The 230,686-nt window shown below is 65.5% G+C and carries 194 protein-coding genes, 7 tRNA genes, 1 other RNA gene and 1 riboswitch (2 of these 203 only partly in view); of the genes, 99 read left to right on the top strand and 103 right to left on the bottom strand.

The features are described from left to right. Nucleotides 1-687 carry the 5' portion of a putative oxygenase MesX gene (locus tag SPDO_RS02410; RefSeq protein WP_088365829.1) on the bottom strand. Its footprint begins 297 nt before the window's first position, so only the first 687 of its 984 coding nucleotides appear in the window; the start codon lies at nucleotides 685-687; its stop codon lies beyond the left edge, outside the window. A gap of 129 nt (nucleotides 688-816) precedes the next feature. Next, a riboswitch (cobalamin riboswitch) is annotated at nucleotides 817-1,036 on the bottom strand. A gap of 267 nt (nucleotides 1,037-1,303) precedes the next feature. On the opposite strand from SPDO_RS02410, the gene SPDO_RS02415 reads away from it, so the two are divergent. Beyond that, nucleotides 1,304-3,907: a PAS domain-containing protein gene (locus SPDO_RS02415; RefSeq protein WP_245829005.1), complete on the top strand. Its 2,604-nt coding sequence runs from the start codon at nucleotides 1,304-1,306 to the stop codon at nucleotides 3,905-3,907. A gap of 41 nt (nucleotides 3,908-3,948) precedes the next feature. Here the strand turns inward: SPDO_RS02415 and SPDO_RS02420 are convergent, their stop codons facing one another. Continuing rightward, nucleotides 3,949-5,109, bottom strand: a complete 1,161-nt coding sequence (locus tag SPDO_RS02420) for a CaiB/BaiF CoA transferase family protein (RefSeq protein ID WP_211279976.1) — start codon at nucleotides 5,107-5,109, stop codon at nucleotides 3,949-3,951. Between the two features lie 86 nt (nucleotides 5,110-5,195). Beyond that, a complete protein-coding gene (locus tag SPDO_RS02425) occupies nucleotides 5,196-6,095 on the bottom strand; it encodes an SDR family oxidoreductase (protein ID WP_088365830.1) in 900 nt (299 codons plus the stop codon). A 140-nt stretch (nucleotides 6,096-6,235) separates the two neighbouring features. Here SPDO_RS02425 and SPDO_RS02430 point away from each other — a divergent pair, with 140 nt between their 5' ends. Continuing rightward, complete coding sequence (locus SPDO_RS02430) at nucleotides 6,236-7,732, top strand: class I adenylate-forming enzyme family protein (protein WP_088365831.1); 1,497 nt, start codon at nucleotides 6,236-6,238, stop codon at nucleotides 7,730-7,732. Nucleotides 7,733-7,813: 81 nt separating this feature from the next. Here SPDO_RS02430 and SPDO_RS02435 read toward each other — a convergent pair whose 3' ends face one another. After that, nucleotides 7,814-10,690, bottom strand: a complete 2,877-nt coding sequence (locus SPDO_RS02435; RefSeq protein ID WP_088365832.1) for a TonB-dependent receptor plug domain-containing protein — start codon at nucleotides 10,688-10,690, stop codon at nucleotides 7,814-7,816. 310 nt (nucleotides 10,691-11,000) lie between these two features. On the opposite strand from SPDO_RS02435, the gene SPDO_RS02445 reads away from it, so the two are divergent. The 5 genes from SPDO_RS02445 to SPDO_RS02465 all read left to right on the top strand — a co-directional run bounded on the left by SPDO_RS02445 (nucleotide 11,001) and on the right by SPDO_RS02465 (nucleotide 16,758). After that, nucleotides 11,001-11,690 (top strand): TetR family transcriptional regulator, encoded by a 690-nt coding sequence (locus tag SPDO_RS02445; protein ID WP_143559560.1) that lies wholly within the window; start codon nucleotides 11,001-11,003, stop codon nucleotides 11,688-11,690. Between the two features lie 62 nt (nucleotides 11,691-11,752). Continuing rightward, nucleotides 11,753-13,270, top strand: a complete 1,518-nt coding sequence (locus SPDO_RS02450) for an AMP-binding protein (protein WP_088365835.1) — start codon at nucleotides 11,753-11,755, stop codon at nucleotides 13,268-13,270. After that, entirely contained in the window at nucleotides 13,267-14,631 is a 1,365-nt protein-coding gene (locus tag SPDO_RS02455) for a spinster family MFS transporter (RefSeq protein WP_088365836.1), read from the top strand. The genes SPDO_RS02450 and SPDO_RS02455 overlap by 4 nt, the downstream gene beginning before the upstream one ends. Before the next feature lie 30 nt (nucleotides 14,632-14,661). Beyond that, nucleotides 14,662-15,444: an SDR family oxidoreductase gene (locus tag SPDO_RS02460; protein ID WP_088365837.1), complete on the top strand. Its 783-nt coding sequence runs from the start codon at nucleotides 14,662-14,664 to the stop codon at nucleotides 15,442-15,444. Nucleotides 15,445-15,498: 54 nt separating this feature from the next. After that, nucleotides 15,499-16,758 (top strand): acetyl-CoA C-acetyltransferase, encoded by a 1,260-nt coding sequence (locus tag SPDO_RS02465; RefSeq protein WP_088366336.1) that lies wholly within the window; start codon nucleotides 15,499-15,501, stop codon nucleotides 16,756-16,758. 71 nt (nucleotides 16,759-16,829) lie between these two features. Here the strand turns inward: SPDO_RS02465 and SPDO_RS02470 are convergent, their stop codons facing one another. Next, nucleotides 16,830-18,974 carry a catalase gene (locus SPDO_RS02470; RefSeq protein WP_088366337.1) on the bottom strand — a complete coding sequence of 715 codons (2,145 nt, stop codon included), beginning with the start codon at nucleotides 18,972-18,974 and terminating at the stop codon, nucleotides 16,830-16,832. Between the two features lie 169 nt (nucleotides 18,975-19,143). On the opposite strand from SPDO_RS02470, the gene SPDO_RS02475 reads away from it, so the two are divergent. From SPDO_RS02475 to SPDO_RS02490, 4 genes are read left to right on the top strand one after another with little or no spacing between them, the layout of a single operon-like run. Further along, a complete protein-coding gene (locus SPDO_RS02475; RefSeq protein ID WP_281252545.1) occupies nucleotides 19,144-20,187 on the top strand; it encodes a glycosyltransferase family 2 protein in 1,044 nt (347 codons plus the stop codon). Continuing rightward, nucleotides 20,184-21,173, top strand: a complete 990-nt coding sequence (locus SPDO_RS02480) for an acyl-CoA dehydrogenase family protein (protein WP_211279977.1) — start codon at nucleotides 20,184-20,186, stop codon at nucleotides 21,171-21,173. Before SPDO_RS02475 ends, SPDO_RS02480 begins: the two co-directional genes overlap by 4 nt. Continuing rightward, nucleotides 21,170-21,820 (top strand): PIG-L deacetylase family protein, encoded by a 651-nt coding sequence (locus SPDO_RS02485; RefSeq protein ID WP_088365839.1) that lies wholly within the window; start codon nucleotides 21,170-21,172, stop codon nucleotides 21,818-21,820. The genes SPDO_RS02480 and SPDO_RS02485 overlap by 4 nt, the downstream gene beginning before the upstream one ends. Continuing rightward, nucleotides 21,817-22,398 (top strand): methyltransferase, encoded by a 582-nt coding sequence (locus SPDO_RS02490; RefSeq protein ID WP_088365840.1) that lies wholly within the window; start codon nucleotides 21,817-21,819, stop codon nucleotides 22,396-22,398. The genes SPDO_RS02485 and SPDO_RS02490 overlap by 4 nt, the downstream gene beginning before the upstream one ends. Nucleotides 22,399-22,462: 64 nt before the next feature. Here SPDO_RS02490 and SPDO_RS02495 read toward each other — a convergent pair whose 3' ends face one another. The 5 genes from SPDO_RS02495 to SPDO_RS02515 form a co-directional block, all read right to left on the bottom strand. Continuing rightward, nucleotides 22,463-22,666, bottom strand: a complete 204-nt coding sequence (locus SPDO_RS02495; RefSeq protein WP_245829007.1) for a VOC family protein — start codon at nucleotides 22,664-22,666, stop codon at nucleotides 22,463-22,465. A 94-nt stretch (nucleotides 22,667-22,760) separates the two neighbouring features. Beyond that, nucleotides 22,761-24,110, bottom strand: coding sequence for an FAD/NAD(P)-dependent oxidoreductase (locus SPDO_RS02500; RefSeq protein WP_158212132.1), 1,350 nt, complete (start codon nucleotides 24,108-24,110; stop codon nucleotides 22,761-22,763). Next, complete coding sequence (locus tag SPDO_RS02505; protein WP_088365842.1) at nucleotides 24,103-24,378, bottom strand: (2Fe-2S)-binding protein; 276 nt, start codon at nucleotides 24,376-24,378, stop codon at nucleotides 24,103-24,105. Before SPDO_RS02505 ends, SPDO_RS02500 begins: the two co-directional genes overlap by 8 nt. Further along, nucleotides 24,375-25,550, bottom strand: coding sequence for an NAD(P)/FAD-dependent oxidoreductase (locus SPDO_RS02510; RefSeq protein WP_088365843.1), 1,176 nt, complete (start codon nucleotides 25,548-25,550; stop codon nucleotides 24,375-24,377). Before SPDO_RS02510 ends, SPDO_RS02505 begins: the two co-directional genes overlap by 4 nt. 6 nt (nucleotides 25,551-25,556) lie before the next feature. After that, entirely contained in the window at nucleotides 25,557-26,477 is a 921-nt protein-coding gene (locus SPDO_RS02515) for a dihydrodipicolinate synthase family protein (RefSeq protein ID WP_088365844.1), read from the bottom strand. Between the two features lie 107 nt (nucleotides 26,478-26,584). Between SPDO_RS02515 and SPDO_RS02520 the strand changes: the two genes are divergently transcribed. Beyond that, complete coding sequence (locus tag SPDO_RS02520) at nucleotides 26,585-27,526, top strand: LysR family transcriptional regulator (protein ID WP_245829009.1); 942 nt, start codon at nucleotides 26,585-26,587, stop codon at nucleotides 27,524-27,526. Between the two features lie 64 nt (nucleotides 27,527-27,590). Here SPDO_RS02520 and SPDO_RS02525 read toward each other — a convergent pair whose 3' ends face one another. Genes SPDO_RS02525 through SPDO_RS02535 form a run of 3 tightly spaced genes read right to left on the bottom strand, consistent with a single transcriptional unit; the run spans nucleotide 27,591 to nucleotide 30,984 of the window. Then, entirely contained in the window at nucleotides 27,591-29,045 is a 1,455-nt protein-coding gene (locus SPDO_RS02525) for a sodium:solute symporter family protein (RefSeq protein ID WP_088365846.1), read from the bottom strand. Beyond that, a complete protein-coding gene (locus SPDO_RS02530) occupies nucleotides 29,042-29,254 on the bottom strand; it encodes a DUF3311 domain-containing protein (RefSeq protein ID WP_088365847.1) in 213 nt (70 codons plus the stop codon). Before SPDO_RS02530 ends, SPDO_RS02525 begins: the two co-directional genes overlap by 4 nt. Next, nucleotides 29,251-30,984, bottom strand: a complete 1,734-nt coding sequence (locus SPDO_RS02535; RefSeq protein WP_245829012.1) for a DUF885 domain-containing protein — start codon at nucleotides 30,982-30,984, stop codon at nucleotides 29,251-29,253. The genes SPDO_RS02530 and SPDO_RS02535 overlap by 4 nt, the downstream gene beginning before the upstream one ends. 319 nt (nucleotides 30,985-31,303) lie before the next feature. On the opposite strand from SPDO_RS02535, the gene SPDO_RS02540 reads away from it, so the two are divergent. The 7 genes from SPDO_RS02540 to SPDO_RS02570 all read left to right on the top strand — a co-directional run bounded on the left by SPDO_RS02540 (nucleotide 31,304) and on the right by SPDO_RS02570 (nucleotide 45,137). After that, the gene (locus SPDO_RS02540; RefSeq protein WP_088365849.1) at nucleotides 31,304-32,593 is read left to right on the top strand and encodes an amidohydrolase family protein; all 1,290 of its coding nucleotides are present in this window, start codon (nucleotides 31,304-31,306) and stop codon (nucleotides 32,591-32,593) included. 79 nt (nucleotides 32,594-32,672) lie between these two features. Then, nucleotides 32,673-33,986 carry a M24 family metallopeptidase gene (locus SPDO_RS02545; protein ID WP_211279978.1) on the top strand — a complete coding sequence of 438 codons (1,314 nt, stop codon included), beginning with the start codon at nucleotides 32,673-32,675 and terminating at the stop codon, nucleotides 33,984-33,986. A gap of 216 nt (nucleotides 33,987-34,202) precedes the next feature. Next, nucleotides 34,203-36,026: a DUF885 domain-containing protein gene (locus SPDO_RS02550; protein WP_245829015.1), complete on the top strand. Its 1,824-nt coding sequence runs from the start codon at nucleotides 34,203-34,205 to the stop codon at nucleotides 36,024-36,026. A gap of 66 nt (nucleotides 36,027-36,092) precedes the next feature. Continuing rightward, nucleotides 36,093-37,481 (top strand): putative 2OG-Fe(II) oxygenase, encoded by a 1,389-nt coding sequence (locus SPDO_RS02555; protein WP_088365851.1) that lies wholly within the window; start codon nucleotides 36,093-36,095, stop codon nucleotides 37,479-37,481. A 75-nt stretch (nucleotides 37,482-37,556) separates the two neighbouring features. Further along, the gene (locus SPDO_RS02560; RefSeq protein WP_245829017.1) at nucleotides 37,557-40,337 is read left to right on the top strand and encodes a M14 family metallopeptidase; all 2,781 of its coding nucleotides are present in this window, start codon (nucleotides 37,557-37,559) and stop codon (nucleotides 40,335-40,337) included. Between the two features lie 269 nt (nucleotides 40,338-40,606). Continuing rightward, nucleotides 40,607-43,657, top strand: a complete 3,051-nt coding sequence (locus tag SPDO_RS02565) for a TonB-dependent receptor domain-containing protein (RefSeq protein WP_088365853.1) — start codon at nucleotides 40,607-40,609, stop codon at nucleotides 43,655-43,657. A gap of 37 nt (nucleotides 43,658-43,694) precedes the next feature. Continuing rightward, the gene (locus SPDO_RS02570; RefSeq protein ID WP_088365854.1) at nucleotides 43,695-45,137 is read left to right on the top strand and encodes an amidohydrolase; all 1,443 of its coding nucleotides are present in this window, start codon (nucleotides 43,695-43,697) and stop codon (nucleotides 45,135-45,137) included. A 107-nt stretch (nucleotides 45,138-45,244) separates the two neighbouring features. Here SPDO_RS02570 and SPDO_RS02575 read toward each other — a convergent pair whose 3' ends face one another. Together SPDO_RS02575 and SPDO_RS02580 are read right to left on the bottom strand one after the other, a co-directional pair. Next, complete coding sequence (locus SPDO_RS02575; protein ID WP_088365855.1) at nucleotides 45,245-46,213, bottom strand: FecR family protein; 969 nt, start codon at nucleotides 46,211-46,213, stop codon at nucleotides 45,245-45,247. Then, nucleotides 46,213-46,812 (bottom strand): RNA polymerase sigma factor, encoded by a 600-nt coding sequence (locus SPDO_RS02580; RefSeq protein ID WP_245829020.1) that lies wholly within the window; start codon nucleotides 46,810-46,812, stop codon nucleotides 46,213-46,215. Before SPDO_RS02580 ends, SPDO_RS02575 begins: the two co-directional genes overlap by 1 nt. A 126-nt stretch (nucleotides 46,813-46,938) precedes the next feature. Between SPDO_RS02580 and SPDO_RS02585 the strand changes: the two genes are divergently transcribed. Next, nucleotides 46,939-49,422 carry a TonB-dependent receptor gene (locus SPDO_RS02585; RefSeq protein WP_158212133.1) on the top strand — a complete coding sequence of 828 codons (2,484 nt, stop codon included), beginning with the start codon at nucleotides 46,939-46,941 and terminating at the stop codon, nucleotides 49,420-49,422. Between the two features lie 11 nt (nucleotides 49,423-49,433). Here the strand turns inward: SPDO_RS02585 and SPDO_RS02590 are convergent, their stop codons facing one another. Further along, on the bottom strand, nucleotides 49,434-51,923 hold the full coding sequence (locus SPDO_RS02590) for an ABC transporter permease (protein ID WP_088365858.1): 2,490 nt from the start codon (nucleotides 51,921-51,923) through the stop codon (nucleotides 49,434-49,436). Next, nucleotides 51,920-52,651 (bottom strand): ABC transporter ATP-binding protein, encoded by a 732-nt coding sequence (locus SPDO_RS02595; protein WP_088366340.1) that lies wholly within the window; start codon nucleotides 52,649-52,651, stop codon nucleotides 51,920-51,922. The genes SPDO_RS02590 and SPDO_RS02595 overlap by 4 nt, the downstream gene beginning before the upstream one ends. Here SPDO_RS02595 and SPDO_RS02600 point away from each other — a divergent pair. Then, the gene (locus SPDO_RS02600) at nucleotides 52,642-53,316 is read left to right on the top strand and encodes an arylesterase (RefSeq protein WP_088365859.1); all 675 of its coding nucleotides are present in this window, start codon (nucleotides 52,642-52,644) and stop codon (nucleotides 53,314-53,316) included. The genes SPDO_RS02595 and SPDO_RS02600 overlap by 10 nt on opposite strands. Nucleotides 53,317-53,362: 46 nt before the next feature. Here the strand turns inward: SPDO_RS02600 and paoC are convergent, their stop codons facing one another. The 3 genes from paoC to paoA are packed head-to-tail and all read right to left on the bottom strand — an operon-like array spanning nucleotide 53,363 to nucleotide 57,170. Then, nucleotides 53,363-55,579, bottom strand: a complete 2,217-nt coding sequence (paoC, locus tag SPDO_RS02605) for an aldehyde oxidoreductase molybdenum-binding subunit PaoC (protein ID WP_088365860.1) — start codon at nucleotides 55,577-55,579, stop codon at nucleotides 53,363-53,365. A gap of 5 nt (nucleotides 55,580-55,584) precedes the next feature. Then, on the bottom strand, nucleotides 55,585-56,535 hold the full coding sequence (locus tag SPDO_RS02610; protein ID WP_088365861.1) for an FAD binding domain-containing protein: 951 nt from the start codon (nucleotides 56,533-56,535) through the stop codon (nucleotides 55,585-55,587). Continuing rightward, the gene (paoA, locus tag SPDO_RS02615) at nucleotides 56,532-57,170 is read right to left on the bottom strand and encodes an aldehyde dehydrogenase iron-sulfur subunit PaoA (protein WP_088365862.1); all 639 of its coding nucleotides are present in this window, start codon (nucleotides 57,168-57,170) and stop codon (nucleotides 56,532-56,534) included. Before paoA ends, SPDO_RS02610 begins: the two co-directional genes overlap by 4 nt. Nucleotides 57,171-57,531: 361 nt before the next feature. Between paoA and SPDO_RS17005 the strand changes: the two genes are divergently transcribed. From SPDO_RS17005 to SPDO_RS02630, 3 genes are all read left to right on the top strand, one after another. After that, nucleotides 57,532-58,587, top strand: a complete 1,056-nt coding sequence (locus tag SPDO_RS17005; RefSeq protein ID WP_211279979.1) for a hypothetical protein — start codon at nucleotides 57,532-57,534, stop codon at nucleotides 58,585-58,587. Between the two features lie 12 nt (nucleotides 58,588-58,599). Next, nucleotides 58,600-59,391 (top strand): hypothetical protein, encoded by a 792-nt coding sequence (locus SPDO_RS02625; RefSeq protein ID WP_088365863.1) that lies wholly within the window; start codon nucleotides 58,600-58,602, stop codon nucleotides 59,389-59,391. An 884-nt stretch (nucleotides 59,392-60,275) separates the two neighbouring features. Continuing rightward, on the top strand, nucleotides 60,276-60,446 hold the full coding sequence (locus tag SPDO_RS02630; RefSeq protein ID WP_088365864.1) for an RNA-binding protein: 171 nt from the start codon (nucleotides 60,276-60,278) through the stop codon (nucleotides 60,444-60,446). On the opposite strand, the gene SPDO_RS02635 is transcribed toward SPDO_RS02630, so the two are convergent. From SPDO_RS02635 to SPDO_RS02650, 3 genes are all read right to left on the bottom strand, one after another. Further along, a complete protein-coding gene (locus SPDO_RS02635; RefSeq protein ID WP_088366342.1) occupies nucleotides 60,443-61,453 on the bottom strand; it encodes a P63C domain-containing protein in 1,011 nt (336 codons plus the stop codon). The two genes, SPDO_RS02630 and SPDO_RS02635, sit on opposite strands and share 4 nt — an antisense overlap. 805 nt (nucleotides 61,454-62,258) lie before the next feature. Continuing rightward, nucleotides 62,259-63,128: a hypothetical protein gene (locus SPDO_RS02645; RefSeq protein WP_143559561.1), complete on the bottom strand. Its 870-nt coding sequence runs from the start codon at nucleotides 63,126-63,128 to the stop codon at nucleotides 62,259-62,261. A gap of 63 nt (nucleotides 63,129-63,191) precedes the next feature. Continuing rightward, nucleotides 63,192-63,776: a recombinase family protein gene (locus tag SPDO_RS02650; RefSeq protein ID WP_088365867.1), complete on the bottom strand. Its 585-nt coding sequence runs from the start codon at nucleotides 63,774-63,776 to the stop codon at nucleotides 63,192-63,194. A 747-nt stretch (nucleotides 63,777-64,523) separates the two neighbouring features. On the opposite strand from SPDO_RS02650, the gene SPDO_RS17350 reads away from it, so the two are divergent. Then, a complete protein-coding gene (locus tag SPDO_RS17350) occupies nucleotides 64,524-64,853 on the top strand; it encodes a helix-turn-helix domain-containing protein (RefSeq protein WP_088365869.1) in 330 nt (109 codons plus the stop codon). 285 nt (nucleotides 64,854-65,138) lie between these two features. Continuing rightward, a complete protein-coding gene (locus tag SPDO_RS02665; RefSeq protein WP_211279980.1) occupies nucleotides 65,139-65,858 on the top strand; it encodes a hypothetical protein in 720 nt (239 codons plus the stop codon). Here the strand turns inward: SPDO_RS02665 and SPDO_RS02670 are convergent. The 5 genes from SPDO_RS02670 to folK form a co-directional block, all read right to left on the bottom strand. Next, nucleotides 65,811-66,236, bottom strand: a complete 426-nt coding sequence (locus SPDO_RS02670) for a very short patch repair endonuclease (protein WP_088365871.1) — start codon at nucleotides 66,234-66,236, stop codon at nucleotides 65,811-65,813. The genes SPDO_RS02665 and SPDO_RS02670 overlap by 48 nt on opposite strands. Next, nucleotides 66,233-67,639 (bottom strand): DNA cytosine methyltransferase, encoded by a 1,407-nt coding sequence (locus SPDO_RS02675; RefSeq protein ID WP_281252547.1) that lies wholly within the window; start codon nucleotides 67,637-67,639, stop codon nucleotides 66,233-66,235. The genes SPDO_RS02670 and SPDO_RS02675 overlap by 4 nt, the downstream gene beginning before the upstream one ends. After that, on the bottom strand, nucleotides 67,554-69,275 hold the full coding sequence (locus tag SPDO_RS02680; RefSeq protein ID WP_088365873.1) for a site-specific integrase: 1,722 nt from the start codon (nucleotides 69,273-69,275) through the stop codon (nucleotides 67,554-67,556). The genes SPDO_RS02675 and SPDO_RS02680 overlap by 86 nt, the downstream gene beginning before the upstream one ends. Nucleotides 69,276-69,360: 85 nt before the next feature. Then, nucleotides 69,361-69,436, bottom strand: a tRNA-Lys gene (locus tag SPDO_RS02685). Then, nucleotides 69,427-69,930, bottom strand: coding sequence for a 2-amino-4-hydroxy-6-hydroxymethyldihydropteridine diphosphokinase (folK, locus tag SPDO_RS02690; RefSeq protein WP_088365874.1), 504 nt, complete (start codon nucleotides 69,928-69,930; stop codon nucleotides 69,427-69,429). Before folK ends, SPDO_RS02685 begins: the two co-directional genes overlap by 10 nt. Before the next feature lie 23 nt (nucleotides 69,931-69,953). On the opposite strand from folK, the gene SPDO_RS02695 reads away from it, so the two are divergent. Continuing rightward, entirely contained in the window at nucleotides 69,954-70,613 is a 660-nt protein-coding gene (locus tag SPDO_RS02695; RefSeq protein WP_088365875.1) for a uracil-DNA glycosylase, read from the top strand. Nucleotides 70,614-70,629: 16 nt separating this feature from the next. Here SPDO_RS02695 and coaBC read toward each other — a convergent pair whose 3' ends face one another. Genes coaBC through SPDO_RS02715 form a run of 4 tightly spaced genes read right to left on the bottom strand, consistent with a single transcriptional unit; the run spans nucleotide 70,630 to nucleotide 75,236 of the window. Further along, nucleotides 70,630-71,847 carry a bifunctional phosphopantothenoylcysteine decarboxylase/phosphopantothenate--cysteine ligase CoaBC gene (gene coaBC, locus SPDO_RS02700; RefSeq protein WP_088365876.1) on the bottom strand — a complete coding sequence of 406 codons (1,218 nt, stop codon included), beginning with the start codon at nucleotides 71,845-71,847 and terminating at the stop codon, nucleotides 70,630-70,632. After that, the gene (locus tag SPDO_RS02705; RefSeq protein ID WP_088365877.1) at nucleotides 71,844-72,932 is read right to left on the bottom strand and encodes a hypothetical protein; all 1,089 of its coding nucleotides are present in this window, start codon (nucleotides 72,930-72,932) and stop codon (nucleotides 71,844-71,846) included. Before SPDO_RS02705 ends, coaBC begins: the two co-directional genes overlap by 4 nt. Nucleotides 72,933-72,934: 2 nt before the next feature. Continuing rightward, the gene (gene ubiB, locus SPDO_RS02710; protein ID WP_088365878.1) at nucleotides 72,935-74,470 is read right to left on the bottom strand and encodes a 2-polyprenylphenol 6-hydroxylase; all 1,536 of its coding nucleotides are present in this window, start codon (nucleotides 74,468-74,470) and stop codon (nucleotides 72,935-72,937) included. 34 nt (nucleotides 74,471-74,504) lie between these two features. After that, on the bottom strand, nucleotides 74,505-75,236 hold the full coding sequence (locus SPDO_RS02715) for a class I SAM-dependent methyltransferase (RefSeq protein WP_088365879.1): 732 nt from the start codon (nucleotides 75,234-75,236) through the stop codon (nucleotides 74,505-74,507). Between the two features lie 108 nt (nucleotides 75,237-75,344). Between SPDO_RS02715 and mutM the strand changes: the two genes are divergently transcribed. Together mutM and rpsT are read left to right on the top strand one after the other, a co-directional pair. After that, nucleotides 75,345-76,160, top strand: a complete 816-nt coding sequence (gene mutM / locus SPDO_RS02720; protein ID WP_088365880.1) for a bifunctional DNA-formamidopyrimidine glycosylase/DNA-(apurinic or apyrimidinic site) lyase — start codon at nucleotides 75,345-75,347, stop codon at nucleotides 76,158-76,160. Between the two features lie 93 nt (nucleotides 76,161-76,253). Then, complete coding sequence (gene rpsT, locus SPDO_RS02725) at nucleotides 76,254-76,517, top strand: 30S ribosomal protein S20 (protein ID WP_088365881.1); 264 nt, start codon at nucleotides 76,254-76,256, stop codon at nucleotides 76,515-76,517. A gap of 116 nt (nucleotides 76,518-76,633) precedes the next feature. Here the strand turns inward: rpsT and SPDO_RS02730 are convergent, their stop codons facing one another. The 4 genes from SPDO_RS02730 to SPDO_RS02745 form a co-directional block, all read right to left on the bottom strand. Then, nucleotides 76,634-77,491 carry a glucose 1-dehydrogenase gene (locus SPDO_RS02730; RefSeq protein ID WP_088365882.1) on the bottom strand — a complete coding sequence of 286 codons (858 nt, stop codon included), beginning with the start codon at nucleotides 77,489-77,491 and terminating at the stop codon, nucleotides 76,634-76,636. 249 nt (nucleotides 77,492-77,740) lie between these two features. Next, nucleotides 77,741-77,816: transfer RNA gene (locus SPDO_RS02735), tRNA-Glu, on the bottom strand. A gap of 69 nt (nucleotides 77,817-77,885) precedes the next feature. Next, nucleotides 77,886-79,259: a class II 3-deoxy-7-phosphoheptulonate synthase gene (locus SPDO_RS02740; protein WP_088366343.1), complete on the bottom strand. Its 1,374-nt coding sequence runs from the start codon at nucleotides 79,257-79,259 to the stop codon at nucleotides 77,886-77,888. A 63-nt stretch (nucleotides 79,260-79,322) separates the two neighbouring features. Beyond that, nucleotides 79,323-80,102: an SDR family oxidoreductase gene (locus SPDO_RS02745; RefSeq protein WP_088365883.1), complete on the bottom strand. Its 780-nt coding sequence runs from the start codon at nucleotides 80,100-80,102 to the stop codon at nucleotides 79,323-79,325. Between the two features lie 130 nt (nucleotides 80,103-80,232). Between SPDO_RS02745 and SPDO_RS02750 the strand changes: the two genes are divergently transcribed. Further along, complete coding sequence (locus SPDO_RS02750; RefSeq protein ID WP_088365884.1) at nucleotides 80,233-80,700, top strand: Fur family transcriptional regulator; 468 nt, start codon at nucleotides 80,233-80,235, stop codon at nucleotides 80,698-80,700. 72 nt (nucleotides 80,701-80,772) lie between these two features. After that, nucleotides 80,773-82,692, top strand: a complete 1,920-nt coding sequence (gene dxs / locus SPDO_RS02755) for a 1-deoxy-D-xylulose-5-phosphate synthase (RefSeq protein ID WP_088365885.1) — start codon at nucleotides 80,773-80,775, stop codon at nucleotides 82,690-82,692. Nucleotides 82,693-82,912: 220 nt separating this feature from the next. Here dxs and SPDO_RS02760 read toward each other — a convergent pair whose 3' ends face one another. Then, complete coding sequence (locus SPDO_RS02760) at nucleotides 82,913-83,431, bottom strand: RBBP9/YdeN family alpha/beta hydrolase (RefSeq protein ID WP_245829029.1); 519 nt, start codon at nucleotides 83,429-83,431, stop codon at nucleotides 82,913-82,915. Between the two features lie 304 nt (nucleotides 83,432-83,735). On the opposite strand from SPDO_RS02760, the gene SPDO_RS02765 reads away from it, so the two are divergent. The 5 genes from SPDO_RS02765 to proC all read left to right on the top strand — a co-directional run bounded on the left by SPDO_RS02765 (nucleotide 83,736) and on the right by proC (nucleotide 86,754). Continuing rightward, nucleotides 83,736-84,470 carry a TlyA family RNA methyltransferase gene (locus tag SPDO_RS02765; RefSeq protein ID WP_211279981.1) on the top strand — a complete coding sequence of 245 codons (735 nt, stop codon included), beginning with the start codon at nucleotides 83,736-83,738 and terminating at the stop codon, nucleotides 84,468-84,470. 119 nt (nucleotides 84,471-84,589) lie between these two features. Next, on the top strand, nucleotides 84,590-85,111 hold the full coding sequence (locus tag SPDO_RS02770) for a TspO/MBR family protein (RefSeq protein WP_088365886.1): 522 nt from the start codon (nucleotides 84,590-84,592) through the stop codon (nucleotides 85,109-85,111). 25 nt (nucleotides 85,112-85,136) lie between these two features. Then, nucleotides 85,137-85,403, top strand: coding sequence for an accessory factor UbiK family protein (locus SPDO_RS02775; protein WP_088365887.1), 267 nt, complete (start codon nucleotides 85,137-85,139; stop codon nucleotides 85,401-85,403). Nucleotides 85,404-85,448: 45 nt separating this feature from the next. After that, the gene (locus SPDO_RS02780; RefSeq protein ID WP_088365888.1) at nucleotides 85,449-85,955 is read left to right on the top strand and encodes a type III secretion system chaperone family protein; all 507 of its coding nucleotides are present in this window, start codon (nucleotides 85,449-85,451) and stop codon (nucleotides 85,953-85,955) included. A 4-nt stretch (nucleotides 85,956-85,959) separates the two neighbouring features. Then, nucleotides 85,960-86,754, top strand: coding sequence for a pyrroline-5-carboxylate reductase (gene proC / locus SPDO_RS02785; protein ID WP_088365889.1), 795 nt, complete (start codon nucleotides 85,960-85,962; stop codon nucleotides 86,752-86,754). A gap of 267 nt (nucleotides 86,755-87,021) precedes the next feature. Here proC and SPDO_RS02790 read toward each other — a convergent pair whose 3' ends face one another. Beyond that, entirely contained in the window at nucleotides 87,022-87,531 is a 510-nt protein-coding gene (locus SPDO_RS02790; RefSeq protein WP_088365890.1) for a MarR family transcriptional regulator, read from the bottom strand. A 63-nt stretch (nucleotides 87,532-87,594) separates the two neighbouring features. Between SPDO_RS02790 and SPDO_RS02795 the strand changes: the two genes are divergently transcribed. The 9 genes from SPDO_RS02795 to SPDO_RS02835 all read left to right on the top strand — a co-directional run bounded on the left by SPDO_RS02795 (nucleotide 87,595) and on the right by SPDO_RS02835 (nucleotide 97,837). Beyond that, nucleotides 87,595-88,686 carry a branched-chain amino acid aminotransferase gene (locus tag SPDO_RS02795; RefSeq protein ID WP_088365891.1) on the top strand — a complete coding sequence of 364 codons (1,092 nt, stop codon included), beginning with the start codon at nucleotides 87,595-87,597 and terminating at the stop codon, nucleotides 88,684-88,686. Nucleotides 88,687-88,732: 46 nt separating this feature from the next. After that, nucleotides 88,733-88,807: transfer RNA gene (locus tag SPDO_RS02800), tRNA-Gln, on the top strand. A gap of 210 nt (nucleotides 88,808-89,017) precedes the next feature. After that, nucleotides 89,018-89,890, top strand: a complete 873-nt coding sequence (locus SPDO_RS02805) for a TorF family putative porin (RefSeq protein WP_088365892.1) — start codon at nucleotides 89,018-89,020, stop codon at nucleotides 89,888-89,890. A 107-nt stretch (nucleotides 89,891-89,997) separates the two neighbouring features. Then, on the top strand, nucleotides 89,998-90,087 hold the full coding sequence (gene kdpF, locus SPDO_RS02810) for a K(+)-transporting ATPase subunit F (RefSeq protein WP_039095929.1): 90 nt from the start codon (nucleotides 89,998-90,000) through the stop codon (nucleotides 90,085-90,087). Nucleotides 90,088-90,100: 13 nt separating this feature from the next. Beyond that, nucleotides 90,101-91,804 carry a potassium-transporting ATPase subunit KdpA gene (gene kdpA / locus SPDO_RS02815; protein ID WP_088365893.1) on the top strand — a complete coding sequence of 568 codons (1,704 nt, stop codon included), beginning with the start codon at nucleotides 90,101-90,103 and terminating at the stop codon, nucleotides 91,802-91,804. A gap of 14 nt (nucleotides 91,805-91,818) precedes the next feature. Then, nucleotides 91,819-93,852, top strand: a complete 2,034-nt coding sequence (kdpB, locus tag SPDO_RS02820; RefSeq protein ID WP_088365894.1) for a potassium-transporting ATPase subunit KdpB — start codon at nucleotides 91,819-91,821, stop codon at nucleotides 93,850-93,852. 6 nt (nucleotides 93,853-93,858) lie between these two features. Then, nucleotides 93,859-94,467, top strand: a complete 609-nt coding sequence (gene kdpC / locus SPDO_RS02825) for a potassium-transporting ATPase subunit KdpC (RefSeq protein ID WP_425441911.1) — start codon at nucleotides 93,859-93,861, stop codon at nucleotides 94,465-94,467. Next, nucleotides 94,467-97,154 (top strand): sensor histidine kinase, encoded by a 2,688-nt coding sequence (locus SPDO_RS02830; protein WP_088365895.1) that lies wholly within the window; start codon nucleotides 94,467-94,469, stop codon nucleotides 97,152-97,154. The genes kdpC and SPDO_RS02830 overlap by 1 nt, the downstream gene beginning before the upstream one ends. Beyond that, nucleotides 97,154-97,837, top strand: a complete 684-nt coding sequence (locus tag SPDO_RS02835) for a response regulator transcription factor (protein WP_088365896.1) — start codon at nucleotides 97,154-97,156, stop codon at nucleotides 97,835-97,837. Before SPDO_RS02830 ends, SPDO_RS02835 begins: the two co-directional genes overlap by 1 nt. Nucleotides 97,838-97,905: 68 nt before the next feature. On the opposite strand, the gene SPDO_RS02840 is transcribed toward SPDO_RS02835, so the two are convergent. From SPDO_RS02840 to SPDO_RS02860, 5 genes are all read right to left on the bottom strand, one after another. Next, nucleotides 97,906-98,373 (bottom strand): MarR family winged helix-turn-helix transcriptional regulator, encoded by a 468-nt coding sequence (locus SPDO_RS02840; protein WP_088365897.1) that lies wholly within the window; start codon nucleotides 98,371-98,373, stop codon nucleotides 97,906-97,908. A gap of 78 nt (nucleotides 98,374-98,451) precedes the next feature. Continuing rightward, complete coding sequence (locus SPDO_RS02845; protein WP_143559563.1) at nucleotides 98,452-99,246, bottom strand: esterase/lipase family protein; 795 nt, start codon at nucleotides 99,244-99,246, stop codon at nucleotides 98,452-98,454. 70 nt (nucleotides 99,247-99,316) lie between these two features. Next, nucleotides 99,317-100,771, bottom strand: a complete 1,455-nt coding sequence (locus SPDO_RS02850; protein ID WP_211279982.1) for an efflux transporter outer membrane subunit — start codon at nucleotides 100,769-100,771, stop codon at nucleotides 99,317-99,319. After that, nucleotides 100,771-104,007 carry an efflux RND transporter permease subunit gene (locus SPDO_RS02855; protein WP_169716232.1) on the bottom strand — a complete coding sequence of 1,079 codons (3,237 nt, stop codon included), beginning with the start codon at nucleotides 104,005-104,007 and terminating at the stop codon, nucleotides 100,771-100,773. Before SPDO_RS02855 ends, SPDO_RS02850 begins: the two co-directional genes overlap by 1 nt. Continuing rightward, nucleotides 104,007-105,176: an efflux RND transporter periplasmic adaptor subunit gene (locus SPDO_RS02860; RefSeq protein ID WP_088366347.1), complete on the bottom strand. Its 1,170-nt coding sequence runs from the start codon at nucleotides 105,174-105,176 to the stop codon at nucleotides 104,007-104,009. The genes SPDO_RS02855 and SPDO_RS02860 overlap by 1 nt, the downstream gene beginning before the upstream one ends. Nucleotides 105,177-105,578: 402 nt before the next feature. Between SPDO_RS02860 and SPDO_RS02865 the strand changes: the two genes are divergently transcribed. Both SPDO_RS02865 and SPDO_RS02870 read left to right on the top strand, forming a co-directional pair. Continuing rightward, nucleotides 105,579-107,723 (top strand): autotransporter assembly complex protein TamA, encoded by a 2,145-nt coding sequence (locus SPDO_RS02865; protein WP_088365900.1) that lies wholly within the window; start codon nucleotides 105,579-105,581, stop codon nucleotides 107,721-107,723. Beyond that, nucleotides 107,723-111,934: a translocation/assembly module TamB domain-containing protein gene (locus tag SPDO_RS02870; RefSeq protein ID WP_088365901.1), complete on the top strand. Its 4,212-nt coding sequence runs from the start codon at nucleotides 107,723-107,725 to the stop codon at nucleotides 111,932-111,934. Before SPDO_RS02865 ends, SPDO_RS02870 begins: the two co-directional genes overlap by 1 nt. 290 nt (nucleotides 111,935-112,224) lie before the next feature. On the opposite strand, the gene SPDO_RS02875 is transcribed toward SPDO_RS02870, so the two are convergent. Next, nucleotides 112,225-112,881 (bottom strand): alpha/beta hydrolase, encoded by a 657-nt coding sequence (locus tag SPDO_RS02875; RefSeq protein ID WP_088365902.1) that lies wholly within the window; start codon nucleotides 112,879-112,881, stop codon nucleotides 112,225-112,227. A gap of 72 nt (nucleotides 112,882-112,953) precedes the next feature. On the opposite strand from SPDO_RS02875, the gene SPDO_RS02880 reads away from it, so the two are divergent. The 6 genes from SPDO_RS02880 (at nucleotide 112,954) to SPDO_RS02905 (ending at nucleotide 117,732) form a co-directional block, all read left to right on the top strand. Next, the gene (locus SPDO_RS02880) at nucleotides 112,954-114,045 is read left to right on the top strand and encodes a cysteine desulfurase family protein (RefSeq protein ID WP_088365903.1); all 1,092 of its coding nucleotides are present in this window, start codon (nucleotides 112,954-112,956) and stop codon (nucleotides 114,043-114,045) included. Further along, nucleotides 114,042-115,127, top strand: a complete 1,086-nt coding sequence (locus SPDO_RS02885; protein WP_088366348.1) for a cysteine desulfurase family protein — start codon at nucleotides 114,042-114,044, stop codon at nucleotides 115,125-115,127. The genes SPDO_RS02880 and SPDO_RS02885 overlap by 4 nt, the downstream gene beginning before the upstream one ends. Next, entirely contained in the window at nucleotides 115,124-115,426 is a 303-nt protein-coding gene (locus SPDO_RS02890) for a 2Fe-2S iron-sulfur cluster-binding protein (protein WP_088365904.1), read from the top strand. The genes SPDO_RS02885 and SPDO_RS02890 overlap by 4 nt, the downstream gene beginning before the upstream one ends. 53 nt (nucleotides 115,427-115,479) lie before the next feature. Beyond that, nucleotides 115,480-115,577: signal recognition particle sRNA small type (gene ffs / locus SPDO_RS02895), an RNA gene on the top strand. Nucleotides 115,578-115,693: 116 nt separating this feature from the next. Further along, nucleotides 115,694-117,400, top strand: coding sequence for a DNA polymerase III subunit gamma/tau (locus SPDO_RS02900; RefSeq protein WP_088365905.1), 1,707 nt, complete (start codon nucleotides 115,694-115,696; stop codon nucleotides 117,398-117,400). Next, nucleotides 117,397-117,732: a YbaB/EbfC family nucleoid-associated protein gene (locus tag SPDO_RS02905; RefSeq protein ID WP_088365906.1), complete on the top strand. Its 336-nt coding sequence runs from the start codon at nucleotides 117,397-117,399 to the stop codon at nucleotides 117,730-117,732. The genes SPDO_RS02900 and SPDO_RS02905 overlap by 4 nt, the downstream gene beginning before the upstream one ends. A 143-nt stretch (nucleotides 117,733-117,875) precedes the next feature. Here SPDO_RS02905 and mtgA read toward each other — a convergent pair whose 3' ends face one another. Together mtgA and SPDO_RS02915 are read right to left on the bottom strand one after the other, a co-directional pair. Beyond that, nucleotides 117,876-118,553 (bottom strand): monofunctional biosynthetic peptidoglycan transglycosylase, encoded by a 678-nt coding sequence (gene mtgA, locus SPDO_RS02910; RefSeq protein WP_088365907.1) that lies wholly within the window; start codon nucleotides 118,551-118,553, stop codon nucleotides 117,876-117,878. Between the two features lie 32 nt (nucleotides 118,554-118,585). Further along, nucleotides 118,586-119,728, bottom strand: a complete 1,143-nt coding sequence (locus SPDO_RS02915; protein WP_245829151.1) for a glycosyltransferase — start codon at nucleotides 119,726-119,728, stop codon at nucleotides 118,586-118,588. Between SPDO_RS02915 and SPDO_RS17095 the strand changes: the two genes are divergently transcribed. Next, nucleotides 119,618-119,881, top strand: a complete 264-nt coding sequence (locus SPDO_RS17095; RefSeq protein ID WP_143559565.1) for a hypothetical protein — start codon at nucleotides 119,618-119,620, stop codon at nucleotides 119,879-119,881. The two genes, SPDO_RS02915 and SPDO_RS17095, sit on opposite strands and share 111 nt — an antisense overlap. Here SPDO_RS17095 and SPDO_RS16610 read toward each other — a convergent pair. Continuing rightward, a complete protein-coding gene (locus SPDO_RS16610; protein WP_143559566.1) occupies nucleotides 119,850-121,775 on the bottom strand; it encodes a hypothetical protein in 1,926 nt (641 codons plus the stop codon). The genes SPDO_RS17095 and SPDO_RS16610 overlap by 32 nt on opposite strands. 251 nt (nucleotides 121,776-122,026) lie before the next feature. Further along, a tRNA-Pro gene (locus tag SPDO_RS02920) sits at nucleotides 122,027-122,103 on the bottom strand. 192 nt (nucleotides 122,104-122,295) lie between these two features. Here SPDO_RS02920 and lepA point away from each other — a divergent pair. Next, nucleotides 122,296-124,092 (top strand): translation elongation factor 4, encoded by a 1,797-nt coding sequence (gene lepA / locus SPDO_RS02925; RefSeq protein WP_088366349.1) that lies wholly within the window; start codon nucleotides 122,296-122,298, stop codon nucleotides 124,090-124,092. A gap of 35 nt (nucleotides 124,093-124,127) precedes the next feature. On the opposite strand, the gene SPDO_RS02930 is transcribed toward lepA, so the two are convergent. From SPDO_RS02930 to aroQ, 9 genes are all read right to left on the bottom strand, one after another. Next, a complete protein-coding gene (locus SPDO_RS02930) occupies nucleotides 124,128-126,470 on the bottom strand; it encodes an AAA family ATPase (protein WP_088365909.1) in 2,343 nt (780 codons plus the stop codon). A gap of 159 nt (nucleotides 126,471-126,629) precedes the next feature. Then, the gene (locus SPDO_RS02935; protein WP_088365910.1) at nucleotides 126,630-127,658 is read right to left on the bottom strand and encodes a hypothetical protein; all 1,029 of its coding nucleotides are present in this window, start codon (nucleotides 127,656-127,658) and stop codon (nucleotides 126,630-126,632) included. Nucleotides 127,659-127,726: 68 nt separating this feature from the next. Next, nucleotides 127,727-129,949, bottom strand: coding sequence for a phosphoribosylformylglycinamidine synthase subunit PurL (gene purL / locus SPDO_RS02940; RefSeq protein WP_088365911.1), 2,223 nt, complete (start codon nucleotides 129,947-129,949; stop codon nucleotides 127,727-127,729). A 58-nt stretch (nucleotides 129,950-130,007) separates the two neighbouring features. Beyond that, nucleotides 130,008-131,651 carry a calcium-binding protein gene (locus SPDO_RS02945; protein ID WP_088365912.1) on the bottom strand — a complete coding sequence of 548 codons (1,644 nt, stop codon included), beginning with the start codon at nucleotides 131,649-131,651 and terminating at the stop codon, nucleotides 130,008-130,010. 64 nt (nucleotides 131,652-131,715) lie between these two features. Next, nucleotides 131,716-133,164 carry a phospholipase D-like domain-containing protein gene (locus SPDO_RS02950; protein ID WP_245829032.1) on the bottom strand — a complete coding sequence of 483 codons (1,449 nt, stop codon included), beginning with the start codon at nucleotides 133,162-133,164 and terminating at the stop codon, nucleotides 131,716-131,718. After that, entirely contained in the window at nucleotides 133,161-133,481 is a 321-nt protein-coding gene (locus SPDO_RS02955; RefSeq protein WP_088365913.1) for an arsenate reductase family protein, read from the bottom strand. Before SPDO_RS02955 ends, SPDO_RS02950 begins: the two co-directional genes overlap by 4 nt. 167 nt (nucleotides 133,482-133,648) lie before the next feature. Further along, complete coding sequence (gene accC / locus SPDO_RS02960) at nucleotides 133,649-134,998, bottom strand: acetyl-CoA carboxylase biotin carboxylase subunit (RefSeq protein WP_088365914.1); 1,350 nt, start codon at nucleotides 134,996-134,998, stop codon at nucleotides 133,649-133,651. A 1-nt stretch (nucleotide 134,999) separates the two neighbouring features. Then, nucleotides 135,000-135,488, bottom strand: a complete 489-nt coding sequence (accB, locus tag SPDO_RS02965; RefSeq protein ID WP_088365915.1) for an acetyl-CoA carboxylase biotin carboxyl carrier protein — start codon at nucleotides 135,486-135,488, stop codon at nucleotides 135,000-135,002. Between the two features lie 36 nt (nucleotides 135,489-135,524). Beyond that, the gene (gene aroQ / locus SPDO_RS02970) at nucleotides 135,525-135,956 is read right to left on the bottom strand and encodes a type II 3-dehydroquinate dehydratase (protein WP_088365916.1); all 432 of its coding nucleotides are present in this window, start codon (nucleotides 135,954-135,956) and stop codon (nucleotides 135,525-135,527) included. 77 nt (nucleotides 135,957-136,033) lie between these two features. On the opposite strand from aroQ, the gene thiS reads away from it, so the two are divergent. Further along, entirely contained in the window at nucleotides 136,034-137,041 is a 1,008-nt protein-coding gene (gene thiS, locus SPDO_RS02975) for a sulfur carrier protein ThiS (protein WP_088366351.1), read from the top strand. 127 nt (nucleotides 137,042-137,168) lie between these two features. Here the strand turns inward: thiS and SPDO_RS02980 are convergent, their stop codons facing one another. The 6 genes from SPDO_RS02980 to rsmI form a co-directional block, all read right to left on the bottom strand. Then, nucleotides 137,169-137,777 carry a DedA family protein gene (locus SPDO_RS02980; protein WP_088365917.1) on the bottom strand — a complete coding sequence of 203 codons (609 nt, stop codon included), beginning with the start codon at nucleotides 137,775-137,777 and terminating at the stop codon, nucleotides 137,169-137,171. A 131-nt stretch (nucleotides 137,778-137,908) separates the two neighbouring features. Beyond that, nucleotides 137,909-138,862 carry a glutathione synthase gene (gene gshB, locus SPDO_RS02985; protein WP_088365918.1) on the bottom strand — a complete coding sequence of 318 codons (954 nt, stop codon included), beginning with the start codon at nucleotides 138,860-138,862 and terminating at the stop codon, nucleotides 137,909-137,911. A 54-nt stretch (nucleotides 138,863-138,916) separates the two neighbouring features. Further along, a complete protein-coding gene (locus SPDO_RS02990; protein WP_088365919.1) occupies nucleotides 138,917-139,297 on the bottom strand; it encodes a YraN family protein in 381 nt (126 codons plus the stop codon). 55 nt (nucleotides 139,298-139,352) lie between these two features. Beyond that, entirely contained in the window at nucleotides 139,353-140,045 is a 693-nt protein-coding gene (locus SPDO_RS02995) for a DUF4197 domain-containing protein (protein ID WP_088365920.1), read from the bottom strand. 113 nt (nucleotides 140,046-140,158) lie between these two features. Continuing rightward, the gene (locus SPDO_RS03000; protein WP_088365921.1) at nucleotides 140,159-141,016 is read right to left on the bottom strand and encodes a DUF5694 domain-containing protein; all 858 of its coding nucleotides are present in this window, start codon (nucleotides 141,014-141,016) and stop codon (nucleotides 140,159-140,161) included. A gap of 35 nt (nucleotides 141,017-141,051) precedes the next feature. Next, nucleotides 141,052-141,897 carry a 16S rRNA (cytidine(1402)-2'-O)-methyltransferase gene (gene rsmI / locus SPDO_RS03005; protein WP_088365922.1) on the bottom strand — a complete coding sequence of 282 codons (846 nt, stop codon included), beginning with the start codon at nucleotides 141,895-141,897 and terminating at the stop codon, nucleotides 141,052-141,054. On the opposite strand from rsmI, the gene SPDO_RS03010 reads away from it, so the two are divergent. The 3 genes from SPDO_RS03010 to SPDO_RS03020 are packed head-to-tail and all read left to right on the top strand — an operon-like array spanning nucleotide 141,896 to nucleotide 144,802. After that, the gene (locus SPDO_RS03010) at nucleotides 141,896-143,095 is read left to right on the top strand and encodes a penicillin-binding protein activator (protein ID WP_088365923.1); all 1,200 of its coding nucleotides are present in this window, start codon (nucleotides 141,896-141,898) and stop codon (nucleotides 143,093-143,095) included. The two genes, rsmI and SPDO_RS03010, sit on opposite strands and share 2 nt — an antisense overlap. A gap of 33 nt (nucleotides 143,096-143,128) precedes the next feature. Beyond that, nucleotides 143,129-143,773, top strand: coding sequence for a DUF47 domain-containing protein (locus SPDO_RS03015; protein ID WP_088365924.1), 645 nt, complete (start codon nucleotides 143,129-143,131; stop codon nucleotides 143,771-143,773). Nucleotides 143,774-143,788: 15 nt separating this feature from the next. Then, entirely contained in the window at nucleotides 143,789-144,802 is a 1,014-nt protein-coding gene (locus SPDO_RS03020) for an inorganic phosphate transporter (protein WP_088365925.1), read from the top strand. 45 nt (nucleotides 144,803-144,847) lie between these two features. Here the strand turns inward: SPDO_RS03020 and SPDO_RS03025 are convergent, their stop codons facing one another. Further along, nucleotides 144,848-145,150 (bottom strand): polyhydroxyalkanoic acid system family protein, encoded by a 303-nt coding sequence (locus tag SPDO_RS03025; protein ID WP_088365926.1) that lies wholly within the window; start codon nucleotides 145,148-145,150, stop codon nucleotides 144,848-144,850. After that, entirely contained in the window at nucleotides 145,147-145,593 is a 447-nt protein-coding gene (locus tag SPDO_RS03030; protein WP_088365927.1) for a VOC family protein, read from the bottom strand. The genes SPDO_RS03025 and SPDO_RS03030 overlap by 4 nt, the downstream gene beginning before the upstream one ends. 139 nt (nucleotides 145,594-145,732) lie before the next feature. Between SPDO_RS03030 and lnt the strand changes: the two genes are divergently transcribed. Further along, nucleotides 145,733-147,280, top strand: coding sequence for an apolipoprotein N-acyltransferase (lnt, locus tag SPDO_RS03035; protein ID WP_088365928.1), 1,548 nt, complete (start codon nucleotides 145,733-145,735; stop codon nucleotides 147,278-147,280). A 54-nt stretch (nucleotides 147,281-147,334) separates the two neighbouring features. After that, on the top strand, nucleotides 147,335-148,543 hold the full coding sequence (gene metK / locus SPDO_RS03040) for a methionine adenosyltransferase (RefSeq protein WP_088365929.1): 1,209 nt from the start codon (nucleotides 147,335-147,337) through the stop codon (nucleotides 148,541-148,543). A 57-nt stretch (nucleotides 148,544-148,600) separates the two neighbouring features. Here metK and SPDO_RS03045 read toward each other — a convergent pair whose 3' ends face one another. Further along, nucleotides 148,601-149,431, bottom strand: a complete 831-nt coding sequence (locus SPDO_RS03045) for a TIGR00266 family protein (RefSeq protein ID WP_088365930.1) — start codon at nucleotides 149,429-149,431, stop codon at nucleotides 148,601-148,603. A gap of 81 nt (nucleotides 149,432-149,512) precedes the next feature. Here SPDO_RS03045 and SPDO_RS03050 point away from each other — a divergent pair, with 81 nt between their 5' ends. The 5 genes from SPDO_RS03050 (at nucleotide 149,513) to hslO (ending at nucleotide 154,117) form a co-directional block, all read left to right on the top strand. Then, complete coding sequence (locus tag SPDO_RS03050) at nucleotides 149,513-150,622, top strand: DUF5694 domain-containing protein (protein ID WP_143559567.1); 1,110 nt, start codon at nucleotides 149,513-149,515, stop codon at nucleotides 150,620-150,622. A 111-nt stretch (nucleotides 150,623-150,733) separates the two neighbouring features. Continuing rightward, nucleotides 150,734-151,924: an aspartate aminotransferase family protein gene (locus SPDO_RS03055; RefSeq protein ID WP_088365932.1), complete on the top strand. Its 1,191-nt coding sequence runs from the start codon at nucleotides 150,734-150,736 to the stop codon at nucleotides 151,922-151,924. A gap of 17 nt (nucleotides 151,925-151,941) precedes the next feature. Further along, nucleotides 151,942-152,163: a hypothetical protein gene (locus SPDO_RS03060; protein ID WP_088365933.1), complete on the top strand. Its 222-nt coding sequence runs from the start codon at nucleotides 151,942-151,944 to the stop codon at nucleotides 152,161-152,163. After that, nucleotides 152,160-153,080 carry an ornithine carbamoyltransferase gene (gene argF, locus SPDO_RS03065; protein WP_088365934.1) on the top strand — a complete coding sequence of 307 codons (921 nt, stop codon included), beginning with the start codon at nucleotides 152,160-152,162 and terminating at the stop codon, nucleotides 153,078-153,080. The genes SPDO_RS03060 and argF overlap by 4 nt, the downstream gene beginning before the upstream one ends. Before the next feature lie 128 nt (nucleotides 153,081-153,208). Then, nucleotides 153,209-154,117 carry an Hsp33 family molecular chaperone HslO gene (gene hslO, locus SPDO_RS03070; RefSeq protein WP_088366352.1) on the top strand — a complete coding sequence of 303 codons (909 nt, stop codon included), beginning with the start codon at nucleotides 153,209-153,211 and terminating at the stop codon, nucleotides 154,115-154,117. 9 nt (nucleotides 154,118-154,126) lie between these two features. Here the strand turns inward: hslO and dcd are convergent, their stop codons facing one another. The 6 genes from dcd to SPDO_RS03100 all read right to left on the bottom strand — a co-directional run bounded on the left by dcd (nucleotide 154,127) and on the right by SPDO_RS03100 (nucleotide 159,960). After that, a complete protein-coding gene (dcd, locus tag SPDO_RS03075; protein WP_088365935.1) occupies nucleotides 154,127-154,681 on the bottom strand; it encodes a dCTP deaminase in 555 nt (184 codons plus the stop codon). A gap of 79 nt (nucleotides 154,682-154,760) precedes the next feature. Next, nucleotides 154,761-156,101, bottom strand: a complete 1,341-nt coding sequence (locus SPDO_RS03080; RefSeq protein WP_088365936.1) for a HAMP domain-containing sensor histidine kinase — start codon at nucleotides 156,099-156,101, stop codon at nucleotides 154,761-154,763. Then, nucleotides 156,098-156,817, bottom strand: a complete 720-nt coding sequence (locus tag SPDO_RS03085; protein ID WP_088365937.1) for a response regulator — start codon at nucleotides 156,815-156,817, stop codon at nucleotides 156,098-156,100. Before SPDO_RS03085 ends, SPDO_RS03080 begins: the two co-directional genes overlap by 4 nt. 79 nt (nucleotides 156,818-156,896) lie before the next feature. Continuing rightward, nucleotides 156,897-157,493 (bottom strand): EF-hand domain-containing protein, encoded by a 597-nt coding sequence (locus tag SPDO_RS03090; RefSeq protein ID WP_088365938.1) that lies wholly within the window; start codon nucleotides 157,491-157,493, stop codon nucleotides 156,897-156,899. 140 nt (nucleotides 157,494-157,633) lie between these two features. Then, nucleotides 157,634-158,419, bottom strand: a complete 786-nt coding sequence (locus SPDO_RS03095; protein WP_088365939.1) for a thioesterase family protein — start codon at nucleotides 158,417-158,419, stop codon at nucleotides 157,634-157,636. After that, nucleotides 158,416-159,960, bottom strand: coding sequence for a class I adenylate-forming enzyme family protein (locus SPDO_RS03100; protein ID WP_088365940.1), 1,545 nt, complete (start codon nucleotides 159,958-159,960; stop codon nucleotides 158,416-158,418). The genes SPDO_RS03095 and SPDO_RS03100 overlap by 4 nt, the downstream gene beginning before the upstream one ends. 78 nt (nucleotides 159,961-160,038) lie before the next feature. On the opposite strand from SPDO_RS03100, the gene SPDO_RS03105 reads away from it, so the two are divergent. From SPDO_RS03105 to SPDO_RS03125, 5 genes are all read left to right on the top strand, one after another. Next, nucleotides 160,039-160,812 (top strand): SDR family NAD(P)-dependent oxidoreductase, encoded by a 774-nt coding sequence (locus SPDO_RS03105; RefSeq protein ID WP_245829035.1) that lies wholly within the window; start codon nucleotides 160,039-160,041, stop codon nucleotides 160,810-160,812. A gap of 264 nt (nucleotides 160,813-161,076) precedes the next feature. Further along, nucleotides 161,077-162,297: an acyl-CoA dehydrogenase family protein gene (locus SPDO_RS03110; protein ID WP_088365942.1), complete on the top strand. Its 1,221-nt coding sequence runs from the start codon at nucleotides 161,077-161,079 to the stop codon at nucleotides 162,295-162,297. A 106-nt stretch (nucleotides 162,298-162,403) separates the two neighbouring features. Continuing rightward, nucleotides 162,404-163,468, top strand: coding sequence for an acyl-CoA dehydrogenase family protein (locus tag SPDO_RS03115; protein ID WP_088365943.1), 1,065 nt, complete (start codon nucleotides 162,404-162,406; stop codon nucleotides 163,466-163,468). Nucleotides 163,469-163,639: 171 nt separating this feature from the next. Further along, nucleotides 163,640-166,693, top strand: a complete 3,054-nt coding sequence (locus SPDO_RS03120) for a TonB-dependent receptor plug domain-containing protein (RefSeq protein WP_158212135.1) — start codon at nucleotides 163,640-163,642, stop codon at nucleotides 166,691-166,693. Between the two features lie 109 nt (nucleotides 166,694-166,802). Further along, complete coding sequence (locus SPDO_RS03125) at nucleotides 166,803-168,110, top strand: spinster family MFS transporter (RefSeq protein WP_088365945.1); 1,308 nt, start codon at nucleotides 166,803-166,805, stop codon at nucleotides 168,108-168,110. A 180-nt stretch (nucleotides 168,111-168,290) separates the two neighbouring features. Here the strand turns inward: SPDO_RS03125 and SPDO_RS03130 are convergent, their stop codons facing one another. Then, the gene (locus tag SPDO_RS03130; RefSeq protein WP_088365946.1) at nucleotides 168,291-169,535 is read right to left on the bottom strand and encodes a TetR/AcrR family transcriptional regulator; all 1,245 of its coding nucleotides are present in this window, start codon (nucleotides 169,533-169,535) and stop codon (nucleotides 168,291-168,293) included. A 156-nt stretch (nucleotides 169,536-169,691) separates the two neighbouring features. On the opposite strand from SPDO_RS03130, the gene SPDO_RS03135 reads away from it, so the two are divergent. From SPDO_RS03135 to SPDO_RS03155, 5 genes are all read left to right on the top strand, one after another. Further along, on the top strand, nucleotides 169,692-171,011 hold the full coding sequence (locus tag SPDO_RS03135) for an acyl-CoA dehydrogenase family protein (RefSeq protein WP_088365947.1): 1,320 nt from the start codon (nucleotides 169,692-169,694) through the stop codon (nucleotides 171,009-171,011). A gap of 94 nt (nucleotides 171,012-171,105) precedes the next feature. Continuing rightward, entirely contained in the window at nucleotides 171,106-172,197 is a 1,092-nt protein-coding gene (locus SPDO_RS03140) for a Zn-dependent alcohol dehydrogenase (RefSeq protein ID WP_088365948.1), read from the top strand. Next, the gene (locus SPDO_RS03145) at nucleotides 172,194-173,270 is read left to right on the top strand and encodes a phosphotransferase family protein (protein ID WP_088365949.1); all 1,077 of its coding nucleotides are present in this window, start codon (nucleotides 172,194-172,196) and stop codon (nucleotides 173,268-173,270) included. Before SPDO_RS03140 ends, SPDO_RS03145 begins: the two co-directional genes overlap by 4 nt. A gap of 117 nt (nucleotides 173,271-173,387) precedes the next feature. Beyond that, complete coding sequence (locus tag SPDO_RS03150; RefSeq protein ID WP_088365950.1) at nucleotides 173,388-174,152, top strand: SDR family NAD(P)-dependent oxidoreductase; 765 nt, start codon at nucleotides 173,388-173,390, stop codon at nucleotides 174,150-174,152. Between the two features lie 27 nt (nucleotides 174,153-174,179). Beyond that, nucleotides 174,180-174,977, top strand: coding sequence for an SDR family NAD(P)-dependent oxidoreductase (locus tag SPDO_RS03155; RefSeq protein WP_088365951.1), 798 nt, complete (start codon nucleotides 174,180-174,182; stop codon nucleotides 174,975-174,977). A gap of 123 nt (nucleotides 174,978-175,100) precedes the next feature. Here the strand turns inward: SPDO_RS03155 and SPDO_RS03160 are convergent, their stop codons facing one another. The 8 genes from SPDO_RS03160 to SPDO_RS03195 form a co-directional block, all read right to left on the bottom strand. After that, on the bottom strand, nucleotides 175,101-176,936 hold the full coding sequence (locus SPDO_RS03160) for a DUF885 domain-containing protein (RefSeq protein ID WP_088365952.1): 1,836 nt from the start codon (nucleotides 176,934-176,936) through the stop codon (nucleotides 175,101-175,103). A gap of 101 nt (nucleotides 176,937-177,037) precedes the next feature. Further along, nucleotides 177,038-177,925, bottom strand: a complete 888-nt coding sequence (locus tag SPDO_RS03165) for an acyl-CoA thioesterase (protein ID WP_088365953.1) — start codon at nucleotides 177,923-177,925, stop codon at nucleotides 177,038-177,040. 88 nt (nucleotides 177,926-178,013) lie between these two features. Next, nucleotides 178,014-179,141 carry an acyl-CoA dehydrogenase family protein gene (locus SPDO_RS03170; protein WP_088365954.1) on the bottom strand — a complete coding sequence of 376 codons (1,128 nt, stop codon included), beginning with the start codon at nucleotides 179,139-179,141 and terminating at the stop codon, nucleotides 178,014-178,016. A 134-nt stretch (nucleotides 179,142-179,275) separates the two neighbouring features. After that, the gene (locus SPDO_RS03175; protein ID WP_088365955.1) at nucleotides 179,276-180,460 is read right to left on the bottom strand and encodes an acyl-CoA dehydrogenase family protein; all 1,185 of its coding nucleotides are present in this window, start codon (nucleotides 180,458-180,460) and stop codon (nucleotides 179,276-179,278) included. Beyond that, nucleotides 180,457-180,861, bottom strand: coding sequence for a VOC family protein (locus SPDO_RS03180; RefSeq protein WP_088365956.1), 405 nt, complete (start codon nucleotides 180,859-180,861; stop codon nucleotides 180,457-180,459). Before SPDO_RS03180 ends, SPDO_RS03175 begins: the two co-directional genes overlap by 4 nt. After that, nucleotides 180,858-182,180 (bottom strand): amidase family protein, encoded by a 1,323-nt coding sequence (locus SPDO_RS03185; protein ID WP_088365957.1) that lies wholly within the window; start codon nucleotides 182,178-182,180, stop codon nucleotides 180,858-180,860. The genes SPDO_RS03180 and SPDO_RS03185 overlap by 4 nt, the downstream gene beginning before the upstream one ends. A 105-nt stretch (nucleotides 182,181-182,285) precedes the next feature. Beyond that, nucleotides 182,286-184,319, bottom strand: a complete 2,034-nt coding sequence (locus tag SPDO_RS03190; RefSeq protein WP_088365958.1) for a 3-hydroxyacyl-CoA dehydrogenase NAD-binding domain-containing protein — start codon at nucleotides 184,317-184,319, stop codon at nucleotides 182,286-182,288. 60 nt (nucleotides 184,320-184,379) lie between these two features. Next, the gene (locus SPDO_RS03195) at nucleotides 184,380-185,603 is read right to left on the bottom strand and encodes a serine hydrolase domain-containing protein (protein WP_088365959.1); all 1,224 of its coding nucleotides are present in this window, start codon (nucleotides 185,601-185,603) and stop codon (nucleotides 184,380-184,382) included. Nucleotides 185,604-185,754: 151 nt separating this feature from the next. Between SPDO_RS03195 and SPDO_RS03200 the strand changes: the two genes are divergently transcribed. From SPDO_RS03200 to SPDO_RS03225, 6 genes are all read left to right on the top strand, one after another. Beyond that, entirely contained in the window at nucleotides 185,755-187,449 is a 1,695-nt protein-coding gene (locus SPDO_RS03200) for a class I adenylate-forming enzyme family protein (protein ID WP_088365960.1), read from the top strand. Between the two features lie 105 nt (nucleotides 187,450-187,554). Further along, nucleotides 187,555-188,214 (top strand): Crp/Fnr family transcriptional regulator, encoded by a 660-nt coding sequence (locus tag SPDO_RS03205; protein WP_245829038.1) that lies wholly within the window; start codon nucleotides 187,555-187,557, stop codon nucleotides 188,212-188,214. Nucleotides 188,215-188,268: 54 nt separating this feature from the next. After that, a complete protein-coding gene (locus SPDO_RS03210) occupies nucleotides 188,269-189,510 on the top strand; it encodes an AI-2E family transporter (RefSeq protein ID WP_425441913.1) in 1,242 nt (413 codons plus the stop codon). Nucleotides 189,511-189,534: 24 nt separating this feature from the next. Further along, nucleotides 189,535-189,611, top strand: a tRNA-Asp gene (locus SPDO_RS03215). 54 nt (nucleotides 189,612-189,665) lie between these two features. Next, nucleotides 189,666-189,742, top strand: a tRNA-Asp gene (locus SPDO_RS03220). A gap of 184 nt (nucleotides 189,743-189,926) precedes the next feature. Continuing rightward, entirely contained in the window at nucleotides 189,927-191,588 is a 1,662-nt protein-coding gene (locus tag SPDO_RS03225) for an AmpG family muropeptide MFS transporter (protein WP_342746650.1), read from the top strand. Here SPDO_RS03225 and SPDO_RS03230 read toward each other — a convergent pair. From SPDO_RS03230 to SPDO_RS03275, 10 genes are all read right to left on the bottom strand, one after another. Beyond that, nucleotides 191,578-192,009 carry a DUF6628 family protein gene (locus tag SPDO_RS03230; protein ID WP_211279984.1) on the bottom strand — a complete coding sequence of 144 codons (432 nt, stop codon included), beginning with the start codon at nucleotides 192,007-192,009 and terminating at the stop codon, nucleotides 191,578-191,580. The genes SPDO_RS03225 and SPDO_RS03230 overlap by 11 nt on opposite strands. Before the next feature lie 63 nt (nucleotides 192,010-192,072). After that, nucleotides 192,073-193,413: a bifunctional folylpolyglutamate synthase/dihydrofolate synthase gene (locus SPDO_RS03235; protein ID WP_088365963.1), complete on the bottom strand. Its 1,341-nt coding sequence runs from the start codon at nucleotides 193,411-193,413 to the stop codon at nucleotides 192,073-192,075. 99 nt (nucleotides 193,414-193,512) lie between these two features. Then, complete coding sequence (gene accD / locus SPDO_RS03240) at nucleotides 193,513-194,373, bottom strand: acetyl-CoA carboxylase, carboxyltransferase subunit beta (RefSeq protein ID WP_088365964.1); 861 nt, start codon at nucleotides 194,371-194,373, stop codon at nucleotides 193,513-193,515. Further along, nucleotides 194,370-195,161 (bottom strand): tryptophan synthase subunit alpha, encoded by a 792-nt coding sequence (gene trpA / locus SPDO_RS03245; RefSeq protein ID WP_088365965.1) that lies wholly within the window; start codon nucleotides 195,159-195,161, stop codon nucleotides 194,370-194,372. The genes accD and trpA overlap by 4 nt, the downstream gene beginning before the upstream one ends. Beyond that, the gene (gene trpB, locus SPDO_RS03250; protein WP_088365966.1) at nucleotides 195,158-196,387 is read right to left on the bottom strand and encodes a tryptophan synthase subunit beta; all 1,230 of its coding nucleotides are present in this window, start codon (nucleotides 196,385-196,387) and stop codon (nucleotides 195,158-195,160) included. Before trpB ends, trpA begins: the two co-directional genes overlap by 4 nt. Further along, nucleotides 196,384-197,019, bottom strand: coding sequence for a phosphoribosylanthranilate isomerase (locus SPDO_RS03255; RefSeq protein WP_088365967.1), 636 nt, complete (start codon nucleotides 197,017-197,019; stop codon nucleotides 196,384-196,386). The genes trpB and SPDO_RS03255 overlap by 4 nt, the downstream gene beginning before the upstream one ends. Before the next feature lie 84 nt (nucleotides 197,020-197,103). Further along, nucleotides 197,104-197,778, bottom strand: coding sequence for an orotidine-5'-phosphate decarboxylase (gene pyrF / locus SPDO_RS03260; protein WP_088365968.1), 675 nt, complete (start codon nucleotides 197,776-197,778; stop codon nucleotides 197,104-197,106). An 11-nt stretch (nucleotides 197,779-197,789) separates the two neighbouring features. After that, complete coding sequence (locus tag SPDO_RS03265; protein WP_088365969.1) at nucleotides 197,790-198,122, bottom strand: hypothetical protein; 333 nt, start codon at nucleotides 198,120-198,122, stop codon at nucleotides 197,790-197,792. 57 nt (nucleotides 198,123-198,179) lie between these two features. After that, nucleotides 198,180-200,465 (bottom strand): patatin-like protein, encoded by a 2,286-nt coding sequence (locus SPDO_RS03270; RefSeq protein ID WP_088365970.1) that lies wholly within the window; start codon nucleotides 200,463-200,465, stop codon nucleotides 198,180-198,182. Next, nucleotides 200,462-201,157, bottom strand: coding sequence for an endonuclease/exonuclease/phosphatase family protein (locus SPDO_RS03275; protein WP_088365971.1), 696 nt, complete (start codon nucleotides 201,155-201,157; stop codon nucleotides 200,462-200,464). The genes SPDO_RS03270 and SPDO_RS03275 overlap by 4 nt, the downstream gene beginning before the upstream one ends. A 7-nt stretch (nucleotides 201,158-201,164) precedes the next feature. Here SPDO_RS03275 and SPDO_RS03280 point away from each other — a divergent pair, with 7 nt between their 5' ends. Further along, entirely contained in the window at nucleotides 201,165-201,527 is a 363-nt protein-coding gene (locus SPDO_RS03280) for a hypothetical protein (protein ID WP_143559569.1), read from the top strand. Between the two features lie 48 nt (nucleotides 201,528-201,575). Here the strand turns inward: SPDO_RS03280 and tyrS are convergent, their stop codons facing one another. The 3 genes from tyrS to serS all read right to left on the bottom strand — a co-directional run bounded on the left by tyrS (nucleotide 201,576) and on the right by serS (nucleotide 205,297). Beyond that, on the bottom strand, nucleotides 201,576-202,802 hold the full coding sequence (gene tyrS / locus SPDO_RS03285) for a tyrosine--tRNA ligase (RefSeq protein WP_088365973.1): 1,227 nt from the start codon (nucleotides 202,800-202,802) through the stop codon (nucleotides 201,576-201,578). Nucleotides 202,803-202,936: 134 nt separating this feature from the next. Beyond that, nucleotides 202,937-203,998, bottom strand: a complete 1,062-nt coding sequence (locus SPDO_RS03290) for a M23 family metallopeptidase (RefSeq protein ID WP_088365974.1) — start codon at nucleotides 203,996-203,998, stop codon at nucleotides 202,937-202,939. A 21-nt stretch (nucleotides 203,999-204,019) separates the two neighbouring features. Next, complete coding sequence (serS, locus tag SPDO_RS03295) at nucleotides 204,020-205,297, bottom strand: serine--tRNA ligase (RefSeq protein ID WP_088365975.1); 1,278 nt, start codon at nucleotides 205,295-205,297, stop codon at nucleotides 204,020-204,022. 95 nt (nucleotides 205,298-205,392) lie between these two features. Between serS and SPDO_RS03300 the strand changes: the two genes are divergently transcribed. Beyond that, nucleotides 205,393-205,902 (top strand): host attachment family protein, encoded by a 510-nt coding sequence (locus SPDO_RS03300; RefSeq protein ID WP_088365976.1) that lies wholly within the window; start codon nucleotides 205,393-205,395, stop codon nucleotides 205,900-205,902. 60 nt (nucleotides 205,903-205,962) lie between these two features. Here the strand turns inward: SPDO_RS03300 and SPDO_RS03305 are convergent, their stop codons facing one another. Then, nucleotides 205,963-206,772 carry a hypothetical protein gene (locus SPDO_RS03305; protein WP_245829041.1) on the bottom strand — a complete coding sequence of 270 codons (810 nt, stop codon included), beginning with the start codon at nucleotides 206,770-206,772 and terminating at the stop codon, nucleotides 205,963-205,965. A gap of 346 nt (nucleotides 206,773-207,118) precedes the next feature. Between SPDO_RS03305 and dksA the strand changes: the two genes are divergently transcribed. From dksA to SPDO_RS03325, 4 genes are all read left to right on the top strand, one after another. Beyond that, nucleotides 207,119-207,580 (top strand): RNA polymerase-binding protein DksA, encoded by a 462-nt coding sequence (gene dksA, locus SPDO_RS03310; RefSeq protein WP_088365978.1) that lies wholly within the window; start codon nucleotides 207,119-207,121, stop codon nucleotides 207,578-207,580. A gap of 62 nt (nucleotides 207,581-207,642) precedes the next feature. Then, nucleotides 207,643-208,017: a PilZ domain-containing protein gene (locus tag SPDO_RS03315; protein WP_088365979.1), complete on the top strand. Its 375-nt coding sequence runs from the start codon at nucleotides 207,643-207,645 to the stop codon at nucleotides 208,015-208,017. 72 nt (nucleotides 208,018-208,089) lie between these two features. Next, nucleotides 208,090-208,176, top strand: a tRNA-Leu gene (locus SPDO_RS03320). 46 nt (nucleotides 208,177-208,222) lie between these two features. After that, nucleotides 208,223-208,741 carry a biliverdin-producing heme oxygenase gene (locus tag SPDO_RS03325; protein ID WP_143559570.1) on the top strand — a complete coding sequence of 173 codons (519 nt, stop codon included), beginning with the start codon at nucleotides 208,223-208,225 and terminating at the stop codon, nucleotides 208,739-208,741. 44 nt (nucleotides 208,742-208,785) lie between these two features. Here SPDO_RS03325 and SPDO_RS03330 read toward each other — a convergent pair whose 3' ends face one another. From SPDO_RS03330 to SPDO_RS03340, 3 genes are all read right to left on the bottom strand, one after another. Continuing rightward, nucleotides 208,786-210,921, bottom strand: coding sequence for a histidine kinase dimerization/phosphoacceptor domain -containing protein (locus tag SPDO_RS03330; RefSeq protein ID WP_088365981.1), 2,136 nt, complete (start codon nucleotides 210,919-210,921; stop codon nucleotides 208,786-208,788). Between the two features lie 78 nt (nucleotides 210,922-210,999). Beyond that, on the bottom strand, nucleotides 211,000-212,040 hold the full coding sequence (locus SPDO_RS03335; RefSeq protein ID WP_483881768.1) for an NAD(P)H-dependent flavin oxidoreductase: 1,041 nt from the start codon (nucleotides 212,038-212,040) through the stop codon (nucleotides 211,000-211,002). Between the two features lie 112 nt (nucleotides 212,041-212,152). Beyond that, nucleotides 212,153-213,520 carry an acyl-CoA dehydrogenase family protein gene (locus SPDO_RS03340; RefSeq protein ID WP_088365983.1) on the bottom strand — a complete coding sequence of 456 codons (1,368 nt, stop codon included), beginning with the start codon at nucleotides 213,518-213,520 and terminating at the stop codon, nucleotides 212,153-212,155. 90 nt (nucleotides 213,521-213,610) lie between these two features. Here SPDO_RS03340 and SPDO_RS03345 point away from each other — a divergent pair, with 90 nt between their 5' ends. From SPDO_RS03345 to SPDO_RS03370, 6 genes are all read left to right on the top strand, one after another. After that, a complete protein-coding gene (locus tag SPDO_RS03345) occupies nucleotides 213,611-214,627 on the top strand; it encodes a phosphotransferase family protein (protein ID WP_088365984.1) in 1,017 nt (338 codons plus the stop codon). Continuing rightward, nucleotides 214,624-214,968 carry a DUF6285 domain-containing protein gene (locus SPDO_RS03350; protein ID WP_088365985.1) on the top strand — a complete coding sequence of 115 codons (345 nt, stop codon included), beginning with the start codon at nucleotides 214,624-214,626 and terminating at the stop codon, nucleotides 214,966-214,968. Before SPDO_RS03345 ends, SPDO_RS03350 begins: the two co-directional genes overlap by 4 nt. 158 nt (nucleotides 214,969-215,126) lie before the next feature. Beyond that, on the top strand, nucleotides 215,127-216,311 hold the full coding sequence (locus SPDO_RS03355; protein WP_088365986.1) for an acyl-CoA dehydrogenase: 1,185 nt from the start codon (nucleotides 215,127-215,129) through the stop codon (nucleotides 216,309-216,311). A 10-nt stretch (nucleotides 216,312-216,321) separates the two neighbouring features. Then, nucleotides 216,322-217,431 carry a CaiB/BaiF CoA transferase family protein gene (locus tag SPDO_RS03360; RefSeq protein ID WP_088365987.1) on the top strand — a complete coding sequence of 370 codons (1,110 nt, stop codon included), beginning with the start codon at nucleotides 216,322-216,324 and terminating at the stop codon, nucleotides 217,429-217,431. An 88-nt stretch (nucleotides 217,432-217,519) separates the two neighbouring features. Then, entirely contained in the window at nucleotides 217,520-218,641 is a 1,122-nt protein-coding gene (locus tag SPDO_RS03365) for a CaiB/BaiF CoA transferase family protein (RefSeq protein ID WP_088365988.1), read from the top strand. 6 nt (nucleotides 218,642-218,647) lie between these two features. Next, nucleotides 218,648-219,184 carry a (2Fe-2S)-binding protein gene (locus tag SPDO_RS03370; protein WP_088365989.1) on the top strand — a complete coding sequence of 179 codons (537 nt, stop codon included), beginning with the start codon at nucleotides 218,648-218,650 and terminating at the stop codon, nucleotides 219,182-219,184. Here SPDO_RS03370 and SPDO_RS03375 read toward each other — a convergent pair. Next, the gene (locus SPDO_RS03375; protein WP_088366355.1) at nucleotides 219,171-220,445 is read right to left on the bottom strand and encodes an MFS transporter; all 1,275 of its coding nucleotides are present in this window, start codon (nucleotides 220,443-220,445) and stop codon (nucleotides 219,171-219,173) included. The two genes, SPDO_RS03370 and SPDO_RS03375, sit on opposite strands and share 14 nt — an antisense overlap. Before the next feature lie 99 nt (nucleotides 220,446-220,544). On the opposite strand from SPDO_RS03375, the gene SPDO_RS03380 reads away from it, so the two are divergent. Continuing rightward, nucleotides 220,545-223,739, top strand: coding sequence for an acetyl-CoA carboxylase family protein (locus tag SPDO_RS03380; RefSeq protein ID WP_088365990.1), 3,195 nt, complete (start codon nucleotides 220,545-220,547; stop codon nucleotides 223,737-223,739). Nucleotides 223,740-223,743: 4 nt separating this feature from the next. Further along, nucleotides 223,744-224,376 carry a glutathione S-transferase family protein gene (locus SPDO_RS03385; RefSeq protein ID WP_088365991.1) on the top strand — a complete coding sequence of 211 codons (633 nt, stop codon included), beginning with the start codon at nucleotides 223,744-223,746 and terminating at the stop codon, nucleotides 224,374-224,376. Here the strand turns inward: SPDO_RS03385 and SPDO_RS03390 are convergent. The 4 genes from SPDO_RS03390 to hppD all read right to left on the bottom strand — a co-directional run bounded on the left by SPDO_RS03390 (nucleotide 224,373) and on the right by hppD (nucleotide 227,955). Continuing rightward, nucleotides 224,373-225,011: a DsbA family oxidoreductase gene (locus SPDO_RS03390; protein WP_088365992.1), complete on the bottom strand. Its 639-nt coding sequence runs from the start codon at nucleotides 225,009-225,011 to the stop codon at nucleotides 224,373-224,375. The genes SPDO_RS03385 and SPDO_RS03390 overlap by 4 nt on opposite strands. Before the next feature lie 9 nt (nucleotides 225,012-225,020). Beyond that, nucleotides 225,021-225,371: a Rieske (2Fe-2S) protein gene (locus tag SPDO_RS03395; protein WP_088365993.1), complete on the bottom strand. Its 351-nt coding sequence runs from the start codon at nucleotides 225,369-225,371 to the stop codon at nucleotides 225,021-225,023. Next, nucleotides 225,368-226,651 carry a homogentisate 1,2-dioxygenase gene (hmgA, locus tag SPDO_RS03400; protein WP_088365994.1) on the bottom strand — a complete coding sequence of 428 codons (1,284 nt, stop codon included), beginning with the start codon at nucleotides 226,649-226,651 and terminating at the stop codon, nucleotides 225,368-225,370. The genes SPDO_RS03395 and hmgA overlap by 4 nt, the downstream gene beginning before the upstream one ends. A 266-nt stretch (nucleotides 226,652-226,917) precedes the next feature. After that, nucleotides 226,918-227,955, bottom strand: coding sequence for a 4-hydroxyphenylpyruvate dioxygenase (hppD, locus tag SPDO_RS03405; RefSeq protein WP_088366356.1), 1,038 nt, complete (start codon nucleotides 227,953-227,955; stop codon nucleotides 226,918-226,920). Nucleotides 227,956-228,033: 78 nt separating this feature from the next. On the opposite strand from hppD, the gene SPDO_RS03410 reads away from it, so the two are divergent. The 3 genes from SPDO_RS03410 to SPDO_RS03420 form a co-directional block, all read left to right on the top strand. Continuing rightward, a complete protein-coding gene (locus SPDO_RS03410; protein ID WP_088365995.1) occupies nucleotides 228,034-228,474 on the top strand; it encodes a MarR family winged helix-turn-helix transcriptional regulator in 441 nt (146 codons plus the stop codon). Continuing rightward, complete coding sequence (locus SPDO_RS03415) at nucleotides 228,475-229,368, top strand: ROK family protein (protein ID WP_245829047.1); 894 nt, start codon at nucleotides 228,475-228,477, stop codon at nucleotides 229,366-229,368. A gap of 108 nt (nucleotides 229,369-229,476) precedes the next feature. Further along, nucleotides 229,477-230,686, top strand: the 5' portion of a protein-coding gene (locus SPDO_RS03420; protein WP_088365996.1) for a putative bifunctional diguanylate cyclase/phosphodiesterase. Its footprint extends 665 nt past the window's final position; only the first 1,210 of its 1,875 coding nucleotides appear in the window; its start codon is at nucleotides 229,477-229,479; its stop codon lies beyond the right edge, outside the window.

A 230,686-nucleotide genomic window follows, 5' to 3' on the forward strand; every position in this document is an offset into this window, starting at 1 on the left:
AGCGAGCGGTGCGACGGCGTGTTTCGGCATGAAATAGCGCACCTTCATGCCCATCTTCGCGAAATAATCGTCGGTGATGGAGGGAGCCTCCGCGCGATATTCCACCCCAAGCATCGGATGCTCATTGGCGATGCGATGATAGCATTTGCTGCTTGATACGCTGAGGCAGATGATCGGCGGCTTCGGGCAGGTGTCGCGATAAACCTTGGATTGCAGCAGGTGCTTGAAGAGGGTGCCATGTAGGTCGCCAAACCCGGCGGGAGTGCCGCCGCCTGCATTCTCCTTCAGGTGATTGAGCAGCAGGACGCTGAAGTCGTAATCGCGCAGATAGGATGAGAAGTTGTTGCCGATTACGCCGGCGATCCGCTCGTTGGTGCGGCGATCAACAACCGTGGTTTGCAGCATCTCGATGATCGGAAAGGATTGAACAACCGCATCGTCGGCAAGGTTGACCGAGACGGACTGTATGGTGAGTTCCACCGCGTAACGGTCCCCGGCGGCGTTGTCCCAGTCGACGAGGGAATTAAAGCGATTGGCAATCATCCGCAGCGTGTTGCGCAGATTTTCCTTCCGATCGGCGCCGCGCGCCAGATTGGCGAAGTTGGTGGTTATGCGCGTGTTGTCGGCAGGTTGGTAATGTTCGTCAAAGGCGATGCTGCTGATCGAGAAAGTGAGGTTGCTGTCCATCTGGCCTTACCTGCTTTGAACGGGCAGAGGCCACAGGAGGAGCGCGCACGATCTCGCCTGGCGCAAACGACGGTGGCATCGCGCACGCCTGCTTCAAGCGCGATCCACCGGAGGAACCCCCGTCCGAGGAACGTTATCGCGTCAAAGGCAGGTCTCCTGGCTTGCGGGTCATCACGGTGGCTCCGGCCTTCCCAAGTGCCGTGCGGGCACTCAGTGACACGAGATGGAGCCGCCGCTCGCCACTTACAGTTGCGGGGGCAGCGCCGGACTTTGCTCAAGAGCAGCACCGGCTTCCCGTCTTAGCCCCGCCGCCATGCCTGGGACGGGGAACCTTGACATGGGGATTGGACAGCATCTCGCGTCGTGTGTCAAGCGCGATATAAAGATATCTTTATATCGTTATGGTGTGCTTTCCGGTGGGTTCGAAGGTGCCATCGCGGCCGACACGGCTGCTTCGCGACAATTCCGGGGGCGCGAGGTACGATGCCTGTGGAAGACGGTCGCGACACTGTCGCCGTTCGTGCTTTGATCCGGTTTTCTTGGTACATTTTTTCGCTATTTGCCTTATGCAGTGAGCAGCAAGGCTGGCCCAGGCGCCGCTTGAAAAGGAGCGTTTTTGTCGGACCCGACCCATAGCAATCGCCCTTCCGACCAAAGCATCGCGGATGACGAGCGGATTGCGGGGGAGTTGGGGGGGCTTCGCGCCACCGATCCATTCGTTGCCGCCGTGCGTGCGACACGCATGCCGATGATCATCACCAATCCCCGGCTGCCTGATAATCCGGTGGTTTTTGCCAACGCATCCTTTTGTCGCCTGACCGGCTACACCCGCGAAGAGATCGTCGGCCGCAACTGTCGTTTTCTTCAGGGGCCGGATACCGACCCGGCAACGACGCAGGCGTTGCGCGATGCGGTCGCGAAGGTCGAGCCGATAGAAACAGACATTCGCAATTACCGCAAGGACGGCGAGCCGTTCTGGAACCGCCTGTTGCTGGCACCCGTCTTCGATGTCGACGGCAAGCTGGTATATTTCTTCGCCAGTCAGGTCGACGTGACGCTGGAACGCGAGCGCCTGTCCGGGCTGGAGCGCCACAATGCGGCGCTCATGGCGGAGGTGACGAACCGACTGCGGGTGCAGCAGGAGCGCGACCGCGAACTGGCGCTGGCGCTGAAGGCCGGTGGGTTCGGCACCTGGAGCTTCGAGCTTGCGACCAAGGCGCTGACCGCATCGGACGAGTGCAAGGCGCTGTTCGGGCGTGATCCCGAACAGCCGTTCACCTATGAAGACAGGATCGAGGCGATCCATCCCGACGATCGCCTGCGCGCCCGAGCGGTATTCGAGAACGGCGATCAGCGGCAGGAGCATTACGAGGAATATCGCGTCATCTGGCCAGATGGCTCGATGCACTGGATCTCGTCACGCGGGCAGCCGTTCCTTGATGCGGACGATCAGCCGATCCGCGTTGCCGGCGTGTCGATGGACGTCACGACGGTCAAGCGGGCCGACCTTAAGCGACGCGCGCTGGCGCGGTTGAACGAGCTGTTTCGCGATCTCGATCAAAGCGCCGACATCTCTTATGTCGCGGCGGAAATCCTGGGGCAGACACTGGGTGTCAGCCGCGCGGGTTACGGCCTGGTCGATCCGGTGAACGAAACGATCACGATCGAGCGGGACTGGAATGCGCCCGGCGTCAGTTCGATCGCCGGGACGCTCGCATTTCGCGAACACGGCTCGTACATCGAAGACCTGAAGCGCGGCGACACGGCCGTGGTGAACGATTCACGCCTCGATCCACGTACCCGCGATAACAGCGCGGCGCTGGAAGCGATCAACGCGCGATCGTTCATCAACATGCCGCTGACCGAGCAAGGCGGGTTCGTGGCGATGATCTTCGTCAACGATCATGCGCCGCGCGGCTGGTCGGAGGATGATGTCGCCTTTGTGCGCGAGGTGGCCGAGCGGACGCGGGATGCGGTAGAGCGGCGGCGCGCGGAGCGGGAGCTGGCCGAGCTTGCGGAATCGCTCGAGCGGCAAGTGGCGGAGCGAACCGCGGAGCTGGTCGCGGCGGAAGAGGCGCTGCGGCAGAGCCATAAGATGGAAGCGGTGGGGCAGCTGACCGGCGGCATCGCGCATGACTTCAATAACCTGCTGACCGGCATCAGCGGCAGCCTGGAGATGATCCAGCTGCGATTGTCGCAAGGCCGGGGCGCGGATGTCGATCGCTATGTCGACGCAGCGCAAGGCGCGGCGCGGCGGGCGGCGGCGCTGACGCACCGGCTGCTGGCGTTCAGCCGGCGCCAGACGCTCGATCCGCGGCCGACCGATGCGAATGCGCTGATTGCCGGGATGGAGGAGCTGGTGCGGCGGACCGTTGGGCCGGCGATCCAGGTCGAGACGTCGCTAGCGCCGGATCTCGGGTCGACATTGGTGGATCCGAGCCAGTTGGAAAATGCGCTGCTGAACCTGTGCATCAATGCGCGCGACGCCATGCCCGATGGCGGGCGGATCATGATCGAGACGCACAATCGCTTTGTCGATGCGCGGTCCGGGCGCGGGCGCGATCTCGATCCGGGCGCCTATGTCTGCCTGTCGGTGAGCGATACGGGTACGGGCATGCCGCCCGAGGTGATCGCCAAGGCGTTCGAGCCGTTCTTCACCACAAAGCCGATCGGCAGCGGGACCGGGCTGGGCCTGTCGATGATCTATGGATTTGCGCGGCAATCGGGCGGGCAGGTGCGGCTGCATTCGGAAGCTGGCGCCGGCACGACCGTCACGATCTATCTGCCCCGCAACGCGCAGGCGGCGGAGCATGACGCGGCACCGGCCAAGCTGTCCGAAGCGCCGCGCGCGCAGGGCGGCGAGACGGTGCTGGTGGTGGATGACGAGGAGTCGATCCGCATGCTGGTGACCGAAACGCTGGAGGATCTGGGCTATGTCGCGATCGAGGCGGGCGATGGGCCGGCGGCGCTGAAGCTGCTCAATGCCGATCGCCGGATCGACCTGCTGATCACCGACGTCGGCCTGCCTGGCATGAACGGACGCCAGCTTGCCGATGCGATCCGCACTCAACGGCCCGAGCTGAAGGTGCTGTTCATCACCGGATATGCGGAAAACGCAGTGCTGAACCACGGCCATCTGGAACCCGGCATGCACGTGATTACCAAGCCGTTCGCCATGGAAGCACTGGCGTCGCGCATCCGCGAGGTGATCGCGGGTTAGGGCGGAGGACGCGGGCGTTTGCCGCCGCGTCCTCCGGTTCGTCAGTTGGACGCCGCGAGGCCAAGCTCCGCACGGATCGCGTCGCCATCGGCGTTGAGCGCCGGCGCGAGGCGCGCTGAGGGCGTGTGGCGTTCGAAGTCGATCGGTGTGGCGGGCAGGCGGATGGCCGAACCGTCGGCGGCGGGCGCATCGACGTAGCAGCCGGCGGCCAGCGCCTGCGGATCGCGCGTCGCCTGTGCCACCGACTGGACGGGGCCGAAGATCAACTTTTCGGCCTCGAGCGCCGTCTGCACCTCGGCCCAGGTCATTGCGCCGAACGCCTGGTCGAGCAGCGCGACGAGCGCGGGGCCATTCGCCCGGCGATCGCGCACGCCGGTGAAGCGCGCATCCTCCAGCAGCGCCGGCTGGCCGATCGCGCGCGCAATGCGCGGCCAGTCGCCCGAGCCCTGCCGGGGCACCATGACAAACCACTGATCGTCGGCGGTCTTGAAGAAGTTGTTGAGCGGATTGACCGCCTCAGGCCGCGCCTTGGTGGAGGCCAGCTTGTTCATCTGAAGCTGGATCGCGTGCTCGCACGAGGCGGCGTAGATGCCCATGCGCAGCAGGGATGTTTCGAGCTTCTGCCCCTCGCCGGTGCGCTGGCGGTGGAACAGCGCGCCCATGATCCCGGCCACTAGGCCCATCGCCGCCATGTGATCGCCGATGCCGGTGCGCAGTTGCGCCGGATCACCGCCCTTTACCGTGCCGAGCGAGCACAGGCCCGAGCGCGCCCAGAAAGCAGTGATGTCGAAACCGGGCTTGTCGGCCTCGGGCCCTGCGCTGCCATAGCCGGTGAAATTGGCGAAGATGAGATCGGGCTTGATCGCCTTCAACTGCTCCCAGCCCAGGCCCAGACGATCAAGGCTGGCGGGGCGGGTGTTGGTGACGAACACGTCGGCGGTGGCGACCAGGCGGCGGAGCACCTCGGCATCGTCGACATTGGTGAGATCGAGCGCGACCGAGCGCTTGCCGCGATTGTCGTTGTCGAAAACGCGGTTCTCGGCATCCTCCAGCCCAATCGAGCCGAAGAACTGGCGGAATGGGTCGCCGGCGGGTGGTTCGACCTTGATGACCTCCGCGCCCCAATCGGCAAGAATGCCGCACGCCCCGGGACCGGCTACATAGCTGGCGAGCTCAACGATCCGAATGCCCTGCAACATCATCCATCTCCTTTGGTGCGGCGATCGGCTGTCGCCGCCATCAACCATGTCGTCACCTGGCGCACCGGCCAGCGGGGGTTCACGCCGACCTAGACCGAGCGCTGCGCCTTGTCCTTTGCGGTGGTGGCATAGATGGACTCGCGCGCCTGCGTCCATTGCTCGTCGGTCCAGGCGCGCATGGAGGAAAAGTTGCCGCCGGTTGCCAGATAGCGCGCGCCGTCGATCGCGATCGTCTGCCCGGTGAGATATTCGGCCTGACGCGACATGAGGAACGCGGCGAGGTTGGCGAGTTCGGGCATGTGGCCGACGCGGCCCATGGGATAGTCGGCGGTGTCGCGGAAGGCGCTGCCGCCCTCCGTCGGGCGGAGGCGGGCGGACATGCCCTCGGTCGGGAAGGTGCCGGGCGCAATGCAGTTCAGCCGGATGCCGCGATCGGCCCATTCGACCGCCAGGCTCTGCGACATGACGTTGATGCCGGCCTTTGACATGGCGCTGGGCACGGTGAAAGCGGAGCCGTTCCAGACCCAGGTGGCGAGGATCGACAGGACCGAGGCGGGCACCTCCTCCGCGATCCAGCGCTTGCCGCAGGCGAGCGTTACCGCGAACGATCCGCGGAAGACGATGTTCGAAATGGCGTCGAAGCCGCGCATCGAGAGGTCTTCGGTGCGGCTGACGAAATTGCCGGCGGCGTTGTTGACGAGGCCAGTGAGTGCGCCGCCGTTGGCCCAGATGCGGTCGAGCATCTCTTCGATCGCTTCGGGGCTGCGGATGTCGCAGGCGAGGCCGGTCATCTTGCCGCCGTGCTGCGCGGTGAGTTCGTCGGCGGTAGCGTCGAGCACGCTGCCGCGGCGACCGCAGATGAACACTTCGGCACCGAGGATCAGAAAGGCTTCGGCCATGACTTTGCCGAGGCCTGTGCCGCCGCCGGTGACGAGAATACGCTGATCCTTCAGCAGGCCATCGCGAAACATCAGATCGTCGCGGTTCATCAGCTTTTCCCTCCTGTGGCGGCCTGCAGCCTGCCTTGCTTGTCATCGCTACTTTATGTGCGTTAAAACGCTGCAGCGCCGTTCGCAAGGGACAATGCGACCGGTTTTACCATCTGTAAAACAAAGAGGGAGAGTCGGCGGTGAATGCATCAGCGGTGGAGACATTGGCGCGGGCGATCGAGCGACGGGCGGCGGAGGCGCCAACGCATGCGGCGATCATCACCGATGCCGGCGTGCTGAGCTATGCGGCGCTCCATCAGTTCGGCGTGCGGGCGGCAGCTGCCATGCGGCGCGATGGGGTCGGCATGGGCGACACGGTTGCGGTGCTCGCGCCGAACAGCGCGGTCTATCTGGCTTTGATGGTGGGTGCGGCGCGGGTAGGCGCCGTCCTCGCCGCAATTCCGGTGTCGGCGGATGCGCAAGCGCAGGCGGCGATGATTGCGGACTCCGGTGCAGAGCTGCTGTTCACCGATAAGGCTGGCGTGGTCGCGGGAGAGGTGCGCACGGTCGAACTTGGCAAGATCGATCAATGGCTGGAGCGCGACGCGGTCGTCGTGCCGCATGCGCCGGTTCCGCCCGACGCGCCGATGACGATCATCTATTCGTCGGGCACCACCGGCATGCCGAAGGGCATCGTGCAGCCGTTCGTCTACCGCGCGCGGATGCTCGAAAGCGGTGCGGCTCGCGGCTATGGCCCGGATGCCGTGACGCTGCTGGCGACGCCGCTTTATTCGAACACCACCCTGTCGTCGCTGGTGCAGACGATCGGGGCGGGCGGCACGATCGTGCTGATGGCCAAGTTCGATGCGGCGGAATGGCTGAGGCTGGCCGAACGGCATCGCGTGACGCATGCGATGCTGGTGCCGGTGATGTGCAGCCGGTTGCTGGCGCATCCCGATTTTGACCGCACCGACCTTAGCGCTTTTCGGGTGAAATATTGCACCTCCGCGCCCTTCGCCCCGGCGTTGAAGGCGGAGATACTGGATCGCTGGCCCGGCGGGCTGGTCGAGTTCTACGGGATGACGGAGGGCGGAGCGAGTTTCGTCCTGTTTGCGCATGAACACCGCGACAAGTTGCACACGGTAGGCACAATCGCGGCCGGTGGTGAGCTGCGCCTGCTCGACGACGCGGATCGCGATGTGCCGTCGGGTGAGCAGGGCGAGGTCGTGACGCGGTCGCCATCAATGATGCTTGGCTACCACAATCGCCCGGACGAGACCGCGGCTTGCCGCTGGATCGCACCGGACGGCAGCGTGTGGCAGCGGACGGGCGACATCGGGCGGCTGGACGAGGATGGCTTCCTGTCGATTGTCGATCGCAAGAAAGACATGATCATCTCGGGCGGCTTCAACATCTATCCGTCGGACATCGAGGCGGTGCTGGCCGGGCATGGCGAGGTAATCGAGGCCAGCGTCGTGGGCGTGCCGAGCGCCACCTGGGGCGAGACGCCGGTTGCTTTTGTCGTCGCGCCGGGGGCGGATGCGGCGGGGCTGAAGGTCTGGCTGAACGAGCGGCTGGGCAAGATGCAGCGGGTCGCCGACCTGCGCCTAATCGATGCGCTGCCGCGCGGACCGATCGGCAAGGTGCTGAAGCGGCACTTGCGCGACACCTATGTCGCGCAGGCGATCGCCGCCTGACACAAAAAGGGGCAAGGCCGATCGGCCTTGCCCCGAGGTGAGGAGAGGAGCGGCGACCAAGGGCCGCCGCTGCCCGTGGGATCAGAAGCGGATGCGTCCGCCGATCGTGATGTAGCGCCCGACGGTATCGTACAGCAGCGGATCGACCTGCCGCGACGTGCCGAGCGTCACGTTGTTGGTGTCCGATGGGGGCGGATCCCGGTCGAACAGGTTGTTCACGGTCACGAACAGCTCGGGCTTGGCATCGCCGGCCTCGAACTGCTGCCGGATCGTCAGGTTGGTGTAGAACACCTCGGGCACGCGATCCTGATCCACCGTGATCGGTGCGATCACGCGGCGGTGCGCGCCGATGAAACGCTCCTGCACAGAGACGGTGGTGCCGCCCGAGGTGTAGGTCGCCTGCAGGTTTGCGCGCCAGCTAGGGAAGGAGCCGGTGCCGTCGTAACGGACCGATGCGACGCCGCGCGCCTCCTGCGTGTAATTGTCGAGGTAGGTCGCGATGCCGCGCAGGTTGAACTTGCCGCCGAACAGATCGGTCGAATAACTGGCATCGACGTCCACGCCCGAGATCTTCACCGTGGCGATGTTGAGCGCGACGCCGTTCACGTCGGTGAGCCGCCCGTCAGCCCCGCGGAAGGTGAGGGCGCACAGGCTCTGGTCGCCGGCGAAACACTGATTGACCAGCTGCTGCGCGGACAGCGTGGTGATCGCGTCATCAATCTTGATGCTGTAATAATCGACCGAGAAGCCGAAGCCGGGCAGGAAGTCAGGCCGGTAGGAAAAGCCGGCGGCGATCGTCTTTGCGCGCTCGGGCACTAGACCCGCGTTGCTGCCGGTGAAGGTGAAGACGTTCTGCGTCACCTCGTTGTTGCGGAACGGATCGATGATCGCTGCGACGTTGCGGGTGCGCGGACCGAAGAGATCGCCGATGTTGGGCGCCCGGATGTCACGCGAATAGGTACCGCGCAGTCGCAGGCCGTCGATCAACTCGCTGGTGAGGCCGAGCTTCCACGTCGTGACGCCGCCACTGGTGCTGTAATCGGTGCGGCGAACGGCGCCGTTGAAATCGATCGACTTCAGGAAGTCATTGCCGCGGAACAGCGGTACGAGGATTTCGCCGAACGCTTCCTTCACATTGTAGCCGCCGCCTGAGCCCTGCGGATTGGTGGCGCCGAAGCCGATCACCGAGGAAATCGGGTCGACCTCGATATTGCCCGAAAGGTTGCGGTATTCCGCGCCGACCGCGGCAGCGACGTCGCCGGCCCAGGTGGAGAACAGATTGCCGCGCACGGTGAGCGCGACCACGTCCTGCTTCGCAATCGAGCGGGCAAAGCCGCTGCCGCCCTGATGCGCGCGCTGTTCCGGCGTGAAGGCTGCGGTGCCGAACGGGTTCCATGGCACGCAACCGTTGGTCGGGTTCGTCAGTGTCGAGCGGCACACGATCTGCCCGGTTGCCGGATTGACGACCGAGTCAGCGGCTTGGCGCGTGTTGGTGAGGATGCGCTGATTATCGGTTTCAAGCAGGAACCGGGATTCGCCATGCTCGTAATAGCCATCGACCGAAATGCCGCCGAACGACGCCTTGAAGCCGGTCGTCAGGTTCAACGTCTTGGTGGTGTTGGTGACGAGATTTTGTCCCCAGGTGCCGTCGAGCTTGCCGAGTTCGATCGAGGTGAAGCCGTTCGCCAACATTGTCTGCCGGATGTTGGCGGGCAGGAAGGCATTGTCCTGCTGGATGACGATTCCGCCGCTGCCGATGAAATATGGCATCAGGAGCGGATAGAAGGTCTTCGAATAGCCGTAGGCGCCCTCGGCAAAGACCGAAAAATTGTTGCTGAAATCGAACTCGGCATGACCGAACGCGGTCTTGGCGTTCACGTCTGAAACAACCGCGGCAGGGTAGCGCGGGCCTTCGCCGCCGACCTCAACGGTTCCAGTGAAGAACTGGCCGTGCTGATAGAGCGATTGAGCGCCGGTGGGGCCGAACTGGATGTCGCGCAAGGAGCCGGCGCCGACGCGGGTCGAACCGCGGCGGGCGCCGGTGATGATGCCGCCATAGGTAGCGGAGGCAAGGTTCACATCCTCGCGAAACAGCAGCTGCGGCTGGCCATTGGTGGTCGTGTAATTGGGGTTCGGGATCGTCGCCCAGCCGCGCTGCGCCCAATCGCGCGCGCTGCCGTCAATCGGATCCTGTTCGTTGATGCTGCCCGACAGGATCACGCTGCCACGATCGTCGGCGAAGCCAAAGCCGGCGGATGCCTCTGCGGCCCAGCTATGTCCGTCGCCGCGGGTCGAGATGCCGTTGCGCACCTCACCCATGACGCCGCGGAACTTGGTGTCGAGGACGAAGTTCACGACGCCGGCGACCGCATCCGAGCCGTAAGCCGCGGAGGCGCCGCCGGTGACGATGTCGACGCGCTTGATGAGCTGCTGCGGGAACATGGCGATGTCGGCGGTGCCGGTGACGCCCGAGGCGGGCGGGCGGCGGCCGTCGAGCAGGACGAGCGTGCGGGTGATGCCGAGGTTGCGCAAGTTGGCGGTGCTCGACGTGCTCGACACCGAACCGCCGGGCGTGAAGCTCGGCGTGGAGGGGCCGGTGGAGCCGGTCAGCTGCGGCAGCTGGCGCAGCGCCTCGGTGATGTTCGGCGCGGAGTTCTTCAGGTCCTCGCTGCCGACCACGGTGATCGGGGTCGGGGCCTGATAGCCGTTGCTGACGACGCGCGAGCCGGTGACGACGATGTCGCCATCGGTCGACGATGCGGCGGGCGAGGGTGCCTGACTTGCGGGATCGAGCGCATCCGTCTGCGACTGCCCGGGCGTGCCCTTTTCCGCATCACCCGCAATTGCCGCATCCGGCACCGTGCCGAGACCGGAAGGAGGCGTCTGCGTCTGGGCGGCAGCGGCTGTCGCCGTGAGCGCGATGGTCGAACAGCAGGCCATGATGTTGATCAGCTTCACAGGCTTCCCTCTCCTTTGGCACGGCAATGATACGTTGCGCTGCGCCGCCCCAACTTTGGGGTTCGACACCGGCCACCTGGGTGACCATGTCAACTCGCCGTGTTTAATGACCAGATAACGGCGGGCTTAATGCTCTTTCATAACTTGCTTTACAAGCATCAAAAATACGGCAGCATGCCCACCTTGTTTTTCGCGGAGATGAGCTCGCAGCATGTACTGCCGCTGACTTGTGCCTACGGGCGCTTTACAATCATAAAGAACATCGGCAGGTTATGGAGAATCGCTAGTAGGCAAGGGAGAGTGACGGACCGTGGCTAGTCGTAGCGCACCACCAACCGACGTGCCGGCGCCGCCCACGGCCGCGCAGCCAAGCGGCGGCACGCGGTTGGGCGCGTCAGGGCGCGACGTGCTGCTAGATGCGGCGCGTGAGCTGATGATCGCGAGCGGCAGCAGCGACGTGTCGCTTCACGCCATTGCGCGACAGGCCGGCGTGACGGCGCCGCTCGTCAAATATTATTTCGGTAGCAAGGAAGGTCTGCTGACCGCGCTGGTGGAGGCGGATACCGGCAAGTCGCTGGGGCAGCTGCAGCAATTGATCGAGCTCGACCTTTCTGCGACCGAAAAGCTGAAGCTGCACGTTACCGGTATCATCCGCACCTATGCGCGCCATCCGTATCTCAACGGCTTGCTGAATCGGCTGGTCCGCGAGTCAGGATCGGAGCGGTCGGACCGGATCAAGGCGAACTTCGTCGAGCCGCTGATCAAGGCGCAGCGCGCGATCATCGAAGCGGGCGTGGCGAACGGCGAATTCCGGCCGATCGATCCTAATCACGCTTATTTCCTGATCGTTGGCGCCTGCCAATATCTCTTCGCCACGCGCGTGCCGTTCGGCAACCTGATGGGCGGCGCACCATCGGACGACGCCTTTGTCCGCAGCTACACCGCGGCGGCGCTCGATTTCATCCAGCGGGGCTTGGCCGTGGAGCCGGAGCGCAGCTGATTTGGGTGCGCGATTGAAGTCGGCCGCCACCCAGCTCTCGACCCAAGACACGAGGACAATCGATGCACCCGCGTCAATTCGCCAGCGAGACTCCGAACAAGCCAGCGTACATCATGGCCGCGACCGGTGAGACGGTGACCTATGCCGAGCTGGAGGCGCGCGCCAATCAGGTGGCGCACTGGCTGCGGGCGAAGGGCGTGCAGCGCGGCGACGTGGTGGCGCTGATGGCGGAAAACCACCCGCGCTTCTACGAGCTGGTGTGGGGCATGCAGCGCATCGGCGTGCATTATCTGGTAATCGCGACCGCGCTGACCGAGGGCGAGGTGGCTTACATCCTGCGCGATGCCGAGGCGCGGCTGGCGATACTTTCGCCCAAGGTGCTGGGCCGGCTTGGCGAACCTCACCTGCCATGTCCGGTGGAGGCGCTGGACGAAGGTGCGCTTGCGGCGATCCGTGCGTGTCCGGAGCATCCGGTGGCTGACGAGGCGCCGGGTACCGACATGCTGTATTCGTCGGGCACGACCGGCTTTCCCAAGGGGATCAAGTCGCCGCTGCCGACCAAGTTCGAGCAGGCGCCGCGCGCGGTGGAGATCGGCTCGCGTTTCTTCGGCTATGCGCAGGACAGCGTCTATCTGTGCCCCGCGCCGCTCTACCATGCCGCGCCGCTGCGCTGGAGCCTGGCGATCCACCGCCTGGGCGGCACGGTCATCCTGATGGAGCGGTTCGACGCCGCCGCCGCGCTGGCAGCGATTGACCGCTACAAGGTGACGGTGGCGCAGGTGGTGCCGACGCACCTTGCGCGCATGCTGGCGCTGCCGGACGCGGAGCGCGATCGGCATGACCTGTCGTCGCTTACCTCGGTGTTTCATGCCGGCGCGCCATGTGCGGTGCCGCTGAAACAGGCGGCGATTGCGTGGCTGGGGCCGATCATCGGCGAATTCTATAGCGGCACCGAAGGGGTTGGGCTGACCGTTGCGACCTGTGCCGACTGGCTGGCGCGGCCGGGCACGGTGGGGCGCGCCGTGCAGGGCGAGATCCGCATCTGCGGCGAGGATGGCGAGGAACTGCCAGTGGGCAGCGAGGGGCTGGTCCGCTTCGCGCGGCCGAACCCGTTCAGCTACCACAACGATCCGGATCGCACCGCGGCGGCGTACAACCAGCATGGCTGGCCGACGCTGGGCGACATCGGGCGGGTCGATGCGGACGGATACCTGTTCCTGACCGACCGCGCCAATTTCATGATCATTTCTGGCGGCGTGAACATCTATCCGCAGGAGGTCGAGAACCGCCTCCTCGAGCATCCCGACGTGGCGGATGCGGCGGTGGTCGGAATGCCAGATGCGGAAATGGGCGAGCAGGTCACCGCGCTGATCGAGCCGTGCGCATGGCCGGTCGCCAACGAGCCGGCGCTTGCCGCGCGGCTGGATGCGTTTGCGCGCGAGGGGCTGAGCGCGGTGAAGGTGCCGCGCCGTTATGTGTTCCGGCCGACGCTGGAGCGGACCGACGCGGGCAAGCTGGTGAAGCGACGGCTGCGCGACGCGCTGATCGCCGAGGACCAGGCCGGAGTAGTTGCAGCATGAGTATCGCCACGCATCCGCTGACCGAGGTGACCGAGGCTGAGGCCGAGCGCGTCGCGCCGCCGGCCGATCGCCCGTTCGACCTGCCTAGTGCGGCGGCTGCCCGCTATTCGGTGTGGCTGCTGACGCTGATCTACATGCTGAACTTCGTTGATCGGCAGATCGTCAACATCTTGGCCGAGCCGATCAAGCGCGATCTGGGGCTGGCCGACTGGCAGCTTGGTGCGATGACGGGGCTTGGCTTTGCCATGTTCTACACCGTGCTGGGCATTCCGATGGCGCGGCTCGCCGAGCGGCTGCACCGCGGCAAGATCATCGCCGGCTGCCTGATCGTGTGGAGCGGCTTCACCGTCGCATGCGGTCTGTCGACATCGTTCGTGCAGATCCTGATGGCGCGGATCGGCGTCGGCGTCGGGGAGGCCGGGTGTACGCCGTCGGCGCAGTCGCTGATCGCCGACAGTGTCCCAGCGAACAAGCGGGCGACGGCGCTCGGCACGTTTTCGATGGGCGTGCCGATCGGATCGCTGGCCGGGCTGGTGCTCGGCGGGATCGTCGCGCAAAGCTATGGCTGGCGCGCGGCGTTCATGGTGGCGGGCGCGCCGGGCGTGCTGCTGGCGCTGATCGCCTTTGCCACACTGCGCGACCCGCGGCCGAGCGGCGCGGCGGCCGATCGATCGAATTTGATGCCGCTGAGCGCAGTGCTAGCGCAGTTACGGCGGCAGCCGGCGTTCTGGTGGCTGGGTGCCGGATCCGCGCTGACCGCCTTTGTCGGTTATGGCCAGCAGGCGTTCTATGTCTCGTTCTTCCTGCGCAATTATACGCCCGAGCTGACCGCGGCGGCGGAGCAGGTCGGCTTTGCCGGGCCGCTCGCCTTTGTCGGCGTGGCGCTTGGCATCGTGTTGGGCGTATCGGGCGGGATCGGCACGCTGATCGGCGGGCGATTGGGCGATTACTATGCGGGCAAGGAGCCGGGCGGCTATGCGATGGTCGCGTGCCTTTCCATGCTGATCGCCGGGCCGCTGCTTGCCGCCGTGTTCTTCATGGGCAGCGGGCTCGCGATCCTCGGGTTGCTGGCGGTGCCGTTGCTCTTCAAGAACATGTGGTTCGGCCCGGTGTTCGCCGCGATCCAGGGAATGATCCAGCAGCGCTCGCGCTCCACCGCGACGGCGATCTTCCTGTTCGTGCTGAACGCCGGCGGGCTGGGGCTGGGGGCGTTGCTGACGGGCGCGATCAGCGACCTGTTCGCGACGCGCTATGGCCCGGCGGAGGGCGTTCGCTATGCGCTGTTCGCCACCTCGCTCATTTCCTTCCTGTCCGCCGCCTGCTTCTGGCGCGCTGCCGTTGCGATGCGCCGCGCGGCCTGACCAATCATCCGTTCGAAAGGAACATGTTCGATGCAGATTACCGCTGATACCGCCGCCGTCGTCACCGGCGGCGCATCGGGCCTCGGCCGCGCGAGTGCCGAGGCGCTGGCCGCCGCCGGGGTGAAGGTCGCGATCTTCGACCTGAACGAGGAGGCGGGGCAGGAGGTCGCGCAGGCGATCGGCGGCGTGTTCTGCCACGTCAACATCATGAGCGAGGAATCGGTCGAGGCGGGGTTCGAGAAGGCGCGTGCGGCGCACGGGCAGGAACGGATCCTGGTCCATTGCGCGATGGCGAACCGCAAGGGCAAGACGGTGGGCCGCAACAAGCAGACCGGCGAGTTCACCCGTTTCTCGACCGAGGACTTTGCCTTCGCCACCGACGGCATCCTGATCTCCAGCTATCGCATGGCGTCGCTCTCCGCCTTTGGCATGGCGAGCCTCGACCCGTTGGAGGATGGCGAGCGCGGCACGATCATCATGACCTCGTCCGTCGCGGCGCAGGACGCGCAGATCGGGCAGGTGGCCTATGGCGCAGGCAAGTCCGGCGTGAACGGCATGGTGCTGCCGATGGCGCGTGACCTGATGGACCTGGGCATCCGCGTGAATGCGATCATGCCGGGCATCTTCGGCACGCCGCTGCTCGGCAAGCTGCCGCAGCAGGTGTTCGACAATCTGAACGCATCCGTGCCGTTCCCCAAGCGGCTGGGCAAGCCGGACGAATATGCCTCGCTGGTGCTGGAACTGGTGCGCAATGCCTATTTCAACGGCCAGTCGATCCGGCTCGATGGCGCGATCCGCATGGCGCCGCGGTGATCTGACCGGGCGCCGCTTCGTCCCACACGCGTGAACGTCATCAAGGAAGCCATCATGACCACCGCCTATATCGTCGATGCCGTGCGTACCCCGCGTGGGGGCGGCAAGCCGGGCAAGGGGGCGCTCACCCACCTGCACCCGCAGCACCTTGGCGCCACCGTGCTGAAGGCGCTGAAGGAGCGCAACGGTCTCGACACGTCCAGGGTGGACGACATCATCTGGTCGACCAGCCAGCAGCGCGGCAAGCAGGGCGGCGATCTCGGGCGGCTGTCGGCGCTCTATGCCGGCTATGACACGCAGGCGTCGGGCGTGACGCTGGACCGCTATTGCGGCGGCGGGATCAGCAGCGTCGGATTTGCCGCGTCGCAGATCATCGCCGGGTTCGAGGATGTGGTGATCGCGGGTGGCACCGAGATGATGAGCCACCATGCCGAGGCGGATGGCTGGGAACAGGGCACGCCCTTTGCGCAGCTCGGCCGCGCGAAGGGCAATTACGCGCTATATGACGAGCATCCGATCTCGCACGTCGGCGTCGCGGCGGATGCGATCGCGGGCATGGAGGGGATCGGCCGGGCCGAGCTTGACGCCTTTGGTGCGGAGAGCCAGCGCCGCGCGGCGATCGCGATGGAAGAAGGGCGATTTGACCGGAGCGTCGTGCCGGTAATGAACGATGACGGGACGGTCGCGCTGGATCAGGACGAGTTCCCGCGGCCGGGCACGACGGCCGAAAGCCTAGCGGCGCTGAAGCCGAGCTTCGTGGCCATCAACGACGTTGCGGCCTCCCCCGACGGCACCACCATGAAGCAGATGATCCAGCGCAAATATCCCGACCTGGAATGGGAGCCGGTGCATCATGCCGGCACCTCGTCGGGCGTGGTCGACGGGTCGGCGGCGCTGCTGCTCGCGTCGGAGGAAGGGCTGAAGGCCAATGGCTGGAAGGCGCGCGCGCGGATCGTCACGGCGGTGAACCATGGCGACTGCCCGACGCTGATCCTCAACGCGCCGGTGCCGGCGGCGAAAAAGGCGCTGGAGCGCGCCGGCCTTACCGTGGACGACATCGACGTGTGGGAAATCAACGAGGCGTTTGCGGTGGTGACGGAAAAGGCGATTCGCGACCTTGGCCTTGATCGCGCCAAGGTGAACGTGAACGGCGGCGCGATCGCGCTGGGCCACCCGATCGGCGCGACGGGATCGATGCTGATCGGCACGGCGCTCGACGAGCTGGAGCGGTCGGGCGGCCGTTACGCGCTGATCACGCAATGCGCGTTCGGTGGGATGGCGCCCGCGATGATCATCGAGCGCATCGACGGCTGACCATTTGTGCAGGCTGAGGCAAGCGTCGCGAAGGCGAAGACGGCGGTGCCGCCGTCCTCGCCTTCGTTGCTTTAAATGACGGCTTTAGCCGACTTGGCGTCGAGGTCCACGTCCATCTCGCGCGGCCAGAAGCGCAAGGTGCGGCAGGTCGTGACGAAGTCCTTGGCATCCTTCGCCTTGTCTAGCGAGACGAAGCCGTCGTCGCGGTCCGTTACGCCTGCAGCGTCGAACAGCGCGCCGGCCGCTTCATTGTGGCCGATGAACTTGCAATGCGCGAAGGCGTCGGCGACGAAGTCCTTGGCCGTCGCGTCCTTGGCAAGCATGGCGGCGCCTTCTTCCGATGGCAGTACGGCGACGGCATCGTAGAGGACCGAGGGGCCGCCATCGACCTTCTGCTTGGCGGCGATCTTGGTCCCGTCGTCCAGCGTCACGCCGCCGATCTTTGGCGCAACAACCTCGAACATCGCGCCTTCCGCCTCCAGCGCCTTGGTCAGCGCGTTGAACTGGTCCGCGCTCGACCCGTCGGTGAGCAGCACGCCCACCTTGCGACCCTTGAAGTCCTTTGGCCCGTTGGCGTGGATGCTGAGCTTGGGCGAGGTTGGCAGGTCCTGCGTCGGCTTGGCAGCCTTGGCGGGTTCGGGCAGGTCGAGGCCGAGTCCGTCTGCAACGGTGGTGGCCAGATCCTCGTCGATCAGGCGCAGGTGCGACACGGCGCGGGCACGGATGTCGACGCGCTCCACCTTTGACAGTTCGAATACCAGAGCATCGCCGATATGCTTCTGCTCGATCGGTTGCTGGCTCAGGAAGAACTGGCGCGCCTGACTGTAGTGATCGGCAAAGGTTTCGGAGCGGATGCGCTGCTTGGTGCCCTGCACCTCGGCGGGGAAGCTCTTGTAGCCTATCTCCGGGTTCTCACGGGGCCCGCCGTCAGCGCCCCAGCTGTTGGGTTCGTAGTTCGCGCGCCCCTTGGGATTGCGCATCGCCATGTGGCCGTCCTGCTGGAAATGCATGACGGGGCAGCGCGGCGCGTTCACCGGCAGGTGCGTGAAGTTGGGACCGCCCAGCCGCTTCAGCTGCGTATCGAGATACGAGAAATTGCGGCCGTGGAGGAGCGGGTCGTCCGAAAAGTCGATGCCCGGGACCACGTTCTGGGTGCAGAACGCGACCTGTTCGGTGTTGGCAAAGAAATTGTCGACGTTGCGGTTCAGCGTCATCGTGCCGATGATGCGGACCGGCACGTCCTCCTCCGGGATCAGCTTGGTCGCGTCGAGATGGTCGAACGGCAGCTTGTCGGCGGTTTCCTGGTCGAACAGCTGGACGCCCAGGTCCCATTCTGGGAAGTCGCCCGCCTCGATCGCATTCCACAGATCGCGGCGGTGGAAATCGGGATCGGCGCCGTTGATCTTCACCGCCTCGTTCCACAGCACCGATTGCAGGCCCTGGCGCGGTTTCCAGTGGAACTTCACAAAGGTCGACTTGCCGTTCGCATCGACCAGTCGGAAGCTGTGCACGCCGAACCCCTCCATGGTGCGGAACGAGCGCGGGATCGTGCGGTCTGACATCTGCCACATGACCATGTGCCAAGCCTCCGGGCTGAGCGTGGCGAAGTCCCAGAAATTGTCATGCGCCGATTGCGCCTGGGGGAAGGCGCGATCCGGCTCCGCCTTCACGGCATGGATGAGGTCGGGGAACTTGATCGCATCCTGAATGAAGAACACCGGGATGTTGTTGCCGACTAGGTCCCAATTGCCCTGCTTGGTGTAGAATTTCACGGCGAAGCCGCGCACGTCGCGTGCGACGTCCATCGACCCCTTGTTGCCCGCCACGGTGGAGAAGCGGACAAACACTTCGGTTTCCTGGCCCACGGTGCCAAGCACGTCGGCCTGGGTGTATTCGGAAAGGCTGTCGGTCAGCTTGAACACGCCATGCGCGCCATAGCCGCGCGCGTGCACGACGCGTTCGGGGATACGCTCGTGATCGAAGTGGAAGATCTTTTCGCGCAGGATGAAGTCTTCCAGCAGTGTCGGGCCGCGCGGTCCGGCGCGCAGGCTGTTCTGATCGTCCGCGATCGGCACGCCCTGCGCCGTGGTCATCGTCAGGGCCGCGTCGCTAGTGGTCTGGTGGGTTTCGCCGCCGTGGCCTTGAGGCTCGGCGTAGCCGGCAGCGGCATCGCCATTTACCTTGCCACCTGCGTCCTTGTTCTTGCCGTGCGCCATGTCGATACCCTTGCCTGACTGGATGTCGTGCGCTGAACGCGCGGGAGCGCAGATCGACCACGGCACAAGATGCATGATCTGGATCAATTTCGACGAATAGGGGCTAGCCGAAGCCGGTCCGTCGGCAGAGACAGGGAAGCACTGCGGTCTGTGGCTTCCACGCGCCCGCGTGGGGAGATGTGATCTGGTTGACGCTTGGCCCGCCATTGTCTGCATCCCCGCTCGAGACGAGGAGGCCATGCTGCCGCAGCTGCTGATTGGTCTGGCCGAGCTGGCGATAGTGCCGGGGCAACTGCAGGTGTGCATCTATCTTGACGGCTGCACGGACGGCAGCGCGGATCTGTTGGCGAAGTCGGCGTCGACCCTACCATTTCGTCTCACGGTCAGGAGCGGCCCGGAACGGCAGCCTGCCAACGCCGGCGCAGCGCGTATCAACGCCATGAACATGGGGCTTCGTGCGCTTGGCGACGCCGATGGATTATTGTTCACGACGGATGCGGACACGGTGCCGCAACCTGACTGGGTGTGGGCAGGGCGCCAGGCGTTGTCATTGGCGGATGTGGTTGCCGGTATGATCGTGCGTGCCGATGCGGAGGCCGATCCCGAGCAATCGCGCGTGGAGCAATATTATGATCGACTGTACCGATTTCGGCGCTCGATCGATCCGGTTGCGTGGGAGGCAGCAAACACACACCATTTCAGCGGCGGTGCGAACCTAGCGATGCGTGCGTCGGCATATCGCGGCATTGGCGGCTTTCGACCGTTGCCGTGCGGAGAGGATGCGACGTTGCTTGATGATGCCGCGCGCGCCGGCTTTCGCGTGCGCCGCGACGCGAATTTGCGCGTGGAAACCTCGTCCCGGCGCAGCGGGCGCGTCGCGGGCGGGCTTGCCGGCTCGCTTCGCGCGATCGATGCCGGAAGGCAGAACCGTGTATCGGACCCGCGTGGTGGCGCCTGGCAATGGCACGCGCAGGCGGTGGCGCGGCGTTCGTTTGCGATGATCGACCAAATGTCCGTGCGGGTTGCAGTGGGCGAGCGGCTGGGCCTCACTGCGGATCATGTGCTTGGCGTCGCGCGTGATTGCCCGAATGCGGAGGCTTTCGCGATGCGGATCGTACCGGCGGCACCGGTGTTCTGTGACGCGGTGACGTTGAGTGAGGCGGAAGATCTATTGGCGATGTTGGATGGTGGAACGTGCGGGATTGCCGCGTGAGCGCGGTTGGCGTGCTGCTCGCGGCGGCAATTCGGAAACAGGGATGGGACGCTGATCCGCCTCGCGATCCGCAATCGAGCGAGGACTATCTGCGCCTCCTCCGCGTTCTTTATGCCACCGGTCGCCAGGACCTGCCGCTCGGGCGCCTGCTCGAAGGCCATGTGGATGCGGTGCAGACCGTAGAGCGCTATGGTTCTGCGGCGCAGGTGGCGCGTTTGCACGACGCACTGCGCGCCGGCGCCGTTCTTGGTGTCTGGAATGCCGCCCTTGCCGGCGAGCCGTTGCGTCTGGTGGGAAATCGGCTGACCGGTGGGAAAAGCTACGCTTCCGGAGCGGGCGTGCTGAGCCATGCGCTCGTGACGGCGGAGAGCAACGACGGCGTGCAGTTGACTCTTCTCGATCTATCGCGCGTCGAGCCGGCGATCGACCGGGAATGGTGGCGGGTCACGGGAATGCAGCGATCCGAGACGCATCAGGTGCGTTGGGATGGCGCCCCGATCGACGCCGGCGACCGGATCGGCGCGCCCGATCTTTACGCCACCGAACCGTTTTTCAGTGGCGGTGCCCTGCGGTTCGTTGCGGTCCATGCCGGGGGTGTGGCGGGCATTTGCGACCGGGTGCGCGATCATCTGGTTGCCACCGGTCGAGCCGACGATCCGTTCCAGGCGGCGCGGCTTGCCGAGTTGTTCTGCCTGGCCGATCTTGCTGCGGCGACGGTGCGTGGAACGGCGCAAAGCTGGTTCGAGTTGGATGGCGAAGAGCGTCTGGCGCGGGTGGCTGCGGCCCGCCTGACCGTCGCTGAGGCGGGACAGCGGGCGATCGCCTTGGCGCAAGAGGCGGTGGGGCTGGCCGGTCATTTCATCAGCCATCCCTTGTCTGCGATGCTTACCGACCTGGCGGTTTACCTGCGGCAGCCGGCGCCGGACGCGCAGCGGCTGCGCGTGGGACGCGCGGTGCAATCGGGCGCGCTGGCGCCGGCGCTGTGAGATTGTCGCTGGCGGGCGTGCGCCGCGCGGCAATCGTGGCACCGCATCCGGATGACGAGATAATCGGGGCGGCTGCCCTGATTGCAGCCCTGCGCGGCAACGGATGCGACGTGCGCGTGATCGTGGTCAGCGACGGCGCCGCATCGCACCCGGGCAGCCTGAAGTGGCCGCGCCGCAGGCTGGTCGCGGAACGGCGGCAGGAGAGCCTGCGCGCGCTTCTGCGGCTGGAGGTGGTGCCCGGGAAGGTGCGTTTCCTTGGCTTGCCCGATGGGGCAGTGGGCACGCGTGAGGCGCAATGTCGGCGCGCCCTGCATGCGGCACTCAGGCGCGCTTGTCCCGACCTGATCGTGGGGCCAGCAACAAGTGACGCGCATCCGGATCATCGAGCGGTTGCCGCAGCGCTTCAACAATGGCGCTCGGGCGCGCGGCGGCTGAGCTATCAGGTCTGGCCGCCCCGCCAGCGTTTGGGGGCGCGTGGGTGGCTTGTCGCGTCGCCACGTGGGGCAAGCGCCAAGCGATCGTTGATACGCGTCCATCGCACGCAGCTAGGCGCGATCAGGGACGATCCGAACGGCTTCGCCATTGCGCCACATGAGCTTGCCGCCTTTGCGCATCCGATCGAGTGCTTCATGGAGGAGCGGCGGTGACGCGGATCAGCCTTGAGGGGTTTGCCGGTAAATTCGCGGCGGATGATGATCCATGGCGCACCTTCTTCAGCCGCGACGAGGCGGTGAAGCGGGCAGCGATCCTGCATGGCTTGGGTCCGGGGCCGCTTGGCCGGGTGCTGGAGCTCGGTAGCGGCAACGGCTCGAACAGCCGTGCGATGGCGCCGCGAGTGCGCCGGCTCGACGCGACGGAGGGGACGCAGGAGGGCACGCGGCTGACGGCCAGGGCAGTCGCCGCATGGCCAAGCGCGCGTACGATCCGCCTGGCGCTGCCGGCGTCATTTCCGCAGCCGAACTATGACGCGATCGTCATTGCCGAGCTGCTTTATTATCTTCCTGCGGCTGCGATGGCCGATGTCGCGCACCACGTCGCTCAGGCATTGCGGCCGGGGGGCAGGCTGGTGCTGGCGCATCACCGGATCGACTTCTACGACTTTGCCCAGCATGCCGCTCGCATTCAGCGGCGCTTTCTTCACCTCACCGGCGCGCAGTGGCGAGTGCGTACTGTGCGACGGCGCAGGAAGTGGGAGGTAATCGTCGCTGTGCGTGTTGGGCGCTGAAGTAGACGACCTTTCAGGCGCGGCCGCGGATATCGCCGGTCAGCGTCTGTCCCGGACCTTTCGCTCAGGTTGCGGAAACGACGGCTATGGCTTCGATCTCGACCTCTGCCGCGGGCTCGACGAGCGCAGCGTCCATCGGTCCCATGCGGAACAGCTCCTCGGCGCCGATCACGTCGCGGTAGAAGGCGACGGCGGCATCAAGGTCGGGCACCGTCCAGGAGATATGGTCGACCGAGAGGAAGCGGGGCTTCGGCGGCGCGGCGCTCATGGTATACTCCTTGGGGTGAGGCGGTAGTTTGCTGGCGGTTCGTCGGCTGGGCAACGCGGGCGTGGCGCAAACATCGTTGCCGCTCCCGCAACGATCAGTCGATCAGGTCGCCGATGGCGACGGGGCGGGCGGGGAAGCGCGCGGTAAAGCCGGCGCGCTCCGCGCGACCAGCGTCGGCAAGGAGGCGCAGCAGCGTCGGTTCGCAATTGCGCCCCTGACACAGCCCCATGCCGCAGCGGGTGGCGAGCTTTACCGCATTGACCGAGGCGCCGGCGGCGATTGCCTGAGTGATCGGGGCGAGCGGCACATCCTCGCAGCGGCAGATCAGCGTGTCAGGATCGCACGCCGGCAGATAGGAGTGCGGATCGGCGATGGTGTCGAGCAGGGCGGCAAAGCTGCGGTGCTGCTCGAGCGACCGGCGTGCGGGGCGTGCGGTGGCCTTTGCCGCAGCGGGCGTGATGAGGCCGAGACCCTGCGCGATGCCGAGGCCGGCGATGGTGCCGCTGGCAGATGCGGCTGCCGCGCCGGCGACGCCGGTCACTTCGCCAGCGACGTAGAGCCCCGGCAGCGAGCTTCGCATCCATGCGTCATGCGTGCAGCGCCAGCCACCAGCCGGTCCCGCCGCGACCATGGCGGCGCCGGCCATGCGCGGCAGCGCGGATTGCGGCACAAAGCCGTAGCATAGGCCGACCGCATCGCACGCGATGGCGCCGGCGCCTGTATCCGCGCCGGTCACGTGGTCGACGCCGGTGATGCGCTGTAGCGCGGTGCCGAAGTGGACGGGCACCCCTGCACGCCGAAGGGTCTGCATGGCGCGACCCCCGGAGAGCAGGTCACGTGCGCGACGTGCGGCGACCGTTGGTGCGCCGAGCAAGGGGGCGAGCAACCTGCGCTGCGGCTGGCCGAACAGCACCGCGGCGACCGTGCCACCAGCGCGAACGATCTGTTCCGCGATCACCAGTTGCAGCGGATGCGTGCCGGCGAAGAGGATGCGCTCGCCCGCGAGAATGTGCTGGCTCTTGAGCAATGCCTGAATGCCGCCGGCAGCATATACGCCGGGTAGCGTCCAGCCGGGCAACGGCACGGCGAGATCCTGGCATCCGGTGGCGAGGAGGATGTGGCTGGCGGTGATCTGCTGCGTGCCGTCGATCCCGTGCGCGATGAGGCGGCCGGGCTGGCAGTCCAGGACGGATCGGCCGCCGAGCCAGGTAACGCGATCGAGCGTCTCGAACCGGGCGAGCTGATCCTTCAGCGGGGCATAGCTCGGACCGGGCAACCAGTCTGCGGCGCGCCGGGGTGGCTGACGGAGGATCTGGCCGCCGGCCTGGGCCTGTTCGTCGATAACGGCGATCGTGATTGCGTGATCTGCAAGCGCCAGCGCCGCGGCTTGCCCGGCCGGGCCGCCGCCGATGATGACGACATCGAAGGCGAGCGGCTCAGCCAAGGGTGGTGACCTCGAGGCCGTCGGCAGCTTCGGTGAGGCAGGCGCGCACGCGGCGGCCATTGGCGGTGAGGATCACCGTGCATTCTCCGCAGCTGCCCATGTTGCAATACAGGCCGCGTGGGCGGCCTTGCGTGTCGCGGCGAAAGGCGGTTTGCCCACTGGCGAGCATGGCCGCTGCGATCGTCTCACCCGGCGTGCAGGCGATCGGCTGGCCGTCAACGATCAGCGTCAGCGGCTGCGCATCATGGCCCGTGCGGCGCGCGGTCATCCCATGAATCCGTTAAGATGCTCGAAGCGTGCGGGCGAGACGATGTCGAGTTCGGGCGTGGGGCGGCCGGTCATCGCGGCGGCGAGCAGGCGCGCAAAGGTTAGGCCGAGGGTGAAGGCGGAGCCGCCGGCCGCGACATACAGCCCCGGCATGCGCGGCACCTCACCGACGATCGGCAACTGATCGGCAGAGATGGCGGTGACGCCGGTCCAGCTGCGCAACAGGTCCAGTGCCGCGACCTGTGGCACCACATCGGTAGCGGCGCGCAGATTGCCGGATAGCGAACCGGCGATCAGTGCCGGCTTGCGCGACAGATCGAAGCCGCCGTCAGCGGATTGCGCGAGGCGCGACGGCCAGCCGCCGCCGATCAGCAAATTGCCGGCATGGGTTTGCTTCAGCGACAGACGGCGGCCGACATGCTGCACGAGATGCGGGATGGTCGGCGGCACGCGCACCGTGGCGTTCATCAGCAGGGCGACGGGATATAGCGGCATGTGGAGGTTCGCACGTGCGCACAACGGCGCCGTCCACGCGCCTGCCGCGACAAGCACGCGATCGGCGGCAAGCGACCAGCCGTTGCCGCCGAGACTGAACCCCGATGTGACGCGGGTGATCGTGGCGACCGGAGTGTGCATGCGCAGGTCTGCACCGGCGCCGCGGGCCGCAGCGGCGAGTGCGGGTGTCATCGCCTTCGGATCGGCATGGCCCTCGTCTTTAGAGAAGTTGGCGCCCATTATCCGGTCCGACAGATAGGGCGCGATGGCGCGGGCGGCGGCGCCGTCGAACGTCTCGACCGACAGTCCTTCGCGCCGCTCGCGCTCCGCCTTTCGCTCAAGAAGGGCGACCTCTTCGGCTGTTTCCGCCACCATCAGCCCGCCATGTATGGCGACGTGAAGATCGGCACCGAGGTCCTGTTCGACCTTGCGCCAATCCTCAACCGCCAATCGGCTGAGAGCGACAATGGCGGCAGCCTGATCTGCGAGCGCGTCGCCATTCTCCAGGAAACGGCGTTCGATCTGGAAGTGCAGCGAGCCGGCGTTCTGGCCCGATGCGCCGGTGTTCACGTCGCCGGCTTCGAACAGCACGACGGACGCGCCGGCGAGCGCCAGCCGCCATGCCGTGGCGCAACCGATCAGGCCGCCACCGATGATCGCCACGTCAGCTCGGTCCATAGACGCTTAGATGCGCCCGAGCTGTACCAGAGTCTCGCGGATTTTCAGCGCGTCCTCCGCCGACACATCACGCAGCGGCGCGCGGACGTAGCCACCCGGCAGTCCTTGTGCGTTGAGCGCGGCCTTCAGAATCGCGGGTCCGGAGCCAAAGCGGCCGACGAGTTCGGGCGTGTACCATTGATCGAGGATCACGCGATCCTGAAGCCCGCAGGCACGCGCGCCATCGATGTCGCCCGCCCATAGTTTGTTGTAGAAATCGGGATGGGTGCGACCGAGCACCGCACCGGCGCCCATGGTGCCGTCGCCGCCATGCATCCGCAGGAAGGTAAGGCCGTGTTCGTCCATGGTGTGGCCGAACACGCGGACGTCCTCGTTGAGCGCGTAGAACGTGTCGACGAAGCGGCGCAGGTCGCTGGTCGACTGCTTGACGGCAACGACATTCTCCAGCGCGGCAATGCGCTTCAGCAGATCGAGCGACAGGTCGATGCCGGTGCCTGGCGGCCAGTTATAGACACAGATTGGCAGCGGCGTGGCGGCGGACAGATCGGCGTAGAAGGCGACGACCTCCTCGCCGGACGGCTTGTAATAAGGCGGCGGGGTGACGACGATCCCGTCGAAGCCGCTGGCGGCGGCGTGTTCCGCGTGGGCGAGCACCTGGCGCGGCGTGTAAGCGGTGCAGCCGGCCAGTAGCGGCAGCTTTCCGGCAAGCTGCGCACCCGCTGCGGCGAAGAGTTGCGCGCGTTCAGCGTCGGACAGGCTGGGCCATTCGCCGGTAGTGCCAGCGATCAACAGGCCATGCATCCCCTCGCCATGCAGCCATTCGAGCAAGCCGCCGAGTGCGGTGAGATCGAGATTGCGTTCGGCATCGAACGGCGTGGTGATCGCGGGAATATAGCCACGCCAGTCCGCGCGCGATCGCTTGCTCATGTGTTCATTTCCCCCGCAGGCATCGGCCCTGTTTCTAGCCGTAACGGCGAAGTGATTGGCGCAACAGGGGCAACGAAGTACGAATCATGTTGCGATCTGCGCAACTTATGTCAGTCTTCAATCTGTCACATCACATCACCGGGGGGTGCATCATGTGGGACAGCGCACTGCATTATTTCTACGAGGCCGCGAATCTCGGATCGATGCGGCTGGCCAGCGACAAGATCGGTGTCGCGGTGTCGTCGATCAGTCGGCAAATTGCGCAGCTAGAATATGAGCTTGGCATCCCGCTGATCGAACGCGGGCGCCGCTCCATCCGGCTCACCGAGGCGGGGCAGCTCGCCTACGAATATCATAAGAACCAGATCGCCGGGCGCGAAGGACTGCTGAACCAGATTCAGGAGCTGCGCGAGGTGAAGACGGGGCGGATCGACCTGGCGATCGGGGAGGGCTTCTTTGGCCCGCCCTTCACCGCAATGATCGAGGCGTTTCAGGCCAAGAACCCTGGCATCGCCGTCTCCGTCACGAGCTGCCCCAGTGCCGAGATCATCCGTATGGTGATCGAGGACGAGGCGCATATCGGCATGATCCTGTCGACCACCAGCGAGCCCAAGATCCGCACGCGGGCAGCAGTTGCGCAGCCATTGCTGGTGCTGTGCGCGCCCGATCACCCGGCCGCAGCGATGGAAGCACTGACGGTGGCGCAACTCGCAACATTCGAGTTGTGCCTGCCGCCGGGCGGCTTTCGCATCCGCGGGACGCTGAACGATGCGCAGAAGCGCGCGCAGGTGTGCCTGGAGCCGCGGCTGGTGACGACATCGATCGCGATGATGCGCGAGATGGCCAAGGGCGGCCGCGCCGTTACGGTGCTGCCGCGCATCTCCGCCATCGCCGAGCTGGAAGAAGGCTCGCTGGTGGCGCGGCCGCTGATCGACGATGCGATCGAGCATAGCACCGTGAGCCTGATTCATCGACTGGGGCGGCAGTTGGACGGCGCACCGGCGCGGTTGCTGGCGGTGATCGAAGCGAAGCTGAAAAGCTGGAGTTGAGGGGAAGGGCGGGGGAACTCGCCCGCCTGCCGTACGTGCGTCGAAAGCTCGGCAAGGCTGGAATCTAGGCCGTTGCCACGACCTTGGCTTGCCGTATGGGCAGCACGAGGCACACCACCACCAGCACGCTCGCGTTGACCGCCATGGCGATCAGGCCGACTTCCCATCCGGGCAGCAGCGTTTTCCATAGCGCCTGGGCTTGAGGAAGTAGCAGCGCGAAATATCCGGCAACGATTCCGAGGAACACGCCACGGGCATGCGCACGGGGCCACAGGAAGGCGGCGTAGACGCCCGGTGCCAGCATGCCGATCGCAGCATAAGCGGAGAGGCCGATCTCGACGAGGGACTTGGAGCCGCCCAGCGTCAGGTACACTGCCGCCACCGCAAAGCCGATCATCGAAAGCCGCGAGGCGAGCAGGGTCGTGCGATCCGACAGGCCCGGCCGAAGCGGCAGGAGCACGTTGCGGCTGAAGATCGACCCGGCGGTGAGCAGCAGTACCGATCCCGGCACCAGCGCCAGCAGGCAGGCTGTGCCGGCGAAGATACCGACGGCCCACGCCGGATAACGGTCGGCGACGAACTGCAGCAGCACCGCATTGGTGTCTCCCCCGGCTGGCTGCGTCCCGGCGAGCAGCGCGGCGAACCCAAGGAGGATGATGAAGAAGTAGGAGAGCGAATAGATCGGCTGCCAGATCGCGTTGCGGCGGATCGTCGCCTCGCTGCCGGCGGAGAAGCACAATTGGAACAGATGCGGCAGGATCCAGTTGCCGAGCGCGACATTCAGCGCGGAGGTCATGAGCCAGATCTGTCCGAGCCCGGCGCTAGGTTGCAGCCCAGGCAGCTTGCCGATCCCCGGATAACTGTCCTGCGCAAGGCGATAGACATCGAGCATCGACGCGGCGCCGACCTTGCCAGCAACGGTCGCGCACAGGCCGATCACGATCAGGACCATCAGCACGTCCTTCACCCCGGCGGCAAAGGCGGCCGATCGCAAGCCGGCGAAGAACACGAAGCCGAGCATGAAGATCGCGGCGATGATTGCCGATACGGCAGGCGAGACCTCCGGTCCGAGCGTCAGCCGAACGATGAGGCTGAGCGCGACGATCTGGATCTGCACATAGACGATCAGCGCGGCGATGCCGGCAAGACCGACCACCACCCCGAGCCAAGTCGCGCGGTAATGCGCGGCGAAAAAGTCGGCCTGCGTAACCAGGTTGTGGCGGCGACCGGCGTTCCAGATCAGCGGCATCAGCCAATAACCGATCGTTGCCGACAGCGAAACGGAGGTGAGCGCCAGATAAGCGGGTGCGCCGTATGCCCAGGCGAACCCAGAGATGCCGAGGACTGCGAAGGTGGTGTAGATCTCACCAGCGTTGAGGAACCAGAAAATCAGCACGCCGAACTTGCGCCCGCCAACCGCCCAGTCGGCAAGCGTGCGTGCTTTCGCCTGCCGGCGTGCCGAGAGCAGCGCCCCCGCCATGGTGCCAAGTACAATCGCCAGGGTGAGAACCAGGATCATGCCGGATCGTTCGCGAATTCGGGATTTCTGCGGTCGATCGAGAAAACGACGGCGATGACGATCGAGGTCACCACGATGCCGGCCATCTGCCAGACCATCGGGAAGGGCAGCGAGAACGGGCGCCACGCGATGTCGTTGACGAGCGGGATGCAGCCGACCTGCCAGAGGAAGGGAATCAGCAACAACCGGCGGTGCGGGCGCCGCTTCATGCCGGGCCTCCACCCGCGGCGATCCAGCCGCGAATCTTGGCGTCGAGCACGTCCATCGGAAGCGCGCCGGTGTTCAGCGCCTGCCGGTGATAGTCGCGCACGTCGAACTTGCGGCCGAGTTCCTTCCCGGCTGTTTCGCGCAGCTCGCGAAACTTCAGCTCGCCGATCTTGTAGGCACAGGCCTGTCCCGGATAGGCGATGTAGCGATCGATCTCGACCGCAACGTCGCGCGGCGCCATCGAGGTATTGTCGAGCATATAATCGACTGCCTGCTGGCGGCCCCAGCCCTTGGCGTGAATGCCGGTATCGACCACCAGCCGCACCGCGCGCAGCATCTCCATGTCGAGATGGCCGAACAACTGCATCGGATCGCCGAACATCCCGAGCTCCGGCCCGAGCGATTCGGCATACAGACCCCAGCCTTCGGTATAAGCGGTAACTTCACCGTGGCGCAGCAGCGGCGGCAACGCCGCGTCTTCCAGCGCGAGCGTCAGCTGGAAATGGTGGCCGGGAATGCCTTCGTGCAGCGTCAGCGTTTCCAGCGTGGGGATCGGGCGCGTGTTGAGCATCGACATGTTGAAGTACAGCACGCCGGGGCTGACGCCGTCCGGAGGGCCGGGACGGTAATAGCCGGTGCCGCGCTGGTCGCCGAGCGCGGGCAGCGGGCGGACCTCGAAGGGTGCTTTTGGGCGATCGTGGAACAGCCGCGGGATGGCGGGCCAAATTTTTGCTTCAATGGCCTTGAAGCGGGCGAGCAGTTCTTCCGGAGTCTTGTAGTAATATTTCGGGTCGGTGCGAACGTGCTCGAAGAAGGCTTTCAAATCGCCGAAAAAGCCAACCTGTTTGCGCACCTTTTCCATGTCACCACGGATGCGCGCAACCTCGGACCGGCCGAGCCGGTGAATGTCGTCGGCGCTGCGTTTCGTCGTCGTGTGGCGCTGCAACTCCCACGCGTAAAGTCGGGGGCCGTCCTTCATCGCGCCGCGACCCGGCGCCGTCAGGGCACGCGGCAGGTACGTCTCCCGAAGGTAGCTGCCCCAGGCGCGGTAAGCAGGATAGACCCGGCCTTCGACCGCCTCGCGGAACGCCGCAGTGATGCGGGTGCGCTCGGCGGCGGGGATCGTGGTGGGCATGCGGGTGATGCCGGTCCAGAAGGCGCTTTGTTCGATCGGCAAGGCGAGCATCGCATCGACCTGCGCCAGCACGTTGTTAACGATGACCTTTGGCTGGATGTATCCGGCCGCCAATCCCTGTTGGAGGCGCAAGACGGCACTCTTCATGTATCCGGTGAAGCCGTCAAAGCGCTTCAGCGTATCTTGGTAATCGGCGACGTTCTCGTATTTGGCGCCAGAGAGAAAGTCCGGAAACTCGACCTGCAGCCCGAACGACGGGTTGAGCGGTGCCATGCGCTGGACGGCAAACAGCCCGGCGTTGAGCAGGTCCAGCATCTGCTGCGTTTTGTACGCAAAAACGTCATAGGCGATGCGATCGACGGGGCCGAGGCTTGTCCGATCGATCGTGGCGAGATCGACCGCGTCGCGCTGCTTGTCGGCGCGCAGCCGCGCTTCATAGACGTCGCTGAGCGGGTCGAGGAACAGGGGTGCGCCCTTGTTTCCGCTCCGGTCGGCGCTGAGCGGGTCCAGCGCGGCGTCGGCAGCAGCGCTGCGCTCCAGCAAGGCGCGGAGGCGGGCGCCATCGTTACCCTGAGCCAGACCGCGCAGCGGTGCCAAGGCGGTGGCGCACGCCAGCAACCCAAGGGTCTTGCGACGCGTGAATAGGCGTGGTTCGTTCGGCAATGTGCGGCCCCCCTTTTTGCCTCACCAATCGTGTCGTCTCCGCGCGGGAAAGCAACCTTGCTGCGCCGAGTTGATCGCCTCGCACCTGCAGCGGCTAAGTTACTCTGATTGCACGCTTTGCGTAATGCAGCATTGCTTTAGATCGAAGGAAATTGGCCTTGCGTTGCGTTTGGCGCAACCATTCGGGGCAAGTTTGCGCATTGCCTTAGCCGGCGAATGCCGCAGTCTTCGCGTGTCTTCAGGGAGAGACCAAATGAAGCTCTGGCGCACCGTGCTCGCCGCATTGACGGTCGTTTGCGCAACGGCGGCTGTTGCGCAGGAGGGCGCACCCGTGACCGCGCTGGTTGGCGGCACAGTGGTGGACGTGGACACCGGCCGCTCAACGCCGAACGCCATCATCCTGGTGCAAGGCGAGCGGATCCTGAGTGTGGGGCCGGCGGCCTCGTTGCCGTTGCCCTATGGCGCGAAGGTGGTGCCGATGACGGGCAAGTGGCTGATCCCCGGCCTCATGAACATGCATGTGCATTTCGGGCTGAAGCTGCCGGGCGCCGAGGGCAACGCGCTGGTCGACGAGACCGATGGCGAGGAAGCGCTGCGCATGGCGGACAATGCGCGCCGCAGTTTGCTGGCGGGCGTCACCACGGTACGGCTGACCGCGGAGGATCACGGCCTCGACTTCATGTTGAAGCGCGCGATCGAGAAGGGGCAGGCGGTGGGGCCGCGGATCGAATCGGCAGGCGAGTTGATCGTGCCGACCGGCGGACACGGTTCGCTGGAGGCGGACGGACCGGCGGCGTTCAGCAAGGTGGCGCGCGAGCAGATCAAGCGGGGTGCCAGCTGGATCAAAATAGCCGTTTCTGGCGGCATCTCGGATACGCACGGGAGCATTTCGGCCGCGCCCATGACCGATGCGGAACTGTCCACGATCATCGAGGTGGCGCACCGCAACGGCGTGAAGGTGACGGCGCATAACGGATCGTCCGAGGCGGCGTTGCAGGCGCTGAAGTTCGGGATCGATTGTTTCGAGCATGGCTACCACTTCAACGACGACGTGCTGGCCAAAATGAAGGCGCAGGGCGTGTGGCTGGTGCCGACGATGGTGGTCAGCCAGCCGGGCGCCTACGAGTTCTACCGCAAGATCGGCTCACCGCCCTGGTACCTCGAGCGGGTCGCCTCGACCGGCAAGGATCATTGGGCGATGCTGCAAAAGGCGATCAAGATGGGAATCAACGTGGCGCTGGGCACCGACCAGTTCCCGTTCGAGCCCAATGACGGCACCACTGCAACGGTGGCGGAAGCGGAGCTGTATCAGAAGGCGGGCATGACGCCGCTCGCCGCCTTGCAAGCCGCGACGATCCGGCCGGCCAAGATGCTGGGGCTTGACGATCAGGTCGGCCGGATCGTGGCGGGGCAATATGCCGACATCGTTGCGGTCGATGCCGATCCCACAAAGGATATCTCGGCGCTGCGCACGCTCGATTTCGTGATGAAGGGCGGCGCGATCTACCGCGACGACGATCATCCCGAGCTGATCGCGCGCTGACCGAAGCTCACAATCGTGTGAACACGGGTGCGACGATGTGGCAATCGTGGAGTCTGGTGCGCAATTCAGGGAGATGATGGTGCCGCGACCCGTTCTTGCTGTTGTTCTTGCGCTGACCAGTGCGCTTGCCGTTCCCGCGACCGCGCAGGAGGCCAAACGGCGGTGGGATGAATTGTGCCAGTTGCGCAAAGACAAGCTGGATATTGTCCTGCCCCAAGCCATGCGCGAGAACGGGATCGATATGTGGATCGTTGCCGGGCGCGAAGGCCATAACGATCCAAACGCCATGCTGCTGGGTGACGGCTATATCGGCGATGTCGGTTATTACGTCTTCACCGATCGGGGTGGTGGCCGGATCGAGCGGGCGGCGTTCGGCATCGGCGGCGCCGCATTCGATCAATGCCCGCTCTACGATCTTCGTCCCGCGCCTTCCGAGATGGCCGCCTTCGTCCAGACGCGGCAGCCGAATAAGATCGGCATCAACGTGGCCTCGGAAATCGGCAGCGCGGATGGTCTCAGCCATTCGCTGTACGAGAAGTTGCGCGAGACGCTCGGGCCGGCGCTGTCGGCGCGCATGGTCTCGGCGGAGAAGCTCGTGTCCGATTTTCGCGGGCGACACACCGCGCTCGGCGTCGCGGCCTTTGCCAAGGCAGGCGAATATTCGCGCACCATCGTCGAGCGTGCGCTATCCAACGAGGTAATCCGGCCGGGCCATACGACCACCGGCGACGTTGCCTGGTGGATGATGGAACAGCTGCACAAGGAAGGGCTGGGCAACAGCTTCGGTCTGCCAAGCATCTATATTCTGGGGCCGGGGCCTCGCGGGCCGGTATCGGGCGATCACGTGATCCAGCCGGGCGATCTGATCACGGTCGACTGGGGCGTGAATTACCTGACGGCTTACACCGACATGAAGCGCATGGCCTATGTGCTGAAGCCGGGCGAGAACGCGCCGCCGGCGGGCGTACAACGCGCGTACGACAAGGGGCAGCTGATCCGGGGCATGATCCTCGATCAGATCCGCCCTGGCGTGACAGCGGGCGACGCGCTTGCCGCGGTGAACCGCAAGGTGGCGGCGACGCCGGGCTTCGTCCTTGGCAAATACGATGATCCCAGCGCCGATCCAAAGATGACCGATGTGGTGATCGGCAGCCATTCGGTGGGTGATCTGGGCCACGGATCGGGGCCGTCGATGGCCGACTTCAATCCGGTGCGGATGACCTACACGCTGCGTCCCGGCAATCTGCTGTCGGTCGAGCTGTTCGTCTATACCGTGGTGCCCGAATGGGGGACCCGCAAGATCAAGATCCCGCTGGAGGACAATGGCGTGGTGACGGACAGCGGGCTGCAATGGGCCTATCCGCCCAACAGCCGCATCCTGCTGGTGAAGTAGCGGTCTGGCGTTGTGCTGCCGAATACCGGCGAAGGTCGGTTGCGTCGTGCGCAACGAACATCGTTTTTCGATGTCGTTGTCACAACTGCGCCAGTGACCGACACTCGGCATCCTCGCCGAAAGGCGGAGCGATCTGGCAGGAGCAATATCGCGATTGCGTGCGCCTGCTGGCCGGCTCAAGGCTGAACCTGACGAAGCAAGAAGTGGATGTGTTGCGTGATCGATCGTCGTCGCTTTCTTGAAGGAACCGCTGCGGGGCTGGCGCTGGGCACGGGCGTGCCGGCCTGGGCGCAGGTGAGAAGCGCGGATGCGGCGCTTGCGGCGCTGCTGCAGCGGCATAGCGAGGCATATCTGAGGCGATCGCCGGAGGAGGCGACCGGCGCTGATTTCGACGTGGGCGCGAATGCTGGCTTGCGTGCGAAGCTGGACGATCGCTCCCTGGCAGCGCGGGCGGCCGATCAGAAGGCGATCAAGGCGGCGTTGGCGCAGCTTGGCGCGATCGACGTGCATCAGTTGTCATCGCGCAGCGCGCTGGATCATGCGGTGGCGCGGTTCGTTTATGACACGCTGGACGATCTGCTCGGCCGCTATGGCTATGTCGACGGCAATTTGCGGCCGAGCCCTTATGTCGTCAGCCAGATGAATGGCGCTTATTACTGGCTGCCGGACTTCATCGGCAGCCGTCATCCGATCGAGACGCGTGCGGATGTGGAGGCATGGCTGCTGCGGCTTGCGGCGTTTGCGACGGCGATCGATCAGGAAACGGATCGCGTGCGCCACGACGCTGGCCTAGGCGTGATCCCGCCCGATTTCGTGATCCAGCGTACGGTGGTCCAGATCAAGGGGTTGCGCGATGGCGATCCGCTGCAATCGGCGCTGATCGCGCCGGCGCTGAAGCGGGCGCGGGACAAGGGTTTAAGCGATGTGCAGGCGCAGGCGCTCGGCATCTTTCGCAATCGCGTCCAGCCGGCGCTGACGCGCCAGGCCGAGACGCTGGAGGCGCTGCTGCCCCGCACCGATGCGCGTGCCGGCGTGTGGAAGCTGCCCGACGGCGACGCGTATTATGCGGCGGCGGTGCGCGCGAACACGACCGTCGATACGTCGCCCGCAGAGCTGCATCGCATCGGGCTGGAGCAGTGCCGCGCGCTGACGGCGGAGATCGACGCGCTGCTAAGGGCGCAGGGACTGACTAAGGGCAGCGCGATCGCGCGGATGCAGGCGCTTGATGCCGATCCGCGTTTCATCGTGTCGAATGACGATGCGGGCCGCACCAAGCTGCTCGGGCTCGCCGATGCCTATCTCAAGAAGACGACGGGGCTGTTGCCGGCGGCGTTCAACAATCCGGCGATCGATCCGATCATCGTGCGGCGCATTCCGCCGGCGGTGGAGGCGGGGGCGCCGGGCGCCTTTTATTCCGAGGGAGCGCCGGGGCAGCCGGGCGTGTACTCGATCAATCTCCACCGGCCCGATGAGCATGTGCTGTGGCGCCTGCCGACGTTGACGCATCACGAGGGCATTCCGGGGCACCATTTTCAGGCGAGCATGCTGCGCCGCGCGCCGGCGCTGCCGCTGTTCCGGCGAATGGTGCGCTTTTCCTCCTACACCGAAGGCTGGGCGCTGTATGCGCAGCAGGTGGCGGATGAGATCGGCTTCTTCGAGGGCGATCCGTTCGGGCGGATCGGCTATCTTCAGTCCGAGCTGTTCCGCGCGGCGCGGATCGTGGTGGATACCGGCCTGCACCACCACCGCTGGACCAAGCAACAAGCCGTCACCTGGATGGTGGAGAATGCCGGGGAGCATCCGGAGGCGACCGATCGCGAGGTGACGCGCTACGCCGTGTATCCGGGGCAGGCGTGTAGCTTCAAGGTTGGTGCCAACGCGATCCATGCCGCGCGCGAGGATGCGCGAAAGGCGATGGGCGACCGCTTCGACGTGCGCGACTATCACGATCTGGTGCTGGCGAGCGGGCCGATGCCGATGTCGGTGCTGCAAGCCGCGACAAAGGCGTGGGCGGGGGGCGCCGGCTCGGTTGCGGATTGATCGTCAACCGCTGATTGCGCGCGCGGTGGGTTGCCACAACTGGACCATGTCGGGATAGTTCGCGCGATGAGCCAGCAGACCGGGCAGGATTGGGGGGCGCGCGCTGCCGCGCTGAAGGCATCGGGTGATCTGGCGGGCGCGGCGGATGCCTATGCCGCGGCCGCGCGGGCGCGGCCGACCAGCGCGGTTGCCGAACATAATCTGGCGGCGACGCTGGGCGACCTTGGCGACCATGCCGGCGCGCTCGCCGCGACGAAGCGGGCGTTCGGCAAGGGCGGCGACGCGCCGGAGACGTGGCTGGTGCACGCGCGATCGTTGCAGGCGCTGGGTGAGGTCACGGCGGCGGAGGCTGCGTTCGAGGAGGCGATCCGCAGGCGCGCCGATTATGCCGTCGCGCATCGCGATCTGGCGCAGCTGCGCTGGATGCGCAGCGGGGAGCCGAGTGACGCCCTGCGATCGCTGAACACTGCGCCGGATACAGCCGAACTGGCGCTGGTCCGCGCCACCGTTCTCACCAGCGTGGGCAATCCTGCGGAAGCGCGAGCGGTGATCGAAAAGGCGCTGCGGCGGGCGCCGGGCGATCTCGCGTTGCGGCTGACGGCGGCAGCACAGGCCGAGCGGGGCGGGGACGTGGTGGCGCAGCTGGCGCATGCGACCGCCGCGCTGCGCCTCGCGCCGGGTTCGATCGACGCCGGGCGCGCGGCGGTGGAGGCGCTGCTGCATGCAGGGCGCCTGGTCGAAGCGGCGCAACTGGCGGAGCGGGTAGTGGCGGCGGCGCCCGACGATCAGGCGGCAATTGCTCTGATGGCGACTGCGTGGCGCTTGGTCGGCGATCCGCGCCATGCTGCGCTTTGCGAGGATAAGGCACTGATATCGCGCCGCATGTTGCCGGTGCCGGCGGGCTGGGAAAGCCGTGAGGCGTTCCTTGAAGAGCTGGCGGAGGCGCTGACGGCGCTGCATGGGTGGCGATCCCATCCGCTTGGCCAGTCGGTGCGGCATGGCAGCCAGACGCAGGTTGACCTGACGCGAGTGGAAACGCCGGTGATTCGGGCGCTGTTTGCGACGCTGCCGGTGCTGATCGATGCCCATATCGTGGCGCTCGGCAGCGGCGACGATCCGGTGCGGCGGCGGATCGGCGGGGGGTGGCGCTTTGCCGGTGCTTGGTCGATCCGCTTGTATCCGGGTGGTTTTCACACCGACCATGTGCACCCGCAGGGCTGGCTATCGTCTGCCTTTTACGTCTCCTTGCCACAGGCGGTGGGGCGCGAGCCGGAGGGGTGGCTGGCGTTCGGGCGGCCGGGAATCGCGACCACGCCGCGGCTGGCGCCGTTCCGCCGGCTGCAGCCCGCGCCGGGCATGCTGGCGCTGTTCCCATCCTACCTTTGGCACGGCACCGAGCTGTTCACCGGTGACGAGCCCAGGCTGACGGTGGCCTTTGATATTGTGCCGACGTAATAAAATCGGAGAACATCGGGTGTGGTTCGGCCGCGACAATGCGTCATGTGGCCAAGGACAAATAAAACGGGGGGTATGATGAGCCGACTGGGATTATTCTGCAGCGTCGCGGCACTGGCGCTCGCGATGCCGGCGCTGGCCGATCCGATCACCCCGAAGGCAGGATCGCTGCCCTCGCCCGCAGAGGCTTTTCCGACCGAGCCGGGCAGCGATTATTACCTCGCCAATTACGATGCGTACGAAAAGTATCTGAAGACGCTTGCTGCGCAGTCCGATCGGATGAAGCTGATCGACATCGGCAAGAGCGCCGAAGGACGCACGATGTGGACGGCGGTGGTTTCCTCGCCGGCGAACCTCGCCAAGCTGGACCGTTATCAGGAAATCGCACGGCGGCTCGCCAAGGCGGAGGGCGTGAGCGAGGCGGAGGCCAAGACGCTTGCCGCCGAGGGGCGCGCGATCGTGTGGATCGATGCCGGCCTGCACGCAACCGAGACGGTGACGACGCAAAGCCAGATCCATGTGCTGTATCGGATGCTGACCGGGGAGGACGCCGAGACGAAGCGCATCCTGGACGAGACGATCGTGCTGTTCGGTCACGACAATCCCGACGGGCTGCAACTCGTCGCCGATTGGTACATGCGCAACAAGGACCCGAAGGATCGCGAGTTCCGCACGATTCCGCGGCTGTACCAGAAGTATGTCGGGCACGATAACAACCGCGACAGCTTCATGTCGCAGATGCCCGAGACGACCGCGGTCAACCGCGTCCTGTTTCGCGAATGGTATCCACAGATCATCTTCAACCAGCACCAGACCGGGCCGGCGGGCATGGTGGTCTTCGTTCCGCCGTTCCGCGACCCCTTCAACTATAACTACAATCCGATCGTGATGACCGAGCTGCAGGAGGTCGGCGCGTCGATGCACAGCCGGCTCGTCTCCGAGCAGAAGGGCGGATCGGGCATGCGCTCCGCCGCGCCCTATTCGACCTGGCACAACGGCATGGTGCGATCGGTCGCCTACTTCCACAATTCGATCGGGTTGCTGACCGAGATCATCGGCGGACCGACGCCCGAGAAGATCCCGCTGATCCCGGATTACCAACTCGCACGCAACGACGAGCCGCTGCCGATCGCGCCGCAGGAATGGCACCTGAAGGACAGTCTGGAATATCAGAACTCGCTCGATCGTGCAGTGATGGATTATGCGGCTCGCAACCGCGAACGGCTGCTGATGAACATCTGGCGGATGGGCGATCAGGCGATCGCGCGCGGCAAGCGCGACAGCTGGACGATCACGCCGAACGACGTCGAGGCGGCAAAGGATGCGGCCAAGGGCAAGACGGCCGAAGGCGGCGAGGTGTATTTCCGCGGGCCGCCGCCGATCGACAGCGGCCTCTACAAGAGCGTGCTGAACGACCCGGCAAAGCGTGACCCGCGCGGTTACGTCCTACCGCCGATGCAGCGCGACATGCCGACGACGATCGCGTTCCTCAACGCGCTGCTGAAGACGGGCGTCGATGTCGAGCAGGCGAGCGCGCCGTTCACCGCCGGGGGCAAGCGCTATCCGGCGGGGAGCTATGTGGTGAAGACCGCGCAAGCCTATCGCCCGCACGTGCTCGACATGTTCGAGCCGCAGGACCACCCGCACGATCTGGAATATCCCGGCGGCCCGCCCAAGGCGCCGTACGACATCACCGGCTATACGCTGGCGTATCAGATGGGCGTGCAGTTCGACCGGATCCTTGACGGGTTCGATGGCGCGTTCACCCGCGTGACGGCGGATCAGCTCGCACCGCCACCGGGCCGCGTGCTCGGCTCCGGCACTGCCGGCTATGTCGTTGGGCACGAGACGAACAACAGCTTCATCCTGACCAACCGGCTGCTGAAGGCCGGCGTGCCGGTTTCTTGGCTGAACGAGACGACCAAGGCAGGCGGCGTGACCTTTGCACCGGGCGCTCTGTGGATCCCGGCGACGCCGCAGGCGGCCGCGATCATCGCGCAATCGGCGCCGCTCGGCGTCGATGCCTATCGCGTGTCGCGCGCGCCGGCGGGCGCCAAGACGGCGCTGAAGCCGGTGCGGGTGGGTCTGGTGGACCGTTACGGCGGGGTGATGCCGGCCGGGTGGACCCGCTGGCTGCTGGAGCAATATGAATTCCCGTTCGAGGTGGTCTATCCGCAGACGCTCGACGCCGGAAACCTCAAGGCGAACTACGACGTATTGCTCTTTGCCGACGGCACCGTGCCGGTGGAGCGTGGCGGCGCCTATCCGGGCGGCTATCGCAATTCGATGCCCAAGCCGGCCGACATTCCGGCGGATTATCGCGCCTGGCTGGGCGAGGTGAGCAAGGACAAGTCGGTGCCGGCGATCGATGCCTTTGCCAAGGCGGGCGGCACGGTGATCACCGTGGGCAGCGCCAATGCGCTGGCCAGCATGTTGTCGCCGGCGGTTCAGCCGGCACTCGTCACCAAGAAGCCGGACGGGACGGTGACGGCGCTCGACCACAAGCAATTCTACATCCCCGGCTCGATCCTGGCGGCGAAGGTCGATCCGACCAAGCCGCTAGCCTACGGCATGGCCCCCAAGGTCGACCTGTTCTTCGACGAGAGCCAGTCGTTCGTTCCGACCGCCGGGCTGACGCCGGTGGTGACGTATGACAGCGCCACGCCGCTGCGGAGCGGCTGGGCCGTGGGGCAGGAGAAGCTGAACGGCACGGTGGCGGTCGCCTCGGTCGATCTGGGGCAGGGCAAGCTGTTCGCTATGGGTCCGGAGGTGACGCAGCGGGCGCAGCCCTATGCCTCGTTCAAGCTGCTGTTCAACGGCATCCTCTACGGGCCGGCGAGCACGTCGGCGCAATAAGAGCAAGCGGCGGGGCGGCGCTCTTCCAAGCGTCTGCCTCGCCGACTGCATCCGTTTGCGGGCAAACGTCTAGGCTTATGTCAAAGCAAGCCTGACCAACGAAATAGTATAATGTATCTTTAAGTGTATGTCTTTCGACCGAATTGATCTTGCACGTGGGGCCTTGCGCAACTTTTATTTCAACGGCGAGGTGAGGGAGACATAAGCCATCGCGTCTTCACCCTTGAGCCGCCCGACACGAGGCGGCCTTTCAAGGGAATAGACACGCCATGCACCAGCGTTTCGTGCTTCGCACGTTCTTGTCCGTCGGCACCGCCAGCATTGCGCTGATCGCCGCGCAGGCCGCCGCTCAGGTTTCCGTGCCGACCGAGGAAAACCCGCCAGCAGCCGCGGCCGAGGCGATTGCCGAGGCGCAGAACCCCGCCGCGCCGCCGCCGCCGTCCGAGGACATCGTCGTTACCGGCAGCCGCATCGCGCGGCCGGATTATGTCGCCAATTCGCCGATCGTTTCGGTTGGCAGCGCGGCAATCGAAAATACCGGGCGCGTGACGGTGGAAAGCACGCTGACGCAATTGCCGCAGTTCGCCGGATCGTTCGGGGCTGGCAATACCGGCAGCACCTCGACCGGGCTGAACGGCGGGCAGGCCTATGCCTCTCTGCGTGGCCTGGGATCGAAGCGGACGCTGCTGCTGCTCGACGGGCGGCGTATCCAGCCGTCCAACCCCGACGGCTCGGTCGACCTCAACATCATTCCCGAAGCGCTGATCGAGAATATCGAGGTGATCACCGGCGGTGCGTCGACCACTTATGGTTCGGATGCGACCGCCGGCGTGGTCAACTTCCGGCTGAAGCGGCGGTTCAGCGGGCTTGAGATTGCGGGGCAGACGGGCGTCAGCGATTATGGCGACGGCAACAGCTATCGCATCACCGCCACCATGGGATCGTCATTCGCCGACGATCGCGGCAGCGCGGTGCTCTCTGTGGACTACACCAAGCGTGATCGCGCGCTGCAGGGCAAGCGCGACTATTACGTCTTCCGCTCCTCCACGCCGGGGCTGGCGACCATTCCGCAAGGCACGGTGCTGTTCGGCGCCAATCTGCCGACGCTGGCATCGGTCAACAACGTATTCGTGGGGCAATATGGCACGCGTCCGCTGACCGGCAATGCGGCGGGGCGCTACACCGGGCAGATCGGGTTCAACACCGATCAGACGTTGTTCTCCACCGCCGGCGTGCCAGTGCTGAACTTCCGCGACCCGCAAAGTGACGAGGCCTATATCGTCAACTCAGGCGCAAATTCGCAGCAGATCAACTTCGGCTACAATGGCGGCTCGCTGCAATCCGATCTCGATCGCTGGTCGATCTTCGGCAAAGTCGATTACGACGTCAGCGATGAGGTGAAGGCGTTCATCCAGGCGACCTACACCAGCTACACTTCGCTCGGTATCACCAACCCGACGCTGGCCTCCAACGTCTATGGCCTTAGCGTGCCGGTGACGAACCCGTTCATCCCGGGCTCGTTCAGCTCGATCCTCGCCTCACGGCCGAACCCGGCGGGCGATTTCACCTTCTACAAGGCGTTCAACATCCTTGGGCCGCGCTACCAGAGCTACGATTACGAGGTGTGGCAGATCACGGCGGGCCTGTCGGGCAAGCTGGGGCTGGGGGACTGGACCTGGGATGTCTACGGCTCGACCAGCCAAGCGAAGTTCGCGAACGAGCAGACCGGCGGCGCCAGCGCGAGCGCGCTGCGCAACCTGCTGTATTCGCCGACTGGGGGCACGAATTTCTGTTCGGGCGGGTTCAACCCGTTTGGCAACCTGACGCCGTCGCAGGATTGCATCGACTATATCTCGCGCCGGACGCTGAACACCAACGAGCTGAAGCAGCGCACGGTGGAGGGCAACGTTCAGGGCGCGCTGTTCACGCTGCCGGCCGGCGAGGTGCGCCTCGCGCTGGGTGCGGACTATCGGTACAACAGCTATGGCTTCAATCCCGACAGCGCACTGAACCAGGCCGACGGAACCAGCGACGTTCTGGGCTACAGCGTGCTGCGACCCGCCGGCGGATCGGTCGACACCAAGGAAATCTATGGTGAGATGCTGGTGCCGCTGCTCAACGACCTTCCGCTTATCAAGCAGTTGGAGGTGAACCTGGGCTACCGTTATTCCGACTATAATTCGGTCGGCGGGGTTCATGCCTATAAGGTTGATGCGAACTGGCAGGTGTTCGATCCGCTGCGGCTGCGCGGTGGCTACAACCGCGCGATCCGCGCACCGAGCGTCGGCGAGCTCTTCGCGCCGGTCTCCACCGGGTCGGTCGGCATCGGCACGGCGACGCCGACGACCACCAACGGCGATCCATGCGACGTGCGCTCGTCCTATCGGCAGGGCGGCAACGGCACGCAGGTCCGCGCGCTGTGCCTGGCGCAAGGCGTGCCGACCTCGATCATCGACAGCTACCAGCTGGGCACCGCGCAGGTTTTCGCACTGACCGGCGGCAACCCGGATTTGCAGGAAGAGACCGCCGACACCTATTCGGCCGGTGCGGTGCTGCAGTCGCCGTTCGGCGGCATCATGCGCAACATGTCGCTGTCGGTGGATTTCTATAAGATCAAGATCACCGATGCGGTGGGGCCGCTGTCGATCGCGCAGGCGTTCCAGTTCTGCTTCAACTCGGGCGGGAACAATCCGACCTATGCGGCGAACAATTATTATTGCTCGCTGATCACCCGCAACGGTGCGTCGGGCGTGCCGCTCAATCCGGTGCAGCCGCTGCTGAACCTCGGCACATACAATGTGCAGGGCGTCGACATCCAGTTCGATTGGCGCTTCGGGCTGGATTCGCTGGGGATCGGCGGCGATGCGGGGACGATCGCGCTCAACACGGCGGTGAGCTATCTCGACAAGTTCGAGATCCAGGCACTGCCGGGCGCGGCGACCTATGATTATGCCGGCTCGATCGGCATCGGCGTAGAGAGCAGCGCGGGCACGGCGCATCCGGAATGGAAGGCGATCACCTCGCTCACCTATTCGCTCGGGCAGGCGAGCATCGGGCTTCGCTGGCGCTATATCGACAGCATGATCAATTCCGCCAAGGTGGTGACGCCAACCAGCACGACACGCGGGGTCGACACGTACAACGTCTTCGATCTGAATGCGCGTTTCGACGTGGACGACAACACGCAATTCCGCATGGGTGCGACCAACCTGTTCAATCGCAAGCCGCCGCAGGTGGGCGATATCGAGGGCAATTACGATCCGCAGAACTATGATGTGATCGGCCGCTATTTCTTTATCGGCGCCACCAAGAAGTTCTGAGCGGGTATTGGGGAGTAACGACGTGAAGACACGATCCATGACCATCGCGGCCTTGCTGGCCGCCGTCGCCAGCCCGGCGCTGGCGCAGCAGCTGCCGGCCGCGGACAGCCAGCAGATCCTGAGCAACGTGACCGCGAACGAAAAGCCGATCAGCGATACGGCCCTGACGATCTGGAAATATGCCGAGGTCGGCTACAAGGAGACGCAGAGCACCGCCTTGCTGCAATCCAGGCTCAAGACGGCAGGCTTCACCATCAAGGCCGGCGTGGCGGGCGAGCCGACCGCCTTCGTCGCGAGCTTCAAGAATGGTGCCGGGCCAGTGATCGGCGTGCTGGCGGAATATGATGCGCTGCCGGGCCTGTCGCAGCTTGCCCAGCCAACCAAGGCGAGCGCGGGCGGCCCCGCGGGGCATGGCTGCGGCCATAATCTTTTCGGCACCGCCAGCACCTATGCCGCGATCGCGGTGAAGGACTGGATGGTGAAGAACAAAGTCGGCGGCGAGATCCGCGTTTATGGCACGCCGGCGGAGGAAGGCGGCTCGGGCAAGGTCTATATGGTGCGCGCCGGGCTGTTCAACGATGTCGACACGGTGCTGCACTGGCACCCTGGCAACAGCAATTCGGCGGCGCAGGGGCCGTCGATGGCGAACATTTCGGGCAAGTTCCGCTTCCATGGCAAATCCGCGCACGCCGCCGGCGGACCGGACAAGGGTCGCTCGGCGCTCGACGGGGTCGAGGCGATGGATGCGATGGTGAACATGCTGCGCGAGCACATCCCCGACCGCACGCGCATTCATTATGTGATCACCAACGGTGGCAAGGCGCCCAACGTGGTGCCCGACGAGGCGGAGGTCTATTATTACGTTCGCCATGTCGATCCGAAGATCGTCAAGGACACCTGGGCCTGGGTGACGCAGGCGGCGCAGGGTGCGGCGATGGGCACGCAGACCAAGGTGGACTGGGAAGTAACCGGCGGCGTCTATTCGCTGCTGCCCAATGCCGCGCTGATGAAGGTGATGGACGCCAGCCTGCATACGGCCGGTGCGATCAGCTGGACGCCGGAAGAGATCGCCTTTGGCAAGAAGATCCAGGAGACGCTGGTGAATCCGCCGCCGGTCGAGACGGTGGGGCAGATCCAGCCGGCCGTGCTGGTGGATGATGCGCTCGGCGGATCGACCGACGTTGCCGATGTGAGCTGGAACACGCCGACGGTCGGCTTGTCGACGGCAACCTTCGTGCCAGGCTCGGCGGGGCATAGCTGGCAGAACGTCGCGGCGGCGGGCTCTACCATCGGCGTGAAGGGCGCGGTGCTGGCGACCAAGACGCTGGCGTTGGCGGCGGCTGACCTGTTCTGCAACCCGGCGACGATCGAGGCGGCGAAAAAGGAGTTTGCCGAGCGGCGCGGCGCCGACTTCCGCTACGAAGCGCTGCTGGGCGATCGTGAGCCGCCGCTGGATTACCGCAACGGCGTGGTGGAATAAGCGGGACGTAAAGAGCGTGCCGTGCGGCCTTCTGGCTGCGCGGCGCGCTTTTTTGAGGGTGAGAAGACGCGCGGCAGGGTTTGGGGCGGGTCGCCCCGCGTGTTGCGCTAGCGCGAGAGCGTGATCGTGCCGTTTTTCCGCGACTTCACGCGGGCGGCGCCGGTGGCGACCAGCGCGGCGACCAAGGCATTACCGCCGCCATCTGTGGTGAAGGATCCGCTGTACGCCTGCCGGGCGAGGACCGGGTCTGCGATCACGATCCGTGTCGTGCCGTAGCGGTTAAGCGCCGTCACGACATTGCCAAGCGGCACCGCGCTGAAATCGAGCCGGCCGTCGCGCCAGCCGGCGACCTTCGCGGCGTCGGCGGCAACGGACAGCGTCGCTGCGTCGGCTCGAAGGCTTTGGCCGGGCTGCAGTGTGCGCGTGCCCGTATGCGTCGCGACGTGCACCGAACCTTCGAGCAGGGCAACGATCGTCTTGTCGCCGGCCTGCTCGACCGAGAATTGCGTACCCAGCGCGGTCACGCTGTTGCCGTTGGCCGTTACGACAAAGGGATGCGCCTTGTCCTTGGCGACGGTGAACAGCGCCCGCCCGCGATCGAGGGCGACCGCACGAACGGGGCCGATCGAGACAGTCGCGGCCGAACGCGCGTCCAGCAGCATGGTGGAGCCATCCGCCAGCGGGATCGATTTCGCCTGGTTTGTCGCGGCATAGGATTGCCGCGGCGCTGGAGCGTCGCTTGGCGCTTCGGTGATCAGGGTGGATGCCAGCGGCAGCCCGACCGCCGCGACCAACGCAGCAGCAAGCGCGCCGCCGATCACCCAGCGTCGCGCGGCCGGTGGACGGGCCGGCTTTATCGCCGTCTCGCGCAGCGCGCTGATCGACGGGTCGTTTGCCACCTCGCCGAGCAGTGCATCCAGCTTGCCGACCTGGGCCCATGCCTGATCGGCGGCGGCATCATCCTTGATCCACGCGTCGAGCGCGGCGCGCTCCTCCGCCGACATCATGGGCGCGTGGCTGCGCGCATACCAGGCGGCCGCCGCGTCGGCGGCCTTTCCTTTCGGCTTGTCGGTCATCAGCCGATCGCCGCAGCCAGGATGCGAATGGCCCTCATGATATGCTTTTCGACTGCACTGACCGATATGCCCATGTGACGTGCGATCGCCGCGTAGCTCATCTCCTCGAATCGGTGAAGCACGAACGCCTGTCTGGTGCGGTCGGGCAGTTCACCGATGGCGGCGACGAGCCGTGCGAGATCCTCCTTCCCCTGCAAGACGCGCTCGGGCGAGCATACCTCAACCGGGTGGTGCTCATTTTCCAGCGTCTGGTGCGCGGAACGGTGGCGCACCTGATTGCGCCGGGCGTGATCGGTAAGCACGCTGTGCGCGACCTGGAAGAGATAGGCAGCGGGATTGTCGATGGCGGTGTCGCGGCTGCGGGTGTGAAGGCGCAACACGACGTCCTGGACGAGATCATCGACATCGGCAGCAGCGACGCGGCGCGCAATGTAGCGGCGAATGGTGGGCAGCAGCTGCGTGACCTGGACGTCAGGCAGATGATCCGACGTGCTGCGTGGTTTCACCTTGAGCAACTGCGACCGACCCCCCGGTGCGGATTGGAGTTTCTCCATCTCCCGCCGCCCTTCTTGCTGAGGGCACGGCCGGCAGTCGATCATCTTCAGGCGACCTCGTCAAGCAGGGTTTGCGTGATTTCTCGCGGATGTGCGTGTTGTGCGATGCCGCAATTGACGGCATCATCGCTGCGGGGAAGGCGGGTGGCCGAGCGAAGCAACAGGCAAGTTTTGCGGTGTGTCGCGCTGGTGATCGCGGCGACGGTGGTTCAGCCGGCGATCGCCGCGGCACAGGGCGCGCGCGTCCGGCCCCGTATCGCGGCGGGATCGCTGGATCGTGTGCTGCACGACATCGCGGCAGCCGCGGGTGTGCAATTGGTGTTCGATGCCGCACTGGTTTCGGGCAGGTTCAGCCCTGCGGTCGCGCGCGACCTGCCGGTGATGCAGGCGCTGGCGCTGGCGCTCCGCGGCACGGGGCTGCGCGCGCGCGCGGTGGAAGCGGGGGTGATCGTGTTGGAGCAGGAGCACACCGCCGCTGCGCCGGCGCCCGACAGTGACATCGTGGTGACCGCGATGCGACGGCCGACGCTGCTGCGGCGCACGGGCATGAGCCTGACGGTGCTGTCCGGTTCGATGCTGGCCGAGCGCCGCGCCTATGACCTGCGCGGGCTTACGCGGCTGGCGCCGGCGCTGAACCCGATCAACACCGGGCCGCTGCAGCAAAGACTGTCGGTGCGCGGCGTGACGGGCACCGGCGAGAGCACGGTGGCGACCTATTTCGGTGAAGCCCCGGTGAGTGCGCCATCCGGGACCGGCTTCGACCCTGGCGCGGTGTCGCCGGACGTCGACCTGATCGATGTCGATCGCATCGAGTTGCTGCGTGGCCCGCAAGGCACGCTGTACGGCGCGGGTTCGATGGGGGGCACGTTGCGGACGATCTTCCGACGGGCGGATGTCACCCAACTCGATGGCATGGTGGCGGCAGAGGCCGGCGTCACGGCGCATGGCGCGCCCAGTGCCGCGGTGAGCGCGGTGGCCAACCTGCCGCTGGTGCCCGAGACGCTGGCGATCCGCGCGGTGATAGGCCGGCGGCGGACCGGCGGCGTCATCGACAATATGGCCTTGGGGCTCGCGAACACCGACGACGTCACCCGCCGTAGCGAGCGTGTGCTGGCGACCTGGCGGCCGATCGAGAGCGTCGACGTGGAGGCGACCTGGCTGAGCCAGCGCAATCGCATCGGTGATACGGGCGTGGCGACCGCGGCAGCGGGGCGCCTCGCCACGCGCGCGCCGGTGCGCCTGCCCAATAAGGAACGCCTGCGCTTGCTCACCGCATCGGTGCACTGGTCACCAGGACCCGTTCGGATGGTCGCCACCGCCTCGCATTACGATTGGCAGATCATGAAGCAGCTGGATTTCACCCGCGTGCTGGCCGGGCAGGGCGGCAGCACCGCGGCTTGCGCCCGCTATAGCGCTTTCCTTGGCGAGGCTGGGTGCGATGACGAACAGCGTGCCCGCTACCAAGGCTGGCTCGGAACACGGTTGCCCGCCGCCTTGTACCAGCCGATGCATGTCACGGGAACGAGCGGGGAACTGCGCTTCCACAGCGCGGATACGACGTCTGATGGCTGGACGGCTGGCGCCTTTCTGGAACATCGCATCGACGATGTGGCGAGCAACGCCGTGCGGGCCGATGCGGTCACGGGATTGACGATCCAGCCGCTCGACCTGACCGGACGGCGGCTGATCGAGACGGTATTCGATCAGCAGGCGCTGTTTGCCGAATGGCGGCAGCGGATCATTCCTCATCTGACCATCACCGTCGGCGGCCGCCTGTACCGCTATCGTCGGGCAGCGAGCGGGACGACGCCGGTGCCCAACATCATCACCGGCACCGGCGCGATCACCAGCGGGGCATCGCGCACCACCGAGAAAGGGGCGAACGGGAAGCTGGAGCTTACCTGGTCTGCCGAAGGCAAGCCGACGCTGTATGCGATCGTGGCCGAGGGGTTTCGCCCCGGCGGGGTGAACATCACTCCGGCGTTGCGCAGCGACGAGCGCCCGTACCGCGCGGACCATCTGTGGAGTTACGAGATTGGCGCGAAATCACCGTCGCTCGATGGGTTGACGGTGGAAGCCTCCGCCTACCGGATCGACTGGCGCAACACGATCTTCGCCACCACCAGTCCGAACGGCGCCTTTGTCTACAACACCAACCTTACCAGTGTGGCGATTACCGGCGGCGAGGCACGAGTGGCGTGGAAGGGATCGCGCCTGCGGGCGTCGGCCACCGCAGCGTATGTCGATGCGCGACTGGCGGCGGATACGTTGCTGGGCACCAGCGAGGGCGTGGGGCGGCGCGGCGATCATCTGCCCAATGTGCCCCGCGTGACCTATGCAGTGCTGTGGGACTGGTCGGTCGATGCACCGCACGATACCGCGCGATGGGTGCTGGGCGGGGCGCTGAGCGGGAACGGCGCCACGCATTCGACCTTCAGCCTGCAGAACCGCTATCATGAGCGCACGCCGGCGCGCATGCTGGTGGACGGCTATCTCCTGTACCAGCGCGCGCGATGGAGCGCGCGGCTGGGGATCGACAACGTCTTCGACGCGCTGGCGCCGAGCCGCATCAGCTCCAGCGATTTCGGGGTCGGCCAGACCTATGTTGCGCGACCGCGCACGGTGACGATCGGGCTGACGCGGCAGTTCCGCTGAGGGCGAAAGGGTCAGTTGCTGCGTAGCCCCTGTGCCGGCGTTGCGCGCAGGGCCGGCAGGCTGCTCGCGACGCCGATCGCGATCGTGGTGACGATAAGGATCGCCAGCGTTCCGGCGATCGCCAGCGGACCGGGTGCCCATCGCAGCTCCAGGACGCCGGTGACGACATACCAGCCTGCGCCTAGGCCGAGCGCCAGCGCGATCGCGCCGAGCAGCAGGGCGAGGAGGCCGTATTCGATGGCCTGACCTGCCAGCAGCTGACGTCGGCTGCCGCCCAGCAGCTTCAGGATGATCGTGTCGTAGCGGCGTGCCTGGCCCGATGCGGTGATTGCCCCGATCAGCACCACGATGCCGGCGGCGACGGTGACCGCGGCGGCCGCGCGGATGGCCAGTGCGATGCGACCGAGCAGCTCGCTCACCTGCCCGATGAGGTCGCCGGTGCGCAGCATGGTGACCGAAGGCAGCGCCGCGGCAACGCCCGCGGCGATCGCGCCATCACGCGCGGGCGGCGCATAGACGCTGGCGAGCAGGCTGTGTGGCGCTTCCTGAATATAGCCGGGCGAGAAGATGAGCGCGAAGTTCAGCCCCATGCCCTGCCAGTCGACCTTGCGCAGCGCCGCGATGCGCGCAGGCACCTCGACGCCTAGTACCGCGACGGTGACGGTATCGCCCACCTTCAAGCCGAGGAGCTCGGCGGCGCGATCCTCAAGCGAGATCAGCGGCGGCCCGTTGTAATCGGCAGGCCACCATTTGCCGGCGACCACCGTGTTGCGGGGCGGCACCGTTGCTGACCAGGTGATGGTACGATCGCCGCGCAAGATCCAGGCGCCCTCCGGAAGCGCCTTCATGTCGGCGACGCGGCGACCGTTCAGCGCCACGATGGACCCACGCAGCGAGGGTACGGCCTCTATCGCGGCGGTGGGAGCGGCGCCGTGCACGGCGTTGCGAAAGGTAGCCGCATCGGCGGGCTGCACGTCGATGGCGAAGAAGCGCGGCGCTTTCGCGGGCACGGTGCTGGCCAGTTCGTTGGACAGGCTGGTATCGATCGCCGCCAAGGCGACGAAGAGGGAAAAGCCGAGCCCGAGCGCTACCACCAGCCGATCGGTCTGCGCGCCGGGGCGGTGAAGATTGGCGAGCGCGAGGCGCAGCAGCGGGCGGCGGGGGCGGGGCAGTCGCGCCAGCAGCCAGCGGAGACCACCGCCAAGCAGCCAAAGCAAAAGGATCAGCGCTGCCGTTGCGCCTACAAACCCCAGGGCAATCAAGCGATCGCTGGCTGTCAGCACCGTCAGTGCGACCAGCGCGGCGAGCAGGAGCGCCATGCCGAGGATCACCGAAGGTGCCGGGCGACGGGCGGCGGCAACCCTGTCGCGCAGCAGGCTGGCGGCGGGAATGGCGCGCGCGCGGGCGAGCGCGGGCAGCGAGAAAAGGAGTGCAACCAACAGGCTGAGGCCCGCCGCCGTCAGCAGCGGTGCGGGGTAAAGCGCAAGCTGCGGCGGCACGGGCAGCGCACTGCCGGCGAGGATGCCGACGATCCATGGCACGGCAGCGCCGACAGCGAGACCTGCCGTGATGCCGATGGCGGCGACCAACCCGATCTGGATCAGGAACACGGCCGCAATCGTGCCGGATTGCGCACCCAGCACCTTGAGCGTGGCGATCATGGCGCCTTTGCGATCAAGATAGGCGCTGACGCCGCTGCCGATTCCGATTCCGGCGATCGCCAGCGCGGCCAGGCCGACGAGCAGGAGGAACTGGCCGAGCTGATCGATGCTGCGCTTCACATTGCCGGCGGCGTCGCTTGGCGTCCGCGCACTCCAGCCGGCGCTGGGGTATCGACGGGTGAGCGCCTCGCCGACCTGTTCGGCGTTCAGCCCTGGCCGTAGCAGAATGCGGGTGCGGCTTTGGTACAGGCTGCCGGGCTGGATCACCTGGGTAGCGTCCAGGCCGTCGAGGTCGATGAGCGCGGTAGGGCCGAAGCTGAAGCCGAGTGCGTCCGGCTCGTTGGCGATGATGCCGATGATGCGCATGGTGGCGGCGCCGACGCGGATCTGGTTGCCGATCGCGACATTCAGCCGCTCGGCCAAAGCCGGGGCAATGGCGATGTTGCGTCCTGTTGGCCGTGGCGCAAGGGCTCCGGGCTGTAGCTCCAGTCGGCCGATCAGCGGCCAGCGAGCGTCAGCTGCGCGCAGGTTGATCAGCGTGGACGCGCCGCCGTCGCGCGTTTGCGCCATCGTGTTGACCGACACCGTCTCCGATGTCCGTCCGTAAGAGGCGAACGCGGCGTTTTCCTCCACGGTCGCGCGCCGTTGCGATACGCGGAGCTCAAGGTCGCCGCCGAGCAACTGCCGGCTTTGTGCGTCCAGCGCGGCGGTGATAGAGGCAGACAGGCTGCCGATCCCGGCGAGCGCGGCCGTGCCGAGAAACAGGCAGACGAGCAGCAGCCACAGACCGCGTCCGCCCGCGCGCAGGTCACGAAGCGCCAGCCGCCATGCTTTGTTCATGCGGCGCCGCTGTCCTGAACGATCGCACCATCAGCGAGGGAGATGACGCGGCGGCAGCGTGCGGCAAGTTTGGGATCGTGCGTAATGACGAACAGCGTCGCGCCGGTTTGGGCGTGGCGATCGAACAGCAGATCCATGATCGCAGTGCCGGTGGTGCCATCGAGATTGCCGGTCGGCTCATCGGCGAACAGGATCGGCGGTCGCGGTGCGAGCGCCCGGGCGATAGCGACGCGCTGTTGCTCGCCGCCGGAAAGTTGCGCGGGATAATGGGTGAGGCGATGGCCGAGCCCGACCGCCTCCAGTTCGGTTTGCGCGGTAGCGAAGGCATCGGGCCGACCGGCCAGTTCAAGCGGCACCGCGACATTTTCCAGCGCCGTCATGGTCGGCAGCAGGTGAAAGGCTTGCAGGATGATGCCAATGCGACCGCGCCGCGCGACCGCCAGCTGATCTTCATTTAGCCGATCGAAATCGAGCCCGGCGACGTGCACGCTGCCGCCGGTCGGGCGCTCCATGCCGGAAAGCAGCGCCATCAACGATGACTTGCCTGAGCCGGATGGCCCGAGCAACGCGACGCTGTCGCCTGCTTGCACCGCGAGATCGATCCCATGCAGGATCTGAGTGCGGGCAGGTGGTCGGCCCAGGGCGAGCGCCAGATTGCGTGCCTCGATGACGATGCTATCGCCGCGAGCAGGCGCAGGGACGGGCGAAGGAGAAGCAGATGCTGTCACACAGGCGCGGATACAGGGTGATCGGGGTCGCTGTCCAACTGCTGCTTGCCGCCGTGCTCCTGTGTTCCCTGCCGGCCCGGGCGCAGGCCCGAGCAGGCAACACGGCACCTTTGATCTGGGCGTTGGGCGACAGCCTGACCGCTGGCTATGGCCTGCCGCCATCACAGGGCTTTCCGGTGCGGTTGCAGGCGGCGCTACGGCGCGCTGGCGTTAAGGCGACCGTCCGCAACGGCGGGATAGCCGGCGACACGTCGGCACAGGGGCAGGCGCGGCTTGCCTGGGGGCTGCGCGGGCTGGGGCGCAAGCCCGATCTGGTGCTGGTCGAGCTGGGCGCAAACGACATGCTGCGTGGCCTGCCGCCGAGCGCGACGGAGAAGAACCTCGACCTGATCCTGCGCGAACTGGAGCGGCGCGAGATCCCGGTGCTATTCGTCGGGATGCGCGCCGCGCCGAACATGGGGGCGGCGTATCGTCGCAATTTCGAGGGCATCTATCCGCGGCTGGCGAAGCGCCATGGCGTCCCGTTGTATCCCTTCTTCCTTGAAGGCGTGGCAGGGAACCAGGCGCTTTTTCAGGACGATGGTCGCCATCCGAATGCGCGCGGCGTGAACATCATCGTTGAGCGGATGTTGTCCGTCGTTCGTCGGGCGTTGGAACGACGGTAGAAGATGTCCGGCGCTGCCCGGCCTTGACCCGGCAGCGCCGTCACGATCAGGCGACCTCGGGTAGACGATCGAGATATTTGTCCAGCGTGATCGGGTAATCCCGAATGCGTACGCCCGTGGCGTTGTAGATCGCATTGGCCACCGCCGCGCCGACGCCGCACAGGCCGAGCTCACCGACGCCCTTTGCCTTCATCGGATTGGCTTTATCGTCTGCCTCGTCGAGGAAGACGACTTCCTGATGCGGAATGTCTGCGTGGACGGGCACTTCGTAGCTGGCGAGATCATGATTGACGAAGAAGCCGAAGCGCCTGTCTACCGCGAGTTCCTCCATCAGTGCGGAGCCGACGCCCATCGTCATGGCGCCGATCACCTGGCTGCGTGCCGATTTCGGGTTCAAGATGCGGCCGGCGGCGCACACCGCCAGCATGCGCCGGATGCGTGACACGCCGGTATAGGCATGGACACCCACCTCGACGAAATGCGCGCCAAAGGTGGAAAGCTGCCATTCGTCGCCAAGCTTGCCGAACTCGATGTGATCCTCGGCGGTCAGCTCGCCGGCGGCAGCGGCTTCTTTCAGCGACGCGGTGCGATTGCCACTCTTTACCTGTCCGCTTTCGAACACGGCGTCCGCCGAGTTGAAGCCAAGCCGTTGTGCCACCTGGTCTCGCAGCTTCACACAGGCGGCATAGACACCGGCGGTGGAGTTGGCCGCGCCCCATTGGCCGCCCGAGCCAGCCGCGGCGGGAAAGGATGAATCGCCAAGCTTCACCGTTACCGCTTCGGCCGGCACACCCATCATCTCGCCGGCGGTCTGGGCGATGATCGTGTAGGTGCCGGTGCCGATGTCGGTCATGTCGGTTTCAACCGTCACCGTGCCGTCGCGGCCGAGCCGCACGCGCGCGGCGGATTTGGTGTTGATGTGATTCCGGAAGGCCGAGGCGACGCCCATGCCAACCATCCAGGGGCCGTCACGCACCTGCATCGGCTTGGCATTGCGCTGGTTCCAGCCAAAGCGATCGGCACCCTCCCGCAGGCAGCGGACGAGCTGGCGCTGCGAGAATTTCCGTTCCGGCTTCTCGGGGTCGACCTGCGTATCGTTCTTGATGCGGAACGCGACCGGATCCATGCCGAGTTTCTCGGCCATTTCGTCCATGGCGATTTCGAGCGCCATCATGCCCGGCGCTTCGCCCGGCGCGCGCATGGCATTCCCCTCTGGCAGGTCGAGCACCGCAAGGCGCATGGCCATCATGCGGTTTTCGCCGGCGTAGAGGAGCTTGGTCTGCGACACCGCCGTTTCGGGTCCGCCGTCGGGCAGATCGCCTGAGCCGCTTTCGTGCGCGATGGCGGTGATGGTGCCGTCCTTCTTTGCGCCAAGGCGGATGCGCTGGTGCGTGGCGGGGCGATGCGTGGTGTTGTTGGCGATGAACGGCCGTGGAAGCGCAATCTTCACTGGTCGTTTGGCCGCTTTCGCACCAAGCGCGGCCATGATCGCGTCGGCGCGGACGAACAGCTTACCACCGAAGCCGCCACCGATGTAGGGCGAGATCAGGCGCACCTTTTCCTCTGGCATGTTGAGTGTCAGCGCGACGTCGCGCTTGCTCCAGGCGATCATCTGGTTCGAGGTCCAGAGGGTCAGCTCATCGCCGGTCCATGAGGCGATGGAGGCGTGCGGCTCCATCATGGCGTGGGTGTGATCGGGGGTATGATATTCGGCGTCGAGCTTTACCGGCGCGGCGGCGAATGCCTCCTCGAACTTGCCGACGCGATCAACGGCCTGCTCGCCGCTGTTCGGCCCGCCCGAGCCGCCGACCAGCGGCGCGGTCTTCAACGCCTCGGTCAGGTCGAAGCGGCCCTTGCCGCGGGCATAATCGACACGGACCAGCGCAGCGGCGGCGCGCGCCTGCTCGAAGGTTTCGGCGACCACCACGGCGACGGCCTGATGGTAGTGATCGACATCGGGGCCCGCGAGCAGCTTTGCCGTGTTGTTCTTGCCCTTGCCGAGCTTTCCCGCATCCGCGGCGGTGACCACGGCGATCACGCCGGGCGCTGCCTTCGCCGCGGCGGTGTCGATGCTGGAAATGCGACCCTTGGCGACGCTGGAGCCGACGATGTGGCCGTAAGCGACATTGGGGATGTCGTGCTGCTCATAGGCGTAAGGGGCTAGCCCGCTCGTCTTCAGCGGACCGTCGATGCGATCATGGGCACGGCCGACGACCTTCATCTGGTCGATGGGATTGGTGCCCGCGGCGGTTTCGAACTTCATGAGCGTTAGGCCTTGGCTTGGGCGATGACGGACGCCAGCGCGCGGGTGGCGAGCGGCAGCTTGAAGGCGTTGTCCTTCGTCGGCGTTGCGCCCTGGAACGCGCGGGCGGTGACAGCGGCGGCGCCTTGCGGCAGCAAGGCTTCGGCTTCCGCGACGCGCCACGGCTTGGGCGCCATTCCACCAAAGGCAACGCGGCCGGTACCATCCGGCTGGATAACGGCTGCGACCGAGACGAGCGCAAAGGCGTAGGACGCGCGATCGCGCACCTTTTCGTAGAAATGCTGGCCGCCTAGCGGGCGCGGCAGCGTGACGTGGGTGATGAGCTCGCCGGGTTCCAGCACCGTGTCCTGCTCGGGCTTGTCGCCCCACAGGCGGTGGAAATCGGCGATTGGGATCGAGCGACGCTGCCCATCGGGCTTTACCGTTTCGACAACCGCATCGAGCACGCGAAGCGCGACTGGCATGTCACCCGGGAACGTCGCGATGCACTTGTCCGAGACGCCGATCACCGCGAGCTGGCGCGAATAGCCGCCGATCGCTGCGCAGCCGGTGCCGGGCTTGCGCTTGTTGCACGGCATGTTGGTGTCGTAGAAATAGGGGCAGCGGGTGCGCTGAAGCAGGTTGCCGCCGGTCGACGCCTTGTTACGCAGCTGGCCGCTGGCGCCGGCGACGATGGCGCGGGTGAGCACGGCGTAATCGCGGCGGATGCGCTGATCCGCGGCAAGCGCGGTGTTGCTGACCAGCGCGCCGATGCGCAGCCCGCCGTCGGACGTCTTCTCGATCTTGTCGAGGTCGAGATCCTGCACGTCGACGAGGTGGGTCGGCGTTTCCACCTCGATCTTCATCAGGTCCAGGAGGTTGGTGCCGCCGGCGATGAACTTCGCGCCCGGCTTGCTTGCGACGCTGCGCGCGGCGGCAGCGGGATCGCTGGCGCGCTCATAGGTGAACGCCTTCATGCCTTCACCCCCGCAACGTCGGCCATCGCATCGGCAATGTTCGAATAGGCGCCGCAACGGCATATGTTGCCGCTCATCCGTTCGCGCATTTCCGCAGCCGTAAAGGCTGGCTTTGCCGATACGTCGGCCTGCACATGGCTTGGCTGACCGGCCTTGATCTCGTCCAGCACCGCCACCGCAGAGCAGATCTGGCCAGGCGTGCAATAGCCGCACTGATACCCGTCGTGCTTGACGAAGGCGGCCTGCATCGGATGCAGCTTCTCCGGCGTGCCGAGCCCCTCGATTGTCGTGACTTCGTCACCCTCGTGCATCACGGCAAGGCTGAGGCAGGAGTTGATCCGCTGGCCGTTCACCAACACGGTGCAGGCACCGCATTGACCGTGATCGCAGCCCTTTTTCGTGCCGGTGAGGCGCAGATGCTCGCGCAGCGTGTCGAGCAAGGTCGTCCGAGTGTCCACGCGCAGCGCATGCTTCTTTCCGTTCACCGTGAGGTTGACGGGCATGGCGGGTGGCTCAGAGGCGCGTGGCGGCGTCTGAGCATTCGCACCTGAGGGGGCGTTGGCGATGGCGACCGAGGCCACGCTGCCGGCCAAGACGCCGCGTCGCGACACTCCGGGCTCGATGAAGTCCGACATGGACCGGAATTCCTTTTTAGACTGACGAAAAGACGCGCAACCGAATGGGCATGAACAACCCACTGGCCTCTGATAACGCACGAAATCGTTGTTGGAGCCGCGGCCGCTTGGATCGCGGACAAGAAGATCAGGATCGCTGGTGGGTCCGCCGGGGTTTTCTCCCAAGCCGACCGACTCGCTATGAAAACAAGCACTTAGCTCGTGTGTGACGGGCGCTTGTGTCACAAGATCGTGTCGCAGGCAAGCACGAGTGTGGGCCAGATCTTTCTCGAACGGGCAGTGCAGATTTCCCTGTTGCCCGCGCATTGACAGGTTCGATTAGGTGAAGTAGACGGGCAACACCGATTCCTGGAGTGCCCGCATGATTGATGTAAAGGTAGAGTTCGAGCGACGGCTGTCGCTTTTCATGGAGACGTTCACGGAGGAGGAGAGTGACACTTTCGTTCGCTCGCTCGCATCTGTCGCCGACATGATCGAGGCCGGGTTCGGACCCGATCGGGCAGCACTCGTCATGGCCGCGATCGAGGAGGCCACTTCCGCCTCCAGCGAGCCAGATGTCATCGAGGTCCGCCTCGACACTTCGACGGACTGGCGGGAGCGGTTCTGCGACAAGAACATCGTCGGCGACACCTCCTTTCCCGTCGCCGCGCGGCGCGCCCAAGACCTCCACGCCTTCGCCTACTTCGGCATCTTGGCATCGTGGGACCCCTCGCGCGAGGGAGAGCGGTTCCCGCAGATGGCAGACGCGACGCGAGACGTGCCGAGCTACGTTGAGGGCACCATCGACCTTCTGGAGCGCTTTATGGGGCTGTTCGGGCCGAAGGCGCGGACGTGGGGGTTCGAGACGATCGCGCGGACGATCCTCGCAGCACGAGCGCGCCTCAAGCTCGACCGGGGTGACAGGCTGACCGTCCATGAACTCGCGGCACTTAGCCGGGTCGCCACCAAGCGCCTTCAGAACGCGATCTACGCCAAGTCGGAGCGTTCACCCTCGCTGGAAGAAGACGGGCTGCTGTCGTCCGCCTCGACCCAGCGCTGGCTGGACGATCACGAGTTCAGCGTCTCTATCTGGCGGGAGTATCTCGCCGCAGAGGAGGGGGGCGCACACGTCGCGACGCAGACCTCGGACATGGAGCCGGAGAAAGACGAGTTTGACGAGTTTGCCTTCGTGCCGGAGGCGTCCGATGGGTCCGTGTTCGGGCCTTCGTCCTGCGGGCGCGGTCCCTCTGGCGAAAAGCGATATACCATCGGTGCGACGGGTCGGCAGGAGACCTTCGACGACTATGACGACGCCCTCGCCGCTCTGTCGAGGATGAAGGTCGCTCGCTGGAGAAGGCCGAACCGCGTCGGCAACTTCGGGACCGTTACCGCCACGCGCTGGCGGCGGGTGGCCCGTTCCGAACTCTCCTCTCTTTGACCCGGAAGCAACATGACACCTAACCTGTTCTCGTTCTACGCAGACGCTATGGCGTGCCTGTCGCCCTCCGGTTTGGCCGATCCTCACGTCCAGCCCTCTCTAAAGATCGACGGTGCGGTCGTAGGTGACCGCCAAATCGATCTGGTCTACGCTCCGTTCGAGCACATCAACCGTGATGCCCGCATCGCGATCGTCGGCTTGACGCCCGGCAAGCTACAGGCGTCGAACGCCCTCAAATCGGCCACGGAGGCGCTCCAGCGCGGCCTCACGGCAGAGGACGCCCTCCGCTGCGCCAAAGCCGTCGCGAGCTTCTCCGGACCTATGAGGGCCAATCTCGTCGCCATGCTCGATCACATCGGCGTGAACGGTCTTTTGGGCCTTCGCTCGACGTCCACGCTCTGGGAGGAACGATCCGACTTGGCGCATTTCACGTCGGCCTTACGCTACCCGGCGTTCGTGGACGGCGAGAACTGGTCCGGACAGCCGGACATGGTGCGGACGCCGCCGATGCGACAATGGCTCGAGGCTTACACCGGCACGGAGCTCGCGCTCCTCCGAAACGCCGTTCTCGTTCCCCTCGGCCCCCGCGTGACGTCCGCGCTCCAGCACCTCGCCAAGCTCGGTCGCATCGACGGCGCGCGGATACTGGAGGGACTGCCTCACCCCAGCGGAAGCAACGCCGAGCGGATCGCCTTTTTCCTCAACCGGAAGCCTGCCCATCTCTGTTCGTCCAAGACCAACCCCATCGCGCTCGATACCGCACGCGCAGCGCTCGTCGCTCGCGTGAGCCGACTCCGGGTTTGATCTTGGCGAGGTTCCCACGGGGACCGGGCGCAGCCGGCGGTCGCTCGTAACACCGGCAGGGCAGGCATGGGACAACCTTCCCCGTGTGACCGCCTCTCCAACGTCGAGCAGGACGTGACAGGTCGGAGAGACGGTCATCATCAACGAAGTTCACGATCTCCAGACGGCGCGCTCGGGTGGATGCTGCGTGGACAAGCAGGATCGCCGCTACAGCCGACGCTATTGCAACTGGTTGCAACGGCGGAGACGGAGGGAGACTGCCCCCTGCTAGCTTTTCTTTTTAAAAACAGTCACTTGCGACACTGCCACTGATCCGGTTTGCAGCAGTTTTTGCAGCACCACGTTCTGCCGGGAAACGGCCGGCGCTAAGGGCTGAACTGGTGCAGTTTCGCGCGCTTGGGCAGGTTCGCGACTTAGAGTGCGCCGACGCGGGGATCTGATACCATCCCCGATGGCTCCCCGACCTGAATCACCGCTGTCGTCGGCGAAGCGCATCGTGTTCTTGGCTCAATGTCGCTGGCGCGTCGTAACCGCGCACTCGCCCCCAAGCTAGTTCGACAATGGGTGGTGTTTCAGTTTGAATTTAGCTGCCGCTCCGATGGCATCCGGCACTCACCTTTTATATGCTTAGCGCAAAGCATGGAGTTAGTATGGCAGATTGGGTTAGGTGCACTTGCACCAACGATGACACGTTGTGGATCAACCTTGAACGGGTGGTGGCGCTGAAGCCGACCTCGGTCGGGACTGAGATTACATACCACGGCGATAACGGTACCTTCATCGTTCGCGAGCGGCCTTCAGCAATCCTCGGGAATAATAAGGTGCGGGATGCCTAAGTAAGCAAACGGAAAGAAGCACCCGCCGACGCGATCGGCCTTGCGGTGATGATCGGTAAGATCGCCACTGACGAAATTGTGGACGATCGCGAAGGCCTGTCCAGCGCCGCCGCCGAGATGGGGCGCAAGGGTGGGAAGAAGCGAGTCGCGAGCATGATGCCAGAACGCCGCCGCGAGATTGCTCAGGTCGCGGCGGCTACGCGGTGGGCAAAAACCTAGAGGCCCTTACTTTGGGGGGCAGGTAGAGCCAATGGGATTGTTTCCCCATATTTTGGGTGAAGGCGGTCCAGTTTTTCGTGAAAATCATCGTAATCGTCACTCAATTTCATGATTGTGACAACAGACGACATGTGTTCGCGCAACTTGGGATGACCCAAGTCAGGCGTTAAACGACGGTGCAAGTGCTGCGACAGTCGGCCTTTTGAAGTTTTTGGCGTTGCTTTCCTAAGTTCTTCCTTCACGCCCGGTGCGAGACGATCGTAGATTATGTCTGTGGTGAGATAACCGAAATACTGTGGCCGCTTCACAGTATCATGGGGATAATCCAGCCCACGCAGTCGGAACAGCTCTGCGTAAAATTCGTCTGGAAACGTCTTAACCCAAGGCTGCAATTCCGCTGCGATGAAAGCTTCTAGTATCTTGCTTAGAGCGTCGGATGCCCGATCCCGTTGGAAGCCGGTCGCTTCATCAACCAACGCGACGATGCCGACTTTTGCCAATCCACGCATGAGGATGTCTGCTTGCTTCGCGACGTGCTCTTGCGAGGGCTTCAAGGCGAGAGCGTCACGCGCTTTTAGATAAACCTCACAAATCTGCGGCAGCATTTCTGCGCGATACCCGAACGCACGTTGTCCAGACGGCAGAACAAATTCTACCTGACTGGACGTCACATATAACTCTTCGGGAATGAACGGTTTTAGGTTCTGTGCAGTGATGAAAGCTGGCAGATTGACGTCGCCCTTATAGAAGGCGCGTCCCTTGGCTTGGCGTGCCCTGCCTAAGGCGCGCATCATGTCACTCTGCGTCAAAACTCTCGTTCCGTCGCTCAGAACAGCGCACGAGATTTTCGTGCCTCCGATGTCGACGTCTCCTGTGTACTCGGCGGCTGGCAAATCCTTGGCCCAGCGCCCCGCTGCCGCCTTACGCGCAATGGCGCTTCGTTCTTCCTTTGTGAGCGCCTTTGCGCGGGCGGCCCCGCCCTTCGATTGTGGAGTAAAATCTTTCATCGACGCCATCCTGCTTGCTGACCCTATGGCGCAAGCATATGCTTGCTAGTCGAAAATTGCAAGCATGGCGCACGGCATGCAGATAGCGCTTAGCCCTAAGCAGAGAAGTTTATGTCGAAATGGCATGAACAAGCTTCCTCTCGCCAAACGCGCTCAAATTCTCGCTGTGCTTTGTGAAGGATCGTCCGTGCGCTCGATCATCAGACTGTTCGCCGATCGCGGTTAGGCGGCTCGATAGATTGCTGCGGGATGACGTACCGCAACGTTAAGCTGTTCCCACGTGGCACCCCGTCCAGATGAAGCCCTGATCCTCCTCCTCATTGTCAGACACGCCCCAAGGCGGAGGAAATCGCTTCATCGGCAACGTTGGCGCGGGCACGGGCCTTACCTCCTCACTAAACAGCAGGTAGCTCTCACGCTCGAAGATGCGCCCTCTCCAATCGAGACGGTAGCACGTGAGAACGCCGTCGCCGTCGCCGTGAGCAATCCCAAGTAGATCACCGGGCCACAGGCCCCAACTTTTCGCATCAAAGTATTTCCTGAATATAACCAAGTCACCCGGAGAGTATAAGAGCATCACAGTGCCTCCTTTCTTACCCCGAGAGTGCATAGCCGTTCACTGACAGTCAACTTTAATGGTTACATATCTGGACAGCAGCAGAGACAAGCTGGTCCCGTTACCGTCCTTGCCCTCGACTTGCGGCCCTTTACCGGTTATGTGGCTTACGCGGCGACGTCTTCAAATGAGAGAACCGGGTGCGATTTTGAGCTGTTGCACCGGGTTGCAACGCAGCCTTACTTTCAATCAGATGTCGATTGGTGCGGTGAACCACTCATAGAACTCTGCGCGCCGAACGAGATCCGCTTCATTGAAAGGGTAGAGGCGCGCGGCTAATCTTAGGTCTGCCGCAGCTAGGGCGCGACCAGCGTCTTGTGCCCAGCTCAAAGCCTCACGGACAATCCGAAGTTCCTTTGCTGCACGAGCATTGAAGTCGTTTTCTTCGTCCGGAACAATCTCGTGAATGCCCATTTGCTCCAGCCGTCGTCGCGCGGACACGAACATCTTGGCTGCCACGATGATGCTGAAGACCTCGCGTGATACCAGCTTCCGGCGATCGGGTCGCTTAACCGTCTTCAGCCACAACGCATATTCGCGCTGGACCGCCATTTGCCTTTCGGTCGTATCGGCCCACGGAGGCGTGTACAGGCCACTGCCTGCGTTCTTAGAAGCGAGACGGCGAGCCACCTCCTCCGCCGTCTGTCCCCGCTCCAGCGCCGAGTGTAGCGTGCTGTACGGAGTGCCCAGCCGTTCAGCTAACTCGCCGACCGTCACGCGCTCGCCGTTATAATTGGCCCACCGTGTGTTAGCCCGATTTCGCGTCTGTTCAGCCTTCGTTGCCCACCGGCACAGGGCGGGTCCATAGCGCCGATTGGAGTTGTCGATCCGTTCAATGCTGCCGTTAGGGATCAATCGCGGACCCATATCTGCGAGGAAGCCTCGAAACTGATCCCAAGCAGGATCGACCTCGCACAGCCCTTGCTTCGCACGCCGCTTCATGTTCGCGTGGCAGCTTGCCTCGCCCCTGTACTTCTTCCGCAGTTCGCCAGCCGAAAGGCACTTCAGATCCTCCGCGAACTCGCGCTCGGCAGAGGCCACGTTCGTTGTATGCGTCACGATTGTACGTCCTACGATCTTATATTCAGGACCTCTCGCAATAGGTACAACGACATCCACGTGCTAGGCCGAGGCACCTGCGCAATACCGTGACACAGTCGCCTTGGAGAGACCAAACGCGGCCATTGTTTCACTGATGCTGGCTCCGTTGGCCCGCCTCCATGCCGCCACTACGTCCGGATCAGCACTACGAGGCCGACCCAAGCTGGCTTTGCCACGATGCGTTCTGCCGGTGGTCGAGAGTGCAATCCGGGCAGCGTCCCTGCCGGCATCGCAGCGCTCCTTTATACGCTGCCGCTCCAAATCGGCGATCTGCGCGAGCACGGCGACAACGATCTCTCCGGCACCGCGACCGATCGCACCCAGCCCACGCACATCGACGTTGACGCCGGCGTCCAGTAGTCGGCGCACCGTCGCTTGAACGTCCAAGGCATCGCGCCCAAGCCTATCTAGGGCGTACACGAAAAGCGTGTCTCCCTCTCGAATATACGAAAGGAGCTTGGAAAACCCCGGACGCTCGGCGGCCAGCGTCGCGCCGCTGACACCCTCATCAACGAACTCACGATCGAAGGCCTGACCGAGGGCCTGTCTCTGCGCTTCGACGCTCTGGCTCCCGGTCGAAACCCTGAAGTACGCGATACGGCTCATGTGGTACCTGCCTCAAAAGATCTCTGATATTCTGCGGCATACGCAGAAGTCCGTCAACTATCTTATGAGACACACTGACGGGACTTTGCCGACCTGACTCAAAAGCTACAAGTTTAGAGTCGTTTGATCTGCACGTGGAACGTCCGACCCATCGCGCTCTCGAATTATGACCGAGCCGCCGAGAGAGGCCAAAACTTCGTTCGCGCTTTACCCGACCGGCGTCACTGCGGGCTGGAGGGCCGGGGTTAAATCGTCCGTCCCTTCGATTGCACCCGCCGGGCCGACGTCTCTATCCCCTGCGGCGGGGTTGTGTGCGTGGGCGATGCATACGCGCGTGAACTCGGCCAATCCGGTGTAGCCGTTCGGAGCTACGTCCACGAGGCGCTGATATGATCCCTCGATCACGACGCCGAGTTGCTGCCAACCGGTGAGTCCGCCCGCTCCATTCCGAGTGTTAGCCTCCCCGCACAGGGCAAGTTGGTCGGCGGCACGAACGGCTCGGAAGTTCCGGAAACGACTACCCTGATAATCTCGCAGCCCATCTTCGAGGAGCTTTCGAGCGGTCGCAATCTGCTCTGGAGTGACGAGCACGGGGCCTACGGGTGTGGTCGTGGTTTGTGCGAGGACGAAAAGGAGAAAGCTCATCTACGTTGTTTAGCGCAGAGGAAGCGGAGTTCAACATATCATACCGGCTGCCGGTACGATGCGTTCCTTTGGAGAAGGCCGTCCAACCGTCAGACCCGGCGGATGTCAGACCTTGGCGTCAAACTCGGTGCTCGGATAAGAACCTTGAGAGTCGATCAGGGCTTGTCACAGGCCTCGCTTGCGGACGCCTCCGGCACTTCCGAGGAATGGGTGCGCAAGTTGGAGCGGGGCGTTCGGGCACCCTCTCTTGCCACTCTCGACGGGATCAGCCGCGCCCTTGGCGTGACGATCGCTTCCCTATTCGCCGGCACAGGGGAAGGCGCGCCTCGATACGAGGTGCTTATCGCGGAGGCGGAGGGCTTGGGCGACGACCAACTCAGATGGCTTGAATCGGCAGCCCGGCTCGCGCGCAAGCTCCAGAAGGAGGCGTAGCCGTTGCAACCCGTTGCAATCCGCGTCGAAACTCAAGCCCCTACGCGGGTGCGTTCTGCCCTCTCATGCCGGCACGCGAGATTGACTCGCCGCCTCGCTACTCGGATGACACAACCGGCGTTGCGAGCCTGCTTCGCCCGCCGAGGGGGGTAGCGGCAAGGCATGTTCGGTCCGGAAATACTCGTTCGTACGCTCTCGAAACCAACGAGACGGGACACTCACGGCAACGTCTGGCAGTATCACTCCCGAAGCGACCACCACTCCAAGGTAGCTTGCTGGGGGATCGTGTTCGATCTGCTCCTGACGACGCCGCTCCTGCGCCGCCACGTCGAGGACGGCATCGTGCATTTCGGGATCAACCACGAGATGCGCGACTTCGTACATGACCGGAAGAAGAACCTAGACCTGGTTCTCTGCACCCCCGGAGGTGCGGCGACATCTGCGACGTTGGCCGACATGGCAGCCGGCCTCTCGATTGACCTTAGCGCCGATGAGGCGAAGCGCCTAAGCTCACTTCCTCCGCTCACACGCGCTCCGGTCGGCTCGGTCCTGATGGCGTTAGAGGCGAAGGCGGTTATGACCGCGCACCAAAAGGCGCTGCCTCGGTTCTACGACGAGTTGAACTCGTCCCATTCGACGGTTCACGGTGCAAGCGATCAAGCCATCGCAGTCGGTTTCGCAATGGTGAACATCGCGGAGGACTACCTAAGCCCTGACCTGAACAAGAAAAACCGCGCAACCGACCCGGAGTGGAGCCGGCACAAGCAACCTCGTGCCGCCGCGCTTGCGATCGAAAAGGCAAGACAGCTTCCCCGGCGGTCGAGAGTTGGCGACGTCGGCTATGATGCTCTCGCCATCACGGTAATCGAGATGACGAACGACGGCAGCCCTGTCCGCCTCGTAACCGAGCCGCCCGCTCCACCGCCGCGAGACATCTACCACTACGATACCATGATCTCACGTCTCGCGGGTATCTACGCGACCCGCTTCAAGGACCTGGGCTAACCGGTCGGCGATGATCGCCCTCTCACATTCCCAGACCACGACGACCTTATAGCCTTGTCGGCGCAGTGCTCTGATCGCGCGTGCATCGCGGGCTCGGTTGGCGCGAAATTTGTCGGTCCAAAACCCCGTGTTGCGCTTGGGGACCGTCGCCTTCTTGCAACCCGTGTGATGGTGCCAATAGCATCCGTTGACGAAGACGGCCCATCGTCGGGCCTTGTTCGCGAAGTCGGGTGAGCCGGGAAGCGACTTCACGTTCTTTCGATAGCGGTGTCGCGCCGCGTGGAGAGCCTCGCCGACGAGTTGCTCGATGCGCGTTCCGGCTTGTCGAATGCCGGCCATCCGCGCCGAGGTCTCGGGATCGGTGATGGGCCCCGTCATTCAGCGGCAACGGCGTATTCCGCTTCCGACGGGCCGACGCCCGCTTCCATGCGGTGCAAGTGCGCTCGCACACGATCTTGGAAACCATCGGCGAAACGCAGCTTTGCCCGCTCAGTCCGTGAGAGAAAGCCACGGCTCGCCCGTGCCGAGAGTAGCTTGCCAGGGTGCCGCAAGAAGTCGGCCAATGCCGGGCGAGGCTCCCAACATGGAAAGCCGTTGATCGTCACACCCACACGTTGTGAACCGTCAAAGCGGGCCGCTACCGGCCACCTACCGGCGGAGGACAGGGCGAACTCGCGCGCGCTGTCGTGGTCGCCCGGACGGTCCAGACGCTCTCCTAGCCAACGCGCCACCGGGACCGATACTGCGTTCCCGACGAGAGCCCATCGCGAAGATGCGCGGCTGACGGTTTCGGCGGGCTGCGTCCAGTTCTCAGAGAAACCTTGAAGGCGCTCCGCGTCCCGGATGTCGGGTGTGATGACATCGCCCCACGGGAGCAGGATTGCGGGTGGTGAGGCTATCCCCACCGTGGACCCGTTCTTGAGCGTCGGGACGGCATCGACCGCCCATCCCAACCCCCTGACCCCCTCGGTCCAATAGAAGCCGTGAGAACGAACGTCGATCTCGGTACCAGGCAACTCGGGGTAGATCTCGTCGGCGAACAAGACGGTGGCGGGGTCGATCTCCGTATTGGTTGCGACGAAGAGCACGCGCTCGCGCCGCTGGGGAAGAAAGCCGAGACTGTTCACGACCCGATAGGCCCATCGGTAGCCACGCTCCTCGAACGCCTCGACGAGAGTGCGCATCCCGCGCCCCTTGTCGAGTTGGAGCATGAAGGAGACGTTCTCCAGCACCACCCAAGGTACCGCGCGCTCGTCGAGCAGTCGGAACACCTCCCCGACGAGGCCCGACCTTGCGCCGGAGATGCCGGCGGTTAGACCGGCTTGGCTGAGGTCCTGACATGGGAAGCCTCCAACCACGAGATCGACGTTCGACGGTAGCGAAGCGAGATCGCGAACGTCGTTTTCGCACGGCACGTCGGGCATGTGGCTCTGGAGGACGGCCCTTGCCGGCTCCCATATCTCGCAGGTGAGCACGGTCTCGTGGCCCGCCAGCGCCAAGCCATTCTCAAGACCCCCTATACCGGCGAAAAGCCCCGCTACCTTCACAATCGACCCCTTGAACTCGCCGTCTCGCCAAACCTTACATCGCTGCGGGGAGGAGGCAAGTTCCCTCTCCGTTCTCGATCGAGGCTCCGAGACGGACGCATTTTCCTTCGTGCAACCGGTTGCAACCGCACATCTGAACCCGCGCCGCTCACTTCGCCTGCGGAAGCGTGAAACTGCCGAAGTCGAGCTTTCGGATGGCACGATCGAGCACGGGAACCATCCCACGGTCGCCATACCGAGCCGCTTGGCTTTCGGAAGCCCATCCGCCCAGCGCCTGCGCCGTCTCCTCGTTGATCTCGGCGCGCCGGCAAGCGTCGCGGAAGCCATGCCGGAAGCTGTGAAACACGAGAGCGGGCTCGTCGAAGCCGATCCGCTTCTTGTGTCGGCCAAACCACTTCGAGAAGCCATGCGAGTAGCGCTCGTCCGGACCGCGCTCCAGCGCGGGAAAGAGGCGCTCATCCTCCTTGCCGCCTCGCACAAACGTCTCGAAACCGGCGTCGAGCAGAGCCGGGTGGAGGGGCACGTAGCGCTCGCTCGCCTTCGTCTTCAGGCGCTTGTCCTCCACTCGCCGGCCCGTCTTGTCGAAGAGCGACAGGTTAAGACACTTGACGCCCTCCACCTCCTCGACGTCCTCGACCCGCAACTGACAAAGCTCTCCTGCACGAGCACCGGTGAAGAGCGCCAATGCCGGCACCCAGAACTTTGCCGGCTCGGCCTGACGAAAGGGGGTGAGCGAGGCGAATAGGCCCTCAAGCTCCTCGGGCCGGAAGCCTCTCCGCTTCACGGTGGCCTCGCGGGAGCCAGTCAGATCACGCATGTTGATCGCGACGCCCCACCCGGCATCCTCGGCCCACCTGAGAACCGCCGCCAGCGCCTGCATATACGATGCTATCGAGTTGGGAGCGAGGCGCGGCAAGCTCTGCTGGTCGGCCAATTCAGCGACCTCCGTCAGCGAGAGGTCGGGAAAGCGCTTGCTCGCGTTAGGTGGCAGGCGCTTCAAGAAGGTGAGCACCTTTACGCAGTCGGCTCGTGTAAGGGACGAGACCGACTTGTCGCTCCCAAGCACCTCGGCCATGATGCGGAAGACGAAACCGTAGCGCTTCTCGGTGCTCTGCTCCCCATGAAGGGCGGTGCGCTCGGCGGTGTAGGCTTCGAACAAGTCAGCAAGTCGTCGATCGTTTACGAATGATCCTTGCTTTCCCGTGCTCACGTCGGGGTTGAAGATGGGGTCGTAGGGCGCGTCGCTTCGGGACAAGAAATGATCCTTCGCGAGCGCCGTCTCTGCGCTCAAACCGCGCGCGACGAGTTCGCAAAGGTAGCGGTAGCTCGTCGACCCGCGATCGACGTCGGGCTGCGGAACCTTAGCGGTGATCGAGCCGACGCGAAGGGGGCGAACCGCGATGCCGGCGTCCACGAGCAGACGGTCCGCCGCCGATCGCACGACCATGCAGTCGGCTCCCGCACCGACATGGCGGGCGTCGTGCTCCACGTCGGCTACGATCGCGGCGATCTCCTCCGGCTCTTCGGAGACGGGCCGGCGCGCCTCTTCGCGACGTCGCCACCAATCCGAAACTACCGCTTCGATCTGCCCGTGACGCAATCGTTCCAGCTTGCCGAGAGCCAACGCGCCCGCGATCGGCCCCATTATCCGCACGCGCTCGCGCAGCTTGTCGAAGTGCGACTCGATCTCGGCGAGCTTGAAGGGGTAGCGTTTAATCGCGGTCCGCAGGTCGGCGGTGTCGAGGCTGAAGCGCAAACTCGCGCGCTTCTCCACCCCGACCAGATCGACCGGAACGCGCTTGCGGACATACCACACGCCGGATTCGCGCGCATACAGACCCGGATATCTTGCCAACGTCTCATCACCCATCGTGACTCAGTAATGTGTCACAGCACGGGATGAAAAGCCGTTTTCTTCCAAAGACATGCGCAAAAACACGCCCTTAGAAAGCCGCTGGTGGGTCCGCCGGGGCTCGAACCCGGGACCTCTCGATTAAAAGTCGCTTGCTCTACCGACTGAGCTACGGACCCGCACCAGCGACGACGCGACTAGGCACAGAGCGGCGGCGGGTCAACCGGGCATGCAATTGCGCGATCGTGCGACCGGTAACCGGGTCTCGCCATCGCGGAACGAGATGAAGCAACGGCGCCAGGACGAAATCCCGCGTGCGGAAGACGGGGTGGGGGATCGTGAGCCCGCGCCCCATGACGGCGCCTCCAGACCAAAGTATGATGTCGAGATCGATGACGCGCGCGCCCCAGCGCTGGCCGCGGCGCCGGCCAAAGCTGCGCTCGATCGATTTCAGCTCGCCCAGCAGATCGGCGGGTTCGAGCGGCGTGTGGATCAGGGCGGCGGTGTTGGCGAACTGCCTGATCGATGGGCCGACCGGGGCGCTGGTGATGATCGGTGCTGCGGCGACCAGCCCTGGCAGTGCCTGGACAGCAGCGGCTACTTCGTCGCGCGGTGCCCCGTGATGGCCGCGGCGATTTGAGCCGATTGCCACAAGATAGGTTGAGCCGCTCATGCGTCGCAGCCTATCGGGCCGGAATGACCTTCGCATCCTCCCCGTTGCCGGCCACCGAGCCGCCGCGCGACTGCCCGCTGTGCCCCCGCCTTGTCAGCTTTCGCCACGAATTGCAGGCCGAGTATCCCGACTGGTGGAATGCGCCAATACCGGCCTTTGGCGACCCGGACGCCTGGCTGGTGATCGTTGGGCTGGCCCCCGGCAAGCATGGGGCGAACCGGACCGGGCGCCCCTTCACCGGCGATTATGCGGGCGAGCTGCTGTATGCGACGCTGGCAAAGTTCGGGCTGAGCGAGGGGCAGTTCGATGCGCGCCCGGATGACGGACTGAGCCTGCGCGGTACGATGCTGATCAACGCCGTCCGCTGCCTGCCGCCCGCGAACAAGCCGACGCCCGAAGAGATCCGCACCTGTCGCCCGTTTCTGGAGGCGCCGCTGGCCGCGCTCCCCAAGGCAGCGGTGTTCGTTGCGCTGGGGCAGATCGCGCATCAATCGGCGGTGAAGGCGCTGGGCGGCAAATTGCCCAAAGCGAAGTTTGGACATCTTGCCGAGCATCGCATGCCGGACGGGCGGGTGCTGATCGATAGCTATCATTGTTCGCGCTACAACCAGAATACCGGGCGACTGACCGCGGAGATGTTCGAGGCGGTATTCGAGCGGGCGGTGGCGCTCCGGCCGCAATAGCCCGGACGGCGGCGGATCAGGCGGGCGTCGCCGAGGTGAGGGCGGCCACGATGCGATCGGCGAGGCGATCGGCGACGGCGGCTTTTGGCATATGCTCCCAGGTTTCGACGCCTGTGCTTGAGACGAGGTGGACGGTGTTGGTGTCGCCGCCCATCACGTCGCCTGATACGTCGTTCGCGACGATCCAGTCGGCGCCCTTGCGCGCGAGCTTCGCGCGGGCGTGATCGACCACATGCTCGGTTTCCGCAGCAAAGCCGACGACCAATGTGGGGCGGGCGGCGCTGTGGCCGAGTGTCGCGAGGATGTCAGGATTTTCGACCAGCTGAAGCGTGGGGATGCCGCCGGCCTCCTTCTTCATTTTCTGCTCGGCGGCGTCCGCGGCGCGCCAGTCGGCGACGGCGGCGACCATCACCGCCGCGTCTGCGGGTAGGGCCTGGTCCACGGCGGTAGCCATCTGTCGTGCGGTTTCCACGTCGATGCGGGTGACGCCGGGGGGTGTCGGCAAGGCGACGGGGCCGGCGACGAGCGAGACGCGTGCGCCGCGCGCCGCCAGCGCGCCGGCGATCGCGAATCCCTGTTTGCCCGATGAGCGATTGGCAATGTAGCGCACGGGATCGATTGGCTCGTGCGTCGGACCGGCGGTGACGAGGATGTGGCGGCCGGCGAGCGGCTGATCGGAAGGCGTGCCGGCTTGCGGTTGCTTGGCGAGCATCGCTTTGATCCGCGAGAGGATCGCGGCGGGCTCCGGCAGGCGGCCGGGGCCGAACTCGCCGCAGGCCATAGCGCCCTCGTCGGGCGCCATCACGGTGATGCCGTCGGCACGGAGCTGCGCGACATTGCGCTGCGTGGCGGGGTGAAGCCACATCCGCACGTTCATGGCGGGTGCGGCGAGCACCGGCTTGTCAGTGGCGAGCAGCAGGGTGGTCGCGAGATCGTTGGCGAGGCCGCCGGCCATGCGTGCCATCAGATCGGCCGTGGCGGGCGCGACGACGACCAGATCGGCCTGGCGGCTGAGCTGGATATGGCCCATCTCGGCCTCGTCCTTCAGATCCCAAAGGGTGGTGTGGACCTCCTCCTCCGACAAGGCGGCAAGCGTCATGGCGGTGACGAAATGGCTGCCGCCCTCCGTCAGCACGCAGCGGACGCCATGCCCCGCCTTGCGCAGCAGGCGGATGATCTCGCATGCCTTGTAGGCGGCGATCCCGCCCCCGACGATCAGAAGTACCCGGCTCATGCCGCCGTTCTTGTCACGGTGATGCGGCGTCTGTCGAGCGCGGCGCGCGCAAGGTCGCGCAGCGCGTCCGGGACGAAGATGAGGCCGATCGGCACAAGCGGCGCGATCAGGAACGCCCAGTGCGCGCGGCCCGGGCCGCTCCAGAACGTCAGCACGAGAACGAACGCGAGGGTGGTGGCCAGTACGCGGGTCGCCAGCGGGTTGCGCCAGGCGGACCAGCCCGCGATCGCAAGTGCGACGAGAAGCGCGGCGACGCCCGATGGCAGCAGCGACAGTGCGGTGGAGGCGGCGATCGCATGGAGCGCAAAGCCGAAGCCGGCGGCGCCGGCCCAGTCGGCGGATTGCGGGTCGCCGAGCGGGCCCATCACGGCGGCTATCGCCTGAAGGTGGACGGCGACGGCGGCGGCGAATACCGCCATGACGATCGCCCAGCCGGCCGCCTCCCGCTTATGCCCTTCGAGCAGTGCGACGACGAGCATGAGGCCGAGGTATAAAGCGGCCGTTTCGCGGATCATCGCGGCCATGAATCCAAGCGCTGCGGCCGTGATCCAGTGGCGGGGCGTGCGTGCGGCGAGCGATAGTGAGAGGAGCAACCCGGCCCACAGATCGTGCACCGCGACAAACTCGCCGAGCAGCGCGTTGATCATGCCGGCGGCGGCGAGCACGACCGCGATGGCGCGCACGGATGGGCGCGGGATAGCGCTGCGCAGTCGTTGCCACCATGCGAATAGCGTCAGCATGGCAAGCGCGTACAGCAGCAAAGCGGCGGCGACCTGGCCGATAGCTGCCTGTAGAACCGCCAGAGTGGGCAAAGGGAAGGTGAACAGGAGGCGCGAGGGTGCGTCGGCCGACCGGGCCGCCTGGAGGCTAGCAGCGTAATAGTCGCTGCCGTGGCGCATGGCCTCGACCACGCCGGCGTTGGTGATCTCGATCAGCGACCCGGTCGCGGCGCCGGACCCGCCCGACAGCAACGCGATCAACAGCACCAGCGCGAGTGCGGCGAGCAGCCTGCGTGCCTGCCGCGCCGAGCGGCCGGCGTAGCGCGAAGGCTCTGCGATCAGAAGCGGCCGGGCGGCTCTCGCCACGATCAGCCCATCATCGCCCAGGTTGCGACGATCCCGGCAGCTGCGCTGGCGAATGCCACGGCGGCATAGCGCCAGCCGCCGCCGATACGCACCACCTCGATCTGACGCAGCGGCGGGGCAGGGGGCGCGCCGCCAGGTGCCGGGAAGCGCGCCTCAATCCGGCGGACGAGCTCGGGCAGGCGATACAGTGTCTTCACATCGGCGACGATGCGATCTGCCACCGCGGCTTCCGGCCCCAGCTCGGTGCGGATCCAATCCTCCACGAACGGGCCGGCGGTTTCCCACAGGTTGATGTCGGGATCGAGCGCGGTCGCCACGCCTTCCACCATCACCATGGTCTTTTGCAGCAGCAGGAGGTGCGGCTGGGTGACCATGTCGAAATCACGGGTGATCGAGAACAGCCCGTCGAGCATCATGCCGATGGACATTTCCTTCACCGGCAGGCCGCGCATCGGCTCACCGACCGCGCGCAGGGCCGTGGCGAATTCGCGAACGTCGTGATGCGCGGGGACGTATTCGGCCTCGAAATGGATTTCGGCGACGCGGCGGTAATTGCCGGTGATCAGACCATAGAGGATTTCCGCCAGCCAAATGCGCGCGCGACGGTCGATGCGGCCCATGATGCCGAAATCGACCGCGGCGATGCGATTGCCGGGGAGCGCGAAGAGATTGCCCTGGTGAAGATCGGCGTGAAAGAATCCCTCGGCGATCGCCTGCCGCAGGAAGGCGTGAACCAAGGTTTGTGCAAGCAGCGGCAGGTCATAGCCAGCCTCGACCAGCGCGGCGCGGTTCGACAGCTTGATGCCGTCGATCCATTCAAGCGTCAGCACCTTGCCAGAGGTGCGCGGCCAATCGATTTCGGGAACATGGAAATTCGGCTCGGCCGCCATGCCTTCGGCCAGTTCGCTGGCAGAGGCTGCCTCGCGGCGCAGATCGAGCTCGCGCGCGGTCCAGCGTTTGAAGGTCGCGATGACGAGGCGGGGCTGAAGCCGGGCGATCTCCCCGCCCATCGGCTCGACCTGCGCAGCGGCCCATTCATAGGTGTCGATCGCGCGCTCGAAATCAGCCTCCACGCCGGGGCGCAGCACTTTTACCGCGACGGCGCGGCCGTCCGTCGTCACCGCGCGATGAACCTGCGCGATCGACGCGGCGCCGACCGGCTTTTCATCGAAGCTGGCGAACATCGTCTCGATCGGCCGGCCGAGGCTGTCCTCGATCTGCGGGCGAATGACCTCGAACGGCAGCGGCGGCAGCGCGTCCTGCAAGCGCAGCAGATCAAGCGCAGCCTCGTCGCCGACGATGTCGGGGCGGGTGGCGAGCGTCTGCCCGAGCTTGACCGCGGCCGGACCGATCGCCTCGAACGCGTCGGCATAGCGGGGCTGATCGGGCACGCGCGCGCCAAGCCGCGCCAGGCGCAGCAGGCGCCGCAGCCGGGGCGGGGTCTTGGTGTCGTGCTCCAAGCCTTGAAGCGCGCCGTGGCGTGCCAGCGTGCGGCCCCACTTCAGCAGCCGCCACGTGTGAACGACAGGGTGCGTCATTCGCCGCTGCCCCGCGAGGGGCGGCTGGGATCGATCATATCTTCCAGCCTGAATGGATCGCGACGAGGCCCCCGAGCAGCGGCTCCACCTTGGTCTGAACGAAGCCAGCGTCGCGAATCATGCCTTCGAACGTCGGCATGTCCGGGAAACGGCGGATCGACTCGATCAGGTAGCGGTAGCTGTCCGCATCGTCCGCCAGCAGTTGCCCAAGCTTCGGCACCAGATGATGCGAATAGGCATCATAGGCTTCCTTGAAGCCCGGCCAGGTGGTGGTGGAAAATTCCAGGCAAAAGAATCGCCCGCCGCGCCGCAGAACGCGGTTCGCTTCGCGCAGCGCCGCCGGAATGTCCGTGACGTTCCGAATGCCAAAGGCGATCGTATAGGCGTCGAAGAAGCGATCGGGGAAGGTGAGCACCTCCGCATTCGCTTCCGTCCAGACCAGCCCGTCAATCCCGCGCTCCTGCGCGCGTTTCACGCCGACTTCGAGCATGGCGGGATTGATGTCCGCAACCGTCACCGATGCGCCGTCGCGTTGCAGGCGGAAGGCAATGTCGCCCGTGCCGCCGGCCATGTCGAGGATCTGCTCGCCGGCGCGCGGCTTGACCCGGCGTACGAAGCGATCCTTCCACAAACGATGCATGCCCGCCGACATGGCATCGTTCATCAGATCGTAGCGGGACGCCACATTGGTGAAGACGCCGCCGACGCGAGCAGTCTTTTCCGTTGCGGGGATGTCTTCGTAGCCGAAGGATACGGTGTCGCTCATGCGTGCGGCTCTAGCGGCGGGGCGAGGGCGGGGCTAGGGCTTCTGACGCTAGCACGCACGGCTTTCGATCTGCGTCGACAGGCGAGCGACACGCGCTAAAGGCCGGACATGCCTGAGCTTCCCGAAGTCGAAACAACCGTGCGCGGCCTACGCCCCGTTCTGGAGGGTGCGCGCGTGCGGCATATCGAGCCGCGGCGCGGCGACCTGCGCCGGCCGTTTCCGGCCGAGCTGCGGCAGGTGATGACCGGGGCCGAGATCACCGCACTCGGCCGGCGTGCCAAATACGGGCTGATCCACACCGATCGCGATCAGACGATGATCTTTCACCTGGGCATGTCGGGCCGCTGGCGAGTCGATCCGGGCGAGTTGCTGGTGCACGACCATCTCGTCATCGACACGGAGGCGGGGCGGCGCGTCGCGCTCAACGATCCGCGACGCTTCGGCTCGGTCGATCTTTGGCCGACGGCGGAGCTGGATGCCTTTCCTGCCTTTGCCGCCCTCGGACCTGAGCCGCTGGGGCCGGACCTCAGCGCCAAATGGCTGAAGGAGGCGCTGGCCGGACGACGGGCCTCGATCAAGTTGATGCTGCTGGACCAGCGGATCGTGGCGGGGCTGGGCAACATCTATGTCTGCGAGGCGTTGTATCTGGCGCGAATCTCTCCCAAGCGGGCGGCAGGGAACATCAGCCTTGCGCGGCTCGAGCGGCTGGTGGAGGCAATCCGCGCCGTGCTGCTGTCCGCCATCGAGGCGGGCGGATCGTCGCTGCGCGACTACGCGCGGCCGGACGGCGAGCTTGGCTATTTTTCCAAGCAATTCGCGGTATATGGCCGGGAAGGACAGCCCTGTGGATGCGGCGGCACCGTGCAGCGATATGCCGAAGGCGGCCGCTCCACATTCTGGTGTCCGGCCTGCCAGCGGAGTTGACCAACAGCATGATCGCCGTTAAAGGGCGCGGCTTCCAGGGCGATGGGTGTTCCCGCCGCCCTTTTTTCATCGACTGATATTCGAGGACTGTAAATGGCGAACACGCCGCAAGCGAAGAAGCGCATCCGCCGCAACCAGCGCCGGGCCGAAATCAATGGTGCGCGCGTCAGCCGCATCCGCACCTTCGTGAAGAAGGTCGAGGCAGCGCTCGCAGCGGGTGACAAGCCGGCAGCCACCGAAGCTCTGGCGGCTGTGCAGCCGGAGCTGGCACGCGGTGTGGCGCGCGGCGTTCTTCACCGCAACACCGCCAGCCGCAAGTTCTCGCGTCTGACCAAGCGTCTGTCGGCACTCGCCTGAACGGACGTGCCGGCCTGATCGGCTGGTAGCAGATACACAAAAGGCCGGGTGGCATCGTGCCGCCCGGTCTTTTGTCGTGCGTGGAAGCGGGTGGTGATGCCCGCTCCCGCTCCTGATCAGATAAAGGCGCGGCCGCCCGTGACGGGGATCGTGGCGCCGATGATGTAGCTTGCCTCCTCAGTGGCGAGCATGACGTACGGCGCAGCGAGCTCGGCCGGCTGCGCCGCGCGGCCGAGCGGCGTGTTGCTGCCGAACGACTTCACCGCTTCGGGCGGCATGGTGGACGGGATCAGCGGCGTCCAGACCGGGCCTGGTGCCACGGCATTCACACGGATCTTGCGGTCGGCCAGCATCTTTCCAAGTCCGGCAGTGAAATTATAGATCGCGCCCTTGGTCGTCGCATAGGCGAGCAGTTGTTCGCTCGGGTCTTCTGCGTTGATGGAGGTCGTGTTGATGATCGAACCGCCCGCCTTCATGTGCGGCAGCGCAGCCTTCACCAGATAGAACATCGCATGAATGTTGGTGGCAAAGGTCACCTGCCACTCCTCGTCGCTGATATCCTCGATCTTCGCAAAGCTCGCCTGGTGCGCGGCGTTGTTCACGAGAATGTCGATGCGGCCGAATGCGTCGGCAGTGTCTGCGACGATCTTGCGCGCATGGGCCGGATCGCTGATGTCGCCCGGCAGCAGCAGCGCGCGGCGGCCCGCGTCTTCGACGAGGCGCTTGGTCTCCTCGGCGTCGTCATGCTCATCGAGATAGCTGATCGCGACGTCGGCGCCTTCGCGCGCATAGGCAAGCGCGACGGCGCGGCCGATGCCGCTGTCTGCACCGGTGATCAGCGCGCGCTTGTCGAGCAGGCGACCGTGGCCGGTATAGCTATGCTCGCCGTGATCGGGCCGCGGGTTCATTGCCTCCGTCTTGCCGGGCATCGGCTGCTGCTGTTCGGCCTGGGGCGGCGTGGGGCGATCGGTCATGAGATTCCCTTGCAGAAAGTGTCTCATGACAAGTCGTTGGAACGGCTAGCGTTCCGGCTCGCGCGAAAATTGGCGTGCGCCGTTGATTAGAGATCCGTGGCGATGGAAGCGCCGTGTGCTCGCGGGTCGAAGCGAACCGATGCCATGCAGAAAAGCAGAGTCGATGTTGTGGCACATTCTATACGGGAGTGTGTCAGCCGGTACGCTGCGGCTGCTGTGGCAAGGGCAAAGGTCTTGAACCTTCGCCGCTGGTGACCCCTACGGGACTCGAACCCGTGTTTTCGCCGTGAGAGGGCGACGTCCTAGACCGCTAGACGAAGGGGCCGTGCAAGCGGGAGCGGCGCCTCTACGGGGGACGCGGCGGCTCGTCAAGCCGCCACGTGCCGTTTTTCGTTCAGGCCGCGACCTTGCGGCGTTCGGCCATCTCGGCGTTGAGCATTTCGGCCAGCAGGAACGCCAGTTCGATGCTCTGGCCTGCGTTGAGGCGGGGGTCGCAATGCGTGTGGTAGCGGTCGGCGAGGCTCTGCTCGGTCACGTCCACCGCGCCGCCGGTGCATTCGGTGACGTTCTGCCCGGTCATCTCGGCATGGATGCCGCCGGCGTGCGTGCCCTCCGCACGATGAACGGCGAAGAAGCCGCGCACTTCAGCGAGGATACGCTCGAACGGCCGCGTCTTGTAGCCGTTCGCCGCCTTCACGACGTTGCCGTGCATCGGATCGCAGCTCCAGATCACCGGATGCCCTTCGCGCGTGACGGCGCGCAGCAGCTTGGGAAAGCCCGCCTCGATCTTGTCGTGGCCGTAGCGGGTGATCAGCGTCATGCGCCCGGGCACGCGGCCTGGGTTCAGCGTGTCGAGGAGGCGCAGCAGCACATCCGGCTCTAGCGTCGGCCCGCACTTCACGCCGATCGGATTGCCGATGCCCCGCAGGAACTCGACGTGGGCCGATCCTTCGAAGCGCGTGCGGTCGCCGATCCACAGAAAATGGGCGGAAGTGTCGTACCAGTCGCCCGTTAGCGAATCCTGCCGCGTCATCGCCTCCTCGTAGGGAAGCAGCAGCGCCTCGTGGCTGGTGTAGAAGCTGGTCTGCGCCAGCTGCGGCACCGTTTCGGGATCGATCCCGCACGCCGCCATGAAGTCGAGCGCCTCGCCGATCCGATCGGCAGTCTCGGCATATTTCGTCGCCCAGGGGCTGCGCCCCATATAGTCGAGCGTCCAGCGGTGGACCTGCGCCAGATTGGCATAGCCGCCCTGCGCAAAGGCGCGCAGCAGGTTCAGCGTCGCGGCGGATTGGGCATAGCCCTGCACCATGCGCTTGGGATCGGGGATGCGGGATTCGGCGGTGAAGCCGATGTCGTTGACGTTGTCGCCGCGGTAGGAGGGCAGCTCCACGCCGTCGATCGTCTCGGTACCGGCCGAGCGCGGCTTGGCGAACTGGCCCGCCATGCGGCCGAGCTTCACCACCGGCAGCTTGGAGGCATAGGTGAGGACCACCGCCATCTGCAGGATTACGCGGAACGTGTCGCGAATGTTGTTGGGGTGGAACTCGGCAAAACTTTCCGCGCAATCGCCGCCCTGCAGCAGGAATGCCTCACCCGCCGCAACCCGCGCCAGCTCCGCCGTCAGGTTGCGCGCCTCGCCGGCGAATACGAGCGGCGGATAGCTACGCAGCGTGTCGGTTGCCGCGGTCAGCGCGGCGGCGTCGGGATAGTCGGGCAGCTGGCGCGCCTCGTGCGAGGTCCAGCTGTCAGGGGCCCAATTGGCGGCCATAATCAGTTCCTTTCGGCGCGCGCCCATGCAAGAAAATGTCGCGGCGCGCAAACAAGTCGTACTTTATAGCACCCCCGGATAAGCGCCGCCATCGATCAGCAGGCTTTGTCCGGTGATGAACCCGGCCTGCGCCGAACACAGAAAGGCGCAGGCGGCGCCGAACTCGGCCGGATCGCCGAAGCGTTTGGCGGGGATCCGCTCGCGCCCACGCGCCTCGGCCGTTTCCATGTCGATGCCCTGGCTCTTGGCGGCGAAGCTCATCACGCCGGGTAGGCGGCGGGTGGCGAACAGGCCGGGTAGCAGAAAGTTGATGGTGACATTCGCGCCGGCCACCTCGCGCGCCACCCCGGCAAGGAAACCGGTGAGGCCGATCCGCGCGCCGCTGGACAGGTCCAGCCCGGAGGCGGGAGACTTTACGCTGCCGGACGTGATGCAGACGATGCGGCCGAAGCGACGCTCGATCATGCCATCGATCACCTGCTGCACCAGGCGGATCGGCGTGACCATGTTGGCGTCGAGCCCGGCGTGGAGCGCGGCGGCATCCACGTCTCGAAAGCCGCGCGGTGGCGGGCCGCCGTTGTTGTTCACGAGGATGTCGGGCGTGCCGGCGGTTTCGATCAGCGCTGCCTGCACGGCCGGATCGCCGATGTCGCCGGCAACCGTCGCTACCGTCGCGCCGGTTTCGGCACTGATCGCGGCAGCCGTTTGCGCCAGCGGCTCCGGCTCACGGCCATTCAGCACGATGCGACAGCCGGCGCGCGCCAGCTCTTCGGCGCAGGCCCGGCCCAAGCCCTGGCTGGACGCGCAGATAATGGCGGTTTTGCCCGATAGGCCAAGGTCCACGGCGGTTCTCCTTATTGATCGGGATCGCCATAGGCGAATGTCGGGCTGTGGCGAACCATCTTGATCCTCAGTGCGCGCGGCAGGGACGCCGGCGCTTGCTGCGAGCCCAAGTCGGACCTAAATCCACATCATGTCCAACGCCCATCATCACCATGAACCGCAAGGTGCGGATCTCGCGCACGCTGCACAGGCAACGCTGGAGAGCGCCGGCGAGCAATGGACCGCGATGCGCGCCAGCGTATTCGGCGCGCTAGCAAGCTTCGACAAGCCGGCCAGCGCCTATGATATTGCGGAGGAGGTATCGAAAACCGAGGGGCGCCGCGTTGCGGCAAACAGTGTGTACCGCATCCTCGACCTGTTCGTCGGGACCAATCTGGTGCGCAAGGTGGAAAGCGCAAACGCCTATGTCGCGAACGCGCATCCCGGCTGTCTGCACGACTGCATCTTTCTGGTCTGCGACACCTGCGGGCAGACGACGCACCTGGACGATGATCGCCTGACCAGCGGCGTACGGGACGCGGCCTCCGCGTCCGGCTTCGTGCCGGTGCGGCCGGTGATCGAGGTGCGGGGTCGCTGCGCCGACTGCGACTCTAACTGAACCACGCGCTGATCGCCGTTGCCGAGACGGTAGCATTCGACACAATCGACCCGCTGGAGTAAACCCCGCAGGATGACCGATCTGCCTCAGACGCCGCTGCTCGATACCGTGTCGACGCCGGCCGACCTTCGGAAGCTTGCGCCCGAGCAGCTTCGCCAGCTTGCCGACGAATTGCGTACCGAAGTGATCTCCGCCGTGGGGACGACCGGCGGCCATCTCGGATCTGGACTCGGCGTGGTGGAGCTGACCACTGCGATCCACTATGTCTTCGATACGCCGCGCGACCGGCTGATCTGGGACGTCGGGCATCAATGCTACCCGCACAAGATCCTGACCGGGCGACGCGATCGTATCCGCACCCTGCGACAGGGAGGGGGGCTGAGCGGCTTCACCAAGCGGTCCGAAAGCGAATACGACCCGTTCGGGGCGGCGCACAGCTCTACGTCGATTTCGGCCGCTTTGGGCTTCGCGATCGCCAACAAGATCGCCGACCAGCCAGGCAAGGCCATCGCGGTGATCGGTGACGGCGCCATGTCCGCGGGCATGGCCTATGAGGCGATGAACAACGCCGAGGCGGCCGGCAACCGGCTGGTCGTGATCCTGAACGATAATGACATGTCGATCGCGCCGCCGGTCGGCGGCCTGTCGGCCTATCTGTCGCGCATCGTGTCGAGCCGCGAGTTCCTGTCGCTGCGCGACCTGATGAAGAAGTTCGCCCGGCGTCTGCCGCGGCCGTTCCACAATGCCGCGCGCAAGACCGACGAGTTCGCGCGCGGGATGACCATGGGCGGCACGCTGTTCGAGGAACTCGGCTTTTACTACGTCGGGCCGATCGACGGGCATAATCTCGAACACCTGATCCCGGTGCTGGAGAATGTGCGCGATGCGGAGGAGGGGCCGATCCTCGTCCATGTCGTGACCAAGAAGGGCAAGGGCTACGCCCCGGCCGAGGCCGCGTCGGACAAATACCACGGCGTGCAGAAGTTCGACGTCATCACCGGCGCGCAGGCCAAGGCGCCGCCGGGGCCGCCGGCTTACCAGAACGTCTTCGGCGACGCGCTGGCGGACGAGGCCGATCGCGATCCGCGCATCTGCGCCATCACCGCCGCCATGCCATCCGGCACCGGCATCGACCGCTTCGCCAAGCGGCATCCGGATCGCTCGTTCGATGTCGGCATCGCCGAGCAGCATGGCGTTACCTTTGCCGCGGGCCTTGCCGCGCAGGGTATGCGTCCGTTCTGCGCGATCTATTCGACGTTCCTTCAACGCGCCTACGATCAGGTCGTCCATGACGTGGCGATCCAGAACCTGCCGGTGCGCTTCGCGATCGATCGCGCGGGGCTGGTCGGGGCGGACGGCGCGACGCACGCCGGCTCGTTCGACATCACCTATCTCGCCAGCCTGCCGAACTTCGTCGTGATGGCGGCGGCGGACGAGGCGGAGCTGGTGCACATGGTGCACACTTGTGTCGCGCACGATTCGGGGCCGATCGCGGTCCGCTACCCGCGCGGCAACGGCGTGGGCGTGCCGCTGCCCGAGACGCCGCAACTGCTGGAAATCGGCAAGGGGCGGATCGTGCGCGAGGGCAAGACGGTGGCGATCCTGTCGCTTGGCACTCGCCTCGCCGAGGCGATGAAGGCGGCGGAGCAGTTGGAGGCCAAGGGGCTGTCGACCACGGTCGCCGACCTGCGCTTCGCCAAGCCGCTGGACGAGGCGATGATCCGCAAGCTGCTGTCGAGCCACCAGGTCGCCGTGACGGTCGAGGAAGGCTCGGTCGGCGGATTTGGCGCGCACGTCCTGACCATGGCGTCGGACGAGGGACTGATCGACGGCGGGCTGAAGCTGCGCACACTGCGCCTCCCCGACGTGTTCCAGGATCAGGACAAGCCGGAGGTGCAATATGCCGAGGCGGGCCTTGATGCGGAGGGGATCGTCGGCACGGTGCTGAAGGCGCTCCGCTGGAACGAGACCGGCGCCGCGGCCAGCGCGTGAGCGGCTGGACCAAGGTTTTCCTAGCTACAGGGCTGATGGTCGTGGCGCTGGCGTGCTTCAACCTGGCGCTGTGGCGGCGCATGAAGGAGGCGCGACGGCTGGGCGCGCTACGCACTGACGAAGCGGAGGATAGCGGGTCGCAGGACTGACGCGGACGGTGCGGCGTGGTCATCGGAACGCCATCATGCGCCCGCGGTTCGGATCAGCGATATGGTAGGGCTTACTCTTCTTCCGCAACGGCGGGGCATGCGAGAACAGCGCGGGCGTCAGCCGGTGAGCGCACCTCGCCATGAGCGCCGCCCGTCGCAAAGATGGCGCGTTCGAGAAGCTTTTGGCCGTACGGCCACCAACCAAGCCCGCTAGCCGCATCCACATGGCCGAGCGGGCCTGCGTCGACGAAGTGACTGCCCCATGAGCTGGCAAGACTGCGTGCGCTTTCGAGCTCGATCCACGGATCATTCGCGCTGGCAACCAGAATGGAAGGCAACGGCAGGGGCAGGCGAGTGGCTGGCGCAAACGTGCCCAGCTCTGCCGCGGCGGACGGCCAATCCACGTCCGCGGGAGCAACCGGCAACGTGCCGGCGCCTGGCCAGCCCTGCGGTTGCGGGCTGAGGCTGGCCCACCACGCGATGGCTTGGCAGCAAAGGCTTTGGCCGACAAGGATGACAGGCGCCTTCGCCTGCGCGATCGCCGCGCCCAATTTGGTGATCCAGCTATTGCGGTGTGGCCGATCCCACATGCCAAGGTCGATACGGCGTGTGTCGACCCGGGCCTGCTTCACAATGTCGGCCAGTGAGCGGGGCCTGATCCTCCCAGACCGGGCTCGGTCAATACGCTGGGATCTGGCCGAAGCGAAGACGAGCCATGACCGGCGATCCTCATCATTGGCGAGGGCGCGCTGCCGCTGTTCTAGGGGGCAATCGGCAACGCCACCCCGCCATCTTTATATCTCCTACTACACGAGTAGACGTTTGATGCGTTCCGTTCGGCAGGTGAGTTGAGACCAACTTGCGACGAAGGGTCGCGCGGGCGATAGGAGGACCATGGCGAAGGCGCGTGCAGATCAGATGCTTGTTGATCGTGGCCTGGTGGAGTCGCGTACGCGTGCCCAGGCGCTGATCATGGCCGGGCTGGTGTTCGCCGGCGATCGTAAGGTGGAAAAGCCCGGGCAGTCGCTGCCGGATGACGTGACCATCGACGTTCGCGGACGTGATCACCCCTGGGTATCGCGCGGTGGGATCAAGCTTGACCATGGTCTTCGGCATTTCGGCTGGGACGTCGCGGGGGCGATCGCGATCGATGTCGGTTCGTCGACGGGCGGGTTCACCGATGTGCTGCTGTCGCGCGGAGCGGCCCGGGTTTATGCCGTCGACAGCGGCACCAACCAGCTTGCCTGGAAGCTGCGCCAGGATGAAAGAGTGGTCGTGCACGAGCAGACGAGCGCACGGCTGCTGTCCGCGCAGCATGTGCCGGAACCTATTGACCTGATCGTGTGCGATGCCAGCTTCATCGGCATTGCCAAGGTGCTGGACGTGCCGCTGGACTTCGCCAAACCGCACGCGCGGGTGATGACGCTGGTGAAGCCGCAGTTCGAGGCCGGCCGGGAAGAAGTGGGCAAAGGCGGCGTCGTGCGCGACGAAAAGGTCCGGCAGCGCGTGTGCGATGAAGTGGCACGCTGGTTCGAGGGTAAGGGCTGGCAAGTCGAGGGTGCGGTCGAAAGCCCGATCACCGGGCCGGAAGGTAATGTAGAGTTCCTGCTAGCGGCTGTCCGTTATTGAGCCATCGGTGCAATCGCCGCGTCAATTGACCCGTTTACGCGCCGTGCCGCGCGTGATTATGGCGGCGGGACCGATCAGGAGGGCTTGTGGGGGGCGTTGCGTCTAGAGAGCAGTTGCGGATGTCCTACCTGCGGTGGGCACTGATCTGCGTACCGCTGATACTGCTGCTGGGCTTTCTGTCGGGGCGCAGCGTGCCGGCGGGGGACAACAGCCTGTGGTATCAGTCGCTCAGCAAGCCGGCACTGACCCCGCCTGGGTGGGTGTTTCCGGTCGCCTGGAGCCTGTTGTACATCATGCAGGGCTTTGCCTTGGCCGCGATCCTCAACGCCCGTGGCGCGAGCCTGCGCCGGCTAGCCATCGGCCTGTTCGCGGCGCAATTCGGCCTGAACCTGGCCTGGACTCCGGTGTTCTTCGGCGCGCATCGGATCGATCTGGCCCTGATCACGCTCGTGCTGATGCTGCTGCTGGCGATTGCCACAACCGTTGTATTCAGCCGCATCCGTCCGCGCGCCGCGTGGTTGATGGTCCCGTATATGGTGTGGATCAGCTTCGCCGGCGTGCTCACCTGGCGCATCGGACAATCGAACCCGGATGCGCAGACCCTTGTGCCGAGCGCCCGAACCTCCCAAGTCATTGGCTGATTCTTATTCTCGAAAGGCTTGGCCCATGCAGTCCGAAAACCGGATGTTCGATGATCTGGTGAAACTGGTGAACGGCGCGGCCGGCACCATGGCCGGCGTTGGTCGCGAGGCGCAGGCCGGGGCGCGGGATCGGGCACGCGAGTGGATCGGCGGCCTCGATTTCGTGAGCCGCGAGGAATTTGAGGTGGTGAAGGCCATGGCGATCGCCGCGCGTGACGAAGCGGATGCGCTACGTGCCCGGCTGGACGCGCTGGAAGCGCGCGGCCAGGTCGATCCGTCCACAGCTAACTGAACGCCGCGCTTTGCCCGCGGTGCCTTCCCGTGCGATAAGGCGGTAATGCTCGACGAAGCCGATATCGAATACGAAGCCGAAGCACCGCTCGACATGCTGGAAAGCTATTTTTCGGCCCATGGCTGGTCTTATGACCGCCATGAGGACGAGATCAGCGCGCGCATGAAGGGTAGCTGGACCGAATATGAGCTGCGCGCGCTGTGGCGCGAGGAGGACGGCGTTCTCCAGTTCCTGGCGTTTCCCGACGTCAAGGTAGCGGAGCACGCCCGCCCTGCGATCTACGAGACGATTGGCTTGGTGAACGAGCAACTGTGGCTCGGGCATTTCGAGCTATGGTCCTCGAGCGGCATCCTCTTGTACCGCCACGCGGCACTGGTCGATCAGTCGGAGGACGAGGCGACCTTGTCGCTGGAGGCTGCGCAGCTCCTGATCGACACCGCGATCGACGAATGCGAGCGGTTCTATCCTGTGTTTCAGTTCGTCCTGTGGGGTGGAAAGACGCCGCGCGACGCGATCGCTGCGGCGCTGATCGAGACGCAGGGCGAGGCGTGAGGCGATGACGCAACCCAAATCCTTGTGGCTGGTGGGTGCCGGCAACATGGGCGGTGCCATGCTGCGCGGCTGGATCGCGGCAGGCATGCCGCCGTCCGCAGTGACGGTAATCGATCCCGGCGCTCCGGCTGTACCGGATGGTGTGCGCGTATTACGCGAGCCCGCAGGCGGATCACCCGAGGTGCTCGTGCTCGCGGTCAAGCCGCAGCTGCTCGAGGCCGTGGCGCCCAGCCTTGCCGACGTGCGCCCGGCGCTGCTGCTTTCCATTCTGGCCGGGGTCGAGGAAGCGACGCTGGCGGCGCGGATCCCCGCCGGTTCGGTCGTTCGCGCCATGCCCAACCTGCCGGTGGCGATCGGCAAGGGCGTCACCGCGCTGCACGCCGCCAAATCGACCGCCGCCATGCGCGAGATGGCGCAAGCACTGGTGGCGCCACTAGGCCGCGTCGAGTGGATCGACAGCGAGACGATGTTCGATGCGGTGACGGCGCTGTCCGGCTGCGGACCGGGCTTCGTCTTCCGCTTCATCGATGCGCTGGCAGCGGCCGGTGTGTCGCTCGGGCTTCCGGCGGAACAGGCCGCTCGGCTGGCGCTTGCGACCGTCGAGGGCGCTGCGGCGATGGCGGCGGGGGCAGGGGAAAGCCCTGCCGTCCTGGCCGACCGGGTGGCGAGCCCGGGTGGCTCGACGCGCGAGGGGCTGAACGTGCTCGATCGTGACGACGCGTTGCAGTGCCTGTTGCAGGAAACGCTGGCAGCAAGCCGGCAGCGCAACGTAGAACTGGCCGCGTCGGCGCGGGGCTGAGCAGCCCGGCTAAGGTGCGATCACGCTGGGTGCCCGGCTCGAGAAGTTGGGGAGGGAACCTGTTCGATCTTTCGTGGGCCTGCTTGCCAGTTGCAGCGCTGAGCCGACGCAGCCTGGACAACGGCTCTGGTCGACGGAGCAACTGCCGTCGGATTTCGTGATCGTAATATGCGAAAGCGAGACGTCGCCCTGATGTGGTCGCCTAGAGAGGTGACGTGAAGCGTGCGTCGTGCAACGTAGCTGCGACGCAGGCCCTATTGTAACGCCCTAATCGCCGCGTAGTGCGGCGACGCGGGGGCGTTCTTCATCGGGGACAAGGCCCTCGAGCACGGCCCAAAACCCGCTTACCGCGCCTTGGCCGGCTTCCGAATAAGCGGCGGCGAAGCGTTCACGCAGGGCGTTGTACAGATCGGCCTCAAAAGCCTCGCCAGCGGCTGTCAGGCGGAGCAGGCGCTGGCGACGGTCGCGCTCGCCGGGGCGTGCCTCGACATAGCCGCGATCGGAGAGTTCGCCGAGTACGCGCCCGAGCGACTGCTTTGTGATGCCGAGCAGGGCGAGCAGATCGGACACCGCCATGTCTGGCTTTCGGGCGATGAAATACAAGGCGCGGTGATGTGCCCGGCCCATTCCTTTGCGTGCCAAGCCGCGATCGATCGAGCGCGTGACGTGCGTGCTGCCGAAATACAGCAGTTCGATCCCGCGCCGGATCTCAGGCTCGCGCAGGAAAAGCGGGGATGCGGAGGAGGGAGTGGCAGCCATGTTGACCGGCATTGCCATCCGCCCTACCCGATCGCAACCCTCTCAACGGCGCGGCTGGTCGCGCCTTTCAGGAGCCTTCGCTTGTCCACCCCCGCGACGTTCGCATTTGAGCCAAATTCCGCCCCGGTGCCGGCAACCGAGCGGGCGGGCCGGATTGCGGATCCGGCGTTCGGGCGCGTGTTCACCGACCATATGGCACTGGTGCGCTGGTCGGAGGACAAGGGCTGGCACGATGCGAAGATCACCGCTCGCACGACGCTGACGGTCGATCCGGCGACGGCCGTGCTGCATTACGCGCAGGAGATCTTCGAGGGGCTGAAGGCGTATCGTCATGACGATGGCAGCGTGGCGCTGTTCCGTCCGCGTGCCAATGCGGCGCGGTTTCGCGATTCGGCGCGGCGCATGGCGATGCCCGAACTGCCCGACGACCTGTTCATCGGCTCGATCGAGGCGCTCGTGAAGGCCGATGCCGACTGGTTTCCCGCAGTGGAGGGCGGCTCGCTGTATCTGCGGCCGTTCATGATCGCCAGCGAAGTGTTTCTGGGCGTGAAGCCGGCCGGCGAATATCTCTACATGGTGCTGGCTTCGTCGGCAGGATCCTACTGGAAGGGCGGTGTGCGGCCCGTTTCGCTGTGGGTGAGCCACGATTATTCGCGCGCAGCGCCGGGCGGCACCGGAGCGGCGAAGTGCGGGGGCAATTACGCGACCAGCCTGGTGGCGCAGCAGGAGGCGATCCGCCGCGGCTGTGACCAGGTGGTCTTCCTCGATGCCACGGAGCGCAAGTGGATCGAAGAGTTGGGGGGCATGAACATCTTCTTCGTGTTCGACGACGGATCGATCCAGACGCCGCCGCTGACGGGCACGATCCTGCCGGGCATTACGCGCGATTCGATCCTGACGCTGGCGCGCGACGCCGGACTGACGGTGCGCGAGGAACTGTATTCGATCGAGCAGTGGCGCGCCGATGCCGAAAGCGGCCGCCTGACCGAAAGCTTCGCCTGCGGCACTGCCGCGGTCGTGACGCCGATCGGCAAGGTCGCCGGACCGGATTACGCCTTCACCATCGGCAGCGGCGGAACCGGCCAGACGACCCAGCGCTTTCTGGACGGGCTGAACGCCGTGCAGCGTGGCCGTGCGCCCGATCCGCACAATTGGCTGCATCCGATCGTTTGAGGTGATTGCACTTCGCGCCGGCTCGTTATAGGTCCGCGCGCTCTGCTGGGGCGTCGCCAAGCGGTAAGGCACCGGTTTTTGGTACCGGCATTCGCAGGTTCGAATCCTGCCGCCCCAGCCAGCGTTCATGACAGGATTGTGTGTGCACCCGGCGAGCCTAGTGGGCGCGCCGGATGTGGCTGTCGCGCGCAGGGTTTGCCGCAGCGCAAATGCTATGCGCGCTATATGCGATTGACGGGAATCGCGCTCGAATTGCTACGCCGCAGACGCCTAATCGCTCGTCCCTGACGGCTCCCTCGTATCTCGACGGCGCCCAGGCACGAGGGACAACATGACGTGTTCTAGGTATACTGCATTTGCTGCACTTCTGGCGTTGCCGGGTGCGGCGCAGGCGCAAGCGCTTTCTGGCGAAGGGGAGGCGCAAACGGGTACGCCGCCCGCCACCATCACGGTCAGCGGCAGTGCGGGGATCGTTAGTGATTACCGTTTCCGCGGCGTCTCGCAATCGGATCGCGACATGGCGGTGCAGGGCGGGATCACGGCCAGCCATGCAAGCGGGGCTTACGCCGGGGTCTGGGCCTCTAACCTGGCCGGCTGGGGCACGTTCGGTGGCGCGAACATGGAGCTGGATCTGATTGCCGGCTACAAGGCGGCGCTCGCCAACAACGCCGCCCTCGATGTCGGGCTTACCTGGTACATGTATCCGGGAGGGGCAGCCAAGACCGACTTTGCCGAGCCGTATGCGAAGCTGACCGGCACTGCCGGCCCGGCCACGCTGACCGCTGGCGCCGCCTATGCGCCGAGGCAGCAGGCGCTTGGCCGATGGTATCGCACCGGGGCTGATGCCGCGGCGGGCGTGTACACCGACAAAGGTGCCAAGGACGACAATCTGTACCTCTGGGGCGATGCAGCGCTTGCCATTGACCAGACCCCATTCACGGCAAAGGCCCATATCGGGCACAGCAGCGGGCAGAACGGCCTAGCGCCGAACGCGACAGCCTTAACGCCGACCGGCAGTTACTGGGATTGGTCGCTGGGCGTGGACGCGCGCTGGCGCAGCGTGACGCTGGGGCTTTCCTACGTCGATACTGACATCGGCAAACGCGAGTCGGCGTACCTCCAGCCTAGCTTCAGCAAGGGGCAGGACGGCCGCGGCAGCATCGCCGACGGCACGCTGGTCGTCGCCCTGACCGCCGCATTCTGACCGGAGCCAGACCATGCATGACCTGCTGTGCATCTTTGCCATTCTCGGGCTGCTGGCGGCGACGCTCGCCTATGCTCGACTGTGCGACCAATCGTGAGGACGCGATCATGACGCTCGATCTCTGGCTTGCGGCGATCACCGCATTGGGCCTTCTCCTGTATCTCGTGGCGGTGCTGATCCGCCCCGAGCGTTTCTGAAAGGAGCGCTGTCGTGACCATCGCTGGATGGGCTCTGATCCTGAGCTTCGTTGGCGTTCTCCTGGCGCTGACCAAGCCGGTCGGACTGTGGCTGTTTGCACTATATGAGGGTCGGCGTACGCCGCTCCATCACGTGCTAGGCCCGGTCGAGAACGGCTTTTATCGGCTGGCCGGGATCGATCCGGCCGCTCAGCAGGGTTGGCGGCGGTATGCCGTGCACATGCTGCTGTTCAATACCGCGCTGCTAGCGCTCACCTATGTTGTGCTGCGGCTGCAAGGCGTGCTGCCGGGTAACCCGCAAGGGCTGGCCGGCCTGTCGCCCGACCTCGCATTCAACACAGCGGTGAGCTTCACCACCAACACCAACTGGCAGAGCTATGGCGGTGAGGGGACAATGTCGAACCTCAGCCAGATGCTGGGGCTGACGATCCAGAACTTCCTGTCCGCAGCGACGGGCATCGCGCTGGCTTTCGCGCTCTTCCGCGGCTTTGCCCGTCGAGAGGCAGCCGCGGTAGGCAACTTCTGGGCGGACGTGACGCGGATCACCTTGTACCTGTTGCTGCCACTCTGCGTCGTTCTGACGCTGTTCTACATCGCCGGCGGGGTGCCGCAGACGCTGGGCGGCGTGGTGGACGTGACCACGCTCGAAGGAGCGCGCAAGACCATCCTGCTCGGCCCCGTCGCCAGCCAGGAAGCGATCAAGATGCTGGGCACCAACGGCGGCGGCTTTTTCAACGCCAACAGCGCGCACCCGTTCGAGAACCCGACGGCGCTGACGAACTTCATCCAGATGCTGTCGATATTCGTGATCGGGTTCGGCCTGACGTGGACGTTCGGCCGGGCGGTGGGCAACACGCGGCAGGGCTGGGCGATCCTTGCCGCCATGGTGATCCTGTTTTTGGCGGGGGTGAGCGTCGCCTATGCGCAGGAAGCGGCGGGCAATCCCGTGCTGCATCAGCTTGGCGTGGCCGGGGGTAACATGGAGGGCAAGGAGGCTCGCTTCGGCATTGCCGCGAGTGCGCTCTTCTCGGTCATCACCACGGCGGCCTCTTGTGGCGCGGTAAACGCCATGCACGACAGCTTCACCGCGCTTGGCGGCATGATCCCGATGCTCAACATCCAGCTTGGCGAGGTGGTGATCGGCGGGGTCGGCGCAGGGATCTACGGCTTTCTCCTGTTCGCCATTCTGGCGGTGTTCGTCGCCGGGCTAATGGTTGGCCGCACGCCCGAATATGTCGGGAAGAAGATCGAGGCGCGCGAGGTGAAGCTGGCGGTGCTCGCCATTGCCGTGCTTCCGCTGATAATCCTCGGGTTCACGGCGCTGTCGTCGATGCTCGCGCCCGGCCTGGCAGGACCGCTCAACAAGGGGCCGCATGGCTTTTCGGAGATCCTCTACGCCTTCTCCAGCGCCGTGGGGAACAATGGCTCCGCCTTTGCCGGGCTGACCGCAAACACCCCCTATTACAATGCGTTGCTCGGCATCGCGATGTGGCTGGGCCGGTTCTTCGTCATCGTGCCAATGCTGGCGATCGCCGGCAGCCTGGCGGCGAAGAAGCATGTGCCCGAGAGCGCCGGGTCTTTCCCGACCACGGGTGGGCTGTGGGTCGGCATGCTGATCGGCATCATCCTGATCCTGGGTGGTCTCACCTTTCTGCCAAGCCTCGCGCTCGGTCCGATCGCCGATCATCTCGCGATGATCCGCGGCCAGCTGTTCTGACAAAGGGCGCCATTATGGCCAACAATTCCGCCAAAAGCCTGTTCACGGCCGATTTGATCGTGCCGGCGGTCAAGGCATCTTTCCTGAAGCTTGACCCGCGCGCGCTGGTCAAAAATCCGGTGATGTTCGTCACGGCCGCCGTCGCGGCGCTGATGAGTGTGTTGCTCGTCATCGGACAGGACGATCTTTCCACCGGCTTCAAGCTGCACCTGGTGGTGTGGCTCTGGCTCACCGTTCTGTTCGGCACGTTCGCCGAGGCGCTCGCTGAAGGGCGGGGCAAGGCGCAGGCGGCGTCGCTGCGTGCTGCCAAGGCGGAACTCACCGCGAAGCGGCTGACGGGCGAAGGGCAACGCTACGACGACGTGCCGGCCAGCCAGCTGAAGATCGGCGACGTGGTGCTGGTCGAAACGGACGATCTGATCCCGTCCGACGGCGAGGTCGTGGCTGGTGTCGCCTCGGTCAACGAGGCGGCGATTACCGGTGAGAGCGCGCCGGTGATCCGCGAGGCGGGCGGCGATCGCTCGGCGGTGACGGCAGGTACGCGCGTCATCTCCGATTCAATCCGTGTCCGCGTGACGGTGGAGCCCGGCAAGGGCTTCCTCGATCGCATGATCGCGCTGGTCGAGGGAGCCGAGCGACAGAAGACTCCCAATGAGATCGCGTTGACGCTGCTGCTGGTAGGGCTGACGATCATCTTCCTGATCGCAGTCGGCACGATCCCGGCGTTTGCGGCTTATGCCGGCGGCAGCATTCCGGTGGCGATCCTCGCGGCGTTGCTGATCACGCTGATCCCCACCACCATCGCCGCGCTGCTGTCGGCGATCGGCATTGCGGGCATGGACCGCCTGGTGCGGTTCAACGTGTTGGCGAAATCGGGTCGTGCGGTGGAGGCGGCTGGCGATGTCGACGTGCTTCTGCTCGACAAGACGGGTACGATAACGGTCGGCGACCGGCAGGCGAGCGAGTTTCGCAGCGTCGGCGGCGCAAGCGAGATCGAACTGGCGGAAGCGGCGTTGCTGGCGAGCCTCTCCGACGAGACTCCCGAGGGGCGGTCGATCGTGGCGCTCGCGCGGGAGGCGTTCGACCTGCAGCGTGAGATGCCGAGCGATGCGGAAGTGATCCCCTTTACCGCGCAGACTCGCGTCTCCGGCATACGAACCGGTGAAACGCTGATCCAGAAGGGCGCGGTAGATTCGATCCTGAAGGCCAATGCCGCGGCGGATCAAACCGCTGCCGCGACGGAGCTTCGGCGGATCACCGACGAGATTGGGCGCGCGGGTGGCACCCCGCTTGCAGTGGCGAAGAACGGGCAGCTGCTGGGTGCGATCTTCCTCAAGGACGTGGTGAAGGCGGGTATCCGCGAGCGGTTCGGCGAGTTGCGCCAGATGGGCATTCGCACGGTCATGATCACCGGCGACAATCCGCTGACCGCCGCAGCCATCGCGGCCGAGGCGGGGGTGGACGATTTCCTCGCTCAGGCGACGCCGGAGGACAAGCTGGCGCTGATCCGTACGGAGCAGACCGGCGGCCGCCTAGTGGCGATGTGCGGGGATGGCACCAACGATGCGCCCGCGCTGGCGCAGGCCGACGTCGGCGTTGCCATGAACACCGGCACGCAGGCCGCGCGCGAGGCCGGCAACATGGTCGACCTCGACAGCGACCCGACCAAGCTGATCGAGGTGGTCGGCCTGGGCAAGCAATTGCTGATGACGCGCGGGGCACTCACCACCTTTTCGGTCGCAAACGACGTGGCGAAATATTTCGCGATCATCCCGGCCATGTTTGTGGCGCTTTATCCGGGGCTTGGCGTGCTGAACGTCATGCACCTCGCCACGCCGCAATCGGCGATCCTGAGCGCAATCATCTTCAACGCGCTCATCATTCCGCTGCTGGTGCCGCTGGCGCTGAAAGGCGTGACCTATCGCCCGATGGCAGCGGGGCCGCTGCTGGCACGCAATCTCGCGATCTATGGCCTGGGCGGCCTGATCGCACCGTTTATCGGCATCAAGGCGATCGACCTGTTGGTCGGCGGCCTCGGTCTGGCGTAAGGACAGATGACCATGAGCAAGACCAACATTGGCCAGGAGCTATCCTCCGCGGTGCGACCGGCGATCGTCATGACGATCCTGTTCGCTGCGCTGCTGGGGATCGTCTATCCGCTGGCGATGACGGGCATCGGACAGGCGCTGTTCCCGGCGCAGGCGAACGGAAGCCTGGTGCGTGATGCCGCTGGCCGGGTAATCGGGTCAACGGTGGTGGGGCAGGCGTTCACCAGCGAGCGCTATTTCCAGACCCGACCGTCTGCGGCGGGCGAGGGCTATGACGGGCTTGCCTCGTCCGGGTCCAACCTTGGCCCCGCATCGCGCGTTCTGGCCGAGCGTGTGGCGGCGGACGTGGCCAAGCGGCGGAGCGAGGGGGTGCGCGGCGCGGTGCCGGCGGATCTTGTTACCGCAAGCGGCTCTGGGCTCGATCCCGACCTGTCGCCGGAAGCGGCGCGGGCGCAGGCCCCGCGGGTCGCCACGGCGCGACGGCTTTCGGTGGGGCAGGTGCGGGCGTTGATCGATGCGCATGTTGAAGCGCCGCTGCTGGGCGCGCCGCACGTGAATGTGCTGGCACTCAACCGGGCGCTTGACGGCCTGTCTCCGGAGGTTTTCGGCCGCTAATGGCGAATTCCGGCCTATCTTCATCCGGGCGTCGGCCAGATCCCGACGCCCTTCTGCGCCAGGCCGCGCAGGAGGGGCGCGGCCGGTTCAAGATCTTCCTCGGGGCGGCGCCCGGCGTCGGCAAAACGTATGAAATGCTGGCCGAGGGCGCGGCGCGGCGACGCGACGGCGTGGACGTGGTGGTCGGCATCGTCGAAACGCATGGCCGGGCGGAGACCGAGGCGCTGACGCGGGGCATGGAAATCATCGCGCGCCAGGCGTGCGCCTATGAAGGGCGCACGCTGCACGAGATGGATCTCGACGCGATCCTGGAGCGGGCACCGCGGCTGGTGCTGGTGGACGAGTTGGCGCACACGAACGCGCCCGGGAGCCGCCATCCCAAACGTTTCCAGGATGTCGAGGAGCTGCTGGCGGCGGGGATCGACGTTTACTCCACCGTGAACATCCAGCACGTCGAGAGCCTGAACGACGTGGTGGCGAGCTTTACCCGCATCCGCGTGCGCGAAACGGTGCCCGACCGCATCCTCGAGATGGCCGAGATCGAGGTCGTAGACATCCCGCCCGATGAGCTGATCGAGCGGCTGAAGGCCGGCAAGGTCTATTTGCCGCAGGAAGCGACGCGCGCGCTTGGCCATTTCTTTTCCAAGTCGAACCTGTCGGCGCTGCGCGAACTGGCGCTGCGCCGCGCGGCGCAGGCGGTCGATGCGCGAATGCTGGAGGATGTGCGCGCGCTGGGGCTGGGCGGAACCTGGGCGGGCAGCGAGCGGATCGTGGTGGCGATCAACGAGCTGCCGGGCGCGGAGCCGCTGGTACGCGCGGCAAAGCGGGTCGCCGACGGCCTGCGCGCGCCATGGACGGCCGTGTTCATCGAGACGCCCCGCGCCGCCGGCTTCACGCCGGCGGAGCACCAGCGCGTCGCCACCGCGATGACGCTCGCCACCCAGCTTGGCGCAGCGGTGGCCAGCGTGCCGGCGACCAACGTGATCGACGGCATCAAGGGATTTCTGGCCGAAGCGCGCGCGACGCAGCTTATCCTTGGCAAATCACGCCGCTCGCGCTGGTTCGAACTGCGCCACGGATCGGTCGTCGACCGGCTGGTGCGCGAAACGCCGGGCGTCACCGTGCATGTGCTGCCGATGGTCGAGGAAGCGCCACCGCTGCCGAGCGGCCGCCGCCCGCGAACCGATCCGGGAACGACGCTGGGCTATGCCGCGGCGAGCGGGATGGTGGCGGCGGTGACGGCGTTCGCCAGCGCGCTGTTTCATGTGCTGGACCTTGGCAACGTCGGCATGTTGTATCTGCTGCCGGTGATGGCAGCCGCGAGCCTTTATGGCCTGCGCACCGGGCTGTTCACCGGCATTCTGTCGACGCTGGCATACAATTTCGTCTTTCTGCCGCCGGTCGGCACGCTGAGCATCAGCAATCCCGAGAATGTCGTATCGGTATTCGTGCTGCTGGCCGTCGCGTTTGCAACGAGCCAGTTGACCGCGCGGGTGCGCGCGCAGGCGGATCTTGCCGCTGCCAGTGCGCGCAGCAATGCCATTCTGGCCGGCTTCCTGCGCGAGACCGGCAGCGTGAACGACGAACAACAAGCGGCGGAGATGATCTGTGCCGACGTGCGCCGGCTGTTCGACGTGCAGGTGGCGCTGCTGAAGCCGCAGGCGGGCGCCGGGCTGGCGGTGCAGGCTGCCACCGGCCCGGAGTATCGGGTCGACATCATGGACATGGCGGCGGCGACCTGGGCGTTCGACAATGGGGTCGCGGCGGGCAAGGGATCGGGCACGCTGACCGCTTCAGAGTGGCTGTTCCATCCGCTGACGGCGGGCGACCGCGTTTTGGCGGTGCTGGGTGTGGCGCGCGACACTGGCGGCGATCCGATCAGGGCCGATCAGCTGCCGCTGCTTACCGCGCTGATCGACCAGGCGGCGCTGGTGCTGGAGCGGCTGCGGCTGGAGGCGGAGATCCGCGACGTGGATGCGGTACGCACGCGCGACAAGTTGCGCGCGGCGCTGCTTTCCTCGGTCAGTCACGACCTGCGCACGCCACTTACTGCCGTGATCGCCGCGGCGAACGAGCTGGAGCATGGCGCGACGCCGACGCTGATCGCGACGATCAAGGGGGAGGCCGCCAGGCTGAACCGTTTCGTCGCCAACCTGCTCGACATGACGCGGGTGGAGGCGGGGGCGCTGAAGCTCAACATCGAGGCGATCGACCTTAGCGATGCGGTGACCAGCGCGTCGCACGACGCGCGGCGGGCGCTGGAAGGGCACCATCTGCGGCTCGACGTGCCGCCCGACCTGCCGCTGATCCGGGCCGATCCGCAGCTTCTTCACCATTGCCTGCTCAACCTGCTGGACAATGCCGGCCTGTATGGCGACCCCGGTAGCGAGGTCGTGATCGAGGGGCGCCATCGCTATGGCGAGATCCGGTTGGCGGTGCTGGACCACGGCCCCGGCCTGCCGCCCGGCCGCGAAGCGGAGGTTTTCGAGACGTTTCGCCGGTTGGAAGGCTCCGATCGCGCGGTCGGCGGTACGGGCCTCGGCCTTGCCGTTGTGAAGGCCTTTGCCGAGGCGATGGGCCTTTCGGTGGAGGCGGCCAATCGACCCGATGGCAGCGGCGCGGCATTCGCCCTGATCTTTCCGTCATCACTGGTCGTGCGGGAAGCAGCGCCCGAGGGCGTCACCTGATGGCGGCCAAGATCCTGCTGGTGGATGACGAGCCCGCCATTCGGCGCCTGCTACGCAACACGCTGGAGCGGGCGGGGCATGAGGTGATCGAAGCGGCAAACGCACGCGATGCGTTGGCGGCGGCATCGGCCGTTCAGCCGGATGCGGTGCTGCTGGACCTCGGCTTGCCCGATCGTGATGGTCTGGCACTGATCCCGCTGCTGCGGCGCGATGCCGATACGCGCATCCTGATCATCTCGGCGCGCGAGGCAACGGAGGAGAAGGTCGCCGCGCTCGACCTTGGCGCGGACGATTTCGTCACCAAGCCGTTCGACACCGACGAATTGCTGGCGCGGCTGCGCGTGGCGCTGCGCCATCATGGCGGCGCTGCGGCGGCCAAGCTCGTCTGTACCGGTGATTTGCGGATCGACCTTGACCGTCGGTTAGTGTCGCGTGCCGCCGCGGAACTCCACCTGACGCGCAAGGAGCATGACGTCCTGGCGATGCTGGCGCGGCACGTCGGCCGGGTGGTGACGCACGAGAAGCTGATCGCTGCTGCGTGGCGCGGCGATGAGGATCCGCGCATCGACTATCTGCGCATCGTGATCCGCAACCTGCGCCAGAAGGTGGAGGCGCCGGGGCCGATCGGGAGCGTGATCGGCAGCGAACTGGGGGTCGGCTATCGCTTGCGGGCGGATGTCTGAAGCGCGCAGGTGAAGGCGGCGAGGTCGCTGGCGAGCCTTTTCCCGCCTTCGAGAGAGCGAACTAGCGGCTATTTCGCGTTCTCAGCGGCGCGGGTGGCACCGTGCTGCGCCAGGCCGTCGACCAGATCGCGCAAGCCAGCGCGCAATGCATCAATGCCGGCCGGATCCTTGCCGTTCATCAACGTTTCGGGAACGCGGATCGCGCGTTCGCGCAGCGCCATTCCCTCGGCGGTCAAGCGGATCAGCACGCGACGTTCGTCGCTGGGATCGCGCCGGCGCGTGACCAATCCGGCGGTTTCCAGTCGCTTGAGCAAGGGCGTGAGCGTGCCGCTGTCGAGATACAGACGCGCGCCGAGCGCCCCGACCGATTGCGGCTGCTCTTCCCACAAGACCAGCATGACGAGATATTGCGGATAGGTGAGGCCGAGCGGCGAGAGCACCGGGCCGTAGAGGCGGTTGATCAGATTGCTGGCGGCATAGAGCGGGAAGCAAATCTGCCGATCAAGCAGCAGGGGATCGTCGTCATCGGCGTTCATCGGCGGCTTTATCGCCCATTCCGAGCGCTTTGGCGATATGGCACACCCACGATACTGCCTGAGCGGCGGCGTATCCGCTCAGCCATGTCCCGAACTGGGGTAAACCATGGCGCGAACGGCGCCGCGGCGATCGAAGCGGGTCCATTCGCCTTCGGGCTGCGCCAAGCGATCGGCGATCGCATACAGCACCGCGGGGTTCACGGGCAGGCCGAAATGGCTGCCGAACACCTCGATATTGTCGGTGGCGACGCCATGTTGCTCGACGCAATTGCCCCAGGGCACGACCCCGTCGTCGCGGCTCCAGATGGCGGTGGAGGGCACAGGCAGTGGCGTGTCGCCATCGCGCAGATAGGCAAGCGAAAGATCGTCGTCGACCTTGTGCCCGCTGATCCATTCGTAGAGGCGCCACACGCGCGTGTCCTTCGGCGTGCCGGCAAAGGGCGCGCCGAGCGTGATCACCTGACGGATCCGTGACGGGGCACGGCGGCAGATCGCGCGCGCCATGATGCCGCCGAGGCTCCAGCCAATCAGGCTGATCGGGCGGTGCTGGCGATCGTGGATCGCCGCGATCCGGGCGAGCAGCTTCTCGCCCTCCTCGCCGACCGAACGTGGGCCGTGATTGCGACCGAGATCCCAGCCATGCGCATCATAGCCGAGATGGTGGAGATAGGTGCGCAGCACGCGCGTGGCGCTGTCCGAGGCGTTGAAGCCGGGGATCACGAGCACCGAATGGCCATCGCCGCGCGGCGCCATGGCGAGCGCAGGTGCCGCCCAGGGCAGCATGCCGAACTCCGCCAGCGCACGCGGCAGCTCGGTGAGCCCCAGCAGGGCGGAAGGCCGCTTGCCCGACCGTCGTGCGCCAAAAACGTTCATGCGCGTTCACCCACTGCCATGTTGCCGCAGCAAGGTGCGGATCGGCGGCGGATTGTGCAAGGTGCGTGCGCTACGGCTGCGGCTCCGACACCAAAACGGGCGCGGGCGCCTGACCGGTCGCCGGCACGGTCAATTGCGAGTCGCCGCCGAGCGTGCGGTACAAGGTGACGAGATTGGTGGCTCGGATCAGGCGCGTCTGCACCAGCGATTGCTGCGCGGCGAACAGCGAGCGCTGCGCGTCCAGCGAGGAGAGGAACGGATCGATGCCGCCACGATAGCGCGCCTGCGCGAGGCGATAGGTGTCCGCCGCCGCGGCAGCGAACCGCTCGTTGGCGGCAAGCTCGTCGGTGATGGTGCCGCGCCGCGCGAGCGCATCGGCCACTTCGCGAAAGGCGACCTGGATCGTGCCCTCGTATGCGGCGAGTGCGGCCTGTTGCTGCGCCTCGGTCTGCGCGACGCCGGCGCGACCCGCACTCGCGCGGAAGATCGGGTAGGCAACGTTGGCGCTTGCCGATTTGGTGAGCGAATCGCTGCTGATCAGCGAGGACAGCGCCGTGCTGGCCAGGCTGAACAATCCCGTCAGCGAGATCGTCGGGAACAGCGCGGCGCGGGCGGCGCCGATTTCGGCATTGGCGGCGCGCAGGTCATATTCCGCTTGCACGACATCCGGCCGGCGCAGCAGCACGCGGCTGTCGAGGCCGGCGGGCAATTCGCCGATCGTGGCGGCAGCCTGTTCGATCGGTGGCGGCAGCAGCGCCGGATCCACGGTGTCGCCGACCAGTAGCTGGAGCGCGTTCACATCCTGCGCAAGCGCGGTGCGCTGACTGGCGATGCTCGCCTCGGCGGTGGCGAGGATCTGCTCCGCCTGGCGAAGGTCCGTCCGGGCGGCGATGCCGCCCTCCACGCGGGCGCGGGTGAGCGTGACCGAGCGGCGCGCGATCGCGGCGGTCTCTTCGGCGAGTTGCAGCAGGCTCTGGTCGGCGGCGTGGGTCAGCCATGCGCTGGCGACGTCGCCGGTGAGCGTCAGGCGGACGGCGCGTGCCGCCGCTTCCTGCCCGAAATACCGCGCCAGGGCCGCGTCGCCGAGCGACTGCGCGCGGCCGAACAGGTCGAGCTCGAAGGCGTTGACGCCGACGGAGGTTTGGTAGGTGGTGCCGCCGACCGTGAAATTGCCGCCGGCCGCGCCCGCGCCGATCTCGCGCCGGGTGACGGTGCCGCCGGCCGTAATCGTAGGAAACAGCTCTGCCCGCTGGATACGATATTGCGCGCGCGCGGCGGCGATGTTGGCGACGCTGACGCGCAGATCGCGATTGTTGGTGAGCGCCTGGTCGATCAGGCGCTGCAATCGCGGGTCGCGGAAGACATCGCGGTAGGTCACGCTCGGCAGGCTTGCCTCGCTTTGCCGCAGATAGGCATCGCCCGTCGGCCAGGACGCGGGGATTGGCGGTGCGGGCCGGACGTATTTGGGTGCCATGCTGCACCCGGCGAGCGCGCTGCCCAGCAGGAGGGGAAGAATGGCGCGCATCACGATTGCTCCAGGTGCGGCGTGCCGCCCGGCGGCTCGTTCAGGTCGGCGGGCGGATGAAAGCCCGGTTCCTTGCCGCGCATCTTCGCCATGCCGTCGCGGAAGCCGCGGCGCACCATCACGAAGAACAGCGGGATGTAGAAGATCGCCAGCACCGTTGCGGTGAACATGCCGCCGATCACCGCCGTGCCGATCGCGATGCGGCTGTTGGCGCCCGCGCCGGTGGAGATCGCCAGCGGCAGCACGCCGAAGATGAAAGCGAGGCTGGTCATGAGGATCGGGCGCAAGCGGATGCGCGCGGCGGTGAGCGCGGCATCGATGACGCGTGCGCCCTTTTTCTCTTCCTGCTCGGCGAACTCGATCATCAAAATAGCGTTTTTCGCCGCCAGCCCCATGGTCGTGAGCAGCCCGATCTGGAGGTACACGTCGTTGGTCAGCCCGCGCAGCGTGACGAAAGCGACGGCGCCGATCAGCCCCAGCGGAATGACGAGCAGCACGGCCAGCGGGATCGACCAGCTTTCGTACAGCGCCGCGAGGCATAGAAAGACGACGATGATCGACAGGCCGTAGAGCAAGGGCGCCTGACCGGACGACAGGCGTTCCTGATAGGAAATGCCGGCCCAGGCGACGCTGGTGCCCGGGATCTGCGAGGCGAGCTCCTCAATCCGCGCCATCGCGTCACCCGAACTGCCGCCGCCAGCGGCCGAGCCCTCGAACTCGAACGACTGAACGCCATTGAAGCGCGAAATGGTGGTCGGCGCCTGCGACCAGCTGGTGGTGGCAAAGCTGGAGAATGGCGCCATCTGCCCGTTCGAGCCGCGCACGAACCATTGGTAGAGCGAATCCGGGTCGTCGCGATATTCGGCGTCGCCCTGCACATAGACGCGCTTCACCCGGCCGCGATCGATGAAATCGTTGACGTAGCGGCCGCCCCAGGCGGTGGAGAGGGTGGTGTTCACATCGGTCTGCGCAATGCCGAGCGCGGCGATCCGCTGGGCATCGGTGTTGACGCGCAGCGTGCCGATGTCGGGCAACTCGCTCAGGCGCACGCCGGTAAGCTGCGAATCATTGTTCGCCAGCGCCAGCAGCTTGTCGCGCGCGGCGGCGAACTTCTCCGTGGAAAGCCCGCCGGTGTTGAGCAGCTCCATGGTGAAGCCCTCGGACTGACCGAGGCCGCGGATCGCCGGCGGCACGAGCGCGAAGACCTGCGCATCGCGGAAGGCGCGGAATGCGGCGGCGGCGCGCGCGACGATGGCGTCGGCGGTGTTCTCCTTACCCTTGCGCTCCGCCCAGTCGGTCAGCGAGATAAAGCCACGGCCGGTATTCTGGCCCGACGCGCCGCCGCCGCCGCCGGCGACCGTCAGCATCGTGCGTACGTTGCCCTTTTCATAGGTCTGGAAATAGCGCTCGACCGACTGCTGCACTTCCTCGGTGCGGCTGCGTGTCGCGCCTGCGGGAAGGCGGAACACCACCTGAGCGCCGCCCTGATCCTCGGTCGGCAGGAAGCCGGTGGGCAGCCGCAGGAACAGCACGGCCAACAAGGCCACCACGACGAGGTACACGCCAAGGAACAGCCATTTGCGGTCGACCACGCGCTGCACCCAGCCGACGTAGCGTTCGGTGCCTCGCTCGAAATTGCGGTTGAACCAGTCGCTGGCCCGGCCGAGTCGATCCGAAACCCAGGTGAAGCGTCGGGCGAGCCATGACGGCTCTTCTTGGTCTTCCTTCGCATGCCGTTGCTTCAGCAAGGTGGTGGTGAGCGCGGGAGACAGAACGATCGCCACCGCCACCGACAGGATCATCGCGGAGATGACGGTGAGCGAGAACTGACGGTAGATAACGCCAGTCGAGCCGCCGAAGAACGCCATCGGCAGGAACACCGCCGACAGGACCAGCGCGATCGCGACCAGTGCGACGGTGATCTCGCGCATTGATTCGATCGTCGCCTCGCGCGGCGTCAAGGTCGGGTTTTCTTCGAGCAGGCGCTCGACGTTTTCCACCACCACGATCGCGTCGTCGACGAGGAGGCCGATCGCAAGCACGAGGCCGAACAGCGTCAGCGTGTTGATCGAGAAGCCGGCAAGATAGAAGACCGCAAAGGTGCCGAGCAGCACGACCGGGACTGCGATGGTGGGGATCAGCGTCGCACGCCAGCTTTGCAGAAACACGAACATGACGATGACGACGAGGATGATTGCCTCGATCAGCGTCTTCACCACCTCGTCGATCGACAGCTTGATGAAGTCGGTGGAATCGTTGGCGTAGGCGATGCGGATGTTGGGCGGGTAGGTCTTGGCGACGCGCGCGATTTCCGCCTTCACCAGCTCCGCCGTAGCGAGGGCGTCGGCGCCGGGGGCGAGCAGCACCGCAATGCCGGCGCCAGGATGCCCGTTGATCCGGCTGGCGGCACTATAGTTCTCCGCGCCGAGTTCCACGCGCGCGACATCGCCGACCCGCACCGTCGCGCCCGACGGCAGGGTCTTGAGCAGAATATCGCGGAACTGCTGGGGAAATTGCAGGCGTGACTGCGCCGTGACGGTGGCGTTCAGCATCTGCTCGTTGGGCATCGGCTGACCGCCGATCTCACCAGCTGCCACTTCGGTATTCTGCGTCTGGATGGCCGAGATCACGTCGCCGGGCATCAGCTGGTAACTGGCGAGCCGCGCCGGATCGAGCCAGATGCGCATCGCATATTGCGAGCCGAACACGTTGGTGTCGCCCACACCCTGAACCCGGCCGAGCGGATCCTGGAGGGTGGAAGCCATCAGGTCCGACACGTCCCGGTTCGTCAGCTTGTCGGTGATGTCATAGACGCCGGCGATCAGGAGAAAGTCCGGGTTGGACTTGCGCACCCGGATGCCTTGCTGCTGCACCTGCGTCGGCAGGCGCGTGATCGCCTGCTGCAACTGGTTCTGCACCTGCACCTGCGCAATGTCAGGATCGGTGCCCTTCTCGAACGTGGCGTTGATCGACACCGACCCGCGCGACGTCGACGACGAGCTGAAATACAGCAGCCCGTCGATGCCGGTCAGCTGTTGCTCCAAGATCTGTGTGACCGAATTTTCGATGGTCTCGGCGTTTGCGCCGGGATAGCTCGCGCTGATCGACACCTGCGGCGGCGCGACGTCGGGATATTGCGCGATGGGCAGGCTCAGGATCGCGCCGAAGCCCGCCATCATCACGATGATTGCAAGCACCCATGCGAAAATCGGTCGATCGATGAAGATGCGCGACATCAGTCGCCTTTGCCTTTGGCCTTTTGCTGCTGCTTCAGCTGCTCGGGCGAGGGGGGCTTGGGCTGCTGCGGCGTATTGGCCGGAACTGGCTTGACCGAAGCATTGTCACTGAGGTTCGCGGTGCCTTGCGTGATGACCTTGTCGCCGGCACGCAGCCCGCCGGTCACCACCCAATCAGCGCCTTCGGTGCGCACGGTTTCGACCTTGCGCTGCTGAACCTTGTTGTTCTGGCCGACCAGCCAGACGGTGGCGTTGCCTTGCGGATCGCGCGATACCGCCTGCTGCGGCACCAGGAACGCGTTGGTCTCGATCGCCTGGGCAAACACCGCGCGAACGAACATGCCCGGTAGCAGCAACCCGTTGGGATTGGGAAAGCGGGCGCGCAGGGTGACGGTGCCGGTCTGTTGGTCAACCACCACTTCGCTGAATTCCACCACACCGGTGGCGCCGTAGTCGCTGCCGTCTTCCAGCTTCAGGCGAACGGTGGCGTTGGCGGGCAGCACGCCGCCGGCGGCCATGCGGCGTCGCAATTGCAGCAGATCGGCGGCGGACTGCTGGATGTCGACAAAGATCGGGTCGAGCTGCTGGATGGTGGCGAGCGGATCGGCCTGGCTGGTTGTCACCAGCGCGCCGACGGTGAAGATCGAGCGGCCGATCCGGCCGGTGATCGGCGCGGGAACGGTGGTGAAGCGCAGGTTCACCCGCGCGGTTTCGAGCTGCGCGCGATTTTGGGCGATGCTTGCTTCGGCCTGGCGCTGGGATGCGACAGCATCGGTATAATCCTGCTTGCTGACCGCCTCGATCTCGGCGAGCGGGCGGAACCGGTCCGCACGAACCCGCGCGGCCTCTGCCGTAGCGCGTGCGCTGGCGACATTCGCCGATGCTTCATTCACGGCGGCGCGGTAAAGGCTGGGATCGATCTGGTAGAGCGGCTGCCCGCGTTGGACGATCGTGCCTTCCTTGAAGAAGCGCTTTTGAATGACGCCGCTGACCTGCGGGCGGACCTCCGAGCTTTGATAGGCAACGGTGCGGCCTGCGAGCTCGGTTACCAGCGGGACGCTGGTTTGCCGCACGACGACGAAGCCGACCTGCACCGGGCCGCCGCGCCCACCGCCGGGACCGCCGCCCTCAGGTTGTTCACCCTTGCCGCTGCACGCCGCCAGCGCCATCGCGGCGGCGAGCGCCAGCGCTCTGGCGGCGGGTTGGAAATGGAGCCGAATCTGCTCACCTTTTTGTTGATCTAGTTCGCAGCAACCGGGCGCACGAAACATTATACCGTGATCTCCGCAGCGTGCGATGAGGACGGGGCGGCGAGGGTCACCGTGCCGTGTGGGTGGTCGGGTAATCACTTTTGCGACGACTTGCCAGCCTCAACATGTCGCAACATGTCGCGCCGGTAACAGCCTTTGTCAGGTATGAAACCAAAGCGGCAGAAGCGCGTTAACCGCCGGGGGCAAGATCGAAATATCGATGGTCCCGGTTGAAAAGGGGCCGATGTGAGTTTCAATTCGGGGTGTCACCGCTGGCTTGCCGTCGCGTTGCTGGCTGCTTCGTCCGGCGCGACGGCGCAAATGGCGAAGCCGGGTACGGCGCCGGCGCAAGGGCCTGATGCGCCGAAAGAAGCGGTGTCTAAACGCGACACCGCTGATGACGCCGCCGGCCCGATCATTCCCGACGCAACGTTCGATGCTGCGCTGCCGCCGCTGTCGAGCGACCTGAACGCGCCGTTGGAGCCGATGCCGGCTCTCTCGGAGGCGCCGCCTTCTACCTTTCCCGCGCCCGTCGGTGCCACGCCCGCTACGGCCGAGCCGGCGCCCGTGACCGGTGAGCCCGCGATCGCGCCGCAAACTGCCGTCGAGTTGCAGCAGCCGCTGCCGCCCCTGAGCGCGACGCAAACCGTGCCGCTGGAGACGGACGTTGACGTCGCCGAGGCGAACCGTCCTGAAATCCGGTATGAGATGGCGGTGCGTGGCCTGAAGGAGATTGGGCTGGAGGACGAATTCAAGTCTTTGTCCGCCCTGAAGGACGGCGACGGCAAGGCGGCGAACAGCACGCAGGTGAGTGCGCGCGCCCGCGAGGACGAGCAACTCGCGGTACGGCTGATGAAATCGATCGGCTATTACGACGGCGTGGCAAGTTCCGCGCTGGAAACGGTCGGCACCGAGCCGGGGCGCCTGCGCGCCGTGCTGACGGCGACGCCGGGCAAACTTTACAAGCTGGGTGACATCACCGTGGTCGCAGGGCCGACGGTGCCACCCAATCTCGTGCGCGATCAGCTTCCGCTCAAGACCGGCGATCCGCTGGAGGCGGCTCGGGTGCAAGGCGCCGAGGCGAATGTCGCACTGGTGCTGCCGCAGCGCGGATACCCCTTTGTCGACATCGGCGATCGCGACATCCTGCTGGATGAAGAGACGCTGACCGGCGATTACACGCTGCCGGTGGAGACGGGGCCGCGCTCTTCGTTCGGCGTGTTGCGAACGGAAGGCGAGGCGGTTTTCGACCTCGAGCATCTCAGCATCTTTCCGCGGTTCAAGCAGGGCGAGTTGTACGACACGCGCAAGCGCGACGATCTGCGCGAGGCGCTGGTGGCGACGGGCCTGTTCGGCACGGTCGGCGTGGAGCCGGTGCGGACCGGGCGCCCGGGGCCGGACGGGACGGAGCAGGTCGACCTCTTGGTGCGCCAATCCAAGGGGCTGTGGCGCAGCCTTGCCGGGAGTGGCGGCTACGGTACCGGCGAGGGCGTGAAGCTGGAAGGGTCGTGGACCCACCGGAACCTGTTCCCGCCCGAAGGCGCGCTGATCCTGACGGCGATTGCGGGCACGCAGCAACAAGGCGCCTCGGCAACGCTCCGGCGGCAGAATGCGGGACGGCGCGATCGGACCTTTTCGACGGGCATCGCAGCGAACCACCAGACCTATGACGCCTTCGACGCGTTCACCGGCACGGCTTTCATTCGCTGGGCGTATGATTCGACGCCGATCTGGCAAAAGCGCTTCACTTATGCGTTTGGCGCCGAGCTGACGGGAACGAACGAGCGCGTCTTCGACTTCGATCTGAACGAGCGCGTGCGCCGCACCTATGGCATCGCGGCGCTGCCGACGCAGGCCGTTTGGGATACGTCCGACGACCTGCTCAACCCAACGCGCGGCTATCGCCTGAAGGTGAATATCAGCCCGGAAACGTCGGTGCAGGATTCGGTGCGGCCCTATGCCCGCACGATGATCGAGGGCACGTTCTATTATCCGGTGAGCGACAGCCTGGTGATCGCCGGGCGGGCGCGCGCCGGCTCGATCTTCGGCATCGATCGCGACGATCTTGCGCCATCGCGGCGTTATTACGGCGGCGGCGGTGGATCGGTGCGCGGCTATGGTTTCCAGCGGCTCGGCCCGTTCGAGCCGGTGTCGTCGCTGGTGCCCAACGAGGATGGTGAGATCGACATCGGGGATCTGCGCCCGGTGGGTGGCCGCAGCTTGAACGAATTCGCGCTCGAGGCGCGCTACCGCTTCGGCAATTTCGGCATCGTGCCGTTTATCGATGCCGGCAACGCTTATGAGAGCACCTTCCCCAAGGGCTCCGACCTGCGCTTCGGCGCGGGCATCGGCGGGCGATTTTACACCAATTTCGGGCCAATGCGCGTCGACATCGCGACGCCGTTGAACCCGCGAGAGGGCGACGGAAGAGTCGCCCTTTATGTCTCGATCGGACAGGCGTTCTGATGACCGAAGATACCGCGCCCGACCGGATCGAAACCACGCACCGCCCCCTGTGGCAGCGCATCCTGAAATGGATCGGCATCGCGATCGCCGGTCTGCTGCTGCTGGTGCTTGTCGTCGTATTCGGGATCAATACCGATCCGGGGCGGCGGTTCGTCGCCGACCAGCTCGGCAATTATAAGACGGCGAGCGGGCTCAACATCAAGGTCGGGCGGATCGATGGTTCGCTATACGGCCGCATGGTGCTAACTGATGTGCGGGTCAGCGATCCCAAGGGCGTGTTCATCTCGTCGCCGCGGCTAGAGGTGAATTGGCGTCCGTTCGCGTTCATCAACAATCATGTGGATGTGCGCAGCCTGCAAAGCGCGCTGATCACCATGGCGCGCAATCCGGAGCTGATCCCGCAGCCAAGCGATCCCAACGCACCTTTGCTGCCGGACATCGACATCGACATCGATCGACTGAGCGTCGATCGCTTCGTGATGGAGCCGCCGGTTGCCGGCCAACGGCATGTCGGCAAAATCGAAGGGTCGGCGCATATCGCGAACCGCCGCGCGCAGCTGAGCGTCGATGCTGCGGCGCTGCGTGGGCAGGGCATGGCTGGCGGCGACCGCCTGCGGCTGCGGCTTGATGCCGTGCCGGAGGACAACAAGCTCGACGTCGACGTGCGGCTTGCCGCGCCGGTCGGCGGCGTCATCTCCTCGCTGGCGGGGACCAAGGCACCGCTCACCGCGACGATCGGTGGCCGCGGCAGCTGGGCGTCGTGGCAGGGCAAGGCAGTTGCCGATCTGGGCGGCGGTCGTTTGGCCGATCTAAACCTTACCGCGCGCAACGGACAGATCACGGTTCGCGGCGCGACCCAGCCCGGCCTGTATCTGGAAGGACCGGTCGAGCGGCTCACCGCGCCGCGTCTTCAGGTCGCGATCGACACCACGCTGGAAGAGCGGCGCGTGGATACGCGCATCAAGCTGCGGTCGGATGCGCTGGCGATCGATGCGGGCGGTCTGATCGACCTTGCGAACAGCCGCTTCGGCAACTTCGCCGTGGATGCCAGGCTGCTGACACCCGGCGCCATTGCGCCGAATTTGCGCGGGCGCGACGTGCTCGCACGCGCGGTGCTGGACGGCGCATTCGCCACGCCGACAATCGATTACAAGCTGCGCGCGACAACGCTCGGCTTTGGCGACACGGTGGTGGAGAACCTTTACGCCGAAGGGCTGGCGCGGGTGGACTCTGCGCGCATCCTGGTGCCTGTGAAGGCGCGCGCACGCCGGATCGGCGGCCTCAATCCGGCGCTTGGCGGCCTGACGACCAACGCCCGGATCGAAGGCGACATCGCCATCGACATGCCGACGATCCTTTCGGACAATCTACGTATCCGATCCGACACGATCGACGCGACGGCAATCATCGCGGCGAACATGGAGACGGGGCGCTACACCGGCGCGATCAAGGGGCGGGTCAACAACTTCCGTGTCGATGGCGTCGGCATCATCAACCTGGATACCGATGCGAAATTGGTGACCAAGCCGAACGGCGGCTTCGGCGTGATCGGGCGGGTGGGCATCCAGACGCGCGAGATCTTCAACGATGGCGTGCGGACGTTCCTGGGCGGCAATGCCGTAGCGGTCGCCAATGTCGGCTACGACACCGACGGGCTCGTCACGTTCCGCGACTTGCGCGTGACCGCGCCATCGTTCCGAGTGACGCGCGGCAGCGGCCGTTACGATCTGAACACCGGCGCCGTGCTGGTGGAGGCTGATGCCTTTTCGGCGCAATACGGCCCCTTGTTCGCGCGCGTGACGGGCAGTGCGACAGCGCCTGTCGTCAACCTTCGCGCGCCCCGTCCGGGGCTTGGCATCGGGCTGGCGAATTTGGATGCGCGGATCGTCGGGCGCGGCGGCGCCTATGCGGTGACGGCGACTGGCGGGACAACCTACGGCCCGTTCAACGCCGACGTTCTGGTAAACCCGGGAACGCAGCTGGCGATCGATATTCGCCGGGTGGTATTCGCTGGTGTGAATTTCTCGGGCCGTGTGGTGCAAACCCCGGCCGGGCCGTTCGCAGGCCGGGTGCAGTTCGCCGGATCGGGGTTGTCGGGCGCGGCGGTGCTCGGCGCGCAAGGCAAGTACCAGCGCGCGGACGTCGATGCGCGGGCGAATGCCGCCAAGATCCCGGGCGATGTCGATTTCGTGATCGGCCGCGCGATCGTGAAGGCAAGCGTGGTGCTTTACGATCAGCCGCAGATCGTCGCGGACGCGCAGGTAGCCGATCTTCGCTACGGCCCGACGGTGATCCAGACCGGACGCGTGAAGGTGAACTATGCCGGCGGGCGCGGCACGGCGCAGGCCTTGCTGACCGGATCCAACAGCGTACCGTTCCGACTGGCAGCCAACGCGCGCCTTTCGCCAAACGAGTATGTCGTGGCGCTGAAGGGGCAGGCGAACAACATCAACTTCGCCACGCAAAATCCGGCGCGTATCACCGCGGCGAACGGCAGCTACCGGCTTGCGCCGACGGCGATCGCTTTCGACCAGGGGCGACTGCGGATCGCGGGAAGCTATGGCAACGGGCTTGCCGCGCAGCTCCGGCTCGACAGTCTGGACCTGTCGATCGCCAACGCGCTGGTCCCGAACCTCGGGCTGGGCGGCAAGGCGACCGGCAGCCTGGACTTTACGCAAAGCAGTTCCAGTGCCTTCCCGCAGGCGGATGCCCGCCTGACGATCAGCAACTTCACGCGGTCGAGCCTGGCCAGCGTGTCGCAGCCGGTCGACGTAGTGGTTGCCGGTCGGCTGGTGCAGAATGGCGGCGAGATGCGGGCGCTGGTGAAGCGCGGGGCGACGACGATCGGCCGGGCACAGGCATTCCTGCGTCCGGTCGGCGGTGGCGGCTCATGGGCATCGCAGCTGATGGCGGCACCATTGAGCGGCGGAATCCGCTACAATGGCCCGTCGAGCGTGCTGTTCAGCCTCGCCGGTCTCGCCGAACAGCAATTGACCGGACCGATGGTGGTTGCCGCCGATTTCTCGGGTCGCGTGTCCTCTCCGCAGCTGAATGGCATGATCCGGGCGGACAATCTGATCTACGAAAACGAGACATACGGTACGCGCCTGTCCAACATGGCGGTGCGTGCGCGGTTCACGGCCGACCGCTTGCAGCTCGACAGCCTGACGGCGAAGGCGGGTGACGGATCGGTCCGGGCGCAGGGGTATGTGAGCCTGGCAGGCGACCTTGGGTATCCGTTGCAGATCGACGCACGACTTGATGACGCGCAGCTGGCCCAATCGGACGCCATCGGCGCGACCGTGAGCGGGACCGTATCGGTGACCAACGGCCGCGATGGCGGGTTGATCAAGGCAGACCTGACCATTCCGGAGGCGCGCTACGAAATAATCCGTCAAGGCTCGGCCGAAGTGCCCGAGCTGACCGGTGTTCGCCGCAAGAGCGACATCCGCCCTGCGCGGATCACCGATCGGCCGGCGCCGGCATCGCCGCCGGGGCTGTTCCGCCTCGACATGCGCGTGCGCGCCGACAATCGCCTGTTCGTTTCCGGCATGGGACTGGAGAGCGAGTGGGAAGCGGACATGCGGATCGGCGGCACCTCTGCTGCTCCGACGATTGCCGGCGGCCTGGATCTGGTACGCGGCACCTATTCGTTCGCCGGCAAGCGCTTCGAGGTGGAGCGCGGACGCGTCCGCTTCCGCGGTGGCGCGCTGACCGATCCCGACATCGATATCCGGGCGACGACCCAGAACGATGGCGTGACGTTCGTCATCAACGTGACGGGCACTGGGCAGCGGCCGCAGATCAGTTTCACCTCCACCCCGCCGCTGCCGCAGGACGAGGTGCTGAGCCGCCTGCTGTTCGGCACCAACCCGGAGAATTTGTCGGCCACGGAAGCCATCCAGCTGGCCGCTGCGCTCAACTCGCTGCGTGGCTCTGGCGGCGGGCTGAACCCGCTGGGCAAGCTGCGGTCGGCGACTGGTTTCGATCGCCTGCGCGTGCTGGGTGCGGACGATGCGTCCGGTCGCGGCACCGCATTGGCGGCGGGCAAGTATCTGACCGACGACATCTATGTGGAGATCGTGACCGATGCGCGTGGGTTCACCGCGACGCAGCTGACCATCGCACTCACCCGATCGCTGAGCCTGCTGACCCAGGCCGGATCGTTCGGCGGATCGAATGCGCAGCTGCGCTATTCCAAGGACTATTGATCGCAGGCGTTCAGCCGGTGTGCCTCAATCGGCATGCCGGCGCGCTTGTGGTCGGCCGCGAGCAGTGGGTGCATCGTTACGGTGAAGGGTAGGCTTCGCTCAGCGTCTTTCACACGCAGGCCTGCGCAACGCAGTAGGCTACACCACTGACATGCAAATGCGCGCCAGAAGCAAATGGCCTCTGGCGCGCGAAAAGATGAATCAGAATGTGATCGGGGCTGCGAAACGCCCTTCGAACTGACCTCGAACCAACCGGTGGGCAGCCACGGGCCGCCACACCGACCTGACGGTCACCGGATCGGAGAGTTCGGATCCAGCCTCATGTCGAGATAATCGTCCACCGACGTCATGAGCTCACCCATCTCGTGCTGGAAGAAATGGTTGGCCTTCGGGATCACGTCGTGGTGGATCGTGATGTGCTTTTGCGTCCTGAGCTTGTCGACCAGCTTCTGCGTCGCGGGCGGGGTGGCCACCTCGTCCTCGGCGCCCTGGATGATGATGCCCGACGACGGGCAGGGGGCCAGAAACGTGAAATCGTAAAGGTTCGCCGGCGGCGCGATCGAGATGAAGCCGCGGATCTCCGGCCGCCGCATCAGCAATTGCATGCCGATCCACGCACCGAAGCTGAACCCGGCGATCCAGGTGGTCGACGCTTCCGGGTGGAAGCTCTGCACCCAGTCAAGCGCGCTGGCCGCATCGGACAATTCGCCGACGCCATTGTCAAAGGTGCCCTGGCTCTTGCCGACACCACGAAAGTTGAAGCGCAGCGTCGCGAAACCGCGGCGTTGGAACGTCTTGTAGAGCGCCTGGACGATGTGGTTGTTCATCGTCCCGCCTGCGGTCGGGTGCGGATGCAGGATCATCGCGACCGGCGCGCGCGGCTTGGGAGCGGGGGCGAAACGCCCTTCGAGACGGCCCTCGGGGCCAGGAAAGATCACTTCGGGCATCGATACTCTGTCAGTTTAGTGCCGCGGATGTGGCGCGTTGAACGAAGGGCTATATAGGGATCGCACCCGAATATGGAACGAGTTTTGCCTCAACGCCTCTATCTGGATCATGCCGCCACCACGCCGATGACCCCTGCGGCGCGCGACGCCATGCTGCGCGGGCTGGAGATATGGGCGAATCCTTCGTCGCCGCATGGCGAAGGACGGGCCGCAAGGGCGGCCTTGGAGGAGGCACGGGCTGCCGTCGGCCGCGCTTATGGCTGGTCGGGAGAGGTGTTGCTGACAAGCGGGGCAAGCGAATCGCTGTGGATCGCGCTCCGCCGCAGCGTCGTGGACACGCGGTTCGTTTCGCAGGTCGAGCATGACGCGGTGTTCCGTGCGGCGGGCGACGGTGCGGAGCCAGTTCCGGTAGACGGAAATGGTCGCATCGATCGGGATCGTCTTGCCGAGTTGTTGTCTGCGTCACGCACGGGCGGGGGGCGCTCACTGGTCTGTGTTCAGTGGTGCAATAGCGAGACGGGAGTGCTTCAGCCGCTTGCCGCCATTGCGGCCGTCGTGGCGCAGGCCGGGGCGTTTTTGCTGGTCGATGCGGCGCAGATGCCGGCATCGCAGGCGCTCTCCGACAACGCCGACTTCGTTGCCTTGTCTTCGCATAAACGTGGCGGACCGCCGGGTATCGGCGCGTTGCTCGTGCGCGATCTTGCTACGTTGACCCCCACGGGTGGTCAGGAACGAGGTTATCGTGCGGGGACGGAAAATTTGCCGGCGGCGCTGGGCTATGCCGCAGCTTTGGGCGAGCCCGAGCCGGATCATGGACTGTTGCGGGCGCAGCTGGACGATGCGGTGCGGCGTTCCGGTGGGCTGGTGGTCGGCGACGAGGCGCCGCGCAATCCCGCTGTCGGTAGCTATCGGCTGCCGGGCGTGAGCGCCAATGCGCAGCTGATCCAGCTCGATCTGGAGGGGATCGCAGTGTCGGCAGGGAGTGCGTGTGCCAGTGGCAGCCTGAAGCCGAGCCATGTGCTCCGGGCGATGGGCTGGAGCACGGAGGATACGCGCGAGGTGATCCGCGTGAGCTTCGGACGGCATACCACCGTGGATGACGTTGACCGTTTCATCACGGCATGGCGGCGGATCGCCCGTGGTGCCCGGACGCTCGCGGCATGATCTATCTCGATTATCAGGCGTCGACCCCGCTTGCGCCCGAAGCGTTCGAGGCGATGGTGCCGTGGCTGCGGGACCAGTTCGCCAATCCGCATTCGGCCAGCCGAATGGGGCGAGCGGCCAAGGCGACGATCGAGGTGGCGCGTGAGCAGATTGCGGCGCTGCTGCCGCAGGGCGGCCGCTTGGTGTTCACCAGTGGCGCGACGGAGGCGCTCAACTGGGCGTTGAAGGGCAGTCGCGGTTCGATCGTCACCATCGCGAGCGAACACGCCGCCGTGCTGGACACGGTGCGCGCCGAGGGGGCGCGTGGGCGGGAGGTGACCGTGTTGCCCGTGCGACCGGATGGCCGGATCGACCTGTGGGTGGCGCGCCGCGTGCTGGGGCAGGGCGCCGGCGTGTTGGCCACGATGCTGGTCAACAACGAAATCGGGGTGCTCCAACCCGTGCCCGAGCTTGCCCGGATCGCGCGGCAGCATGGCACGCAGGTCTTATGCGACGCGGTGCAGGCCTATGGTCGCATCGCTGTGCCCGACACGTGCGACATGGTGGCAATCTCGGCACACAAGATTCACGGGCCAAAGGGGATCGGCGCGCTGTGGATCCGCGATGGTGTGACGCTCGACCCGCTGCTCGATGGTGGAGAGCAGGAGCACGGCCGGTCCGGCACGTTGAGCCCTGCCTTGTGCGTAGGCTTCGGCGTCGCGGCACGACTGATGAAGGAGCGGCACGCGGCCGACACGGCGCACGTCGACCGCCTATGGGACATGGCGACCGAGCGGCTACGCGGCTGGACGATCAACGGGTCGGTGGAGCATCGCTATCGCGGCAACCTGAACGTGCGGCGGCGCGGCCTGGACGTGAACAGGCTGATGAGCGACTGCCGAAATGTCGCGTTCTCCGCCGGATCGGCGTGTGCGAGCGGATCGGGTCGGCCTTCGCATGTGCTGAAGGCGATCGGCCTGCTTGATGCCGATGCGCGATCCTCGATCAGGCTGGGCTTCGGGCGCTACACGACCGAGGCGGAGCTGGAAAAAGGGCTGAACGAGATCATCGCTGCTGCCGACGCGCAGCAGCTTCCCGCATGAAGGTGTGCTTTCAAACTGCGGACAGCGCCATTGTGGAGGCGGATGCGTCGCCGGGTGATCGGCTTTTGAACGTCGCGCAGCGCGCGGGCATGCCGTTGGAGGGGACGTGTGAAGGGCAGATGGCGTGCGCGACCTGCCATGTGATCGTGTCGCCGGAGCACTTTCCCAAGTTGCCGGCAGCGAGCGAAGACGAGGAAGACATGCTGGATCTGGCGCCAGATGCGGCGCGAACCAGCCGTTTATCGTGCCAGATCGTGCTCACCGCGGCGCTTGACGGCCTTTTCGTTCGCATCCCCTGAGAATTGCCTGCCACGATGGGCTTGAACGAGGCGAAACGCTCGGCCATATGGCGCGCGGGAGTCGGGCGGACGTGGTCGTCGCCAACCTGGTCAGATCCTGACGGAAGCAGCCACAACGATTTCGCCGCGGGTCGTTCCGGCTCCCACCGCGCCTCATGCCCCAGCGATGATCGAGAGTGGCGTGTCTGCTCAGTTGCCGATCCGTGGCGCTGCCTGGATGGTCTTCTCCCTTCGACAAGCCTTGTTCGCGCGCCTAGATAGACGGCGATGACCGACTCCCTTCTTGGCCTAGACGAACCGGTTCAGCCAACGCGCGGCGGCGACGCGTATCGCGTGCTGGCGCGCAAATATCGCCCGCAGACGTTTCAGGCGCTGATCGGCCAGGAAGCGATGGTCCGCACGCTGGAGAATGCGATCCGGCGCGATCGGATCGCGCATGCGTTTCTGCTCACCGGCGTACGCGGGGTGGGCAAGACGTCTACCGCGCGCCTTATCGCAAAGGCGCTGAACTGCATCGGACCTGACGGCAACGGCGGGCCATCGATCGATCCGTGCGGCGTGTGCGAGCCGTGCCGCGCGATCGCCGAAGGGCGCCATATCGACGTGATCGAGATGGACGCCGCCAGCCATACCGGCATCGACGATATCCGCGAGATCATCGAGGCGTCGCGCTATGCTGCGGTGTCGGCGCGGTACAAAGTGTACATCATCGACGAAGTGCACATGCTGTCGAAGGCGGCATTCAACGGCCTGTTGAAGACGCTCGAGGAGCCGCCGGGGCATGTAAAGTTCCTGTTCGCCACGACCGAGGTGAACAAGGTGCCGGTGACGGTGCTGTCGCGCTGCCAGCGCTTCGACCTGCGACGCATCCCGGCCGAGCGATTGGCCGCGCACTTCGCAGCGGTGTGCGAGGCGGAAGGCGTGACTGCCGAGCCAGAGGCTCTGGCGCTGATCGCGCGGGCGGCCGAGGGATCGGCACGCGATGGCTTGTCGATCCTGGATCAGGCGATCGCCCATGCCGATCTGGAGGGTGGCGGCGTGAAAGCGCCAGCCGTGCGCGAGATGCTGGGCCTGTCGGATCGCAGCGCCGTGCGCGATCTGCTTGCGTTGTTGCTCGGCGGCGATGCGCCGGGTGCGCTGGCGGCTTTGCGCCGGCAATATGACTACGGCGTCGATTCGCAGGGGGTGCTGCGCGCCCTGCTGGAGGCGGTGCACGGCGTAACCTTGGTCAAGGTCGGCACCGCGGAAGACCCGGCGCAACCGGCGGAAGAGCGTGACGCCTACCGTGAGTGGGCAGAGAAGCTCTCGTTCCCCTTGCTGCATCGATTATGGCAGTTGTTGCTCAAGGGGCATGATGAAGTCGCTCGGGCGGCGCTGCCGATCGAGACGGCCGAAATGGCGTTGCTGCGTGTGGTTCATGCCCGCAGCCTGCCCGATCCTGGCGAGCTTGCTCGACATTTGAGCGAAGGCCGGAGTGATCAGCCGCCGGTGGCCGCCGCACCTTCTGAGATGCCGAGCACGCGTGCTGCGGCGTCGGCGCAATCGGCGTTGCCGCAGGCCGCGGTACCAGTTGCTCCGGTACAGCCAGCATCAGATCCATCGCAGGAGCCTGAGACCTTCGCAGCGTTGGTCGCATTGCTGGAGAACCACGGTCAGCATCTGCTGGCCGTGCGACTGGCGCACGGCGCACGCGTTGTCAGCTATGCGCCGCCCGAGATCGTGTTCAGCGGCGCGCGCCCGATTGCGGCCGATACGCTGGCGGAGACCGTGGCGGCGTTGCGCGGGATCACTGGCGCGGTCTGGAAGTTGTCACTGCTGGATGCGCCGGGAGAGCCGACGCTGAAGGAGGCGGCGGACGCCGCTGCAGAGGCTGATCGACAGGCGGTGCTGGCGACGCCGCTGGTGGAGGCCGCGCTGGCGGCATTCCCGGACGCCGAGCTGATTGACTGGCCCAAGAAGAGGAACAACGCGTGAAGGATATCAACGAGCTTCTCGCCGCCGCCCAGAGCGCGGCCGAGAATGTGCAGAAGCAGATGGACCAAGCGCAGGCGACGCTGGACACGATCGAAGTCGAGGGCGCTGCCGGCGGCGGGCTGGTGAAGGTTCGCGCAACGGCCAAGGGGCGCATCCTTTCGGTGACGATCGACGACACGCTGATCGTGCCTGCCGAAAAGCAGATGCTGGAAGATCTGGTCGCCGCCGCGTTCAACGATGCGCGCGCCAAGGCCGATGCGGCCTCGTCGCAGGAGATGGCCAAGATGACGAGCGGTATCCCGCTGCCGCCGGGCTTCAAGCTCCCGTTCTGATGCCGGCAGCGGCACTGGTGGCAATCACCGGTGCCGCTGAAGGAAGCGCGTGCGGAGCACGGCGGTGCGGCGTGGCGGTGTCGTCCAAGCTAGCGAGCGCTGCCGCTAGCGGATCAATGGAGTAGCGCGGGTGCGCCCGACCGCTAGCGAAGGCAGGCGTCCAATCCCTGCCGCCGTACCACGCCGACGTGGCGGGCGATGACGTTGCCGTGGCGCCGGACGAAGCCGCGGGGTGCGACGGCCTCACGCTTCTTCGGCAGCGGCAATACGGCGGCGATCCTTGCCGCTTCGGTGGGCGACAGCTTGTCTGCCGAATGGTTGAAGTAACGGATGGCACCGGCTTCCACGCCATAGGTGCCGATGCCGGTCTCGGCGACGTTGAGATACATTTCCATGATGCGGCGCTTGCCCCAGATCGCCTCGATCAGGACGGTAAACCACGCCTCGAACGCCTTGCGAACATACCCGCCACCTTGGATCAGGAATACGTTCTTGGCGGTCTGCTGACTGATGGTGGAGCCGCCGCGGATGCGCCTGCCCTTGGCGTTGCTATAGGCAGCGCCTGCGATCGCCCCGAAATCGAAACCGTGGTGGGAGCAGAATTTCGCATCCTCACCAGCGATCGCCGCGCGCGCCATGTCCGGGTCGATTCGGTCAAGGGCGCGCCATTCCTTGGTGATTGCGTGCCCACCCAAGAGGTCGCCGACCATGGTAAAGGTGATCGGCGGCGGAACGAAGCGCAGCACGGCGACGAGCAGCACCGACAGGCCCACGAACCAGAGCGCGGCCTTGAGCAAAAATCTGAGTAACGTTGCGGCCATGGCGTGCTGCTAGGCCCGAAAGCGGCGGAAGATCAATGGGCCGGCGCCGCAGCGACGGCAGTGTTCGTCACCTCACGAAATACCGCCGCATAGCGCTCCGCCATGTCGATCGGCGTGAGTGGTTGGGGTAGCGCCGCCTGAAGCCTGGAGTGCAGCGCCTCGTCCGCTGCGAAAGCGATCCGATCCGCGAGATCGGCGGGATCGTTGCGCGCGAAGTGCAGGCCCGTTTCCCCATCGACGACCTTCTCGGCCATGCCGCCGATGCCGGTACAGATCACCGGGCGGCGCGCGCGATACGCTTCCTGGATGACGACCGGCGAATTTTCCCACCATGTGCTTGGCATCACAACATAGTCGCAGTCGGCCATCAGCGAGGTGACGGAGCCGTTATCGTACGGGCCGAGGTACGATAGGAAGGCGTATTCCTCCACTGCCGCCTGGAAACGCTCCACGAATGCGTGCGGTTGGCCGACAAACGTACCGTGAACGGCGATGCGGAGGCGAGATGCCAGCGAAGGATCGCGCGCCAGAATTGCGCAGGCGTCGAGCAGGACATCCACGCCCTTGAACGGATTGATCTGCCCGAAATAGCCGAAGCGCCAGATATCACGCTGGTGTCGCCGATCGGGCATCGCTGCACCTGTTGCCACGCCGTTCTCGATCACGGTGAAGCGCTCGGTCGAAAAGCCCTGTTCGATCATCCGATCCGCGAGGAAACGACTGGGAGAGATGAAGGCCGCGACAGTATCAAGCGCGCCAGCGACATGTTGTTGACGGATCGCGAACTGCTGCCTGCTATGGTCGGGATAGCATTTCTGGCACTTCGTGGGTGACGGCCCGGCGCATAGCATCTGCGACGGCCGGGTCACAAGTTGGCCGTGATTATGACAGACCGCGAGATATTCGTGGTAGGTGAAGGCCACCCGAATGCCGGCAGCCGCCACATCCGCCAGCGCGCCGACACCAATGTGCAGGAAGTGATGCGCGTTCAGTACGGATACGTTCTGCGCTTGCAGCAGGAGCACAAGCGACATCCGCACGTCCGGCGGCGCAATGTGGTAGAAATGATCGTAGAACTCGCTTCGCACCGGCAACGCAAATTCATCGGCGCCAAGGCTGATCTGATCGAGCCGCGCCTCTTCGCAGGCGGCGACGAAGATTGCGTCATGACCCAATGTTCGCAGGCCGCGGAACAGCGCATAAGCGGCGATCTCCGCGCCGCCGGAGGTGAGCGACGGGTGCGTATGGCTGTAGATGGCGATCCGGCCCAAGCCATCGTTGCTCCGGTTGCTTCCGCTATCCGTGAACACGTCGGATCGCCTCGTTGATCTTGCGCGTGAACGGCGTGACAGGTGAGGGGTGCAGGAGCGATGCCGCACCCTTGATGACGGGCGCAGAGCCGTGTTGCGGTGGCAATCGGATGCCGCCGATCTGCGGCACTGCCGCTCCGCTGATCCGCCGCCACTGCGACAGATCGGCCACGAACGCGTCAAGATCGGGCACAGGCGAGGGGCCGCCCGCGGGATCTTCGATTTCGAACAGCGCCAGGCTTTCCGTTTCGTCGGCGAAGGCTTGCCACCCCGCCTTGGTCAACGAGACATGGCTTGCGATCCAGCCGATCCGTTCCGCCGAAAGCGTTTTAGCGACTGCATCGATCGCATCGGACGTCGGTGCTGCGGTCAGCGTGAAGAACAGGCTGCACGGCCGTGTGGATGATCGTTGCAGCTGCGCGAACAGGGTTAGCACCAAACCGCGATGGTCGTCCGACCGGGCGATGAACGCGATGCCCCAGCCCTCCGACAGGGCTGCTGCGTGGCTATTTACCCGATCGAACAACAGGAAGATGTCTGCCGCTGTCGACGGGACAGCTAGCAGGATTGCGGCACGGGAGGGATGACCGTGATGCTGGACCAGCTCACGAGCGTGCGCCTGGACGGCGCGCGCGGCGTGATAGGCAAGATCGGGAAAGAAGTCCTCCTGCTCCACGGCGCGATAGAAGCGTGAAAGCGACTCGATGGGGGCGGTCTTGCCCAGGAGGCGAACGGCGAACGGAGGAATCGTTGCCGTGCTGCTGGTACCATCGCTCCAGCCGATCGTCAGCGCCAGCCGATCGAGCCCCGCTGGATCAAACGGATAGCGGAACAACGAAACGTAGCCGGCGGTCTGCAAGGCTTGATCGACATTCGGGAAGATGCCTGCAAGGTCGGGTCGGTTGAACCGACCCTGGCTTGGTACATCGGCGTCAATCACCTGGTCGCCGACTTCCAGGCCGAAGCTGACTGGCTGCTTACTCGGGCTGAGTGCCCATCCGTTCACGAAAACGCCGAACCCCGGGAGCACCGCTGCTTCGTCCACTTGCACTCGCTCAGCCACCGGTTGCGCTTCAATCGACAGGCGGTTGTCGGCGAACAGCGCCAGCATGGCCGCGCGATGTTTGCCCGTCGATCGGCCCAACGTATCGCGAATGACCGGCAGGATCGCTGCGGCATCTGACAATGGCCGGTTACGAATGGATTCGAGGTGCAGTCCGCTGCCGTCGGCCAGCACGATCTGCGGCGGCAGGTCGGGATCAAGCTGCCACTCGGACAGCATCACTGCGACGAACGCCTTGGCTCCGGCGGCAAGGTCGGCGCGCGGGGCCACGCTGAAGGCGATACCGGCGGGGCAACGCGCCGTATCGACGACAACTACCGATCGGTCCGCCACGCCATCGTCGATCATCCAGCCGACGAGCCAGGTTCGCCCTGTGCGACTGGTCCAGGCTCCCTCGAGATAGCCGATCCGCAGGTCGGGTCCGCCTGCCTGAATGTTATTAGCCTTCGGACTGGCCGCATCGCGGTGCTGTTCCAGCGTCGCACGCAAGCGCGTCTCGTCGTTACGTTGAAACGTAGCCTCTTTTCGCACCATCTCCAGGGTCAATGGCGGAACCTGCAGCCCTAGCCGCCCGGCGCCTGCAACGCGGACACTAAGGTCACCCGTATATCCACGTGCAGCAGCATCGGTGATCGCGCTCACCGCGTCGTCATCGAACCTGAAGCCTGGTCGGCATGCCACATCGATCGTGGAGCAGACATCCGGACGATCAAGACCGGTGTGGGTTTGCGCCAGGCGGAGGGTGCCCGCCCAGAGTTCGACACTGACGACGCGTTGTGGCTCGGCGGGATCCAGCGCCCAGCCGTACACGCCTTCTGTTTCATGCAGTTGTTCAACAACGCCGCGCATCAAATCCCCGATCTCGATCGACGCTGCAGCCTTCTAGTGGCCCGACATCCCGTTTATACAAACAGAACGGCAGCAGCGGTTTTGTCAACCGCGGTTTGCCAGGGACAAGACGCGGGCGACTGATCGAGGTGCCGGCGATAGCATGACTGTTCCGCGCCGTGCAGGCAGCGGCCTGATCCCGCAGACGGCAGCGACTGCGGTGTTTGCGCCAGTGTATGGTTGTATGTCACGACGTATTTGCGCGATTGAAGTGGTCGGGGAAAGAGGATTCGAACCTCCGGCCCCTGCGTCCCGAACACAGTGCTCTACCAGGCTGAGCTATTCCCCGACCAGATGCCGACCGGTTGGAGCCGGTGGCAGGCGGCGGGTTATATCAGCGAAATTTTGTGCAGCAAGGGGCTAATCGTGCGATTTTCCGGTTGCGGGAAAGTGGCGGTGATCGGGTGGGTGAAGGTGGCGCTTTGGCATTGGCGTGCTTGGTGCTAACGCGCGCGGCACTCACTCAAGCTGGCAGAATTTCGTGGCGACCGAGCTTTCCAAGATCCGTAACTTCTCGATCATTGCCCATATCGACCATGGCAAGTCGACGCTGGCCGACCGGCTGATCCAACGCACGGGGGGCCTCTCCGAGCGGGAGATGTCGGCGCAAGTGCTTGATAACATGGAGATTGAAAAGGAGCGCGGGATCACCATCAAGGCGCAGACAGTGCGCCTGGAGTGGAAGGGCCATGTCCTCAATCTGATGGACACGCCGGGGCACGTGGATTTCGCTTACGAAGTGTCGCGCAGCCTGGCCGCGTGCGAGGGTGCGTTGCTGGTGGTGGACGCGGCGCAGGGCGTGGAGGCGCAGACGCTCGCCAACGTGTACCAGTCGATCGAGCATGACCATGAGATCGTGCCCGTCATCAACAAGATCGACCTGCCCGCGGCCGAACCGGAAAAGGTGAAGGCCGAGATCGAGGAAGTGATCGGGCTGGACGCGAGCGGCGCGGTGCTGGCGAGCGCCAAATCGGGCATCGGGATCGAGGAGATCCTGGACGCGGTGGTCGAGCGGATCCCGGCGCCCAAGGGTGACGCGACCGCGCCGCTGAAGGCGATGCTGGTCGACAGCTGGTACGACCCGTATCTGGGCGTCGTCATCCTGGTGCGGGTGATCGACGGGACGCTGAAGAAGGGCCAGCAGGTGACCTTCATGCAGGCGGGCACGCAGCATCTGGTGGACCGCGTGGGATGTTTCCGCCCCAAGATCGAGCAACTGGCGGACCTGGGGCCGGGCGAGATCGGCTTCATCACGGCGCAGATCAAGGACGTGGCGCAGGCGCGCGTCGGCGACACGCTGACCGATGCGAAGCGGCCCGCGGCCGAGGCGCTGCCGGGGTTCAAGGAAGTGCAGCCGGTGGTGTTCTGCGGGCTGTTCCCGGTCGACGCCAACGATTTCGAGAAACTGCGCGAATCGATCAGCAAGCTGCGGCTGAACGACGCATCGTTCAGTTTCGAGATGGAGACGAGCGCGGCGCTGGGCTTCGGCTTCCGCTGCGGCTTCCTGGGGCTGCTCCACCTGGAGATCATCCAGGAGCGGCTGACGCGCGAATACGATCTGGACCTGATCACCACCGCGCCGAGCGTGGTGTACGAGATCGAGCTGACGCATGACGGCGGCATGATCGAGCTGCACAACCCGGCCGACATGCCCGATCCCAACAAGATCGCGATGATCAGCGAGCCGTGGATCGAGGCGACGATCTACGTCCCCGACGAATATCTCGGCTCCATCCTGAAGCTGTGCCAGGACCGCCGCGGCATCCAGAAGAACCTGACGTATGTCGGCGGGCGCGCGCAGGTGACGTACGAATTGCCGCTCAATGAAGTGGTGTTCGATTTCTATGACCGGCTGAAGAGCATCAGCCGCGGCTATGCCAGTTTCGACTATCACCAGATCGGCTATCGCGAGGGCGACCTGGTCAAGATGAGCATCCTGGTGAACAACGAGCCGGTCGATGCGCTGAGCATGATCGTCCACCGCGGCACCGCGGAGACGCGCGGGCGCGGCATGTGCGAGCGGCTGAAGGACCTGATCCCGCGCCACATGTTCAAGATCCCGATCCAGGCGGCGATCGGCGGCAAGGTGATCGCGCGCGAGACGATCGCGGCGCTGCGCAAGGACGTGACCGCGAAATGCTATGGCGGCGACGCGACGCGCAAGCGCAAGCTGCTGGAGAAGCAGAAGGAAGGCAAGAAGCGCATGCGGGAATATGGCTCAGTGAGCATCCCGCAAGAGGCGTTCATTGCTGCTCTTAGAATGGGGGATGACGCCTGAGGATAGGCGGGCGGTACGAGCACTCTCCCCAAAGCTTAAGGCGCTAGTGCTGTCACGGCAGGAGCAGGGCGTGTCATCGGCGTAGTGGCGGCAGGGCGTCGCGCTCCGATCAGCTCAAGAGCATCCGCCGCGATCACTCGCAAACCGTCGGGGTCGACGCCTCTCTTCACCAACACTATGGCGTCGTCACCGTGGTGCTTGTCGCACGTCGCGTCGTTGCAGTTGTCGAGTCGGCTTAGGTCTCGGTGGCACGGATGAGAGTCGCCTTCGTCGGCGATGTCCTTCACGATGCCGCCGAGGTTCCGGTCGTGCGCAAAGTAGGCCGTGTAGGAGCGCCGGTAATGGGTCTCTAGAACTTGGCGGACCTTGAGCACGACGTTATCGGCGGACCCCTGACGGTGGTCGACGTAAGCCACAATCTCCTCAATCATCTTGGCGTGTCCTGCTCGACACAGCTTGTCGAGGTCGACCGCAGAAACGGAGGACCACTCATCGCCGCCGTCGAAGTCAATCTGGAACGCAGCGCATGGGACGCCCACACAGCGTCGCTCGACCTCGCGCAGTAGGAACTCGTCATGAGACAGCACAATAACTTGGAGGCACCGGCCGCACAGGTCCTTGATTGCGTTCACCGTCTCCCGGCGCCGGTGGCTGTCGTGGCTGCTCAGGGGGTCGTCTACGACGAGCGTCTTGCAGTGTAGCGAGTTGTCGCTGTCGAGCTTGGCGAGAAAGAAGGCGAGCGCGAGCGTCGTCTTGTCACCCGCCGAGAGCGTGTTCCTGAACGTCGGGATCGCGTCGGCCGGGCGACCTCGGCCGCGAGAGACAGCCTCTCCCTTGATCAGCAGACCATAGTCGGCCTGCCCAGCGTTACCCTGCATGCTATTCGTGATCTTGGATATGGTGAAGCTGGCGCCGAACCGCCCTAGGTAGTGGTTCACGGTCTGATGGTAGTGCGCAGCCGAGTCCTCGTTCGCCTTTTTGAGCGCCTTCTGTATCTTGGTGCGGGTGTGACGTGCCCGCTCGTCGCGCCTCTTGGCTCGATAAAAAGCGTCGACCCGGCTCTGAACGCCGGGCTCGTGCCGAGCCATGCGCTTCTTCACGTTGTCGCGGGCGAGGGTGGCGGCTGTCTCGGACGTGGGAGCAGCGGCAACCGCCTTCTTGGTGCCCTCGTTGATGGCGGCTACCGCGGCGTTGTACGAGTCGAGGAGCTCCCGCGCGGCGCCAAGGGAGCGCCCAACTGCGGCAAGCTCGTCTATTGCCTCGATCACATCGAGCGGCGATGACCGCTTCCGATCTATCAAGCCCCTAGCACCCTTGTGGGCCGCCGCGATGTGGATCCCGAGCTCGGACACGTCAGTGAGATCCGTGCCTAGCTCGACATATTCGGCCCATTTTGCCGCTCGTTCGGCATTCTTGGCGACGCTGCCGATCAATTCCGTCCGGGCGTCCTCACCAAGGCTGTCCTCCAACTCGATCGAGGCGGTCGTGATGGTGCCGAGATGAGCCCGGTACGTCTCGCCGAAAATCTGCCCGTATAGGGTGACCATACCTTTGGCGTCGACGTCGTCGCGGCCGCAAAAAGGACAAGCGTCGTCGTGAATATGGTCGACGCCGTAGCTGATCCACGCCTCACCCGTTTTGTCTAGGCCGAAGTGCTTAAAGTGTTCAAGGAGGCGGCGGCGCGCAGATGCGTCAATGTCCGCGACAGTGCTGGCGAGCACGGCAGGGAAGCCGGTGGGCAAGTTGGGCAATGGCACTGCCTCCAGCGCCTGGAGGGCGGCGATCTTATCCGCCTGTTGGACTGCCTTAAGAGCGCGCTCGGTGGCGTCGAGCCGCTTCGCATAGTCCGGGTTGGGGCCGAGCGCGAAAAATTCCTCCTTGCTCATGTCGGAGGGGACGTCATCAGCGAGCGCGACCTCGGCCTCCTTCAGCGCCGTCGCGCAGCTCTTCGCGATGGCGTTGAAATTCTCAAGATGCTTCGCCAGTCGAACACCATCAGCACCGATGATGATCGAAAAAAGACCGCGGTCGTGGGCGAGCTCAATCAGCTCCCCAGCGTAAACGTTGTCGGTGATGAACGCTGTGTCGAATACTTCAACCGGCGCGCTCCTCGTGTTCCAGCGGCCGTTATTGAAAGTAATATTCCCTGCCGTAGATATCAGGGCGACCTTGGGTGCCGCCCCGCCGTTCCCGAGCGACTGGCGACCCAGTACCGTCGCCGCCTCGCCGTCGCGAGCCGCTCGAAGTACCGACGTCAGTGTAGACTTACCCCGCCCATTGCGTCCGTAGAACAACGTGAGCTTTGCGAGCTTCGGCGCATTTGGCGTGTCGAAGGCTTTGAGTAGACCGACATTCCTGATCACGATCTTGCTGAGCATAGATCGAGAGGCTGACTCGAAAAAGCAGTTGTGTCAAAGTCCTAACCGGGGTGTGCGGCTAAGCCGGATTCTTTGGCGTCGCATACAGGGCTACATCTCCGATTCCTTCAATCCCAGTTATTGATCGGGGCCGCTTCCGCGACGGTTGCTAAGCTTCGCTTAGCGCCCTGAAGCGGCCTTGAACGCCGCCCACTTTTCCTCGCTCGCTGACGCCTCCCACACCGCCTGCGACGCCGCGATGCGCCGCTGCGCCTCGGCGCGCGCGTGCTGGCGTTCCCGCGCCGTGCCCCCCTGCTGGTTCATGTTCGTGTACGGCAGGAACTCGCGCAGGTCGATCGGCGGGCGGGGTGGCTCGCCGGCGGCTTCCCAGATCTTGCGGCGCATGTCGTCGAGGATGCGGGTGAGCGGGCCGCAGTTGATCTGGCGGGTGTACATGTTCTCCTCGCCGTTCTCGATGGTGTGCATGTCGATGATGTCCATGCGGTGGCCGCAGCCTTCGAGGATCAGCTCGAAGAAGTTGAGCTGGCGCAGGTAGAAATCGGCGGCGGCCCAATCGCCGGCGAGGCGCTCGCGGCGCTCGGCCTGCACCTTGATCTGATAGGTGCGCATGAGGTGGACAAGGAATTCCTCGTTGCTCTGCTTGGCGGCCTCCGCCTCGGCGAAGGCGCGGCGTGCGGCGGTTTCCTCGCGCTCGCGGCAGACGGGGCATTGCTGCGCCGCCTCGCGCGCGATCGTCTCGGCGTGCTTGGTACCGGGGGCGAGCGCGGGGGTGTTGTAGCGATCGGGCTGGTGGTGCTTCAGCATGAACATCAGCAGGCGATCATTGTACCAGCGGCGCTCGCCGACCTGCTCGCCCTTGTGGAAGACGGGGATGGGTACGCCCTCCACCGCGCGCTCCATGGCGATATCGGTGAGGCGCTGGACGCCGCTGGCGAGCGCGGCCTCCCAGGCGGCGCGGAAGCTGTCGGCGCCGGGGTGCAGGCGCATCTGGTACGCGCCCTCCGTGGTCTTGCCGATGCGGCGGGCGGCGGCCTTTACCGATCCGGTCTCGGCAAGCGCGCGGATGAAGCCGCGCTGCCGCTCCGCCGTCCAGCCATCGTGGCGGGCGCGGCGGGGGACGGGGGTGAAGGCGAGCGGGTCGGCGTTGCGCTCGGCCTCGCGCTCGGGCGGGGGAAGGGCTGGCTGCATGGCGCGGAACGTAGCGCGAACATGCAGGTGTAGGACATCCCCGGTGGTGGGAGGTGCGGGAGGGCGGGTCAGCCCTCCAGCGAGACCTCCGCGCCCATGAGGCGGGGGAAGAAGCCCTCATGCGCAGTGCGCAGCGCGTCGAGCGTGACGACGTCGTCGCGGTTCGGCCGCTCGAAGATCAGGCGCTTGCCGCCGGTGCGGCCCATCGGCTCCGCCTCGACCCCGGCCTCGAGCGCGGCCTGGAGGAAATCGGCCAGCGCGTGATCGTGGACGGTGACGATGTAGACGCCCTGATCCTCGCCGAAGAAGGAATGCGCGCAGTCGAACGGCTGCTTGCGGTCGATCATCGCGCCGATGTTGCCGGCGAGCGCCATTTCGGCGAGCGTGACGGCGATGCCGCCATCGGAGACGTCGTGCACGGCGGAGAGCTGGCCGAGGTCGATCGCGTTGCGGATGAGATCGCCGGTGGCCTTTTCCTGTGCGAGGTCGACGCGGGGCGGGGGGCCTTCCTCACGGCCGTGGACTTCGCGCAGCCAGAGCGACTGGCCGAGATCGCCGCGGCGGGTGCCGACCGCGAGGATGACGTCGCCCGCGCCCTTGAAGGCGATGGTGGTGGACTTGTTCCAGTCCGCCATCAGGCCGACGCCGCCGATCGCGGGGGTGGGGAGGATCGCGCTGCCGCCGCCGGTCGCCTTCGACTCATTGTAGAGCGAGACGTTGCCGGAGACGATCGGATAGTCGAGCGCGCGGCAGGCCTGCGCCATGCCATCGAGGCAGCCGACGATCTGCCCCATGATCTCCGGCCGTTGCGGATTGGCGAAGTTGAGGCAGTTGGTGATGGCGAGCGGCTTCGCGCCGACTGCGGTCAGGTTGCGCCAGGTTTCGGCAACCGCCTGCTTACCCCCCTCGATCGGATCGGCGTAGCAATAGCGCGGGGTGCAATCGGTGGTGATCGCCAGCGCCTTGTCGGTGCCGTGGACGCGCACCACCGCGGCGTCGCCGCCGGGGCGCTGCACCGTGTCGGCGCCGACCATGTGGTCGTACTGCTCCCAGATCCAGCGACGCGATGCGATGTCCGGCGAGCCCATCAGCGTGACGAGATCGGCGGCGATGTCCTTGCACTCGGGCACATTGACCAGCGCCTTGGCGGGCGGGGTGGGGACGTGCGGGCGATCGTAGAGCGGGGCATCGTCGGCGAGCGGGGCGAGCGGGATGTCGCACACGGTGTCGCCCTTCCACTTCAGCACCATGCGGCCCGTGTCGGTGACATGGCCGATGACCGCGAAGTCGAGTTCCCACTTGCGGAATATCGCTTCCGCGAAGGCCTCGCGGCCCGGCTTCAGCACCATCAGCATGCGCTCCTGCGATTCGGAGAGCATCATTTCGTAGGGCGTCATGCCGGTTTCGCGCTGCGGCACGTCGTCCATGATCAGCTCGATGCCGACGCCGCCCTTGGACGCCATCTCGACACTGGAGGAGGTAAGGCCGGCGGCGCCCATGTCCTGGATCGCGACGATCGCGTCGGAGGCCATGAGTTCGAGGCAGGCCTCGATCAGCAGCTTTTCGGTGAAGGGATCGCCGACCTGCACCGTCGGGCGCTTCTCCTCGGCATCCTCGCCAAAGTCGGCCGAAGCCATGGTAGCACCGTGAATGCCGTCGCGGCCGGTCTTGGAGCCGACATAGACGATCGGATTGCCGATGCCCGACGCCGCCGAATAGAAGATCTTGTCCTGATCCGCGACGCCGACCGTCATGGCGTTGACGAGGATGTTGCCGTCATAGGCGGGGTGGAAGTTCACCTCGCCGCCAACGGTGGGTACGCCGACGCAATTCCCATAGCCGCCGATGCCGTGGACCACGCCCGAGATGAGGTGGCGCATCTTGGGGTGATCGGGCCGGCCGAAGCGCAGCGCGTTCATGTTCGCGACCGGGCGCGCGCCCATCGTGAACACGTCGCGCAGGATGCCGCCGACGCCCGTCGCCGCGCCCTGATACGGCTCGATGTACGAGGGGTGGTTGTGCGATTCCATCTTGAAGATGGCGGCCTGACCATCGCCGATGTCGATGACGCCGGCATTCTCGCCGGGGCCGCAGATCACCCAGGGCGCTTCCGTGGGCAGCTTCTTCAGGTGGATTCGCGAGGATTTGTAGGAGCAATGCTCCGACCACATCACCGAGAAGATGCCGAGTTCGACGAGATTGGGCTCGCGGCCGAGCGCGTTGAGCACGCGATCGTATTCCTCGGGGGACAGGCCGTGTTCGGCGACGACTTCAGGCGTGATGGCGGTCATGCGCGCGCGATAGCGTTGGTGGCGGCCGGTGTCACCACACCGACCGCTCTGTCGTCGATCAAAGAACGAAGGCGAGCGCAGACGGATCGGCCATGTCGAGCAGCAGGATGCCGAAATCGGCGACCTTGTCGCCGTCGACATCGGCGGTGATCATCGTGCTGCCGTTGATCACCGTCGCGCGGAGTTCGCCCGCGGTGCCGCTGAACGCGGCCGCACCGACGAAGGTAAACGCCTGATCGCCATCGAGCGTGGCATCGGCATCGATCGACGCGAGGCGGATGGTGTCGCCGGCTGCAAAGTCGAGAATGCGGTCGGCGGTGGCGATCGTCGTGCCGCTGTCGAGCAGATTGTCGAAATCGAACACGTCATCGCCCGCGCCGCCGGTCAGGCGATCGCGGCCGGCGCCGCCGTTGATCCAATCCGCGCCGGCGCCGCCGACGATCACGTCGTCGCCTGCGCCGCCCCAGACCGACGCGCCGACGCTGCCGGTATCGCGATAGACATCGTTACCGTCGCCGAGCAGCACCTGCCCCGTGATCGTGCCGGCGTTGCGCACCACGTCGTCGCCGCCCCCCAGATCAAGCGCGATCGTGGCCGCGGTCGCGATCGTGCCGCGGTTCACCACCGTGTCGTTGAACGTGCCGATGAAGCGCACGCCATAGCCGAGGTCGGCGGAGATGGTGCCGTCGTTCACAACCAGAGTTTCGGCATAAGCGCCGTTGCGATCGCCGTCGTCGATCAGGATGCCGTTGCTCTGACCGTAGATCACGCCGCCTACGAGATTGTTGATGACGCCGCCGCCGGCCGCCACGCCGTCAGCGAAATTCTCGACCAGGTCCGCACCGACGCCCTCGATCGTGCCACTGTTGCGGATAAGGACGAGGTAATCGACGTCGACACCGTCGCCATCGCCATCACCGAAGCCGTCGTAGCGGCCGCTGATAAGGCCATTGTTGATGACGGTGACATAGCCATCGTTATCGGCGGCGGTGGTATCGTAATTGATGCCCGAGCCGTTGCGGCCGATGATCACGCCGCCCTCGGCGTTGCTGATCCGCGCCTCGTTCGCGCCGGTGATGCCGTGCTTGCCGCCCTCGATATGGCCGGTCGCGAGGTTCACCACCGCGCCGGCGACTCCGCCCTTTTTGGGCTGGAAATCGATCGCGTCGCCGCCGGAGGATCCGCCCTCCAGCGTACCGGCGAGGATCGTGCCGCCGTTGATCACGGTGATCGCGGTCTTCGCGTCGTGGCCGGGGCGAAGGACGTCCGAATCGCCGTTGTTGGTGATCAGGCCGCCTTCGAGATTGCGGACGGTGATCGTGCTGGCGCGCAGGTTGCGCATCGCCACTGCATGATCGTCTCCGCCGGTGATCGTGCCATAGTTGGTGAACAGCACGTCGCCAGTGGTGCCGTCAGTGGACGACAACTCAACCGCGACCGCATCGCCCGAGATGCTGCCGCGATTGGTGAAGCGCAGGTTGAGCATCCCGGAGAAGGTGCCGACGACCGCGGGATCACTGCCGCCGGCGACAGAGACGATGCCATCGTTGCGGAAAATGGCGTCGCCGCCGGTGATCCGGACGGCCGTGCCGCCATCGGTGCGCGCGATCGCGCCGCCGATGCGGATCCACAAGGCATCTCCAGCACCGACGATCGTTTCCGAGCCAATCGTTTCGCCGTCGCGAACCCTGATGCGTGCCATGCCTTTTCTCCTTCCGAGCGCGGGTGCGCGCCGTTGCGGAGCGACTAGGCATCAGGCGTGACGGTCAGGCGACGCGGCGATGACGCTTTCGTTTCAGGCGATCGATCAGTCGCCGCCGCTTGGCGAACGGCTCGAACATCTCGTCCGGGCCCTCGGGATCGAGAACCTTGTTGTCAGCGAGCCATTCCTCGACGCCGTTCAGATCGGGCACGTCATAGGGCACCAGTGTCTTGCCCGTGCCGCGCAGGGATTCGATCGCACCGATGAGGCCGTGTTCGGCAATCGTTTTCGTGACGACGTCGGGCTCGACGGCAAGGTGCTCGGCGATCAGATCGTCGCGGATCGCGGCGATCCGGGCGCTCTCGTCAGGGCTGCCCTGTTCGATCGTCACGTCGCACTCGGTGTCAAGACGCAGCGAACGGTTGTTGAAATTGGAGGAGCCGATGCGGATCACGTCGTCGTCGATCACCAGCACCTTGGCGTGCACATAGATCGACGTGCCGCCGGCGGTGTAGGGGTGATACATGCGCAGCCGATCATACGTGTCGCGCTGCTTGAGTGCCTGGAAAATGCGGGCGCGCGCCGTGTCCATGGCGATCGGCTCGAGCCAGCCCTGCGCCGTCACCGGATTGATGATGACGATCTCGGGGCCGTCCGGCTCGTCCAGCCGACGCGCGATCGCCTCCGCGACGCGGCGCGAGGCAAAATACTGGCTTTCGGCATAGATGTGCCGCTTCGCGCGGGCGATCAGCGCGAGATACAGATGCTCGATCTCGCGCACAGGTTGCTGGTTGTCATGCTCCGGCTGCGAGCGCGAGATGGCGACATCGATGTCGGTGAAGTCAGGCTCCAGATCGGTCGGCCAGCAGTCGCTGCGCGCATCGGGCGGGGCGATCGGGTCGCCGCCCGCGATTTCCCAACGCGCCCGGCACAGCTTGCCCAAAGCGGCAGCGACCGGCCCCTGCAACGCGGTGGTGGCATCGTGCCAGGGCTTGTTCTTCCATCCGCTGGGCGATTTGCGGTGCGGATCGTCATCGTTGTGCGCGCGCGTGTCCCAGCGCTCGTCCGTCATGTCGATGCCGCCGCAAAAGGCGAAGCAATCGTCGATGACCACGATCTTTTGATGCTGCGATGCGCCGATCGGATGATGACCATCGAGCAGCAGATGGATCCGCTTGCGCAAAAACCGCCATTTGGTGAGCGTCAGCAGCGTGCGGCCGCGAAACAGCGTCTTGAACGCGCCCTTGTCCCAGCGAAGGATATAGACGTTGAGGTCGGGGCGGCGATCGACCAGCCAGGAAATGAACTCGCCCACTTCGGTCGGGACGCCGGGTGGCTCGTTCTTCCAGGCCAGGCGAATGCGGGCGTCAAAGTCCCAGCCGACGAGCAGGATCTGCTTTTCGGCCTTCATCATCGCCTGACGGGCGAGGCCGAAGTAGGAATCGGCGTCGATCACCACGCTTGCGCGGTTCGCGCGCTCGATGCGCCAGCGGGCTTTTTCGGGCAGCTTCACAGGATGGAGCGGACGCGTTCGGGCGGGCGGGCCAGCACGACGCCCTTATCGGTTTCGACCAGCGGGCGCTCGATCGTGGCGGGGTCGGCGGCCATGGTGTCGAGCGCCTCGTCGTCGGTCGAGACGCGAGGCGCGTCCTTGCGCAGGGCATCGCGCGGGGCGAGACCGGCGCGGGCGTAGAGCCGGGCCAGCTCGTCGCGGGTGGGCGGCGTGTCGAGATAGCGGATGATCGTCACCTCGGCGCCGGCTTCTTCAAGCAGCGCGAGCGCCTCGCGCGACTTGGAACAACGCGGGTTGTGCCAGATGGTAGCCTTCAATGTCGCGCCCCTTGTTGGTGTTCGGCTGCCCTTTGCACCGGATCGTGAAGGCACAACGTCCAGATCGTTCTGCCTTTCCGATCGGACCGGCGCCCGATCGCCAGTTTCCCCTGTTCGGGAAGGCACGGCGATCGGGTTCCGCTACAAGGTCGAGAGGCAGGTTGTCGTCACTCCTGACGCGCCAGCCACTCCTCCAGCCACTTGATCGTGTAATCGCCCTGCTGAAATTCGGGATCGTCCAGCAATGCTTGGTGCAGCGGAATGGTGGTCTTCATCCCCTCGATCACGAATTCCTCCAGTGCGCGGCGCAGACGACGCAGCGCCCCCTGGCGGGTGGTGCCATAGACGATCAGCTTGGCGATCATGCTGTCGTAATAGGGCGGCACCTTGTAGCCGGCGTAAAGCCCCGAATCGACGCGCACGTGCATGCCGCCGGGCGCGTGATATTGCTTCACGAGACCGGGCGAGGGCGCGAAGGTGCGCGGATCCTCGGCATTGATGCGGCATTCGATGGCGTGGCCGCGGAAGACGACGTCTTCCTGGCGCAGCGTCAGGGGATGGCCTTCGGCGATGCGGATCTGTTCGCGGACGAGATCAAGGCCGGTGATCGCCTCCGTCACCGGATGCTCCACCTGAAGCCGGGTGTTCATCTCGATGAAGTAGAACTCGCCGTCTTCCCACAGGAACTCGATCGTGCCGGCGCCGCGATAGCCCATGTCGGCCATCGCCTTGGCAACGATGCCGCCCATCCGCTCGCGCTCTTCGGGCGTGATGATCGGGGAGGGTGCCTCCTCCAGCACCTTCTGGTGGCGGCGCTGGAGCGAGCAATCGCGCTCGCCCAAGTGGATGGCATTGCCGTTGCCATCGCCGAACACCTGGAATTCGATGTGCCGCGGATTGCCGAGGTACTTTTCCATGTAGACGGTGGCGTCGCCGAATGCGGCCTTCGCCTCGCTGCCGGCCTGCGCCATCAGCGTGTCCATCTCATCCTCGCTCGGCACCACCTTCATGCCGCGCCCGCCGCCACCCGACGCGGCCTTGATCAGCACGGGATAGCCGATGTCGCGCGCGAGGCGCTTGGCCTCCGCCGAATCGGTCAGTGCGCCGTCCGAGCCTGGCACGAGCGGCAGGCCGAGCGCGCCGGCGGTGCGCTTTGCCTCCACCTTGTCGCCCATGGTGCGGATATGCTCGGGCTTCGGGCCGACGAAGATCAGCCCGTGCGCCTCGACGATCTCGGCGAACTTGGCGTTCTCGCTGAGGAAGCCGTAGCCCGGGTGGATCGCGTCGGCGCCGGACACCTCGGCGGCGGAGATGATGTTGGCGATGTTGAGGTAGCTCTCGGTCGCCGACGGCGGGCCGATGCAGATCGCCTGGTCCGCGAGGCGCACGTGCATCGCATCGGCATCGGCGGTGGAATGCACCGCCACCGTCTTGATGCCCATCTCGTGGCAGGCGCGGTGGATCCGCAGCGCGATCTCGCCGCGATTGGCGATCAGGAGCTTCTTGATCTCGGGCATGTTACTCGACGACCACCAGCGGCTGGTCGAACTCGACCGGCTGGCCGTTCTCGATCAGCACCGCCTTCACCGTGCCGGCGCTGGGCGCGGTGATCGGGTTCATGACCTTCATCGCCTCGACGATCAGCAGCGTGTCGCCGGCCTGCACCTGCTTGCCCACGATGGCGAACGGCGCCGCACCCGGCTCGGCAGAAAGATAAGCGGTGCCGACCATCGGCGAGCGTACGGCGTTGGCGTGCGACGTTTCGGCCGCCGGCTGCTCGCTCGGCAGCGATGCCACCGCGGTGGGCGCCGACGCGGCCGGCGCTGGCGGCGGGGGGGCGTGATAGACGGCCGGCGCGGCAGCCGCCGCGGCCTTACGCGCCACGCGGATGCGGCGATCGCCGTCCTCAACCTCGATTTCGGTGAGCTGCGTCGTATCGAGCAGCTCGGCGAGCTGGCGGACGAGATCGACGTCGACCTTCATCGCTCCGTTTTCCTTTTCGGCCATGTGTGACCCTTTCCCTGTAACAGGGCGCGCGCTGTGTCAGAACCGCGCCGCCGCTTCAAGCGCGAGCAGGTACGACAGCGCGCCGAACCCGGCGATAGTTCCACGTGCGGCACGACCAACATAGGAGATATGGCGAAATTCTTCGCGGGTGTGCGGGTTGGAAAGGTGCACCTCGATCACCGGGGTGCGGACGGCCTTGATCGCGTCGTGCAGCGCGATTGAGGTATGGGTGAAGGCACCCGCATTCAGGATCGCCGCCTTGGCGCCCTCCGCCTGCGCCTCGTGCAGCCAATCGACCAGATGCCCTTCGTGGTTGGACTGGCGCATGTCGATCTCGTGCCCCAGTTCGCGGGCGCGGTCCTCCAGCTGGCCGGCGATATCGTCCAGCGTGTCGTGGCCGTAGATCTCCGGCTCGCGCGTGCCGAGCAGGTTAAGGTTCGGGCCGTTCAGGACATAGATGAGGGACAAGGCGGGCTCCTTCCTTGAACGGCCTGTGCGCCAAGCCTAGGTGGATGGCAAATCTTGCCGGCTCGCCAAAGGATATCATGCCCCACACCGACGGAACCGTATCGATCACCGTGAACGGCGCGCATCGCCGGGTCGCCGCCGGGCTGACGCTGGCGCAGCTCGCGACCGAACTTGGGCTGGTGCCCGAGAAGGTGGCGGTGGAACGCAACCTTGAGGTGGTGCCGCGCTCCACGCTGGCCGACGTCAAGGTCGAGGATGGCGACGACCTGGAGATCGTGCACTTCGTCGGCGGCGGCGATCATGCGGGCGCGGTGGATGCCGATACCTGGTCGGTGGCGGGCAAGACGTTCCGGTCGCGCCTGATCGTCGGCACGGGCAAGTACAAGGACTTTGCGCAGAATGCCGCCGCGCTGGAAGCATCGGGGGCGGAGATCGTCACGGTCGCGGTGCGCCGCGTCAACGTTTCCGATCCGAACGCACCGATGCTGACGGACTTCATCGATCCGAAGCGGTTCACCTATCTGCCCAACACCGCCGGCTGCTTCACCGCGGACGAGGCGATCCGCACGCTGCGGCTGGCGCGCGAAGCGGGCGGCTGGGATCTCGTGAAGCTGGAGGTGCTGGGCGAGGCGCGTACGCTCTATCCAGACATGCGCGAGACGCTGAAGGCGACCGAGGTCCTGGTGAAGGAGGGCTTCAAGCCGATGGTCTATTGCGTCGACGATCCGATCGCCGCGAAGCAGCTGGAAGAGGCCGGCGCGGTGGCGATCATGCCGCTGGGGGCGCCGATCGGATCGGGGCTGGGCATCCAGAACCGCGTCACGATCCGGCTGATCGTGGAAGGCGCCAAGGTGCCGGTGCTGGTCGACGCCGGCGTCGGCACGGCGAGCGATGCGACGGTGGCGATGGAGCTCGGCTGCGACGGCATCTTGATGAACACCGCGATCGCCGAGGCGAAGGAGCCGGTAATGATGGCGGCGGCGATGAAGGCGGCGGTGGAGGCGGGGCGCCTGTCGTATCGCGCCGGGCGGATGGGCATTCGTCGCTATGCCGATCCTTCGTCGCCGCTGGCGGGGCTTATCTGAGAAAACACGGCGGGGTGCCTGTCCCTGCCCCGTTTGTGCTGAGCCTGTCGAAGCACGTGCCGCGGGCGCCGCGCCTGGTCACCCGCACTTCGACAAGGTCAGTGCGAACGAGCCGGGAGCGCTCCGCTCAGCTCCGCTCGCCGCTCGGCTTCCAGGTGACGACGCGATACACATAGGCGAGCACGATCAGCACCGTCGTTCCGACCGCGAAGGGGCCGACATAGCGATCAAGCTGATCAAAATGCGAGCCGAGCAACAGTCCCGCCGCTGCCAGCATCGTGTTCCAAATCGCGCTGCCGACGAAGGTGAACAAGAGGAACTTCCACAGCGGCATCTTCGCCATGCCCGCCGGCAGCGAGATCACGGTGCGGAACGTCGGCAGAAAGCGGAACACGAAGATCACCCAGTGACCGTGCTTGTGGAAGAAGTGGTCGAGCCGGACCACATCATCCCAGTCCATCGTCAGCCAGCGCTGGTGCCGCTCCACGAAGGGGCGGAATCGCGCCACGCCCATGCGGCGGCCGATCTCGTACCAGAACAGGTTTCCCACGGTGGTGCCGGCGGTGCCCCACAGGATCAGCGGCACCAATGCCATGTGGCCTCGCGCCACCGCCATGCCGCCGAGGCCCATGATGACTTCCGACGGGATCGGCGGAATGACATTCTCCAGCGCCATCAGCAGGAAAATCCCGAGATACCCGCCGCGGGCGATCCATTCGATGATGAAGTCGGTCATGCACTCTCGAAGGGCGGTTTCGGAACAACGCCCTTCAACAGGCTCAGGGCGAACGGTTCAGTGGCTGCGACTCCACCTTCGTTCGTGCTGAGCCTGTCGAAGCACGTGCCGTGGAAGCGAACAAACCTGGCTTAACGTTCCGCGATGCGCCGCTCGATGGCATCCCAGATCATCCCGGCGACATCGGTGCCGTCGAACCGCTCGATCGCGACGATGCCGGTTGGCGAGGTGACGTTGATCTCCGTCAGCCATTCGCCGGCGATCACGTCGATGCCGACGAAGATCAGCCCGCGCCGCTTCAACTCGGGGCCGAGCGCGTCGCAGATCTCGCGTTCGCGCGGGGTGAGCTCGGTCTTTTCCGCCGAGCCGCCGACCGCGAGATTGCTGCGGAATTCGCCTTCTCCGGGCAGGCGGTTGATTGCGCCGGCGACTTCGCCGTCGACCAGCACGATGCGCTTGTCCCCCTTGGCCACGCCCGGGAGGAACGCCTGCACCATGTGCGGCTCGCGCCAGGTCTGGTTGAAGACCTCCATCAGCGCGGACAGGTTCTCGCCCTCAGCACCGACGCGGAAGATTGCCTTGCCGCCGTTGCCGTGCAGCGGCTTCACTACGATCGCGCCGTGCTGCTTCAGGAAGGCGCGCGCCTCGTCGAGCGAGCGAGTGACGAGGGTGGGGGGCATGAAGCGCGCATAATCGAGGACGAACACCTTTTCTGGCGCGTTGCGCACGCTGGCCGGATCGTTGACCGCCAGCGTCCGGTCGGCGATCCGCTCCAGCAGGTGTGTGGCGGTGATATAGCCCAAGTCGAACGGCGGATCCTGCCGCATCAGCACCACGTCCGCTTCTGCACCCAGATCGAGGCTGACCGGATCGCCGGCGGTGAAATGGTCTCCGACGACGCGCTGCACGGTGACGGGCCGCGCCTGCGTCCACAGGCGGCCGTCCGACCAGTTCAGATCCTCCGCGCGATAATGGAACAGCCGATGGCCGCGCTTTTGCGCCGACAGCATCAGCGCGAAGCTAGAGTCGCCGGCAATGTTGATCGATTCGAGCGGGTCCATCTGGACGGCGACGGTCAGGGCCAAGTGTTCCTCCACACAAAGGTGCGTGGCGGGAGGTAGGCGCGGGCAGCGCGATTGTCACCCGATCCAGGCATTCTCGATGTGGCGCGGCGGCGTGCCGGGGGCGAGCAGGATCACGTCGACACGAATGTCCTCGCCAGCGGTGGCATAGCGGCTCATCAGATATTCGGCGGCGGCGGCGACGCGGGCGAGCCGGCGCTGATCGATGGCGAAATCGAGCTCGGCCGCGGCGGCGCGGGTCTTCACTTCGACAAAGGCGACAAGGTTGCCCTTGCGCGCCACCAGATCGACCTCGCCGACGGGCGTGCGGACACGGTGATCGAGGATCGACCAGCCCTTCAGCCGCAGCCACCAGGCCGCGAGCCGCTCGCCGCGACGACCGGTGGCCTCCGCGACGCGGCGCGTGGCGGTGCTGCGCTGGGGATGGGGGCGGGGCATGGGGCCACTGTGCCCGCTACAGCATGGCGCGCAAGGGGCTGGCGCTCGGCGCGGCTCAGCCGAGCAGGCGACCGCCGCCCAGGACCGATTCGACCAGCGGATCACGGGCGAGCGACGGGGTTGCGCGGATGGTTGCCTCCTCGCGCCCGATCGCGCGCCACAAGCCGCGGGCGGCCTGCTGCGTCACGGCGCGCTGGATGCCTGAGACGTTGATGCCGGTCGCAGCGCCCAGCACGGGGCCGAGGATCGAATTGCCGTCGAACTGCCGCAGCGCGCCGCCGATCTCGGGCAGCATGGCATCGATGATGCGATCACCGATCGAGCGTTCGAGATAGGTCGTCGCCGCGGTCGGGCCGCCGCGCACGATGCCGAGCGCATCGGCAAAGGTTAGCGAGCGGATCGAATCGAAGATCACCGGCGCGGCACGATTCGCGGCCTCGCCCGCCGCCCGGTTGATCAGCAGCGATAGTTGCTGTTGCACGGGCGCGGAACGGATGAGGGCGCCGAGCACCGCCGCCGAGCGATCGTCCGGTGCCGAGGGGAAGCTGAGCCGCGCCTCGGGATCGTTGAGAAAGCCGTTGTCGGCCACCAGCCGGGTCAGCGCGCGTTCGCTGGAAATGGCGAGCAGACGGCGCAGCGCCTCGGTGACGCCGCCGCCAAGGCCGGTGGTGGCGCAGGCGGGCAAGAACAGCAGCGGCACGGCAATGCCGGCGCCGAGCAGCAGTGATCTGCGAGAATGGTTGTTCATGCGATGCGTCTCCTGTTCCACGGCGAGCGCCCGTGCGGGGCCCCGGTGTAACGCGGGCTGAACAAGCGTGCTCCCGCCCGGACGATCGATTGTTGGTAGTGCTTTTCCGCCACCTAAGGCGCTGCGTGGTGCGCATCCCTGGCCTTCGCGAGATAAGGGGTGACATCGACGTCGCTGTACCCGTGCATCGATCGTGCGAAGTGTCGCAGCCAGGCGGCATGGCCGGCGCCATATACCACCACGACGCGGTCGCCCGGCCGGGTGATCTGGGCGAGCTTGGCGAAGATCCTGATGTTTCGGGCGTACCAGCGCGCGTTGAGGTGCGCGCCGGCAAGATCCTCGCCAGTCGCGATCGGGATGAGGCGGTCGTACATCTGCTGCCCGCCGGGAAAATCCGGGCCGTTCATTTCCATCAGGAGGTCGGCGATGGAGCGATGGCGCTGCGAGGCGCTGAAACGCTTTGCCCAGGCGGCAACATCAGCGTCGCCCGTGTCGAGAATCGCCGATTGGCCGGACGCGGCGGCCGCAGCACGCACGCGGTCCATCGGAAAATAATCCTCCTCGCCCTCCTTGGCCTGCACGTCGATGCCCTGAACGGCGGCCAGCCCGATCCGATCGGCCAGCCGAAAGCCGATCTGGACGATCTCGTTGGGATCCTGGCGCAAGTCACGACGGGTGAACTGCGTGAAGGCGGGTACCTGATAATCGGGGGCAGGTGCTTCCATCTCCACCATGACATGCGTGGGGCGGAAGGTGGCGAGCGTGGCGACAAGGTCTTCCAGCTCCTGCTGGCGCTGCGGCGTGAGCACCGATTCGGCGTCGATATTGTGCTGGTCGAGCCCGGGATTGTGGAAGTGATAGGTGCCCAGCACCATCACCTCGACCGGAGGGGTGGCGGGCGGCGTCTGGGCATGGGCCGTGGTGCCGATGCTGGCGAAGACCAGCGATAACCAGGTGATGATGCGCCGCATTGTTGATCCTCTCACCATGTCGCCTTTTCAGGCGCTCACGTCTCTTTCAGCTTCAGGGCAAGGGCGTAGAGTGCCTTGCGATCAACGCCCAGTCGTTTGGCCACCTCGCCGGCGGCCTTGGCGGCGGGGAGGCGGGTGAGGGCTTCGGCCAGCGCGGCGTCGGCATCCTCCGCGCTGGCGGGTGGTGCTTCGCCGGGCGGGGCGACGACGATCACGATCTCGCCCTTGGGCGGCGTATCGGCGTAGCGCGTGGCGAGTGCCGGCAACGTGCCGGTGACGGCCTCCTCGAACTTTTTGGTGATTTCACGCGTGACGGCGGCGTCGCGGCTGCCGAGCTGCTCGGCGAGCGCCGCGAGGGTGGCGCCGAGGCGCGGGCCGCTTTCGTACAGGATAAGGGTCGCGCGAATGGCGCCGAGCTCCGCGATCGTCTCGGCTCGGGCCTTGGCCTTGCTTGGTAGAAAGCCGGCGAACAGGAAGCGGTCGGTCGGCAGACCGGCGAGCGTCAGCGCGGCGACGGCGGCGCAGGGGCCTGGGATCGTCACCACCGCATGACCCGCGGCGCGCGCATCACGCACCAATTTGTAGCCGGGATCGGAGATGAGCGGGGTGCCGGCATCCGAGACCAGAGCGATCGCCTCCGTCGCGAGCCGCGCGATCAGCTGCGGGCGCACATGGTCGGCGTTGTGATCGTGATAGGGGGTCATCGGGCGCTTCACGCCGATGTGCCGCAGTAACCCAATTGTAACACGAGTGTCTTCTGCCGCGACTAGGTCGGCGCGAGACAGGATGTCGGCGGCACGTGGAGACAAGTCCCCGAGATTGCCGATCGGGGTTGCGACGATGTACAGGCCGGGGCTTAGTTTTTCCACGAGGAGTGTCATGGCAGAGGCCGCAACCGTATCGCAACGGGCGAACATCATCGTCCGTGGGTTTGTCGCCGTCACGGCGCTGCTCGTTTCCGCCTGCTCCACCGTGGTGCCGCGCGGGCCGACCGTGCCCACCGGGCCGACCAAGGCGCCGCCACCGGTCGCCCGGCCGGACGTGGGCGTGGAGGCCGGGATCCCGCGCGATACCGCGCGCAATCGCGTGGCGTTGCTCGTGCCGCTGTCGGGCACCAATGCGGGCGTGGGCAAAAGCCTGGCGAACGCGACGATGCTGGCGCTGCTCGATACCAAGAACGAGCAGGTGCGGATCACCAACTACGATACCGCGACCGGTGCGGCGGCGGCGGCACAGCGCGCTGTGGCCGATGGCGCGCAGCTGATTCTCGGCCCTTTGCTGTCCGAAGACGTGCGCGCCGTGGCCCCGATCGCGCGGCGCGCGGGGGTGCCGGTGCTGGCCTTTTCCAACGACACCAGCGTCGCCGGCGATGGCGTGTATCTGATGGGCTATACGCCGTCGCAATCGATCGAGCGGGTCGTCGAGTTCGCGCGCAGCCGCGGCGTGACCAATTTCGGCGGGCTGGTGCCCAACGCTTTGTACGGCACGCGGGCGTCGACGACGTTTCTGCGCGCGGTGGAATCGGCCGGTGGCCGGGTTGTCGCGCTGCAGACCTATGATCGCACGGCCAGCGATGTGAGCGACGCGGTGAACCGCATGGCCAAGGACGCGCCGTTCGATGCGGTGCTGATCGCCGATTCGGCCGGCACCGCCGCGACGGCCGTGCCGCTGCTGCGCCGCATGAGCCCCAATGCCAAGGTGCTGGGCACCGAATTGTGGAACAGCGACAATGGGGTCAGCGCTCGTCCGGCGCTTAACGGCGCCTGGTTTGCGAGCGTTTCCAATGGCCTGTACCGGCAATTTGCCGCCAAGTATCGCGCGCGGTTCGGCTCCGCGCCCTATCGGCTGTCCAGCCTTGGCTATGATGCGGTGCTGCTGACGGCCCGGATTTCGCGCGACTGGAAGGTCGGCGCGGCATTTCCCGAAACGCGCCTGCGTTCGGGCGAAGGCTATGCCGGGATCGACGGGCCGTTCCGCTTCGGTCGCGACGGCGTGGCGGAGCGCGCGCTTGAGGTGCAGGAAATCCGCAACGGCAGCACCACGGTTGTTTCACCAGCGCCCGCCAATTTCGGGCGCTGACGCCTTTTACCTTTCCTACAAGGATCGTTTGTGATGTTCGCCTGGTTCCAGCGCCTCCTTCCGAAGCGCGGCAATTTCTTCGAGCTGTTCGATGCGCATGCGGCGGTGACGCTGCGCGCGGCGGAGGCGACGACCCGGCTGTTTGCCGGGGACGCAAATCCGGAAAAGGTGATCGCCGAGGTGAAGGACCTGGAGCACCAGGCCGACGACATCACCCGCACGGTGCTGCAGAGCGTGCGAATCACCTTCCTGACGCCGTTCGACCGCAGCGCCATTACCGATCTGATCGGGTCGATGGACGATGCGATCGACGCCATGGATGCGGCGCTGACCGCCGTAAGCCTGTACGGCGTGCGCGAGTTCACGCCCGACATGCACCAGATGGCCAGCAGCATGACCGAAGCGGCCGCCGTGACGGTGGAGGCGATGCAGCTGCTGCGCGACGTGGCGCGCAACGGGCCGCGCATCCACCAGCTGACCGAACGGCTGGTGCAGCTGGAAGGCGAAGCGGACGGGATGCATGAGCGCGGGCTGAAACGCCTGTTCGAGCGTCATCGCGGCGGCGATGCCATGCAGTTCGTCGTCGAGCGCGAGATCTACAAGCATCTCGAAAAGATCTCCGACGCGTTTGAGGACGTGGCGAACGAGATCGACGGCATCGTCATCGATCACGCCTGAGCAAAGCAGCACCCCATGCATGAGCTTGCTCTTCCGCTGCTGATCGGGCTGATCGCCCTGGCGCTGGCGTTTGATTTTCTCAACGGGCTGCATGACGCGGCCAATTCGATTGCGACGGTGGTCGCCACCCGCTTGCTCTCGCCGGTGCAGGCGGTGCTGTTTGCGGGCTTCTTCAACTTCGCCGCCTATTTCGTAACGCTCGCAGTACCGAGCTTGCACGCGGTCGCAGAAACGATCGGCAAAGGCTTGATCAACAAGGATGTCGTGACGCCTGCCGTGATCTTTGGCGCGTTGGGCGGCGCGATGTTCTGGAACATCGTGACGTGGCGCAAGGGCATTCCGTCATCCTCCAGCCACGCGCTGGTCGGCGGGCTTGTCGGTGCGGGCGTGACGCACGCGAGCGTCAACAGCATCCAGGTCGGCGGCCTGACCAAGACCATGGCGGCGATCGTCATCTCGCCGACGCTCGGCATGATCCTGGCCATGCTGGTGATGCTGGCGAGCAGCTGGGCGCTGCGCCGCCGCACGGCACGGCAGGCGGAGCGCAGCTTCCGCGCGCTGCACTTGTTGTCGTCCGCCGCTTATTCGCTCAGCCACGGGCTGAACGATGCGCAGAAGACCATGGGGATCATCACCGTGCTGCTCTATTCGACCGGTTACCTATCGGGTGAATTCGAGGTGCCGCATTGGGTGGCGATCAGCTGCTATATCGCGATCGGCCTCGGCACGCTGTCGGGTGGGTGGAAGATCATCGAGACGATGGGATCGCGGATCACCAAATTGTCGCAGCACCAGGGCTTCAGCGCCTCGACCGGCGGCTCGATCGTTCTGTTCACCGCCTCCGCCATGGGCATTCCGGTGTCCACGACTCACACGATCACAGGCGCAATCATCGGCGCCGGCGTAGCGCGGCGGACCTCGGCGGTGCGCTGGGGCACGGCGAGCAGCGTCGTAGTGGCGTGGATCATCACTATTCCGTGCTCGGCGGCCGTCGGCGCGTTGTTCTACGGACTGACGCTGCTGTTCTGATGGTATGAGCCGGAGCGACGCGATCGCTCCGGCTTTTGCGCCCCGCTATTCGAGCAGCTTGGGCGCTTCCTTCTGAAGCTTGGCGCGAATCTTGTCGGAAAACATTGCCAGGAACGCCGGCAGTTCGAAGCTGGCGTGGACGTTGGCCGCGGCCACGTCGAGGCGCGCAGCGACGCGTTGCCCCATGCCCTCAACGGTAAAGAACAGGCTGTCACCTTCCCAGCGATGCTCGGTCACGGCGCCGCCGGGAATGAAATCGGCGAGCTTGCCGAAGCTGCTGCCGATCCGCTCCTTGGCCGCTGCCGTGCCGAGCTGGTGCGGAATGTCGACCTCGATCGGGGCAGTCACTGGGCGTTCTCCTGTACGGGCAGCGCGGTGGCGAAGAGCTGCGCGTCGTCGGCAAACGCCTTGAACTCGAGTGCGTTGCCGGAAGGGTCGCGAAAGAACATGGTGGCCTGTTCGCCCGGCTGCCCCTTGAAGCGGATGTGCGGCGCGATGCCGAAGCTGACGCCGGCCTGCTCGACCCGCGCGGCAAGTGCCTGCCAATCCGCCATCGTCAGCACCACGCCGAAATGCGGCACCGGTACGTCATGGCCGTCGACCGGGTTGGTGGCGCCGGCAGGGCGCGCGTTGTCATCGAGATGCGCGACGATCTGATGGCCGCCGAGATCGAAATCGATCCAGCGGTCGCTTGATCGCCCTTCGCGGCAGCCGAGCACGTCGCCGTAAAAGGCGCGCGCGGCCGCGAGATCGTGGACCGGAAAGGCGAGGTGAAAGGGGCGAAGTGTCATGGCGCAGTGATACACCACGCCGGGTCGCATCGGAAAGAGGGAAGGCAGGGGAAAGAGCGAAGGCAGGCGATCATCCAGGTGGTGAAATCCTGGCGTCGGCCTCTCCCGATCTTCGCGCTTATTTGGTAGCGCGGCCGCAATGGCTTTGACTTTCCTTGCTCGCCGCCCGGTGCTGTCGTCCGTGTTGCTGGGTGCAGCGGCGGCATGCGGCTTTGCGCCCTTGCAGCTCTGGTGGCTGACGATCGCGTGTTTCGCGCTATGGATGTTGGTCGTTAACGACGCACCCACACTCAAGGCGGCATTGTGGCGCGGCTGGAGCTTTGGTGTCGGTCACTTCACGATCAACAATAACTGGTTTCAGCACGCCTTTGACTTTCAAGACAAGATGCCTTCCGTACTGGGCTATGCCGCACCGCTGGCATTGGCGCTGTACCTGGCGGTGTACCCGGCGATCGCGGCCGGGCTGGCGTGGAAGATGCGTGAGGATCGCCCGGGTGCAGCCTTTGTACTGGCGTTTGCTGGGGCGTGGATCGGGAGCGAATGGCTGCGCAGTGTGGTTTTCACGGGCTATGCCTGGGATCCGCTGGGCGTGATCTGGGTGCCGGTGCAGCCGGTGGCGCATGTGGCAACATTGGTCGGAACCTATGCGCTTTCCGGCCTGACGATGTTGCTAGCCGGCGGACTGTTGCTGCTCCCGCGGCGGGCTTTGCCGATCGGGGCGGCGGGGGGCGGGCTGCTCGCGCTGCTCGGCGCTCAATGGATGAGCTATCGCGGCGCCGTGGAGCCGGTAGCGGCCGATCATCCGGTGATCCGCGTTGTGCAGCCCAACGTGCCGCAGGACGAGCGCGGCGAAAGCGATGGCGAAATGATGCTCGCCAGGCTGTCGGAGCTGTCTGGCAGGCCGGGGCGTGCGCCGCGGCTGATCGTGTGGCCCGAGGGGGTGATCCGAGACTATCTGGAAGATGGCTATCCGGCCTATGCCTATGCCACGGAGCCCGCTTTCCTGCGCTGGCGAATGGCACGGCTGCTCGGCCCCCGCGATACGCTGCTGACCGGCGGGACGGCGCTGCAGTTCGACAGTGCCGGCAATGCGGTGACGGCGACCAATTCGGTGTTCGCGATCGACCCAGCCGGGCGGCTCGGCAAGGAGCGTTACGACAAGGCGCATCTGGTGCCGTACGGCGAGTATCTCCCGATGCCATGGCTGCTGAAGCCCTTGGGACTGGACCGTCTGGTGCCGGGGGCGTTCGATTTCGTCGAAGGGCCGGGCCCGCGTGCGCTCGATGTTCCGGGTTTCGGCGCGGTGGGGGTGCAGATCTGCTACGAGATCATCTTCTCTGGGCAGGTGGTGAACGGCGCGCGGCGGCCGCGCATCCTGTTCAACCCGTCGAACGACGCGTGGTTCGGTAAGTGGGGGCCGCCACAGCATCTGGCGCAGGCGCGGATGCGCGCGATCGAGGAAGGGCTGCCGATCGTGCGCGCAACGCCCAACGGCATATCGGCGGTGATCGCGGCGGACGGCACGTTGCTGGGGACGGTGCCGCACGAGAAGGCGGGCGCGATCGAAGTGCCGCTGCCGCCGGCCGGTGCGCCGACCTTGTTCTCGAAGCTTGGCAACTGGCTGGCCGGGATCGTGATGATCCTGCTGGGCGGGACGGCCATTGCCATTCGCCGTCGCGCGCGATAGACATATAAAGCTATCTTTATATCCTTATCTCATCATTACTCAGGCGGAGTTCTCATGCGCCAGTCGTACCTGTTTACCAGCGAGTCGGTTTCCGAGGGTCACCCGGACAAGGTGGCGGACCAGATTTCGGACGCGATCGTCGATCTGTTCCTGTCCAAGGATCCCGAGGCGCGCATCGCCTGCGAGACGCTGACGACCACTCAGCTCGTCGTGCTGGCAGGTGAGATCCGCTGCAAGGGCGTGTACGAAAACGGCGCGTGGGCGCCGGGCGCGGAAGAAGAGATCGAGGCCACCGTGCGCAACACGGTGAAGCGCATCGGCTATGAGCAGGAGGGCTTCCACTGGGAGACCTTCCGCTTCGAGAACAACTTGCACGGCCAGTCGGCGCATATCGCGCAGGGCGTGGATGCGAGCGGCAACAAGGACGAAGGCGCCGGCGACCAGGGCATCATGTTTGGCTTCGCCTGCGACGAGACGCCCGAGCTGATGCCGGCGACGCTGTATTACAGCCATCGCATCCTGCACCGCATGGCGCAGGACCGGCATTCGGGCGCGGCGCCGTTCCTTGAGCCGGACGCGAAGAGCCAGGTGACGCTGCGTTTCGAGAACGGCAAGCCGGTGGCCTGCACCGCGATCGTGGTGTCGACGCAGCACGCCAAGGGCTATGACCAGGGCGACAAGGAAGCCGAGCTTCGCGCTTATGTGAAGAAGGTGGTGGCCGACGTGCTGCCGGCCGAGCTGCTGTCCGACGCGACCGTCTATCACATCAATCCCACCGGCAGTTTCGAGATCGGCGGGCCGGACGGCGACGCCGGACTGACGGGCCGCAAGATCATCGTCGACACCTACGGCGGCGCGAGTCCGCATGGCGGCGGCGCGTTCAGCGGCAAGGATCCGACCAAGGTCGATCGCTCGGCGGCGTACATCACCCGCTATCTGGCGAAGAATATCGTCGCCGCGGGCCTCGCGACCAAGTGCACCATCCAGCTCGCTTATGCGATCGGCGTTGCCAAGCCGCTGTCGCTCTATGTTGATACGCATGGCACCGGGACGGTCGGCGACGACAAGATCGAGGCGGCGATCGACAGGATCGCCAAGCTGGGCGACCTGACGCCGCGCGGCATCCGCACGCATCTTGGCCTCAACAAGCCGATCTATCAGCGGACCGCCGCTTACGGCCACTTCGGTCGCGAGGCGGATGGCGACTTCTTCCCGTGGGAGAAGCTGGACCTGGTTGACGATCTGAAGGCAGCGCTGGCCTGATCATCGGAAGCGCCGGCCCGACGACGCGGGCCGGCGCTTTCTTTTTCTATCGGCCGATCAGTCGTTGCCGCCGATCAGGTCGCCGAGCCCGCCCAGCACCGAGCCTTCGCCGCGGTTGCCGCCTGCGCCTTGCGCCGCGGTCATCATCCGCCCGGCGAGGCGCGCGAAGGGCAGCGACTGGATCCAGACCTTGCCGGGGCCGGTGAGCCGCGCGAAGAACACGCCCTCGCCGCCGAAAATCATGCTTTTGACGCCGCGCACCATCTCCAGGTCGAAATCGATCGAGGGGGTGAAGGCGGCGAGGCAGCCGGTGTCGACGTGGAGCTGCTCGCCCGCGCGCAGCTCACGTTCCACCAGCGTGCCGCCCATCTGAACGAAGACCCAGCCGTCACCTTCCAGCTTCTGCATGATGAAGCCTTCGCCGCCGAACAGACCGGTCATCATCCGCCGTTGAAAGGCGACGCCTATCGACACGCCTTTTGCCGCGGCGAGAAAGCTGTCCTTCTGACAGATCAGCGTGCCGCCAAGGTCGGCGAGGCGGATCGGCAGGATCGTGCCCGGCGTGGGGCTGGCAAAGGCCACGCGCGCCTTGCCCGACCCGCGATGGGTGAAGACGGTGGTGAAGATGCTCTCGCCGGTGACGAGGCGTTTGCCCGCGCCGAGCAGCTTGCCCATGAACCCGCCGTCACCTCCACCGGAGCCGTCGCCGAACACGGTGGTCATGTCGATCGAGGCGTCCTTCCACACGAACGCGCCAGCCTCCGCCACCGCGCTTTCGCCCGGATCGAGCTCGATCTCGACGAACTGCAGCTCCTGTCCCTTGATCTCGAAATCGATGTCGTCGGACAGGCCGGGACGGGCAGTATGGGACCAGGGGCCGGATGCCATGCGAATGCTCCTTCATCGGTGTGTATTGATGAACTAACACACACCTGATAGCGCAAGCGCAACAACATGGGGAAGAGGGCGATGCGGGGACGGCTGTGGGCGGCGATGATTGGCGTCGCGATCGCGCTGGGCGGCGTCGGTGCGGCCGCCGCCGCACAATGGGATCCGCGCGCGCATCGCGCGTTTGCCGGCGCGGCGACGCAGGTGATGGTGCTCGGCACCCCGCACCTGTCGGGCATGCCCGATACGTTCAAGGGCGCGCAGCTCGCGCCCCTGCTCGACCGATTGGCGCAGTGGAAGCCCGAGGTGATCACCATCGAGGCGGTGTCCGGCCCGCAATGCGACCATCTGCGGCGCTATGCGGTGCTCCATGGCGACCCGGCCGAGGATTATTGCCCCGACGTTGCGGCGGAACAGAAGGCGCTAGGGCTCGACATGGCGGGCGCGACCATCGCGATCGAGGAGGCGCTGGCGGTCTGGCCGGCGACGCCGACTGCGGCGCAGCGGCGCCACCTTGCCGCGTTGTTCCTGGCGGGCGGGGATCCGAGCTCCGCTTATGTGCAATGGCTGCGGCTCGCGACCGGTGAGCGGCGCGCCGGCGACGGACTCGACGCGGCAATGGTGGCGCGGCTGGAGAAAGCGGCGACACGCAAGAACGAGAACATACAGATCGCCGCACTGCTTGCGGCACGGCTCGGGCTCGAGCGGGTGTACCCCACCGACGATCACACCGCCGACGATGCGGCGGGCGGCAGCGAGGCAGCCGGCAAGGCGGTGAGCGCCGCATGGGACAATCCAGCGAGCCACCAGCGCATGGCGGACAGCGCGGCGCTGAACGCGACGCTCGCTACCCCGACCGGCGTGCTTGCGATGTACCGTTACTATAACGATCCGAAAACTGCACAGCTTGCGTTCGACAGCGATTATGGCGCGGCCTTGAAGGAGCCGTCGCCGTCACACTTCGGCCGCGGCTATGTCGGCTGGTGGGAGACGCGCAACCTGCGGATGATCGCGAACATCCGCAAGACCGTGCAGCGCAAGCCGGGCGCGCGGGTGCTCTCGATTGTCGGTGCGTCGCACAAGGCGTACTTCGACGCCTATCTCGACCTGCTCCACGACGTGAAGGTGATCGACACGAACGCGACCCTTCGACTGTCCGCAGCACCGACCGTCGCGCCGCGCCGACCATGATCGTCGCGGGCGCTGTGCCTCTCAGGCGTTGACGCTTCCCGCGTCGCCCCTTTAGTAAAGCAGGCGGGCGGCTCTTTCCGAGCCGCCCTTGCTATTTCAAGGAGACGCCCCGTGTCGATCACCGCCCTGATGCCCGTTTATCCCCGCTGCGGGGTGCGGCCGGTGCGAGGCGAGGGGTGCCATCTGATCAGCGAGGATGGCCGCCGTTTCCTGGATTTCGCCAGCGGCATCGCGGTGAACGCGCTCGGCCACGGTCATCCCAAGCTGACCAAGGCGATCGCCGATCAGGCCGCGACGCTGATGCACGTCAGCAACCTGTACGGCAGCCCGCAGGGCGAACAGTTCGCGCAACGGCTGGTCGACAATACCTTTGCCGACACGGTGTTCTTCACCAATTCGGGCGCCGAGGCGGTGGAATGCGCGATCAAGACCGCACGCCGCTATCACTTCGCCAACGGCAATCCGCAGCGCCACGACCTCATCACCTTCTCGATGGCGTTCCACGGTCGGACGATCGGCACGATCTCGGCCACTAATCAGATGAAGCTGCGTGACGGGTTCGAGCCGCTGCTGCCGGGCTTCAAATACGCCGAGTTCAACGATCTCGAAGGCGCGCTGGCGCTGATCGACGAGAACACCGCCGGTTTTCTGGTGGAGCCGATCCAGGGTGAGGGCGGCATCCGCGCCGCAACGCCCGAGTTCCTTCAGGGCCTGCGCAAGGCGTGTGACGAACATGGCCTGATGCTGGTGCTCGACGAAGTGCAGGCGGGCTATGGCCGCACCGGCAAGCTGTTCGCGCACGAGCTGTATGGCATCAAGCCGGACATCCTGGCGTCTGCCAAGGGCATTGGCGGCGGCTTTCCGCTCGGCGCGTGCCTTGCGACCGAGGAAGCGGCCAAGGGCATGGTGATCGGGACGCACGGCTCCACCTATGGCGGCAACCCGCTGGCGATGGCGGCGGGCGAGGCGGTGCTCGACGTGATCCTGGAAGACAGCTTCCTCGACAACGTGACCCGGATGGGCGAGCGGCTGCGTTCAAGCCTCGAGCAGATGATCCCCAATCACGATCACCTGTTCGACAGCGTGCGTGGCCACGGCCTGATGCTCGGCCTGAAGCTGAAGAGCGACAGCCGCCGCTTTGTGGAATTCGCGCGTGACCATCACGGCCTGCTGCTGGTGTCGGCCGGCGAGAATGTGGTGCGCGTGCTGCCGCCGCTGGTGATCACCGAGGATCACATCGCGGAGTGCATCGAGAAGCTGAGCGAGGCCGCGCGCGTCTACGTGCCGGCTAGCGACGAGTGAGCGAAGGGGAAGGAACCATGCTGGCGGATGCGATGGTCGCGGTGGCGACCGACGGGTTCAAGCGGCGTCGCCGCGTGCACATCATCACCGAAGCGTCGCGTGAGGCGCCGATTTCGGAGATCGAGCATGTCGGATCGGGGCTGCTCCGCTTCCGCCACCCGGGCCACCCCAACGACCATTATGTGCCGGATTCCGCCGTGCGCATGATTTCCGTCATGCCGCCGGAGGAGCCCAAGTGACGCGGCACTTCCTCAACCTGTCGGACGCCGGCCCCGACGGCGTCGCCGCGATCCTGGCCGACGCGCTCGATCGCAAGAAGGCGCGGGCCGGCTGGACCAAGGGGCGCATCGATGCCGATGCGCCGCTCGCCGGGCATGTTCTGGCGATGATCTTCGAGAAGAACTCCACGCGCACGCGCGTGTCGTTCGACATGGCGGTGCGGCAGCTCGGCGGGCAGTCGATCGTCATGGAGGCGGGGCAGATGCAGCTCGGCCGCGGCGAGACCGTGTCGGACACCGCGCACGTCCTCTCGGGCTATGTCGATGCCATCATGATCCGCACCGACGAGCATGCGAAGGTCGAGGAAATGGCCGCGCATGCCAGCGTGCCCGTGATCAACGGGCTGACGGATGCCTCGCACCCGTGCCAGATCATCGCCGACCTCTTGACGATCATCGAACAGGGCAAGGCGCTGCCGGGGCTGAAGGTGGCGTGGCTGGGCGATGGCAATAACGTGCTCGCCTCGATCATCGAGGCGGCCGGGCTGATGCAGTTCGACGTGGTGGCGGCGTGCCCGCAGGGATACCAGCCGTCTGACGCCGATCTTGCGCTCGGCAAGGGGCGTGCGACGGTGGTCGGCAATGCGCGCGAGGCCGTAGAGAACGCGGATGTGGTCGTGACCGACACGTGGATTTCGATGGGTCAGGCGCACGCCGAGACGAAGCTTGCTGCAATGATGCCGTTTCAGGTCGATGCGGCGCTGATGGCGGCCGCAAAGCCTGACGCTCATTTCCTCCATTGCCTGCCCGCGCATCGCGGCGAGGAAGTGACGCCGGAGGTGATCGACGGGCCGCAATCACTGATCTGGGCGGAGGCGGAGAACCGGCTGCACGCGCAGAAATCGATCCTGCGCTGGTGCCTTGGCCAGATCGGTTGATCGCGGCGGGGCAAGCTCCCATCTGATCGGCTGAACTAGCCCCGTCCGCGCCCTGATTGTTGAGGCGCCTTCGCTTCTCTCCCTGAGCAATGCGGACGGGGCCTCCACAGGCTCAGCGGATGATGACCATGCCCGACACGACGACCCATGATCTTGACCGAGCGATCGGCTTCACCATCCCGGCGCAGAATGCGCGCGGGCGGATGGTGCGGCTGGGGCCAGTGCTCGATTCGATCCTGGCGGTGCACGCCTATCCGCCCGCGATCGAGGCGTTGCTGGCCGAGGCGCTCACGCTGACCGCGCTGGTTGGCGCGACGTTGAAGGACGTGAACGGGCAACTGACGCTGCAGACGCAAAGTGAGCAGGGCGTCGTGCGCCTGCTAGTGTGCGATTATCGTGGTGGCGAGATCCGCGGCTATGTCCAGTTCGACGCCGACCGGCTGGCCGAAGCGCCGGCCGATCCGACGCTCTTTGCGCTGTTCGGGCAGGGCTATCTCGCGATCACGTTCGATCTGGCGGCGAGTGGCGAGCGCTATCAGGGCATCGTGCCGCTCGATGGCGATCGGCTGGCGGATGCGGTGCAAAGCTATTTCACGCAATCCGAGCAGATCCCGACGCAGGTGCGCGTGGGCTTTGCCAAGCGCGACGGACTGTGCGTCGCGGGCGGGCTGCTGCTCCAGCATCTGCCGGAGGGTGAGGACGGGCGCGAGCGGCTACATACCAAGCTGGACCACCCCGAGTGGGAGCATGTCGCGGCGCTGGGGGCGACGATGGGGGCGGACGAGCTCGCCGACCCCGCGCTGCCGCTGGAGACGCTGCTGTGGCGGCTGTTTAACGAAGAGGATGAGGTGCGCGTGCTCGCCAGCACCGGCCTGTCGCGCGGATGCCGCTGCGACATGGATCACATTCGTTCGGTTCTCGCCAAGTTCCCGGAGGAGGAGCGGCTGGCGATGGCGGACGAGAATGGCGTGATCGGCGTGGATTGCGCCTTTTGCTCGATTACGTTTCCGATCAAGGTTGCCGAGCTGGCAGACTGAGAAACGGCTTCAGAGGCGCGGCAGGGTGACGCCGCGCTGGCCCATGTATTTGCCGGCGCGATCGGCGTAGCTGATCTCGCACGGCTCGTTGCCCTGCAGGAACAGGAACTGGCAGGCGCCCTCGTTGGCGTAGATCTTGGCCGGGAGCGGCGTGGTGTTGGAGAATTCCAGCGTCACATGCCCCTCCCAGCCGGGCTCCAGCGGGGTGACGTTCACGATGATACCGCAGCGTGCATAAGTCGATTTGCCGAGGCAGATGACCAGCACGTCGCGCGGCACGCGGAAATATTCCACCGTGCGGGCAAGCGCGAAGCTGTTGGGCGGGATGATGCACACGTCGGTCTTTCGGTCGACGAAGCTGTTGGCGGCGAAATCCTTCGGGTCGACTGTGGCAGAATCGACGTTGGTGAAGATCTTGAAATCGTCGGCGACGCGCGCGTCATAGCCGTAGGAACTGAGCCCGTAGCTGATGCAGCCGTCGCGCCGTTGTGCCTCGACAAACGGTTCGATCATGCCATGATTTTGCGCCTGCTCGCGAATCCAGCGGTCGGATAGAATGGACATTGCGTGGCTCCCCTGCGCGGCGGCTAATCGCCGCGTGCGCCGGTGCTGGCAAGTGCAGATCGCTGCGGTGTCGTGCCGGTCAGGGATGCCGCTGCGGTCGGGGCGCGGGAAGGGCGATCACCGCCAGAAGGCCGCCACCCTCGCGGTTCGACAGGGTGATGGTGCCGCCGGCGTCATGAACGATCGCCTGCGCCAGCGCGAGGCCGAGGCCGATCCCGCCCGTTTCGCGGCTGCGCGAGCTTTCCAGGCGGGTGAAAGGATCGAACACGCGCGTCAGGCCGTCATCGGGTATGCCGGGGCCGCGATCGGCGACGCACACCTGCACCTGGCGCGTATCAGCGATGATGGTGACTTCGGTGGCGCCGGCATATTTGATCGCATTCTCGATGAGGTTGCGGATCGCGCGGCGGAAGAGCGTGGGGCGCAGGTGCATGCGGACGCGCTCCACCTCGTCGAACAGGACGTCGGCGCCCAGGTCGCGGAAATCGTCCACCACGGCATCGACCAGGGCAGTGAGATCGACATCGGTCGCCGGCTCGCTCGGCCGGCCAAGCCGCGCCAGCGACAGGATGTCGTCGAGCGTCCGGCTCATCTCGGCGATCGTTTCCGCCATGCGGGTGCGGTCCTGCTCGTCCTCGACCGATTCGATCCGCACGCGCAGCGCCGCCAGCGGCGTACGCAGATCGTGGCCGATCGCGCCGAGCATGCGGTCCTTCTCGTCGAGCATGGCGGTGACGCGGCGCGCCAGGCCGTTGAAGGCGGTGATCACGTCGCGCACGTCGCTCGGCCCCTCCACGGCGACCGGCGGCAGATCCTCGCGCGGGGTGAAGCGGCGGGCGGCGCTGGAAAGGCCGCGCAGCGGGCGCGAGATGCGGCGCGTGATCCACAAAACTGGGAGCAGGATCAGGATATAGATGATCGCGGTCTGGGCGAGCAGCGCCCACAGGATGCGGTTGTCGCGTCGTGGCCAATGCGACGCGGTGGTGAGCCAGGTGCCGTCCTGAAGCTGCACCGCGATCATCAGCATGTCGCTCGATCGGCCGCCGAAGTCCCGGTCACGCCGGCGCGGTCGCTCTTGCCAAGGGCGCAGACCCGTATCGATCTGGCCGGGCGCGATCCCAAGCTCGGCAAGTTGCTCGCGCAATTCGGCAGCGACCTGCGGCATACGCTCCAGATTGCGCGGAATCGGATTGACCATGCGTCGGCGCACACGTGTACGCTCGCCGCGCGCAAGGTTCTCGCCGTTGCGATCGAGCGCATCGGCGATGCGAACGGCGGCGGGGCGGGTCGCCTGGGCAAGGCGGAAAGTGGAGCGTTCGCGCAGCACCAGCGCAAGGTTGATCGCCTGTGCCGCGAACAGCGCCAGCGCGAGCAGCAGTGCAAGCTGCCCCGACAGGCTGCGCGGCAACAGCCGGCTCACAGCCGGGTGACTTCGGCCGCCAGCGTGTAGCCGCCGCCCCAGACAGTTTTAATCAGCTGCGGGTTCTTCACGTCCGTTTCGATCTTCTTGCGCAACCGGCTGACCTGATTGTCGATCGCGCGATCGAACGCGGCGGCCTCGCGCCCTTGCGTCAGATCGAGCAATTGGTCGCGCGTCAGCACCTGTCGCGGCCGCGTGACCAACGCGTTCAGCAGGTTGAACTCGCCGGTCGAAAGCGGGACGGCGACGCCCTCATGATCCACCAGCGTGCGTTCGCCCGTCTTGAGGATCCAGCCGGCAAAGGCATAGGCGGCGGCATCGGGCGCGTGCTGGCGTGTGCCGCCAGCCTGCAGGCGGCGCAGCACCACCTTGATCCGCGCGGCGAGCTCACGTGGGGAGAAGGGCTTCACCATGTAATCGTCGGCGCCCATTTCGAGGCCGATGATCCGGTCCGTCTCCTCGGTGCGGGCGGTCAGCAGGATCACGGGCGTATCGCTGGTCGCGCGAATATAGCGGCACAGGCTGAGCCCGTCCTCGCCCGGCATCATGATGTCGAGCACCACCAGATCGATGGCATAGGCGCCGAGCCGCGTGCGCGCGGCCTCGGCATCGCCGACCTGCGTGACGCGAAAGCCCTGCTTGGTGAGATATTGCGCCAGTGGCTCGCGGATCGAGCGTTCGTCATCGACGAGAAGGAGGTGGGGCGTATCGGCCATGGGGCTGCCGTCTAGCATGTCATTGTTCCGCGGGAAGCACCGGGCGACGCGATGCGCCCGGTGCAGGGGGTGAGGTGCGTCAGTTCGCCCGAGGCGCGCCGCGCATGCCCTTCATCTGGCCGCGAGCGGCGTCGCGCTCGGCCTGGTCGATGCGGCCATCCTTGTTGGTGTCGAAGCGGTCGAACATCGCGGCGGCGGCGGCGGTCGCCTCCGCCTTGGTGATGACGCCGTCGCGGTTGGTGTCGGCACGCATCATCATGCCCATGCCGCCGCCACCGTGGCGCATCCCGCCCCGGCGATGCTCGCCGCGGTTCGCACGCATGGCGGTCCGCTCGGCCTGATCGATGCGACCGTCCTTGTTGGCGTCCATGCGGTCGAAGCGCTTCATGGCGTGCTCGCGGAACTGCTGCTGGGTGATCTCGCCGGTCGCCTTGCCGCGGCGGCCGGGGCGCTCGTCCGCCGACAGCTTGCCGTCGCGGTTCTTGTCCATGCGCGCGAACATCGCGTCGGCGGCGGCGGTTGCCTCCGCGCGGGTGACGACACCGTCGCCGTTCTGGTCGGCGGCGGCCATGCCGCGCATGCCGCGTGCGTTCTGCTGCTGCGTCGGGGTTTGCGCGGTAGCGATGCCGGTGATGGCGGTGGCGCCCAGCGCGGCGGCGATGAGGAGGCGTTTCATTGCGGTTGTTGGTCCTTCAACTGGACGGGTCCGATCCCCGTCGATGAGGCCGTTATGAAACCACCCTGTCGCGCGACTGTGCCGGGGCGCGGGAAATTTGTCGCAATTTGTCCCGCGTGCCCGGCTGTGATCAGGCTCCCTCAGGCGAAGACCGCCACCGATTGCATCTGTTCGGCCACCATCTCGCCCGCGCTGTTCCAGATGCCCATCTGCTGCGACGAACTGCCGGCGCGCGCGTAATCTGCATTGGAGCGCAGCAGCCACCAGCCGTCTTCGGTGCGGGGCGTCGGACCCAGAACGTTGAGGATCCAGGTGAGCGAGCTCATCGGCACATTGCGGCCGAGCAGCCGCAGCGCGGCGGGCGGCAGGCAATCGCCGATCGCCAGCAGCTCCACCATCGGATCGATCCCCTCGCGCTCGTTCAGGCGCGTCCAGCGCAGCCATTCGGCGGGTTGCAGGTTGGGCCCGTCGCGACGATCGAGAAATTCGAAGTTCTGGGTGAAGGCAACGACGGGGTGCCCCTTGTAGGTCGTATCGTCCGGCCCAGGTTGCTTGAAGTCGGGCACGGTCGTGGTGGCAAAATCCACCTCGCTCTCGATCGCGCGCATGAAGACAAAGGTGCAGCGAAGGCCGAGCCCTGCCTCGCTTTCGATATCGGCCTGGATAAAGGCAGCGTTCTTGCCGCGCCGCAGCTTGTGCGTCGTCACCATGATCGGGCCGGCGAGCGGGCCGATGAAGCTCACCTGCGCGGAGCGGAGCGGCGGTAGGTCGGGCTCCGACTGCATGGCGCAGTGGAGCGCGATCGCGGATGAAAGGCCGCCGTAGGCGGTGCGGCCCTGGAGCCAGCCGTCGGGGATTTCGCCGCGCCAGCCGATACCCTCGGCCACCGGCTCCAGGTTGTTCAAGATCGTCGCCAAGCTCGTCATGCCGCTGTTCCCCCAAAACGTCCGGCGGCGAGCTGATCGCGCAGCTCCCGCTTCAATACCTTGCCAATGGCGCTGCGCGGCAGCTCGTCGGTGACGTAGAGCGCCGCCAGCCGCTGCGTCTTGCCCAGCTTCGCGTTGGTGGCGGCGCGCACCTCCTCCGCGCTCGCCTGCGCATCGCCGCGCGGCACGTAGAAGCCGACCGGCGTCTCGCCCCAATCGTCGCTGGGCACGCCAACGACGGTGCAGTCGGCGACCGCCGGATGCTGCGCCAGCACCGCCTCCAGATCGGACGGATAGATGTTGAACCCGCCGGAGATGATCATGTCCTTTTTCCGATCCATCAGGATCAGGAACCCGTCCTCATCAATCCGGCCGACGTCGCCGTGGCGGATCCAGCGATTACCGTCCGCGTCGTAATATTCGGCGTCGCGCGTCGCGCCCTCGCGCTTGTGATAGCCGTTCATCATCGCGGGCGACCGGCCGACGATCTCGCCCATCTCGCCCGGTCCGACCTCGTTGCCCTCATCGTCGAGCAGGATCGCCTCGTGGCCGGGCGACAGCTTGCCTACGGTGTGGAGCTTGTCGGGGTGCTCGTCGGCGACCAGGATGAAGGACGCGCCGCCTTCGGTCATGCCGTAATATTCCACCAGCTTGCCGGGCCAGCGGGTGACGACGTCGCGCTTCAGCTCCGCCTTGAACGGCGCGGAGGTGCAGGTCTTGAAGCGGAAGGTCGTCAGGTCGAAGCGGTCGAAATCGGGCAGCGCCATGATCCGCTGATATTGAACCGGCACCAGCATGGTGTGCGTCGCGCGATAATGTTGGGCGAGCTCCAGATAGCGATGCGCGTCGAACTTCTTCATCAGCACCACCGTGCCGCCCCAGGCGAGCGTCGGCAGGAAGCTGACGAGCGTGGTGTTCGAATAAAGCGGCGTGGCGAGCAGTGTGACGGCGGTGTCAAAGCCCGCGCCGCTGTTGCGCGACAGATGCTGCCAGCGCATCGCGTGGCTCTGCACGATCCCCTTCGGAATGCCGGTGGTGCCGGAAGAATAGATGATGTTGAAGCCATCGTCCGGCTTGATCTCGGCAGGGGCAGGCTGTGCGCCCTCTGGGGCAAGCCACGCGGCGAGGTCTTCCAGCATGATGACCCGTGCCGCTAGCTGCTCGGCGGCGAGTGCGGCGGCGTTGGCGGCATCGAGGAAGACGAGATTGGCGCCGCTGTCCGCGATCATGCCGGCGATCTGCTCCGGCGTGGCGGACGGCTGGATCGGCGCCGCGATCGATCCGGCGCGCACTGCCGCAAGGAACACGGCCGCCTGTGCGACACTGGGATAGCTGACCATGGCCACCGCCTGGCCCTGCACCGTGCCGTCGCGCTGTAGCGCCGCGGCGGCGCGATCCATGATCGTGTCGAGTGCGCGATAGGTCAGCTCGTCGTCGCCATCAGTGATGGCGATCTTGTCCGGCTGCTCGGCGGCATGGCGACGGATCAGGTCGGGCAGGGTGCCAAACGGCTGTGCGAGCTGGTCTGCGATACTCTCCATATGACGTCGCTAGCCGCACGCTTCGGCGAATGCCATACGCGACCTTCAAAATCTGAGGAGCGGGATATGCAAGGGTCGGTGGCAATCGTTACAGGCGGCGGAACGGGGATCGGCGCGGCGGTGGTGCGGCGGCTTGCCGCGCGCGGCGTCGCCTGCGTGATCAACTATGCACATAGCAAGGCGGATGCGGAGGCGCTGGCGAACGAAGTGGGCAAGGGCGCCATTGCGGTGCAGGCCGATATCGCCGATGACGCCGCGTGTCGGAAGCTGGCGGCGGCGGCGGTGGACACGTTCGGGCGGCTGGACTTTCTGGTGAACAATGCCGGCCGAACCAAGCATGTCGCGCATGAGGATCTGGATGGCCTCGACGCCGAGGACTTCGTCGATATCTATCGACTGAACACGATTGCCGCCTTTCAGATGGTGCGCGCCTGTGCGCCGGCGATGCGCGAGGGCCCGATGAGTGCGGTGGTGAACGTGGCCTCGATCGCGGGGCTGCACGGCGTCGGCTCCTCCATCGCCTATGCCGCATCGAAGGGGGCGCTGATCACCATGACGCAGAGCCTGGCGCGGGTGCTGGCGCCGGCGATCCGAGTCAACGCGGTGGCGCCTGGCTATGTCGGCACCGGCTGGTTCGAAAAGGCGCTGGGGCTGGAAGGGAAGGCGAAGCTCGATCGCACCATCGCGGCGCGCACGCCGATGGCGATGGCGCCGCAGGCGGAGGATATCGCCGGCCCGATCGAATTGCTGCTCGACCCTGCCAATCGCGCGATCACTGGCGAGGTGCTGCGCGTCGATGCGGGCTTCCATCTCGATACCGGCGGCAGCCGACGACCGGGGCGCGAGGGATAGCGGCGCAAACGGGGGTAGCGATCGCATCCACGACGTGGGCTGCTGCTTGGGACGACGATCGGCAGCCCGCTTGAACCGAGGGGAGAGAGTCGCGGATGACGGCGGCATCACCAATCGGGAGCGCAGACGTGCGTATCACAGCACCGCTTTACCCGGTTTGATCGATCCAGCCGAACCGATGCGGGTTGTCCCTTTGCTCGGCCGCGGAAATGTGCCATGTCGCGGCCATACCCGATCTTCAGATTGGTTTCGGAGAAGAGATTGATGGCAACTGCCGCCGAACTAGACCGTTCCGCCGATTCGGCTGACGGCTTCCGCCAGGAAGCGCGTGCCTGGCTGGAGGCGAATTTCCCGCTGAGCCTGCGTGGCAAGGACAATGCGATGTCCGCCGTGGACGGCCCGACCGACGAGACGCCGGATCAGAAGGCATGGCGCGAGGCGATGGGCGCCAAGGGTTGGGGCGTCCCGACCTGGCCGAAGGAATATGGCGGCGGTGGCCTGACGCGCGAACAGGCGCGTTTGCTGGGCGAGGAGATGATGCGGATCGGGGCGTGGAACCCGATCGGCGGCATGGGCGTGATGATGTTCGGCCCGACGCTGCTCGAATACGGCAACGAACAGCAGAAGCAGCAGCATATCCCCGGCATCGTCAAAGGCGAAGTCCGCTGGTGCCAGGGCTATTCGGAGCCGGGCGCGGGCTCGGATCTCGCGAGCCTGCAGACCTTTGCCGAGGACAAGGGCGATCATTACATCGTCAACGGTCAGAAGACCTGGACGAGCGGCGGACAGTGGGCGGACAAGTGCTTTGCGCTCGTGCGTACCGACAAGACGCAGAAGCATGCCGGCATCAGCTTTCTGCTGATCGACATGGATGCCGAGGGCGTTGAAACGCGCCCGATCAAGCTGATCTCCGGCGCGTCGCCGTTCTGCGAAACCTTCTTCTCCAACGTGAAGGTGCCCAAGGAAAATCTGGTCGGCCGCGAGGGGCAGGGCTGGGAGATCGGCACGCGCCTGTTGCAGCACGAGCGCAACTCGCTGTCGGGCGGCGGCGGCTCGCAGGGCCGGATGAACCAGGGCGAGCAGATCCCGTCGATTGCCAAGAAGTATCGCGAGCTGGACGAAAGCGGCAAGCTGGCGGACAGCGACCTGCGCACCCGCATCATCAAGCACGAGATGGACCAGCGTGCCTTTGCCTTGACGCTGCGCCGCGCGGCGTTGGAGGCTAAGGGCAATGCCGGGCCGTCGGCGGCAACGAGCGTCATGAAGAATGTCGGCGCGCGGATCACGCAGGATCGCGCCGAGCTGGCGATCGAGATCATGGGCATGCAGGGCCTCGGCTGGGAAGGCGAAGGCTTCTCCCAGGAAGAGATCGCACAGACGCGCACCTGGCTGTGGGGCAAGGCCGTGTCGATCTACGGCGGCTCGTCGGAGATCCAGAACAACGTGATCGCCAAGCGCATCCTTGGGATGCTGGATCACCAGTAAGTTCGGTTAGGCGCGGAAAGACACGCGTCGGAGAGGGCCGGGTCGAGGAGAAGCGCGCCAGACGCTTCTCCTCCCCGGCAGGTCTTTCGAGAAAAGGTTTCAGGGCATGGCGTTGTTGAACGACGAACAAGTGATGTTGCGGGACATGGCCCGCGAATGGGCGAACAATGAATCGCCCACCACGGCTTTCCGCAAGCTGCGCGACGCGGCGCCTGCAAAGGGCTTCGATGCGGAGGCATGGACCACCATCGGCCAGATGGGTTGGTCCGGCATCGTCATCCCCGAAGAATTCGGCGGTACGGCGTTTGGCTATCTCTCGCTTGGTCTCGTGGTCGAGCAGCTCGGGCGAAATCTCGCAGTGTCGCCGCTGTCGTCTACTGCCGTGGCGGCCAGTGCGATCGTGATGGGCGGATCGGACAAGTCGAAGCAGGAATGGCTGTCGAAGCTCGCTGCCGGTGAGGCGGTGGCGACGCTCGCCATCGACGAGGGGCCGGTTCACGGCGGCGCGATCACTGCAAGCGTATCGGGCGGCAAGCTGACCGGTACCAAGAAGTTCGTCGCCGAAGGTGATGGCGCAGACGTGTTCGTGGTTGCTGCTGCCGATGGCCTGTACCTGGTGCCCGCCGGCGAGGGCGTGTCAGTCGCCTCGCGCAAGATGGTGGACAATCGCAGCCATGCGGATGTGACCTTCACCAATGCGCCGGCGGAGAAGCTGGGCGGCACCGATCTGACTCAGGCGATCGTCGACCGCGCCACCGCCGTCACCACCGCGGAGATGCTAGGCATGGCGGACAGCGCGTTCAACCAGACGCTCGATTACCTCAAGCAGCGCGTGCAATTCGGCCAGGTGCTCTCGACGTTCCAGGCGCTGCAGCATCGCATGGCCAAGATGAAGACCGAGCTCGAGCTGATGCGCTCCGCGGTCGAGGGCGCGCTGGAGGCGATCGACGCCGGGCGGTCCGACGTGGATCAGGCAGTGAGCCTCGCCAAGGCGGTGGCGAACGACACGCTTCGGCTCGTCAGCCGCGAGATGGTGCAGCTGTACGGCGGCGTCGGCATGACCGACGAATATGATGCGGGCTTGTACCTGAAGCGCTCGGCAGTGCTCGAGAACATGTGGGGCACGGCGTCGTACCACCGCGATCGCTTCGCGCGCCTCAACGGTTATTGAAACCTGTTCCAACTAATGGGTACGGCGGCGGTGATCCCTCAGGATCGCCGCCGTTTTTCTGTGGTGCCTCTCTTTTCGAACACTTTCGTGCTTGACCTTGGGGAACCTGCGTCGTCTATTCGATGAACGGGTATGGCGCAGCTAGATGCCAACCCAGCATGGGAGAGAGAAATGGCGAAAGTATCTTTCGCCCGGGTGAGCGCGGCTGCGCTTGCTTGGGTCATTGCGATCGGCTCGGCACAGGCACAGATCGGGGGAGATCCTACCCCGGCGCAGACCTCTCCGAATGTTGATCAGGCAAGCTCGGCCCCCGACATCGTCGTCACCGGCACGCTGATTCGCGGCACGCCCGAAAATCTCGCCGTTCCCGTCGATGTGATCTCCAGCGAAGAATTGGCCAAGCAGGGGGCGCCGAGTGCGGTCGACCTGCTGAAGAATCTGACGGTCGCAAACGGCACGGTGGGCGACGCCAACCAATTCGACAACCGCGCGCAAGGTTCCGAAGGCGTCGCCTCGGTCAACCTGCGCGGACTTGGGCCGCAACGCACCCTGGTCCTGCTGAACGGCAAGCGCATGGTCCCGTCGGGGCTCGGCATTCCGATCGTCGACGTGAACATGTTTCCTGTCGCTGCGATCGGGCGCATCGAGATCCTGAAGGACGGTGCGGCCGCCACCTATGGCTCGGACGCGATCGCCGGCGTGGTCAACTTCATCACCCGAACCGATCAGGAAGGTTTCCTCGTGTCCGGCGATTACCGCTGGATCGATGGCTCAAAGGGCGATTACGGCGGCGCCGCTTCGTTCGGCCACAAGCAGGACGATTTCCGCGTGTTCGCGGCGGTCGGTTATCAACGCCGCTCGGAACTGCGCTTTACCGATCGCGATTTTGCCATCCGGCCATATCCCGAAAACCCGCAGGGTGCGTGGACCGGCGGCGGCAACCCGGGCAATTACGATTTCAACGGCACGGTGGGCGGCATCAACCTGACGACCGACCTTGGCTGTGAGGGATTGGGCGGGTTCCGTAGCGCGCCGGGATCAAACACGGATCGCTGCTTCACGAATTTCGGCCAGTTCGATAATCTCATCGAGCCAGAGGAACGGATGCAGGCTTATGTCGAAACCGAGTTCGACGTTGCCGATAACGCGTCCTTGCGCCTCACGGGTCTTTATTCCTTCACCAACACGCGCGTCACCAGTTCGCCGAGCTATCTGCCGACCCTGCCGCCGTCCACCAACGCGGCGTTCGGCAATGGCTCGTTGTTCGTGATCCCCGGCTATGCGCCCGCGCTGCGCGATTATTGCACGCTGTACGGTGCGCAAGCGGGCTGCTCGCGCGGGGCCTCGGGCGCGCTAGACAGCGCGATCGGCCTGCCGGTGCTGTTCCGCCCATTCCTGCTGAGCGGCAATCCGCTGTTCAAGAATGGCAGCAACGATCGCGGCTCGGCGGTGTCGAAGCGCGATACGGAAGCCTTCCGCTTCACCGCGGACGTGAACGTCCAGCTGTCGAGCAGCATCGACTTCGCCACCGGCTTCACCTTCAGCCAGTATGATCGCGATTACGATGGCACCGACTCGTTTGGCGATCTTCTGCAGAATGCGCTGGCCGGCTTCGGCGGGCCGAACTGCGCTTATGCGAGCACGGCCTCGCGCGCGGGGCTGACGCCGGTTCAGCTCGCCGGGCTGGCCGGCACCAACGGCTGCACGTTCTTCAATCCGTTTTCGACCAGCGTATCGGCCAATGCCGTGTCCGGCGTGACGAACCCGAATTTCGCCGGGTCGCGCAATCCGGCGGGCTTCAATCTCGCGCCGGGTGCTGGGTTGATCAACGACCTGTCGACGATCGACCTGTTCTTCCGCACGCCGAATACGAAGATCCGGACGCAGCAATATGTCGCCGACATTTCGCTGTCGGGTCGGACGGGGCTGCGCCTGTGGGCCGACGACGACGTCGGCTTCGCTTTCGGTGGGCAGTATCGCAAGAACACCTTCCAGCGCCGCCTGAATGCGGATGCGAACATCGCTACTAATCCATGCCCCGGGACGCCGCTGAACCCCAATGCGACGTGCAATCCGCGCACTGGCGCGCTCGGTTTCCTGGGCACCAACCCCGATCAGGATGCCGACGCCGACGTTTATGCGCTGTTCGCCGAATTGCAGGTGCCGATTACCAATGCGGTCAACCTGCAGCTGTCCGCTCGCTACGAGGATTATCGCGGCGCGGTGGGCTCCACCTTCGATCCGCAGGCGCGTCTGAAGATCGAACTGACCGACTGGCTCGGTTTGCGTGGCGGCGTTGGCACCAGCTTCCGCGGGCCGCCGCCGCAGAACCTGTCCGGCTCGGTCGTGTCGCTGCAGGTGATCGGCACCGGCTTCCGCGCCGTTGAAGTGTTCGGCAATCCCAATCTGACGCCGGAGAGCGCGACCACCTACAATGCCGGCGTGCTGATCGATCGCGGGCCATTCAATGCCAGCCTCGATTACTGGCGCTATGAGTTCGCCGGACCGATCGAATCCGAGCCCGTCTCGGGCCTGACCAATGCGTTGTTCGGCGCAAATGGCGTGGCCAATTGCGGCAACCCGGCGTTCGCAGCGCTTCAGTCGCGCTTCACCTTCAACGCGGCGGGATGTGGCATCAACAATGTCAGCCGCTTGCGCACGCAGGTGTTCAACAGCGCCGACGTGAAGACCTCCGGTCTCGACTTCACCGCCAGTTACCGTGGTGAGCTTGGCCCGGTTGAGATGATGGTGGGCGGCGCGGCCACGTATGTGATCGACTATAAGGTCAATGATCTCCTGGTGGAGGGCGTGCTGGTCCAGCCGTCGTTCGACGCGGTGGGCAAGCTGAACTTTCAGACGACATCTTACCCCATCCCGCAATGGCGTGGAAACTGGTACGTGCAGGGCGACAGCGGGCCGCATTCGCTGCGGCTGCAGTTCAACTATGTCGACGGCTACACGGACCAACGCGGCGCCGGGATCTTCGGGCCGAACCTGGGCGCATTGGGCGGGGTCGCCAACACGCGCGGCAAGGAGATCGGCTCGTGGCGCACGTTTGATGCGACCTACCGGCTCGCGCTCGACAGCGGCACGACCTTCACCCTTGCGGCGGTAAACATCTTCGATCGCGATCCACCGTTCGCCCGGCTGGATCCAAACTACGACAGCTTCACCGCATCGCCGCTCGGTTTCACTTTGAAGGCGGCCGTTTCGCAGCGGTTCTGATGGCATGGCGGCAATGTTTGTAGCGAAACATTGCCGCCAGCATGACAGGCTGACTTAGCGCCGATGCTTGGCTAAGATTTCGCCCGAGAATAGAAAAAAGGAGAGCAAGATGGATGCCAGCACCACCTGGTCGCAGGACGAGCGCGACGCGCGGGCTCTCCGGCGCAGAGGCTGGACGCTGGCACTGCTGACGATCGCCTATTTCTTCAGCTTCATGGATCGGCAGATCCTCGCCATCCTGCTGGAGGCGATCAAGGCGGACCTGAAGCTTTCCGATACGCAGCTCGGCCTGCTCTCCGGCCTGATCTTTGCCTTGTTCTACGCAACGCTCGGCCTGCCGATCGCGCGGCTGGCGGATCGATCCAGCCGCAGCAACATCATCGCGATCAGCCTTGCCGTCTGGAGCGGCATGACCGCGCTATGCGGGCTGGCGCAGAATTTTACCCATCTGATGCTGGCGCGCATCGGTGTCGGGATCGGCGAGGCCGGGTTCGGCCCGCCGAGCCAGTCGATCATCGCGGATCTCTACCCACCCGAAAAGCGCGCGAGCGCCATGGCGATCTATTCGTTGGGGGTGCTGCTGGGCGGCGGGCTCGGCATCGTGATCGGCGGCTTCGTCGCGCATTCGTACGGCTGGCGTGCTGCCATGATGGTGGTCGGTTTGCCGGGCATTCTGCTTGCCATCATCATGAAGCTGTTCGTCGTGGAGCCGCGCCGCGGCCTGTCGGACGGGCAGGCACCGGCCGCGCCGGCGGATGCGCCTGCCATGGGGCTGTGGAAGGGCATTGCCACCTTGTGGCATAATCGCGCCGCCTTTCACTTGGTGGCGGCGATCACGATCACCTCGCTGGTCGGCTATGCCGTAACCGGCTGGGGACCAAGCTACATGCAGCGCTCGCTCGGCATGTCGATGCTGGACGTTTCCAAATATGTCGCGCTTCCCGCTGCCTTTGTTGCCGGCTTTTCGGCGATGATCGGTGGCTGGTTCTGCGATCGCGCGGCCAAGAGCAAAGGGATCTATGCGCAGAGTTTCGTGGTCATGATCATGAAGCTTGTCGCCTTTCCCTTCGCGCTCGGCTTCTACTTCGTCGACAATCTCGTGCTGGCGCTCGGCAGCTATTTCGTCGCGGCTATTTTCGCCGGCGCGTATATCGGCCCGACCTATGCGATGATCCAGCATCTGGCGCCGCTGCGGCTGCGCGCGACCTGGGCGGCGCTGACGCTGTTGTCGACCAGTCTGCTGGGGCTGGGCGTCGGGCCGTTCGCCGTGGGGCAGGTCAGCGATATGCTGCGCCCCACCTATGGCGCGGAGTCGCTGCGCTGGGCGATGTTCTCGGTAGCGATGCTGACGCCTTGGGGCATCTTCCACTATTGGCGGGCGGGCGTGCTGATGAAGCGGCAGGAGGCAGCCGCCTGAGCGATCGCTCGGGCGAACTGGCGGGATCCGGGAATCCCGCCGGGTCGCCATCGCTGTTCTGTTGCACTTGATCTGATACGGGCGGCGCGGCTTTCACGCCGACGCCGCTCGAGCGATCGACGCCTACTGAACGGCCAAGCCGCGGCCTCTCCAGATTAATGATGCCGGCGGGTGCGCGGCTCAGGCGTCGATCACGCGCTCGTCGAACATGCCAAACGCCAGCGTCGAGGCATAAAGCGCCACGGCGCGCTCGCGCGGCATCGCCCAGGCCCATTTGCGCATGTCGAACGCGGCATTGAGGAACGCCATCACCAACTGGCTGGCGACCAGCGGATCGACCGCGCGGATCGTGCCTTCCGCAATCCCGTCCGAGATCGTGCCGGCGAAACGGCGCGCAATCCGATTCGAGCGATCCACCATGGTCGCGCGCACTGAGGTCGGCAGTCCGCTGAGCGCGGTGGTGCGTAGCAGCGGCCCCGTTTCGGAGAATTGCACCTCCAGCAGCGTGGCGAACATCGCGCACAGCCGATCCCAATGCGATCCGCCGGCTTCGTCCGCCAGCCGCTGCGCCGCAGAGATCGTGTCGAAGCTGCGACGATAGCAGGCAATGACCAGGTCGTCCTTGGCATCGAGATGGTGGTAGAAGCTGCCCTTGGTAACGTTCAACTCACTGGCGATGCGCTGCACGGAGGCGCCGCGATAGCCAAGCTCGTTGATCAGCCGCGTCGCCGCATGAAGAAACGCGTCGCGGCCCTCCACCGAATCCTGCGGCAGGGTGAGGGGCCCAGCGGCCCAACTGGCGTTGCCGGCGGCGAGCCCGTGTCGGAACACGTCCATCACGCGCGCTTCGATCCGCGGTAGCTGATCCATGTCGTAGCGGTTCAGCCAGACCGGCAGCCAGAAGGTGTTCTCCATCAGCACATGCGCGCGCGCACCGTTCAGATCCGTCTGCGCGCGCGTGCTCGCCGGCCCCCACAGACCGCGCGCGCGGCGAAACACCTCACGCCAGCCCGCCATCAGACGGCCGCGCACCGGGTCCTCCATCGCGCGAAGATCCGAGAGCCCGGCGATCTGGCGTTCCTCGCCGCGCTGCACCCGCGCCAGCCGTGCCATGTTGAGCGCCACGTAGCGTTCGACGCGCGCTTCCGGCGTGTCCGCCTCCATCGCCGTGTCGAGCATGACGAGCAGATAGTCTAGCGTATGCTCGAACGCGGCGGCGGCGAGATCTTCCTTGCGCTTGAAATAATAGGTGACGCTGGTGGTGTTCAGCCCCACGCGACGCGCGACATCGGCAAAGGTCATGCCCTTGGCGCTTTGTTCGTTGATGGCATCGGCAGCGGCAGCGAGGATGGCCTCGCGCTTCGCTCGAAAGCGGCGCGTGCCCAGCTCCTCCCCAGCGCCGCCCGGTTCCCCCGTGGCTTGCATCCCATCAACTTTAGCGACAATTTTTCGAACGAACAGTCCTTTTATGAGGATGTTGCCGCCTCACCTGAAACATGGCGCTGCCGATCGATTCATGCGCTTGTCCGAAGATGCGGTACGCTTTACAGCCGGCGTCAAACAGCGAAGCGGAGGGATGCGATGGACTTCACCTTGACCGAGCGCGAGACCTATTTTCGGGACCGCGTGAAGGCCTTCATCGACGCGGAGATCGCGCCGCGCCAGGCCGAATATCACGAGCAGGCGCATCATGGCGACCGGTGGAAGGTCATTCCCGTCATCGAGGAAGTGAAGGCCAAGGCAAAGGAAGCCGGGCTGTGGAATTTCTTCATGCCGCCGCACTCCGGGCAGCAGCACGTCGACGACACCTTCGAGTTCGAGGGGACGCAGCTCACCAATCTCGAATATGCCTTGTGCGCCGAAGAGATGGGCAAGATCGGCTGGGCCAGCGAATGCTTCAATTGCTCCGCGCCGGACACGGGCAACATGGAAGTGCTGCACCGCTACGGCACGCTGGAGCAGAAGGAAAAGTGGCTGCGCCCGCTGATGAACGGCGAGATCCGCTCGGTCTTCCTGATGACCGAGCCGGCGGTTGCCTCGTCGGACGCGACCAATATCGAGACGCGGATCGAGCGTGACGGCGACCATTATGTGATCAACGGCGTGAAGTGGTGGTCGTCGGGCGTGGGCGATCCGCGCTGCAAGATCGGCATTCTGATGGGCAAGACGAGCTTCGAGGGCTCGCGCCACCAGCAGCAGAGCCAGATCCTCGTGCCGATGGACACGCCGGGCATCAAGATCGAGCGCATGCTGTCGGTCTATGGCTATGACCATGCCCCGCACGGCCACGGCGAGGTAAGCTTCACCAACGTGCGCGTGCCGGTGGAAAATGTGATCCTCGGCGAAGGACGCGGGTTCGAGATCGCGCAGGGGCGCCTTGGGCCGGGCCGCATCCATCACTGCATGCGCACCATCGGCGTCGCGGAGGTGGGCCTGGAGAAGATGGCCAAGCGCCTGCTCAGCCGCGTCGCGTTCGGGAAGCGCATTTCCGACCATTCGGTATGGGAACAGCGCGTCGCGCAGGGCCGGATCGAGATCGAGATGACGCGGCTGCTGTGCCTCAAGGCGGCGCAGACGATGGACGCGGCGGGCAACAAGGCTGCGAGCCAGGAAATCGCGATGATCAAGGTGTTCGCGCCCAACATGGCGCTGCGCATCCTCGACGATGCGGTGCAGGCGCACGGCGGCGGCGGCGTGGCGGAGGATTACGGGCTGGCGCATGCCTGGGCCTCGCAGCGCACGCTGCGTCTCGCCGACGGCCCGGACGAGGTTCATGCCCGTGCGATCGCGCGCAACGAATTCGGCAAATACGGCGACTGGAAGGCGGACATCGCCAACGACCGCGGCGCGCCGCGCAGCAGTGCCGAGGTGTCGAGCGGCGACATCGGGGTGTCGCGCTGAACTAGATTTGCGTCGCTCGCGCCGAGCTTCTCGCTGATCGTGCGGTCTGCACGACAGGCGAGGGGTTCGGCGCCGGCGGGGGCATGGGAGAGAGATCGTGAAAGCCGCAGTTATCTTCGAAACCAAGGCGCCGCTCCAGATCGAGGACGTCGTCGTATCCAAGCCCGGCCCGCACGAGGTGCTGATCCGCACTGTGGCGTGCGGCGTGTGCCGGTCCGACCTGCACTTCGTCGACGGCGCCTATCCTCATCCGCTGCCGGCGATCCCGGGCCATGAGGCGGCGGGCATCGTCGAGGCAGTGGGCAGCGAGGTGCGCACCGTTAAGGTGGGCGATGCGGTCGTCACCTGCCTTTCCGCCTTCTGCGGCCACTGCGAATTCTGCATCACCGGTCGCATGTTCCTGTGCGTCAGCGCCGAGACGCGGCGTGGCTCCAAGGCCGAGCCGCGGCTGAAGCTGGCGAGCGGCGGCAACGTCAACCAGATGCTGAACCTGTCGGCCTATGCCGAACAGATGCTAATCCACGAGCATGCCTGCGTGGCGATCGACCCGGAAATGCCGCTCGATCGTGCCGCGCTGATCGGCTGCGCGGTGACCACTGGGGCAGGTGCGGTGTTCAACACCACCGACGTGACGCCGGGCGAGACGGTCTGCGTCGTCGGCTGCGGCGGCATCGGCCTTGCTGCGGTGAATGCTGCCAAGATCGCCGGCGCGGGCAAGATCATCGCGCTCGATCCGGTGGCGGAAAAGCGCGCCGTCGCGGAGAAGCTGGGCGCGACGCACACCTTCGATCCGATGAAGGAAGGTGTGGTTGGCGAAGTGGTCGAGCTGACCAAGGGCGGCGTTCACCATGCGATCGAGGCGGTCGGTCGGCCGCAATCGGCGCAGACCACGGTGGACGTGCTGCGTCGCGGCGGCACCGCGACGATCCTCGGCATGATGCCGCTCGACCAGAAGGTCGGCCTGTCCGCCATGGAGCTTCTCTCGGGCAAGAAGCTGCAGGGCGGGATCATGGGGTCGAACCGCTTTCCGGTCGATATTCCGCGGCTGGTCGATTTCTACATGCGCGGCATGCTCGATCTCGACACGATCATCGCCGAGCGTCTGCCGCTCACCAAGATCAACGAAGCGTTTGACGAGCTCCGCAAGGGCGATGCGACGCGCAGCGTGATCGTGTTCGATCAATGAGCAGCGCCGTCGCGGAAGATACCAGCCTTCAGGCGGACGTCGCCGAGCGCGACCGGCTCGACACGGACAAGCTGTCGGCGTGGATGGAAGCGAACGTGCCCGGTTTTTCCGGGCCGCTGACCTATGCCAAGTTCGCCGGTGGTCAGTCCAACCCGACGTACAAGCTGATGACGCCGGGGCGCAATTACGTGCTGCGGCGCAAACCGATGGGCGAGCTGTTGCCGTCTGCGCACCAGGTCGATCGCGAATATCGCGTGATGAAGGCGCTGAACGGCACCGGCTTTCCTGCGCCCGAGCAATTCGGCCTGTGCGAGGACGACGGCGTCATCGGCTCGGCTTTCTATGTCATGGACATGGTGGACGGGCGCACGATCTGGGACGGATCCTTCCCCGGCATGACGGCCGAGCAGCGGCGCGACCATTACCATGCGATGATCGACACGCTGGCGGCGCTGCACAATGTCGATCACGAGGCGATCGGGCTGGGTGATTTCGGGCGGCCCGGCAATTATTTCGAGCGCCAGGTGAGCCGTTGGACGAAGCAATATCGCGGGGCCGAAACCGAGCATATGCCGGCGATGGAGCGGCTGATCGAATGGCTGCCGAAGACCATTCCCGAACAAACCCGCACCACGATCGTCCATGGCGACTACCGCTGCGACAACATGAAGTTCGCACCGGGGCTGGAGCCGCGCGTTGCGGCGGTGCTCGACTGGGAATTGTGCACGACCGGCGATCCGCTGGCCGATCTCAGCTATTTCCTGATCAGCTGGGTGACGGAGCCCGAGGGCCGCTCGGGCGTGATGGGGCTGACCGGGCCGGAGACGGGCATTCCGACGGTTGACGAGGTGGTGGCGCGCTATTGCGAGAAGACCGGGCGCGACGGGGTGCCCGACCTTAACTGGCTGCTGGCGTTCAACCTGTTCCGACTGGCGTCGATTGTCCAGGGCATCCGCAAGCGGTTCCTGATCGGCACGGCATCAAGCGCGAATGCCGAGGCGACCAGCGCACGGGTGCCGATGCTGGCCGACGCGGCGTGGGACTTTGCGGTGAAGGCGGGGGCAACCCAGTAATTCTGCCTCTTCCCGCTTGCGGGGAGAGGGCCGGGGAGCGGGGCAGTGAGGGAGAGGTGCGGCTTTTGACTGCCCCTCTCCACAGCCCTCTCCCCACACGTGGGGAGAGGGAGTAAGATGAATCTGTTCGATCTGGCCGGCAAGGTCGTCGTCATTACCGGATCCACCCGGGGCATCGGCAAGGCGAGCGCGATCGCTTGCGCCGAGCAGGGTGCCAAGGTGGTGATCTCCAGTCGCAAGCAGGACGCGTGCGATGCGGTGGCAGCGGAGATCAACGAACAGTTTGGCGCGGGCACGGCGATGGCGATCGCCGCCAACATTTCCGACAAGGCGGCGTTGCAGCATTTGATCGACGAAAGCCGACGCGCGTTCGGCCGGATCGACTGCCTGGTCTGCAATGCGGCGTCCAATCCCTATTACGGCCCGCAGGAGGGGATCGCGGACGAGCAGTTCCGCAAGATCCTCGACAACAACATCCTGTCCAATCACTGGCTCATCACCATGGTTGCGCCCGAGATGAAGGAGCGCGGAGAAGGCTCGATCGTGATCGTCTCCTCGATCGGCGGCCTGCGCGGGTCGACGGTGATCGGCGCCTATTGCATCAGCAAGGCCGCCGACATGCAGCTCGCGCGCAATCTGGCGCACGAATATGGCCCGCACGGCATCCGTGTGAACTGCATCGCGCCGGGCCTCATCAAAACCGATTTCGCCAAGGCGCTGTGGGAGGATGAAGCTGCCGTTGCCGAGCGCAACAAGGGCACGCCGCTGCGCCGCATCGGTGAGCCCGAGGAGATCGCCGGCGCGGTGGTGTTCCTGGCGTCCAAGGCCAGCGGCTTCATGACCGGGCAGACGATGGTGATCGACGGCGGCGTGACGATCTGATCGTCGGCGCGAGCGAGGGAGAAGATAATGGCAAGGTTCACCGGCAAATCGATCATCGTCACCGGCGCAGGGTCAGGCATCGGCCGCGCTGCCGCGACGCTGTTCGCGGCCGAGGGCGGGCAGGTGATCGCCGCCGACAAGAAGGGCGCGGAGGCGACGGCAGCGGCGATCCGTGACGCCGGCGGCACCGCGCATGGCGTGGACATGGACGCCGGCAACGAAGAGGATGTGGTCCGCACGATCGCGCTCGCCTGCGACAAGTTCGGCGGGCTGGACGTGATGTTCGCCAACGCCGGCATCTCGGGCGGCATGGCCAACATCTTCGATACCGACGTGTCGCTGATCACCGAGGTATTGCGCGTCAACCTGATCGGGCCGTTCCTCGCGATCAAGCATGCCGCGCCGCGCATCGCCGAGCGGGGACAGGGCGCAATCATCCTGACCGCCAGTGTCGCCGGCATCCGCTCGGGCGCGGGATCGCCGGCTTATTCGGCGAGCAAGGCTGGCGTCATCAACCTGGCGCAGGTGTCGGCGCAGCAATTGTCGGGGTCGAACGTGCGCGTGAACGCCATCTGCCCCGGCCTTACCGAAACGGGCATGACGCAATCGGTGTTCGACTATGCGCGCGAGGCGGGCAAGATCGACCGCGTGGGACGGCTCAACCCGTTGCGCCGTGGCGCGGCGCCGGAGGAACTGGCCCGCGTCGCGCTGTTCCTGGCGAGCGAGGACGCCAGCTACGTCAACGGCCAGGCGATCGCCGTCGACGGCGGGCTATCGTCGAGCCATCCGGTGACCAAGCAGGAATACGGCCGCACCTCCGCCTGAGACGTAGCGGGCGGGTAGCGGTTCCGGCGCCATGAAGGCTGGAACCGCTACCCGATTGCGCGAACCGGCTAAGGCTTGCCAGAGCTCGGCGTGCGGTCAGTCGGCGCGACATGCCCCGTCGGGTTAAGCCACGCTCGCCGTCCAGCGGTCCACGACCGTGCCGAGCACGCCGAGCGGCATGCCGCCCGCCTGCACGACCGCGGTGTTGAAGCCGCGCACGTCGAACTTGCCGCCGAGCTTCGCCTTGGCCGCATCGCGTAGGCGATTGATCTCGTTATGCCCGGTCTTGTAGCCGAGCGCCTGACTCGGCCAGATGCAATAACGGTTGATCTCCGATCGCGCGCGGCTCTCGGTGTAGCCGGTCGCCGCCATCAGCCAGCGGATCGCCTGATCGATGGTCCAGCGCTTGTGATGGAGGCCGGTGTCGACCACCAGCCGCGCGGCGCGAAAGTTCATCGATTGCAGATAGCCGATGCGGCCAAGCGGATCGCCTTCGTAGAAACCGAGCTCGTCGCCGATCTGCTCCGCGTACAGGCCCCAGCCTTCCGAATAGGCGTTGAAGCCCAACAGCGTGCGGATCAGCGGCAGATCGAAGGTGTATTCGCCCTGCCAGATATGGCCGGGGATGCCTTCATGGAAGGTCAGCGTGGCAAGTTCGAAGCGTGGCCAGTTCGCCGTATCGCGCAGGTTGATGTAGTAGATGCCGGGCGTCGAACCGTCGATCGCGCCGGGACCAGCATAGCCGTTTGGCGCGCCATTCTGGATCGCGGGCGGCACCCGCTTGATGACCAGATTGCCGCGAACCAGCTTGGTGAACGCACGCGGCAGGCGCGGGCGCAGCTTCGCCACCACGGTGTTGAGATACGCGAGCAGCTCGGCACGCCCCGCATCGGTGTTCGCGTAGAGCAGGTCCGGCCTCTTGCCGAGCGCCGCCAGCCGTTCGCCCGGCGTGCCCTGCGACAGGCCCTGCGCGCGGAGCAGCGGATCGAGCTCGGCGGCATAGGCGCGGCATTGTTCGAGGCCCGAGGCGTGGATCTCGTCGGGCGTCCGCTCGGTCGTGGTGGCAGCCTCGGCGAGCCACGCATAGCGATCCGCGGCGTCGGGCAGGTGCCACATGCCGGCGTCTTTCGGCGCGCGCGGGAGGAAACTTGCGAGCGTGTCGGCCTGCGCGGCGAGCGCGGGGGTGATCCGGCGGTCGACGATGGTGGCGGCGCGGGCAGCCCAGTCGCCCGACAGCTTCGCTTTGCCGAGCTTTTCGGCAAAGCTGCGGATCATGCCCTGTTCGGCCGCCGGCTGGGCGGCGCCGGCGCGTAGCTGGGCGACGGTGATCTGGTTGAAGGCGGCGGGCAGCAGGACGTCCTTGCCCGCATCGGCGCGCAGCCGCTCGGTTTCGTCGGCAAGCTGGACCGCATACGCCTCCAGCCGCGAAAGATACGCCTCCGCATCGGCGCGCGTCGCAACGTTATGCTTGTTCTCGAGCAGGTCGGGCGTGTCGACAAAGGCCCCATTGCCCTGCGTCACGACATAGGGAGTGGAGCGATAATTGTTGTTCGACAGGAACGCCATGTCGCCCACCGGCATGCGGCGCCAGCCGTCGAGTGCGATGCGGTGCGCCGCGGCGACCGTATCCACATGGGTGGCGACCGCCGGCGAGAGCGCGGCACGATCGACGCGGGTGAGTTCGGCAAGCCGCCGTTCGGCGCCGGCGCGCCGCGTGGCCTCGGCGGCTATGCTGCGATCGGTCAGCTTCGCCTTCAGCGCGGCACGCTTCCCGGTGTCAATGCCGAGATAGGCGGCGCTTTCGGGATACGCGCTGAGCAGCGCGTCGGCCTGACGGTCGAGCAGGGCGAGCGCCTGAGCATCGGCCGGCGTGGCGACCGAGGTGGCAGCGCGGGCGGGCAGGGCAGCGGCGGCGGTGACGGCGGCAGTGCCGGCCAGGAACTCACGACGATTGGTCATGCGGGACTTTCGATGGTTTCGAAGGCGACGCTACCGCGCGGCCAAGCCCCCGTCACCCCTTACACCGTCACCCCGCCGGGGCGTCGCCGGCGGGTGCGTCGCTATTCCTTGGGCGTGCGCTGCCGGATCAAGCCCTCCTGTGCGACGCTCGCCACCAGCCGCCCGTCCTGGGTGAAGATCTTGCCGTGGTTCATGCCGCGCGCGTGGCCGGCCCATGGGCTATGGGTGGCGTAAAGCAGCCATTGATCGGCGCGGAACGGCTCGTGCAGCCAGATCGAATGGTCCAGGCTGGCACTCTGAAAGCCCGGCGTCGTCCAGTTGACGCCATGCGGCAACATGCAGGTACCGAGCAGCGCCATGTCCGACGCATAGGAAAGGATCGCGCGGTGCATGGCGGGATCGTCACCGATCGGCGCGACCACGCGAAACCAGCTGTGCTGGATCGGATCGGTCGGCGTCGGGTTGAACCACTTGCGCGGGTACACCGGGCGGATCTCGATCGGGCGCGGGCGGGTGACCATCCGGCGTTGCCGCTCGGGCAGGTTCACGGCGTCCTTGGCACGCAACTCCGCCTCGGTCGGCAGCGTTTCCGGCGCGGGCACGTCCGGCATCTCGTCCTGGTGGTGAAAGCCCTCCTCCGGCGCCTGCAGCGAGCAGGCGAGATTAAGGATCGGCGCGCCGCGCTGCATGGCGATGACCCGCCGGGTGGCGAAGCTGCGGCCTTCGAAATCGCGCACCACGCGGTAGATGATCGGAAAATTTTCGTCGCCCGGCCGCATGAAATAGGCGTGCAGCGAATGCGCGATCTTGGGCTCGTCGGTGGAGCGCTGCGCCGCCTGCAGCGCCTGTGCGATCACCTGCCCACCGAACACGCGGCCGACACCGCCCTTTGATCGACGCCCGCGGTACAGATCGGTGTCGATCTCCTCCACATCGAGAAGGTCGACGAGGTCGGCGGCGAGCGCTTCGGGGCTGGGTATGTCGGTCATCGGTGCTCCCGCACCCGCAGTGATCCCCGGGCGCTTGCGGTGCGATTGGTAAAGGCGCCCCTGCCGTTCGACAGGGGCGCTCGGTCGCTCAGTAGCCGGCTGCCTTGGCGAGGCGATCGGCGTGGAAGTTCGCGTCACCGAACAGTTCGGCGAGGACGCGCTGGCGCTTCATGTAGAAACCGATGTCATATTCGTCGGTCATGCCGATGCCGCCGTGCATCTGAACGCCTTCCTGCACGCTGAGCATCGTGGCGAGCCCGGTCATCGCCTTGGCGACCGAGACGGCGCTGTCGGCCTTGTCATCGCCCGCGTCGAGCAGTTGCTGAGCCTTCAGCACGGCGGCGCGCGCCACTTCCATCTCGCTGTAGAGATGCGCGGCGCGGTGCTGGAGCGCCTGGAAGGTGCCGATCAGCGTGCCGAACTGCTTGCGCTCCTTCAGATAGCCGACGGTCATGTCCATCGCGCCCGTGCCGACGCCCAGCATCTCGGCGGCGGCGCCGACCTGGCCGGCGCGCAGCAGGCGGCCGAGCGGCGTGCGCCCCGCATCGACCTCGCCGATCACCGCATCGGCATCGACCTCGACCCCGTCGAACTCGATGCGGGCAGCGATGCTGGCGTCGGTCAGCCGTTCGCCCGTGGCGGTCATGCCCGCGGCATCCTTCGGCACGGCGAACAGCGTGACGCCCTGTTCGTCGTCGGCCGCGCCGGCCGTCCGGGCAGCGACGATCAGCACGTCGGCGACATGGCCATGCTGGACGAACTGCTTGGCACCGGTCAGTTTGAAGCCGTTGCCAGACCGCTCGGCCTTCATCGCAACGGCGTTGCGGAACTTGGCGCCTTCGTCGATCGCCAGCGCGGCGACCGTCTCACCGGCAACGATCCCGGGGAACCAGCGGTCCGCATGCGGCGTGCCCTTCAGCGCCTCGACGGCGGCAACGGCGGTCTGAAGGAACGGCGATGGCGACAGGTTGCGGCCGATCTCTTCCAGCACGATGCCCGCCTCGACATGGCCGAGACCGAGCCCGCCCTGCGCCTCGTCGATCAGGATGCCGGTGAAGCCCATGTCGGCGAACTGCTTCCACAGGTCGCGCGAGAAGCCGGTCTGATCCTTGTCGTCCCGCAATTTGCGCATGTGGCTGACGGGGGCGGAATCCGCCACGAAATCGCGCGCGGTGTCGCGCAGCATGGTCTGATCTTCGTTCAGAAAAAGAGGCATCGTTGGTCCCTTTTACGCCCCGGCGCAGATGCGCGCCGGGGGAGGTGGGAAGCGGCGGCCGGCCAGAGTGAGCGCCACCTGCTTCCCGTTCATCGTCTGGCGAGCGCGCCCTCCCCGCAGGAAGGGCGAGCCGATCACGCGCCCGGCAGCTCCAGGATGCGCTTCGAAATGATGTTGAGCTGTACCTCGCTGGTGCCGCCCTCAATCGAGTTCGCCTTGGTGCGCAGCCAGTCGCGGGCCGGTGCACCGCCGCGCGACCGCTCGCTTTCCCATTCAAGGTTGTTCGAGCCGCCCGATGCCATCAGCAGCTCGTGCCGCGACTTGTTCAGCTCGGTCCCGTAGTACTTCATCATCGACGGTTGGGCAGGGTGCGCACGGCCGGCCTTCAATTCGTCAATGAAGCGTTCGGACTGGGCGGCGAACGCCTTGGAGCGGACCTCGAACTCGGCGATCTTGGCCCGCAGCAGCGGATCGGCGAGGCGGCCGTCGTGATCGAGGCCGACGGTCGCAATCGCGCCGTCGATCAGCGGGTTCTTGCCCCCGCCGCCAAGGCCCATGTTCGAGATCATCTCGCGCTCGTGCCCGAGCAGATACTTGGCGACGTCCCAGCCCTTGTTGAGCTCGCCGACCAGGTTTTCCTTGGGCACCTTCACATTGTCGAAGAAGGTTTCGCAGAAGGGCGAATAGCCGCTGATCAGCAGGATCGGCTTGGTCGAGACGCCCGGCGTCTGCATATCGAACAGAACGAAGCTGATGCCGTTGTGCTTGTTGGTCTTGTCCGTCCGGACGAGGCAGAAGATCCAGTCGGCATGATTGGCGTAGCTGGTCCACACCTTCTGCCCGTTGACCAGGAAGTGATCGCCCTTGTCCTCCGCGCTCGTTGCGAGGCTGGCGAGGTCGGAGCCGGCGTTCGGCTCCGAATAGCCCTGGCACCAGCGGATCTCGCCGCGCGCGATCTTGGGCAGATGCTCCTTCTTCTGCTCTTCGGTGCCGTATTTCAGCAGCGCCGGCCCGAGCATCGAGATGCCGAAGGAGGACAGCGGGTTGCGGCACCGCAGCTTCGCCATTTCCTCGCGCAGGATCTTGGTTTCGGCGGCCGTCAGGCCGCCGCCGCCATATTCCTTGGGCCAATCGGGCACGGTCCAGCCCTTGGCGCCCATGGCATCCATCCACTGCTTCTGCGCCGGGGTCATGGCGCTCTGGTCGCGGCCACCCCAGACGCTGTCTTTTTCGCTGCGGATCGGCTCGCGCATCTCGGGCGGGCAGTTCGCCTCGAGCCACGCGCGCGTCTCGGCGCGGAACTGATCAAGATCGGTCATTCGCTTGCTCCTTCGCGGGTCTTCTCGCGCAGATGTTGGATGAGTTCGATGGTGTGGCCTTCCGGATCGTCGAGGAAGGCGATGCGCATGCCGGGGAGATCCTCCGGCGGGCGAACGGCGATGCCACCGGCGGCGATCGCGCGATCCCAGGCAGCGTGGATGTCGCGGGTCGAGAGGCCGAGCGGCCCGTGATTGTCCCCGCGCACCAGCGTGCGGCCGTCGGTGTGGTGGTAGAGGACGAGCGTGAAGGGGTCGTCGGGAAGGCCGATCAGCACTTCCTCCAGGCCCGGCAGCACGATGCGGTTGCGCTCGGTGAAGCCGAACGCCTCGCCGTAGAAGGCGACGGCGCGCGGCAAATCCTCGACGACGAGCTTGGTGAAGATGATGCGTCCGACCGTCATCGCGCGTCTCCTGCCGCATCGTGGATGTCGCGCGCCGCGGCGATGGCGGTACGGTCGGCGTAGAGGTCCGCAATCACCTGGACGCCGATCGGCAGCCCGTCGGCATCCTTGCCGATCGGCACGCTGGTGGCGGGCAGCATCGGGAAGGTGGCGAGGCCGGGAAAGACGAACTGATGAAAGAACTGCGTGTCCGCGCCATCGATCGACAGGCGACGCGTGGCCAGCGGCGTCGGATCGTGCGGGAAGGCCGTCATGCCGACGGTGGGAGCGATCACCGCATCATAGGTTTCGAACAGGCGACGCCACTGGCGCTGGTTGCGCGCCTGTTCGTCGTGGAGGTCGAGCCATGGTTCGAGCGCGGGGGCCGCCTCGCCGTCGGGACGTGGCGCACGGCGCGACATGGCGATGTTCAGCATCTGCCAATAGCCGGCGTGCTGGCGTTCGAGATCGGGCAGGAGATCGCTATCGGTGTCGACGGTGGCCCCGGTTTCGCGCAGCGCGTTTGCCACCCCTTCGAGCGCATCGACGATGGACTGCTGCACCTTGGCCATCGGATGGTTGGTGAGGAGCAGGAAGCGCCACTCGCTGCCGTGGCGCCGTGCCGGCGCGAGCGGGTGATCGGCCACGACGCCGAGCGCCGTTTCGAGATCGTCAGCGTCGCGCGCCATCGGGCCGAGCACCGACAGGACGGTGCGCGCCCCATCGGTGCCGGGCATGGTATGGCCCTCGGTAGGAATGACACCCCAGGTGGTCTTGTGCCCCCACACGCCGTTGAAGGCGGCGGGGACGCGGATCGAGCCGCCGATGTCGGAACCGAATTCTAACGGGACCATCCCGGCGGCAAGCGCCACCGCCGATCCGCCGGACGATCCGCCGGCGACCCGATCGGGGTTCACCGCATTGTTGGTGCGGCCATAGACCGGATTGTCGGACTGGAGATCGGACAAGGCCGGGGGCACGTTGGTCTTGCCCAGGATGATCGCGCCGGCCGCCTTCAGCCGGCGAACGGTGACCGCGTCTTCGCCAGCGATGAAATCGCGATGCTCGGCAAAGCCGAAGGTGGTCGGCAGGCCGGCGACGTCGTAGCTTTCCTTGATCGTCATCGGCACGCCGAGCAGCGGGCCATCGAACCCGCCCGCGATGCGCGCGTCGAGCGCGGCAGCGGCGGCGCGGGCGCGATCGAAATCACGCACCACGATGGCGTTGAGCGGCCCGTCGCGTTCCTCGATCCGGGCGATCGCCGCCTCTGTTTCCGCCAGCGCCGTGGTGGCGCCGGAGCGGACCGCCGCGGCAGTCTGGAGGGCGGTGCGCTCAGTCATGGCCGGAGGCTCCTGTGCCCGCCTGACCGGCGCGCGCGAGCACGCCAGCCGCACAAGCGGGGAGGCGGCACCACGTAGCGGCGGGCAGGGCGGGGCACGTTGCGGTCACTTCAGCGCGCTGCCAGACTCGGCGGCGGTCTTCAGGCTCTCGGCGACCTTGAACTTATGCTTTTCAAGACCTTCGACGACCTTCTTCAGGCCGACTTCGTTCTGCGCCCAGAACATCGGGCCGCCGCGATAGACCGGCCAGCCATAGCCCATGATCCAGACGACATCCACGTCGCTGGCGCGCTGGGCCTTGCCCTCTTCGAGGATCAGCGCGCCTTCGTTGACCATCGGGTACAAAGTACGCTCGACGATCTCCTGATCGGTGATCTCGCGCTTGGGCAGGTTCGATTTGGCGCGGAACTCCTCGATGATCTCGAGCGCGCGCGGGCTCGGCGTGGCGTTGCGCTTCTCGTCGTAATCGTAATAGCCCGCGCCCTTCTTCTGGCCCCAGCGGCCCTCGGCGGCGAGTGCATCGCGGATGCTCTCGATCCGGCTCGGATCGCGGTGCCAGCCGATGTCGACGCCGGCGAGGTCGGCCATCTGGAACGGGCCCATCGGCATGCCGAAGTCGGTGTGGACCTTGTCGATCTGCTGCGGGGTCGCGCCTTCCATGAGGAGCTTGTTCGCCTCGATCTGGCGCGGGCTCAGCATGCGATTGCCAATGAAGCCGTGGCAGACGCCGGCGACCACCGCGACCTTCTTGATCTTCTTGGCAAGCGCCATGACGGTGGCGAGCACGTCCTTGGCGGTCTTCTCGCCGCGCACCACTTCGAGCAGGCGCATGACGTTGGCGGGTGAGAAGAAGTGCATGCCGACCACGTCCTCGGGACGCTTCGTCACCGCGGCGATCTCGTCGACGTTGAGATAGCTGGTGTTCGACGCCAGGATCGCGCCGGGCTTAGCAATGGCGTCGAGCTTGGTGAACAGCTCCTTCTTGACGTCCATATTCTCATACACCGCCTCGATGATGAGATCGCAGTCGGCGAGGTCATCGAGGCTGAGCGTCGGGGTGAGCAGGCCCATCGCCTTTTCCGGCGCATCGGGCTTGATCCGGCCCTTGGCGGCCGACGCCTCGTAATTCTTGCGCATCACGCCGGTGCCGCGATCGAGCGCGTCCTGCTGCATCTCGACGATGGTGACGGCGATGCCTGCCGACAGGAAGTTCATCGAAATACCGCCGCCCATCGTGCCGGCGCCGATCACGCCGACCTTGTTGATCGGGCGCAGCTGCGTCGTCTTCGGATCGACGTCGTCGATTTTCGCGGCCTGGCGCTCGGCGAAGAACAAGTGGCGCTGCGCGGCGGATTGGGTGCCCTCCATCAGCTTGACGAACTCGGTGCGCTCGAACTTCAGGCCCTCATCGAACGGCAGCTCGCTGGCTGCGACGACGCAAGCGATGTTGGCGGCGGGTGCATCGAAGCCGCGCATTCGGCGACCATGCTTCTTCTTGAATTCCTCGACCGCCTGCGGGTCCGGCGCGACCGTCTTGTCGCGCACGCGCGGGATCGGCTTCTTGTCGGCGATCTCGCGCGCAAAGGCGATCGCGTCCGCCTCCAGCGAGTCCTCGCCAACCACGCGGTCGACCAGCCCGACCTCGGCCGCCTTCTTCGCCGGGATCGGATCGCCGATCGCAACCATCTCGATCGCCGCCTTCACGCCGACGATTCGCGGCAGGCGCTGCGTGCCGCCAGCACCGGGCAGCAGGCCGAGCTTCACCTCCGGCAGGCCCATCACCGCCGATGGTACCGCCACGCGATAATGGCAGGCGAGCGCGACCTCGCAGCCGCCGCCGAGCGCCGTGCCGTGGATCGCGGCGACGATCGGCTTTTCGCTCGAATCCATCATCACGATCACGTCCTGCAGCGACGCGCCCTTAGGCGGCTTGCCGAACTCGGTGATGTCCGCGCCGGCGAAGAAGGTTTTGCCGTCACAGCGGATCACCATCGCCTTGATGGCGGGATCGTTGATCCCCATGCTGACACCCTCGTTCAGCCCATCGCGCACGCCAGCGCCCAGCGCGTTGACCGGCGGGGAATCGGAAATGATGACGAGGACATCGTCGTGGCGCTCGAAACGGACGGGGGAAGTCATTGTGCAATCGTCTCCAATTCCAGGTGGCGGTAAGAGCCGGAAGGGCCCGGACCGTAGCGTTCAGTTAAGCGCGGAATAGATCATCGTCTTGAGTTCGCGCCGGATGGGATAGATCATGCTCGGCGACAGCTGCGTCATGAACACCATGGACAGCCGTTCGACCGGATCGATGAAAAAGGCGGTCGAGAACATGCCGCCCCAATAATATTCGCCGACGCTCCCCGGCATCATCGAGCGGGCAGTGTCGATCGTCACGGCAAAGCCCAGGCCGAAGCCGGTGCCGGCATTCTGCGTCTCGCTGAACAGCGACTTCGACATGGCCGACAGATCGGCGCCGTTCGGCAGATGGTTCTGCGTCATCAGCTGGATCGTCTTGCGGCCGAGGATGCGCACGCCGTCGAGCGTGCCGCCATTGAGGCACATCTGGCAGAAGCGGTTATAATCCAGCGCGGTGGAAACGAGCCCGCCGCCGCCGGATACCAGCGTGAACGGCTTGGACCACATGCTCTCCTCGGCCCGGTCGAACATCACGCGGCCCTTGCCCGGCACCAGCGTGTAGCAGTCCACGAGCCGGTCGAGCTTCTCGCTCGGCACGGTAAAGCCGGTGTCGTTCATGCCCAGCGGCTTGAAAATGCGTTGTTCGAAAAATTCGGGCAGCGACATGCCCGACACGCGCTGCACGACGGCGCCCAGCACGTCGGTCGACACCGAATAGTTCCAGCTCGTCCCCGGCGAGAATTCCAGCGGCAGCTTGCCCAATTCGGCGACAAAACCGTCGAGATCGTGATTGCCGTGCCAATTCTCGAGCTTCAGCTCGCGATGCGCGGCATCGATGTTGGAACGGTTCTGGAAACCGTAGGTGAGGCCGGAGGTGTGGCGCAGCAGGTCAACCATGCGCATTGGTTCGTCGGTCGGCCGCGTCATGAACGGCACGCCCGCGCCGCCGCCGGCGTACACGCCCAGCTTCTTGAACTCGGGCAGGACGTGATGGACCGGCGTATCGAGCGCGACCTTGCACTCCTCCACAAGCATCATGAACGCCACCGACGTGATCGGTTTCGTCATGGAGGCGATACGGAACATGCTGCCGTCGTCGATCGTCGCCGCGCCGCCCTCGCGCGCTTTGCCCTGCGAGGAAAAGTGCACGATCTCGCCATCGCGCGACACCAGAAGCTGGGTGTGCGGGAACTCGCCCGAATCGAGGTACCGTTCTTTCAGGAACGTATCGATCGCGGCAAGGCGCTCGCCATCAAACCCGTGCTTCTTCGGTGATGCGATCTTCATGGCCCCTCCATACCCCGGCTTCTAATTGCGCCTCTTCCTATCGCTTGAGCGGGCGCGGAATCAATCCTAACGTGACGCGGCAAGCGAGTGAATTTTACGCGTGGGAGAATCTGACGTGGCGACGCAACCTCAACCTGCATCCTGGCCCGCCATGTCGGTGAAGGAAGCCGAAGCGGTGCTGACCGCGCCGGGCGCGAAGTTCGAGATGGAAACGGTAACGATCCGCGGCGTGCCGACGCGCGTGTGGAAGAATGCGCCGCCGCACATGGCCGCGCTCGTTGCGCTGTCGCAGACGCATGGCGAGCGGCTGGCAACGATCTACGAGGATGAGCGGGTCAGCTACGATGCGCAGTTCCGCGCGATCGCGGCACTTGCGGCCGATCTCGCCGCGGGCGGGGTGAAAAAGGGCGACCGCGTGGCGCTGGCGATGCGCAACCTGCCGGAATGGATCGTCGCCTTTTTCGCCATCACCGTGTCCGGCGCCGTCGCGGTGCCGCTCAACGCGTGGTGGACGGGCGACGAGCTGGCATACGGCCTGGAGGACTCCGGCGCCACCGTGCTGATTGCCGATGACGAGCGGTGGGAGCGGATCGCCCCGCTCCGCGCGCAACTGCCGGGTCTCCGCCGCGTGCTCGTCAGCCGCGCCGCCGCCCCGCTGGAAGGCGCGGAGCGGTTGGAAGAGGTGATCGGCATCCCGCAGGACTGGGCGCACCTGCCCGCCGGCGCGCTGCCCGATGCCGCGCTCGAGCCCGAGGACGAGGCCACGATCCTCTACACCAGCGGCACGACCGGCAAGCCGAAGGGCGCGCTTGGCACGCATCGCAATTTCATGACCAACATCCTGTCGACCGGCTATGCCATGTCGCGGTCGATCCTCCGCCGCGGCGATCCGCTGCCCGAGCCGAGCCAGAAGGTCGCGTTGACGGTGATCCCGCTGTTCCATGCGACCGCGCTGTCCTCCGGCCTGATGGGCGCGATGGCGGCAGGCCACACCATTATCTACATGCGCAAGTTCGAGGCCGTTCGCGCGATGGAGATCATCGAGCGCGAAAAGGTGAACTCCACCGGCGGCGTGCCGACCATCGCCTGGCAGCTGCTCGAGCACCCGGATCGGCACCGCTACGACCTCTCCAGCCTTGAAACGATCGGCTACGGCGGTGCGCCGTCCGCGCCCGAGCTGGTGCGCAAGATCGCCGCCGAGCTGAAGTCCGCGCCCGGCAACGGCTGGGGCATGACGGAGACCACTGCCACCGTCACCACGCACTCGGGCGAGGATTACCTCCACCGCCCCGAAAGCTGCGGCCCCGCCGTCGCGGTCGCCGATCTGAAGGTGACCGACGGCGACGGGCGCGAACTGCCGCCGGGTGAGGTGGGCGAGCTGTGGGCGCGCGGGCCGATGATCGTGAAGGGTTATTGGAACAAGCCCGAAGCGACCGCCACCACCTTTGTCGACGGTTGGGTGCGCACCGGCGATCTCGCGCGGCTCGACGAAGAGGGTTTCTGTTTCATCGTCGATCGCGCCAAGGACATGGTGATCCGCGGCGGCGAGAACATCTATTCGAGCGAGGTCGAGAACGTCCTCTACGATCACCCTGCCGTCACTGATTGCGCGCTGATCGGCATTCCGCATCGCACGCTGGGCGAGGAGCCGGCCGCCATTGTTCACCTCGCGCCGGGCACGACGGCAAGCGAGGCGGAGCTTCAGGCATGGGTCCGCGATCGGCTGGCCGCCTTCAAGGTGCCGGTCGCGATCCGCTTCTGCGACGAAATGCTGCCGCGCAACGCCAACGGCAAAATCCTGAAGCGCGATTTGAAGGAGCTGTTCGAGGATCGCGCCGCCGCCTGAAGCGTTACAGTGGCGGAACGAGGGGTCTTGTGAAGTCACATGCGAACGAAGGATTTTCTCCGCGGCCGGCGCAGGCGGGAATTGTCGGCAGAGGAGATTCACGCGTTGGAGGATGCCGTGGAGGCAGTGGAGACCGTGCCGCCGCGCACGGCGCTCGCGTCGCGCGGCGATCGGCTGAACCGTAGCACGCTTATTATCGATGGGTTCGCCTGTCGGTACATGGATGCGCGCGACGGCTATCGACAGATCCTGTCCTACCATGTCGCCGGTGATTTCATCGACCTGCACAGCTTCCCCACGCGCTACATCGATCACGACATCGCGACGATCACCAGCGCAACGCTCGCTTATGTTCGTCACGATCGGCTCGAGACGCTGATGGCGAAATGGCCACATCTTGGCCAATTGCTGTGGTTCAGCACCATGCTCGACGCTGCCCAGCACCGCGAATGGATCTTCCGTATCGGCCGGCTGGATGCGGCGGGGCGCCTCGCGCATTTCATGTGCGAGACCTATTATCGCATGCGGGCGGTCGGCCAGGTTGCCGATGGCGGGTGCGACCTGCCGCTGACTCAGCAGGATCTCGGCGAGGTAGCCGGATTGACCAGCGTGCACGTAAACCGCGTGCTTCGCCGCTTGCGCGAGGACGGGCTGGCGATCGTCGGGCGCGGCAAGCTGCAGATCCTCGACCTTGACCGACTCGCTCGGCTGGGAGAGTTCAAATCCGACTATCTCTATCTTGAGGACGGGCCGTGGCAGGAATGATCATCGGCATGCCTGCCGTATCGGCTGCTTGGCCGTTCCGCGGTCATCCTTTCCGTGGCTGAGCTCTCGCCGGAGCTTAACCCTGCTCCCGTGGTAAGCGCCGGCGGCGGCATCGAGCCGGACCCGCCGGCCGAAGACCCGCGCATCGCCTTGCGCCGCGATCGGCTGCTCGCCGCACTCACCCTGACCGCCGGCATGGGGCTGATCATCGGCGTGCCATTCGCGCTTAAGGCGGGTGCGGAGTTCTTTGTCCCGACCACGGTCGCGCTCGTGGTGAGCATCGCGCTGATCCCGCTGCTCGAATGGCTCGAATCGCGGCGGCTGCCGCCAGCCATCGCCTCGCTGCTTTGCGTCATCCTGTTCCTGGTCGCGGCGAATGTCGCGCTGGCCGCGATCGTGGTGCCGGCGATCGACTTCTTCCGGCTGTTGCCGACGCGGATTGAGCGCATTCAGGACAATCTGGAGCCGCTGCTCGATCTGTATTCCAACCTCGAACGCTACGCCAATCGCACGTTGCAGCGCCTGGCGGCGGCGCCCGTCCGCCAATCCCCCAGCGCCGCCGTCGCGCCGCCGAGCTCGATTCTGGAACTCGCCGCCACGTCCGCGCCCGGCGTGATCATCCAGGTGCTTTACGCGATCCTCGTCACCTTCTTCTTCCTGACGGCGTGGACGCGTACCCGGACGGGAATGATCACCAGCCGCGAAAGCTTTGGCGGCGCCATGGCGACGGCGCGGGTGATCCAGGCCGTCGTGGATGACGTATCCAGCTACCTGGGCACGATCACGGCAATCAACATCGTGCTCGGGCTGGTTACCGCTGGCGCGCTTTATCTGCTCGGCATGCCCTTTCCGCTGATGTGGGGCGGCATCGTCGCTTTGTTCAACTACATCCCATACTTCGGGCCGGTGATCGCCGCGTTGCTGGTGGCGCTTGGCGGCCTGATGACGTTCAACGATGTGGCAACCGCGCTGGCGGCGCCCGCGATCATGTATGGCCTGCACCTCGTCGAGGCGAACGTCGTGACGCCGCTGATCGTCGGCCATCGCCTTACCATCAGCCCGGTGCTCATCCTCATCTCGCTAAGCTTCTGGGGCTGGGTCTGGGGAACGGTAGGGGCGCTGCTCGCGGTGCCGCTGCTGATCATCATCCAGACGGTAATCAAGGGTGCGGGCAAGCCCGACATTGCCGGTTTCCTGTTCGAGCACGGGACGCTGGTGCGCCAGCCCGTGCGCCGATCGCCGGAATTTGCGAAAAGCGAGGACGATGTCGTTGACAGCCCCGCGCCGGTGGCATAGTGGCGCGCCTCCACGCTGATCCAAGCGGGTGTAGCTCAGTTGGTTAGAGCGCCGGCCTGTCACGCCGGAGGTCGCGGGTTCGAGCCCCGTCACTCGCGCCATCCCTGAACGGGGTGGTGGATGTCAGATGTGGAGCACCGCTACGGCTGGTCCGGGCGGGTGTAGCTCAGTTGGTTAGAGCGCCGGCCTGTCACGCCGGAGGTCGCGGGTTCGAGCCCCGTCACTCGCGCCATCCGATCGGATGGCTTATCCTCACATCACATCAGATCGCAGCCGTTTGTCGGCCAAAGCCGCGTCTCGCTGTCATGACGGGCAGGTGCTGAGCCGCGACGAGCGGGGGCTTACGTCCGGCCGATTTCCGGCTAGTCACGATCGTTCGATGCGGCACCGACGCTGCGTCGATGGGGGAGTTCTGCGTGTCGCAAAGCGTAAAGGGGTGGGCGCTGTTCAAGGCGGCGATGGGCAGCCGAAAGACGGCCGTCATGCTCGCCCTTGGGTTTTCGTCCGGGCTGCCGTTCGTTCTCCTGATCGGCACGCTGAACGCCTGGCTCGGCGAGTTGCAGGTCAGTTTGGCGACGATCGGCGTCCTGTCATGGATCGGCCTCGCCTACGCCTTCAAATTCCTCTGGTCGCCGCTGGTGGACCGCGCGCGACCGCCGTTGCTCGCCCGGCTGGGGCGGCGCCGATCATGGCTCGTTCTGTGCCAGGTGTCGCTGGCCGTTCTGTTGTGGCTGCTGGCGCTGACCGATCCGATCACCGCGATCGGCACCTTTGCCGGCCTCGCCGTCATCGCGGCCTTTCTCTCGGCGACGCAGGACGTCGTGCTCGACGCCTGGCGCATCGAGATCGCCGATGATGTCGCCACGGTGGAGTTGCTGTCTGCCATCTATCAACTCGGCAATCGTTTTGCGGCGCTGACCGGCGGCGCGCTGGCGCTGGTCATCGCGGCGCGCACCGGCTGGCCCATCGTGTATATGGGCATGGGCGTCGCGATGCTGGTGCTGGTCGCCGCAACGCTGGCGGCGCCGGAGGCGGCCGAGCTGGCGGAGGATCGCGCCCGCCCGCTGGGGGATCACGCCGCGCCCGATCCGCGCCGCCGCACGCTGGCGCTGGTGATCGTCGGCCTTGGCTGGGGCGCCGCGATCCTGGGTCTCGGCAGCTTCATGGTCGAGGCGCTCAGCCCGCCGGCGCCCGGCGCCAAGGCGCCATCGGCTGGCGATTTCACCAAGACGTGGGGACCGTGGATCGTCATCATGACCGTGGTTCTGCCGGCGCTGGTGGCCGCCTGGACGAACCGTGTTCGCGAGCCGCAGCCGCAGCCGGGTCAACGCATGCTCGACCATTGCTATCGTGCGCTGGTGCTCCCACTCGCGGAGCTGGTCGATCGGCTGCGCTGGGGCGCGATCGTCGTCGTGGCGTTGATCCTGGTCTACCGCATCTGCGATTCGATCTGGGCGCCCTTTGCCTTTCCTTTCTATCTCGATTTTCTTGGCTATTCGAACGACGAGGTGGCGTTCGCTTCCAAGCTGTTCGGCGTGCTGATGACCATTGCCGGTGTTGCGCTGGGCGGGCTGATGTTTTCGACGCTGGGGCGGATGCCGACCATGCTGGCGGGCGCCATCACCGCCGCTGCCTCCAACCTGCTGTATGCCGATCTCGCCACCGGCGGTGCGGGGATCGATGCATTTGCGGGCGTGTTCGGGCTGTACGATCTCGGCGTGGACGCGCGCATGGTGCGCCTGATGATCGCGATCTCGGGCGAGAATATCGCCGGCGGCCTGGCTGGCGCGGCGTTCGTCGGCTACATTTCCTCGATCGCGTCGCGGCAATATTCGGCGGTGCAATATGCGTTGCTGTCCTCGCTGACCTTTCTCGTCGGTGCGCTGGGGCGCGCGGCGATGGGCGAGGCGATCGAACGGATCGGCTATGCGCCCGTGTTCCACTTTACCGCGCTGTTGGGGCTGGTGGCCGTCGCGCTGGTGGTGATCGAATGGTGGCGCGGCGCGGCGCGAGCCCCGGCGCCTGCTTCGTCGGTCGATCCACTGACAGCGGCGCCGGTCGAGGCGCCTAAGCCGTAAGCGGCCGGCCTTCGTCGGCAAATGCCATGGTGACCGCTGCTGCGCTCGCCAGCACGCCATCGACCGCGCGAATGCCGAGCAGGTCCGCCATCAGCAGCCGCGCCGAGTCGGGCTGTGCTTCGACCCGTGCGAGAATGGTGAGCAAGGCCGACTCGGCATGGGTCATGCGGTTGTAACAGCATGGCGCGATCGCGATCGTGCCGCTTGCGGCGGTCGCAAGATCCACCATCAGCCCGCGTAGCAGCATGAGCGGACGCCGGAAGCTTTCCCCAAAGGCGGTGAAGACGGCATGTGCCGCCCGTGCATCGTTCAGGCCATGCGCGCCGATCCGCCGCATCGCGAACAGCGCTATTCGAGCGTTTGGGCAGCCTGGCAGAGGGTGAGGCAGCAACGCCAGCGTCGCGGGAGCAGACATCGTCATGGGAGAGACTCCTTTCCCGTCAAGTCTCCCCAATCCGCTATTGCAAGTCAATCGCAGTTTCGCTCAGTTCGGGATCTCGTCGTTTTTGGCGAGCACTTCGCCTGTCAGATACAGCGAGCCGGCGATCAAAATGCGCTGCGGACGAATTGCGGCAAGCGCCGTCATCGCGTCCTCGACATTGAGCGCCGCGCTCGCGTCCACCGCGCCGCTCTCGCGCGCGATCCGGGCGAGAGCGGCAGGATCATGATGCGCATGGCCAGGAACGGGCACCGTGATGACCCGCACCGTCGCTGCCATGCCGACAAGGTGCCGGAGAATCGATCGGGCATCCTTGTTCGCCAGTACGCCGATAATCACAGCGGTGTCCGCATCACGCGGCCAGGCCTGCGCGATGGCCGCTGCCGCCGACTCGTTGTGCGCTCCGTCGAGCCAGACACCGCCCGGCGGCTGATGGCCCAACCGGTCTGTCAGTGGACCGGAACGCAGGCGCTGCATCCGTGCTGGCCAGGATGCGCCGCAAATGCCTGCCGAAAAGGCCGCCGGTATCACGTTCAAGGCCGATTGGTGCCGGAGCAAGGCCACGGCCAGCCCGGCATTTCCAACCTGATGGTCGCCTGCCAGCGCCGGCAGCGGGAGAACCAACTCTCCCCCGGCATCCACGTAGCGCATGCCGTCGTCTACACGACGAACAGACCAGTCGACTCCCGCCTGCAGCATCGTGGCATGCTTTTCCTCAGCAACGGCGCGGATGGCAGTGGTCACGGCGTCGGGGTAGGAGAGGGTCACCAGCGGCGTGCCAGGCTTGGCGATGCCCGCCTTTTCAAACGCGATCCGTGCCATAGAGTCAGTCGGCGTGCCGTCTTCCGGCGTTAGCAAAAACGCTTCATGGTCAATGCCTAAGCCAGCAATCCCACAAGCAAGTGGAAGGACGACATTGGTGGCGTCGAGCCGCCCGCCAAGCCCGACCTCGATCACGCAAGCGTCGGCCGGCGTGCGCGAGAAGGCGAGGAATGCGGCTGCGGTGGTTACCTCGAAGAAGCTCGCGCCGATGTCGCCGCCGATATCCAGGACTTCTTCAAGCAGCGCGGCCAGAGCACGGTCGTCGATCAGCGTACCTGCAACACGGATTCGTTCATTGAATCGAACAAGATGCGGGCTGGAATAGACATGAACGCGCTTGCCCGATGCCTCCAGCATGGCACGCAAAAAGGCGCAGGTAGAGCCCTTGCCGTTCGTGCCGGCGACATGGAACACCGGGGGTAGGCGAAGCTGCGGGTCGCCTAGCCGCGCCAGAAGCGCGGTGATCCGGCCAAGCCCGAGCACATCGGCGCCAGGCGAGAGCGCCCACAGCCGCGCCAGTTGCGCTTGCACCGCAGGATCTGTCGAAACCGCATGATCTGGCATGGGCGCTTTGGCTCTCAACGCACTGACAAACAGTGGCTTTGCTCAGCCACCGCCTTGTTCAACTCATCCGGTTGCCGGCGGCGAAGCGGGCAGGCCGCCTCAGGCTGCCTTACGATTCGCGCAAAGATAGCCGATCACCGTCGCCAGTTGATCGCGCAGATCCTTGCGGTGCACCACCATGTCGATCAGGCCGTGCTCGAGATAATATTCGCTGGTCTGGAAATCGTCGGGCAGCTTCTCGCGGATCGTATTCTCGATCACGCGGCGCCCGGTGAAGGCGAGGGTGGCACGCGGCTCGGCAATGTGGATATCGCCCAGCATGGCATAGGCTGCCATCACGCCGCCCGATGTCGGATCGGTGAGCACCACGATATAGGGGAGGCCCGCGTCGTGCAGCATTTGGATCGCCACCGTGCTGCGCGGCATCTGCATCAGGCTGAGAATGCCCTCCTGCATGCGCGCGCCGCCGCTGGCGGTGAAGACGATGAACGGCGCCCGATCGGCTATGGCGGTCTCGACGCCCTGGATGAAGGCTTCGCCCACGGCCTGCCCCATGGATCCACCCATGAAAGCAAAGTCTTGCACACCGATCACCACGCGCTGGCCCTTGATCGTGCCGCGTGCGTTGATGAAGGCGTCCTGCTCGCCCGTCTCGGTGCGCGCCGCCTTCAGTCGATCGGAATAGCGCTTCGAATCGCGAAACTTCAGCGGGTCTTCCGGTGCGCTCGGCGGCGCGAGCACCGTGGCGCTGCCCTCGTCAAGCAGTTGGGCGAACCGTGTTGCTGGTCCGATGCGCCCGTGGTGATCGCATGTGGGGCAAACCGACAGATTTTCTTCCCACTCCTTGGTGAAGACCATCGTCCCGCATCCCTTGCACTTGTGCCAGAGATTGTCGGGGGTCTCCTTCGTCGCGGGAACAACGAACGACAGAGCGTTGCGAACGCTGGACAACCAGCTCATGCGATTTCCTTCCGAGCGGCGCGGACGGCGGCCGCCAAGCTTTGAACATAGGTGCGCACCTGCGCTGGCGCATCGGTGCCGTGACGCTCCACGAGCTCGACGATCGCCGACCCGACTACCACGCCATCCGATACGCGCGCGATCGCACCCGCTTGGTCGGGGGTGCGCACGCCGAAGCCGACAACGATTGGCAGCTCCGTTGCTGCCTTCAGCCGCGCCACCGCTTCGTCGATCGACCCCTGTGCTGCCTGCTGTAGGCCGGTGATGCCGGCCACCGACACATAGTAGATGAAGCCAGACGCTCCGTTCAACACATCGGCGAGGCGCGCGGCATTGGTAGTTGGCGTCGCCAGCCGGATAAGGTCGATGCCGGCTCCACGAAGGGCTGGACCGAGTGCATCATCCTCTTCCGGCGGCACGTCGACGCAGATTACCCCGTCGGCGCCAGCATCGCGCACGGCTGCGGCGAACCAGGCCGCGCCGCGGCGGAGCATCGGGTTGGCGTAGCCCATGAGAACCAAGGGTAAATCGGGATGGCGAGAACGAAAATCACGGGCAATCAACAAGATGTCGGCCGTTGTTGTGCCCGCTGCCAAACTGCGGATGTTGGCCGCCTGGATAGCGGGGCCGTCCGCCATCGGATCGGTAAAGGGCATACCCAATTCGATCACGTCCGCGCCACCGTCGACCAGAGCGTCGAGCACAGCCGCGGTATCGCCATCACCTGCCGTGACGAAGCAGACGAGCGCCGGATGCTCCTTGGCAAATGTGTCGGCAAGCCGGCTCATATCGCTACCCCGAGCGCATGAGCGACGGTGAAGATGTCCTTGTCGCCGCGGCCGCATAGGTTGGCGAGGATCACTTGATCGCGGCGCATCTCACGCGCCCGGCGGGTGACAGCCGCGATGGCGTGCGACGGCTCAAGCGCAGGAATGATGCCTTCTGTGCGGCAGAGCAACTGGAAGGCGTCGAGCGCCTCGTCATCGGTGACCGACGTATAGTCGACGCGACCTATATCCTTCAGCCAGGCGTGCTCGGGTCCGATACCGGGATAATCCAGCCCGGCAGAGATCGAGTGCGCTTCGGCAATCTGTCCGTCGTCATCCTGCAGCAGATAGGTCTTGTTGCCGTGGAGCACGCCAGGAAATCCGCCGGCCAGGCTGGCGGCATGCTTCTTTTCCAAGCCTTCGCCCGCCGCCTCGACACCCAGCATCTGCACGTCGGCATCGTCGAGGAAGGGGTGGAACAGCCCGATGGCGTTCGATCCGCCGCCGATCGCCGCCACCAGCAGATCTGGCAGGCGCCCGGTGCGACGCATCATCTGCTCGCGTGCCTCGCGGCCGATCACGCTTTGGAAATCGCGAACAAGCTCGGGGTAGGGGTGTGGGCCGGCAGCCGTGCCGATGATGTAGAAGGTGTCGTGCACATTGGCGACCCAATCGCGCAGCGCCTCGTTCATTGCATCCTTGAGCGTGTTCGCACCCGACGTAACCGCGCGAACTTCAGCCCCTAACAGCTTCATACGAAAGACGTTTGGCTGCTGGCGCTCGACGTCCTTGGCGCCCATATAGATGACGCAGGGCAGGCCAAAGCGGGCGCACACCGTGGCGGTCGCCACGCCATGCTGGCCGGCGCCGGTCTCGGCGATGATCCGCGTCTTGCCCATGCGGATCGCGAGCAGGATCTGGCCGATGCAATTGTTGATCTTGTGTGCGCCGGTATGGTTCAGCTCATCACGCTTGAACCAGATTTCCGCGCCCATGCCGTCGGGCGCGTTCTCGCGCAGCGCGTCGGTCAGCCGCTCGGCGTAATAGAGCGGGGAGGGGCGGCCGACATAATGTTCGAGCAGATCGTCGAACTGGGCGCGGAACGCCGGATCGTTCTTCGCCGCGCGATATTCGCGTTCCAGTTCAAGGATCAGCGGCATCAGCGTTTCGGCGACATAGCGCCCGCCGTAATCACCGAAATGGCCGCGGTCGTCGGGCTGAGCCCGGAAGGAATTCGGAGCGTTCATGATGCGGCCACCGCTTGCAGGAAGGCGGCGATCTTGTCCACGCTCTTGACGCCCGGTGCGCTTTCTACCCCCGATGAGGTGTCAACCAACGTCGCGCCGGTGCGGCGCACCGCTTCGCCGACGTTTGCGGCATCCAGCCCACCGGAAAGCGCCCAAGGGATCGGGTGACGAAAGCCGTCGAGCAGCGACCAGTCGAAGCGAACCCCCATTCCGCCGGGCAGCGCTGCGCCAGGCGGCGTCTTGGCATCAAAAAGAATTCGGTCGGCTGCGCCGACATACTCGCGCACGCCGTCGAGATCGCTGCGCGACCGAACGGCGATCGCTGCCCACGTCTCGCGTGCGAAGCGCTGGCGAATATGCGCGGCACGCGCGGGCGGCGTTTGATGCAATTGCACGGCATGGAGCTTGCCGGCTGCTACTGCTTGCTCCAACAGGCCATCTTCAGGATTTACGAAAACCCCAACGCGCCGCACATGATCCGGCGTGCGTGCGGCCAACGCCATCGCAGCGTCGAAGGAGAGATGGCGCGGCGATGGCGGGAAGAAGACCAGCCCGACGTGCGATGCGGCGCCCGCGATCACGGCGTGCATGCTCTCTGCGGTGCTGATTCCACAAATCTTTGCGGTCGTCATTGTAGCGTCCGGCCATGCGATAGCGCCGACGGCGCAATGGCTAGCCCGCGCACACGCGTAAAGCCTTCTATCATGATCGGCGGCTCAGAGCGTTGCGGCGATCGCGCGGGCGGCCGCGTCGGGATCTTCCGCCTGCGTGATCGGGCGTCCGATCACCAGGATCGAGGCGCCGCGATCCAGCGCCTGACGGGCCGTAACAACCCGTTTCTGGTCACCCACTACGCCAGCGGCAGGCCTAACGCCGGGAACGACGAAGAACCCGCTTGGCCAAACGCGGTGCGCCGCTTCGACCTCTTCGCCCGAGCAGACGATGCCATCGACGCCGGACTGTTTGGCGAGTTCGGTCAACCGGAGCACATGATCGTGCGCACGGCCTTGAACGCCGGTGGCCGCCAGATCCTGATCATCCAGGCTCGTGAGCATGGTCACCGCCACCACCTTGGTGGTCGCAGGCGCGGCAGCCTTGGCATCCTCCAGCATCGCCTGCCCGCCGGACGCATGGACGGTGAGAATGGCGGGCGCCAGGTCGCCGAGTGCCTGGATAGCCTTAGCGACCGTATTGGGAATGTCGTGCAGCTTCAGATCGAGAAAGATCGGCAAGCCGCTATGGCTCAGTTCGCGCACGCCCAATGCGCCATTGGCGACAAAGAACTCCAGCCCTAATTTCAGACCGCCCACATGGTGGCGCACGCGGGCGGCCATCGCCTTCGCCCGGTCCAGATCGGGCGTGTCGAGCGCGACGAAGATACGGTTGGACATGTCAGGTGCCCTCAGGAGCTTACGGCCGGCAAAGACGGCGTGTTGTGCTGTGCTGGCATTGCAGCGGCGGGCGGGGCGACCGGCGGCTGTTCGATCGCTCGCAGATCCGCGATGGTGCGCTCGGCAGCGAACAGGCGCTGGCGCAGTCGCCAGCGGAGCGCGCGTTGGTACAGCAGCGTCGGCAGGAAGCCGACCAGGAAGGTGACCAGCAACAGCACCGGCAGGTTCACTTCGGCCACGAGATTGCCGAACAGCGCAATCGGCACCCATTTCCAATTGCCAAAGGTGAACAGCGCCGCCGCAAACGCGAGAAGCGCCCAGAATAGAATCTTCAGGAACTGCATGAACGAGGCTCCGGCATGGCCGCGGACGCTATTACGCTCGGCAGCTTTTGGCCAGCCTCAGCCGACCTCCGTTCGCAACGCCGCGATAAGCCCCGCGGCCGTTTTCAGCCTCGGCTCCTCCTCGTCCAGGATGGCGCAGAAGGCGCGGCGCTTGGCCGCCGCCACCACGCCCGGCCCGAGCCGCGGCTCGCCAGGCAGCGCTGATACGACAATATCGATCATGCGCTCTGCCCCGTGCAAGCGGCCCCACAGATAATCGTTTTCGCGATAGGCACGGCTGAAGAACGCGCCGAAATTGCTGAATTGTATGCCCTTCAACGTCGCTTCCGCGCCGCCGGGGCGGATCGCCGTGCAATCATCGGGCGCGATCCGGTCGATCTTTACCGGGTCGAATTCGTCGATGCCGGCGCCTTGCAACAGCGGCAACGTCGCAAGATCGACATAGGGGAAGCCAAGGTAATGGAGCAACAGCGTGCGGCGCGGCGCTCGTGGCAAAGCGGCGAGTGCCTCTGCCATCCGCTCGTCGGTTTCGGCATCCACCCGGGTGAGGGCGAGCGATTGGCTCAATTCGTCGAGCAGGTCGGATGCGTCGCCCCGCAGCGAGCGCACCTTGGCGCGCAGATGCTTGTGCTGTTCGGGCCGCTTTCGCTCGAGATAGTCGGCCAAGGAATCGTAGATCGCCTGTCGAATGGGTAGCAAGGCAGCCTCGTCCAACTCTCCTTCCAGTTCCACCAGGCGGCGTGCCAACAGGCGAAGCCGGCGTGTGCGAAATCCGATGTCGAAGGTGCGGAGGAAATCGATCGAGGCGGCGCTGGAGACGTCCGACGGCTTTGCCTCGTCATAGCCCCGTGCCAACAATGCCGCCTCGATGCGGTCGCGGATCTTCGTCCAGCGCTGCGGTCCCGGCTCGCCGCCTGCTGCGTGGAGCAACTCGGCAATGGTTTCGACTACTCCGGCGATTTTCAGATGAGCGTATGGCGCGTAGCTGAAGCCGGATTTCTCCGCCGCGGCCGTTTGCGAGCGGCGGCGCCATGCGGCGAGACGTGAGGCAGTGGGACGGTCGAGGAAAAAGGTGCGGCCAAACAGGGCCTCCACCTCGGCCTCGATCGCCGGCCGCATCGCGTCGGTGATCGAGCGCATCTGCGCTATCCGCCGCGACCGCGCGCCGAGCGCCTCGATATTGTCGCGGATCGGCTGCTTGCGCGGCAGTTCGCTGACGGCGCCTAGGATCGTCTGGAAGAATCCGGGTTTCGTATCGCCGTTGTTCGTAAGGCGGAATTTCATTCCCGGTGCGGGATCGATGTACACGAAACGGCGATCGACTTGTCGGCGAGCGGGCCGTCCATCGAGTGCCTCGATCGCCGGCCGAAATGGCGCATTCGCCAGCACCGATCCGTCGATCAGATTAGCCTTCTCGACTGCGTTGGCCGCCGCCTGGTGAGGCAAGATCCGCTGCACGAAAGCACCGCGACTTGGCCACTTTGCCTCCCGCGCGTCGAGCACCTCGTCCAGTTCGGTGATGTTGAACGGAGGGAAGGCACCAGGAAAGCTCGATGTAGCGCGTGCGGCAAAGGCAAGTTCCGGCGAGGCGGCTAAAGTCTCGCGCTCCATGCCGTGATCGCTGAACGACAGGATCAGTCGATGCTCAGTCTCGACGACCTCGGCGGGTGAGTGCAGCTTCAGCCGCTCGGGATGACCGGTAAAGTCGGTGACCGTCACGAACAGGTCGAGCGGCTGCCCGGTCGGCAGCAGCCGTGGCCCGCGTGGTGCCGCCGCCATGGCATCAAAGGCATCTAGCAGCATCGTGGTGAAGCCCGCGCCATCAAACGGCGGCTCGAACCAGCGCGATCGAACGAAATGCGAAAGTTTTGCCTGCACCTCGTCGCGGGTGTCGTCGTCCAGGCCCTCCAGCTTGTCCGCGCTCCGCCCTGCCGCCATCCACGCCAGCGGCAGCGCCCATGCCTTGGAAAAACGCGATGCTGGAGCCGATGTCGGCGCAATCAGAGCCTCCACATCGGCCTTTTCAAGCCACAAGTCGGTGAGTGGATCGAGCGACTGCCCCGCGCTGAGCGCCTGCGCAAGGAAGATGCCATTAATGCCGCCGGCGCTCGCGCCCGCGATGATGTCGGGCAAGACCCGCAGGCGCACGCCGGTTTCCTGCGCGATCTCGTCGATCAGCGCGCTGTATACAGCGGCGCTCCCTGTCAGCGGCTCGCCATCCTGACTGGCACGGCTGGCGCGCGCAATGTGCCAGATTTCTTTGGTGATGCCGTGCATGTAGACGGCCAGGCTGATCCCGCCATAGCAGACCAGGGCAAGGCGCAGTTCGGCGTCGCGGATCATGCCGGTTGGACGTTGGCCCAGATGGGGAGGTGATCGCTTGCCTTTCGCGCGGCGGCGCTCTGGTGAACGCCGCATTCAACGACGGTGAGGTCACTCGACACCATGATTCGGTCTAAACGTCCGATCGGCCGGCGCGCATGGAAACTCGGCCCCGTCTCGGCGCAGCAGAAGTCCCGCCCGAAATCGCGCAGGCACCCGGCCGCCCGAGTCCATTCGTTCAAGTCGCCCATGATGACGGTTGGCCTGGCATGGGTACTCGCCCCGATGTGTGCGAGGATCGCCGCCGCCTGGCGTCGGCGCCATAGCCCCGACAGGTCGAGATGGACACCGATGATGCGCAGGATGGTGCTCCCGATCCGCACGTCCGCCAACACCGCGCCGCGCGGCTCCAGTGCGGGCAGGTGGATCGGCTCGCAATCGACGATTTGGCTGTCCTTGCGCACCAGCAGGGCATTGCCATGCCAGCCCATCGACAAGGCCCGCATGCCGAAGTTCACCGACTTCCACGCGCTATGTTCTTCTAGGAGATGCGGTGGGATCACCGCCGCACGCTCGCCGAAGCGCCGATCCGCCTCCTGCAGGGCGATCACGTCGGCATCCACTTCGCGCAGCACTTCCAGAATACGTTCGGGATTGCGGCGCCGGTCACTCCCGACGCCCTTGTGCATATTATAGCTTGCCACTCGAATCATTGCGGGATTGAAACGCTCCGTTGGCCTGCTGGTTGCCGCTGCTGACGCACGGTGCGGCTCAGCGCTCCGGAACGGATTTTTCCTGCGTGGTAAATTACTTCGCGATTGGCTACCGCCGCACGAGATGGCGTTTGATTATTTTTCCGGTGCCCAGCCCGGCTGGCGTACCGAAGCGAAGATCCGCGCTCGCCGTGTAGTTGGAGAGCAGATCGACGACCCGATCGGCTATGTCGACAACAGGGTGGACCGCGTCCGGCTCGGCTCGTTCGAGCGACGGCGCTGGTCATTCATCCGCAAGCTCGTCATCCGCTTCCTTGCCGAAGAGGAACTGCGGCTGCGCCCGGCGAAGCCGAAGCGGCGCACGAAATAGGCTGCAGCCACCGGGCGGCGCTACGGCCAACAGCCGCGGAAACGACGCTTACTCTGCCATTAGCAAACCGTGATTCTTCTTGCCGGCGGAGATGCGGATCGGCTCGCCTGCGATCGCGACGGTCGCCGCCTCGTCCGACACCTTCTCGCCAGCAACGCGGGCGCCGCCCTGCTTGATGAGGCGCCGCGCTTCGCCCTTCGACGCGCAGAAGCCCAGGCCGACTAGGACGTCGACCAGCGGGACCTCGCCCGAAGCGGCGAAGGTGGGGAGGGCGTCGCCGCTGGCGCCTTCCTCAAAGGTGCGGCGCGCGGTTTCGGCGGCCTGGTCCGCCGCATCGCGGCCGCGGCACATGGCGGTCGCTTCATTGGCGAGAATCTTTTTCGCCTCGTTGATCTCGGCTCCTTCGAGTGCTTCCAGCCGGGCTATCTCGTCCAGCGGCAAGTCGGTGAACAGGCGCAGGAAGCGGCCGACGTCACGGTCGTCGGTGTTGCGCCAGAACTGCCAGTAATCGAAGTGCGGCAGCTGATCCTCGTGCAGCCAAACGGCGCCGGAGACCGTCTTGCCCATCTTTTGCCCGTCGGCGGTGGTCAGCAGCGGGGTGGTGACGCCGAACACTTCGGTGCCGTCCATGCGGCGCGCGAGTTCGATGCCGTTGACGATATTCCCCCATTGATCGCTGCCGCCCATCTGGAGGCGGCATCCATGGCGCTGCGCCAGCTCACGGAAGTCGTACGCCTGGAGAATCATATAGTTGAATTCGAGGAAGCTCAAAGATTGCTCGCGGTCGAGCCTGAGCTTCACCGAATCGAACGACAGCATCCGGTTGACCGAGAAATGCTGGCCGACCTCACGTAGGAACGGGATGTACTCGAGCTTGTCGAGCCAGTCGGCATTGTCGACCATCACCGCATCGGACGGCCCGTCGCCGAAAGTCAGGAATCGTTCGAAGATGCGGCGGATCGAGGCGACGTTGTCCGCGATCCGATCAGTGGTGAGAAGCTGGCGCGATTCCTCCTTGAACGACGGGTCGCCGATCTTGCCGGTGCCGCCGCCCATCAGGACGATCGGCTTGTGCCCGGTCTGCTGCAGGCGGCGCAGGAGCATGATCTGCACCAGGCTGCCGACGTGGAGCGAAGGGGCGGTGGGATCAAAGCCGATATAGCCCGGCACCACCTGCTTCGTCGCGAGCGCATCGAGCGCGGCGGCGTCGGTCGTCTGGTGGATGTAGCCCCGGGTGGAAAGGACGCGGAGCAGGTCGGACTGATGATCGGTCATGATGCGGGGGCACATGCCTTTCCGTGGCGGCCGTCGCAAGCGCTGGCTGCGTCTGGTGGAAACCGCGAGCGCATCGTTTGCGGACGCGCCGCTCCACCAGCTTCGCTGATCCCCTCCCCGTGCCAGGGAGCATATCAGCGGCGCGGCAGCTCTGTTGTGGGGTCGACGGGGGCGCGGCCCTTGCGCAGTTCGAAATGGAGTTCGGGGCGGTCGGCGAAGCCGGTGTCGCCGGATAGCGCGATCGTCTGACCCTTCTTCACCGCCTGGCCGCGCTGCACCAGCAGCTTGGAGGCATGGCCGTAGACGCTGGTCCAGTTTTCGCCATGGCGCACGATGACTAAGCCGCCGAGCGCGGCGATGCCGTCGCCGACATAGGCGACGGTGCCGTCGGCAGTCGCCTTGATCGGCGTATCGATCGGCACCGCGATCTTCACGCCATTGTTGCGTTCCCCGCTGGCACCCGCGCCGAAGCGGCTGACGATCTGGCCGTCGACGGGCCAGACGAAGCGGCCGGGCGCGACCTTCGGCGGCTCCACCACGGCGGTGGTGGGCAGCACACGGCGCGGGGTGGCGACAGCCTTTGCCGGGGCCTGGTTCACCGCCAGCGCCGGTTCGCCGCCGGTGATGATGTCGTCAATGTCGAGGCGGAAGGCGGCGGCGCGCTCGGCATAGCTGGTGCTTTGCGTGTCGCCGGGGATCAGCACGCGCTGTCCGGTGCGCAGGATATACGGCTCGACCAGATCGTTGGCGGCGACGATGCGCGACCATTGCACGCCATAGGCGCGCGCGATGGCGATGCCGGTCTCGCCCGACCGGACCTGATGGTAGCGGCCGCCGGGAATGCGCAGCCGCTGGCCGGCGTAGATGGTGAAGGGCGGGGCGAGGCCGTTGGCGCGTGCGATGGCCTCAGACCCGGCGCCGGTACGGTCGGCGATGCGGCGCAGCGAATCGCCGGATCGGACAACGTAGCTCTGCTCGGCCACGTCCTGCGCGTCGGCGGCGACCGGGCGCGCCTCCCACGCCGGGCGGGGGGCGGGAAGCTGCGTTACCTCGTCCGGCGTGCCGGGGCGATCGTTCGGCGGGGGCGTGTGGCTGGTGGGCGGGGGCGCGTCGGGCATGCGCGGACGATCGACCGAGGGGATGCACGCCGCCAGCCCGAAGGCCAGCGGCAAGGCCGTGGTGATCCTGATCCGCATGCCCGTACGATAGCCGCTTGGTTAACGCGGCTCCAGCCGGTTCAGTCCGCCGAGATACGGCTGAAGAACCGTAGGCACCGCGACGGACCCGTCCTCCTGCTGATAGTTTTCGAGGATCGCGACGATCGTGCGACCCACCACCAGACCCGAGCCGTTGAGCGTGTGCACGAAGCGCGTCGCCTTCTCCCCCTCCGGGCGGAAGCGGGCATTCATGCGGCGGGCCTGAAAATCCGTGCAGGTGGAGCAGGACGACACCTCGCGGTAGCGATCCTGCCCGGGCAGCCACACTTCGATGTCGTAGGTGCGGGCGGCGGAAAAGCCCATGTCGCCGGTGCACAGCTTCATACGGCGGAACGGCAGTTCCAGCCGGTTCAGCACGTCCTCCGCGATCGCGGTCATCCGCTCGTGCTCGGCCTCCGACTGATCGGGCTCGACGATCGACACCATCTCGGCCTTGTCGAACTGATGCTGACGGATGAAGCCGCGCGTATCGCGGCCGGCGGCGCCCGCTTCGGAGCGGAAGCAGGGGGTGAGGGCGGTGAAGCGAAGCGGCAAATCGGTTGCGGCGAGGATCCGCTCGCGCACGATGTTGGTGAGGCTGACCTCGCTGGTCGGGATCAGCCAGCGGCCGTCGGTAGTGCGGAACAGGTCCTCGGCGAATTTGGGGAGTTGCCCCGTGCCGAACATCGTCTCGTCGCGGACCAGCAGCGGCGGGATCACTTCCTCATAGCCGTGGTCGCGGGTGAGGACGTCCAGCCCAAACTGGCCGAGCGCACGGGCAAGCTTCGCCATATGCGCGCGGACCAGCGTAAAGCGCGCGCCGGACAGCAGCGCTCCGGTTTCAAAATCGAGGCCGAGTGCGGGGCCGATCGCGTCATGCTCGCGGATCGCAAAGCCGAACGACGGACGGGTACCGCGCTCGTGGATTAGCTGGTTGTCGTCCTCGTCCGTGCCATCGGGCACGTCGGCGAGCGGCAGGTTGGGCAGGCTGGCGAGCAGCGTGTCAAGTTCTCCGCCGAGCCGAGCCTCATCCGCTTCCAGCTCGGGCAGCCGCTGCTTCAGCGTGGCGACTTTCGCCATCAGCGCGGCGGCGGTACCCTCATCCTTCTTCGCCTTGGCCGCGCCGATCGCCTTTGACGCTTCGTTGCGGCGCGCCTGGCCGACCTGAAGCTCGGTCACGATCTCGCGCCGGCGACGATCGAGGTCGAGGATGGTGGCGGCGTCGGCGGGGTTGCCGCGGCGCGCCATGGCGGCGTCGAAGGCGGCGGGATCGTCACGGATCAGGCGAATGTCGAGCATGGCGCGGGCGCTATGCCGGGGGCGCTCCCTTCAGGCAACCCGTGCGGGTGACGGCGCGTTCAACACGGGACAGGCCATTTACAGGAGAAGCCCTTATGCACGTGCCCCATAAATCCGTCGTTCTGGTTGCGGATGGCCGCAAGCTGCTGTTCCTGCGCAACGAAGGCGACGAGGTGCACCCGAACCTGACGGTGGAACATGCCGAGGAACGCCCCAATCCCGCGGACCACGAGCAGAAGACCGATCGTGCGGGTGCCGCCTCCTCCACGCAGTCCGGCGTGGGTGCGCCGCCGGCGGCGCAGGGCGGGTCGAATCACGCGCTGGGCGGCGGGGCGCAGTTCGCAGCATCGCGCGGATCGCTTGGCGAGACTGACTTCCACCAGTTGGAGGAAGACCGGTTCGCGGCCGATGCGGCCGAGCTCCTGAAGAAGCGCGCGCTATCTAACGATTATGAGTCGCTGATCGTGGTTGCGCCGCCCAAGACGCTGGGCGAGCTGCGCAAGCATTACCACAAGGAAGTGAGCGATCGGCTGACCGGCGAATTGTCAAAGGACCTGACCGGCCATCCGATCCCGGACATCGAACAGGCGCTGCTGAACGCCTGATACGAAAAGGCCGCGCCCGTCGATGACGGACGCGGCCAAGTCGCTCGTGATGAACGGGTGTCAGGCGGCTTCGGCCGCCTTTTTCGCAAACCGGCGCCGAGCGACCAGCCCGGCGGCAGCCGCACCGAACAGGATCATCATCGGCGGCGCCGGCACCGGCGACGGATTGCCGCTGCTATTGCCGTGGTGCCCGCCGTTCGACGACCAATGACCGCTCGATGACCAATGTCCGCCATTCGAGCTCCAGCCCTTCGAGGATGAGCCGTAGGAAGAGGAGCTCTGATGCTGCTCCTGGTTTTGATCCTGGTTTTGGTTTTGTTCCTGGTGGTTGCTGTTGTTGTTGGTGTTCTCGTTATTGTTCTGATTGTTGTTGTTGTTCTGGTTGTCGATGTCGACATCGACGTTGCCGCCGCTGCTGGATGACGAGCTGCTCGAACTGGAGCTGGACGTGGAGGAGATCACGATCCCGCTCGAGCCGCTGCCACCCGAACCGCCGAAGAATCCTCCTGCAAAGAACCCGCCGCCGCCGAAGCCGCCGCCCCAGCCACCCGTGACCACCGGGGCGACGCTTCCGCCGCCAGCGGCAAAGGAGGGCGCCGCCGGCAATGGCACCGGCACCGGCGCCGCCTGGGTCGCCACCGTCACAACCGTTGGTGCGCAGGCCGCGGGTGCGGCCGCGACGACACGGCGCACCTTGGTACGGCGCACGGGTGCGCGCTTCACATACCGCTTCTTGGGTGCGACCTTTGCCATCTTGGTAAAGGAACTGCGCGGTTTCTGGGTCTCGGCAACGTGCACCGCTCCCCCACCGATCACGGCACCTCCCACAGTGCACGCGCAGAGTTTCGCCAAAGCCATCCGCACCGACATGATGTCACTCTTTCATTTTCTGAGCCGCACGAGGTGCCGCTCCGTGTGTTCGTTCAGCGTCTGCTTGCCGCCAACGTGCAGAACAAACACTTAAACTCAACTCTCATACGCCTTGTAGCGTGCTTTTTTGGGATATCCGCAGGCTGAGTCTGCCGAATTTCTAACTTAACGTACCATGCCGGGACATGTCGAATTGCCGATTCCGTTCACGACCGCGCAAGGCCAGGTTCTTTAGGTAAATATCTACGTTCGCGAATGCTTGTGAGTTTCCCGGTCGGCGTTTATAGGCCCGCCGCGGGGCCCTGGGGGTGCAACGACACCCTGACGCGGGCGGGGAGACGTGTTGATGGCAACGGCTTACAATCACGTGGATGAAATAAGTCCAGAAGGTCCTGGGGCAGCAAACGACGACGGCTATCGTCCGCATTCGGACGAGCCGTTCATGAACCCCAGGCAGCAGGTGTATTTCCGGACCAAGCTGTTGTCTTGGAAAGACGCTATTCTGCGGGAGTCGCTTGGCACGTTGTCTCAGCTGCAAATTGATTCGTTGCGGGAAGCTGACCTTAACGATCGTGCGTCTAGCGAAACGGACTGGTCGATCGAACTGCGCACGCGAGATCGCCAGCGCAAGCTGATCGGCAAGATCGAGGCGGCGCTACGCCGCATCGAGGAAGGCGAATACGGTTACTGCGAAGTGACCGGCGAGCCGATCAGCCTCGGACGGCTGGAAGCACGACCGATCGCCACGATGACGGTGGAGGCGCAGGAGCGTCACGAGCGTAACGAAAAGGTTTCGCGCGAGGATTAGGCCGGGCACGCCCGGTCGGGTCATTCGCAATTTGGCAAGACTTGGGATGTATTTTGACGCGCATGGACTCCGCCGCCGACGACGTTTTCTCGAATACCGGGGTAGCGGGCGGCGATGGCCGCGGCCGTGACAGCCTCTTCCTGCTCGCGCGAATCAAGCTTCCGGGTTCTGACGCCGAGACGTCCGTGCGCGTTCGGAACCTATCGAGCGGTGGCCTGATGGCGGAATTGCCGGAGCCAGTCGCGCCAGATTCGACGGTACAGATCGAACTGCGCGGGCTTGGCTGGCTGGTCGGGCGCGTTGCCTGGCAAACCGAAGGACGGGCGGGCATCGCGTTTGATCGGCCGATCGACCCGCAGCTGGCGCGCAAGCCGGTTGGTGCCGGCAAGGCGGGCGAGGGTGGTCCCCGGCCGATGCGGTTCCCCGGCAGTAGGTAAGAAAACAGCCTGCGTCGCTTTACCGGGCTGGACGGGCAGACGCGCATTGTGCAAAGGCGCGCTTCCCAACACGCGGGTGTGGCGGAATTGGTAGACGCAGCGGACTCAAAATCCGCCTCTGGCAACAGATTGTCGGTTCGAGTCCGACCACCCGTACCAGCCTGTAACTCAGCGCCGTCAGCCTGATCGGCGATCAACGGTGCTCATGTCAGCTATCGCTCTGCTCCGCGCTCGCACCACGTCTTCGCACGAAGCGGTCGATGCGGCTTTCGGTATGAACGATCTGACCAACCGAGCTGACTATCTGCGCTTTCTTCAGGCGCATGCGCGCGCACTGCCCGATGCAGAGGCGATGGCAGCGGCCGTGTGGCCGACGCTGCGACGTCGCACGCCATTGCTGGCGGCGGACCTTCACGCGCTCGGCGAAACGGTGGACCTGTCGGTGAAGACCGATAGCGAGGCGGGGCCGCGGCAATGGGGTGCACTCTATGTAGTCGAAGGGTCGCGCCTGGGCGGCGGGTTTCTTTCCAAGCGCGTAGCGTCCGGCCTGCCCGTCAGCTACCTGTCGGCCGTTCATCTATCGGGCGAGTGGCGGTCGATCCGCCTTGCCATCGAGCAAGCTGCCGACGGCCATGATCCTGATTGGCAGGAGCAGATGGTGGCCGGCGCGCTGGACGTGTTTTCATTGTACCGGTCAGCGGCCGACGAGCCGCTGACCACCTGACGGCGCGCGCCGGATCCCGCATCGTTGGCCTTGCCGGCCGAAAATCAGCGTGGCTGATCCTCGATTGGCGCCGTCATGATGGCGCGCAGGCCCGGGCTGTTGTCGGCATGATCCAGCGATCCACCCAATCTGGTCATCACCGCCTGCATCATCCGGCTGCCGAAGCCGCGACGTTCACCTGAAATTCCACCACCATGATCGGCGACGATCAGGCGGAAACGGTTCCGGTGACGCTCAAGCACCACGTCGATCGGTCCCGTCCCGCCGCCATAGGCGTATTTGGTGGCGTTGATCACCAGTTCGGATGCGATCAGTCCCACGCTGACCGCACGGTCGGTTGGGATCAGCATAGGGGTGAAATCGGCGGTCATCTTGGACGACCATTCTTCGCCGAGTGAGCCCTTCAGATCGTCGATCAATTCTTCCAGGTAGCGAGCAAGGTCGATCGTCTCGATCTGATCGTCGCGGTACAGACGGCGGTGCACCAGTGCGACCGACGACAGACGCGATCGGGCCTCGATCAACTGATCGGCGATGGGCCCCGGCCCGGCCTCGCGCGCTTGCAGCGACAGAAAGGCGGAAACCAGCTGGAGGCTGTTTTGAACGCGATGGTCCACCTCCTTCATCAGCACGTCCTTCTGGGCGAGAGCGGCGTCCTTTTCCGCGACCGCACGCTCCAACTCTTTAAACAGCCGCTGCTTTTCACGCCTTTCATAAGCAAGGCGCAGTGCACGGCGCAGCCGGTGCGCCGATTCGGTCTGCTCGAGCGACCACGGCCGGGAGCGGCCACGAACCAGTTCGCGCCACGTTTCAAACGAAGTCCGCGGTGTCAGTATGGCGGTTGGATCATGATCCACGCCCTTGTGCGGATTGCCCGCCCATTCGATCTCCTCGACCTGCTCGGCGCGGAACCATAGCAGGATGGCGCGCTCCTCCGGCACGGACAGCGCCATGATGCCACTGATCTTATCGGCAAACGCTTCGGCGGCAGGGAAGTGGCTGGTGAGGTGGTGCGTGACGAACGTGTCGACCAGCCCGTGATCGGTAAGCCAGTCGCCGACGGTGGAGATCACGTGCCGATCGGGGCAGCGGCCGTAGCAATCTACTCCACCGGGATGAATGACGGCCACGCCGTCACTGTCCATCATGCGGCAAAGGTCTTCGTGTCCGGCGACCAAAGCAACGGTGAGTGGCTGGTCAAGTGTCGGCAGCAGCGAATCTTCCGCGGCACGCAACAACAGCCGCTCGCGATAGCTTTCCGCCTCCTCTCGCGCGCGGATCTGGCGCGCCAGCCCACCCGCCAGCGCGACGGCGGCGAGGCGTGCGTCCAATCCCATCGTCTTGGCGTCTTTGTTGTGACAGGCGATCAGCCCCCACAAGATGCCGTCCTTGACGATCGAGATCGATGCCGAGGCACCCACGTCCATATTTCGCAGGTAGTGCAGGTGAATACGCGACACGCTGCGCAGCGAGACGTCGCTTAGGTCCAGCGACTGGAAGTGCGCCGGACGGAGCGGCGCAGGCTCGTAGGTCACGTCGGGTATGACGCGCGACCTGTTGCGGACGTACAGCGCGCGCGCCTGCCGCGGAATGTCGGCGGCCGGAAAATGATGGTGCATGAAGCTGCCAAGCGACGGATCGCTGGCTTCTCCGACGACCCGGCCGGCGTCATCGTCCAGAAAGCGATACACCATCACGCGGCCGAACCCGGTAAGGGTCTGGAAGGCATTGGCTGCGCGGGCACACAGCGTTTGCAGATTGGGCGCCCGCTCGAACCCCGCCGCGATCGTATCCATCCAGCCGAGCATCTCGCCAGCCAGCAGCGGATGTTCCGAAGCGGGTTCCAGTTCCACGATCACGTGCTCGGCGGTGCGGTGAAGCGATACGTCGTAGCTCTGCGCCCGCAGCGTCACGGCAGGGCAGCGTACCACCCCGCCAGGACCGGCGAGCGGCGACTGCAGGCGGTCGGCGATATCAGGAGTCAGCAGTTTGCGGAGCGAGGCGCCGAGCCAGTCGGGACCGAAAACACTCTCCAGCGCACCTGCGCCGGCTTCCACGGCAAGCGTCTCGTGATTGGCGACGAGGAGCAAGCCGTGCGGCTGGATCGCGCCGGGTACGTGAATCGGCTCGCGATCACATTCGGTCAAATCGGGCGCGGCCCGTTCAATAAGGCTCGCCATAGCCCTCACTCATACAAACGAAACGAGGGGCATGGCGCAGAAGAACGAGCCGCGCAACTATTTGATCTAAGGTTGCCTTTACTCGGCTGCCTCGGCGTAGCGGCTGATCATCGATTGCAGGCGCTGTTCGATGATCTCTTCGGCTTCGGCGACGATGCGGTCGACCAGTTCCTTTACGGTCGGAACATCGTTGATGAGCCCCTGCACCATGCCGGCGGACCAGATGCCGTCCTGCGTGTCACCGTTTTCCATCGCAGCGCGGCCGCGCGCACCGGCGACGAGATGCTGGATGTCCTTGAACTCGGCGCCGCCCTTGCGCTCGATCTGGACGACTTCTTGGCTGACCTTGTTCTTCATCACGCGCGCGGTGTTGTGCATCGTGCGGAAAATGAGGTCGGTGGCGCGTTCGTCGTTCTCGACCATCTGCTGCTTGAAGCTGTCTGGGATCTGCGCTTCCTGCGTGACGCAGAAGCGGGTGCCCATGTTGATGCCGTCCGCGCCGAGCGCCAGTGCCGCAACGAGGCCGCGGCCGTCACCGAAGCCTCCCGAGGCAAGCATCGGCACCTTGATCTTGTTCGCAGCGGCCGGGATGAGGATGAGGCCGGGGATGTCGTCCTCACCCGGGTGGCCGGCGCATTCGAAACCATCGATCGAGATCGCGTCGGCGCCCATCCGCTCCGCAGACATGGCGTGGCGCACCGCGGTGCACTTGTGGATCACCTTGATCCCATGCGCCTTGAAATCGTCGATATGCTCCTGCGGCTTGTAGCCGGCGGTTTCGACCACCTTGATCCCGCCTTCGATGATCGCGCGGCGATATTCGGCATAGGGCGGGGGAGTGATCGTCGGCAGGATCGTCAGATTTACGCCGAACGGCTTGTCGGTGAGATCCTTCGTGCGCTGGATCTCCTTTGCGAGATCCTCCGGGGTCGGCTGCGTCAGTGCCGTGACGAAACCGAGCGCGCCGGCGTTGGCGACGGCGGCGACCAGATGCGCCTTGCCGACCCACTGCATGCCGCCCTGCGCGATCGGATATTCAACCCCGAACGCCTCGGTGAACCGCGTCTTGAGCATTTCCCTCTCCCTATCCACGCCGGTGTCCGGCGGGTACCGTAACAGATGTTATGCCGATTGCGCAGGTGCCGCAAGTCTGCTCGGCAAGTGAGTGGCCCGGCCCACCGGTTGGCGCCAATGTAGGCTTGGATCGCCGCCGGTGAGGACAGACCGTCAATCAGAACACCGAACCGAGCGCCTGCTTGCCCGAGCGCGGCCGGATCTGGCTGTTGCGATAGTCGACGTCGCTCCAATCGAGCTCCTTGAACTCCTGCCGGCGTGGCCCAAGGTAGCCGAACAGGAAGGCCGCGACCTTGCGCATCTGGATCTCCTCTGCGCCCTCGGTAATGCGGTAGCGGCGGTGGTGGCGATAGATGTGCTCGAATGCCTTGTGGCGCGAATAGCCGATGCCGCCATGCACCTGCATCGCGCGATCGGCCGCCTCGCAGCACAGGCGATTGCCCCAGTAATTGCACATCGACACCTTGTCCGAGAGGCGCTTCTCCACCTCGTGGTGCGGCATCTGGTCCATTTCCCACGCCGTCTTGCGGATCAGCAGGCGCAGCATCTCGGCCTGGGTGGCAAGCTCGACGAGCGGGAACTGGATCGCCTGGTTGCGGGCGAGATCCTCGCCGAACGGCTTGCGCTGCCGCGCGTAGCGGATCGACTCCTCGATACAATAGGTCGCGGCGCCTAGCGATGACGCCGCCTGACGGATGCGGTTCTCGTGTACGAACGCCTGCGCAACCGGCAGGCCGTTTTCCGGATCGCCGAAGATCGTCGTGTCAGGCACCCAAACGTCCTTGAAGCTGACGCGCGGGTGATCCGTCGGCATGTTGAAGGTCCAGAGATATTCCTCGATCTGAACGCCCTCATCGTCGGTCGGCACCAGGAAGCAGGTGATACCCTTCGCCGCGCCGTCATCGCCGCTGGTGCGGGCGAAGAGCGCGCAATGCGTCGCGACGTGCATGCCCGTCGTCCACATCTTCTCGCCGTTGATGACATAGCCCGGCACGCCATTGCGCGATTCCGGTACCGCACGCGTTTCCATGTGCGTCGCATCGGAGCCGTGATACGGTTCGGTCAGGCCGAAGGTCACCCGTCGGGTGCCGTTCAGCGTGCCGGTGATGAATTCCTCCTTCTGCTCCTCGGTGCCGAAATCGTCGAACATCTTGGCGAAGGGATTGTTGGCAACAATCGAGTGCTCGGTCTGCAGATCGTTGTGGAGGCCGAGTCCCTTGGCGGCGAGATATTCGCGGATGACGCACATCCACAGGTTCGACCCGCCTTTGCCGCCGAACTTGGGATCCATGGCGAAGCGCAGATGGCCGGCCTTGTCCGCGCGCTTCTTCGCCTCGCGCATCAGATCTTCCCATTCGTGCCGCGGCAGGCCGCCGGCTTCGAAATCAGTGCGCGCGTATTCGCGGCGGTGGTCGAAGAAGCGGACGTTATCGTCCGCATCCTCAAGCGGCTTGATCTCCGCCTCAATGAAGGCGTCCAGCTCCTTGAGATAGTCGAGCAGATCCTGCGGCAAACCGAAATCCATGGCCCTCTCCCGAATTAAGTCGAGTCTTTTAACTTGCCTAACGGTCCGCCAGAGATTTTAAAGCCCCTAAATCAAACAAGCTGAGGGGCGATGGCGGAGAGGCTTTCGAAAGACGAGTTGGCGCGGCGGCTGTCCGTGCTTGCCCCGTGCATGGCGCCAGGCGCCGAGCGAGTCGAGAATCTGGTACGGCTGACTGGTGGCGCCAGCATGGAGACATGGGCGTTCGATGCGGTGGCGGCGGACGGCGCCACCGTCCCGCTCATCCTGCGCCGACGCACGCGCATGGTGGAGAACTCTGCCGTCTCAAAGCCGCCGCTCCGCCGTGAAGCGAAGGCGATCGCGCTGGCGGTCGCCGCAGGGGTGCCCGCGCCGATCGTCACCTACGTTTGTGACGAAAACGCGGATGGGCTGGACGAGGCATATGTCATGCACCGCGTGGCGGGTGAGACGCTTGGCAAGAAGATCACGAGCGACCCTGCCTTCGAGCCCGCGCGCGGCAAGTTGGCGCGGCAGTGCGGCGCGGCGCTTGCGCGGATCCATTCGGTCGAGCCGCTGTCCGGCCTCGACCAGACTGATGCGGCGACCACGCTCGCGAATTATGAGGCGACGTGGCGAGCGACTGGCGCGGTGCGCCCGACGATCGAAGCGGCGTTTCGCTGGCTGGAGAAGCGGCTGCCGAAAGAGGCGGTGACGCCGCGCTTCGTTCATGGCGATTTCCGCAACGGCAACATCATGGTCGATCCGAACGACGGCCTCGTCGCGGTGCTCGATTGGGAGTTGGTCCACGTCGGTGATCCGGCCGAGGACATGGGCTGGCTGTGTACGAATAGTTGGAAGTTCGGCCGCCCCGACCGCTATGTCGGTGGCTTCGGCGACGTTCAGGACCTGCTCGACGGCTATGTCGAGGCAGGCGGTGAGCCGATCAGCGCGGCGCGCGTCGATTTCTGGTCGATGCTTGGCAGCCTGAAATGGGGCGTGATGACGATGGGCATGTACGCGAGCTTCGCCTCGGACCCGAGCGCCGGGCCGGAGCGCGGCGTGATCGGGCGCCGCTTGTCCGAAACAGAGGCCGATATCGTGGCGATCATCGAAAGGAACGCGGCATGATCACGCACCCGACGGCGCAGGAATTGGTGGCGGGCGTCGCGCAGTGGCTGCCGGTCGATGGGAGCGCGAGCGTCTTTGGCTTGCGCGTGGCGCGCAATGCGCTGGAGATCGCCGCGCGCGACATGGCGATGAGCCCCGCAGCGGATGCGCGCGCGATAGAGCGGATGCGCGCGCTGCTGAACCGTGACGGCACCCGAAATGAATTGGACGAGGCGCTGGTGGCGGCGATCCGCAGCGGCACGATCGCTCCCGACGAACCCGCATTGGTTGCGCATCTTAAGGCAACAGCGCTGGATACGATCGCCATCGACCAACCGAAATACGCGCACGCGCTTGGCTGACCTGCCCGAAGCACTATAGACCGTCTCGATCATTTCCGTTCGCCCTGAGCTTGTCGAAGGGCGTGTCGCTTAGCCCGCTGCCGGTCGGCTCGGGCTTCGACAGGCTTAGCCCGAACGGATCGGAGCGTTTCGCTCCTGGCACTTTGGCGGAGTAGATTATGGCTGGCATGGGCGCATTCGACTGGGCAGATCCCTTTCTTCTGGACGAACAACTGACCGAGGATGAGCGGATGGTGCGCGACACGGCGCGCGCCTATGCCGAGGAAAAGCTCGCACCGCGCATCATTGATGCGTTCGCCAACGAGCATACCGATCCGGACATCTTCCGAGAAATGGGCGCACTCGGCCTGCTCGGCCCGACGGTGCCAGAGGAATATGGCGGCGTCGGCGCGTCGTATGTCGCTTATGGCCTGGTCGCGCGTGAGGTGGAGCGGATCGATTCGGGTTACCGTTCGATGATGAGCGTCCAGTCGAGCCTCGTGATGTACCCCATCCACGCTTATGGCTCGGAAGCGCAGAAGCGGAAGTATCTGCCCAAGTTGGCGAGCGGCGAGTGGATCGGCTGCTTCGGCCTGACCGAGCCGGATGCCGGCTCCGACCCCGGCGGCATGAAGACCCGCGCGGTGAAGAGCGACGGCGGGTACCGCCTGTCGGGTAGCAAGACCTGGATCAGCAATTCGCCGATCGCCGACGTGTTCGTCGTGTGGGCGAAGAGCGAGGAACATGGCGGCGCGATCCGCGGGTTCGTGCTGGAAAAGGGCATGAAGGGGCTGTCGGCGCCGAAGATCGAGGGCAAGCTGTCGCTGCGCGCATCGATCACCGGCATGATCGTGCTGGATGATGTCGAGGTGGGCGAGGATGCACTGCTTCCCGACGTGCAGGGGCTGAAGGGGCCGTTTGGCTGTCTCAACCGGGCGCGCTATGGCATTAGCTGGGGCGCGATGGGCGCAGCGGAATTCTGCATGCACGCCGCGCGGCAATATGGCCTCGATCGCCACCAATTCGGTCGGCCGCTCGCCGCGACTCAGCTGTATCAGAAGAAACTGGCCGACATGGAGACCGAGATTGCGCTCGGTCTGCAAGCGTCCCTGCGCGTCGGCCGCCTGATGGACGAAGGCCGCTTCGCACCGGAAATGGTCTCGATCGTGAAGCGCAACAATGTCGGCAAGGCGCTCGATATCGCCCGCGTGTCGCGTGACATGCACGGCGGGAATGGCATTTCGGGCGAATATCAGGTGATGCGCCACGTGATGAACCTGGAAACGGTCAACACCTACGAGGGCGCGCATGATGTGCATGCGCTGATCCTCGGCCGCGCGATTACCGGCATCGCTGCCTTCTGAGCGCCGGCACATGAAGGAAACCCCGCTCAAGGGCATCAAGGTCGTCGAGCTTGCCCGCATCCTCGCCGGCCCCTGGGCGGGGCAGATCCTGGCCGATCTCGGCGCCGATGTGATCAAGATACAGAGCCCCGCGGGCGATGATACCCGCACCTGGGGCCCGCCATTCGTCGAGCACGACGGCGACCGCGCCGCGGCCTACTACCACGCCTGTAACCGCGGCAAGTCGAGCATCATTGCGGACTTCACCAAGGCGGAGGATGTCGCTCGTGTGAAGGCGCTGATCGCCGACGCGGACGTGGTGATCGAGAATTTCAAGGTCGGCGGGCTCGCCAAATATGGGCTCGATTATGCGAGCCTCGCGCCAGATCATCCGCGGCTCGTCTATTGCTCGATCACCGGCTTCGGCCAGACCGGGCCCTATGCCCATCGCGCCGGCTACGATTTCATCATCCAGGGCATGGGCGGAATCATGTCGTTGACCGGCGAGCCGGGCGGCGCGCCGCAGAAGATCGGCGTTGCCTTTGCCGACATCATGACTGGGCTATACGCAACGATCGGCATTCAGGCGGCGCTGATGATGCGCGCGCGGACCGGGCGGGGGCAGCAGGTCGATTGCGCGCTGCTCGACACGATGGTCGGCGTGCTGGCGAACCAGGCGGCGAATTATTTCGCCAGCGGCGAGAACCCGGCGCGGATGGGCAACGCCCATGCGAACGTCAGCCCCTATGCCGTGTTCCCCACCAGCGACGGCTGGTTCATCCTGGCGGTCGGCAATGATGCACAATATCACCGCTTTGCCGCTATTGTCGGAATTGGCCCGGACCAACGTTGGGACACCAACGCCGGGCGGATCGAACATCGTGCGCCGCTGTTCGCGCTGGTCGAGGAACGCTGCCGCACCTTCACGCGTGACGATCTGCTGGCACGACTGGAGGCGGCGGGAGTGCCCGCGGGACCGATCAACACCGTCGAACAGGCGCTGAACGACCCGCAGGTCCAGGCGCGCGGCATGGTACTGCCGCCCAGCGAGGCGCGGCCCATCGCCGGCCTGCGCACCCCGATCCAGTTTTCGGACGCCGCGCTCGCGCTCAAGAACGGGGCGCCGACGCTCCGCTCCTGATGAGCGCAGCGTGCCGAGCATAACTTTTGTTGTGCTCGCGTCCGCGCCGCGATACCTCTCCCTGCAAATCATACAGGAGAGAGCATCCGTGAGCACGCCACCCCTCGCCGGTATCCGTATCGTCGAATTCGCCGGGATCGGCCCGGGGCCGTTCGCCGGCATGATGCTGGCCGATCACGGCGCAGAGGTGATTCGCATCGATCGACCGGGCAAGACGCAGGGCAATGGCGTCGCGGAAAAGGACCCGCTGCTGCGTAGCCGCAAGTCGATCGGCATGGATCTGAAGGATCCCAAGGCGATCGAGGCGGTGCGAAAGATCGTGAAGGGCGCCGACGCCATTATCGAGGGCTTCCGCCCCGGCGTGATGGAGCGCCTTGGGCTTGGCCCCGACGTGCTGCTCGCCGACAATCCGAAGCTCGTCTATGGCCGCATGACCGGTTGGGGCCAGTATGGCCCGATGGCGCCCGAGCCCGGCCATGACATCAACTACATCGCGATATCGGGAGCGCTTCACGCTTTTGGCCGCAAGGGCGAGAAGCCGACGCCGCCGATCAATCTGGCGGGCGATTTCGGCGGGGGCGGGATGTTCCTGGCCTACGGCATGCTTGCCGCGCTGCTCCACGCCGCGCGCACCGGCGAGGGGCAGGTGGTCGACGCCGCGATGACCGATGGATCGGCGGTGCTGATGACGATGATGTGGGGTTTCCGCGGCATGGGCCGGTGGAGCGACGAGCGCGGCACGAACCTGCTCGATACCGCTGCGCACTTCTACGACACCTACGAAACGAGCGATGGCAAGTTCATATCGCTTGGCGCGATCGAGCCGCAGTTCTATGCCGAGTTCCGGCAGGTTATGGGACTCAGCGACGACAGATGGTCGGCGCAGATGGATCAGCGGCAATGGCCGGCGCTAAAGGATGAACTGACCGCCCTGTTTAAGACGAAGACCCGCGACGAATGGGTCGCGGCGTTCAAGGGCCACGATGTCTGCTTTGCCCCGGTGCTCGGCTTCGACGAGGCGTATGACGATTCGCACAATAAGGCGCGCGGTACCTTTGTCGAAGCGGGCGGCATCAAGCAGCCCGCGCCTGCGCCGCGCTATTCCAAGAGCGGAACGGTCGCACCCTCGCTTGGTGGCGAGAGGCAGGACGCAGCCGTGCTCCGCGAGCTCGGCTTCGATGATGCGGAGGTCGCGGTGCTCGGCTATTGAGGCTGAATGTCGCGACTAACCGTCAACAACGAGGCAATTGAATATCGCCTCGATCCAGCCACTCCCTTGCTCTGGGCGTTGCGTGATGCGTCCAATCTGACGGGGACGAAATATGGCTGCGGAACGGGTAGCTGTGGGGCGTGCACCGTCGACATCGACGGTCGCGCCGTCCGCTCCTGTCAGGTCACGATCGCGCAGGTGGAGGGCAGCTTTGTCACCACCGTCGAGGGTTTGTCACGCGATCGCGCGCATCCGGTGCAAGCGGCCTTGCTCGCCGGCAATGTCGTGCAATGCGGCTTCTGCGTTCCGGGTGTCGTTATGGCGGCTGCCGTACTGATCAAGAACGACCGCGATCCGTCCGAGGCCAAGATTCGCCAGGCGCTCTCCAATTTGTGCCGCTGCGGCATCTATCCGCGCCTCGTAGAGGCCGTTCAACGTGCCGCCCGGGCCGCCCGCGGCGACGAAACATTGCCCACTGTCGCTCGGCCGGGAATCGATCCGGCCGAGGCGGCGCGCAGCGTGCCGGCGCTTACTCCTCGCTGATCCGGCTGGTGATCCTCGTGTCGCGCATGCGGATATAAACCACGAGAGATATCGCGATCATCCCACTGACATACCAATAGAAACCGCGCTCCCAGCCAGCATCCTTGAAAGACAGCGCGACATATTCCGCGGTGCCCCCGAACAGAGTATTGGCAAGCGCATAAGGAAGCGCGACGCCCAGCGCCCTGATGTTGGCGGGAAACAACTCCGCCTTCACCACCGCGTTGATCGACGTGTAACCCGTTACGATCACGAGTGCGGCCATCACCAGCAGCCCGGCAACCACCGGATTGCGCACAGTCTCCAGCGTGGAAAAAATCGGATAGGTTCCCAGAACGCCCAGGATCCCGAAACCGACCATCAGAGGCTTACGTCCGACGCGATCGCTGAAGCCGCCAGCAAGTGGCTGCAAACACATGAAAACGAAGAGCGTTGCGGCGTTGATCTGGCTGGCGGTCTGCCGGTCGAACCCGCTGGTATTTACCAGGAACTTCTGCATGTAGATCGAATAGGCATAAAAGGCGAGCGTACCGCCGGCTGTCAGGAGCATCACCGTGGCGGTCTCGCGCGGGTGCTGCGTGACAAGCGTCCAGAAGCCAGACTTTGGCCCCGCCGCCTGCTTGAAGCTCTCGGTCTCCGCCAACCCGCGCCGAATGCGAAAGACGACAATCGCCAGCACGCCGCCGATGGCGAACGGAATGCGCCATCCCCACGCATCCAACGCCGCTTCTGTCATGGTGGATTGCAAAAGCAGAAGCACGAGCAATGCGGTCAGCTGTCCGGCAATCAGCGTGACATATTGAAAACTCGAGAAAAAACCTCGGCGGTCGCGCCCGGCCATCTCGGACAGATAGGTCGCGCTCGCACCATATTCGCCGCCGACCGACAGCCCCTGCATCAGACGCGCGAAAACGAGCAAGCCCGGTGCCAGCACGCCGATGCTCTGATAGCCGGGCGTGACGGCAATCAGGAACGATCCGGCGCACATCAGCGTCACCGACAAGGTGAGTCCGGCCTTGCGCCCGCGCCGATCGGCATAGATGCCCATGATCCACGCCCCGATCGGCCGCATGATGAAGCCGACGGCAAATACGGCAGCGGCGCTCAGCAGTTGCGCCGTGCGATCTTCGGACGGAAAGAAATGCGGCGCGAAATAGAGGGTGAATGCCGAGTAGGCGTACCAATCGTACCATTCCACCAGATTGCCGGTAGAACCGCCGATGATCGATTTCAGTCGCGGGTTCATGCTGCCCTTGTTCATCGTCTGAGCGCAGACCACGCGCTTGTGGTCCACGGCATGGCTTAGTCTTAGCCGAGCGATGCAGAAAGGGGTTGATGCCGCGCGTCAGGCGCTCGACAAATGGCGCAAAGGAGAGGCGCCATCGAAAGCCTGCTGATCGCCAACCGTGGCGAGATCGCAATTCGTATTGCCCGAACGGCCGCCGCACTGGGGCTGAGGACCGTTGCGGTCCATTCGCAGGATGAGCGCGACGCGCCGCATGCCCGGGCAGCGGATGCCTCGATCGCGCTGGAGGGAGAGGGGGCGTCAGCCTACCTTTCCACTGACGGCATCATCGCAGCAGCGCGCAGCAGCGGCTGCGATGCCGTGCATCCTGGCTACGGGTTTCTCAGCGAGAACGCAGGATTGGCAGCGGCCTGCAGGGAGGCGGGGCTGGTCTTTGTCGGCCCCGACGCGGCGTTGCTGACGTTGTTCGGGGACAAGGCCCGGGCCAAGCGGCACGCCAGTGCGATGGGCGTTCCGGTATTGGCGGAAGGCGATGACGCGCGCGGACCGGTGATCGTGAAAGCGGTGGCGGGCGGCGGTGGCCGGGGTATACGCGTGGTTCACGACCTTTCCACGCTTGCCGCTCAGATCGAGGCCGCGGGCGCCGAGGCGCTGTCCGCCTTTGGCTCCGATGCAGTGTTGGTCGAGCGCTACATCGTGTCGGCGCGGCATATCGAAGTGCAGTTGCTCGGCGATGCGAGTGGCCGTGTGGCGGCGCTCGGCACGCGGGATTGCACGCTGCAACGGCGCCATCAGAAACTGCTGGAGATCGCACCTGCCCAGGCGCTTGACCCGGGTTTAGCCGATCGGATCGTCGCTGCCGCCATCCGGCTGCTTGACGGTACCGGGTACGTCGGGCTGGCAACAGCTGAGTTCCTGGTCGATCGCACCTTGCCGCCTGACCATGCCGAGGCCTTCGCCTTTCTTGAGGTCAATCCGCGCCTGCAGGTGGAACACACAGTAACCGAGGAAGTCTTCGGCGTTGACCTCGTTGCGTTACAGCTCTCACTGGCTAGCGGAGAGACGCTGCCGGCTTCGCTGCCCGCGCCTCGCGGTGTCGCCATCCAGTTGCGGATCAACGCAGAGACAATAGCCAGCGATGGCGCGCCGCGGCCATCCGCCGGGTCGATAAGTGGCCTCTATACGCCTGGCGGTCCGGGTATTCGGATCGATAGCGCGGCGCAGCCCGGATACGTGACGAACCCCCGCTTCGATCCGTTGTTGGCGAAGTTGATCGTTCATGCGCAGGATTGGCCAGCCGTCCTTGCACGGGCGCGCCGCGCTATTTCGGAATATCGCATAGATGGCGTAGCGACGAATATCGCACTTCATGCGGCGCTGCTGGCCCGCTCGGAAGTTGCAGAGGCCGAGATCGATACGGCGTGGTTCGAACGCAACGTCGCCAGCCTTGCTCCGGCTACCGAGCAAGACACTGCCGATCAAGGCACAGGACAGGCGAATGCAGAGGTGGTGACTGCGCCACTTTCGGGCGTTGTGGTCTCGATCGACGTGGCGGTTGGCGATGCGGTTCGCGCCGGCGCGGAAGTGGGCACGATCGAGGCGCTGAAGATGCAGCACGCGATCGTCGCGCCGAACAGCGGCATCGTTGAGGCCGTGTCGGCGCACGTGGGCCGCGTGATCGACGAAGGCAGTGTCGTCTTGCGATTGTCACCATCGACCGATGTCGGTGAGCATGACTCGGCCGAGCAGGTGATCGATCCGGACTTCATCCGTCCCGATCTCGCCGAGGTGCAGGCCCGTCACGCGCTTGGGCTCGATGAAAACAGGCCCGACGCGATGGAGCGTCGCCGCCGTACTAATCAGCGTAGCGCCCGTGAAAATCTAGACGATCTGTTCGACGCAGGAAGCTTCGTCGAATATGGCGCGCTGACGATTGCCGCGCAGCGGCGGCGACGCAGCCTTGACGATCTGATGCGCAACACGCCTGCCGACGGCATGATCGGGGGGATTGGCACAGTAAACGCGCATGATCACGGAGAGGAAGCGGCCAAGTGCCTCGGGCTCGCCTACGACTACACGGTCCTTGCCGGCACGCAGGGGCACAACAATCATCGCAAGACCGATCGGCTACTTGGCATCGCCGCCGATCTGAAGCTGCCGATCGTCTTCTATACGGAAGGTGGTGGCGGGCGGCCGGGTGATGTGGACTCAGTCGGGGCAACAGGTCTCGACGTGCCGACGTTCCGCAGCTTTGCCGCTCTGTCGGGTGTGGCCCCGCGCCTCGGGATCACGTCAGGCTATTCTTTCGCGGGCAATGCCGTTCTGTTCGGCAGTTGCGACATCACGATCGCGACGCGCGATGCGCACATCGGCGTTGGCGGCCCGGCGATGATCGAAGGGGGTGGGTTGGGGGTGTTTTCCCCCAAGGAGGTGGGGCCGGTCGACGTGCACTGGCAGAGCGGGGCGATCGACATACTGGCGGAGGATGAGGCCGATGCAACGGACGTTGCGCGGCGGCTGCTGTCCTTTTTCCAAGGTACGATCTCGCCTGGCACGGTGCCGGATCAACGCCTGTTGCGGCACGCAGTGCCCGAAAATCGATTGCGGGTGTTCGACATGCGCGCGGTGATCGCCGGACTCTTCGATGCGGACAGCTTTGTGGAGCTTCGCGGAGGGTACGCACGGGGCATGATCACCGGTCTGGCACGGATCGACGGCCGAGCGGTCGGGCTGATTGCCAACGATTGTCGCTACTTATCGGGTGCTGTTGATGCCGAAGGTGCGGATAAGGCGGCGCGGTTCTTCCAACTGTGCGATGCCTTCGGGATCCCGATCGTGTCCTTGTGCGACACGCCCGGGTTCATGGTCGGACCGGAGGCGGAAAAGACCGCGCCGATCCGGCGTGCGGCTCGCATGTTCGTCGTCGGTGCGGCGCTATCGGTCCCTGTTTTCACCGTTGTCATCCGCAAAGCCTACGGCTTGGGGGCACAAGCGATGGCTGGTGGATCGCTCCATGCCGGGCCGTTCACGATCGCATGGCCAACGGCGGAGTTCGGCGGCATGGGTCTCGAGGGCGCTGTGCGGCTGGGCTATCGCAAGGAACTGGAAGCGATCGCCGAAGAAAGCGAGAGACAGAAGCGTTTCGAACAGCTTGTGGCGCAATCCTACGAGCGCGGCAAAGCTGTGTCGGTGGCGCAGTACCTTGAGATCGACGCTGTCATAGATCCGGCGGATACGCGCAAGTGGCTGCTCCGCGGGCTGGCATCCACTCCCTCGCGGCGCTCCGGCCGCTATATCGATACATGGTGAGGCGATGATCGAACTATATCATTGTGCTGACGCTCGCTCCTTTCGCGCCTTGTGGGCGCTGGAAGAACTGGGGCTTGCGTACAAGCTGCATCTGCTGCCGTTTCCGCCGCGCATCCGCCAGCCGACGTACCTTGATGCCAATCCGCTCGGCACCATTCCGTTGTTGATCGATGGGGAGACGAGAATGACGGAATCCGCTGCAATCGTTCAATATCTTGCTGTGAAACATGGGCCGACGCCTCTGGCCGTTTCGCCAGACGAAGGCGGCTATGGCGCATGGCTGAACTGGCTGCATTTCGGTGAGGCGACGCTCACGTTTCCCCAGACGTTGGTGCTGCGTTATCGGATGCTGGAGCCGCCGGAGCGACGCTTGCCGCAGGCGGCCGATGATTACGCCCAGTGGTTCCACTCCCGATTGCGGCATGTCGAGCGCGCGCTGAGCGATCGTGAGTGGTTGGTGGCGGACCGGTTTACCGCGGCCGATATTTCAGTGGGTTATGCATTGCTGTTGGCGAAAAGCCTGAAGATAGATCAAGGCTTTCCGCCGCAAGTTGCCGCCTATTGGGAGCGGTTGAAAGCCCGCGACGGGTTCGCCAAGGCCAAGGCGGCGCAGAAGTCGGCCGGATCGGCTGCCTAGCGCGCTGCCAGTTTGCGGAAAGCGCGCTCGATCCGATCGGGAGCCTGCGCGCCGTTGATGGTGAACTCACCATCGATCACCATGGTCGGGACAGAGGCGATTCCCTCCGATCGCCACTCGATTTCGTCGTCGTGAACCTCGGCTGCAAAGCGGCCTGTTTTCAGCACCGTTTTGGCCTCGGATCGATCTAGTCCGGCCGCCTCTGCAGCATCAATAAGGACGTCATGGCCAGATATGTTGAGGCCGCGTTCGAAATAGGCGTCGAAGAGCGCGTGCTTGAGCGCAACCTGTCGACCGTCCTTGGCGGCGAAGGCGAGAAGCCGGTGTGCGTCGAACGTGTCGTAGATTCGATCGGGGCGACCGGCCATGGCGAGCCCCGCCTCCTGCGCCGCCGCCCGTACACCGCCGCCGCGCGATTTCGCCTGGTCGGGCGTGATGCCGTATTTGCGGGCGATGTTATCCGACGATAGCTCGCCTTCGGGAGGGAGGCCTGGATTGAGTTGGAGCGGGTGAAAGGTGAGGTCTGCCTGCACCGTGCCGCCAAGCGCACCCAAGGCCCTTTCGAGATTGGCGAGGCCGATGTAGCACCAGGGGCACACGATGTCGGAGACGATGTCGAGCCGCAATGTGTGCATGGTGAACTCCTAAGCCGTCACGATCGCGCCAGCCTCCACCCGAAGCGGCCATGGCGTCAAGGCGGTGCCCGGGCAGGGGCCGCCGACGCAGGTGCCGCTCTCGATATCGAACAGCGCGCCGTGCCAACTGCATGCGATGCGATCCGCCGCGACATAATCGTCGAGCTTTTGCGCGAGCGGCAGGCCCATGTGCGGGCAGCGATCGACATAGCCGAACACGTCGTCACCGCGCCGGACGGCGAAGCCGTGGAAGCGGCCGGCGCGCAGTTCGATGACGAAGCTGCGCGCGGCGCCGTCCGCGATCTGATCGAGCGGACCGAGCGTGACGCCGGCCGGCGTGGCGGAGAGACGCTCGGTCAGGGCAGCGTCGCCTTGGGGAAATCGGCCCAGCAGGCGTCGTAATCGGGCTGGGCGTGCTCAAGCGCGAAGCTGGTCGGGCGATAGGGCCAGCAGCTTTCCAGCATGAAGGCCATGGTGCCGCCGATCTTGTGCGGCTTCAGATTGGCGTTCGACGCCGCGTCCCACGTCGCCTTATCCGGCCCGTGGCCGCTCAGCAGATTGTGGAGCGAGAGGCCGCCCGGGCGGAAGCCTTCGGCCTTGGCGTCATAGGCGCCGGTGATGAGCCCCATCGCTTCGGACATGATGTTGCGGTGGAACCAGGGCGGGCGGAAAGTGTCCTCCGCCACCATCCAGCGCGGCGGGAAGATCACGAAATCGGCGTTGGCGCGGCCGGGCACGTCCGACGGCGAGGTCAGCACGGTGAAGATCGACGGATCGGGATGGTCGAAACTGACGGTGTTGATGGTGTTGAAATGCGTGAGATCGTAGCGCCACGGCGCGAGATTGCCGTGCCACGCGGCCACGTCGAGCGGCGAGTGATGAAGTTCGGTACGCCACAGGCTGCCGAGATATTTCTGGATCACCTCGCAACGCTCGTCGCGATCCTCGAACCAGGCGTTCGGCGTTTCGAAATCGCGCGGATTGGCAAGGCCGTTGGCGCCGATCGGGCCGAGATCGGGCAGGCGGAACATCGCGCCGTGGTTTTCCAGCGCATAGCCGCGCGCCGAGCCATCGGGCAGCACGGCGCGGAAGCGGACGCCGCGCGGCACCAGCGCGACCTGGCCAGGCGCAATGTCGATCCGGCCGAGTTCGGTCAGGAGCGCGAGGCGCCCCTCCTGCGGCACGAACAGCAATTCGCCGTCCGCATCGACGAAGACGCGGTTCTCCATGTCGCGATCGGCGGCATAGACGTGGAGCGCGACGCCTTCGAGATCGGCGGGATCACGGTTCGCCAGCATCGTCGTCATGCCATCGACGAGGTCGACGCCACTATCTCCGGCAACCGGGTCCCAGCGCAGGCGATTGGGCGCGAGCGGTTCCTTGACTGTACCCGGCGCGAAGCGTGCGGCGCCTTCGTAGCGGGTGAAGGGCGGATGCTCGGCCGAGGGGCGGAGGCGATACAGCCAGGAGCGGCGGTTTTCGTGACGCGGCGCGGTGAAGGCGGTGCCGGAGAGCTGCTCCGCGTAGAGGCCGAAGGGCGGCTTCTGCGGCGAGTTGCGGCCGATGGGCAGGGCGCCGGGCACCGCCTCGGTCGCGACGTGGTTGCCGAAGCCGGGTGTGTAGTTGCTGTCGGTCGGCATTCGGGCCTCTCCGTCTATCGCTTCGTCATGGCGGGCTTGTCCCGGCATCCAGGGTGCCGCTTGTCCAACGATCGTGGAGGTTGCGGATGGTTGGACCCCGGCGCAAGGCCGGAGTGACGGGTGGTTTGGGCGATGGTGCGCGATCTGCTCGCCGGCGCGTCAGACGCGGCAAAGCCGCGCCTGGTGCGCCGGCTTTGCTGCGCTGGCCGGTCGATGGCGGCGCCGGAGCGCCGCACCTCGATCGAGGCAGGCGCCTCGATCATCGGTCAGGCATCGACCTTAATGACGCCCCGACGGATCTGGTCGAGCTCGATGCTTTCGAACAGCGCCTGGAAGTTTCCGTTGCCGAAGCCTTCGTTGCCCTTGCGCTGGATGATCTCGAAGAAGATCGGGCCGAACATGTTTTCGGTGAAGATCTGGAGCAGGATGCCTTCGCCGGACTCGACCGAGCCGTCGATGAGGATGCGGTTCTTCTTCAGCCGCGCCAGATCCTCGCCATGGCCGGGGACGCGCTTGTCGACCAGTTCGTAATAGGTCTCGATCGTGTCCTGCAGGTTCACGCCGCGGGCGCGCAGGCGCTCGACGGTGTCGAAGATGTCATCGGTGGTCAGCGCGAGATGCTGGATGCCTTCGCCCTGATATTCGCGGATGAACTCCTCGATCTGCGAATTGTCGTCCTGACTTTCGTTCAGAGGGATGCGGATCGCCTTATCGGGGGCGATCATCGCCTGGCTGAACAGGCCGGTCGCCTTGCCCTTGATGTCGAAGTACTTCTGCTCCTCGAAATTGAAGAGCGTGCGATAGAATTGGCTCCACACCTGCATCTGGCCGCGGCGAACGTTGTGGGTGAGGTGATCGAGCAGGTCGAGCCCGACGCTGTTCTTCGCCTCATTCTCCTGCCAGCCGGGATATTCGGCCCAGTTTTCATACAGGTCGATGTCGTCCTGAATGAAATACAGGTACGAGCCGCCGATGCCCATGATGACGGTGTCGTCCTCTTCGGTCGGCTTGCCGCCGTTGGCGAGCGCCCATTCGAGCGCCTTTTTCGGATCGGCGACGCGGAACGCCATCGCGCTGGCCGAGGCGCCATGTTCGTTGCGGAACTGCTTCACCCGGCCCGCCTCGTCGCGGTTCAGCATCAGGTTGATACGCCCCTGCTTGTAGCGGGTGATGTTCTTCGTCGGGTGCCGATGCGTCGCCACGAAGCCGAGCTGCTCGAACTGCTTGGCCATCGCCTCGGGGTCGGGAGAGGTGAATTCGACGAATTCGAAGCCGTTCAGGCCCAGGGGGTTGTCGGTCGACATGAGCGTGTCCTCATCCAGTAACATTTGTTACTATCATCGCGGCTTGAGGCATCCGTGTCAAATGCTACCACTGCTTTCATGACGAACCATCTCGTGCTCGACCGGTTCCTGCCGTACCGATTGTCGGTGACGTCCAATCTGGTGAGCGACCGGATCGCGCGCGCTTATGAATCGCTGTTTGGCCTGACCATTCCCGAGTGGCGGCTGATCGCGGTGATCGCGGAAGTGGAGGCGATCACGCAGGCGGACATCGGCGAGCGCACGCGCATGGACAAGGTTACGGTCAGCCGAGCGGCGATCGCGCTGGTCGAGCGTGGGCTGCTGACCCGCGCGCCCAATCCCGGCGACAAGCGGTCGCATCATCTGTCGCTTACGACCCATGGCCGCGACCTGTATGCCAGCGTGGCGCCCAAGGCGCTGGAACTGGAGCGCACGATCTTCGCTTGCTTCACCCAGAAAGAGCTCGACGGGTTCGTGGCGATGCTGCGACGGATCGATGCAGCAGCGCTGGAGGCTTGATTGTCTGATTTGCCGTTGATTGCCGGGGTGGAGCTTGGGGGCACCAAGTGCGTGGTGCTGCTGGCGCGTGGGCCGGAGGCGATCGAGGAGCGGGTAGAATTGCCGACCACGTCTCCCGATGAGACCCTGACCGCGATCGAGCAGGTGATCGATCAATGGCAGGGGTTTGCGGCGCTTGGCATTGCGAGCTTCGGCCCCGTCTCGATCGATCGGACGGCGGGCGACTATGGCTCGATCACGTCCACGCCAAAGCCCGGTTGGGCGGGCACCGACGTCGCGCGGCGCCTTGCGGCGCGCTACGACGTGCCGACGGGCTTTCAGTCCGACGTGGTTGGCGCCGCGCTGGGCGAAGCGCGCTGGGGTGCTGCCGGCGGGCTTGCCGACCTAGCCTATGTCACGGTCGGTACGGGGATCGGCGTGGGGCTGATCGCCGGCGGCGTGCCGGTGGAAGGGCTGACGCACAGCGAGCTGGGCCACATTCGCCCGCAGCGGATCGCCGGCGACGACTGGGTTGGGGTCTGCCCCTTTCATGGCGCCTGCGTCGAAGGGCTCGCGTCCGGGCCGGCGATCGCGGCACGCGCGGGGATGAAGGGGCAGGATCTGCCGGCCGATCACGCGGCGTGGGACGGCGTGGTGCATGCGCTTGCGCAGATGCTGCACGTGGTGACGCTGACCGGCGTGCCGCGGCGCATCGTGATGGGTGGCGGCGTGATCGTCGGGAGCCAGTTTCTGTTGCCGCGGATCCGAGCGGCGTTGCGCGCATCGCTGAACGGCTATGTCGCGCTGCCAGAGATCGAGGATGTCGACACCTTTGTGGTGCCGGCGAGCCTTGGCCATAACGCGGGGCCGCTGGGTGCGATCGTGCTTGGTCAGCAGGCGCTGCTGGATCGCTGATCCGACGAACGCGTCCTAATCGGACAGGATTGTTGACCATTAACCCTTTCCGGTAATGGTTCGTAAAGCATTTTTGACGTCTTCCTTCAAGTATAGGGAGGCATAAACATGCGGCTGTTGATCGTCGACGAAGATCTTGCGCGGCACGACATCTATCGTGCGATCTTTGCCTCGCCAAATGCGCCTGTCATCGGTGGCAATTCTATCGAGTTCAGCCTTGAGGATGATGGTGGATCGCTTGGCGAAATGGGCAATGTGGAATGCGTTTATCATCGTGCGCTGACGGAAGCTGCGGCAGAGGTGAGGCGCTCAATTGTAGCGGGGCAGCCCTTTGCGATTGCACTGATCGGCAGCCTTCAAAACGACACCATCGGCGCTGTGTCTCACGCCTTGCGCGACGCTGATGACGATTTGAACCTTGCCTTTGTGGTTGACGAACAAGACCCGACGGCGGTTGATTTACGGAATGTCGCTGCGCCGGCAGATAAAATCTACTTTCTTTCAGGCTCCTATGATGCCGACGGTATTGGCCAAGCGGTGTTGCGGCTTGGTGCGCGATGGCAGGCCGACCGCGAGCTTGGTGACATTCGGGCGAGGCTGGCGCGGCAGCATGTCCTGCTGGGCGAGCAGGCGGCGGAGTTGGCCGCGAACGAGAGCCGGGCAGTCTACCTCGCCACTCATGATCCGCTGACCGAGGCGCCCAATCGCGTCGCCTTCCTGCGGGCGGTGGCGGAGCGCGCGCGTCAGCCGGGTGTGTTTGCGGTCGCGACGGTCGATCTCGATCGCTTCAAGTTCATCAATGATACGCTTGGTTATGTCACCGGTGACGAGGTGTTGCGTCAGACCTGTCGCCGGCTGGAAGAGGTGGCGCCGGAGAATAGCCTGATTGCCCGGCTGGCGGGGGATGAATTCGGCCTACTCTTCGAAACCGCCGGAGACGAAGCCGCCGAGATGACCTGCGATCGCCTGGTCGCGGGATGTCACCTCGCCATGCGCGTGCTGGGACACAAGGTGCAGACGTCGGTGTCCGCGGGCGTCGTCGTGTCGCACGAGCGCGAAGTGCACGACCCGCTTGACCTGATGCGCAAGGCCGATCTGGCGCTGAACGATGCGAAGCGCGGCGGGCGCAACATGGCTCGGCTGTTCGACGCGCGGATGGACGAGGGCGTTCGGGTGCGGCGGGCGGTGCAGGACGGCCTCAGCCGAGCGATCGAGCGCGGCGAACTGGACGTGCTGTTTCAGCCAATCCTTGCCAACGGATCGCTTCAGATCGTCGGGTTCGAGGCATTGTTGCGCTGGTACACCGATGAATTCGGGC

Origin of the sequence: Sphingomonas dokdonensis, assembly GCF_002197685.1 — a bacterium.
Classification (GTDB): domain Bacteria; phylum Pseudomonadota; class Alphaproteobacteria; order Sphingomonadales; family Sphingomonadaceae; genus Sphingomonas; species Sphingomonas dokdonensis.

Coding starts and splice junctions, on each gene's coding strand:
- SPDO_RS02420 (WP_211279976.1), bottom strand. CDS start 5,109: ATGATGTTGCAGGGCATTCGGATCGTTGAGCTCGCCAGCTATGTAGCC.
- SPDO_RS02425 (WP_088365830.1), bottom strand. CDS start 6,095: ATGAACCGCGACGATCTGATGTTTCGCGATGGCCTGCTGAAGGATCAG.
- SPDO_RS02450 (WP_088365835.1), top strand. CDS start 11,753: ATGCACCCGCGTCAATTCGCCAGCGAGACTCCGAACAAGCCAGCGTAC.
- SPDO_RS02455 (WP_088365836.1), top strand. CDS start 13,267: ATGAGTATCGCCACGCATCCGCTGACCGAGGTGACCGAGGCTGAGGCC.
- SPDO_RS02460 (WP_088365837.1), top strand. CDS start 14,662: ATGCAGATTACCGCTGATACCGCCGCCGTCGTCACCGGCGGCGCATCG.
- SPDO_RS02465 (WP_088366336.1), top strand. CDS start 15,499: ATGACCACCGCCTATATCGTCGATGCCGTGCGTACCCCGCGTGGGGGC.
- SPDO_RS02470 (WP_088366337.1), bottom strand. CDS start 18,974: ATGGCGCACGGCAAGAACAAGGACGCAGGTGGCAAGGTAAATGGCGAT.
- SPDO_RS02495 (WP_245829007.1), bottom strand. CDS start 22,666: ATGAGCGCCGCGCCGCCGAAGCCCCGCTTCCTCTCGGTCGACCATATC.
- SPDO_RS02505 (WP_088365842.1), bottom strand. CDS start 24,378: ATGACCGCGCGCCGCACGGGCCATGATGCGCAGCCGCTGACGCTGATC.
- SPDO_RS02510 (WP_088365843.1), bottom strand. CDS start 25,550: ATGGACCGAGCTGACGTGGCGATCATCGGTGGCGGCCTGATCGGTTGC.
- SPDO_RS02515 (WP_088365844.1), bottom strand. CDS start 26,477: ATGAGCAAGCGATCGCGCGCGGACTGGCGTGGCTATATTCCCGCGATC.
- SPDO_RS02520 (WP_245829009.1), top strand. CDS start 26,585: ATGTCAGTCTTCAATCTGTCACATCACATCACCGGGGGGTGCATCATG.
- SPDO_RS02525 (WP_088365846.1), bottom strand. CDS start 29,045: ATGATCCTGGTTCTCACCCTGGCGATTGTACTTGGCACCATGGCGGGG.
- SPDO_RS02530 (WP_088365847.1), bottom strand. CDS start 29,254: ATGAAGCGGCGCCCGCACCGCCGGTTGTTGCTGATTCCCTTCCTCTGG.
- SPDO_RS02540 (WP_088365849.1), top strand. CDS start 31,304: ATGAAGCTCTGGCGCACCGTGCTCGCCGCATTGACGGTCGTTTGCGCA.
- SPDO_RS02555 (WP_088365851.1), top strand. CDS start 36,093: ATGAGCCAGCAGACCGGGCAGGATTGGGGGGCGCGCGCTGCCGCGCTG.
- SPDO_RS02560 (WP_245829017.1), top strand. CDS start 37,557: ATGATGAGCCGACTGGGATTATTCTGCAGCGTCGCGGCACTGGCGCTC.
- SPDO_RS02565 (WP_088365853.1), top strand. CDS start 40,607: ATGCACCAGCGTTTCGTGCTTCGCACGTTCTTGTCCGTCGGCACCGCC.
- SPDO_RS02570 (WP_088365854.1), top strand. CDS start 43,695: ATGACCATCGCGGCCTTGCTGGCCGCCGTCGCCAGCCCGGCGCTGGCG.
- SPDO_RS02575 (WP_088365855.1), bottom strand. CDS start 46,213: ATGACCGACAAGCCGAAAGGAAAGGCCGCCGACGCGGCGGCCGCCTGG.
- SPDO_RS02580 (WP_245829020.1), bottom strand. CDS start 46,812: ATGATCGACTGCCGGCCGTGCCCTCAGCAAGAAGGGCGGCGGGAGATG.
- SPDO_RS02590 (WP_088365858.1), bottom strand. CDS start 51,923: ATGAACAAAGCATGGCGGCTGGCGCTTCGTGACCTGCGCGCGGGCGGA.
- SPDO_RS02600 (WP_088365859.1), top strand. CDS start 52,642: ATGCTGTCACACAGGCGCGGATACAGGGTGATCGGGGTCGCTGTCCAA.
- paoC (WP_088365860.1), bottom strand. CDS start 55,579: ATGAAGTTCGAAACCGCCGCGGGCACCAATCCCATCGACCAGATGAAG.
- SPDO_RS02610 (WP_088365861.1), bottom strand. CDS start 56,535: ATGAAGGCGTTCACCTATGAGCGCGCCAGCGATCCCGCTGCCGCCGCG.
- paoA (WP_088365862.1), bottom strand. CDS start 57,170: ATGTCGGACTTCATCGAGCCCGGAGTGTCGCGACGCGGCGTCTTGGCC.
- SPDO_RS17005 (WP_211279979.1), top strand. CDS start 57,532: ATGATTGATGTAAAGGTAGAGTTCGAGCGACGGCTGTCGCTTTTCATG.
- SPDO_RS02625 (WP_088365863.1), top strand. CDS start 58,600: ATGACACCTAACCTGTTCTCGTTCTACGCAGACGCTATGGCGTGCCTG.
- SPDO_RS02630 (WP_088365864.1), top strand. CDS start 60,276: ATGATCGGTAAGATCGCCACTGACGAAATTGTGGACGATCGCGAAGGC.
- SPDO_RS02635 (WP_088366342.1), bottom strand. CDS start 61,453: ATGAAAGATTTTACTCCACAATCGAAGGGCGGGGCCGCCCGCGCAAAG.
- SPDO_RS02650 (WP_088365867.1), bottom strand. CDS start 63,776: ATGAGCCGTATCGCGTACTTCAGGGTTTCGACCGGGAGCCAGAGCGTC.
- SPDO_RS17350 (WP_088365869.1), top strand. CDS start 64,524: ATGTCAGACCTTGGCGTCAAACTCGGTGCTCGGATAAGAACCTTGAGA.
- SPDO_RS02670 (WP_088365871.1), bottom strand. CDS start 66,236: ATGACGGGGCCCATCACCGATCCCGAGACCTCGGCGCGGATGGCCGGC.
- SPDO_RS02675 (WP_281252547.1), bottom strand. CDS start 67,639: ATGGCGACCGTGGGATGGTTCCCGTGCTCGATCGTGCCATCCGAAAGC.
- SPDO_RS02680 (WP_088365873.1), bottom strand. CDS start 69,275: ATGGGTGATGAGACGTTGGCAAGATATCCGGGTCTGTATGCGCGCGAA.
- folK (WP_088365874.1), bottom strand. CDS start 69,930: ATGAGCGGCTCAACCTATCTTGTGGCAATCGGCTCAAATCGCCGCGGC.
- SPDO_RS02695 (WP_088365875.1), top strand. CDS start 69,954: ATGACCTTCGCATCCTCCCCGTTGCCGGCCACCGAGCCGCCGCGCGAC.
- coaBC (WP_088365876.1), bottom strand. CDS start 71,847: ATGAGCCGGGTACTTCTGATCGTCGGGGGCGGGATCGCCGCCTACAAG.
- ubiB (WP_088365878.1), bottom strand. CDS start 74,470: ATGACGCACCCTGTCGTTCACACGTGGCGGCTGCTGAAGTGGGGCCGC.
- SPDO_RS02715 (WP_088365879.1), bottom strand. CDS start 75,236: ATGAGCGACACCGTATCCTTCGGCTACGAAGACATCCCCGCAACGGAA.
- mutM (WP_088365880.1), top strand. CDS start 75,345: ATGCCTGAGCTTCCCGAAGTCGAAACAACCGTGCGCGGCCTACGCCCC.
- rpsT (WP_088365881.1), top strand. CDS start 76,254: ATGGCGAACACGCCGCAAGCGAAGAAGCGCATCCGCCGCAACCAGCGC.
- SPDO_RS02730 (WP_088365882.1), bottom strand. CDS start 77,491: ATGACCGATCGCCCCACGCCGCCCCAGGCCGAACAGCAGCAGCCGATG.
- SPDO_RS02740 (WP_088366343.1), bottom strand. CDS start 79,259: ATGGCCGCCAATTGGGCCCCTGACAGCTGGACCTCGCACGAGGCGCGC.
- SPDO_RS02750 (WP_088365884.1), top strand. CDS start 80,233: ATGTCCAACGCCCATCATCACCATGAACCGCAAGGTGCGGATCTCGCG.
- dxs (WP_088365885.1), top strand. CDS start 80,773: ATGACCGATCTGCCTCAGACGCCGCTGCTCGATACCGTGTCGACGCCG.
- SPDO_RS02760 (WP_245829029.1), bottom strand. CDS start 83,431: ATGTGGGATCGGCCACACCGCAATAGCTGGATCACCAAATTGGGCGCG.
- SPDO_RS02765 (WP_211279981.1), top strand. CDS start 83,736: ATGGCGAAGGCGCGTGCAGATCAGATGCTTGTTGATCGTGGCCTGGTG.
- SPDO_RS02770 (WP_088365886.1), top strand. CDS start 84,590: ATGTCCTACCTGCGGTGGGCACTGATCTGCGTACCGCTGATACTGCTG.
- SPDO_RS02775 (WP_088365887.1), top strand. CDS start 85,137: ATGCAGTCCGAAAACCGGATGTTCGATGATCTGGTGAAACTGGTGAAC.
- SPDO_RS02780 (WP_088365888.1), top strand. CDS start 85,449: ATGCTCGACGAAGCCGATATCGAATACGAAGCCGAAGCACCGCTCGAC.
- proC (WP_088365889.1), top strand. CDS start 85,960: ATGACGCAACCCAAATCCTTGTGGCTGGTGGGTGCCGGCAACATGGGC.
- SPDO_RS02790 (WP_088365890.1), bottom strand. CDS start 87,531: ATGGCAATGCCGGTCAACATGGCTGCCACTCCCTCCTCCGCATCCCCG.
- SPDO_RS02805 (WP_088365892.1), top strand. CDS start 89,018: ATGACGTGTTCTAGGTATACTGCATTTGCTGCACTTCTGGCGTTGCCG.
- kdpF (WP_039095929.1), top strand. CDS start 89,998: ATGACGCTCGATCTCTGGCTTGCGGCGATCACCGCATTGGGCCTTCTC.
- kdpB (WP_088365894.1), top strand. CDS start 91,819: ATGGCCAACAATTCCGCCAAAAGCCTGTTCACGGCCGATTTGATCGTG.
- kdpC (WP_425441911.1), top strand. CDS start 93,859: ATGACCATGAGCAAGACCAACATTGGCCAGGAGCTATCCTCCGCGGTG.
- SPDO_RS02830 (WP_088365895.1), top strand. CDS start 94,467: ATGGCGAATTCCGGCCTATCTTCATCCGGGCGTCGGCCAGATCCCGAC.
- SPDO_RS02835 (WP_088365896.1), top strand. CDS start 97,154: ATGGCGGCCAAGATCCTGCTGGTGGATGACGAGCCCGCCATTCGGCGC.
- SPDO_RS02840 (WP_088365897.1), bottom strand. CDS start 98,373: ATGAACGCCGATGACGACGATCCCCTGCTGCTTGATCGGCAGATTTGC.
- SPDO_RS02845 (WP_143559563.1), bottom strand. CDS start 99,246: ATGAACGTTTTTGGCGCACGACGGTCGGGCAAGCGGCCTTCCGCCCTG.
- SPDO_RS02850 (WP_211279982.1), bottom strand. CDS start 100,771: ATGCGCGCCATTCTTCCCCTCCTGCTGGGCAGCGCGCTCGCCGGGTGC.
- SPDO_RS02855 (WP_169716232.1), bottom strand. CDS start 104,007: ATGTCGCGCATCTTCATCGATCGACCGATTTTCGCATGGGTGCTTGCA.
- SPDO_RS02860 (WP_088366347.1), bottom strand. CDS start 105,176: ATGGCGCTGGCGGCGTGCAGCGGCAAGGGTGAACAACCTGAGGGCGGC.
- SPDO_RS02865 (WP_088365900.1), top strand. CDS start 105,579: ATGGCGAAGCCGGGTACGGCGCCGGCGCAAGGGCCTGATGCGCCGAAA.
- SPDO_RS02870 (WP_088365901.1), top strand. CDS start 107,723: ATGACCGAAGATACCGCGCCCGACCGGATCGAAACCACGCACCGCCCC.
- SPDO_RS02875 (WP_088365902.1), bottom strand. CDS start 112,881: ATGCCCGAAGTGATCTTTCCTGGCCCCGAGGGCCGTCTCGAAGGGCGT.
- SPDO_RS02880 (WP_088365903.1), top strand. CDS start 112,954: ATGGAACGAGTTTTGCCTCAACGCCTCTATCTGGATCATGCCGCCACC.
- SPDO_RS02885 (WP_088366348.1), top strand. CDS start 114,042: ATGATCTATCTCGATTATCAGGCGTCGACCCCGCTTGCGCCCGAAGCG.
- SPDO_RS02890 (WP_088365904.1), top strand. CDS start 115,124: ATGAAGGTGTGCTTTCAAACTGCGGACAGCGCCATTGTGGAGGCGGAT.
- SPDO_RS02900 (WP_088365905.1), top strand. CDS start 115,694: ATGACCGACTCCCTTCTTGGCCTAGACGAACCGGTTCAGCCAACGCGC.
- mtgA (WP_088365907.1), bottom strand. CDS start 118,553: ATGGCCGCAACGTTACTCAGATTTTTGCTCAAGGCCGCGCTCTGGTTC.
- SPDO_RS17095 (WP_143559565.1), top strand. CDS start 119,618: ATGATCGTAGAACTCGCTTCGCACCGGCAACGCAAATTCATCGGCGCC.
- SPDO_RS16610 (WP_143559566.1), bottom strand. CDS start 121,775: ATGCGCGGCGTTGTTGAACAACTGCATGAAACAGAAGGCGTGTACGGC.
- SPDO_RS02930 (WP_088365909.1), bottom strand. CDS start 126,470: ATGCTCAGCAAGATCGTGATCAGGAATGTCGGTCTACTCAAAGCCTTC.
- SPDO_RS02935 (WP_088365910.1), bottom strand. CDS start 127,658: ATGCAGCCAGCCCTTCCCCCGCCCGAGCGCGAGGCCGAGCGCAACGCC.
- purL (WP_088365911.1), bottom strand. CDS start 129,949: ATGACCGCCATCACGCCTGAAGTCGTCGCCGAACACGGCCTGTCCCCC.
- SPDO_RS02945 (WP_088365912.1), bottom strand. CDS start 131,651: ATGGCACGCATCAGGGTTCGCGACGGCGAAACGATTGGCTCGGAAACG.
- accC (WP_088365914.1), bottom strand. CDS start 134,998: ATGCCCGAGATCAAGAAGCTCCTGATCGCCAATCGCGGCGAGATCGCG.
- accB (WP_088365915.1), bottom strand. CDS start 135,488: ATGGCCGAAAAGGAAAACGGAGCGATGAAGGTCGACGTCGATCTCGTC.
- thiS (WP_088366351.1), top strand. CDS start 136,034: ATGCCCCACACCGACGGAACCGTATCGATCACCGTGAACGGCGCGCAT.
- SPDO_RS02980 (WP_088365917.1), bottom strand. CDS start 137,777: ATGACCGACTTCATCATCGAATGGATCGCCCGCGGCGGGTATCTCGGG.
- SPDO_RS02990 (WP_088365919.1), bottom strand. CDS start 139,297: ATGCCCCGCCCCCATCCCCAGCGCAGCACCGCCACGCGCCGCGTCGCG.
- SPDO_RS02995 (WP_088365920.1), bottom strand. CDS start 140,045: ATGAACAACCATTCTCGCAGATCACTGCTGCTCGGCGCCGGCATTGCC.
- SPDO_RS03000 (WP_088365921.1), bottom strand. CDS start 141,016: ATGCGGCGCATCATCACCTGGTTATCGCTGGTCTTCGCCAGCATCGGC.
- SPDO_RS03010 (WP_088365923.1), top strand. CDS start 141,896: ATGGCAGAGGCCGCAACCGTATCGCAACGGGCGAACATCATCGTCCGT.
- rsmI (WP_088365922.1), bottom strand. CDS start 141,897: ATGACACTCCTCGTGGAAAAACTAAGCCCCGGCCTGTACATCGTCGCA.
- SPDO_RS03015 (WP_088365924.1), top strand. CDS start 143,129: ATGTTCGCCTGGTTCCAGCGCCTCCTTCCGAAGCGCGGCAATTTCTTC.
- SPDO_RS03020 (WP_088365925.1), top strand. CDS start 143,789: ATGCATGAGCTTGCTCTTCCGCTGCTGATCGGGCTGATCGCCCTGGCG.
- SPDO_RS03030 (WP_088365927.1), bottom strand. CDS start 145,593: ATGACACTTCGCCCCTTTCACCTCGCCTTTCCGGTCCACGATCTCGCG.
- lnt (WP_088365928.1), top strand. CDS start 145,733: ATGGCTTTGACTTTCCTTGCTCGCCGCCCGGTGCTGTCGTCCGTGTTG.
- metK (WP_088365929.1), top strand. CDS start 147,335: ATGCGCCAGTCGTACCTGTTTACCAGCGAGTCGGTTTCCGAGGGTCAC.
- SPDO_RS03045 (WP_088365930.1), bottom strand. CDS start 149,431: ATGGCATCCGGCCCCTGGTCCCATACTGCCCGTCCCGGCCTGTCCGAC.
- SPDO_RS03050 (WP_143559567.1), top strand. CDS start 149,513: ATGCGGGGACGGCTGTGGGCGGCGATGATTGGCGTCGCGATCGCGCTG.
- SPDO_RS03060 (WP_088365933.1), top strand. CDS start 151,942: ATGCTGGCGGATGCGATGGTCGCGGTGGCGACCGACGGGTTCAAGCGG.
- hslO (WP_088366352.1), top strand. CDS start 153,209: ATGCCCGACACGACGACCCATGATCTTGACCGAGCGATCGGCTTCACC.
- dcd (WP_088365935.1), bottom strand. CDS start 154,681: ATGTCCATTCTATCCGACCGCTGGATTCGCGAGCAGGCGCAAAATCAT.
- SPDO_RS03085 (WP_088365937.1), bottom strand. CDS start 156,817: ATGGCCGATACGCCCCACCTCCTTCTCGTCGATGACGAACGCTCGATC.
- SPDO_RS03090 (WP_088365938.1), bottom strand. CDS start 157,493: ATGAAACGCCTCCTCATCGCCGCCGCGCTGGGCGCCACCGCCATCACC.
- SPDO_RS03095 (WP_088365939.1), bottom strand. CDS start 158,419: ATGACGAGCTTGGCGACGATCTTGAACAACCTGGAGCCGGTGGCCGAG.
- SPDO_RS03100 (WP_088365940.1), bottom strand. CDS start 159,960: ATGGAGAGTATCGCAGACCAGCTCGCACAGCCGTTTGGCACCCTGCCC.
- SPDO_RS03110 (WP_088365942.1), top strand. CDS start 161,077: ATGGCAACTGCCGCCGAACTAGACCGTTCCGCCGATTCGGCTGACGGC.
- SPDO_RS03115 (WP_088365943.1), top strand. CDS start 162,404: ATGGCGTTGTTGAACGACGAACAAGTGATGTTGCGGGACATGGCCCGC.
- SPDO_RS03120 (WP_158212135.1), top strand. CDS start 163,640: ATGGCGAAAGTATCTTTCGCCCGGGTGAGCGCGGCTGCGCTTGCTTGG.
- SPDO_RS03125 (WP_088365945.1), top strand. CDS start 166,803: ATGGATGCCAGCACCACCTGGTCGCAGGACGAGCGCGACGCGCGGGCT.
- SPDO_RS03130 (WP_088365946.1), bottom strand. CDS start 169,535: ATGCAAGCCACGGGGGAACCGGGCGGCGCTGGGGAGGAGCTGGGCACG.
- SPDO_RS03135 (WP_088365947.1), top strand. CDS start 169,692: ATGGACTTCACCTTGACCGAGCGCGAGACCTATTTTCGGGACCGCGTG.
- SPDO_RS03145 (WP_088365949.1), top strand. CDS start 172,194: ATGAGCAGCGCCGTCGCGGAAGATACCAGCCTTCAGGCGGACGTCGCC.
- SPDO_RS03150 (WP_088365950.1), top strand. CDS start 173,388: ATGAATCTGTTCGATCTGGCCGGCAAGGTCGTCGTCATTACCGGATCC.
- SPDO_RS03155 (WP_088365951.1), top strand. CDS start 174,180: ATGGCAAGGTTCACCGGCAAATCGATCATCGTCACCGGCGCAGGGTCA.
- SPDO_RS03160 (WP_088365952.1), bottom strand. CDS start 176,936: ATGACCAATCGTCGTGAGTTCCTGGCCGGCACTGCCGCCGTCACCGCC.
- SPDO_RS03165 (WP_088365953.1), bottom strand. CDS start 177,925: ATGACCGACATACCCAGCCCCGAAGCGCTCGCCGCCGACCTCGTCGAC.
- SPDO_RS03170 (WP_088365954.1), bottom strand. CDS start 179,141: ATGCCTCTTTTTCTGAACGAAGATCAGACCATGCTGCGCGACACCGCG.
- SPDO_RS03175 (WP_088365955.1), bottom strand. CDS start 180,460: ATGACCGATCTTGATCAGTTCCGCGCCGAGACGCGCGCGTGGCTCGAG.
- SPDO_RS03180 (WP_088365956.1), bottom strand. CDS start 180,861: ATGACGGTCGGACGCATCATCTTCACCAAGCTCGTCGTCGAGGATTTG.
- SPDO_RS03185 (WP_088365957.1), bottom strand. CDS start 182,180: ATGACTGAGCGCACCGCCCTCCAGACTGCCGCGGCGGTCCGCTCCGGC.
- SPDO_RS03190 (WP_088365958.1), bottom strand. CDS start 184,319: ATGACTTCCCCCGTCCGTTTCGAGCGCCACGACGATGTCCTCGTCATC.
- SPDO_RS03195 (WP_088365959.1), bottom strand. CDS start 185,603: ATGAAGATCGCATCACCGAAGAAGCACGGGTTTGATGGCGAGCGCCTT.
- SPDO_RS03200 (WP_088365960.1), top strand. CDS start 185,755: ATGTCGGTGAAGGAAGCCGAAGCGGTGCTGACCGCGCCGGGCGCGAAG.
- SPDO_RS03230 (WP_211279984.1), bottom strand. CDS start 192,009: ATGACGATGTCTGCTCCCGCGACGCTGGCGTTGCTGCCTCACCCTCTG.
- SPDO_RS03235 (WP_088365963.1), bottom strand. CDS start 193,413: ATGCCAGATCATGCGGTTTCGACAGATCCTGCGGTGCAAGCGCAACTG.
- accD (WP_088365964.1), bottom strand. CDS start 194,373: ATGAGCTGGTTGTCCAGCGTTCGCAACGCTCTGTCGTTCGTTGTTCCC.
- trpA (WP_088365965.1), bottom strand. CDS start 195,161: ATGAGCCGGCTTGCCGACACATTTGCCAAGGAGCATCCGGCGCTCGTC.
- trpB (WP_088365966.1), bottom strand. CDS start 196,387: ATGAACGCTCCGAATTCCTTCCGGGCTCAGCCCGACGACCGCGGCCAT.
- SPDO_RS03255 (WP_088365967.1), bottom strand. CDS start 197,019: ATGACGACCGCAAAGATTTGTGGAATCAGCACCGCAGAGAGCATGCAC.
- pyrF (WP_088365968.1), bottom strand. CDS start 197,778: ATGTCCAACCGTATCTTCGTCGCGCTCGACACGCCCGATCTGGACCGG.
- SPDO_RS03265 (WP_088365969.1), bottom strand. CDS start 198,122: ATGCAGTTCCTGAAGATTCTATTCTGGGCGCTTCTCGCGTTTGCGGCG.
- SPDO_RS03270 (WP_088365970.1), bottom strand. CDS start 200,465: ATGATCCGCGACGCCGAACTGCGCCTTGCCCTGGTCTGCTATGGCGGG.
- SPDO_RS03275 (WP_088365971.1), bottom strand. CDS start 201,157: ATGATTCGAGTGGCAAGCTATAATATGCACAAGGGCGTCGGGAGTGAC.
- tyrS (WP_088365973.1), bottom strand. CDS start 202,802: ATGACCGATCATCAGTCCGACCTGCTCCGCGTCCTTTCCACCCGGGGC.
- SPDO_RS03290 (WP_088365974.1), bottom strand. CDS start 203,998: ATGCGGATCAGGATCACCACGGCCTTGCCGCTGGCCTTCGGGCTGGCG.
- serS (WP_088365975.1), bottom strand. CDS start 205,297: ATGCTCGACATTCGCCTGATCCGTGACGATCCCGCCGCCTTCGACGCC.
- SPDO_RS03300 (WP_088365976.1), top strand. CDS start 205,393: ATGCACGTGCCCCATAAATCCGTCGTTCTGGTTGCGGATGGCCGCAAG.
- SPDO_RS03305 (WP_245829041.1), bottom strand. CDS start 206,772: ATGTCGGTGCGGATGGCTTTGGCGAAACTCTGCGCGTGCACTGTGGGA.
- dksA (WP_088365978.1), top strand. CDS start 207,119: ATGGCAACGGCTTACAATCACGTGGATGAAATAAGTCCAGAAGGTCCT.
- SPDO_RS03315 (WP_088365979.1), top strand. CDS start 207,643: ATGGACTCCGCCGCCGACGACGTTTTCTCGAATACCGGGGTAGCGGGC.
- SPDO_RS03325 (WP_143559570.1), top strand. CDS start 208,223: ATGTCAGCTATCGCTCTGCTCCGCGCTCGCACCACGTCTTCGCACGAA.
- SPDO_RS03330 (WP_088365981.1), bottom strand. CDS start 210,921: ATGGCGAGCCTTATTGAACGGGCCGCGCCCGATTTGACCGAATGTGAT.
- SPDO_RS03340 (WP_088365983.1), bottom strand. CDS start 213,520: ATGGATTTCGGTTTGCCGCAGGATCTGCTCGACTATCTCAAGGAGCTG.
- SPDO_RS03345 (WP_088365984.1), top strand. CDS start 213,611: ATGGCGGAGAGGCTTTCGAAAGACGAGTTGGCGCGGCGGCTGTCCGTG.
- SPDO_RS03350 (WP_088365985.1), top strand. CDS start 214,624: ATGATCACGCACCCGACGGCGCAGGAATTGGTGGCGGGCGTCGCGCAG.
- SPDO_RS03355 (WP_088365986.1), top strand. CDS start 215,127: ATGGCTGGCATGGGCGCATTCGACTGGGCAGATCCCTTTCTTCTGGAC.
- SPDO_RS03360 (WP_088365987.1), top strand. CDS start 216,322: ATGAAGGAAACCCCGCTCAAGGGCATCAAGGTCGTCGAGCTTGCCCGC.
- SPDO_RS03370 (WP_088365989.1), top strand. CDS start 218,648: ATGTCGCGACTAACCGTCAACAACGAGGCAATTGAATATCGCCTCGAT.
- SPDO_RS03375 (WP_088366355.1), bottom strand. CDS start 220,445: ATGAACAAGGGCAGCATGAACCCGCGACTGAAATCGATCATCGGCGGT.
- SPDO_RS03380 (WP_088365990.1), top strand. CDS start 220,545: ATGGCGCAAAGGAGAGGCGCCATCGAAAGCCTGCTGATCGCCAACCGT.
- SPDO_RS03385 (WP_088365991.1), top strand. CDS start 223,744: ATGATCGAACTATATCATTGTGCTGACGCTCGCTCCTTTCGCGCCTTG.
- SPDO_RS03390 (WP_088365992.1), bottom strand. CDS start 225,011: ATGCACACATTGCGGCTCGACATCGTCTCCGACATCGTGTGCCCCTGG.
- hmgA (WP_088365994.1), bottom strand. CDS start 226,651: ATGCCGACCGACAGCAACTACACACCCGGCTTCGGCAACCACGTCGCG.
- hppD (WP_088366356.1), bottom strand. CDS start 227,955: ATGTCGACCGACAACCCCCTGGGCCTGAACGGCTTCGAATTCGTCGAA.
- SPDO_RS03410 (WP_088365995.1), top strand. CDS start 228,034: ATGACGAACCATCTCGTGCTCGACCGGTTCCTGCCGTACCGATTGTCG.